At 69.8% G+C, this 225741-nt stretch carries 208 protein-coding genes, 1 tRNA gene, 1 rRNA gene, 3 pseudogenes and 1 riboswitch (1 of these 214 only partly in view); of the genes and pseudogenes, 114 read left to right on the top strand and 99 right to left on the bottom strand.

Annotated elements, in window-relative coordinates; genetic code table 11:
* Positions 1-193: the 3' portion of an AAA family ATPase gene (locus ACIA8R_RS12740; RefSeq protein WP_397038261.1), read on the top strand. 836 nt of this gene lie to the left of the window's left edge; 193 of the gene's 1029 nt are visible here — the last part of the coding sequence; its start codon lies off the left edge, out of view; its stop codon occupies positions 191-193.
* Positions 190-756, top strand: coding sequence for a guanylate kinase (locus ACIA8R_RS12735; RefSeq protein ID WP_397038259.1), 567 nt, complete (start codon positions 190-192; stop codon positions 754-756). Before ACIA8R_RS12740 ends, ACIA8R_RS12735 begins: the two co-directional genes overlap by 4 nt.
* Before the next feature lie 277 nt (positions 757-1033).
* Here the strand turns inward: ACIA8R_RS12735 and ACIA8R_RS12730 are convergent, their stop codons facing one another.
* Positions 1034-1252 carry a hypothetical protein gene (locus ACIA8R_RS12730; RefSeq protein ID WP_397038257.1) on the bottom strand — a complete coding sequence of 73 codons (219 nt, stop codon included), beginning with the start codon at positions 1250-1252 and terminating at the stop codon, positions 1034-1036.
* 116 nt (positions 1253-1368) lie between these two features.
* Between ACIA8R_RS12730 and ACIA8R_RS12725 the strand changes: the two genes are divergently transcribed.
* From ACIA8R_RS12725 to ACIA8R_RS12715, 3 genes are all read left to right on the top strand, one after another.
* Positions 1369-1620, top strand: a complete 252-nt coding sequence (locus ACIA8R_RS12725) for a GntR family transcriptional regulator (RefSeq protein ID WP_397038255.1) — start codon at positions 1369-1371, stop codon at positions 1618-1620.
* A 34-nt stretch (positions 1621-1654) separates the two neighbouring features.
* A complete protein-coding gene (locus tag ACIA8R_RS12720; protein WP_397038253.1) occupies positions 1655-2128 on the top strand; it encodes an NUDIX domain-containing protein in 474 nt (157 codons plus the stop codon).
* 490 nt (positions 2129-2618) lie between these two features.
* Positions 2619-3935, top strand: a complete 1317-nt coding sequence (locus ACIA8R_RS12715) for an IS701 family transposase (RefSeq protein ID WP_397038673.1) — start codon at positions 2619-2621, stop codon at positions 3933-3935.
* 169 nt (positions 3936-4104) lie between these two features.
* On the opposite strand, the gene dndE is transcribed toward ACIA8R_RS12715, so the two are convergent.
* The 4 genes from dndE to dndB form a co-directional block, all read right to left on the bottom strand.
* A complete protein-coding gene (dndE, locus tag ACIA8R_RS12710; RefSeq protein WP_397038251.1) occupies positions 4105-4464 on the bottom strand; it encodes a DNA sulfur modification protein DndE in 360 nt (119 codons plus the stop codon).
* Between the two features lie 79 nt (positions 4465-4543).
* On the bottom strand, positions 4544-6574 hold the full coding sequence (dndD, locus tag ACIA8R_RS12705) for a DNA sulfur modification protein DndD (protein ID WP_397038249.1): 2031 nt from the start codon (positions 6572-6574) through the stop codon (positions 4544-4546).
* Positions 6571-8127 (bottom strand): DNA phosphorothioation system sulfurtransferase DndC, encoded by a 1557-nt coding sequence (dndC, locus tag ACIA8R_RS12700; protein WP_397038247.1) that lies wholly within the window; start codon positions 8125-8127, stop codon positions 6571-6573. Before dndC ends, dndD begins: the two co-directional genes overlap by 4 nt.
* Positions 8124-9224 carry a DNA sulfur modification protein DndB gene (dndB, locus tag ACIA8R_RS12695; protein WP_397038245.1) on the bottom strand — a complete coding sequence of 367 codons (1101 nt, stop codon included), beginning with the start codon at positions 9222-9224 and terminating at the stop codon, positions 8124-8126. Before dndB ends, dndC begins: the two co-directional genes overlap by 4 nt.
* Before the next feature lie 199 nt (positions 9225-9423).
* Between dndB and dndA the strand changes: the two genes are divergently transcribed.
* From dndA to ACIA8R_RS12655, 8 genes are all read left to right on the top strand, one after another.
* Positions 9424-10557, top strand: a complete 1134-nt coding sequence (gene dndA / locus ACIA8R_RS12690) for a cysteine desulfurase DndA (RefSeq protein ID WP_397038243.1) — start codon at positions 9424-9426, stop codon at positions 10555-10557.
* Between the two features lie 558 nt (positions 10558-11115).
* Positions 11116-13332, top strand: coding sequence for a DEAD/DEAH box helicase family protein (locus tag ACIA8R_RS12685; protein ID WP_397038241.1), 2217 nt, complete (start codon positions 11116-11118; stop codon positions 13330-13332).
* Positions 13329-13511 (top strand): hypothetical protein, encoded by a 183-nt coding sequence (locus ACIA8R_RS12680; protein ID WP_397038239.1) that lies wholly within the window; start codon positions 13329-13331, stop codon positions 13509-13511. The genes ACIA8R_RS12685 and ACIA8R_RS12680 overlap by 4 nt, the downstream gene beginning before the upstream one ends.
* On the top strand, positions 13508-15637 hold the full coding sequence (locus ACIA8R_RS12675; protein WP_397038237.1) for an AAA family ATPase: 2130 nt from the start codon (positions 13508-13510) through the stop codon (positions 15635-15637). The genes ACIA8R_RS12680 and ACIA8R_RS12675 overlap by 4 nt, the downstream gene beginning before the upstream one ends.
* Before the next feature lie 8 nt (positions 15638-15645).
* Positions 15646-16200 carry a hypothetical protein gene (locus ACIA8R_RS12670; protein ID WP_397038235.1) on the top strand — a complete coding sequence of 185 codons (555 nt, stop codon included), beginning with the start codon at positions 15646-15648 and terminating at the stop codon, positions 16198-16200.
* Between the two features lie 1086 nt (positions 16201-17286).
* Positions 17287-19644, top strand: coding sequence for a restriction endonuclease (locus tag ACIA8R_RS12665; protein ID WP_397038233.1), 2358 nt, complete (start codon positions 17287-17289; stop codon positions 19642-19644).
* Between the two features lie 525 nt (positions 19645-20169).
* Positions 20170-20245, top strand: a tRNA-Arg gene (locus tag ACIA8R_RS12660).
* 599 nt (positions 20246-20844) lie between these two features.
* Positions 20845-21378: a hypothetical protein gene (locus ACIA8R_RS12655; RefSeq protein WP_397038231.1), complete on the top strand. Its 534-nt coding sequence runs from the start codon at positions 20845-20847 to the stop codon at positions 21376-21378.
* Between the two features lie 178 nt (positions 21379-21556).
* Here the strand turns inward: ACIA8R_RS12655 and ACIA8R_RS12650 are convergent.
* The 3 genes and pseudogenes from ACIA8R_RS12650 to ACIA8R_RS12640 form a co-directional block, all read right to left on the bottom strand.
* Positions 21557-22451: pseudogene (locus ACIA8R_RS12650) on the bottom strand (IS256 family transposase); the annotation flags it as partial.
* 13 nt (positions 22452-22464) lie between these two features.
* Positions 22465-23835 (bottom strand): IS4 family transposase, encoded by a 1371-nt coding sequence (locus ACIA8R_RS12645; protein WP_397038229.1) that lies wholly within the window; start codon positions 23833-23835, stop codon positions 22465-22467.
* Between the two features lie 43 nt (positions 23836-23878).
* Positions 23879-24239, bottom strand: a pseudogene (locus ACIA8R_RS12640) (transposase); the annotation flags it as partial.
* 622 nt (positions 24240-24861) lie between these two features.
* Between ACIA8R_RS12640 and ACIA8R_RS12635 the strand changes: the two are divergent.
* The 11 genes from ACIA8R_RS12635 to ACIA8R_RS12585 all read left to right on the top strand — a co-directional run bounded on the left by ACIA8R_RS12635 (position 24862) and on the right by ACIA8R_RS12585 (position 36096).
* Positions 24862-26445, top strand: coding sequence for an ABC-F family ATP-binding cassette domain-containing protein (locus ACIA8R_RS12635; protein ID WP_397038227.1), 1584 nt, complete (start codon positions 24862-24864; stop codon positions 26443-26445).
* Between the two features lie 327 nt (positions 26446-26772).
* Entirely contained in the window at positions 26773-27060 is a 288-nt protein-coding gene (locus tag ACIA8R_RS12630; RefSeq protein ID WP_397038225.1) for a GNAT family N-acetyltransferase, read from the top strand.
* Positions 27061-27707: 647 nt separating this feature from the next.
* Positions 27708-28061 (top strand): DUF2809 domain-containing protein, encoded by a 354-nt coding sequence (locus ACIA8R_RS12625; protein WP_357696337.1) that lies wholly within the window; start codon positions 27708-27710, stop codon positions 28059-28061.
* 433 nt (positions 28062-28494) lie between these two features.
* The gene (locus ACIA8R_RS12620) at positions 28495-29337 is read left to right on the top strand and encodes a helix-turn-helix transcriptional regulator (RefSeq protein WP_397038223.1); all 843 of its coding nucleotides are present in this window, start codon (positions 28495-28497) and stop codon (positions 29335-29337) included.
* Between the two features lie 69 nt (positions 29338-29406).
* Positions 29407-30180, top strand: coding sequence for an SDR family NAD(P)-dependent oxidoreductase (locus ACIA8R_RS12615; RefSeq protein ID WP_397038221.1), 774 nt, complete (start codon positions 29407-29409; stop codon positions 30178-30180).
* An 896-nt stretch (positions 30181-31076) separates the two neighbouring features.
* The gene (locus ACIA8R_RS12610; protein WP_397038219.1) at positions 31077-32591 is read left to right on the top strand and encodes an FtsX-like permease family protein; all 1515 of its coding nucleotides are present in this window, start codon (positions 31077-31079) and stop codon (positions 32589-32591) included.
* 73 nt (positions 32592-32664) lie between these two features.
* Positions 32665-32913: a hypothetical protein gene (locus ACIA8R_RS12605; RefSeq protein ID WP_397038217.1), complete on the top strand. Its 249-nt coding sequence runs from the start codon at positions 32665-32667 to the stop codon at positions 32911-32913.
* Positions 32914-33037: 124 nt separating this feature from the next.
* Positions 33038-33631 (top strand): RNA polymerase sigma factor, encoded by a 594-nt coding sequence (locus tag ACIA8R_RS12600; RefSeq protein WP_397038215.1) that lies wholly within the window; start codon positions 33038-33040, stop codon positions 33629-33631.
* Entirely contained in the window at positions 33628-34497 is an 870-nt protein-coding gene (locus ACIA8R_RS12595) for a CU044_5270 family protein (protein WP_364103752.1), read from the top strand. Before ACIA8R_RS12600 ends, ACIA8R_RS12595 begins: the two co-directional genes overlap by 4 nt.
* A gap of 138 nt (positions 34498-34635) precedes the next feature.
* Positions 34636-35559 carry a hypothetical protein gene (locus ACIA8R_RS12590; RefSeq protein ID WP_397038213.1) on the top strand — a complete coding sequence of 308 codons (924 nt, stop codon included), beginning with the start codon at positions 34636-34638 and terminating at the stop codon, positions 35557-35559.
* Between the two features lie 120 nt (positions 35560-35679).
* A complete protein-coding gene (locus ACIA8R_RS12585; protein WP_364103746.1) occupies positions 35680-36096 on the top strand; it encodes an RNA-binding S4 domain-containing protein in 417 nt (138 codons plus the stop codon).
* Between the two features lie 191 nt (positions 36097-36287).
* Here ACIA8R_RS12585 and ACIA8R_RS12580 read toward each other — a convergent pair whose 3' ends face one another.
* The 4 genes from ACIA8R_RS12580 to ACIA8R_RS12565 all read right to left on the bottom strand — a co-directional run bounded on the left by ACIA8R_RS12580 (position 36288) and on the right by ACIA8R_RS12565 (position 41450).
* Positions 36288-37427 carry a DUF6183 family protein gene (locus ACIA8R_RS12580; protein WP_397038211.1) on the bottom strand — a complete coding sequence of 380 codons (1140 nt, stop codon included), beginning with the start codon at positions 37425-37427 and terminating at the stop codon, positions 36288-36290.
* Between the two features lie 62 nt (positions 37428-37489).
* Positions 37490-39454, bottom strand: coding sequence for a hypothetical protein (locus ACIA8R_RS12575; protein WP_397038209.1), 1965 nt, complete (start codon positions 39452-39454; stop codon positions 37490-37492).
* A complete protein-coding gene (locus ACIA8R_RS12570; protein WP_397038207.1) occupies positions 39451-40569 on the bottom strand; it encodes a 5'-methylthioadenosine/S-adenosylhomocysteine nucleosidase in 1119 nt (372 codons plus the stop codon). The genes ACIA8R_RS12575 and ACIA8R_RS12570 overlap by 4 nt, the downstream gene beginning before the upstream one ends.
* Positions 40566-41450, bottom strand: coding sequence for an NUDIX hydrolase (locus ACIA8R_RS12565; RefSeq protein ID WP_397038205.1), 885 nt, complete (start codon positions 41448-41450; stop codon positions 40566-40568). The genes ACIA8R_RS12570 and ACIA8R_RS12565 overlap by 4 nt, the downstream gene beginning before the upstream one ends.
* Before the next feature lie 166 nt (positions 41451-41616).
* On the opposite strand from ACIA8R_RS12565, the gene ACIA8R_RS12560 reads away from it, so the two are divergent.
* Positions 41617-44685, top strand: coding sequence for a DUF3427 domain-containing protein (locus tag ACIA8R_RS12560; protein ID WP_397038203.1), 3069 nt, complete (start codon positions 41617-41619; stop codon positions 44683-44685).
* A gap of 12 nt (positions 44686-44697) precedes the next feature.
* Here the strand turns inward: ACIA8R_RS12560 and ACIA8R_RS12555 are convergent, their stop codons facing one another.
* The 6 genes from ACIA8R_RS12555 to ACIA8R_RS12530 form a co-directional block, all read right to left on the bottom strand.
* A complete protein-coding gene (locus tag ACIA8R_RS12555) occupies positions 44698-45477 on the bottom strand; it encodes an urease accessory protein UreD (protein ID WP_397038201.1) in 780 nt (259 codons plus the stop codon).
* Positions 45474-46151, bottom strand: a complete 678-nt coding sequence (gene ureG, locus ACIA8R_RS12550; protein ID WP_397038199.1) for an urease accessory protein UreG — start codon at positions 46149-46151, stop codon at positions 45474-45476. Before ureG ends, ACIA8R_RS12555 begins: the two co-directional genes overlap by 4 nt.
* Positions 46152-46186: 35 nt before the next feature.
* Positions 46187-46861, bottom strand: coding sequence for an urease accessory protein UreF (locus ACIA8R_RS12545; protein WP_397038197.1), 675 nt, complete (start codon positions 46859-46861; stop codon positions 46187-46189).
* Positions 46862-46896: 35 nt separating this feature from the next.
* Complete coding sequence (locus ACIA8R_RS12540; RefSeq protein ID WP_397038195.1) at positions 46897-48672, bottom strand: urease subunit alpha; 1776 nt, start codon at positions 48670-48672, stop codon at positions 46897-46899.
* Positions 48672-49433: an urease subunit gamma gene (locus ACIA8R_RS12535; RefSeq protein WP_364103716.1), complete on the bottom strand. Its 762-nt coding sequence runs from the start codon at positions 49431-49433 to the stop codon at positions 48672-48674. Before ACIA8R_RS12535 ends, ACIA8R_RS12540 begins: the two co-directional genes overlap by 1 nt.
* 131 nt (positions 49434-49564) lie before the next feature.
* A complete protein-coding gene (locus tag ACIA8R_RS12530) occupies positions 49565-50983 on the bottom strand; it encodes a hypothetical protein (protein WP_357696370.1) in 1419 nt (472 codons plus the stop codon).
* Between the two features lie 478 nt (positions 50984-51461).
* Here ACIA8R_RS12530 and ACIA8R_RS12525 point away from each other — a divergent pair, with 478 nt between their 5' ends.
* From ACIA8R_RS12525 to ACIA8R_RS12515, 3 genes are all read left to right on the top strand, one after another.
* On the top strand, positions 51462-52154 hold the full coding sequence (locus ACIA8R_RS12525; protein ID WP_364103710.1) for a DUF305 domain-containing protein: 693 nt from the start codon (positions 51462-51464) through the stop codon (positions 52152-52154).
* 297 nt (positions 52155-52451) lie between these two features.
* Positions 52452-52865: a metalloregulator ArsR/SmtB family transcription factor gene (locus tag ACIA8R_RS12520; RefSeq protein WP_357696374.1), complete on the top strand. Its 414-nt coding sequence runs from the start codon at positions 52452-52454 to the stop codon at positions 52863-52865.
* A complete protein-coding gene (locus ACIA8R_RS12515) occupies positions 52865-53764 on the top strand; it encodes a cation diffusion facilitator family transporter (protein ID WP_397038192.1) in 900 nt (299 codons plus the stop codon). The genes ACIA8R_RS12520 and ACIA8R_RS12515 overlap by 1 nt, the downstream gene beginning before the upstream one ends.
* Before the next feature lie 99 nt (positions 53765-53863).
* Here the strand turns inward: ACIA8R_RS12515 and ACIA8R_RS12510 are convergent, their stop codons facing one another.
* From ACIA8R_RS12510 to ACIA8R_RS12480, 7 genes are all read right to left on the bottom strand, one after another.
* Complete coding sequence (locus tag ACIA8R_RS12510) at positions 53864-54124, bottom strand: TlpA family protein disulfide reductase (RefSeq protein WP_397038671.1); 261 nt, start codon at positions 54122-54124, stop codon at positions 53864-53866.
* Between the two features lie 280 nt (positions 54125-54404).
* A complete protein-coding gene (locus ACIA8R_RS12505) occupies positions 54405-55052 on the bottom strand; it encodes a DUF305 domain-containing protein (RefSeq protein ID WP_397038190.1) in 648 nt (215 codons plus the stop codon).
* Positions 55049-55660, bottom strand: coding sequence for a DUF3105 domain-containing protein (locus ACIA8R_RS12500; protein WP_364095146.1), 612 nt, complete (start codon positions 55658-55660; stop codon positions 55049-55051). Before ACIA8R_RS12500 ends, ACIA8R_RS12505 begins: the two co-directional genes overlap by 4 nt.
* A 198-nt stretch (positions 55661-55858) precedes the next feature.
* Entirely contained in the window at positions 55859-56794 is a 936-nt protein-coding gene (locus tag ACIA8R_RS12495) for a M56 family metallopeptidase (protein WP_397038188.1), read from the bottom strand.
* On the bottom strand, positions 56791-57147 hold the full coding sequence (locus ACIA8R_RS12490; RefSeq protein ID WP_357696384.1) for a BlaI/MecI/CopY family transcriptional regulator: 357 nt from the start codon (positions 57145-57147) through the stop codon (positions 56791-56793). Before ACIA8R_RS12490 ends, ACIA8R_RS12495 begins: the two co-directional genes overlap by 4 nt.
* A 101-nt stretch (positions 57148-57248) precedes the next feature.
* Positions 57249-58268 carry a hypothetical protein gene (locus tag ACIA8R_RS12485; protein ID WP_397038186.1) on the bottom strand — a complete coding sequence of 340 codons (1020 nt, stop codon included), beginning with the start codon at positions 58266-58268 and terminating at the stop codon, positions 57249-57251.
* Between the two features lie 85 nt (positions 58269-58353).
* The gene (locus ACIA8R_RS12480; protein ID WP_397038184.1) at positions 58354-59412 is read right to left on the bottom strand and encodes a cation diffusion facilitator family transporter; all 1059 of its coding nucleotides are present in this window, start codon (positions 59410-59412) and stop codon (positions 58354-58356) included.
* A 436-nt stretch (positions 59413-59848) separates the two neighbouring features.
* Between ACIA8R_RS12480 and ACIA8R_RS12475 the strand changes: the two genes are divergently transcribed.
* From ACIA8R_RS12475 to ACIA8R_RS12460, 4 genes are all read left to right on the top strand, one after another.
* Positions 59849-60466, top strand: a complete 618-nt coding sequence (locus ACIA8R_RS12475) for an SH3 domain-containing protein (RefSeq protein WP_364095161.1) — start codon at positions 59849-59851, stop codon at positions 60464-60466.
* 76 nt (positions 60467-60542) lie between these two features.
* Positions 60543-60734, top strand: coding sequence for a hypothetical protein (locus ACIA8R_RS12470; protein ID WP_397038182.1), 192 nt, complete (start codon positions 60543-60545; stop codon positions 60732-60734).
* 154 nt (positions 60735-60888) lie between these two features.
* Positions 60889-61587 (top strand): DivIVA domain-containing protein, encoded by a 699-nt coding sequence (locus tag ACIA8R_RS12465; protein ID WP_397038180.1) that lies wholly within the window; start codon positions 60889-60891, stop codon positions 61585-61587.
* Between the two features lie 85 nt (positions 61588-61672).
* Positions 61673-62881 (top strand): hypothetical protein, encoded by a 1209-nt coding sequence (locus ACIA8R_RS12460; RefSeq protein ID WP_397038178.1) that lies wholly within the window; start codon positions 61673-61675, stop codon positions 62879-62881.
* Here ACIA8R_RS12460 and ACIA8R_RS12455 read toward each other — a convergent pair.
* Positions 62876-63472: a TetR family transcriptional regulator C-terminal domain-containing protein gene (locus ACIA8R_RS12455; RefSeq protein WP_357696398.1), complete on the bottom strand. Its 597-nt coding sequence runs from the start codon at positions 63470-63472 to the stop codon at positions 62876-62878. The two genes, ACIA8R_RS12460 and ACIA8R_RS12455, sit on opposite strands and share 6 nt — an antisense overlap.
* A gap of 81 nt (positions 63473-63553) precedes the next feature.
* On the opposite strand from ACIA8R_RS12455, the gene ACIA8R_RS12450 reads away from it, so the two are divergent.
* The 3 genes from ACIA8R_RS12450 (at position 63554) to prfH (ending at position 66959) form a co-directional block, all read left to right on the top strand.
* Positions 63554-65047: a carboxylesterase/lipase family protein gene (locus tag ACIA8R_RS12450; protein ID WP_397038176.1), complete on the top strand. Its 1494-nt coding sequence runs from the start codon at positions 63554-63556 to the stop codon at positions 65045-65047.
* Between the two features lie 134 nt (positions 65048-65181).
* Positions 65182-66333, top strand: a complete 1152-nt coding sequence (locus ACIA8R_RS12445; RefSeq protein ID WP_397038174.1) for an RNA ligase RtcB family protein — start codon at positions 65182-65184, stop codon at positions 66331-66333.
* Complete coding sequence (gene prfH / locus ACIA8R_RS12440; protein ID WP_397038172.1) at positions 66330-66959, top strand: peptide chain release factor H; 630 nt, start codon at positions 66330-66332, stop codon at positions 66957-66959. The genes ACIA8R_RS12445 and prfH overlap by 4 nt, the downstream gene beginning before the upstream one ends.
* A 154-nt stretch (positions 66960-67113) precedes the next feature.
* On the opposite strand, the gene ACIA8R_RS12435 is transcribed toward prfH, so the two are convergent.
* Entirely contained in the window at positions 67114-68259 is a 1146-nt protein-coding gene (locus ACIA8R_RS12435) for a PQQ-binding-like beta-propeller repeat protein (RefSeq protein ID WP_397038170.1), read from the bottom strand.
* A 312-nt stretch (positions 68260-68571) separates the two neighbouring features.
* On the opposite strand from ACIA8R_RS12435, the gene ACIA8R_RS12430 reads away from it, so the two are divergent.
* Positions 68572-70932, top strand: coding sequence for a hypothetical protein (locus ACIA8R_RS12430; RefSeq protein WP_397038168.1), 2361 nt, complete (start codon positions 68572-68574; stop codon positions 70930-70932).
* 80 nt (positions 70933-71012) lie between these two features.
* Here ACIA8R_RS12430 and ACIA8R_RS12425 read toward each other — a convergent pair whose 3' ends face one another.
* On the bottom strand, positions 71013-72179 hold the full coding sequence (locus tag ACIA8R_RS12425; RefSeq protein WP_364095188.1) for an erythromycin esterase family protein: 1167 nt from the start codon (positions 72177-72179) through the stop codon (positions 71013-71015).
* Positions 72180-72332: 153 nt separating this feature from the next.
* Between ACIA8R_RS12425 and ACIA8R_RS12420 the strand changes: the two genes are divergently transcribed.
* Entirely contained in the window at positions 72333-72761 is a 429-nt protein-coding gene (locus tag ACIA8R_RS12420) for a DNA-binding protein (RefSeq protein ID WP_357696413.1), read from the top strand.
* Between the two features lie 8 nt (positions 72762-72769).
* Here ACIA8R_RS12420 and ACIA8R_RS12415 read toward each other — a convergent pair whose 3' ends face one another.
* Genes ACIA8R_RS12415 through ACIA8R_RS12395 form a run of 5 tightly spaced genes read right to left on the bottom strand, consistent with a single transcriptional unit; the run spans position 72770 to position 77441 of the window.
* Positions 72770-73822 carry a VWA domain-containing protein gene (locus tag ACIA8R_RS12415; protein WP_357696415.1) on the bottom strand — a complete coding sequence of 351 codons (1053 nt, stop codon included), beginning with the start codon at positions 73820-73822 and terminating at the stop codon, positions 72770-72772.
* Positions 73823-74797 (bottom strand): VWA domain-containing protein, encoded by a 975-nt coding sequence (locus tag ACIA8R_RS12410; protein WP_397038165.1) that lies wholly within the window; start codon positions 74795-74797, stop codon positions 73823-73825.
* Positions 74794-75678: a DUF58 domain-containing protein gene (locus tag ACIA8R_RS12405; RefSeq protein ID WP_357696419.1), complete on the bottom strand. Its 885-nt coding sequence runs from the start codon at positions 75676-75678 to the stop codon at positions 74794-74796. The genes ACIA8R_RS12410 and ACIA8R_RS12405 overlap by 4 nt, the downstream gene beginning before the upstream one ends.
* A 6-nt stretch (positions 75679-75684) precedes the next feature.
* Complete coding sequence (locus tag ACIA8R_RS12400) at positions 75685-76662, bottom strand: MoxR family ATPase (RefSeq protein WP_357696421.1); 978 nt, start codon at positions 76660-76662, stop codon at positions 75685-75687.
* A 35-nt stretch (positions 76663-76697) separates the two neighbouring features.
* Positions 76698-77441: a S1C family serine protease gene (locus ACIA8R_RS12395; protein WP_397038162.1), complete on the bottom strand. Its 744-nt coding sequence runs from the start codon at positions 77439-77441 to the stop codon at positions 76698-76700.
* A 289-nt stretch (positions 77442-77730) separates the two neighbouring features.
* Between ACIA8R_RS12395 and ACIA8R_RS12390 the strand changes: the two genes are divergently transcribed.
* A complete protein-coding gene (locus ACIA8R_RS12390; RefSeq protein ID WP_397038160.1) occupies positions 77731-78636 on the top strand; it encodes a TolB family protein in 906 nt (301 codons plus the stop codon).
* A gap of 21 nt (positions 78637-78657) precedes the next feature.
* Complete coding sequence (locus tag ACIA8R_RS12385) at positions 78658-78891, top strand: hypothetical protein (protein ID WP_397038158.1); 234 nt, start codon at positions 78658-78660, stop codon at positions 78889-78891.
* On the opposite strand, the gene ACIA8R_RS12380 is transcribed toward ACIA8R_RS12385, so the two are convergent.
* On the bottom strand, positions 78872-79195 hold the full coding sequence (locus ACIA8R_RS12380) for a putative quinol monooxygenase (RefSeq protein WP_397038157.1): 324 nt from the start codon (positions 79193-79195) through the stop codon (positions 78872-78874). The genes ACIA8R_RS12385 and ACIA8R_RS12380 overlap by 20 nt on opposite strands.
* Before the next feature lie 36 nt (positions 79196-79231).
* Between ACIA8R_RS12380 and ACIA8R_RS12375 the strand changes: the two genes are divergently transcribed.
* Genes ACIA8R_RS12375 through ACIA8R_RS12365 form a run of 3 tightly spaced genes read left to right on the top strand, consistent with a single transcriptional unit; the run spans position 79232 to position 81090 of the window.
* Positions 79232-79735, top strand: a complete 504-nt coding sequence (locus ACIA8R_RS12375; RefSeq protein ID WP_364095211.1) for a hypothetical protein — start codon at positions 79232-79234, stop codon at positions 79733-79735.
* Positions 79736-79768: 33 nt separating this feature from the next.
* A complete protein-coding gene (locus tag ACIA8R_RS12370; RefSeq protein WP_357696435.1) occupies positions 79769-80569 on the top strand; it encodes an alpha/beta hydrolase in 801 nt (266 codons plus the stop codon).
* Positions 80569-81090, top strand: coding sequence for a hypothetical protein (locus ACIA8R_RS12365; RefSeq protein ID WP_357696437.1), 522 nt, complete (start codon positions 80569-80571; stop codon positions 81088-81090). The genes ACIA8R_RS12370 and ACIA8R_RS12365 overlap by 1 nt, the downstream gene beginning before the upstream one ends.
* Here ACIA8R_RS12365 and ACIA8R_RS12360 read toward each other — a convergent pair.
* Complete coding sequence (locus ACIA8R_RS12360) at positions 81087-81401, bottom strand: hypothetical protein (RefSeq protein ID WP_357696438.1); 315 nt, start codon at positions 81399-81401, stop codon at positions 81087-81089. The genes ACIA8R_RS12365 and ACIA8R_RS12360 overlap by 4 nt on opposite strands.
* Positions 81402-81596: 195 nt before the next feature.
* Positions 81597-81893: a hypothetical protein gene (locus tag ACIA8R_RS12355; protein ID WP_357696440.1), complete on the bottom strand. Its 297-nt coding sequence runs from the start codon at positions 81891-81893 to the stop codon at positions 81597-81599.
* A 576-nt stretch (positions 81894-82469) separates the two neighbouring features.
* Here ACIA8R_RS12355 and ACIA8R_RS12350 point away from each other — a divergent pair.
* Both ACIA8R_RS12350 and ACIA8R_RS12345 read left to right on the top strand, forming a co-directional pair.
* Positions 82470-83594 carry a hypothetical protein gene (locus ACIA8R_RS12350; RefSeq protein WP_357696442.1) on the top strand — a complete coding sequence of 375 codons (1125 nt, stop codon included), beginning with the start codon at positions 82470-82472 and terminating at the stop codon, positions 83592-83594.
* Between the two features lie 161 nt (positions 83595-83755).
* Positions 83756-84955, top strand: coding sequence for a PP2C family protein-serine/threonine phosphatase (locus tag ACIA8R_RS12345; RefSeq protein WP_364095219.1), 1200 nt, complete (start codon positions 83756-83758; stop codon positions 84953-84955).
* A 5-nt stretch (positions 84956-84960) separates the two neighbouring features.
* Here ACIA8R_RS12345 and ACIA8R_RS12340 read toward each other — a convergent pair whose 3' ends face one another.
* The gene (locus ACIA8R_RS12340; protein WP_357696448.1) at positions 84961-86784 is read right to left on the bottom strand and encodes an ABC transporter ATP-binding protein; all 1824 of its coding nucleotides are present in this window, start codon (positions 86782-86784) and stop codon (positions 84961-84963) included.
* Entirely contained in the window at positions 86784-88601 is a 1818-nt protein-coding gene (locus ACIA8R_RS12335) for an ABC transporter ATP-binding protein (RefSeq protein WP_364095225.1), read from the bottom strand. The genes ACIA8R_RS12340 and ACIA8R_RS12335 overlap by 1 nt, the downstream gene beginning before the upstream one ends.
* 142 nt (positions 88602-88743) lie before the next feature.
* Here ACIA8R_RS12335 and ACIA8R_RS12330 point away from each other — a divergent pair, with 142 nt between their 5' ends.
* Positions 88744-89943: a hypothetical protein gene (locus ACIA8R_RS12330; RefSeq protein WP_397038152.1), complete on the top strand. Its 1200-nt coding sequence runs from the start codon at positions 88744-88746 to the stop codon at positions 89941-89943.
* Between the two features lie 33 nt (positions 89944-89976).
* Here the strand turns inward: ACIA8R_RS12330 and ACIA8R_RS12325 are convergent, their stop codons facing one another.
* Both ACIA8R_RS12325 and ACIA8R_RS12320 read right to left on the bottom strand, forming a co-directional pair.
* Complete coding sequence (locus ACIA8R_RS12325) at positions 89977-90771, bottom strand: hypothetical protein (RefSeq protein WP_364095229.1); 795 nt, start codon at positions 90769-90771, stop codon at positions 89977-89979.
* 110 nt (positions 90772-90881) lie between these two features.
* Positions 90882-92990 carry a histidine kinase gene (locus ACIA8R_RS12320; protein ID WP_364095232.1) on the bottom strand — a complete coding sequence of 703 codons (2109 nt, stop codon included), beginning with the start codon at positions 92988-92990 and terminating at the stop codon, positions 90882-90884.
* 162 nt (positions 92991-93152) lie between these two features.
* On the opposite strand from ACIA8R_RS12320, the gene ACIA8R_RS12315 reads away from it, so the two are divergent.
* Positions 93153-93428, top strand: a complete 276-nt coding sequence (locus ACIA8R_RS12315; protein WP_357696458.1) for a sulfurtransferase TusA family protein — start codon at positions 93153-93155, stop codon at positions 93426-93428.
* 23 nt (positions 93429-93451) lie between these two features.
* Here the strand turns inward: ACIA8R_RS12315 and ACIA8R_RS12310 are convergent, their stop codons facing one another.
* Entirely contained in the window at positions 93452-94423 is a 972-nt protein-coding gene (locus ACIA8R_RS12310; RefSeq protein WP_397038149.1) for a GlxA family transcriptional regulator, read from the bottom strand.
* A gap of 72 nt (positions 94424-94495) precedes the next feature.
* On the opposite strand from ACIA8R_RS12310, the gene ACIA8R_RS12305 reads away from it, so the two are divergent.
* Both ACIA8R_RS12305 and ACIA8R_RS12300 read left to right on the top strand, forming a co-directional pair.
* Entirely contained in the window at positions 94496-95689 is a 1194-nt protein-coding gene (locus tag ACIA8R_RS12305) for an MFS transporter (RefSeq protein ID WP_397038147.1), read from the top strand.
* A gap of 292 nt (positions 95690-95981) precedes the next feature.
* Entirely contained in the window at positions 95982-96779 is a 798-nt protein-coding gene (locus ACIA8R_RS12300) for an alpha/beta fold hydrolase (protein WP_397038145.1), read from the top strand.
* 45 nt (positions 96780-96824) lie between these two features.
* Here ACIA8R_RS12300 and ACIA8R_RS12295 read toward each other — a convergent pair whose 3' ends face one another.
* Positions 96825-97571, bottom strand: coding sequence for an SRPBCC domain-containing protein (locus ACIA8R_RS12295; protein ID WP_397038143.1), 747 nt, complete (start codon positions 97569-97571; stop codon positions 96825-96827).
* Between the two features lie 246 nt (positions 97572-97817).
* On the opposite strand from ACIA8R_RS12295, the gene ACIA8R_RS12290 reads away from it, so the two are divergent.
* The 7 genes from ACIA8R_RS12290 (at position 97818) to ACIA8R_RS12260 (ending at position 105001) form a co-directional block, all read left to right on the top strand.
* The gene (locus ACIA8R_RS12290) at positions 97818-98405 is read left to right on the top strand and encodes a hypothetical protein (RefSeq protein ID WP_364095248.1); all 588 of its coding nucleotides are present in this window, start codon (positions 97818-97820) and stop codon (positions 98403-98405) included.
* A gap of 16 nt (positions 98406-98421) precedes the next feature.
* A complete protein-coding gene (locus ACIA8R_RS12285) occupies positions 98422-99591 on the top strand; it encodes a sensor histidine kinase (protein WP_397038141.1) in 1170 nt (389 codons plus the stop codon).
* Complete coding sequence (locus tag ACIA8R_RS12280; RefSeq protein ID WP_357696472.1) at positions 99588-100244, top strand: response regulator transcription factor; 657 nt, start codon at positions 99588-99590, stop codon at positions 100242-100244. The genes ACIA8R_RS12285 and ACIA8R_RS12280 overlap by 4 nt, the downstream gene beginning before the upstream one ends.
* A 29-nt stretch (positions 100245-100273) precedes the next feature.
* Complete coding sequence (locus ACIA8R_RS12275; protein WP_357696474.1) at positions 100274-100591, top strand: DUF3140 domain-containing protein; 318 nt, start codon at positions 100274-100276, stop codon at positions 100589-100591.
* An 81-nt stretch (positions 100592-100672) separates the two neighbouring features.
* Positions 100673-100885 carry a hypothetical protein gene (locus ACIA8R_RS12270; protein WP_357696476.1) on the top strand — a complete coding sequence of 71 codons (213 nt, stop codon included), beginning with the start codon at positions 100673-100675 and terminating at the stop codon, positions 100883-100885.
* Positions 100886-100932: 47 nt separating this feature from the next.
* Complete coding sequence (locus ACIA8R_RS12265; RefSeq protein WP_397038138.1) at positions 100933-103812, top strand: BTAD domain-containing putative transcriptional regulator; 2880 nt, start codon at positions 100933-100935, stop codon at positions 103810-103812.
* A gap of 232 nt (positions 103813-104044) precedes the next feature.
* A complete protein-coding gene (locus ACIA8R_RS12260; protein WP_397038669.1) occupies positions 104045-105001 on the top strand; it encodes a fatty acid desaturase family protein in 957 nt (318 codons plus the stop codon).
* A gap of 3 nt (positions 105002-105004) precedes the next feature.
* On the opposite strand, the gene ACIA8R_RS12255 is transcribed toward ACIA8R_RS12260, so the two are convergent.
* Entirely contained in the window at positions 105005-105220 is a 216-nt protein-coding gene (locus tag ACIA8R_RS12255; protein ID WP_357696480.1) for a hypothetical protein, read from the bottom strand.
* 47 nt (positions 105221-105267) lie between these two features.
* On the opposite strand from ACIA8R_RS12255, the gene ACIA8R_RS12250 reads away from it, so the two are divergent.
* The 4 genes from ACIA8R_RS12250 (at position 105268) to ACIA8R_RS12235 (ending at position 109210) form a co-directional block, all read left to right on the top strand.
* Positions 105268-106389 carry a sensor histidine kinase gene (locus tag ACIA8R_RS12250; RefSeq protein WP_397038136.1) on the top strand — a complete coding sequence of 374 codons (1122 nt, stop codon included), beginning with the start codon at positions 105268-105270 and terminating at the stop codon, positions 106387-106389.
* Positions 106386-107054 (top strand): response regulator, encoded by a 669-nt coding sequence (locus ACIA8R_RS12245; RefSeq protein WP_397038134.1) that lies wholly within the window; start codon positions 106386-106388, stop codon positions 107052-107054. Before ACIA8R_RS12250 ends, ACIA8R_RS12245 begins: the two co-directional genes overlap by 4 nt.
* Positions 107055-107152: 98 nt before the next feature.
* Positions 107153-108403 carry a cytochrome ubiquinol oxidase subunit I gene (locus tag ACIA8R_RS12240; RefSeq protein ID WP_397038132.1) on the top strand — a complete coding sequence of 417 codons (1251 nt, stop codon included), beginning with the start codon at positions 107153-107155 and terminating at the stop codon, positions 108401-108403.
* 66 nt (positions 108404-108469) lie between these two features.
* Entirely contained in the window at positions 108470-109210 is a 741-nt protein-coding gene (locus tag ACIA8R_RS12235; RefSeq protein WP_397038131.1) for a cytochrome d ubiquinol oxidase subunit II, read from the top strand.
* A gap of 116 nt (positions 109211-109326) precedes the next feature.
* Here ACIA8R_RS12235 and ACIA8R_RS12230 read toward each other — a convergent pair whose 3' ends face one another.
* The 3 genes from ACIA8R_RS12230 to ACIA8R_RS12220 are packed head-to-tail and all read right to left on the bottom strand — an operon-like array spanning position 109327 to position 112610.
* Complete coding sequence (locus ACIA8R_RS12230; RefSeq protein ID WP_397038129.1) at positions 109327-111078, bottom strand: bifunctional metallophosphatase/5'-nucleotidase; 1752 nt, start codon at positions 111076-111078, stop codon at positions 109327-109329.
* A gap of 25 nt (positions 111079-111103) precedes the next feature.
* Positions 111104-111877 carry an alpha/beta hydrolase gene (locus ACIA8R_RS12225; protein ID WP_364095281.1) on the bottom strand — a complete coding sequence of 258 codons (774 nt, stop codon included), beginning with the start codon at positions 111875-111877 and terminating at the stop codon, positions 111104-111106.
* Positions 111878-111887: 10 nt separating this feature from the next.
* Positions 111888-112610, bottom strand: a complete 723-nt coding sequence (locus tag ACIA8R_RS12220; RefSeq protein WP_364095284.1) for an SDR family oxidoreductase — start codon at positions 112608-112610, stop codon at positions 111888-111890.
* A gap of 68 nt (positions 112611-112678) precedes the next feature.
* On the opposite strand from ACIA8R_RS12220, the gene ACIA8R_RS12215 reads away from it, so the two are divergent.
* On the top strand, positions 112679-113272 hold the full coding sequence (locus ACIA8R_RS12215; protein WP_357696495.1) for a TetR/AcrR family transcriptional regulator: 594 nt from the start codon (positions 112679-112681) through the stop codon (positions 113270-113272).
* Positions 113273-113407: 135 nt separating this feature from the next.
* Here ACIA8R_RS12215 and ACIA8R_RS12210 read toward each other — a convergent pair whose 3' ends face one another.
* Positions 113408-115072 carry an alpha-amylase family protein gene (locus tag ACIA8R_RS12210; protein ID WP_397038126.1) on the bottom strand — a complete coding sequence of 555 codons (1665 nt, stop codon included), beginning with the start codon at positions 115070-115072 and terminating at the stop codon, positions 113408-113410.
* A 192-nt stretch (positions 115073-115264) separates the two neighbouring features.
* Here ACIA8R_RS12210 and ACIA8R_RS12205 point away from each other — a divergent pair, with 192 nt between their 5' ends.
* Positions 115265-115729, top strand: coding sequence for a MarR family transcriptional regulator (locus ACIA8R_RS12205; RefSeq protein ID WP_364095294.1), 465 nt, complete (start codon positions 115265-115267; stop codon positions 115727-115729).
* Positions 115730-115742: 13 nt separating this feature from the next.
* Here the strand turns inward: ACIA8R_RS12205 and ACIA8R_RS12200 are convergent, their stop codons facing one another.
* Positions 115743-116855 carry an NAD(P)/FAD-dependent oxidoreductase gene (locus ACIA8R_RS12200; protein ID WP_397038123.1) on the bottom strand — a complete coding sequence of 371 codons (1113 nt, stop codon included), beginning with the start codon at positions 116853-116855 and terminating at the stop codon, positions 115743-115745.
* Positions 116856-117016: 161 nt separating this feature from the next.
* Between ACIA8R_RS12200 and ACIA8R_RS12195 the strand changes: the two genes are divergently transcribed.
* The 3 genes from ACIA8R_RS12195 (at position 117017) to ACIA8R_RS12185 (ending at position 119901) form a co-directional block, all read left to right on the top strand.
* Positions 117017-117424: an SgcJ/EcaC family oxidoreductase gene (locus tag ACIA8R_RS12195; RefSeq protein WP_397038121.1), complete on the top strand. Its 408-nt coding sequence runs from the start codon at positions 117017-117019 to the stop codon at positions 117422-117424.
* A 34-nt stretch (positions 117425-117458) separates the two neighbouring features.
* Positions 117459-118436, top strand: a complete 978-nt coding sequence (locus tag ACIA8R_RS12190) for a sigma-70 family RNA polymerase sigma factor (RefSeq protein WP_357696505.1) — start codon at positions 117459-117461, stop codon at positions 118434-118436.
* A gap of 61 nt (positions 118437-118497) precedes the next feature.
* On the top strand, positions 118498-119901 hold the full coding sequence (locus ACIA8R_RS12185; RefSeq protein ID WP_397038119.1) for an MFS transporter: 1404 nt from the start codon (positions 118498-118500) through the stop codon (positions 119899-119901).
* Between the two features lie 4 nt (positions 119902-119905).
* Here the strand turns inward: ACIA8R_RS12185 and ACIA8R_RS12180 are convergent, their stop codons facing one another.
* Positions 119906-120889: an aldo/keto reductase gene (locus ACIA8R_RS12180; protein ID WP_397038117.1), complete on the bottom strand. Its 984-nt coding sequence runs from the start codon at positions 120887-120889 to the stop codon at positions 119906-119908.
* A gap of 62 nt (positions 120890-120951) precedes the next feature.
* On the opposite strand from ACIA8R_RS12180, the gene ACIA8R_RS12175 reads away from it, so the two are divergent.
* Together ACIA8R_RS12175 and ACIA8R_RS12170 are read left to right on the top strand one after the other, a co-directional pair.
* Complete coding sequence (locus ACIA8R_RS12175; RefSeq protein ID WP_397038115.1) at positions 120952-121830, top strand: LysR family transcriptional regulator; 879 nt, start codon at positions 120952-120954, stop codon at positions 121828-121830.
* Positions 121831-122117: 287 nt separating this feature from the next.
* The gene (locus tag ACIA8R_RS12170) at positions 122118-122318 is read left to right on the top strand and encodes an EF-hand domain-containing protein (protein ID WP_357696515.1); all 201 of its coding nucleotides are present in this window, start codon (positions 122118-122120) and stop codon (positions 122316-122318) included.
* A gap of 80 nt (positions 122319-122398) precedes the next feature.
* On the opposite strand, the gene ACIA8R_RS12165 is transcribed toward ACIA8R_RS12170, so the two are convergent.
* Positions 122399-123685: a hypothetical protein gene (locus ACIA8R_RS12165; protein WP_397038113.1), complete on the bottom strand. Its 1287-nt coding sequence runs from the start codon at positions 123683-123685 to the stop codon at positions 122399-122401.
* A gap of 227 nt (positions 123686-123912) precedes the next feature.
* Between ACIA8R_RS12165 and ACIA8R_RS12160 the strand changes: the two genes are divergently transcribed.
* A complete protein-coding gene (locus ACIA8R_RS12160) occupies positions 123913-125157 on the top strand; it encodes an MFS transporter (protein WP_397038111.1) in 1245 nt (414 codons plus the stop codon).
* On the opposite strand, the gene ACIA8R_RS12155 is transcribed toward ACIA8R_RS12160, so the two are convergent.
* From ACIA8R_RS12155 to ACIA8R_RS12145, 3 genes are read right to left on the bottom strand one after another with little or no spacing between them, the layout of a single operon-like run.
* Positions 125149-125628, bottom strand: coding sequence for a hypothetical protein (locus tag ACIA8R_RS12155; RefSeq protein ID WP_364095324.1), 480 nt, complete (start codon positions 125626-125628; stop codon positions 125149-125151). The genes ACIA8R_RS12160 and ACIA8R_RS12155 overlap by 9 nt on opposite strands.
* A gap of 58 nt (positions 125629-125686) precedes the next feature.
* Positions 125687-126841 (bottom strand): FAD-dependent oxidoreductase, encoded by a 1155-nt coding sequence (locus ACIA8R_RS12150; RefSeq protein ID WP_364095327.1) that lies wholly within the window; start codon positions 126839-126841, stop codon positions 125687-125689.
* 39 nt (positions 126842-126880) lie between these two features.
* Positions 126881-127516, bottom strand: coding sequence for a hypothetical protein (locus ACIA8R_RS12145; RefSeq protein WP_397038109.1), 636 nt, complete (start codon positions 127514-127516; stop codon positions 126881-126883).
* Positions 127517-127607: 91 nt separating this feature from the next.
* Here ACIA8R_RS12145 and ACIA8R_RS12140 point away from each other — a divergent pair, with 91 nt between their 5' ends.
* The 7 genes from ACIA8R_RS12140 (at position 127608) to ACIA8R_RS12110 (ending at position 134186) form a co-directional block, all read left to right on the top strand.
* Positions 127608-128237 (top strand): helix-turn-helix domain-containing protein, encoded by a 630-nt coding sequence (locus ACIA8R_RS12140; protein WP_357696527.1) that lies wholly within the window; start codon positions 127608-127610, stop codon positions 128235-128237.
* A gap of 77 nt (positions 128238-128314) precedes the next feature.
* Entirely contained in the window at positions 128315-129484 is a 1170-nt protein-coding gene (locus ACIA8R_RS12135) for a homogentisate 1,2-dioxygenase domain-containing protein (RefSeq protein ID WP_357696529.1), read from the top strand.
* A complete protein-coding gene (locus ACIA8R_RS12130) occupies positions 129466-130239 on the top strand; it encodes a hypothetical protein (protein ID WP_364095334.1) in 774 nt (257 codons plus the stop codon). The genes ACIA8R_RS12135 and ACIA8R_RS12130 overlap by 19 nt, the downstream gene beginning before the upstream one ends.
* Positions 130236-131339 carry a fumarylacetoacetase gene (gene fahA, locus ACIA8R_RS12125; RefSeq protein ID WP_397038106.1) on the top strand — a complete coding sequence of 368 codons (1104 nt, stop codon included), beginning with the start codon at positions 130236-130238 and terminating at the stop codon, positions 131337-131339. Before ACIA8R_RS12130 ends, fahA begins: the two co-directional genes overlap by 4 nt.
* Before the next feature lie 78 nt (positions 131340-131417).
* Positions 131418-132569, top strand: coding sequence for an Ig-like domain-containing protein (locus tag ACIA8R_RS12120; protein ID WP_364095339.1), 1152 nt, complete (start codon positions 131418-131420; stop codon positions 132567-132569).
* 89 nt (positions 132570-132658) lie between these two features.
* Positions 132659-133090, top strand: coding sequence for an NfeD family protein (locus ACIA8R_RS12115; RefSeq protein ID WP_364095342.1), 432 nt, complete (start codon positions 132659-132661; stop codon positions 133088-133090).
* Between the two features lie 4 nt (positions 133091-133094).
* Entirely contained in the window at positions 133095-134186 is a 1092-nt protein-coding gene (locus ACIA8R_RS12110) for an SPFH domain-containing protein (protein WP_364095345.1), read from the top strand.
* A 33-nt stretch (positions 134187-134219) separates the two neighbouring features.
* Here ACIA8R_RS12110 and ACIA8R_RS12105 read toward each other — a convergent pair whose 3' ends face one another.
* The 5 genes from ACIA8R_RS12105 to ACIA8R_RS12085 form a co-directional block, all read right to left on the bottom strand.
* On the bottom strand, positions 134220-135389 hold the full coding sequence (locus ACIA8R_RS12105; RefSeq protein ID WP_357696541.1) for a Gfo/Idh/MocA family oxidoreductase: 1170 nt from the start codon (positions 135387-135389) through the stop codon (positions 134220-134222).
* 26 nt (positions 135390-135415) lie between these two features.
* Positions 135416-137026, bottom strand: a complete 1611-nt coding sequence (locus ACIA8R_RS12100) for a hypothetical protein (protein ID WP_364095349.1) — start codon at positions 137024-137026, stop codon at positions 135416-135418.
* Positions 137027-137054: 28 nt separating this feature from the next.
* A complete protein-coding gene (locus ACIA8R_RS12095) occupies positions 137055-137936 on the bottom strand; it encodes a carbohydrate ABC transporter permease (RefSeq protein ID WP_357696545.1) in 882 nt (293 codons plus the stop codon).
* Entirely contained in the window at positions 137933-138844 is a 912-nt protein-coding gene (locus tag ACIA8R_RS12090; protein ID WP_352325034.1) for an ABC transporter permease subunit, read from the bottom strand. Before ACIA8R_RS12090 ends, ACIA8R_RS12095 begins: the two co-directional genes overlap by 4 nt.
* 154 nt (positions 138845-138998) lie before the next feature.
* A complete protein-coding gene (locus ACIA8R_RS12085; RefSeq protein WP_357696547.1) occupies positions 138999-140132 on the bottom strand; it encodes an ROK family protein in 1134 nt (377 codons plus the stop codon).
* Between the two features lie 170 nt (positions 140133-140302).
* Here ACIA8R_RS12085 and tdh point away from each other — a divergent pair, with 170 nt between their 5' ends.
* From tdh to ACIA8R_RS12065, 4 genes are all read left to right on the top strand, one after another.
* Positions 140303-141331, top strand: coding sequence for an L-threonine 3-dehydrogenase (tdh, locus tag ACIA8R_RS12080; protein ID WP_357696549.1), 1029 nt, complete (start codon positions 140303-140305; stop codon positions 141329-141331).
* Positions 141331-142503, top strand: coding sequence for a glycine C-acetyltransferase (locus ACIA8R_RS12075; RefSeq protein WP_397038101.1), 1173 nt, complete (start codon positions 141331-141333; stop codon positions 142501-142503). The genes tdh and ACIA8R_RS12075 overlap by 1 nt, the downstream gene beginning before the upstream one ends.
* Positions 142504-142516: 13 nt before the next feature.
* Entirely contained in the window at positions 142517-143419 is a 903-nt protein-coding gene (locus ACIA8R_RS12070; RefSeq protein ID WP_397038099.1) for a LysR family transcriptional regulator, read from the top strand.
* A gap of 122 nt (positions 143420-143541) precedes the next feature.
* Entirely contained in the window at positions 143542-144699 is a 1158-nt protein-coding gene (locus ACIA8R_RS12065) for an MFS transporter (protein WP_397038097.1), read from the top strand.
* A gap of 6 nt (positions 144700-144705) precedes the next feature.
* On the opposite strand, the gene ACIA8R_RS12060 is transcribed toward ACIA8R_RS12065, so the two are convergent.
* The 6 genes from ACIA8R_RS12060 to lhgO form a co-directional block, all read right to left on the bottom strand.
* Positions 144706-146313, bottom strand: a complete 1608-nt coding sequence (locus ACIA8R_RS12060; protein WP_397038095.1) for a YfjP family GTPase — start codon at positions 146311-146313, stop codon at positions 144706-144708.
* On the bottom strand, positions 146310-148193 hold the full coding sequence (locus ACIA8R_RS12055; RefSeq protein ID WP_397038093.1) for an ABC transporter: 1884 nt from the start codon (positions 148191-148193) through the stop codon (positions 146310-146312). The genes ACIA8R_RS12060 and ACIA8R_RS12055 overlap by 4 nt, the downstream gene beginning before the upstream one ends.
* Before the next feature lie 110 nt (positions 148194-148303).
* Positions 148304-148963, bottom strand: a complete 660-nt coding sequence (locus ACIA8R_RS12050) for a response regulator transcription factor (RefSeq protein ID WP_357696674.1) — start codon at positions 148961-148963, stop codon at positions 148304-148306.
* 74 nt (positions 148964-149037) lie between these two features.
* Positions 149038-150450, bottom strand: coding sequence for a HAMP domain-containing sensor histidine kinase (locus ACIA8R_RS12045; RefSeq protein ID WP_364095369.1), 1413 nt, complete (start codon positions 150448-150450; stop codon positions 149038-149040).
* A complete protein-coding gene (locus ACIA8R_RS12040; RefSeq protein WP_357696563.1) occupies positions 150450-151142 on the bottom strand; it encodes a response regulator transcription factor in 693 nt (230 codons plus the stop codon). The genes ACIA8R_RS12045 and ACIA8R_RS12040 overlap by 1 nt, the downstream gene beginning before the upstream one ends.
* A gap of 17 nt (positions 151143-151159) precedes the next feature.
* A complete protein-coding gene (lhgO, locus tag ACIA8R_RS12035) occupies positions 151160-152350 on the bottom strand; it encodes an L-2-hydroxyglutarate oxidase (RefSeq protein ID WP_397038091.1) in 1191 nt (396 codons plus the stop codon).
* A gap of 72 nt (positions 152351-152422) precedes the next feature.
* Between lhgO and ACIA8R_RS12030 the strand changes: the two genes are divergently transcribed.
* Positions 152423-152794, top strand: coding sequence for a hypothetical protein (locus ACIA8R_RS12030; RefSeq protein ID WP_357696567.1), 372 nt, complete (start codon positions 152423-152425; stop codon positions 152792-152794).
* Positions 152795-152798: 4 nt separating this feature from the next.
* Here ACIA8R_RS12030 and ACIA8R_RS12025 read toward each other — a convergent pair whose 3' ends face one another.
* Together ACIA8R_RS12025 and ACIA8R_RS12020 are read right to left on the bottom strand one after the other, a co-directional pair.
* Positions 152799-153797, bottom strand: coding sequence for a hypothetical protein (locus ACIA8R_RS12025; protein WP_397038089.1), 999 nt, complete (start codon positions 153795-153797; stop codon positions 152799-152801).
* Positions 153798-153832: 35 nt separating this feature from the next.
* Positions 153833-155104, bottom strand: coding sequence for an MATE family efflux transporter (locus tag ACIA8R_RS12020; protein WP_397038087.1), 1272 nt, complete (start codon positions 155102-155104; stop codon positions 153833-153835).
* A gap of 70 nt (positions 155105-155174) precedes the next feature.
* Here ACIA8R_RS12020 and ACIA8R_RS12015 point away from each other — a divergent pair, with 70 nt between their 5' ends.
* Positions 155175-156143 (top strand): aldo/keto reductase, encoded by a 969-nt coding sequence (locus tag ACIA8R_RS12015; protein ID WP_357696571.1) that lies wholly within the window; start codon positions 155175-155177, stop codon positions 156141-156143.
* A 145-nt stretch (positions 156144-156288) separates the two neighbouring features.
* On the opposite strand, the gene thpR is transcribed toward ACIA8R_RS12015, so the two are convergent.
* The 4 genes from thpR to ACIA8R_RS11995 all read right to left on the bottom strand — a co-directional run bounded on the left by thpR (position 156289) and on the right by ACIA8R_RS11995 (position 160151).
* On the bottom strand, positions 156289-156846 hold the full coding sequence (gene thpR, locus ACIA8R_RS12010) for an RNA 2',3'-cyclic phosphodiesterase (protein WP_357696573.1): 558 nt from the start codon (positions 156844-156846) through the stop codon (positions 156289-156291).
* A gap of 30 nt (positions 156847-156876) precedes the next feature.
* Positions 156877-158118 carry an MFS transporter gene (locus tag ACIA8R_RS12005; protein ID WP_397038084.1) on the bottom strand — a complete coding sequence of 414 codons (1242 nt, stop codon included), beginning with the start codon at positions 158116-158118 and terminating at the stop codon, positions 156877-156879.
* Between the two features lie 23 nt (positions 158119-158141).
* Positions 158142-158588, bottom strand: a complete 447-nt coding sequence (locus ACIA8R_RS12000) for a MarR family transcriptional regulator (protein ID WP_357696577.1) — start codon at positions 158586-158588, stop codon at positions 158142-158144.
* 126 nt (positions 158589-158714) lie between these two features.
* Positions 158715-160151 (bottom strand): NCS2 family permease, encoded by a 1437-nt coding sequence (locus tag ACIA8R_RS11995; RefSeq protein ID WP_397038667.1) that lies wholly within the window; start codon positions 160149-160151, stop codon positions 158715-158717.
* Between the two features lie 91 nt (positions 160152-160242).
* Here ACIA8R_RS11995 and ACIA8R_RS11990 point away from each other — a divergent pair, with 91 nt between their 5' ends.
* On the top strand, positions 160243-160455 hold the full coding sequence (locus ACIA8R_RS11990) for a DUF2530 domain-containing protein (protein ID WP_357696581.1): 213 nt from the start codon (positions 160243-160245) through the stop codon (positions 160453-160455).
* Between the two features lie 92 nt (positions 160456-160547).
* Complete coding sequence (locus ACIA8R_RS11985; protein WP_397038082.1) at positions 160548-162008, top strand: alpha/beta hydrolase; 1461 nt, start codon at positions 160548-160550, stop codon at positions 162006-162008.
* An 84-nt stretch (positions 162009-162092) separates the two neighbouring features.
* Here the strand turns inward: ACIA8R_RS11985 and ACIA8R_RS11980 are convergent, their stop codons facing one another.
* Positions 162093-165125 (bottom strand): sacsin N-terminal ATP-binding-like domain-containing protein, encoded by a 3033-nt coding sequence (locus ACIA8R_RS11980; protein WP_397038080.1) that lies wholly within the window; start codon positions 165123-165125, stop codon positions 162093-162095.
* An 87-nt stretch (positions 165126-165212) separates the two neighbouring features.
* Complete coding sequence (locus tag ACIA8R_RS11975; RefSeq protein ID WP_357696587.1) at positions 165213-166013, bottom strand: DUF3027 domain-containing protein; 801 nt, start codon at positions 166011-166013, stop codon at positions 165213-165215.
* A gap of 125 nt (positions 166014-166138) precedes the next feature.
* Here ACIA8R_RS11975 and ACIA8R_RS11970 point away from each other — a divergent pair, with 125 nt between their 5' ends.
* Positions 166139-167647 carry an MFS transporter gene (locus ACIA8R_RS11970; RefSeq protein ID WP_397038078.1) on the top strand — a complete coding sequence of 503 codons (1509 nt, stop codon included), beginning with the start codon at positions 166139-166141 and terminating at the stop codon, positions 167645-167647.
* Here the strand turns inward: ACIA8R_RS11970 and ACIA8R_RS11965 are convergent.
* Both ACIA8R_RS11965 and ACIA8R_RS11960 read right to left on the bottom strand, forming a co-directional pair.
* Positions 167644-168039 carry a cold-shock protein gene (locus tag ACIA8R_RS11965; protein ID WP_357696590.1) on the bottom strand — a complete coding sequence of 132 codons (396 nt, stop codon included), beginning with the start codon at positions 168037-168039 and terminating at the stop codon, positions 167644-167646. The genes ACIA8R_RS11970 and ACIA8R_RS11965 overlap by 4 nt on opposite strands.
* Before the next feature lie 90 nt (positions 168040-168129).
* On the bottom strand, positions 168130-168738 hold the full coding sequence (locus tag ACIA8R_RS11960) for a haloacid dehalogenase-like hydrolase (RefSeq protein WP_357696592.1): 609 nt from the start codon (positions 168736-168738) through the stop codon (positions 168130-168132).
* Between the two features lie 136 nt (positions 168739-168874).
* Here ACIA8R_RS11960 and ACIA8R_RS11955 point away from each other — a divergent pair, with 136 nt between their 5' ends.
* The gene (locus ACIA8R_RS11955; protein WP_397038075.1) at positions 168875-169264 is read left to right on the top strand and encodes a hypothetical protein; all 390 of its coding nucleotides are present in this window, start codon (positions 168875-168877) and stop codon (positions 169262-169264) included.
* 34 nt (positions 169265-169298) lie between these two features.
* Positions 169299-169916, top strand: a complete 618-nt coding sequence (locus tag ACIA8R_RS11950) for a helix-turn-helix domain-containing protein (RefSeq protein ID WP_357696596.1) — start codon at positions 169299-169301, stop codon at positions 169914-169916.
* On the opposite strand, the gene ACIA8R_RS11945 is transcribed toward ACIA8R_RS11950, so the two are convergent.
* Positions 169909-170607, bottom strand: a complete 699-nt coding sequence (locus ACIA8R_RS11945) for a hypothetical protein (RefSeq protein WP_397038073.1) — start codon at positions 170605-170607, stop codon at positions 169909-169911. The two genes, ACIA8R_RS11950 and ACIA8R_RS11945, sit on opposite strands and share 8 nt — an antisense overlap.
* 46 nt (positions 170608-170653) lie before the next feature.
* On the opposite strand from ACIA8R_RS11945, the gene ACIA8R_RS11940 reads away from it, so the two are divergent.
* Positions 170654-172984, top strand: coding sequence for a helicase-associated domain-containing protein (locus ACIA8R_RS11940; RefSeq protein ID WP_364095413.1), 2331 nt, complete (start codon positions 170654-170656; stop codon positions 172982-172984).
* A gap of 22 nt (positions 172985-173006) precedes the next feature.
* On the opposite strand, the gene ACIA8R_RS11935 is transcribed toward ACIA8R_RS11940, so the two are convergent.
* Together ACIA8R_RS11935 and ACIA8R_RS11930 are read right to left on the bottom strand one after the other, a co-directional pair.
* Positions 173007-174362, bottom strand: coding sequence for a hypothetical protein (locus tag ACIA8R_RS11935; RefSeq protein ID WP_397038071.1), 1356 nt, complete (start codon positions 174360-174362; stop codon positions 173007-173009).
* Positions 174359-174544: a hypothetical protein gene (locus ACIA8R_RS11930; RefSeq protein ID WP_357696604.1), complete on the bottom strand. Its 186-nt coding sequence runs from the start codon at positions 174542-174544 to the stop codon at positions 174359-174361. Before ACIA8R_RS11930 ends, ACIA8R_RS11935 begins: the two co-directional genes overlap by 4 nt.
* Before the next feature lie 241 nt (positions 174545-174785).
* Between ACIA8R_RS11930 and ACIA8R_RS11925 the strand changes: the two genes are divergently transcribed.
* The 3 genes from ACIA8R_RS11925 to ACIA8R_RS11915 all read left to right on the top strand — a co-directional run bounded on the left by ACIA8R_RS11925 (position 174786) and on the right by ACIA8R_RS11915 (position 178409).
* Positions 174786-176261: an AMP-binding protein gene (locus ACIA8R_RS11925; RefSeq protein WP_397038069.1), complete on the top strand. Its 1476-nt coding sequence runs from the start codon at positions 174786-174788 to the stop codon at positions 176259-176261.
* Between the two features lie 68 nt (positions 176262-176329).
* Positions 176330-176689, top strand: a complete 360-nt coding sequence (locus tag ACIA8R_RS11920) for a hypothetical protein (RefSeq protein WP_397038067.1) — start codon at positions 176330-176332, stop codon at positions 176687-176689.
* A gap of 67 nt (positions 176690-176756) precedes the next feature.
* On the top strand, positions 176757-178409 hold the full coding sequence (locus ACIA8R_RS11915) for a DNA repair helicase XPB (protein WP_357696610.1): 1653 nt from the start codon (positions 176757-176759) through the stop codon (positions 178407-178409).
* Between the two features lie 300 nt (positions 178410-178709).
* On the opposite strand, the gene ACIA8R_RS11910 is transcribed toward ACIA8R_RS11915, so the two are convergent.
* Positions 178710-179894 (bottom strand): MFS transporter, encoded by a 1185-nt coding sequence (locus tag ACIA8R_RS11910; protein ID WP_397038065.1) that lies wholly within the window; start codon positions 179892-179894, stop codon positions 178710-178712.
* A gap of 83 nt (positions 179895-179977) precedes the next feature.
* Between ACIA8R_RS11910 and ACIA8R_RS11905 the strand changes: the two genes are divergently transcribed.
* Complete coding sequence (locus ACIA8R_RS11905) at positions 179978-180577, top strand: NADPH-dependent FMN reductase (RefSeq protein WP_364095427.1); 600 nt, start codon at positions 179978-179980, stop codon at positions 180575-180577.
* Positions 180577-181221: a TetR/AcrR family transcriptional regulator gene (locus ACIA8R_RS11900; protein ID WP_364095430.1), complete on the top strand. Its 645-nt coding sequence runs from the start codon at positions 180577-180579 to the stop codon at positions 181219-181221. Before ACIA8R_RS11905 ends, ACIA8R_RS11900 begins: the two co-directional genes overlap by 1 nt.
* A gap of 46 nt (positions 181222-181267) precedes the next feature.
* Here the strand turns inward: ACIA8R_RS11900 and ACIA8R_RS11895 are convergent, their stop codons facing one another.
* Positions 181268-182437 (bottom strand): sensor histidine kinase, encoded by a 1170-nt coding sequence (locus tag ACIA8R_RS11895; protein WP_397038062.1) that lies wholly within the window; start codon positions 182435-182437, stop codon positions 181268-181270.
* Positions 182434-183088: pseudogene (locus ACIA8R_RS11890) on the bottom strand (response regulator transcription factor). The gene ACIA8R_RS11895 and the pseudogene ACIA8R_RS11890 overlap by 4 nt, the downstream one beginning before the upstream one ends.
* Positions 183089-183228: 140 nt before the next feature.
* Between ACIA8R_RS11890 and ACIA8R_RS11885 the strand changes: the two are divergent.
* From ACIA8R_RS11885 to ACIA8R_RS11870, 4 genes are read left to right on the top strand one after another with little or no spacing between them, the layout of a single operon-like run.
* On the top strand, positions 183229-183669 hold the full coding sequence (locus tag ACIA8R_RS11885) for a hypothetical protein (protein ID WP_364095439.1): 441 nt from the start codon (positions 183229-183231) through the stop codon (positions 183667-183669).
* A gap of 11 nt (positions 183670-183680) precedes the next feature.
* Positions 183681-184706 (top strand): peptidoglycan-binding protein, encoded by a 1026-nt coding sequence (locus ACIA8R_RS11880; RefSeq protein WP_397038060.1) that lies wholly within the window; start codon positions 183681-183683, stop codon positions 184704-184706.
* The gene (locus tag ACIA8R_RS11875) at positions 184703-185365 is read left to right on the top strand and encodes an ABC transporter ATP-binding protein (protein ID WP_397038058.1); all 663 of its coding nucleotides are present in this window, start codon (positions 184703-184705) and stop codon (positions 185363-185365) included. The genes ACIA8R_RS11880 and ACIA8R_RS11875 overlap by 4 nt, the downstream gene beginning before the upstream one ends.
* Positions 185362-186552, top strand: a complete 1191-nt coding sequence (locus ACIA8R_RS11870) for an ABC transporter permease (RefSeq protein WP_397038056.1) — start codon at positions 185362-185364, stop codon at positions 186550-186552. The genes ACIA8R_RS11875 and ACIA8R_RS11870 overlap by 4 nt, the downstream gene beginning before the upstream one ends.
* A 9-nt stretch (positions 186553-186561) precedes the next feature.
* On the opposite strand, the gene ACIA8R_RS11865 is transcribed toward ACIA8R_RS11870, so the two are convergent.
* Positions 186562-186897: a hypothetical protein gene (locus ACIA8R_RS11865; RefSeq protein WP_357696630.1), complete on the bottom strand. Its 336-nt coding sequence runs from the start codon at positions 186895-186897 to the stop codon at positions 186562-186564.
* Between the two features lie 120 nt (positions 186898-187017).
* Here ACIA8R_RS11865 and ACIA8R_RS11860 point away from each other — a divergent pair, with 120 nt between their 5' ends.
* Both ACIA8R_RS11860 and ACIA8R_RS11855 read left to right on the top strand, forming a co-directional pair.
* Positions 187018-189018, top strand: a complete 2001-nt coding sequence (locus tag ACIA8R_RS11860; protein WP_397038054.1) for a HelD family protein — start codon at positions 187018-187020, stop codon at positions 189016-189018.
* A 62-nt stretch (positions 189019-189080) separates the two neighbouring features.
* Positions 189081-189611 (top strand): YbhB/YbcL family Raf kinase inhibitor-like protein, encoded by a 531-nt coding sequence (locus tag ACIA8R_RS11855; RefSeq protein WP_357696634.1) that lies wholly within the window; start codon positions 189081-189083, stop codon positions 189609-189611.
* A 193-nt stretch (positions 189612-189804) separates the two neighbouring features.
* Here ACIA8R_RS11855 and ACIA8R_RS11850 read toward each other — a convergent pair whose 3' ends face one another.
* The 6 genes from ACIA8R_RS11850 to ACIA8R_RS11825 all read right to left on the bottom strand — a co-directional run bounded on the left by ACIA8R_RS11850 (position 189805) and on the right by ACIA8R_RS11825 (position 195154).
* Entirely contained in the window at positions 189805-190263 is a 459-nt protein-coding gene (locus ACIA8R_RS11850; RefSeq protein ID WP_397038052.1) for a hypothetical protein, read from the bottom strand.
* 152 nt (positions 190264-190415) lie between these two features.
* Entirely contained in the window at positions 190416-192044 is a 1629-nt protein-coding gene (groL, locus tag ACIA8R_RS11845; RefSeq protein WP_357696638.1) for a chaperonin GroEL, read from the bottom strand.
* 344 nt (positions 192045-192388) lie between these two features.
* Positions 192389-192589, bottom strand: coding sequence for a cold-shock protein (locus ACIA8R_RS11840; protein ID WP_068927743.1), 201 nt, complete (start codon positions 192587-192589; stop codon positions 192389-192391).
* A 243-nt stretch (positions 192590-192832) separates the two neighbouring features.
* On the bottom strand, positions 192833-193108 hold the full coding sequence (locus tag ACIA8R_RS11835; protein ID WP_364095458.1) for a MoaD/ThiS family protein: 276 nt from the start codon (positions 193106-193108) through the stop codon (positions 192833-192835).
* Between the two features lie 25 nt (positions 193109-193133).
* On the bottom strand, positions 193134-194366 hold the full coding sequence (gene thrC / locus ACIA8R_RS11830) for a threonine synthase (protein WP_357696642.1): 1233 nt from the start codon (positions 194364-194366) through the stop codon (positions 193134-193136).
* A 13-nt stretch (positions 194367-194379) separates the two neighbouring features.
* A riboswitch (SAM riboswitch) is annotated at positions 194380-194520 on the bottom strand.
* Positions 194521-194599: 79 nt separating this feature from the next.
* Complete coding sequence (locus tag ACIA8R_RS11825; RefSeq protein WP_189654051.1) at positions 194600-195154, bottom strand: RNA polymerase sigma factor; 555 nt, start codon at positions 195152-195154, stop codon at positions 194600-194602.
* Positions 195155-195185: 31 nt separating this feature from the next.
* On the opposite strand from ACIA8R_RS11825, the gene ACIA8R_RS11820 reads away from it, so the two are divergent.
* A complete protein-coding gene (locus ACIA8R_RS11820) occupies positions 195186-196610 on the top strand; it encodes a trehalose-6-phosphate synthase (protein ID WP_357696644.1) in 1425 nt (474 codons plus the stop codon).
* A 41-nt stretch (positions 196611-196651) separates the two neighbouring features.
* Positions 196652-197836, top strand: a complete 1185-nt coding sequence (locus ACIA8R_RS11815; protein WP_397038048.1) for an MFS transporter — start codon at positions 196652-196654, stop codon at positions 197834-197836.
* Here the strand turns inward: ACIA8R_RS11815 and ACIA8R_RS11810 are convergent.
* The 3 genes from ACIA8R_RS11810 to ACIA8R_RS11800 all read right to left on the bottom strand — a co-directional run bounded on the left by ACIA8R_RS11810 (position 197814) and on the right by ACIA8R_RS11800 (position 199610).
* Positions 197814-198392, bottom strand: coding sequence for a hypothetical protein (locus ACIA8R_RS11810; protein ID WP_364095467.1), 579 nt, complete (start codon positions 198390-198392; stop codon positions 197814-197816). The genes ACIA8R_RS11815 and ACIA8R_RS11810 overlap by 23 nt on opposite strands.
* A gap of 108 nt (positions 198393-198500) precedes the next feature.
* Positions 198501-199271: a trehalose-phosphatase gene (otsB, locus tag ACIA8R_RS11805; RefSeq protein ID WP_357696650.1), complete on the bottom strand. Its 771-nt coding sequence runs from the start codon at positions 199269-199271 to the stop codon at positions 198501-198503.
* Positions 199272-199310: 39 nt separating this feature from the next.
* Positions 199311-199610 (bottom strand): DUF3263 domain-containing protein, encoded by a 300-nt coding sequence (locus ACIA8R_RS11800; RefSeq protein ID WP_357696652.1) that lies wholly within the window; start codon positions 199608-199610, stop codon positions 199311-199313.
* A gap of 120 nt (positions 199611-199730) precedes the next feature.
* Here ACIA8R_RS11800 and ACIA8R_RS11795 point away from each other — a divergent pair, with 120 nt between their 5' ends.
* The 5 genes from ACIA8R_RS11795 (at position 199731) to ACIA8R_RS11775 (ending at position 204029) form a co-directional block, all read left to right on the top strand.
* Positions 199731-200546 carry an SAM-dependent chlorinase/fluorinase gene (locus ACIA8R_RS11795; RefSeq protein ID WP_357696654.1) on the top strand — a complete coding sequence of 272 codons (816 nt, stop codon included), beginning with the start codon at positions 199731-199733 and terminating at the stop codon, positions 200544-200546.
* Positions 200547-200666: 120 nt separating this feature from the next.
* Positions 200667-201230, top strand: coding sequence for a hypothetical protein (locus tag ACIA8R_RS11790; RefSeq protein WP_397038045.1), 564 nt, complete (start codon positions 200667-200669; stop codon positions 201228-201230).
* Positions 201227-202411 carry a S8 family serine peptidase gene (locus tag ACIA8R_RS11785; protein WP_397038043.1) on the top strand — a complete coding sequence of 395 codons (1185 nt, stop codon included), beginning with the start codon at positions 201227-201229 and terminating at the stop codon, positions 202409-202411. Before ACIA8R_RS11790 ends, ACIA8R_RS11785 begins: the two co-directional genes overlap by 4 nt.
* 26 nt (positions 202412-202437) lie before the next feature.
* On the top strand, positions 202438-202845 hold the full coding sequence (locus ACIA8R_RS11780) for an OB-fold domain-containing protein (protein ID WP_364095478.1): 408 nt from the start codon (positions 202438-202440) through the stop codon (positions 202843-202845).
* Positions 202842-204029: a lipid-transfer protein gene (locus tag ACIA8R_RS11775; protein ID WP_364095481.1), complete on the top strand. Its 1188-nt coding sequence runs from the start codon at positions 202842-202844 to the stop codon at positions 204027-204029. Before ACIA8R_RS11780 ends, ACIA8R_RS11775 begins: the two co-directional genes overlap by 4 nt.
* Before the next feature lie 37 nt (positions 204030-204066).
* Here the strand turns inward: ACIA8R_RS11775 and ACIA8R_RS11770 are convergent, their stop codons facing one another.
* The 5 genes from ACIA8R_RS11770 to ACIA8R_RS11750 form a co-directional block, all read right to left on the bottom strand.
* Positions 204067-205083, bottom strand: a complete 1017-nt coding sequence (locus ACIA8R_RS11770; RefSeq protein WP_357710891.1) for a dipeptide ABC transporter ATP-binding protein — start codon at positions 205081-205083, stop codon at positions 204067-204069.
* Positions 205067-206104 carry an ABC transporter ATP-binding protein gene (locus ACIA8R_RS11765; protein WP_357710888.1) on the bottom strand — a complete coding sequence of 346 codons (1038 nt, stop codon included), beginning with the start codon at positions 206102-206104 and terminating at the stop codon, positions 205067-205069. Before ACIA8R_RS11765 ends, ACIA8R_RS11770 begins: the two co-directional genes overlap by 17 nt.
* A gap of 13 nt (positions 206105-206117) precedes the next feature.
* On the bottom strand, positions 206118-207098 hold the full coding sequence (locus tag ACIA8R_RS11760) for an ABC transporter permease (RefSeq protein WP_357710886.1): 981 nt from the start codon (positions 207096-207098) through the stop codon (positions 206118-206120).
* Complete coding sequence (locus ACIA8R_RS11755; protein WP_364095486.1) at positions 207091-208035, bottom strand: ABC transporter permease; 945 nt, start codon at positions 208033-208035, stop codon at positions 207091-207093. Before ACIA8R_RS11755 ends, ACIA8R_RS11760 begins: the two co-directional genes overlap by 8 nt.
* 129 nt (positions 208036-208164) lie before the next feature.
* Positions 208165-209799 (bottom strand): ABC transporter substrate-binding protein, encoded by a 1635-nt coding sequence (locus ACIA8R_RS11750; RefSeq protein WP_357710880.1) that lies wholly within the window; start codon positions 209797-209799, stop codon positions 208165-208167.
* A gap of 470 nt (positions 209800-210269) precedes the next feature.
* On the opposite strand from ACIA8R_RS11750, the gene ACIA8R_RS11745 reads away from it, so the two are divergent.
* From ACIA8R_RS11745 to ACIA8R_RS11735, 3 genes are all read left to right on the top strand, one after another.
* Complete coding sequence (locus ACIA8R_RS11745; protein ID WP_357710877.1) at positions 210270-211205, top strand: ABC transporter permease; 936 nt, start codon at positions 210270-210272, stop codon at positions 211203-211205.
* Positions 211198-212064 (top strand): ABC transporter ATP-binding protein, encoded by an 867-nt coding sequence (locus tag ACIA8R_RS11740; protein WP_357710875.1) that lies wholly within the window; start codon positions 211198-211200, stop codon positions 212062-212064. Before ACIA8R_RS11745 ends, ACIA8R_RS11740 begins: the two co-directional genes overlap by 8 nt.
* Before the next feature lie 128 nt (positions 212065-212192).
* Positions 212193-212348 (top strand): hypothetical protein, encoded by a 156-nt coding sequence (locus ACIA8R_RS11735; RefSeq protein ID WP_357710873.1) that lies wholly within the window; start codon positions 212193-212195, stop codon positions 212346-212348.
* Between the two features lie 522 nt (positions 212349-212870).
* Here the strand turns inward: ACIA8R_RS11735 and ACIA8R_RS11730 are convergent.
* Both ACIA8R_RS11730 and ACIA8R_RS11725 read right to left on the bottom strand, forming a co-directional pair.
* Complete coding sequence (locus ACIA8R_RS11730; protein ID WP_397038038.1) at positions 212871-213791, bottom strand: hypothetical protein; 921 nt, start codon at positions 213789-213791, stop codon at positions 212871-212873.
* A gap of 465 nt (positions 213792-214256) precedes the next feature.
* Entirely contained in the window at positions 214257-215573 is a 1317-nt protein-coding gene (locus ACIA8R_RS11725) for a lysine 2,3-aminomutase (protein WP_364095497.1), read from the bottom strand.
* 177 nt (positions 215574-215750) lie between these two features.
* Here ACIA8R_RS11725 and ACIA8R_RS11720 point away from each other — a divergent pair, with 177 nt between their 5' ends.
* The 5 genes from ACIA8R_RS11720 to ACIA8R_RS11700 all read left to right on the top strand — a co-directional run bounded on the left by ACIA8R_RS11720 (position 215751) and on the right by ACIA8R_RS11700 (position 222999).
* Entirely contained in the window at positions 215751-216311 is a 561-nt protein-coding gene (locus tag ACIA8R_RS11720; RefSeq protein ID WP_357710801.1) for a DUF1707 domain-containing protein, read from the top strand.
* A gap of 156 nt (positions 216312-216467) precedes the next feature.
* A complete protein-coding gene (plsX, locus tag ACIA8R_RS11715) occupies positions 216468-217487 on the top strand; it encodes a phosphate acyltransferase PlsX (RefSeq protein ID WP_397038037.1) in 1020 nt (339 codons plus the stop codon).
* 41 nt (positions 217488-217528) lie between these two features.
* Entirely contained in the window at positions 217529-219820 is a 2292-nt protein-coding gene (locus ACIA8R_RS11710) for an HAD-IC family P-type ATPase (RefSeq protein ID WP_364095502.1), read from the top strand.
* Positions 219817-221544: an arginine--tRNA ligase gene (gene argS, locus ACIA8R_RS11705; protein ID WP_364095505.1), complete on the top strand. Its 1728-nt coding sequence runs from the start codon at positions 219817-219819 to the stop codon at positions 221542-221544. The genes ACIA8R_RS11710 and argS overlap by 4 nt, the downstream gene beginning before the upstream one ends.
* A gap of 120 nt (positions 221545-221664) precedes the next feature.
* Positions 221665-222999, top strand: coding sequence for a hypothetical protein (locus ACIA8R_RS11700; RefSeq protein WP_364095508.1), 1335 nt, complete (start codon positions 221665-221667; stop codon positions 222997-222999).
* Between the two features lie 6 nt (positions 223000-223005).
* Here the strand turns inward: ACIA8R_RS11700 and ACIA8R_RS11695 are convergent, their stop codons facing one another.
* A complete protein-coding gene (locus tag ACIA8R_RS11695; protein WP_352320833.1) occupies positions 223006-223389 on the bottom strand; it encodes a cell division protein SepF in 384 nt (127 codons plus the stop codon).
* A 170-nt stretch (positions 223390-223559) separates the two neighbouring features.
* Here ACIA8R_RS11695 and ACIA8R_RS11690 point away from each other — a divergent pair, with 170 nt between their 5' ends.
* Both ACIA8R_RS11690 and ACIA8R_RS11685 read left to right on the top strand, forming a co-directional pair.
* Entirely contained in the window at positions 223560-224330 is a 771-nt protein-coding gene (locus ACIA8R_RS11690; RefSeq protein ID WP_397038034.1) for a PhzF family phenazine biosynthesis protein, read from the top strand.
* Positions 224331-224668: 338 nt separating this feature from the next.
* Positions 224669-225091 carry a MerR family transcriptional regulator gene (locus ACIA8R_RS11685; RefSeq protein WP_397038033.1) on the top strand — a complete coding sequence of 141 codons (423 nt, stop codon included), beginning with the start codon at positions 224669-224671 and terminating at the stop codon, positions 225089-225091.
* Positions 225092-225653: 562 nt separating this feature from the next.
* On the opposite strand, the gene rrf is transcribed toward ACIA8R_RS11685, so the two are convergent.
* Positions 225654-225741 (bottom strand): 5S ribosomal RNA (gene rrf, locus ACIA8R_RS11680); the annotation flags it as partial.

Below are 225741 nucleotides of genomic sequence, written 5' to 3'. Positions count from 1 at the left end.
CATGCGCGAGTACATCGAGTTCCGCGGCGCGCCCCGAGACGCCTGGAAGCTCGCCAACTGGCAGACGTACGTCAACAGCCTCAACGCCGACACCAGCCCGCCCACCGCGCACATCACCGTGGACAACCGACTCGGCGCCGCCATCAGCCTGGCCGACCAGACCCGCGAGACCTTGAAACGGATCCTCACATGAAGGGCATCATCCTGTACGGGCCACCCGCCAGCGGCAAGAGCACCATCACTGTCGCCCTCAATCGCCTCGACCCACGGTTCACCTTGGTGCGCAAGCTCAAGGCCGGCAACCAGCGCGGCACCGAGTACGACTTCGTCAGCGTCGGGGAGTTGGCCAGGCTTCGGGCCGGAGGTCGCCTGCTGCTGGAGACGCGCCGCTACGGCAACACATACGCCATAGACCGCCATCAGATCAACGAGCTGGTGTCCACCGGCCGGGTGCCGATCGTCCACTTGGGCGCCATCGCGGACATCCGCCGGCTGACCGAGGCTGCGGCCTGGTTTGTCGTCCTGCTGTGGATTCCACGGGCAGTCTGCGAACAACGCTCGTGGCGGCGTCTCGACAGCGACACCCCGCAGCGCTTGCAGGCGTGGGACGAGACGCTCGCCGACCTGCACGCTCACAGCGAGGTCCCGTTCCCCCACCGGTTCCAGACGGACTTGATCAGGCCTGCCGAGATCGCGCAGCAGATCGTGAGCGCCTACGACGGTCGCGCGGTGGTTCCGATGAATCAACGGGCGTAGCCGGCGAGAATCTGCATCCATAGCTGCCGAGCAGCCCGAGCAGGCATCCACCTAGTCTGAACGACGCGTTGGAGGCCGTCCCCGGACAAACGCCGGACGAACCACAACCCGCCGGCGGCGCACAGCTCGTACATCGGACGCATGCAGATGCACGAGTGCTCCTGGACCCTGATTCGATCGCATCGCCGTACAACCACTTCCCAGGCCACCTCAAACGCCTCATCTTGAGGAGTCGCCAGGTGATGGCTGTGGTAACTGAAGTGCGACGGTGACCCGTTCACGCCTCGACCTCCAACCGCGCCTGCGCGCGAAGCAGCGAGACGAAGGTCTCCAGGTCATCAGCGCTCACCGTCTGCTGCATCCCGGCGTCAACCTCTACGTCGCTGAGCTGAACGCCTCTTCGACTCCCGTAGAACGCACCTGCGTCGCTACGGAAGAAGGACCAGCCAGGGAAGCAGGTACGGAGTGCTTCGAGGCCATGACTGATTGTTGCCATAGCACGAGCGTAGAAGCCATGGACGCAGCCTGTCTACCCCTAGGGATACCGAGGGATATCGATAGATCCCTATAGGCGAGTGACGACCCTTGAAGTCCCCTTTCTACCCTTAGCCTGTGATCGAATTTGAGCCGGACCGTCCCCGCTGGCAGCAGGTCGCCGAGGTCCTCCGCGGACGAATCAGCAACGGCGAATACCCGCCAAAGTACCTCGTCTCGGAAGTACGCCTCGTCCAGGAGTTCGGCGTGGCCCGCGACACCATCCGCAAGGCGATCCGCCAGCTGCGCGACGAGGGCCTGATCTACACCGTGCCGAACCTCGGCAGCTTCGTCAGCCCACCTGGCGAAGCGGAACCCGCGAAGAGCTAAGCCCGGACACACAGGCGGAGTAGGCTCCCGAGACGTGAGCCGCCGGATCGATTACTACGACGACCCAGACGCCCCGTTGCCGAACAGCCTCGTCCCTTCGGTCAACGTGGCCGTCGCCAACGAGGCCGGCGCCCTACTCCTGATCCGCCGCAGCGACAACGGCAACTGGGCCCTTCCCGGCGGCGCCATCGACCTCGGCGAATCCATCCCTGCCGCAGGCATACGCGAGACCCTGGAAGAGACCGGGATAACCTGCGAGATCACCGGGATCGTCGGCACGTACAGCGACCCGAAGCACGTCGTCTTCTACACCAGCAACGGGGAAGCGCGGCAGGAGTTCTCCATCGTGCTCACAGCACGCTCCACCGGGGGTGAACCGACCCCGAGCTCAGAGTCCCGCGAGGTCCGATGGGTAGCCCGGCAGGACATCGAGAGCTACCAGATGGATCGGTCAATGCGCATGCGCATCAACCACTACCTCCAAGCAGCCGGCCCGCACATCGGCTGACAGGCAAGGCGCCCTGGCATGGAGCCTGAGGTGAGCATGAACAGCGCCCTCGAAGCTGCAGGTCAATGCCGTGATCGTCGAGTGGATGAGGACTTTCTCCACGGTTTTAAAGGCGGCCCGCTACGCGGTCCGCCGGGCGCGGAACCGGTCAGCGTGCCCGGCTGCGGCTCTTCGGCCGGTCCGGGCACGCACCGCCCCCGCGCCCACGAGCCCCACAGAAGTCGCCAGTCAGGCCGCGACGATCGCTCACTTCGGTACTCGCTTCTCAAGCTGGGGCGATCGGCTGCCGCGCGGCTTCCGGTGCTCGGGCCTGGCGGCCCTGTGCTCCGGGTCCGCTTGCCATCGGGCTAGTACTCCAGCCGCACTTCCTTGCTGAAGAAGCCTGCTATGGCATGCCAGGGCCTGCCTGGGCAGATCCCGAGTGAAGATGCAACGGCCACCGCTGTGATCATTCAGGTAAGATGGAACTGAAGATCATGCGGTGGCCGCGATGGCCAGAGTAGAACATCTAAGCGCCGCTCGTCTGCAGGCGGGTCTGGATGAGGCGTTCGCGCTGGTAGCCAGCCGATTCAGGCGCCCCGAAGTGCGGCACCGCGCTCGTGCGTGCATCGGCGGGCTGCTGTCCGGGCTGGAACGCAAGAACGGCTGGTCACTGGCCGAGTACGCAGGCGAGGCCACACCAGACGGCATGCAACGGCTGTTCAACGCCGCCAAGTGGGACGTCGACGGCGTGCGCGACGACATCCGCCCCTACCTGACGACGCATCTGGGCGAGCGCGATGCCGTGCTGGTCGGCGACGACACCGGTTTCGTCAAGCAAGGCACCCGCTCAGCCGGGGTGCAGCGGCAATACACCGGCACCCTCGGCAAGGTCGCCAACTGCCAGATCGGGGTGTTCCTCGGCTACGCCTCCAGCCGGGGACGGGCCTTGCTGGACCGGGAGCTCTACCTGCCCTGGGACTCCTGGATCGCCCGGCCGGGGCGGTGCGCGGCCGCCCAGCTGCCTGAGCACGTCGGCTTCGCCACCAAGCCGCAGCTGCTGCAGGCCATGATCGACCGGGCCATTGCCGCCTGCGTGCCGTTCGGCTGGGCGACCGCCGATGAGGCCTACGGCGACAACGGACCGTTGCGCCGCTTCCTGGAAGACCACCAGATCGGGTACGTGCTCGCGGTCTCCCGCGCCCACCAGATCACCACCGGCGCCAGCAAGGCCCGCGCCGATGTGATGGCCGCCCAGGTCCCCCGCTCCGGATGGCAGCGCCTGTCCTGCGGCCCGGGCGCCAAGAGCGAACGGCGCTATGACTGGGCGCTGATCGCCACCGACAGTCCGGCGCACCGCCTGCTGATTCACCGCTCTCTCAGCAATCCTTCCGATCTGGCCTTCTATCGGTGTCACACGCCGCGACCGGTGCCGTTACAGCGTCTGGTCGAGGTGGCCGGCGCGCGCTGGACGATCGAGGAATGCCTCCAGACCGGCAAGAACGAGGCCGCCTTCGACCACTACCAGGTGCGGCTCTATCCCGCCTGGTACCGCTACATCACCCTGGCCATGCTCGCCCTGGCCTTCCTCGCGGTCACCAGCGCCGCCCTCGCCGCCGAGCCTGCCCCGCCGACCAGTACCAGCGGGCTCATCACGATCTCCGCCAACGAGGTCCGCCGCCTCTTCGCTCTGCTCACCCGGCCACCTACCAGCCGGCCCCACATCCTGCACTGGTCACGCTGGCGACGACGCCACCAAGCCCGCGCCCGACAAAGCCACTACCAGCGACAACAACTCAAAGATCGAGAAGTGCGGCTGGAGTACTAGGGGGTACAGTCGCATGACACTGCTGTTTCAAGGCCACTCCTTCACAATCCGCCCTGCTGGACGTCAGAGAGAAGATGAGTAACCGTCTCCGCTCTGTCGACGTGTGAATACCGAGTTCGGCAGTCGTTGACACCAGCCGCCAACACACACGGAACAGGCGTACGGTGCACTAGAGCGAAACTAGCTCGTGAGTGAGTCGGGCAAGGCTCTGAGCATCCCGCATGGTGACATCACCAACCAGATAGGCCGCTCCCCGGGTTATGTGCGCCCGCAGTTGCTCCACAAGCGTTGCTTCATCGAGCACCATGCCTTGCTGGAAACAGTGCATTTTCAACAGCCACCAGTAGAGGTCGCCGCCACTTCCGCTAAAAACCTTCCACGTCATTTCCACAGCAGTATCGCTCGAAGGCGGATTGGTAGGCGCGCTGGATTCTGCCAATGATCGACACAACGCCCATCGACATAGCACATTTGAGGTTGGGATGTTCGTTCGCCGCTTAAGCGTGATTAGATATTCACGTACGTCCATCCCCAGGCGGACCATCTCTGGTGCAGGTACGGGAACATTTAGATTTACGCTCCCGATATTGTCGACCTTTCTACTTCGACTACCCATGATCTGCACCTATCGTCCGTTGCCGTGTTTGAGCATGTGCTTGTAGCGCAAAATAACCAGGCACAACGATAGATGACTGCTGTGCCGCGTCATACTCCAGCCTGATCATATGACTAACCGAATCCCCCAAGTAATCAAACATTTCCGAAGTAATTTCTGTGTCGGTAGACAACACTATGACTTGGTGACTGGCCTGAGGGATGTAGCGTTCGATAAGCCGCCGTCGATGATCGAGGTCCAGACGGCCGAGAGGGGTATCGATAACAACTGGAAGCAGGCGTCCGGACGCTCGCGCGAGGCCGGCCAACAGCGAGACTGCGAGTAGTTGGCGTTCTCCGGCGGACAGCGTACGCGGCTTAATGGGCTTCCCGTCATAGCCCAAGAGCTCCAGCTCACATGTGACCGGATCGATCTTAACTTCGTGGACGAGTCGTTCCTTGCGCAGCAGGGTCTGCAAAGAGTCACGGATAAGGGCCTGAATACGGCCGGCGTGGCGTCCCATCGCCGCATCTCTTAGCCTACTCAGGGTGTCTCGAGCACGAGCGGCATGCTCAAGAATGCGACGGGCCTCCTCCGATTGCATGGTGGTTGCATTAGCTTCCAGAAGCTCCCGCTTGACCATGCGCTCCGTATGCAACCTGCGCGCGGTCTTCTCTTCAAGATGCTTCTTAGCTTGTTCGAGTCGGACACGCGCCTGCGCCAGTGCATAGGTAGCTGCCCGGTAGGCAGCGAGCGTTTCCTCCATTGCATCAGCGTCAGGGATCGCGGAGACTGCGCGTTCTGCATCCTCGGCTGATGACTGAGCCGCGGCGATTTCGTCAACGTGCCTCTGCAGTTCAGCGCGTTCAGCGGCCATATAACCTGATAGAAGCTGACGGGCCAGCGCCAAAGGTTGAGGATCCACACCGAGGACACTCGCAACGCCTTCTCCCGATTTGCGACGCGCGACGTCCTCGGCCAGGAAATCTACGACGGCCCTCTGGATCTCATCGGTAGCGCGATGTTGGCTCAGGACCTTCATAAGCGCGGCATCACGATCAGCGAGAAGACCGGCAAGGTTCCGATTGTCCGCCTCGCGCCGTTCAGCTACAGCCTGGATGGCCACCTGCTCGAGCAGTGGCTCTACGAGAGCCAACGGCCCTAGGCCCCCAAGTGCCTCGACTAGAGTCTGCTGCTTGTGCTGCAGGTTGGCGGCTGTGCGCCGCTGCCGTGCTCTCAGCTCTTCGCTAGCCTTGTAACGGTCGCCGCCTTCTCTGGCCAGTTGAGCTTCTGCCCGCTCAGCATCTAGCTGTGCATGAACAATGCCGAGCTCCGCCGCGTCCACGGCCTGCCGAGCATCAGCCTCCTCGCTACGCACAGCGTCTAGTTGCGCGGTCTTCGACTCAAGAAGGTGCCCCTTCTTGTTGCTGGCCACTGCCTCTTGTTGCTTCTTGCGTTCAAGTATCACCAGATCGCCTTGCAGACGATCCACAAGATCGAGGCCCAGCAGCCCCCCGATGGCCGCGCGAACAAGCTCCTGCGCGGCCTCTAGGTCGGCAAACGCCTCAATTTGTTCTCCGTCGAAGAAGAACAGATTTGCCACGCCACGCGGGGCCAAAGCCTCCACATGATCAGGCCACGCTTCAGTCAAGTTGACGTCGACTGCTCCATTACGAATAACTTCTACAGTCTCACGAACTCGGTCCCCACTAGTCCGCCAGGAGCGTCTGACGCGAAAGACGTGCCAGGCACCATCATGAATGGCGCGAAACACCAATTCGACCATGGCACCGTTGGAGGGATCAGCTCGACGGTTGATCAGCTGGCGCAGGTACTTCTCATAGCTGCCGGCCCGTCGGGCGCTACCGGGAGTGAGTCCGCCGTAGAGCGCCAAGAGTAGCGATTCCAGGACGGTGGTCTTACCAGAACCGTTCAGTCCGCCGAGCAGCACAACAGGACGGTCCTGAGATTGAGGCTCCAGGGGGATACAGTGCGCCCCGGCGAAAGGCCCGACGTCGTTAAGCACCAACTCTTGGAAGATCATGCCGTTCCTGGTTCTACGTTCACGGCGTCGAACAGCGTCTGGTCAGACTGGTGGGATGCCGTGCGCTGAAGATAGCCGGAGCTGATGTTCTCGATGGCGTCATTGAGGTCTTTACGCATCCTTGCATGCGTTACGGCGTCCTCCTCATCCGTGTAGAACCCACGAATCAAAGCTTGTTCCAACGCCGGGAACAGACCCGCACGTCGTACTTGGTTGCGGTGTCTACGTTCGACATCAAGCAGCTCCCGCACAGTCTCAAAGTGCAACCGATCATCGCCGCACAGCTCGGCTAGAAGCTCAATTTCGGTCGCACCCAACGGCAGAGCCTCATCGAGAGGGCGGCCTGGGTACGGCTCACCCATCACCTCTACATAGATTTTCGGCAGGCTGTCTTCGAACTCGTGCTTGTCGACAACCCAAATTCGGCGGATCTCTTCCAGCTCAGCAAGGCTGATTAGCTCAATCGTGCCCATGTCAGGCGGACCGTTGCGGCGAACTGCTTCTTGAGCTTGCAGGAGCCGACGTAGCCATTGCTCCCGTGCTGCTTGGGTGTAGGGGCCGGGGATGGGTCGGTCGTGGAAGAGCTGCACGTTGCCATGCATGCGCCGGAAGTCTCGCAGCGATCGGTCATCGGCCAGATCGAGATCATTACGCAGCTCGAGGAGCGGAAGCATCCACTCCTTCTCGGCGTCGTTGGTAACCATGGCCGTCATGGACTTATCTTTTTCGACCAGCGTGCAAGTCCAGCAGCCGAAACGGCTATCTCCACAGCTTGGGGTTGAGGAATCAACGACCAATGGGCATTCACCGTCAGATGTAGCCCCTTGATACATTGTCAACAAGTCTTTGTTGGAGTATCCCCACGGGTTGGCTACCTGCATTAGGTACATCCATACCTCGTCCGAACTCCATGATTCGATTGGGCTGTAAATTAGCGAATTAGGTAGATTCGCATTCGGCGACAGCCGCTCACGCACACGCTTGGCTTCGTGTGCGGACATAACCCGGGCTCGCGTGGCCGACTCGGCCTTACGTGTCCCCAAGACCAGAATGGCCTCACCATGTTGGCGAACCATTCGACGTATGAACGAGTTCGAAGGCTTAATTTTTAGGCGTTCAGTGCACCACCGAAAACGCGGCCTAGGCGCCGGATAGCCCTTGCCGATGAGGTTCACCCAAAAAGTATCGGTGATCTCAGGGGTCAATTTATGTGTCCGTATTGGCAGCCCTAGCTCCTGAGCCTTGGCTTCCATAACTTCCAAGCTACGGTTCACCCATGCGGATACGACCGGATTTTCGACCAACGTATCGGTAGTGATAACGTGCACCGGCTTAATTCGAGCCTCATCAGGCATCTGCGCCAAGGCGTGCCACACCAGCTGAAGCGTAGCTGTGGAGTCCTTGCCTCCCGAGTAGCCAACTACCCAAGGGATATTGTCCTCCTGGTAGAGCTTGATGATCTCGGCAGTCATAGCCCTTACCGTGGCGCCCAACCCCGCCCCCTCGAAGGGCCTACGGCGGCGGACAGGAGTCTCAAGAGGGATGGAGGTCACAAGCGATGCTCCTTGCGAAGGGCGTCTTCAGCGCGCTGCTCTTCGATAGGCAGCGGAAGACCCAAGTGGATACGAATCGCAGCAGTAGTCAGCAGGACGTTGTTGAGCGCCTTGCTGACTCGACCACCGATCATGGCCCGGCCTTCCCAGAGCCCAGTGTTGGACCGCGCCCAGTCCAGATCATGCAGTTTACCCAGCGTCTTCCGCCAGGTGTCCGGGTTTTGATCGGCGAGTAGAAGGCTGTTGCCGATACGGCCGAGCGCGGCAAGGACGATGCCATGCGTGTGAATGAAGTCAGCCCGGACCTCAGGTGATCGCATCCGCCGAGCACGGACATCTCCCCATTCCGGAATCTGATCATCGACAATGCCCCAGAAGGTCAGTGCCAGCCTGGTTTGCGCCTTGGGAGCAACGTCAGTGACGCTATCAAATAGCGAGCGGTGAGCTCCATAGATCGCCGACAGCGTGAATAAGCGGCGAGACTCCTTGGAGAGGGAAGTTGCCTCTGTCTCCACAAACCCCTTGAAGACCGGCGAGGTCGCCACCACTTCCCTAGTAAGCGCTGCCAGTGGATCACGATGGTCATAGAGAACACCGATAGATTTGGAGGCTCGCACGGCATGCCGGTTAAGATCCGCAAACATTTGCTGGCAACGTTCGAGACCCTTGTCAATAAAAAACACTACCGCGATAGTCTCATCGCCTAGCTCCGGACGAGCCTTGAGTGCTTGCTCGATCGCGGCCCGCCGGTGCTGGCCATCATTGATGATGAAACGGCCGTCCATCGGGATTCGGAGTACGCCGGTCGCCGCCCCGTGGACACCTCCGCTATGCGGGACAAACCGTACCGTCGCGTCCAAGGAGGCAGTGATGGCCGAAAACGTATAGCTAGTTGGGTTACTCTCAAGGTAGCGCGCCATCTCAGGAATGCGACCTTTGTTCAAAGTACGCTGCGCACGCAGTTCCGGAGGCAGATCGTCGTCATCCCATACGAAGATCTTTGGGAGTAACTTCAGCGGGCACATCGACACAAAAAAGACACGCCCCGCCTGAACACCGCGAATGGCAGGGAAAGCATACTCGTATTCGGCCATCATTGGCTGCGACGGCAAGCCGGGTACAGCAACCCCATCGCCTGAGCAGGAAGCTGGTACAGCGTCGGATGACGTCGGAGACACGGTGTTACGTTATGTGTAGACGTAACCAACGTCAACTTCGTCGCTCCGCGACCTCCGACACGAGCGGCGGTTGTGCGAGGGTAGAGCTAGTTGACGAGAACAGCGTGGAGGAGCATCTGTGACGGTGTACCTAGACTTCAACGCAACCACTCCCGTCGACAAGCGGGTCGCTGACGAAGTGCTGCGTTTCCTCGTCGAGGAGTACGGCAACGCTGGGAGCCGAACCCACGAGCTTGGACAGCGTGCTCAACAGGTGGTGAACAGAGCTCGCCTCCAGGTCGCCAGGCTAGTCGACGCTGACGACGACGAGGTGACTTTCACCTCAGGTGCAACAGAAGCAAACAACATCGCCCTTCTGGGTCTCGCGTCCGAAGGACAGCAGTCGGGGCGGCATCACATCGTCTCCACGGCAATCGAGCACAAGGCGGTGCTGGAACCCCTCGCACACCTGCGTGCCCGCGGTTTTGACGTCGAACTCGTCAAACCTGGACGGGACGGTCGGGTATCAGCTGAAGAGGTCCTAGCCGCAGTGCGGCCTGACACACTGCTGGTCTCCGTCATGGCTGCCAACAACGAGACGGGCGTCTTGCAGCCCATCGAGGACATCTGTCGTGGAGTCGCCGGCCACGAGCTGTGGTTGCACGTCGATGCGGCTCAAGCCTTCGGTAAGGAGCTAAAAATCCTGCGCCAACGCCGCATCGATCTGATGTCGGTGTCCGGTCACAAGATCTTTGGCCCGATGGGCATCGGAGCGCTGATCGCACGTCGCCGTGGATTCCACCGTCCGCCGCTGGAACCACTGCAGTATGGAGGCGGACAGGAACGAGGCCTGCGCCCCGGTACTCTTCCCGTTCCACTCATCGCTGGGCTAGGTCTTGCTGCCGAACTCGCCGAGAAGGAGCATGCCGAGCGTCGCGAAGCCTGCCTACGCTTCCGGGCTGAAGTCGTTGCCGGCCTCCAACCTCTGAACCCGATTCAGCATGGAGACGAGCAACAAACCCTCCCGCATGTCCTCAACGTCTCACTCCCCGGCGTCGACTCGGAGGCGGCAATGCTCGCCTGGGACGGCCTGATCGCCGTATCCAACGGGTCGGCATGCACATCCGAGTCCTACGAGCCCAGTCACGTGCTTACAGCTATGGGGATACCAGAGGATCAGGTTCGTGGAGCACTGCGCCTGTCGTGGTCACACACGACGCCAGCAGTCGACTGGCATGACGTTGTGAGTCGCGTTCAAGCACTCATCATCTAGTCACCACGGCAGGCCCTGAGCGTGGCATCGGCACTTCGAAGCCGCAGCTGGGGCCTAATATTCATACACAGGGTAAGAGGAAGGCGCCCCGGTGTACGAACAGGCTGTCGCGGACGTACAGTCCGCCACCACGCCCACACGCAGGGCAACAGCTGTCAAATGGGCACAAATTCTCGCAGTAGTCGAATCCCCTGATCCCCTCCACACGTTGCTCGGCTGCGAGCTGATCGGTGACGTTGACGTCACCCTGCATTGTCGCACTCAGCGGGCTCGCAACCTACTTTACAGAAACAGGCTCACTCGATTTGATCGAATCGGCGCGCTGAGCCTCGAGGAGTTGCGCAGAATCCGACAATGTGGCCGTGAGAGCCTCCTCGACATCCTAGCCGCAGTATTACTAGCTACAGCAAGAGATGAAGCGATGCAGTGCGCAATAGCGATTCCGCTACCAGGAATGGACTCGATATTGGACCTTGCCGATCGAGAGCAGTCGACTCATCTAGATGTCAACGACGCCTCTATTTCTGATCCGCTTCTCGACCTGCTCAGGGATTGCTGATGTCCGAGAATCTGCCATCATGGGACCCTAGATGGAAGCGTCGCTACAATTCGCCGCCCGACAACCTGATTAATGGCTTCTATATTCCCGCCTTCGGTCGATCCTGCACATATGATCGGGCAGTAGGATTTTTCTCTGCCAATTTGCTAGCACAGATTGCGCCATCCATTGACAGATTCATTCTTAATGGTGGCGCGATGCGCCTCATAACATCGCCGTCAAACCTCAACGACGAAGAACTCATGGCGCTAGGCAAGGGCGAGGAGCTGAAAAGCCGTATCAAAAAAGATCTAGAGAAGGCAATTACTCAATCCATCCCGGATCTTATCTTGAAAGATCGACTCCAGCTCCTCACATGGATGGTAGCTAATAGTCGACTAGACGTCCGTATCGCTTTGCGGGTTCATGCGCAGCATTACGCGCTGTTCCATGAGAAGATTGGCATATTCGCCGATCACGATGGCAATTGGATGACATTTACCGGTAGTCCCAACGAAACCTTGGGCGGAGCGACACTTAATTCGGAATCTTTCCCACTCCACCGCAGCTGGGCCAACGAGGAGCAGCGAGCCTACGCAGAGGAAGAGCGGGATCGCTTCGAACAGGTTTGGAATGAACAGGTAGATGGCATCGCTCTATGGAGGGTGAACGAGTGGATCGAAGAACCCATGCGGGCGACGTTCGGCATTCGTAATCCATCACCCGCTCGAGCACACACGGACGAGGTGGATGAGCTTTCCCTATTGGGCATCAGAAGCCCTGACGACATAGCATTTGTCCCATCGCTTCCAGAACATCTAGTTCTCCACGATTATCAAAAGAAGGCAGTAAACGACTGGCTCCGCGCAAGTGGGCGCGGCACATTCGCTATGGCTACTGGCACAGGGAAAACCATTACTGCGTTGGCGGCGGCAACCCAGGCATCGATCCATATTGCCGAGAACGACGCCCCCTTGCTCGTCCTAGTCATTGTCCCACTCATTGATCTTGTAGAACAATGGCGCAGGGATGCCGAACGATTCGGATTTCGGCCGGCTATCTGCCATGGCAAGCTCAACAAAGGACAGCAGGAGCATCTGAAATCGGTCTTCTCCGCGGCAAGGTCCCGCTATGGCCGCCGAACCGAGATGGTCATAACCACAGCTGACAGCCTTACGCCCGGTGTTGCTTCTGAAGCTGTTCAGGCAGACCACTTTCTCCAACGGCAACTCAGTCGCCATACCGGACACTTGCTGGTCATCGGAGACGAGATGCACTCGCTGGGTACAACATCACGTCTGGCCGCTCTACCCAATAACGCAACATTGACCTTGGGGCTGTCCGCAACACCCAAGCGGCACGGCGACGAGGAAGGCACAGAAGCTCTCCTGGAATATTTTGGGAATCCTGTGATCTCGATCAATATCAAGGAGGCAATTTACAAGTATAAAGCACTTGTGCCCTATGACTATCTACCATCGCAGATTGAGCTCACAGCCGAGGAAGTTGTGAGGTACAAGCAAATCTCACAGAAGATTGCTACTGCTTATGCGAACGGCGACGATCAGGCAGCCGACGCCCACATTAGAGCTAGGACTAGGCTGACCCAACATGCCAGCAACAAGCAGCAGCGACTTCGCCAGCTTATGGCCCAAGGCCTAAAGGATCAGACTCACCAGATCATCTACGTCGCGGAAGGCCGGGATCCCGAAACGGACTTCCCTCAGTTAGCGGAGACGGAGAGAATGCTTCGACAGGACTTCGGGATGAAGGTCGAACGCTACTACGGGGAGACCGATCCTGCGGCTCGCGAAGCGTTGCAGGTCCGGCTTGCACGCGGGGAAATCCAGGCGCTACTTGCAATGAAATGTCTGGATGAGGGCGTTGACATACCCTCTGTCCGGATTGGCGTGATTACTGCATCCACCCAGAACCCCCGTCAGTTCGTCCAGCGTCGTGGCCGCCTCCTTCGCCGCGATCCCGACAACCCAAAGTCTCATGCGATCATCCATGACTTCATCGTCATGCCACCCCTCCCATCTGGTGTGCCCAGCGACTCCGAAAAACGACTTCTTGGTGCAGAGCTGGCACGCGCAGCCGAACTAGCCGATGCCGCACGAAACCGGGAGATGTTGTTTTCTATCATCTCCTGGGCCCTTGAGTACGGCCTCAGTCCCACCGACTACCCCTGGATGAACCTCGCAGAAGGGGATAGCATGGAGGAATGGAGCCAGTGAGCGCCTTCAGGGAACGCATGGCCGAACTCGCCTCGCGACTTAGTCCTCAAGCCAAGGACGTGACACAGTTCGTCATCTTCGCAGAACAGAAGCGGCGGTTTTCCGAGGACCGTAGCAGCCTGGCAGACGAATTCGCCAACCGCGCACTTCTTGCAACGCCTAAGGATGACGATCAGTGAAGTTCAAATCCTTGAGGGTCTATAATTGGCGATCCTTTCACGGGCTGCAAAAAATAGACTTCTCGATAGACGACAAGAAACCTGTAACGCTTATCTTAGGTCCCAACGGAGCCGGCAAGACCGCCCTCCTCAACGCTTTTACTTGGGTCCTGTACGGTCACTTCACCGATGGGTTCCAGCGACCCGATAGCCTGATTAACTTCGAGGCCCTAAAGGCAGATCCGTCAGCGGAATCATGGGTTGAACTTATCCTTGTTCATGACAACAGTGAGTTCTGCATTCGACGAGTCACCGACCAGCGTCGGCAATCGTCTGGCGAAACGGTTCTCACCGTAACCAAGGATGGTCAGCGTACTGTCGAGGATGACATATATCGGATCCTTCCTAAGCCTTTGAAGGATCTCTTCTTCTTCCCAGCTGAGACCTTCAGTACTGCTAACGTTCTAGAGGGCGATAGCCCGGGAGACGGCGCATCCTTCGATGTCGGTACCGCCATCAGGTCGCTTCTTAGCGGAGATGTTTACGATCACGCAGTCGAAGATCTTCGCCAGGCGATAGAAAGCGAAGCGCTAAAGCCACCCAAAAATTATACGGATGACACCGTTGAGGCAGCTCGCAAGTGCTGGGAACAAGCTCAGGCTGAACTAAATGCTGCAGAGCAGAGACGGGACAACCTTCCAGCCCTGCTGGCTCAGGCACGCGACCAAGCTGCGAAGGCAAAGAAAGAGGCGGAAAAGTACAACCCGGTTGAAATTAAAAAGTGGGAAGCTGAATACAGGCGATTGAAGGATAGAGTCAACCAGGCCGAGCAGCTGGTCGAGCAGGCCAACAACAGATATGTTGATCTTGCCGGAGCTGCCTATCTCCATTTTGCCCATTCTGCTGTCCAGTCTGCGGTATCTCGGCTTGATATGGCGGAGAAGGCTGGTCTCATGCCGCCACGGATTCACGAGTCTGTCCTTCATAAAGCGCTAGAGGATGATCGGTGTCCGCTGTGCCAGGTAGACCTTAAAATGGAGACTCGTACTAGGATTCAGCAGCTACTTGAACATGTCACTGAGGCAAATGTTGCTGCGTTAGGACTAGAGGCGAGAAGCATTCTTAAGGCGTATATCAATCGAGCCGAGCGACAAATTGGCCACATGGGTGGACACATCTCTGCACTGGCCGAAAGTCTCAAAGTTGCTGGCCCGAAGCCAAATGCTGACATCAAAATGCTTCAGTCCGTGCTACGCATGTGTATCGATGGAGCAGATCGTCAACTAACCAAAGCTGCGCGAGAATTCAAGGAGTTTCAGGAGGCGCAAGAAGTCACCATACCCCCTGCAGGCCACAGCCCGCTCGATGTTTTGTTGATACGACAGAGGGCGGTAGATCATCTTGAGGAGGAAACCAAGCACATTGATGCCAAGGTCAATACGCTCGAGGTCAACGTGCGAGCTAAGCTGGCGGACTACACGAAAAAGTCTTCAAAATCCGACGGATATAAACGTAAGACGGCTGCCATCGAAATCCTTCGCGAAGTCAAGGAGTTTTTCGACGAAGCACGCAAAGGCCTTAACCAGCATGGCCGGATAGATTTTGAGCGGGCAGTCAATGCTACATACTCCGATCTAATCAAGAAGCCATACAACATCCGTGTGAGTGATGATTTCAGCATCAGAGTAAGCGCGTCAAATGTTGACCAGAACATGCCTCTCTCTCAGTCGGAGAAAGTGCTACTACTGATCGCCTTTCTCGGTGCTATCGCTAGGCTCGCGCCTCACTATGAGGAAATAGCTCGCTTTAACGAGCAGTTCTACCGCACTGGATCCATCGACACCTCTCAAAAAGTGGGCTTCCCAGTCGTTCTTGACTCACCAACCAGTCCACTCGACACCGAGTACGAGGTTGATGTGATCAAGGCGCTTCCTCACTTGCTTCCCCAAATAGTCGTTATAACCTCGGCCAAGTCGGTGGACGCTTGGGAGAATATCGGTTCACATATTGGCAGCGCGTACATCATGGAACTCACATCCCACAAGACGAACGAAAGAGTCGTAAGGTGGAATGGCAAGGATTACCAATACGGCATCCATGATGCTGGCGTAGACCCGGCAAGGACGCGTATTTCTGATATTAACTGAGAGGCGATATGGCCAACGTTAACATCTATCCAGCACATAAGGATATTCTCGACACTCTTGTGACATCTACGAGAACGAAGTCTGTTGCCGCAGAGACGAAGACTGGTCCATTCAAGGAGATGCGCGATGTTTATGTGTTTGCTGCATCACTAGCTGTCGCATTGAACCGACCTACGCCTGCCGACAAGATGCCTACCTCAAAGAAGGATGTAGTACCAATTCAAGATCGGGTATTCCTTGGTGCAGAGGGAGCAGAGGAACTGGCCGTTGCTGTGGTGCTTACAAGTTCCAACGGTGATGCGGCAGCCCGCGATTCACTCCGTTCTCAGCTTGATTTGTTGACTGATAGTAAGTCTGGTGAGCGTTTTGCACTGTTGGACCGCTATGCACACGCTGGTTTCGAGTGGCTGTTGCAGCACGCACCGGATGAGGGCAGTGTCCGAGATCTAGTGCTTTCTGCCATAGACAGTGTGGAATGCGTGCAGAGGGAGACCGACGATGACACTCATGTCGTCGATCCGCTCCTGCCACTTCTAGGACTCAGCAATGCAGTGCTGGACTAGTGGCCCAGCCCTCCGGTCCAGCTCATCAACACCCCGTGACACCGTCGCCTCACACGTCGCCGTGACCGTGGCGACGGTCCGAGTCCCACCATGTCCCAAGGCTTGAGTCTCGGCGCACCGGCATCAGCCAGCGTTACATCTGCACAGATACGGGCCCCTGTACAGAGGCATGGCGGACCGGCGCCGACGAGGTCGGGTTGAATCGCCCCGAGTTCAGTGGAGACTTTGTTAGCGGCGAGGTCGGACCGTAGCGTGGTATCTGTCTTGGGCTGGTTTGTTTCTCCGCCATCATGTCCGCGTCAGCGCCATGATCCGGCGAGGTACTCCGAACCAGATGAGGGCATGCTCGATTTTCGATCAGCTTGCGCAGGCTGGGATCTTGGCCGTAGACCTCGTCCCCGCTCACCCATCTGACCCCGTACACCGGCACCGATGCCGCAGCGATCACTGGACGGCAGCACTGGCTCCGTCCATGCAGGAGCTCCCACCGCCGCACACCGATCGGTGTCGGCCATCGCTATCGGTAGCCGTGCGGCCTGCGGGAGATATAGACGCTTGCAAATCGACGCCTGATCGCCGGCCGAGTCATAGGCCAGAAGCACCCAGCCTGGCTATTTGCCCTACTTGATCGGGCCGTTTTATCCACGATCAGCACCCCGGCCGGGTGGCCCACGTGCTCGGCGACGTAGCCGCGTATGTCATCGCAGCCCACCTCAGCATCCAGTCCGCAGTGCGCAACAACCGCTGCATCTCCTGAGGGTCGGCATATCTGTCCTGCTCGGCCAGTTCCAGCAGTTCTTGTGCTCGATCTTCGACACCAGATCGTAGGCATGATGCCTGCACCAGGTCATGTACTTAGCCCTGGGCGGTACGATGCCGGTCCACTCCGCCGAACCGGCTCCGAGATCCGACCCGGCAACTCGTCGATGATGCTCTGCCGGCAGGGTCTACGTTGTGACTCACGGCCACGCAGCATAGTCTTTGGGGGCATAGGGACGAAGGACGATAGTGCTCGTTTTAATCGCAAGAGCGATAACCTCATTGAGACTGATCCGGCACACGATGCACCGCTGATGGCGCATCCGGATGTGGCTGCTCGTTGAACCGCTCGCAGTGCTGGCGGAAAGTGGGGAACGGATGGACTCCTTTGATCTTGGACGGCTGACCGACTATGACTTCGAGGTCCTCTGTCGAGATCTGTTCGGACAGATACTCGGCGTGTCGCTGGAGATTTTCCCTCGCAACGTCACGGACCTGGGAATCGACCTCCGTTACGTGAGTGAAGCCGGACAGACGATTGTGCTGCAATGTAAGCATTGGCAGAGCAGCAGTCAGGCACAGCTGATCAATCGCATGACAAAGGAAGAACTGCCAAAGATTAGGAAACTCAACCCGAGCCGCTACCTTTTAGCCACCAGCGTCAAACTGAACGTTCCCGGCAAGGACAAGCTCCGCGACAGATTGAAGCCGTTCGTCCGTTCCACAGGGGATCTCTACGGCGTCGAGCAACTCGTCGAACTGCTTAGAGGCCATCCCGAAGTGGTAAAGCGACATTTTCGGCTCTGGTTGAGCAACACCGCTGTCCTGCAGACAGTGCTCAATCAAGACGTGTATATACGGTCTTCAAGACTGCGGACGAAGGTGGCGCGTGTGGCTGAGACCTTCGTACCGCACCATGGTTTCGAACGAGCACGCGACGTGCTCGATAGGCGACGCGTCTGCGTCATCACTGGAGTCCCCGGCGTTGGCAAGACGACGGTGGCGTGCATGCTCGCGGCTCGCCTCATTAGTGACGGATATGAAGCATACGAGATTTCCCAAGACGTCAGCGAGGTGAATGAGATCTGGCGTGACGGCGTGCGGCAGCTTTTCCTCTATGACGACTTTGTCGGCCAAACGACGTTGGAGCCCAATCTCAACAAGAACGAGGATGCCCGGTTGGTGTCTCTTATGCGAGAGATTGAGGTCTCGGCGGACAAAGCGCTCATCATGACGACTCGGGACTACTTGCTTGAACACACTCGTCAACGGCATGGCCGACTCGGGGAGGAGGACTTCACGCCGGATCTGAGCGTGGTTCACCTGACCGACATGACACCTGAGGTCCGCGCGCAGATCCTTTACAACCATGTCTATTATGCGAAGATCTCAGCTGCGGAGAAGCTTCGCTTCGCCGATCGCGACGTATGGTGGAAAATTCTACGTCACCCCAACTTTAGTCCGCGGCTCATCGGCGATACGCTGATGCTCGCCGGCCCGGCAGAGAACGTCGCGAAGGTCATACTGGAGAACTTGGACAACCCACGTCGTATCTGGGAACGCGTCGTGGAGAACGAGCTGAACGACGAAGCCGTTCATATCTTGGAGGTGCTGTTCACGTTCGGCAGAGGGGCTGCGCTGGCGGACCTAGAAGAGTCGTGGTCGAGGTACTGCAAGGAGCTTAACCTACCCAGTGAGAAGCGGCTTTTCCGTAAGGCATTGAGGATATTGGCTGGGTCGATGATCACAATCGACGACGGCGGAGTATCTTTTCACAACCCATCCATCGTCGACTACCTGCGTCACCACATGAACGAAGGTCGCACCCGACTGCCCGCGCTCTTGGCCAGCTTCATCGACGCAGGACAAATTGTTCGGCTCATGTATACCGCCCAAAGCCATGGCGCAGACGGCATTCTGCGGCAGCTCAGGGAGTGCCGTGTCGACGTCGCGAGATCGATTTTGGACACGGTCGATACTGTCGAGGACTCTCTTTCCGACGAGGACGACAGCACGGCGCGACACCTGGAATGGATTCTAGAGACAGCGGAAGATCTCGACTACGCTCCACTGGCCGAATACGTCACGAACAGGACAGATTTTGACCTCCGCCGCAGCTCACATCTCTCTCATATTTCCAGCCTTGCGGCGACGATGAGGGCCAGTTCGCTGATCCCCGATGAGCATGCCGGACAATTTAGCCAGGGTGTTAGAGAGGACCTTCTCTACGAGGTAGAGGAGCAGCTCGAACTAGATAACTGGCAAGGGGCCTACGAGCACTTTATGATGCTCGACGAGACGCTGGGCGCGGAATATGCTCATTTGACGGGTCGACTTGTGGCATGCGCATTGGACGAGCTCGCGGAATACGCGATGCTGGAGGAGATTGACGCCCACAACTTAGTGTCAATTCATGAGCTCTTGGAGTTTTTGACTAAGCATGACGCAGCCGAGAAATTGCCCAAAGAATTCGACAAGGTCGAACAGGTGCTGATCCGGCTCAAGGCGGAGCGGGCACAGCGCGAAGCTCGTGAGGATGCCCGTGAGTTCGGAGCAGCGTACGACCATGGGGAAGACTGGGTCCAGACTGCGTACAGTTCTAGGCAGCAGTGGATTCAGGAAATACGTGGCCGTCAGACAAACTGGGCTGAGATCGAAGGGCTGATGAGTCGCCTCGGTACGTGACAGTGCAGTATGTCTGACCGTAGATCGGCGCGCCGTCGGGGCGGGCCGATCTGATCGTCTTGAGCGCCGCGAGCGTGTTGGCGCCGCACTTGCGCTCCCAGATTATGCCCCACAGCTGGTCCTCGCCCAGGCTGCTGCAGCCATGGAAGGTAGCGCACGCCGTGGGTGCGAATATAGGTCGCCCGCTGCTACTTCAGCCGACCCCGTACCGCCCAGCCGGAGCCCAACTGAGGCCGGATACAGCGACCCAAACTGGTCGAAGGCAAGACACCATTGCATGAAGCGAGGCAGTGACCTCCTCAATGCGGTCCAGCTTGGCATCGTGGTCGGGATCGGTGAACTCCTTCCAGGTCCGGGTGCGCTGAAAGAGATTTTGCGTGCGCGCTTAAGTACTGCCGCAGCCACTCACGCCAGATCACCACGCTCCGGGTGGGGTTACCGGCTACGTGGTTGATCTCGCGATCGAGCCGGGGATATATGAGGGACGATCTTGCACTGCCCACGCCATGTGTGGGCTATTTTCCCAGCTCAATCTGCCTGCAGGAAGAGAAAAGCCCTCACTCTCCTAAAGCGGGTGCCGCAGGTTCGAATCCTGCCGGGGGCACTCACCTAGATCGGCATTTATAGCCACTGACCTGCGGTTTCACAGCCACAGGTCTTTTGTTTTGTGGACCTTGATAGGCAGTCGACGGTGTCCGCGTGCAGCCGTAAGACCATGATCAGAGGATATGCTCCGGATGATCTTGAAGGCGTTTCCCCAGCTCAGGCCCCAATTTGCCGCCATCTCGACCTCCGGTACCCGCTACAACCGCCCGGACACTGGACCAACGCCACGGATGATCGTGCCAAATACCTGCCTAACCCCTACTGGACGTGCAGCTCACTCGCCGAGCACGCGTCCCCACGCCGGGACAACCGTGGCCACCAGAGCCCAGCTGGCTGCGACCAGCCCATATGAGAGCCACGGTGTTCACTCCTGCGGCGTGAACACCAACGCTCCTCGCTCGCCAGAGGAAACTCACCGCAATCTCGACGCTGCCCTGGCAGGTCTGGCTCTCCCTTACTTCCGGCTCGGTCGAAGGGCGCGTCAACCGCTCGCGTCATCTGTGGACTCTGATGCCAAGCCGGGCCACGCTGGCCCACGGCTTGTCGGCAGATATCGACTGGCTGGTTCCGTGATGAACCTGAACAATCGCTACCGTGATGGGCATCTCCGGCTTCGAGCCAACCTTTCTCGTCGGGCTCGAAGCCATCTGCGAGGAACATGGACCTGGCCTGGCCGCGCTTGGTGGCCGGCGTCTGACGGGGTTCGCGCTCGTGCGATTCGTCGAGGACGGGGACTGGTTCGCCGACTGCCCCGTCGTCCTGCACTTCGACGGCATCCAGGCGGAGATCTGCCACTGGAAGCTCGATGAGCTATCGATCGGCTGGAACACCATCGACACCACGGCCGCGATCAGCGGCTGGGAATACCTTGAGCAGACGCCAGGCTGGTCCGACACCGACGAGCGCCTCCAGCCCTTCGTCGGCCAGGAACTCCGCGAGGTTGCTCTGCTTGAGTGGCGGCCATCATCACGTCACGACCTGGCGGACGGCACCCTCGCTGTGGAGTTCATCTTCGACACCGGTCGTTTCCACATCGCCAACGCTCTTGATGAGAACAGCATCGATATCGGCGAAGCTCATCCGAATTTCGTGCGACATCGGCTGGGCCGGTGCACGCAACCCAACTAGAGATCGGCCTCCAGTTGATCTTCTTGATCGGTAACGGGGCGCCTCAGCCGGGGCGCTGATCTGCCAGGACGGAAGCCAGCGACGGTGGGAACGTCGGCGAACCGGCCGAGCAGCCGTTCCGGTCACGTCCACGGATGTGGTGTATGAATCGATCTTCGAGTGATCCCTTTTCTGCAGATTAAGCGGTAAGTGTCTGCGGAAGCGGGTTCCCGGTCGGTGTGTCGCTGGCGATGAGTCGGACGCGGGCTTTGGCCAGGACGTCCAGGCCCATGTAGCGGCGGGCCTCGGTCCATCCGGCTGGTCTGCTCGGCCAGTACCGCGCCGACCAGCCGGATGATCGCGGCCCGGTCGGGGAAGATGCCCACCACGTCGGTGCGGCGGCGGATCTCTTTGTTCAGCCGTTCCTGCGGGTCATTCGACCAGATCTGGCGCCAGGTCTCGCGGGGAAAGGCAGCGAAAGCCAGTAGATCCTCGCGGGCGGCGTCCAGATGCTCGCACGCAGCCGGAAACTTGGCCTCCAGGGCGTCGATGACCCTGGCGTGCTGGGCGCGGACCTGTTCGGTGGTGGGCTGGTCGAAGATGGTGCGCACCAGGGTGGCCACCCACGGCTGCGCTGACTTCGGGACGCACGTGAGCAGATTGCGGAGGTAGTGGGTGCGGCAGCGCTGCCAGGCCGCGCCGGGCAGGCTGGCGCCGATGGCCTCGACGAGGCCGCGGTGGGCGTCGGAGATGACCAGTTGGACGCCGGACAGGCCGCGCGCGACCAGGCTGCGCAGGAACGCCAGCCAGCCGGCGCCGTCCTCAGCGGAGGTGACCTCCAGGCCGAGCACCTCGCGTTGGCCGTTGGCGTTGACGCCGGTGGCGACCAGGGCGTGCACGTTGATGGTGCGCCCGCCCTCGCGTACCTTCTGCGTCAGCGCGTCCAGCCAGACGAACGTGTATGGGCCGGCGTCCAGCGCACGGGTGCGGAACGCCTCGACCTGCTCGTCCAGCACCCTGGCCATCTGCGAGACCTGGCTTTTGGAGATGTGTTTGATACCGAGCTGCTCGACCAGCTTGTCGACGCGCCGGGTCAATGCCGTTGCCTTATGGCGGTTTGCCAGCGAGAGTGACGGTCGGTAGTGGAGTCGATGGAGAGGAAGAGCGTGAGCCGGGCCTGAGGCGGGCGAAGCGGGCGCTGACGCGTTTGAGTCTGCGCGGGCAGTGCCGATGGCGTCTGTCCTCGACGGGGTGGGAACGCAATTCGGTGACTGTCCGGTGAAGTGCTCGGCGTTGCCAACGGGGAGATAGCGGCCGGCCGAGGTTACGTCGGACGGCTTGTTGAGCCCTGCGGAATGAGATTTCGTCGGGGTCGATGGGCGGGGTCGCCTGGGCTGCGTGGTAGATAAGCGTCTGGGTGAGGTGGTGCACAATCAGCTGGGCCCAGATCTCTTGGCGGATGCCGTCCGGATAGTGGGAGCGTAAGACGGTGCCCGTGCCGCGCTGCTGTGTCTTCAGTTCGGCGTAGGCGACTTCGGCCTCCCAGCGTTGGTGATAGAGGACGGCCAGTTCGCTGGCTGGAGCCAGGGTGGGGTCGAGTAATGAGGTGGCCAGTCGGTAGAGTTTCCGCCCTTCGCCGAGGTGGTATTCGATGACGCGGACGGTGACCTGGGCGGGTATATCGCGGTTGGCTCGTCGGCGTTGCTTGGCTCGGTTTGAGCCGATGCGCACGGTGGCGAGGTAGCTGCCGTCGGGCAGGTCACCGACGCGATGGCGGGCCACCTTGGGCCGGATGCGCCACAGGAGGTGGGCGCCGGTACTGGTAAAGGCATGCCATAACTCGACACCCAGCATGTTGCGATCGGCTAGCACGAGGGTGTTCGGACCGGTGGCTGGCACGAGTTGGCTGGCGAGGGTTATCTCGTTGTCGTCACGTTCGCCGACCGCTGCGGCGATGATCGAGTGTGTCCCGATCTCGAATAAGACACCGAGCTCTACCTGCGGATATCCGTATTTCTCCAGGATGTTAGCGCCTTTGCGCAGGAAGGCTGCGGCGTTGGCTGGAGTGTCGGCGACGGCGAGCGCGGTGCCGTCGAACGCAGTGAGTCGAAGTCCTCGCCAGAATGCTGATGGGCATGCATCAAGGCTGGCCATCGGGCCGGTGACCTGGTCAAAGACTTCCTGCAGCACGGCTGGCCCCACGCGTCGCCGGGCACGACACAGCGAGGACTTGTTGGGGACGTGCCAAAGGCCGGTCTCTTCGGCGTCGGCGGGTACCAGCTCGCGCAGTACGTGCTCGTAGCCCAGATGCGGAAACAGGCAGCGCGCCATTTCGAAGTAGACCATCATCCGGGTCGAGAGCAGGCGACGTCTCCGCTCATACCGCCCGCACTTGGCGATGGCCGGATCTATCAGCTCCGGCGGGCACCATCGCGTGAGAACGCTCAATCCCACCTCTGGACAGCCTTCTTCACCCATAGTGATGGAGTTACTCCACTATGCATGCAAACGCAACGGCATTGACGCGCCGGGTCGAGACCCCGAGTAGATAGGACGTGGCGACGACGCTGACCAGCGCCTGTTCGGCGCGCCGCCGGCGTTCCAGCAGCCAGTCAGGGTAGTACGAGCCGGACCGGAGTTTCGGGATGGCCAGCTCGATCGTGCCGGCGCGGGTGTCCCACTCGCGCGTCCGGTAGCCGTTGCCGGAGTTGGTCCGCTCGCTGCTGCGCTCTCCATAAGAGGCTCCGCACAGGCCGTCGGCCTCGGCTGACATCAACGCTTCGGCCATGGTCTTCACCATGGATCGCCAACAGATCCGGGTCGTCGGTCTCGATCTGCTTCGCCAGCCACTGGGCGGGCGTCACACTGTTGTCGGCGGCCATCGTCTGGTTCTTCTTCGATCTTGATCTTGCTACTCGAAGGATCACTCGATGGCCGTCTTCATTTCACGACGCCACGCCTGTGACCAGGCCAAACTCGTACACCACTCCGATGGACGCAACCGCCGTTCCACGGCTGCCTTGCCGTTGCAAACCGCGGGTCGGCCTCGCCCTGCCGCGCCGGCGCGACGCCGACCGAGCGCGTTGGAGAAGCGCTCACGGGATCTGTCCGGCAGGCGCAACCCGTACGCCTTCAACGGCCTCACCCCAGGACCACCGATCCAGCCAGAATCGTCGACCTGAAGGTACGCCGACGAGACCGGCTCGGCGGAGCCCTCCACGAATACTCACATGCCGCTTGAGCTGCGTGGATGACGTTTTCAGCAGGCGCAATGTGCCAGAACTGCAGGTCACCGCATGAATCGAACATTCGAGCCCTACACCGGATCGGGGCATCTTGACCAGGGCCGCGAGCGGCCGGCAAGGTGAGCGGCCGGTAAATGGATGGCGAACCATCACGGCCTGTCCTTACACTCGGCCTCATGTCTGTGCCCCGAATTTCCTAGCCAGGACACCCGGTTCCACGCCACCCGTGTGTCCTCTAGCAAATCCGGAGTGCAGTTCCATGCTTACCCTACGTGGCGTCGACGTACGTGCTGGCGCCCACCTCCTGCTGTCCGGCGTCACCGCCCACGTCGCCCCCGGCGACCGCGTCGGCCTGGTCGGCCGTAACGGCGCCGGCAAAACGACCCTTATGAAGACCCTTGCCGGAGTGCTCCCGCCTGCGGCCGGCGAGATCGTCCGTACCGGCCCCGTCGACTACCTGCCGCAGGACCCGGCCGCCGCCGACCCGGCCGTCACCGTCCTCGACCGTGTCCTGTCCGTCCGCGGCCTCGACCAGGCGGTCCGCCGCCTGCGGGCCGCCGGGTCCGACCTGGCCGAGCGCGGCGACGAGCGGGCCATGGCCCACTACGTCCGGGTTGAGGCCGAGTTCCAGGCCCGCGGCGGGTATGCGGCTGAGGGCGAGGCCGCCCGCGTCACCGCCGGGCTCGGCCTGCCCGACCGGGTGCTGAACCGGCCGGTGGGCGACTTGTCAGGCGGGCAGCGCCGCCGCGTGGAACTTGCCCGGGTGCTGTTCGCCGAGCCCGGCGCCCTGCTGCTCGACGAGCCGACGAACCATCTCGACGGCGACTCCATAGCTTGGCTACGCTCTTTCCTGGCCGGGCATTCCGGAGGCCTGGTCCTCATCACCCATGACACCGGACTGCTGGCCGACGTGGTCAACCGCGTCTGGCACGTTGAGCACGGCGCCCTGGAGACGCGCAACACCGGCTGGCACGCCTACCTCGCCGACCGCGAGGCCGACGACCGTCGCAGGACGCGCCTGCGGTTCACCGCCGAGCGCAAGGCCGCAGCGCTTCATGCCCAGGCCGGCCGCATGCGCTCCAACGTGGCCACTGCGACCCGGGCCAGGGACATGGCCCGGCGCGCGGACCGCATGCTCGCCGAGACTCCCCCGCCCCGCGTCGCCGAGAAGGTCGCCCGCATCCGGCTGCCCGAGCCCGCGCCCAGCGGCCGCACGCCACTCGGCGCGATCAGCCTGGCCAAGTCGTACGGCGGGCGGCCGGTGCTGGCGGGGGTGGATCTGGCCGTCGACCGGGGCAGCCGGCTCGTGGTCCTGGGGCTCAACGGCGCGGGCAAGACCACGCTGCTCAGGCTGCTGGCCGGGTACGAGCGGCCCGACTCGGGACGGGTCGTGCACGGGCACGGGCTGCGGCTGGGCTACTTCGCCCAGGAGCACGACACGCTCGACCCAGCGCACACGGTCGGACAGCACCTGGCCAGCGCCGCCTCGCACTTGAGCGACGGCGAGGCCCGGACGGTGCTGGGGTCGTTCTTGTTCAGCGGCGACGACGTGGACAAGCCTGTCCGGGTGCTGTCGGGCGGGGAGAAGACCCGGCTGGCGCTGGCCGGGCTGGTCAGCTCCCAGGCCAACGTACTGCTGCTGGACGAGCCGACCAACAACCTCGACCCGGCCTCCAAGGCCGAAGTGCTGGCGGCTGTGACCGCGTACCGGGGCGCCGTGGTGATGGTCACGCACGACCAGGAGGCTGTCGCAGCGCTTCGGCCGGACCGGGTGCTGCTGCTGCCCGACGGGGTCGAAGACCTGTGGAACGACGGCTACGCCGATTTGATCGCCCTGGCCTGATCACGCCGGCTCCTCGGTCACGGTTTCGATCGCCATCCTGGGCGCCTCGGTTGTGAAGGCGCCGTCCCGCCCGTACACGAACGGGCGGGGCGGCGGTTGCCTGTGGGTGCCGAATTTTGTGTCTCCTCATGCGACCTGGGCGTACTCCATGCAGGAGGCCGCCGAGCTGGTCTCGTCGGGTGACCTTGATGTCGGCGTCGGCTGGATCGGGCAGCGCCCGCAGCCAGCCCGCAAGAGAGCCACTGCGTCGCTCCTCTTGGGTTGAACGCCAACTGCTGGCCCAGATCGACAATGGGAAGCAGCAGATCAAGGGCATAGATCACGGCGTTGAAGTGTGGTGGCATCGGCCGGGCGCTGCTGGCGGCGTTCATCGCCGCCGCCGTGGACGCCGCCAGCATCGGCCGGGCGCTGCTGGCGGCGTTCATCGCCGCCGCCGTGGACGCCGGCGTCTGGACGATCCAGTCGGGTGTCTTCCCGGAGAACGCCGCAAGCCTGAGCCTGCACCAGGCGCTCGGCTTCCGCGTCGTGGGCACCCGCGAGCGCATCGGCTGTCACCACGGTCTCTGGCGGGACGTGCTGATGATCGAGCGCCGCAGCATCTTGACCGGGACCTGAGTCGCCGCTCTGGACGGCAGTCGGGAAACAGGGGCGGCCGTCTGGTGGTTACATCCATCGTGGCCGGTGTGCCCAGTGTCCCCGGGCCTCACCTATTGCCCTCGCGGGCTACCGTTCGGCTGGAGCCGCGCAGAGATCAGGTGTCCACCAATCGGGCCAACTCCACAGGCGGCGGCCTTGGAATTTCCAGGCGGACGGTCATGCGGCGTCTGGGTGGGCGGACAGGCCAGGGTGGTACCGACGGAGTGAAGTGGAACCTACCCGACGGAAGTGGCTGGGCATTTGGATCACACGCCGGACACCATCGTGCTCCGGGGCGGAGCCGAGGAGCGGGGGGTGGCTGGGCGAGGATGTGGGATGAGGGCATCGGCGATGAGATCAAGCAGCGCCGATGCCTGGCTGGATCGGCCATGGCGCGGTCATCGAGACGGTGCTGAGCGCACCGTAACCCCCTGTTTCATCTGGTCGGGTCTCATTACGGATGAATCGTCACTACGTTCCAGCGTGCTGGCATGCCGTCGCCATGGCACTCCACCGCGGTCGCCGACCTGACGCAATGAGCATGCCGCCATAGGTGACGAGCTCTATGATCAGGTTCGTCCTGATCGTTGAGATTCGGAGAAGATGTCAATCTCATGCGCCGCGCCATGGTCCTTCTGGGTGGCGTCGCCCTCGCCATCGGCGCGTTCGTCCTCTTCTACCGGGGCCCGGGACAACCGTTCATCCGCGGCTACGTGAGCGACGTCGTCGCCACCATGCTGGTCTACGCGTTCTTGGGGCTGTTGTGGCGCACCACCGCCGCACGCCGCACCCTGGCCACGGCCGCGATCGCCGCCGCCGTCGAGTTCTACCAAATAGTCGGCATGACCCCGCCGGGCATCGGCGGTGTCCTGGTCGGCGCGTTCCCCGACCCATGGGACCTGGTCGCCTATGCCATCGGTGTGGTCGCGGCCCTGGCCTGGGAACGCCGATTGGTCCGATCCGATGATCAGACCGGGTGACTCTCGAACACCACCCAACCGGGGCTGACGGTACGGACGCCCCCACAGCGGCGAGGCCATCGAATTCGTTCTGCGCGGCGGCCAGCCGTCACAAAGCAGGACTGCCGTAGCTCCGATAGAAACGGCAAGATCAAGAGATTACGTGGCCATCGACCAGTATTTCCGATGTCCGCCTATCGGTACCCTTCTGACCATCCGCCTGGATTCACGTGTCGACCTGGAGTTTTAGAGGCCGAGCAACGTGCCCTCGATCAGCGAAAACGCCAGTCAAGAGCCTTGCCTCACGGCCGACGCTGTATGGCTGTGATCGAGCGACTGTGACCAACGTTTCCCGGTATATCGCCGGTCGCTGCCACAGAGAGCCCGCGGGTGACTTCGCCATCAGGGTGTCAGTAGTACGGAGGGGCTGTTCGGAAGCTCCTACGATGGGCGAGTGGATATTTCCCGACTTCCGGTAGAGGCCCGGCAACGGCGCAGTGCCGAGATCCGCGAGTTCCTGAGGTCGCGCAGGGCCAGGTTGACTCCGTACGACGTCGGTATGCCCGCCGGCTCCGGTCGCCGCGCCAAGGGGCTGCGGCGCGAGGAGGTGGCGGTGCTCGCGGGGGGAGGAGTGTCCTGGTACACCTGGCTGGAGCAGGGGCGGGAGATCCACGTGTCGGCCGGGGTCCTGGACGCTGTCGCGCGGGTGCTCCGTTTCGACACGGCGGAGCGCGAACATCTGTACCTGCTCGCCGGGCTCAACCCGCCCCAGGCCGAGCCGTCGGACCGGCCGGTCTCCGCGGAGTTGCAGCGGTTGATCGACGGTTGGCTCCCGTCCCCGGCCTACATCCTCGACCGGCACTGGAACCTGGTCGCGGTCAATCGCGCCGCGCAGCTGGTGTTCGGCTATTCGGACCACGACCACAACTGCCTGGTGAGCTTCTTCACCAACGCCCGCTTCCGCTCCTCGCTGACCCACTGGGAGGATGCGGCCCGGATGATCGTCGGCCAGTTCCGCGCCGACGCGGCCCGCTACCCGGACGACCTGGAATTCGACAGGCTGGCCGCCGACATGTGCGCCGCGAGTCCGGCCTTCGCCGAGATCTGGGCCGAGCATCCGGTCGGCAATGCGACTGAGGGCGTCAAGGTCGTCCGCACATCGGAGACGGGTGAGCTGCTCTTCGAGTACAGGTCACTGTCGTTGCCCGACCGGCCAGGACACCGGCTGATGCTGCACACTCCGCAGCCGGGCACTGCCACCGGGGCGCGGCTGTCGGAGCTGATGGCGAGCGCCTGAAGGTGGTGGTACCAGACCTAGGTTCAGCCGGAACTGCTGGAAACGGACGATCCGCTTGAGGATTGCCGCATGAACCGATTCCTGAGCAAGACCGTTTTGATCACCGGCGGGGCCAGTGGCATGGGCTTCGCCACGGCGCAGAGGCTCCTGGGCGAAGGCGCGTACGTCGTCATCACCGGACGCGACCAGGTCCGTCTCGACACTGCGGCCGCCCGCTTGACGGACGCCCTGCCAGAGTCCGGCACGGGCCGGGTGCTCGCGGTTCGAACCGACGTCGCCTCCCCGGCGGACCTCGACCTTCTGATGCGGCGGATCGAAACCTGGCGCGGTGGCCTGGACGCGGTCTTCGCGAACGCCGGCGTGGGTGTGTTCAAACCGAGCGCCGAGATCACCGAGGCGGAGTTCGACCACACCGTCGGCGTCAACTTCAAGGGCGTCTTCTTCACCATCCAGAAGGCGCTGCCGCTGATGGGGGACGGCAGCGCGATCGTCATCAACGCGTCCTGGACGCTGTATCGCGGGCTGTCCGTCGCCTCCGTGTATTCCGCCAGCAAGGCAGCCGTCCACAATCTCGCCCGGACGCTGGGCGCCGACCTCGCGCCGCGCGGCATCCGGGTCAACTCGGTCAGCCCGGGTTACATCGACACCGAGATGTACCGCGACGCCAACCCCGACCCGGGCAGCGAGGCACGCAACTCGGCCGAGGTACCGCTCGGCGCCCTCGGTCACGCCGACAACGTCGCGGCGGCGGTGGCGTTCCTGGCCTCTGACGAGGCTGCCTACATCACCGGGCAGGACCTGGTCGTGGACGGCGGGCTCGTCGCCAGTGTTCCTGCCGCCTGAGCCGGCGGGCGCGGCTGGCGGGCGCGGCTGGCGGGCGCGGCTGGCGGGCGCGGCTGGCGGGCGCGGCTGGCGGGCGCGGCTGGCGGGCCAACCCCTTCAGTGCCTGGCTCCGCCAGCCGCAGAGTTTCACTGTCCATGGTTTATGAACGCACCCCCTGTCGATCCGCTATATCGAAATATTCCAAGAAGGGCTTTCGCCCGCCCCTCGCCAGGGTCGTCTCGCCACGTGAGCTTCGCGAAGCAGGGGTCATCCCGCAGGGACTTTCGTGGAGTCCGTGATCACGAACCCTTGTCTGGGCTTGCCGCAATCTGGATTGACGCCTGGCCGGCGGGTCTCCAGGGCGTTCCCGGTGCGCCTCACGTGCGGCCACCAGTTGGACATGGCCTCTCAACGATTCACCGGCGTGACAGCGCCTGCCTTAAGTCCCCGACAGACCCTCAAGCAGCGGGCCAGCCATTCCAAGATGGCGACAGCCACCACATCAGCAGCCGCGATCTTTTCCGATATCTTTCCGCCGAACGTCGCACGCTCTGCCCCATCTACAAAGATGCAGGCAGAGGGCATGATGTGGTCTTGTCGTCCGTCGGACTCCTAAGGCGAGTTCTGCCTGAGGGCACTCATCTGGAACGGCTTCAGGCTCCTGGCCTGCGGTTTCTCAGCCGCAGGTCCGGCCTGGCCCTCTTATCGGCTGGAGCAACATCGCCGCCGCCGCCGCCGACCACTACCGCAGCCACCCCGCCGACAACATCGGCCTTTGAGTAGGTGCGGTTACCTGGAAATGCCGTTGTCGGCCGAGCCGGCAACTTGCGCGGACGTTCCCAGGTCTCGTGGAGGAGCCGCACCAGCGTGGCGGACGCGCGTATACGACGCCGTGACGGCTCACTACTATTCCGGCATGCTGTCCGATCTTGAGTTCTACGTCTTCGAGGCCCTGATCGTCGTCATCCTCGTGGGCCTTCCTCTGATGACCGCGGCGGGGGCCATTCCTACCGCGTTGCTTTCCGCCCCGGCCAACCGTCACACGTTGATGAGTCGAAGAGCCGTCGTCTTAGGATTGTTCGCGTCGTTCGTGGGCTTCTGGATGATGGGGCTCGGCGCGTGGCTGGCGCGTGAAGATTCACGCTACGGCGCCATCGATTTCTTCGGTTTCCTACTGATCACGCTCATCGGCGCGGCTCTGCTCGCCGCCGGTCTCGGCCCGCTGCCGTCGTGGCTGCTGGAGAGCCTCGGTCCGTTCGCGGAACGGCTGCCGCTGCCTCTTCGCCTGGCGGTCCGCGATCTGGCCCACCGTCGATCCCGTGCGGTGCTCGCGATCACGCTGGCGATGACGGTGACGGCCTTCGGCCTCGCGCTGACGGTCATCGCGGTCGGCGAAACGGCGCAGAGCAGGGCCGAATACCTTCCCTCAGGGAGGCCCGGCAGCTTGTTGGTGCAGTCAAGCCCTGCGCACCTGGGGGGTTTCTCAGCCGCGGACGCGGCCACCGTACGAGCGGCGATGGAGCGGGAACTGCCCGGCGTGCCGATCGCCCAGAGCGAGACCGTTCCAGACCCATCCTGGTTCTTCCGCGCCACGGCGGAGCACGTCGAGACGCCAGAGGAGGCCGTCTACTGGGATCAGGCCATCGGTGACGAGAAGTTGCTGCGGTACCTCACGGGCGATCAGTCGACGCCTTACGACGAGGGCACGGCCGTGGTGATCACGTCGGCCGACGTGAAGGTCGACTCGGTGGACCTCGCCTACGAGATCGACAAGAACGATGAGACCACGGCGAGCAAGACCGTCCGAGCGATCGTCGCCAGGACCTCCGACCCCCACATGGAGACGATCTTCGTCCCTTCGAAAATCGTCCGGGATCTCGGCTATCAGCTCCAACCGAGCGAGCTGATCGTCGACCCCACCCTCCATCGAGTCACGGCCCAGGAGCAGCAGCGCCTCGACGATCGACTGGACGACGCAGTCGCGGAGATCTACGTCGAACGGGGCTTCGAGGCTTCGATCGGGTGGCTGCCCATCACCGTGGCGGCGTTCCTCGCCGCCCTCGTGTGCGCGCTGACGTCCGGCTTCGGCAGGGCCGCGAACTCGCGCCAGGCCCGGGTCATGAGGCGGGCCGGTAGTGGATCGGCCGGGGCCTTTCGGTGGTTCTGCGCCTCCCGCGCCGGTATGAGCGCCCTGTGCGGAACAGTCCTCGGCGCCATCGTCGGGTGTCCCGCCGGGATGTTGCTGCTGTGGCCTCTGACGATGCGGACCACGTGGGAGGAGCCAGTACGGGTGCCGTTCGAGACCCCGTGGCCGGCCATCATGGGCGTCGTAGGCGGCCTTCCCCTTCTCGCCGCGGCTCTCGGCGCGCTCTTCGCTCGCGAGCGGCCGCACGTCTCCGCACCTCAGGGCCTAACTGAGGTAGAGCGCTGAGCTTGTGTCTCGCCTGACGTCGGGAGTACAGGTTTCGGTACAGCCTGGCTTAGAGCTGCGTGAGGAACGCTTCGTGGATGTCGTCGTGGACCCCCCAGCGGATGCGCAGGCGTCAGAACGCATGAAGCAGGGCGAAGGTCCGCTCGACCACGTAACGGTGTTTCCCCAGGCAGGCGAACAGAGGGCGGATCTGCAGCTCGCGGACCAGGTGGCGGCACCTGTCGTGGTCATGGCCGCGGTCGGCGAGTACGACGTCAGGGCGCTGATGAAGCCGATACACGTTCGACCAGGGAAGGGACGGTATGCCCCCTTAACGCCCTGATCTACGAAGAATCCACATGCGGGAGAGGTCCAGGGCACCGTCGCTCGTAGCCGCTCCATCACGACAAGGTCCGATCCGAACCGGCCGATCGGGAACTCGCCCGCGTCCGCGGACAGTGCAGTGTGTGGATGTGAACATGCGCGCCCGCATACGAGATGGCGATCAACGCGCGTTCGAGGAGCTTTTCGACCGGTACGCCAAAGCCGTCTACAACCACGCCTACCGGATGACCGGCGACTGGTCGGTGGCCGACGACGTGGTGTCGCTGACCTTCCTGGAGGCGTGGCGGCTACGGCAGCGGCTCGCCCCGGACGGCGGTTCGTTGCGGCCGTGGTTGCTCGTGGTGGCCACCAACGTGGCTCGCAACCTGCGACGGGCCAGACGGCGTCACGAGGAGGTGATGGTCAGGGTGCCCCGGAACGATGTCGTCCCGGATTTCGCCGAGGAGTTGGTCGGGCAGATCGCGGACAAGGAGCGGTTGGCCGAGCTGCGTACGGCGATCGGAGGACTACGCAGACATGAACAGGATGTGCTGCTGCTGTGCGTCGGGGCCGGGCTCGACTACGCCGAGGCGGCCGAGGCACTGGGCATTCCGATCGGGACGCTCAGATCACGATTGTCCCGGGCTCGGAAAAAGCTGGAACTCGCCGTGACCCGGCGACAGATAGATGGCGACCGCGACACCGCGGCCCGGTCCATGCAGGAGAGCACCCAATGAACATCTTCTCGGAGGAACGGGATCTTCCTGAGGGCCGTCACCAGCTGCTCAAGGAGTTCGTGATGACCGCTCTGCAAGAAGAGTCGAAGCCTGCCAGGCCCCGCCGCAAGCTGCTGCGCGCCGGCGTACTGGCGCCCGTGCTGGGGCTGGCCGCCGTGGCAGTGGCAGCCGCTCTGGTGATCGTCCCCGGCCAGGCGGGGAACTCCCCGTCGGCCGCTGGTGCGCGAGACGTCCTGCTCGTCGCGGCCACCTCTGCGGAACGCGCCCCCGAGGGGTCAGGGACGTACTGGCACATCACCATCACCCAGGAGGGCAAGCCGCAGCAGGAGTACTGGTACAAGAAGGACGGTCAGTTCTGGCTGAAGGGCGAAGGGCTCAAGGGTGAGGGCAAGCTGAAGCAGTTCACCGACAAGCCTCAGCCGTTCGCGATAGGCCCTCTGCGGATGACTTTCGAGGAGCTACGGCAGCTCCCCGGCGACGAGAACAACCTGTACGAGAAGCTGAAGTCAGCCATCGCGGACGGCGATCTGCGCACCAGCGCCGGCAAGCTGAACGCCGAACAGCAGGAGTGGGCCGCCATGGAAACCCTCCTGTCACTGGTCAGCGAGGCCCCGGTCTCACCCGAGGTCCGCGCCGCCGCCTACCGGGCACTCGCCGCCCGGCCCGGCGTCCAGGACCTCGGCGACGCCGACGGCGGACGGCGGTTCCAGGTGCCGGTGCTCGACGGTCAGGAAACACTCACCATCGACCCGGAGACCGGACAGCTCCGCAGTACCTCCGTCTGGGCGCCGCTCAGCGGAGGCACCGCGCACTCCAGCGGGCCCGTCACGATCAGCACTGAATGGACCGACCGACTGCCCGGCTGACCCGCCGGCCCCGGCCCTGCCGTACGTGGTCGGAGACGGCGACGCCCGGCAGGGCCGCCGGTCTCCCCGTAGCGAAATTCCGTACAAGGCGGGATTTGCGTCACCATGATCGTGTCGCTTCGCGGTGAAGGAGGCTGCTTGGTCGTTTTTGCCTGTGCGGAGTGCGGCGCCGTGATGACCGCGCGGGTAGCGCGGGTGGCGCTCCCTGACCACTCCGGCCAGAAGTACGGCCATGACCTGCTCGCCCATCTGCTGCGACCGGGAACATACGCGGTGGACCCCGGAAACGGCCGGCCTTGGCAGCCGTTCGAACCCGAGCCGGAAGAACATGGCGTCCGACTGCTCACGTACCGCATCACGGGCCCCTCGAACAGGATCGCCATCGCGCCCGGCGACGTCCGCGGGACCGTCTTCATCCCGGAGCGGTTGGGCGGATGTTGCTGCGGCTGGGACGGCCAATACGGTCCCAACCTGGCCTGCGCGAAGTGCGGCTGTCCGGTGGCGACCCGCGTCGACGACTGCGGGTTCTGGCAGGTGGTGTGGCTGCAGCCGGACGCCGTGCGTCCTGTCGCCGTCGCGGTGGCGCTGGCGCACCTGCTGGTGATCTCGGCCGGCAGGCGAGTAGCCGTCCCTGAGGGGCCTGTCGCTGCGGCGTTTCGCCGGGCGATCGACAGCCTGCTCCCCACGGGGCCACCGGAACGACAGCTCGTCCTGGCCGGGCCAGGCCTGTCCCCCACGATCACGGACATCGCCCTGGTGCCGAAGCACCCGCAGACCGGCGAGGTTTGGCCGGGTGCCGCGGGAACGGTGGTGCCGCTGGCCGCGGACGTGTGGACGTACATGGCCTTCAACGACGATCGGCGGCTCATGCCCGCGGCGCGCGGGATGCCTGCCGGCGTTCGCCGCGACGATCCACCTCCGCTGTTGCCGCACACTCTTTTCCGTCCTGACGGGCGAGTGTTCCTCAGCACGCTGGAGCGGCTGGCACCGGTTCCACAGCCGTGGCTGCGTCGTATCTTCGACCTGGTCAGAGACCGGCCGTACATGGACCCGTTCTCGTAGGCGTCAGGTCTCGAATGCGGGGGCACGGCAGCCGTCCTGGCGGGGATCCTCGGCCGCCCCTTTTGAGGCCCCTGAACAGGCTTGATGTCGGCGGGACGGCGTTCTCAGTACAGTGTCGGGATGGCAGGTGAGCAGCTGAGTGTGCGAGTGGACAGCTGGATCTGGTCGGTACGGCTCACCAAGACTCGTTCGATCGCCTCCGACGCCTGCCGGGGCGGTCACGTACGGGTCAACGGGGTCCGGGTCAAGCCCGCGCACGCCCTGCGAGTCGGGGACGAGGTCCGGTTGCGGCACGATGGACGCGAACGCATCGTGGTCGTCTCCCGGGCCATCACCAAGCGCGTCGGCGCCGCCGTGGCCGCCGAGTGCTACGTCGACAAGAGCCCTCCGCCCCCTCCGCGCGAGGAGACCGTGGCGGTGGCCGTCCGAGCTCGGGGCGCGGGGCGTCCTACCAAACGCGAACGCCGCAGCATCGACAAACTGCTCGCACGCCCCACGCTGGAAGACCGGCAGGGCAACCGCGCACGCCCAGAGTGATCGAACAGATGACCGGACGCGGAGGCGACCGGCGTGTGGGGCGCCACAACACCACACCAGGGTCGGTACGGCCCTTGGTCTTGGCGTCCGCGTGGTGCCATCCCCGCATGGAGAGGTGGTCGCTGTCGAAGGCGCCGTCGCGGAGAGGCTACGCACCGGCGGCGCAGCGTTCTGGCAACCGCTCGATCCCCTCAGTCGGTGTCGGTCGCCGCCAGGACGGCGAGGCTTCGGCCGTCAGGTGACAGGGCCGCGACGGCGATGTCCCAGGCGACCTGCTCGAACCACTTCGTCGTTGCGGAGAACGTGAACCACCGGTGGTCATGGATGTGACGCTCAACGTCGGCGAAGGTAGCGGTCTGCGGTGCTCCGGAGAGTCCCGCCATCGATTTCCACGCCTCCAGGCGCCCATATGCACCGTGGAGACCGTTGTTGTAGGCGCCTCCGGTGGAAGCTGCGGCGAAGAGGACCTGCCAGACCTGCGGGGGAGCGCAGGCGAAGGCCGATGGCGCCGACCGCTGCCCCTCCGGGGCAAGGCAGTCCAAGTCCAGCACGGAGAGAAGTTTCGCGATCGACCCGCCGGCAGCGCTGAGCGCGAACGTGCGTGCCTCGATCCGGCCGTTGGATTCCTCGGCCCAGTTCGCGACGGCTCTCGCCATCTCTGCCGCCGCCGATGGCGTGGTGGTCTCCACCGCCGAAGCGGTTTCGCCGTCCCCCGCGGGAGCGGGACCGACTCCGGTGTCAAAGGGCCCGAACGGTAGGGAATAGCTGGAACCGTGGACGCTGTAGCTGGGGAGATCGGGACTCTGCTCGATCGAGGAGCGGTGCAGCGGCAACCAGCTCAGGGGGTGGTGCCCCCGGTGCCGAGATGTCGCCCATTGCGCGATCCCCTGCAGGTCACCGACGGCTTCTCCGCGCAGCACCAGCTCGTGTACGAGACAGGCACGGAGCTCTTCCAGCCCTCCGGCGTGCACCTGGCCTCCAGCGAAGGCGCGCGTCAGATCGCTCGCCGGCCGGCTTGAGGCCAGGAGCGACGCGGCATAGCGCGCCATCTTGCGGTCACCGGAAGCGACGGTCCCGATGAGACGCAGGGCATGTCCAAGATGCTCTGCGTCGGCGGCGACGGTCAGCAGGCGAAACACTGAGTCGAAGACACTCCTGTACTGCCAGATCGGCCGCTTCGCCGCCCCGTACGTCCTGAACAACGCGACCCCGAGATCCGCGACGAACGCGGCATCACCTTCCGCCAGACGCTGCTCGGCCATGTCGCGCACGCCGTTCACATCGTTCAGATCCGATAAGAGCGCGACGATCTCCTCAACCTTCTCGACCATGATCAGAGCCTACGGGGACACTTGATCAGGATCCGCGCGCCAAGGAGGCCCTCGGCGAGAGCCTATTCGGCGTCATTCAAGGCGGCCGTGAGGTTTCCCGTGCGTAGCTCTTGCTGTTCGACCCATCTCTTCCCCTCGGCGGCGATTCCTTCCAGGACGTGGAGCGTGTGGGGAAGGCCGGCGGCGTCCAACGACACCTTGGACACCGCTCCGGGAACCTCTCCCTGTTGCAGCTCTTCCATCCCCGAGCTCACCTCGACGCTGATCTCCTCACCGTTGACCAGTGAGAGCTGGAAGACGCGTTCGTCGTTGTCCGACTGACTGACCCGTACGGCGGCGACCGTTTCGAAGCGGTAGTTGAGCCGCTGCCGGTCGTGGAAGGTGCCGTTCATGAAGTCGAGCTTGACGGTGACCTGGCGGACGCCTTCCTGGGTGATGAGGAAGACCAGGAGCTGGTACTTCTTGTAGCGCCATGGGCCGCCTTGTAGGCGGGCGTGTGCGCTCGACCGAGCGGGAGCCTCGATGAAGGCGTGCGCGATGACGTGGCTCATGGTCAGCCTGTAGTGCCGCAACGCCTCGTCGAGGAGCGCCTTACGGTCGCAGTCCAGCCAGCCGGCCATCTCCTCGTCGCGGGGTTTGTCCGCCATCCTCGCGCGCCACCGGTCCAGTGCAGCCAGGTCGTCCTTGTAGGTCTCGTCGCTTTCGAGCTCGTCGGCGGCGTGGCGGCGGCGCTCAAGGATGATGTGGAGCCACGCACGGGAACCGATCCACCCGGAGACCAGCAAAAGCAAGATCGTGCCGATTGCCGGCAGGGGCTCGACCGGTACGGCGTTGACCGCGGCCCAGCCGCCTCCACCTGCGAGGGTGAGGAGTCCGAGTATCGCCAGAGCCTTCGTTCGTCCGGGGGTGGCGAGTTCCTCCCGGTAGCTCCGCAGCGTGCCTCTTCTATGGCGGGCGTTGGCCTGCGTCGCCCGGTGCCGGATCAGCCAGGCGAGGCGCTCAACCCCGATCCCCCTTCCTCCGTAGACCGCCGCGATCTCATCGCGCAGGCCACGGCGGATTCCTGCCGTGTGGGCCATCCAGTTGTCACGGTCGACGCCCGGCGGTAGGTATCTGGCGAAGTAGTGGTCGATGCGGTTCTCGGCCTTCTTCGCGAAGCTGCCGGGGTTGGCTTCGCTCCTGGGCCCCAGGTACTCCCAGTCTTTGGCGCGACGGCGTACGACACGGAAGCGCCAGTCGGCGACGTTCGGCGCACTGACGTAGGCGCCTCCGATGCCCAGCACGTAGGCGAGCACCAGAAGGACGCGACCGCTCTGCAGGATCAGATAGCCGAGGTACGCGGCCGCCATGACGTGCAGAACTGTCGCGGTCAGGGCCTGAGCCCGAGTAGCGACCGGTGTGTCGGGGGGCTTCGGGACCCAGGGCTCGGGCTTCTTCGGCGCCGGATGGAAGAACTTCCAGATCCGATCCTTTCGGTCATGGGCCATCTGCTCGTTCTTGGCCTTCGTCAGCGCGAGGTGCCACAGATGGTCTTCGATCGGGCCGTCGAGGTACAGCTCCAAGTGGTCGAGGATCAGGCTGCGTTGGGGTTCGCGGAGCGCGTCGAGGTCTTTGACGACGATCCGGATGTCCTCCTCGGCCTTTCCCGCCGACTCCAGGAGCCGGTCGATGATGCGGACACCGTCCCGCCACGGGTCGTCGCCCGAGAGTCGCATGATGGTGCGCCGGTCACGTAGCTGGGCGGCTTCCTCCTTGGTCAGCTCGTGCCGCGTCCGGCCGCTCACCATGGCGAGCAACCAGTAGAAGAAGACCTCGTTGGTGGCGTAGTCGACCCTGGCCTCGTTGATGAGTCGTCGAGCGGGGCCCGGCATGCGGCCTTTCAGAAAGGAGACGCCGTCCCGGAACTTCTTCTCGGGCGGGTCTTGTGGGCTCGTCATGTAGATGACGTCGCCGTGCACTGTCCCCGCCTGCACTCCGATCGTGGAGTCCGTGGCCGCGTTCTCGACGCGGTGCCCTGGATCTGTCATGACAGGGACTGGACCAAGGCGATGATGACGGTCAGCTCGGCGGCCAGCTCAGCCACGTCGCCGACGAGCCCGCGCAGCTTCTTCAGTGCCAGGGTCAGCGTGTTCCTGCGCTCTGGCGTCTTCGTCTCCAGGGCCTGGTCGGCCGTGACCAGTTCCGTCTCGGCGGCCTTGTACGTCGCCTCGTCCAGGCGCCCGTCCGCCCACGCCTGCCAGAGGCGGGTACGGAAGCCGGCCAGCGCCTCGGGCAGGTCCGCCGGCTGCGGCGTCGCAGGGGTGATCCGGATGCCGCCGTGCACGATGCCTGCCTGCACGCCCACGTGCGCGTTTCCCTTGGCGATGTTCCTGACCGTCTCGGGCATGGGGGAGCTCCTTGTCGTGGGTTCGTCGGTGAACAACTCCTCGGCCAGAGCCGCGGCGAACGAGGCCGCGTTGGCGGCGGCTCGCGGCTGCCACTGCTCGCGGTCGGTGGCTTCCTTGGTGCCGTCGGCCCGGTCGCTGATTCCGCGGATCACGACGACGGGAAGCGCCCGGTTCAGGTGCCCGGCCTGTGCCACGCCGGCGCCTTCCATCTCGATCGCCCGTGCGTCGTTGTAGTGGTCGCGAATCCAGCGGGCGTGCTCGGAAAGCCGGGAGTTCAGGACTATCTCACCGGCGGCGATCGCCCCGAAGTGCACGTTCGGGCGCGGGTCGAGCCCCTTGGCCCATGAGTTGCCGCGGTGCAGGTGCTGGGCGATCTGCTCGGCGGCATGCGAGGTCGGCCAGACGCGAGGACGGCTCCTGAAGCCTTCGTCCTCGCTGGTGCCGCCGTGGAAGGCGTAGACATGCGTGGCCACCACGATGTCTCCGAGAGCGATGTGCGGCTGCAGCGCGCCGGCCACGCCCACGAAGAGGAGAGCCGCCGGACGGAATTCGGAGATGGCCCGTTCGGCCAGCACCGCAGCGGAGTGGTTGCCCTTGCCGACCTGTGCCAGCGCCACCTCGCATCGTCCATCCGCCAGGCGGCCCACCTCGAAGAGGGTGCCCTGCGGGTGCCGACGCAGGCGCAGGCCGGCCAGCTTCTCTCTGATCGCCTGGTATTCCAGGTCTAGGGCGGTGAGGATCACGACGGGGCTCACAGCACCTGCTCCTTTCCGTTCGGCGAGTCGACGGGACGGATCATCGGGGGATGGAGGACCTCTTGAGGGCCGGCCCTGAACAGGCGGGCCGGTCGTCCGGCCGTGGCTTTGCGCGCCGAGTCGGCCGGGATGATGAAACCGTCGGTTTTCTTGATCTTTCGGTAGAAGTTACGCGGGTCGAGCGGCATGCCCCACACCGCCTCGTACACGTCCTGAAGATCGGTGATCGTGAACGTCGGCCCGCAGAAAGCCGTGGCGAGCGCGGAGTGCTCAAGCTTGGACCGGGCGCGCTCGACGCCGTCCGTGACAATGCGGCGATGATCGAAGGCGAGCCGTAGGTCACCGGAGAGCACGAGGTCGGTGGGTCGCCAGCCCGCGTCGGCGGCGTCGGTGCCGGCGGTCGGTTCGGGCAGCCTCGGGGCGATGGCCAGGAAGGCGACGCTCACCACGCGGCCTCGCGGATCACGGCCTGGGTCGTCGTAGACGCCCAGCTGCTCCAGCCGGAGCGTCTCGACGTCCAGGTCGGCCTCCTCCGCCAGCTCCCGATGAGCGGCGGCGAACAGGCTCTCCTGCGAGTGCTGCAGAAAGCCGCCCGGCAGCGCCTGAGTGCCCTTGTACGGCTCGATGCCGCGCTCGACGAGCAGCACGTGCAGCCGCGAATCACGCAAGGTGAGGATGACGAGGTCAACGGCGAGCAAGATGGCCGGCGGCTCCCATGGATCGTCGCTCATGGCCCGACCGTATGTTTTTGTCAGTCTGACAAAAAGTAGCGCCGTGGTTAGCTTTGGCCATCTCCGGTGATGCGCGAGGCTGCTGCATCTTCCCAATGCCGCGGGAGCCGGGGGCTTCACGCCGCGGATGCCGCGCCCAAGGGCTGCCATGCCGGTGACACTACGCCGCCGCACCGACACTTTCGGTGTCGGTGCTCCTGGAGCAGATGGTGGACGGCCGGGGCCGAAGTCGCGGGCGGGCCGTACTCCTGGGGAGGTTTCCTGAGCTCGGCGTAAACCATTTCGCGGTGGGCGGCCGCGCCCTATAGTCGCCGAGATGAGCGATCTTCAGCCTGGTGTCTACCAGCATCTGGTCACTCGCGACGTGGACGCCCGGCTGCGTGCGGTGTCCGATCACGAGCTGATCGATCGCCGGTCGTTGGATCTCGCCGACTCTCACGAGACGCTGGCCCGCCACCTGGCCGCGCTCACTCGCCGGGCGCTGCGCTCTGTGCGCGGTGAGAGCGACACGGTACGGCTGGCCCGGCAGGTGGAGATCGTCAACCGGGTCGCCGACCTGCTCGGTGAGCTGGTGCCCGAGGCCGCCGCGCCCGAGGAACTCGTCGAGGCCGCGGATGAGTTGCTGGGCATCGCCAGGGGCAGGGACGCGGGCGGGGGCGTGAGCTTTCCCGCGCGGCCGGTGATTCCCCTCACCGGAAGCGCGTTGCTGGTCAACGGCCGAGGACAGCCGGAGATCGGCCATGAGCTCAAGCGCGAGCTGGCCTCCGCCGGCCACGTCGATCTGCTGTGCGCGTTCGTGAAGTGGAACGGCGTGCGGGTCCTGGCGGCGGCGATCGAGGAGTTCCTCCAGCGCGGTGGCCGGCTGAGGGTCGTGACCACCACCTACATCGGTGCCACCGACCGCCTGGCGCTGGACCGGTTGGCGGCCATGGGCGCCGAGATCCGCGTCTCCTATGACACCCGGATGACCAGGTTGCACGCCAAGGCGTGGCTGTTCCATCGGGGCAACGGCCTGTCCACCGCCTACGTGGGCTCCTCCAACCTGTCGCGCACCGCCCTCAGCCACGGCCTGGAGTGGAACGTCCGCCTCGCCCAGGCCGAACAGCCGCACCTGATCGACACGTTCTCCGCCACGTTCGACGACTATTGGGGCGATCCGTCGTTCGAGCCCTACGACCCGGCGCACGATGCCGAGCGGCTCGACCGCGCCCTGTCCGCCGAGCGGGCCGGTGGCCGGCCGGTCATGCTCGACTTCGCACACGTGGACGTCCGCCCGTACTCCTACCAGCGCGAGATCCTCGACGAGCTCGACGCCGAACGGCAGATCCACGACCGGTGGCACAACCTCGTCGTCATGGCCACCGGCACCGGCAAGACCGTCGTCGCCGCGCTCGACTACCGGCGCCTGCGTGCGGCCGGGCAGGCGGAGTCGGTGCTGTTCGTCGCCCACCGCAAGGAGATCCTGCGGCAGAGCCTGCTCACCTTCCGGCAGGTGCTGCGGGACGAGACGTTCGGCGAGCTGTACGTGGACGGCGCCCGCCCCGAGCATTGGCGGCACGTGTTCGCCTCGATCCAGACCCTGGACGCCAACCCGCTCCCCGAGCCGGACCGCTACGACATGGTGATCGTGGACGAGTTCCACCACGCCGAGGCCGCCACCTACCGGAAACTGCTCAACGGAGTGCGCCCCAAGGTGCTCCTGGGCCTGACCGCCACGCCGGAACGGGCCGACGGCCAGGACATCAAGGGCTGGTTCGACGGCCGCATAGCCGCCGAACTGCGCCTGTGGGAGGCGCTGGAGCGCGGGCTGCTGGCCCCGTTCCAGTATTTCGGCGTCCACGACGGCACCGACCTGCGTCAGATCGGCTGGCGCCGGGGTCAGGGCTATGACGTCGGCCAGCTCTCCAACGTCTACACCGGCAACGACCGCCGCGCCGCCGTGGTCCTGGAGACCGTGCAACGCAAGATCGGCGACGTCGGGCGGATGCGGGCCCTCGGCTTCTGCGTGAGCATCGACCACGCCCGTTTCATGGCGGACCGCTTCACCCGGGCCGGGCTCCCCTCTGTCGCCGTCACCGCGCACAGCCTGCGTGACGAGCGCGACCAGGCGCTGCGCGACCTGAGAGACCGAAAGATCAACGCCGTGTTCACCGTCGATCTCTTCAACGAGGGCGTCGACGTCCCGGAGATCGACACCGTGCTGTTCCTGCGGCCCACCGACAGCGCCACCGTCTTCCTGCAGCAGCTCGGGCGCGGGTTGCGGCTCGCCGACGACAAACCATGCCTGACCGTGCTCGACTTCGTCGGCCACCAGCACAAGCAGTTCCGCTTCGACCGGCGCTACCGGGCGCTCACCGGCGCAAGCCGTACCGGCATCGCGCGGGAGATCGAGCAGGGCTTCCCGACGCTGCCCGCCGGCTGCGTGATCGACCTGGACCGCGACGTACGCCGGCTGGTTCTCGACAACGTCCGGCAGGCGCTCAACCTGAACTGGCGGGACCTGACACGCGAACTCCGCGACCTCGGAGACGTCAACCTGTCCACCTTCCTGCAGGAGACCGGACTGGACGTCGAGGACCTCTACCGTCGCAGCCGCCCGGGCTGGGCGTCGCTGCGGCACGCCGCCGGCTTCGGCGCCACATCGGGTGACGCGGCGCTCGGACGCGCCTTCGGCAGGATGTTGCACATCGACGACCTTGAGCGGCTCGCCTTCCTCACCGAGGTGCTGGCCGGAAGGGCTCCGCGATCGCCGCGTGAGCTACGCCTGATGGCCATGCTCGACGTGATGTTGTGGGGCGGCACCGAGCCGACCTCCGGGATGGAGGCCCGGTTCGCCCGCCTCACGGGTGCCCGCGCGGCGGAACTGTCAGAGCTCGCGGACGTGCTGCGCTCCGGCCTGCGTCACGTGGTCCCGCCTCTCGACCCGGTCGTGCCCCTGCACGTGCACGCCCGCTACAGCAAGAACGAGGTCCTGGCCGCCTTCGGCATCGACCGGCCCGCGCACATGCGGGAAGGGGTCAAATACGTGCAGGCGCACCAGGCGGATCTGTTCTTCGTCACCGTGGACAAGTCGGAGGACCATTACTCCCCCACCACGCTCTACCACGACCGGGCGATCAGCGAGGACCTGTTCCAGTGGGAGTCGCAGAGCACCCTGCGCTCGTCGGCCGCCACCGCCCGCCGCTACATGACGGGCGCGTCCACGGTCCATCTGCTCGTCAGGCAGTCCAAGCGCGACGAAGGGCTGGGGGCTCCGCCTTACACGTACGCGGGGCCCATGCGGTACGTGAGTCATGAGGGTGAGCGGCCCGTCCGCTTCGTCTGGCGTCTGGATCATCGGCTTCCTCCCGAGGTGTTCCACTACGCCAAGGCGACCGCCGGTTGAGAGGCGAGAAGGTCAGTCGGTGGGGTGGGCCGCGTCCAGGAGGTGGCGCAGGCGCAGGCTGTCGGGGGCCAGGGCGGTGATCAGGGCGGCGGGGCCGGCCAGTGGGGTCAGCGCGGCCTGGCCGGTTGCCGGGCCGTCGCCGAACAGCCGGGCCTGGAGCGGGTGACGTTCCAGCTCGGGGTCGACGACGAGGATCTGGCCGGCGGCGCGGTGACCGGCCAGGACGGCCGGACCGTCCCAGCCGGGGACGTCCGGACCGTAGGCGGTCTGCTGGTCGAGCAGGAGGTGTCCGTCGCGGTGGACGACGAGGCGGACGGCCAGCCGGCCCGGAGGCTCGCCGAAGCGCCCTAGGACCTGCTCCTCGCGGAGGACGAGGCGCGCGGTGGCGGCCAGGTCGACGGTGCAGGTCTGGCGCAGGTTGCTGCCGGCGGCGGAGATCAGCGGCTGGGGCAGCCAGTGCAGACCGGCGTGCTCGCCCACGGTCAGGTGCACGTCGTAGGTGGCGGGCTCGGGGGTGGGGCCGCGCAGGGCGATCGCGGCCGAGGCGGTGGTGATGTGGAGGTGGGCGCCGGGTTCGACGGTGGCCTCGACGCGCAGCCGGTCGCCGCCGAGAGGGGCGTTCATGGCGCCGAGGACGCACACCCGTGCCTGGTCACCGTGCGAGTGGAGGCGACGCAGGTGGAACGGGCCGTCGCCGGCCAGGGCGGACAGTACGGTGCCCTCCCCCGCGCGGGTCGCCGTGATGCGAGCGGTGCCGCACACACCCGGCTCGGCATGGGGTGCGAGGGTCATGCGGGCCCCGGGGCTCGGGCCGCCAGGCGATGCAGGACCCAGTCCACCACGGGCCTGACGCCGTCCTCGGTCTTCAGGGCGGTGAAGGCGACGGGCAGCTCGCCGCGCTGGGCCTCGGCGTCGCGGGCCATGACCGCCAGGTCGGCGCCGACGTACGGCGCGAGGTCGGTCTTGTTGATGACCAGCAGGTCGGAGGTGGTCAGGCCGGGGCCGCCCTTGCGCGGGATGTCGTCGCCGCCGGCGACGTCGATGACGAAGATCTGCGCGTCGACCAGGCCCTTGGAGAAGGTCGCGGTGAGGTTGTCGCCACCCGACTCGATGAGGATCAGGTCGAGTGGTCCGAGCAGTTCCTCCAGGTCCTCGACGGCTTGGAGGTTGGCGGAGATGTCGTCACGGATCGCGGTGTGCGGGCAGGCGCCGGTCTGGACCGCCCTGATGCGCTCGGCGGGCAGTACGGCCTCGCGCAGCAGGAACTCGGCGTCCTCGCGGGTGTAGATGTCGTTGGTGACGACCGCGATGGACAGGTCCTGGCGCAGCGCGCGGCACAGGGCTGCGACGGTGGCGGTCTTGCCGGAGCCGACCGGGCCGCCCAGGCCGATGCGCAGCGCGCCGTGGCGGCCGCCGGGGTGATGGGCTGAGCCGGCGGAGACGTCGTGGTCGTGGTGGAGGTGCATGGCGCTCCCGTGGTCGGACGACAGGCGTACAGGTGTCAGGAGGCGAACAGGCGGGCCGGGCGGGCCACGTGCTGTTCGGCGGTGATGTCGAGCAGCGGCGCCGAGGCGGACGGCAGCGCCGCGACGCCGTCGGCGTGGACGCGCCCCGCCGCCTCGGCGGCCCGCCGCGCGACGTGGTCGAGGTCGGCGGCGAGCCGGGCCAGGACGGCGGTGGCGTCGAAGGGGTCCAGGCTCAGCAGGCGGACGGTCGCGGCGGCCGGGCCGCTGACGCTCTCATGGGCCGCCACGCAGGCGGCGTCGTACGGGCTCAGCCCGGCGGCGCGGGCGGCCACCCCGAGCACCACGGGCTGATGGGCGCCGCGCGGTCGGACAGTGGCCAGCGCGTCGAGCTCGGCGCAGGGCCAGACGGCTCGGGCGGCGCGCAGCAGTTGCCGTCCGAGCGTGCGCGCGACCTGCCGCAGGGCCGGAGAGGGCGTGCGGGCGTCGGCGGCCTCCTCCAGCAGCAGCGGGTCCAGCCCGGCGGCGGCCGCGGCCGCGAGCCCCGCCGCGGTCAGCCCGCTGGTGTGCAGCCGCCCTCGGCAGAACGCCTCCAGGCCAGCCGCGTCACGCACACGCCCGGCCGCGACGGCCGCCTCGGCGCCGCCGGAATGAGCGTGCCCGCCGGCCGGGAACCGGCCGTCGGCCAGGACGAGCAGCGTGGCACGGCTCATCGGCGTGACTCACCTTCCTTCAGTGAGATGACGGGTCAGAACAGGAAGTAGAGCTGCGCCATCGGCAGTTCGGTGGGGGGCTCGTGGTAGTCGATGCGCCGGCCGTCGATCCGCACCTCATAGCCGTTGGGGTCGACGTCGATGACGGGGGTGGCGTCGTTTCGGAGCATGTCCCGCTTGAACACCCTGCGGGTGTTGCGGATGGGCGTGAACGACTTGTCCACCTCGACCCGGCCAGGCAATCCGGCCGCGATCGCCTGTTCGCTGACGAAGTTGACGGAGTTGGCGCCGGGGGCCCTGCCCGTCGCGCCCCACATCGGGCGGGGCAGGATCGGCTGTGGGGTGGTGATGGCGCCGTTGGCGTCGCCGACCTGCGCGTACGCGATCTGGCCGCCCTTGATCACCCGGTGCGGCCTGACGCCGAAGAACTTCGGCTCCCACAGCACCAGGTCGGCCAGCTTGCCCACTTCGACCGAGCCGACCTCGTGGTCGATGCCGTGCGCGACGGCCGGGTTGATGGTGTATTTGGCGACGTAGCGGCGGGCGCGGTGGTTGTCGGTCTCGTCGGCGCCGCCGCGGTCGCCGTCCAGGGGGCCGCGGCGCTGTTTCATCACGTGCGCGGTCTGCCAGGTCCTTGTGATCATCTCTCCGACGCGTCCCATCGCCTGGGTGTCGGACGACATGATCGAAATGGCGCCCAGGTCGTGCAGGAGGTCTTCGGCGGCCATCGTGGCGGGCCGGATGCGCGACTCGGCGAAGGCCCGGTCCTCGGGCACCTGCGGGTTGAGGTGGTGGGCGATCAGCACCATGTCCAGGTGCTCCGGGACCGTGTTGCGGGTGTAGGGGCGGGTGGGGTTGGTGGAGGCGGGCAGCACGTTGGGCAGGCTCGCCATCCTGATCATGTCGGGGGCGTGGCCGCCGCCGGCGCCCTCGATGTGGAAGACGTGGAGAGGTTCGTCGCCGATGGCCGCGATGGTGTCCTCGACGGTGCCGGCCTCGTTCAGGGTGTCGGCGTGCAGGGCCAGCTGTACGCCGGTCGCCCGGCACACCTCCAGGCAGCGGCGCAGGACCGCCGGGGTGGCACCCCAGTCTTCGTGGATCTTGAAGCCGAGGATGCCGGCGTTGACCTGGTTGTGGAGGGATTCGGTGGACATCGTGCTGCCCTTGCCGAGCAGCCCGATGTTGACCGGGAAGGCGTCCAGGGCCTTGAACAGCCGGTCGAGGTGCCAGGCGCCGGGCGTGACGGTGGTGGCGGTCGTGCCGTCGGCGGGGCCGGTCCCGCCGCCGATCAGGGTGGTGACGCCGGAGGCGAGCGCCTCGCGGATCTGCTCGGTGCAGATGAAGTGCACGTGGGTGTCGACGCCGCCCGCGGTGAGGATCTTGCCGTTTCCCGAGATGATCTCGGTCTCGGGGCCGATCAGGAAGTCGGTCGCGACGGGATGGCCGTCGTGCAGCCGGTTCATGGTCTCGTCGTTGTAGGCCTTGCCGAGCGCGGCGATGCGGCCGTCGCGAAGGGCGACGTCGGCCTTGACCACGCCCCAGTGGTCCAGGATGAGAGCGCCGGTGATGACGGTGTCGGGCGGTCTCGGGGCGCCGGGGGTCGCGCCGTCGCGTGGCGCGAGTGACTGCCCCATCGACTCCCGGACCACCTTGCCGCCGCCGAAGACGATCTCGTTGCCGCTGCGGCCGGGGCCGCCGGCCCAGTCCTCGGTGATCTCGATCCACAGGTTGGTGTCGGCCAGGCGGACACAGTCCCCCGTCGTCGGGCCGAAGCGGTCGGCGTACTGTTCGCGCGTGAGGGGTTCGGCCATCAGAGGTCGCCTCCGACCTTGCCGTTCAGGCCCGCGACGTGGCGCCGGCCCTCGATGGGCACCAGTTCCACGTCCTGGGGCATGTTGGGGGCGAAGCGCACCGAGCCGCCTGCGGGGATGTTCAGCCGTTTGCCGTAGGCGGCGTCACGGTCGGGGTGGATGTCGAGGCGGGAGTTGGCCTCGTAGAAGTGGTAGTGGGAGCCGACCTGGATGTGACGGTCGTCGGTGTTGGTGACCCGTACGGTCGTGGTCGGGCGGCCGTCGTTGAAGCTCACCCGCCCCTGGGAGGAGTAGTCGATCGCGCCGGGAGGACCCTGCCTCCCCGGCCCGGCCACGCAGGACGGCGGGGGTTCCGGGTCGGGCGGGCACGGCGCGGGCTCCGGGACGGGCGGACACGGCGGCTCCGGCTCAGGCCGGCCTTCGCACGACGGCGGCTCCGGGCACGGCAGGGTGGTCGCCGGCGGGATCGGCTCGCGGAGGGTGACCATTTTGGTGCCGTCGGGGAAGGTGGCCTCGATCTGGAGGTCGGCGATCATCTCCGCGACGCCTGGCATGACCTCGTGCGGCATGAGCACCGGCGGTTGCTGCTTCGCCATGAGGTCCGCCACGGTCCTGCCGGCGCGCGCCTCTTCCAGAACCCAGGAGGTCAGGATGGCGACCGCCTCCGGGTAGTTGAGCTTCACTCGCCCTCTGCGCTTGTGGGCCACGTCCGCGGCCACGTGGATCATCAGCCGTTCTTGTTCATGCAGGGTCAGGTGCACCCTGTCACCTCGGTTTCGCTTCTGGCCCCAGGGCCTCGCCCTCGGGGCCGACGGTGCGGATCTACCGGTATGACCGATGTCGGGGTCAGGTCGCCGCCCGGTTGCCTGCTCACCGGGCGGCGCTCAGTGGCTCAGCAGCCTCGCCCGCAACCGCACCCGCCGCCGCCGTGGGGCGGGCAGGGGGCCGGTGGGCGGGCGCAGACGACGACTTCGTCGGTGACGGGGCCGTCGGTCTCGTTGGCGGTGGCGGTGGCGGTGTTGGTCAGCGGGCCGGGCTTGGTGACCTTGGCCAGCAGGGTGAGGGTCTGGGTGGTGCCGACGTCCATCGCGCCGACGTCCCACAGGCCGGTGGCCGGGTCGTAGCCGCCGGCGCTGGGAGTGGCGGAGATGAAGGCCAGCCCTTCGGGGAGCTGGTCGACGACCGTGACGCCGGTGGCGTCGTTGGGCCCCTTGTTGGTGACGGCCACGTGGTAGGTGACCGCCTCGCCGACGGCGGCCTCGGTACGGTCGGCGGCCTTGACGACGGCGAGCTCGACGACCCGCTTCACCGGCGTGGTGGTGGCGTTGGAGGTGGAGGTGAGGTGCTCGGGCGCGTTGCCCAGGGTGTTGTCGTAGGAGGCGCCGGCCTGGTTCTCGATCTGGCGGCCGGCCCCGGCGCGTTCGACGCGGACACGGAACTCCACCGTGGTTCCGTCGGGCGCGTCCGCGGTCGAGGGCAGGCGGCCGCCCTGCTGGGCGGTGGCCCCCTGGCCCAGGTGGAAGACGACGCGGCCGGCGTCGGCGTACGCCTGGTCGTCGCCGGCCGCGTCGCTCTTGCCGCCGCTGTCGGGGCCGTCGATGACGCGCAGGGAGCCGGGGACGTAGCTGGTGCCGGCCGGGATGTCGTCGGTCAGGACGAGGTTGTCGGCCGGGGCGCCGCCTTCGTTCCTGGCGTTCACCCGGTAGGTGATGACGTCGCCGACCTCGACCTCGCCCTCGGGGATGGCGGCCTTGGTGAGCACGACGCAGGGTGCGGTGCCGAAGACGATGCCGTCCAGGAAGTTGCCGATCGCCGGGTTGCCACCGGCGGCGGAGATGGACTTGAAGGCGAACCGGGTGGTGGTCTGGCCGGGCGGGACGACGTATTCGCCGGTGTAGTGGCCCCAGGCGGTGTTGCCGTCGGTCATCCGGGCCTGTTCCACCGGGGCGTTCGGGGGGCCGATCTGCAGTGCCATGGTGTCGGCGCCCTGGCGGCCGCGGTGGGAGAGTCTCCAGTACAGCTTGGTGCCGGGTGTGGTGGGGAGGTCCTGGTACAGGGTGGAGACCATGTTGGCGTTGAGCTCGGCGAACTGCCGGCCGTCGTCGGAGGGCACGCTCAGGAAGCCGGTGTGCCAGAGTTCGATCTGGCCGTCGGAGGCGGTGGTGCGCCAGCCGGGCACCGCGCGGGGGTCGTTGTGGGAGGCGTCGGGCCGTATCTCGTAGTTGGTGACGACGGGGGCTTCGAAACTGCCGTTGATCAGGGCGATGCGTGGCCCGCATCCGCCTGGTGAGGGGTTCTGGGGTACGGCCACGAGGTGTCCTTCCGTCGAGGTGGCGGGAAAGCGGCCGGCGTCGCCGGCGTTCGTGGGCGCCGGCCGGGTCCCGCGCGGCGAGCCGCCACGGGTGCGGGGGCGCAGGGCGGACCACAGGCGGGCGGCCCGGGATGGTTTGTCGGCGTGCACGGGTGAATGGCCTCGCGTGGTGGGCGGGCGGAGTCGGTGCGGTCGTCGGGTCGTGTGCGTGGTGTGCGCGGCGGGATCGATCCGGTTGGACGCAGTCGTTGCCTTCCGATGCCACGTGCTGTGAGTAGCCGACTACCTACTGAAAGTAGTCGAAGCCGGTCAGGGCGCTGAACTAGCCGCACAGTGAGAGCCGCATGGCCGGAGGGCGCGGCTCTTCTGTGGAACGCCGGCCGGCGACTGGTCGCCCGTCCGGCCGGACCCGCCTGTCGGCCGGTCGGAGCGGCGGCTTACCGTGGAGGTAGGTGTCGGATCGGCGCTAGGGGGACGCATGAAGCGACGCTCTGTGCAGACCGCGATGGCCACCGGGGCATTCCTGGCCGTCGTGACCGCGAGTACGGGGGCCACCGCGGCGACCATGGGATCACCGCCGACACCCTCCCCAAGCCCGCAGCCGACGTGCATGGGCATGGGGGAAATGCACCCCGTCACCAGCGAGTACGACTACCTGTCGCAGATGGTGCCGCACCACCAGGACGCCATCACCGCGGCCCGGCAGCTCCAGCGGTCCGACCGGCCCGAGATGCGGCAGCTCGGGCAGTCGATCGTCGCGACGCAGACCGCCGAGGTCGCCCGGATGAAGGGCTGGCTGGAACAGTGGTACCCGCAGAGCCCGTCGCCGAGCCCGAGCTCGACCACGATGCCCGACCTGTCGGGGCTTTCCGGGGATCAGCTCGACAAGGCGTTCCTGCAGCACATGATCCCGCACCACATGATGGCGATCATGATGTCGCAGCAGCTGCTCAACCACGGCGAGGCTCAGCACACCGAGGTCGCCGCCTTCGCCCGCAAGGTGCGCGACGACCAGTGGGCGGAGGTCCGCACGATGCGGCAGTACCTGACCCAGTGGTACGGGGAACAGAGCATGCCCTGCATGCCGCACATGCCGGGCATGACGCCCGGGCCCCACACGGGAACACCCGGCCGGCCGACGCCCACGGAGCCCTCTCCGGCAGGCACGTGACGCAAGGCCCTCTGCCCGCAGGAAGACCACCTGCGGCAGAGCACCGGATTTTCTGCGGAGGCCGCCTCCGCGACCGGCTCGACCATGCCCTGACGGAACCCACCTGGTCGGCACGCGCGGGGTGGTAATCTCCTCGCCCGAGTCGCCGGAGCCCTTGCGCATGCGACTCGGCGGTCAGGGGGAGGCTCCCCAGCACGGCATGTCCGGTTGACGACGGGTCGTGGCCCTCACGCACGCTGACCAGCGTCGTCGCAGCGTACTTGTTGACATTCGCCGCATAGGCGACAGAATACACATATGAACAGTTCTTCAGGCGAGAATGTGTTGGTGGTGGACGGCTGCACCGTCAAGGTGGTCGACGCCGACCGCGTCGCGGCCGTGCACGAGCGCATGCCCGCCGCCGAGGACCTGACCGACACCGCCGACGTCTTCGGCCTGCTGTCCGACCCCAACCGCCTGAAGCTGCTGGTCGCCCTGCTGGACGGCGAGCTGTGCGTGTGCGACCTGGCGGCGGTGACCGGGCAGAGCGAGTCGGCGGTCTCCCACGCGTTGCGCCTGCTGCGCGCCCACCGCATCGTGGCCGCCCGCCGCTCGGGCCGGATGGCCTACTACCGCCTTGAGGACCCCCACGTACGGATGCTGCTGGACCTGGCGCTGGCCCACACCGAGCACACCGAGGCCATCCACCCCGAACGGGAAGGCGGGCACTGATGGGCACGGGTCACGGGCACGGGCACGCCGGAGCCCGCCACCGTTGGCGGCTGGCGGTCTCCTTCGTCCTGATCGGCGGATTCTTCCTGGTCGAGCTGGCCTACGGCCTGATCTCCGGGTCGCTGGCCCTGATGTCGGACGCCGGGCACATGGCCGCCGACGTCGTCACCCTCGGCGCGGCCCTGGTCGCCACCAGGATCGCCGGCCGCCCCGACACCACCGGACGGCGCAGCTACGGCTCCTACCGGGCCGAGGTGTTCGCCTCCCTGCTGGCCGTGCTGCTCATGCTGGGCGTCGCCGTCTACGTGGTCGCCGAGGCGATCGGCAGGATCGGCGGCCCGGCCGAGGTCTCCTCCGGGCCGATGCTCGTGGTGGGCGCGCTCGGCCTGGTGGTCAACCTGATCGCCCTGTTCCTGCTGCGGTCGGGCGCGAGCGAGAGCCTCAACGTCAAGGGCGCCTACCTGGAGGTGGTGGCCGACACCGCCGGCTCGGTCGGCGTCATCGCGGCGGGCTGGCTGATCACGGCGACCGGCCAGGTGTTCTGGGACACGGTCATCGCACTGGCCATCGGCGTGTTCGTCGCCGTACGCGCGATCTCGCTCGGACGGCAGGTCTTCGCGGTGCTCGGCCAGCACGTGCCCGAGGGCATGGACGCCGCCACCGTGGCGGCCGACCTGGCGGCCATCGAGGGCGTGCGCGACGTGCACGACCTGCACCTGTGGACGCTCACCTCCGGCATGAACGTCGCCACCGCCCACCTCGTCACGGGCGACCAGAGCGACAACCACTCCGTCCTCGATCAGGCCCGCGACCTGCTGCGCACCCGTCATGGCGTCGCACACGCGACCCTTCAGGTGGAGCCGGACGGCCACATCGGCTGCGACGAGGTCGGCTGGTAGCCGGGGTCTCCTTCGACGGCCGCCGGTAGAGCCAGGTCAGGCGGGGTTCAAGCACCCACTTGAAGAGGTCGCGGGTCTGCGGCAGGCACAGCACGATGGTCAGGGCGAAGCTGCTCGACAGGATGGCCAGAGCCCCGAGCGGCCCGAAAAGCCAGGGGTAGGACAGCCGGCAGCGGCGGCGTTGCGCTCGAAGGCCAGGGCCTGGGCCTTGTCGTCCTTGATGTTCACGCCGAGGAAGCGCACGCCGCCGGCCTTCGTCAGGGCGGCGACGTCCCTCAGGACGGGCGCCTCGGCCCGGCAGGGAGCGCACCAGGACGCCCAGAAGTTCAGCACCGTGACGGATCCGGCGTACGAGGCGATCAGCGCGGAGCCGTCGCCGAGCCGCTCGCCGCGTACGACGGGTGCGGGGCGGCGCCGCTCGGCGGGGAAGATCGCGACCTTGCCGTCCCCGGCGACGAACCGCGTGGACCCCGCGGGTGACTGCTCCTGCGCGGAGCCGACGCAGCCCGCCGTGAGTGCCAGCCCGACGAGCGCGGGCCGGTCAGCCGCCGCCCAGGACGGCCACGGCGGCGATCATGGCCAGGATCAGGACCGTCACGACGGCGACGGCGACGGCGATCTTCAGGTTCGTCGACATGCTTCAGCCGGCAGCCGGAGGCGACGTCTCGGCCGCGCCGCGGGCGGCGAGCATGCCGCGCATCAGCTCGATCTCCGCCTGCTGGGCGGCCAGGATCGAGCTCGCCATCCGCTTCACCTGCGGCTGTCCGCTCCCCTGCGCCGCCTGGGCCATCTGCACGCCGCCCTGGTGATGCGGGATCATCAGGCGCAGGAAAAGAGTCTCCGCCTCCTTGCCGCTCGCCTGTTCCAGCTGCTTGAGCTGCTCCCGCGTGGCCATGCCGGGCATCTGGGCGGTCTGCTGTCCCATGCCGGGCATGTTCTGGTGGCCCTGCCGCATCCAGGCCATGCGGGGCTCCAGCGACGCCTGCGACAGGCCCCACATGTCGAGCCAGGCGTACATCTGCCCGATCTGCTGCTGCTGGGTGGTCGCGATGTCGTAGGCGAGCGTCCTGACCTGGCGGTCTGTGGTCCGGTCGCGGATGATCAGTGCCATCTGCACCGCCTGCGCGTGATGGGCCTGCATGTCCCGGGCGAAGCCGGCCTCCAGCGACGCGTCCCCGGGCGGGCCCACGTACCAGAGGCGGAACCCGAGCCCGGACAGCGCGAGCGTCAGCACGACGGTCACCGCCACCAGGACCCCGCGCCGCCGCAGGAGGGGCGGGAACCTCATACCGACGGCTCCCCGACCCCACCGCTGCAGGACGCGCCCGGCTCGGGCGTCCCGGGGCCGTTGATGTTGGCGCGCAGGAACGCCGTCAGCCGCGGGTCGTCGGCGCGGTCGAGCTTGAGCTGCTTGCCCCAGGAGCTGAGCACGACCGGCGCCGACAGGCCCGTGTACGGCGACAGCACGACGAAGTCACGCCCCTGGGCCTGCTTGAGCAGGATGTCCAGTTGCTCCTTGGGCAGCCCCGGCCGGAAGGCGACCCAGACGGCTCCGTGCTCCTGGCTGTGGACGACGTTCTCGTTGCGCAGCGGCTTGGTGTAGATGCCGCAGTTCTGCCACTCCGGCGCGTGGTCGCCGCCGACCGGCGGGGCCTGCGGATAGCTGACGGCCTTGTCGGTGTGGTTCCGGGCGCTCACGTTGATCGTCTGGACCGCGTCCAGCGACCGGCCGGCCCGGTCGGCCTGGACGAAGGCCGTGGCCGCCACGGCCAGCCCGCCGGCGACGACCACCGAGACACTGATCATGACGACCCGGCGCCGGCGCTCCGCGCGCCGCTGCTCGGCCTGCAGCGCGGAAAGCCGCTCCTTGAGCGTGCCTTCGGCGTTCTTGCCCATCCGCCTACCTCCGACGACGTTCTTCTACCGTACGTAGAACTTCTACAGTACGTAGAATATGAATGCCGTAAGCCGACGTCCCCGTGCGGTGATGAGCTTCTCGGCCTTGCGCCGTTCCCCGCGCAGCCGGGTGTCCCGCTCCTACGAAACGTAGAAACTAGCGGGAGTGTACGGCGTCGCCGCCCGCCGGGCATCCGGTCAGACCGTGACGCACACCAAGGGGGCGATCAGCACGGCCAGGGGCCCGCCCAGTTGCAGGACGGCCGCCGCGTAGGCCACCACCGGGACCCAGCCCGGTTCGCCGCGCCCATGGAGCAGGCGCTGCAACCGTTCCACCACACCGGCGTCGGCCAGCGCGAACGTGGCGGCCGCGCCCGGGTCCTGTCCGACGGCCGCCATACGCACCAGGGCCCGCGCCAGCGGCAGCTCGCCGTGCGCGCGACAGGCGTGATCGTCGGCGATCATCTCCAGCAGCACGGTCACCGCCCGCTGCCCGGTCCGCACGGCGGGCAGCCACGAGAACGCGTGCGACAACGCCACGAAAGGCAGCAGGGCGAGGTCATGGCGGCCGCGGGCGTGCGCCTGCTCGTGCCGCAGGACGGCCTCCAGCTCCACCGGCGTCAGCGCGTCCAAGGCGCCCTGGCTCAGCACGATCCGCCGGCGCCTGCCCGGTACGCAGTAGGCCACGCGCCCGGCCACCGGCAGCACATAGGCGTCGTAGGCCGGCAGATGCTCGGCCACGACGTCGACCAGCAGGCGCTGCCGCCGCTGCTGCCGGATCGTCCCGGCCAGGACGCGCGCCGTGTGGACGGAAAGCCAGCCCAGCAGCCCCACCGACCAGGCCAGGGCCAGGACGTGCACGGGCCCGAGGCCGTCGAGCCCTTGCCCGCCGAGGAGCTGGCGGGCCAGCGTGTGCATCCCGTGCGGGAACACGGCCGCCAGCGGCGCGACCGCGGCCACCAGCCCGAGGGCGACCGCGCCCAGCCCCGCCCCGACCCCGAGGGCCTGCCACAGCGCGAGCGCCGCACGGGGGCAGCGCACGGCCCAGGCCGCCCGGGCAAGGGCGCGGGCGGCGCGGTCGCCCAGCGTCACCGGGAGCAACGCCACCCCGGCGGCGGCGAGCCAGCCGATCACCGAGCCGTTCCGATCTCCTCGTCCAGCGCCTCGCGCAGCGCCGCGGCCACCTCGGGCGTCACCGTGCCGACGAACCGCTGCACCGCCGCCACCACGTCGCCGGCCTCCTCCAGCGCCGCGCGCATGGCCTCGGCGACGAAGGCGTCCTTGCCCGCGGTCGCCTTGTAGAGATGGGCCCGCCCGACGCGCTCGCGGGCCACCATGCCCTTGTTCGCCAGGCGCATCAGCACGGTCAGCACCGTCGTGACGGCGGGACCGGAGGGCAGACCGGCCGCGAGGTCGTGGGCGAACATGCCCTCGGGATGCCGCCACAGGGCTTCCATGATCGAACGTTCAAGGTTGCCGAGCTGCATCCTGACCCTCCTTGCGGGCTCCGACCGGAAAGAGGCTACCGTGATGCCCGCCACACGGGGCGTAGGCAGGACGGTGACGTGCAGGCAGGGCGCGCCGTGGCTCATCCGAAGGGCCGCGCGTAGAGGGAGAAGGACTTGTCCCCTGTGGGGCCTTGGGTCAGGCCCATGCACAGCAGCGGCCCGGCGCCGGGCGACGCGAGGACGGCGAGCCCTTCGGGTTCGCGGGGGACGAGGTTCCTGGCCGTGCGGTCCAGGATCTGCTGCTCCACCTTCCCGCTGGGCAGGTGGATGCGGTAGAGGCGGATGTTCCCCGGCGAGGAGACGGGGTTGGCGGGGCCGTAGGCGCTGCCGAGCAGCTGGTAGGCGTGGTCGGCGCGCAGGGCCATGCCCTGGAACGGCAGCCCGAGGGCGGCGCCGGGCTGCGGGAGGTCGGCGAGCGGGCGGAGGTCGCCGGAGGCCAGGCGGCGCAGGTCCAGGAGCCGGAGGCGCGGCTCGCCGGCGAGCTTGTAGCGCAGCAGCAACCGGCCGGAGTCGGGATCGAGGGTGGGGGCGTTGCTGGTCGAGCCGGGCAGCGGCCGGCAGGTGGTCAGGAACCGGCTGCCGGGGGTCAGCACGGCGCCGTCGACGAAGGAGAAGCGGCAGATGCCGCGGCCGTAGCCGGAGGCCGGGCTGGCGTCCCATTCGGTCCACACCACAGTGTCGGGGCCCGCGGTCCGTTGAACGCCCAGGGCGCCGCCGTGGCCGAAACCCAGCAGGTACATCGCGCCGGTGAGGGTGCCGTCCCGGGACAGGCGGTTGAGGCACAGGTCGCCGCGCCGGGCGCGTTCGGCGTGGGTGCGGGAGCGGCGTTCTCCGTCCAGGCGGACGCCGCCCTGCATGAGCTGGAGGGCGTACAGGTGACCATTGCGTTCGTCGAAGGCGAAGGACTGCAGGACGGTGCCGTGCAGCAGCCGCCCGTCCCGCAGCAGGATCCGGCCGGTCGAGGCGAGGCTACGCGAGTCGGCCGCCGACGGGAGCGCCAGGGCGGCGGGCGGCCTGGCCGGCGCGAGATCCATCGCGGCGACCAGCGTGGCGATCGCCCCCGAACGCAGCGCCTCGCGACGGGACGGCTGAGGAGTCATCGGATCGCCCCGCCCACGGGTACGGGCGGACGCCGGCAGGTTCCGCGAGGGACCCCATCGCCGGCGGCGGGCCGCGCGCGACAGGTCACGCGCCCTGGTCGCCGTCATGGCAGGTGGCGGCCCAGTTCGCGGCCGGCTCGTCGGCAGCGGCGCGGACGGGGGCGGCGGCGGGCGCGACAGCGGTGGCCGCGACCGTGGCGGTGTCGGGCCGCGGGGCGTGATGGGTGGGGCCGTGCGGGTCGGGACAGTGCGGCGTCAGGCGTCGCAGGCCGCCGTCCTCGTCGAAGGCGTGGCCGCCGGGCATGGCGTGGTCGACCTGAAGCGTGGTGTGCTCGATGTCGTGGCGTTCGCGCAGCAGCCGTTCGACGGCCAGGCGGGCGGCGTGGCAGTCGGCCCCGGGAACGACCAGCACGTGTGCCGACAGCGCGGGATAGCCGGACGTGACCTCCCAGATGTGCAGGTCATGCACCTCGACCACGGTGTCGATCGCGGCGATCTGGCGGCCCACCTCGGCCGGGTCCAGCCGCGCGGGGGCGGCCTCCATGAACACCCTTCCCGCGTCGCGGACCAGGCCCCAGCCGGCCTTCAGCATCAGGGCGGCGACCACGAGGGCGGCGATGGCGTCGGCGCGGTACCAGCCGGTCAGCCAGACGACCAGGCCGGCGAGGGTGGTGGCGATGAAGGCGTACAGGTCGTTGAGGATGTGCTGGAAGGCGCCTTCGACGTTGAGGCTGGAGCGGTTGGCCTTCGACAGCAGCCAGGTGGCGGCCACGTTCACGGCGATGCCGGCCAGCCCGGTCACCACCACGAACAGGCCCTCGACCTCGGGCGGCACGATCAGGCGGCGGACGCCCTCGAAGGTGAAGTACGCCGCGAGCAGCAGCAGGGTGATGCCGTTGACCTGGGCGGAGATGATCTCGGCGCGCTTCAGGCCGTAGGTGAAGCCGCCGCGCGGCGGCCGGGCCGCGATCCGCATCGCGACCAGCGCCAGCATGATCGCCATGGCGTCGGTGAGCATGTGCCCGGCGTCGGAGATCAGCGCCAGCGAACCGGCGATCACGCCGACCACCACCTCCACGGCCATGAAGCCGGCGATCAGCGCGAGCGCCCCGCGCAGGTAGCGCCGGTCGGCGTCCGCGCTCACCGCATGCCCGTGCCCATGACCGTGCCCATGACCGTGCCCATGACCGTGCCCATGATCGTGCCCGTGCTCAGACATGCCTGGAGCTCCTCGGAGGGTGGGTGACGTGGGTGATGGCCAGATGCAGGCGGCTGTGCACGTCGGCGGCCGACGGCCGGGAGCAGGCCGGGCGTACCCGTGCGACCCGATGATCCGCTACATCTGACTGGGTGTTCATATGTACAGATGCTTGCCGCTGTAGCCCCGGAGGTCAAGAGCCCGCGACGGATGATCGCCGAAAACAGGCTTTACTCATGAACATCTGATCAGATGTTTAAACTTTCGGTAATGCGTCAACTACACACCGTAGAAGTTCGCCGGTCCGGAGCCCGAGGACCTGGTCGCGCTCTACAGGTTCCCCCGCACCGGTGCAGCCACACGCACAGGAAGGGCTCGCCACATGAGAACCGTCCACACCTCCGCCGCCGCGATCCTGATGATCACCAGCGGCTGGCTGACGCTGACCGCATCGCCCGCGCAGGCCGTCTCCCCCTCGGCCGGCCCGGCGTCCATCCGGGCGTCCACCGCACGGCCCGTCAGTTCGTGCCGCTACCAGTTCGACCACCTCAAGCGCGGCGAGACCATCGCCGTCCTCGCCGCCCCTCGCCGGGGGCAACGCGTGCTCGGCAAGCTCGCTCCCGGCGGCCGTGCCGTCACCGGGGGATGCGCCGCGAAGAGCGGCTGGCTGCAGGTCGCCACGCCGACCGGGGCCTGGGGCTGGGCATCGGCGCACCACCTGCGCAGGCTGCCCGCGGGGACCCGTTCCTTCACTCCGCGAGCCGGTTCCTGGACGCCGGGCTGCCGCTACACCGTGTGGGGCATCCGCCCGTCCAGTCATCTCAACGTACGATCCGGCGCCGGCTTCGGTCACCGCCCGATCGCCGTACTGCACCCCAACGGCCATGCCGTCACCGGGGCGTGCGCCGGCAGGCGCGGCTGGCTCCAGGTCACCACGTCCACCGGCGCACACGGCTGGGCCTGGAACGGCTACCTGCGCAAGACCACCTCCACCAGATGACACCCCCCTCCGTCTCCCGTCGCCCTGCCCTGGCCTCCCGCGTCAGACGTGGAACCACCGAGCGAAAGGAACACCGGTGACCGAGCCCCACGACCACCCGCACCACCACCATCACCACGAGGGCCACGACCACGACCACGAGAGCGGCCACGACCACGCCTCCGGCGACGAGACCGGCTGCGCCGACGACCACACCGCGGCGACCGGGCAGGGCCCGGACTGCGGCGCCGGACACTGCCACGACGATCACGACCCGACCGCGCCCTAGCCCGACACGGCGGCCCGCACCTCGGCGGTCAGGCCGTCACCCCCCGCTCGCGCGGCCGATCCCGCTCCGGCTCGTCCATGGGCGACGCCGGAGCGCCCCGCGCCCCGCCGAGTCACGACATCGAGACGACGGTGAAAGGCTGGATCAGTTCCTCATGCACGCCGAGCACGAAGACCACGACCACGAGAGCGGCCACGAGCGTGGCCCCCACCTCCCCCACAGCCACGCCGCCCAGGACGGCGCCACCTCTCCCCCGTTCCAAACAGGCCCGGCCGGGCGGCTCGCCCTGCTGACCTCCTCCGCGGTGCACCACCAGGTCTTCACCGTCGTCCGCCTGCGCTCCGGCTACGACCTGGCCGAGGTGGACGCCTTCCTGGCCCAGGTGGAGACCACACTCAGCCTGCTCTGGCAGGACAACGCCCAACTGCGCGAACGCCTCGGCGCCGCCCCTTCCGCGAGCACGCCCACCGAGGCCGGCGTGCTCGCGGCGGCACACCGCAGCGCCCAGGAAGCCCTTGAGTCCGCCCAGCAGGAAGCCCGCCGGATCCTCGCCGAGGCCCACGCCGACGCCGAACGCCTGCGCCGCGAGGCCGCGTCGGCCGCCGACGCGCTGACCCACGCCACCCGCCAGGCTCTCGACGACCAGCTCGACCGGCTCGAACGCGCCATCACCGAGCAGGGCCGGAACCTCCAGCACAACCTGCACACCCAGCTCGGCCACCTGCGCGCCGCGCTGGCCGACCTGGACACGCACGGCCCTCCGCCCAGCCACGGCGCCCATGAGGCCGCATCGCCGCGGCCGTTCCCCGAACGGCTGCTCCCCTCCCCCCGCGACCCGGCCGCCGGTCACTGACGAACGGCCTGTCCCGTCCGTCGTCGCGGTGTCACCACGCGACGACCGCTCACCAGTCCCGCACCCACGCCGGAAAGGCCGTGTCATGTCCGTGCCGCTCGGGGGATCGACGCCGCTGTCACCGCCCCCGCACGTCCTGACCCTGTTCGAGCTGAATGTGGCAGACACCCCCGTCGACACCGCCCTGCCGGCCTGGACGACGTGGGCCGCCGTGGTCCTGGTGGCGCTGTCCACGCTGGTCGGCGCCTCCCTGGCGCGCCGCAAGAACGCCAGGATCAGCGTCTGGCTGGCCGTCGCGTCGGCGCTGATGCTCATCACCGCCCTGGTCGACCTGCTGCCCGACGCCTGGCACGAGGCCGACGCCACCGGTGTGCCGCTGTGGGTGGTGGGGCTGGCCGGCGCGTTCGGTTTCCTGGTCATCACCTTCTTCACCCGTAAGGGCTGCGGGCACGGTCACGGCGACAAGGCCGGTGGCGGGCGGCACGCGCCCGGCCTGCACCGCCGGGTCAAGCAGGCGGTCAGCGCCGCCGTCTACGGCGGCGTGGGCACCGCCGCCGCGCTGTCCCTGCACCGCATGATCGAGGGCGCCACCCTGGCGCTGGCCGCCTCGGCCGTCGTGGTGGCCGCCCTGGTGATCCACTCGGCCAGCGAGGGGCTCGCCCTGACCGCCATGCTCGACCTGGCACGCAGACCGGCCGCGCCCTGGCTGGCCCTGTCCTGCCTGGCCCCGGCCGCCGGCGTCGTGCTGGCGACGGTGGGGCCGCTGCCCGCCCAGAGCGTGCCGATCCTGCTCGGCATGGTCACCGGCGTGCTGCTGCGCACCGGCGTCATCGGGCTCACCATCGCCCGTGACAGCCGCCGCCTGACCCGCCGTCACCTCGTCGTCGCCGCCTCCGCCGTGGCCGCCATCGGCGGCCTGCTGGTCGCCACGCAGACTCTGCTGGCCGACGGTCCGCCGCACTCCTCCTCGCCGGTCGCCGCCGGTCGCGGCGCCGGCCCGGCATCCTCGTCCGCCGCGGCGCCTCGGCAGCTGTCAGAGGCCCAGCTACGCGCCGCCGTCACCGCCAGGCAACTCACCCTCGAACAACTTCTGGCGCGCAGGGACGCCACCACCATCGCCGCCGACGCCACCACCCTGCTGCGCGCCCTGCCCGAGCACACGTCCGACCAGATCACCCGGACCCTGCGGCAGGCCGGGATCGATCCCGGCACCAGCGTCGGCGAGCTCACCCTGCTCCAGCGCCACCTCCTGCTCACGTCCCTCAGCGACGCGCTGCCCACCCCGAGGTCATGAGCTGAAGAGCCGGTCCAGGTGCAGGTCGATCGCGGTGAGGGCGTCCTGGGGTTCGATCACGTCCAGTTCGATCAGGGGGGTGAGGCCGGTGAGGGCGAGGAGCAGGTTGGTCTCGGTCGCCGGGTCGCGGTCGGAGTGGATGTGCCCGTCGGCGATCGCTCGGCGGACCAGTTGCTCGACGAGGGCCCGTCCGCGGACGAGGCCACGGCGCGCCTGCTCGTGGACGGCCTCGTCGTGCAGCGCCTCCAGGACGTAGGCGGCGCTCATCCGGCTGGTCGCACGGGCGTCGGCGTGCAGGGGGAGCATCTCGGCGAGCGTCAGCCGGAGCACGTCGCGGGGGTGCGGACGGTCGCCGAGCTCTCGCAGACCCTGCTCGACGCGCAGCGAGGTCTGTTCGGCGGCGAAGTCCACGGCGAAGGCGAGCATGGCGGCCCGGGTGGCGAAGTAGTGCTGCAACTGCCCGAGGGACATGCCCGCCTCCTGCGCCACCACCCGCGTCGTCAGGTGCGTGACGCCGCGCCGCTCCACCACCCGCCACAACGCACGGGCGATCGCTTCGCGGCGTTCGCGGTGATCCACCTGTTTCGGCATCTGCGGACCTCTCCCCCGACGTCTTTCCCATACGATTGACATAATACAGTTGACTTACAACTGTTCGAGGAGGGAAGCGTCGTGCATGAAGAGCCGAAGGTGCGGACCGCGGAAGGTGTGGTGCAGGGACGCCGGCGGCGGGGGCACGCGGTGTTCCGCGGCATTCCCTATGCCCTGCCCCCGGTCGGAGCGCTGCGCTTCGCCGCGCCCGCCCCGCCGCCGCGCTGGGACGGAACGAGGCAGGCGACGGAGTTCGGCCCCGCGGTACCGCTGTCCCTGCCGGTCGACGTGGGCCCGCCGCAGGGCACGGACTGGCTGACGCTCAACGTCGGCACTCCGGATCCGGGGGCGGCCGGACTGCCGGTGCTGGTGTGGCTGCCCGTGGGCGGCTACGTCTCGGCGGCGTCGAGCGACCCGATGTACGACCCGGCGGTGCTGGCCGAGGCGGGGCTCGTCGTGGTGACCGTCAACTGCCGCGTGGGCGCCGAGGGTTTCGCGTTCCTCGATGACGCGCCGCCCAACCGCGGCTTCCTCGACCAGATCGCGGCGCTGGAGTGGGTGCGGCGGAACATCGCCGCGTTCGGCGGCGATCCCGGCCAGGTCACCGTGGCCGGGCAGTCCGCCGGGGCGGGGTCGGTCGCCGCCCTCCTGACGATGAAGCCGGCGCGCGACCTGTTCCGGCGGGCCGTCGCCCACTCGGTGCCGGGGCTGCACAGCACCCCCGTGCTGGCCCGGCAGGTCACCGCCGCGCTCGCGGACCGGCTCGGCGCGACGGCCCCCACCGCCGCGGCCCTGCGCGACATCGACCCCTGGCGGCTGGCCGCCGAGCTCACCTCCTTCAACGCCGGCCTCCACGCGCACCGGGAGAGCTGGGGACGGCTCACGGCGACCGGCACCGCCCTGTGTCCCGTCGTCGACGGCGAGGTGCTGCCCGAGACGCCCTGGTCCGCGCTGACCGGCGGACGCGCGAGCGGGATCGAGCTGCTCGTCGGCCACACCAGGGACGAGTTCCGGCTGTTCAGCGTCATGAGCGGACGCCGGGGCACCTTCACCGACCACGACGCCCGCACGGCCCTGGAACTGCTCGCTCCCCGTCCGCGCGGGGCGGAGGCGTACCGGGCCGCGTTCCCGCAGGCCGGGCCGGAGGAGCTGGTGGAGACGGTGTACTCCGACGCCCTGTTCCGCATGCCGTCGCAGAAGCTGGCCGAGGCGAACGCCGCGGCCGGGGGCACTTCGTACCTGTTCGAACTGCGCTGGCCCGCCCCGGCCCTCGGCGGCACCCTGGGCGCCTGCCACAGCCTCGACGTGCCCCTGGCGTTCGGCACATTGGACAGTCCCGTCGGCGCGCAGCTCATCGGCGACGAGCCCGGCCCCGAGGCCGTCGCGCTCGCCCACGAGCTCAGGGAGGCATGGGTCCGTTTCGTCACCACCGGCGACCCGGGATGGGCCGCCTACCGGCCCGACCGGCGGCTCACCCGCGTCCTGGACGCCGAGTCGGAGACCGTGCCCTACCCCGAACAGGCCTCACTCCGGATCTGGGACGGCCACTCCCCCACGCCCTTCGACCTCCCGTAGGGCGTGCGGGGCGAAAATCGTTTGCCCGGCAGGGTGGCGCTCCGAGATCGTGAGCTCCATGAGGCTCTGACGACAGCACCCCGCCACTTCGAGATGCCGCCCGCCCATACCCTTTTTCAGCGAAGAGAGCGTCCTTGTCTCAGCGACACACTTCGGCCACCGTCACCGTGTTCGCCTCCCCCACCAGCTGGATCGAGTCCGACGCCGTCGCGCAGTGCCACCAGGTGGCCGCCCTCGACGGCATGACGCACGTCGCCGCCATGCCGGACCTGCACCCCGGGAAGGGCGCGCCCATCGGCGCCGCCATGACGTCGGCCGTCCTGTACCCGTTCCTGGTGGGCTCCGACATCGGCTGCGGGATCGCCGTGTTCCCCGTCAGGCTCAAGCGCGCCGTACCCGAGAAGCTCGCCGCCCGGTTCCCCGACCTCGACCGCGCGCTGGACCCTGAACGGGATGCCGACGACCCCGCCTGGGCCGTCATGAAGGGCGACATCCCCGCAGGTCACGCCGAGGGGCTCGGCACGGTCGGCCGGGGCAACCACTTCGTCGAGCTGGCCAGGGTCGGAACCGTCCTCGCGCCCGACCACGCCACCCGCCTCGGCGTCGACGCCGGCGACCTGGTCCTCGTCGTCCACAGCGGCTCCCGAGGGCTGGGCGAACGCATCCTGCGCGAGCACACCGCCGTCCACGGCGCGGGCCCCGCCCCCGATCCCGACGCTTACCTGGCCATGCACGACGAGGCCGTCCGGTGGGGGGCGCTCAACCGGCGGCTGCTGGCCGCCCGGGTCGCCCACGCGCTGGGGTTCGAGGCCGCCGAGCCGATCCTCGATCAGTGCCACAACCTGGTCGAGCGCCGCGACGGGAGCTACCTGCACCGCAAGGGAGCGGCGCCGGGCGACGGCCGCGACGTGCTCATCGCCGGCACGCGCGGCACCCCGTCCTACCTCGTGGCCGCCCACGCCGGGCCGGACGCCGGCCACTCCGTCGCCCACGGCGCGGGCCGCAAGATGTCCCGCGCGGACGCCCTTCGCCGCGGCCGGGCCAAGCACACGGTCGAAGAGCTGCGCCGCACCCCGGTCGGGTCGCTGGTGGTGTGCGGCGACCGCCAGCTCCTCTTCGAGGAGGCGCCGACGGCCTACAAGCGCATCGAGCAGGTGATCGCCGACCTCGTCGCCCACGACCTGGCCACGCCCGTGGCCACCACGATCCCCCTGGTCACCTACAAGACGGCCGACCTCGGGCCGGCGGCCCAGAGGAACCGGCGGCGCGGGAGGGGCCGGACGTGAGCGTCCACCTGCTCCTGTCGGCCGGGCGCGGCCCGCAGGAGTGCGCCTGGGCGCTGGCCCAGCTGCTGCACCGCCTGGAACGCGACGCCGCCCGGCAGGGCCTGGAAACCCGCCGGGCGCACACCGTCCCCGGCGACCGGCCCGGCACCTACCGGTCGGTCCTCGTCCAGATCGACGGTGACGACTCCGAGACGTTCGCCGCCTCCTGGACCGGAACCCTGTGCTGGCAGGCCCCCAGCCCCTACCGGACCGCCACCGGCCGGAAGAACTGGTACGTCATCGCCCATCCGTGCCAGGTCGACACCCCCCGGACGACGTTCGCCGAAGCCGATGTCGACGTCGTCGCCTGCCGCACCGGCGGCCCCGGCGGCCAGCACCGCAACAAGGCCAGCACCGCCGTACGGGCGACCCACCGGCCCACCGGGACCGTCGTCGTGGTCGACACCGAGCGGCAGTTCAGCCTGAACCGCCGCATCGCCATGCGGCTGCTGCGGGAACGTCTGGAACACGGCGACCAGGCGGCCGAGCGCGCCGTCACCACTGCCCGCTGGCGCGTCCACGACGAGCTCGTACGCGGCAACCCCACGCGCACCGAACGCCCGGAACCACCGAACCAGCCGCGCTGACCCGCGGTCCCGGCTCCCCTCAGGAAAGCCCCGGGACCCGTTGCGGGCCGGGGTGCTCTCGCGTGCGGCGTGGGGGCCGTCCAGCAGGGCACGGTACGCGTCCCGGAGCGGGGTGGTGTCCAGGAACGTCCTTCTTCTTGGACCGGCATCGCCGTCAGGCGAGCACCTGATCCCTGGCGGCGCCCACCGTGACCACGGCCAGGTCGGACCGCATCGAGCGCAGGTCGATCCGGTCGTCGAAGCCGCGCCGGTCGATGACCGCCCCGGTCCGGGCGTCGAGTGCGAGCACGGTCCGCTCGTCGGCCGCGACGTAGACGACCCGCCCGTCCGTCAGCACGTCCTGCGACGTCCCGGCCGGACGTTCCAGCGGCCGGCGCCAGGCGAGGCCGCCGTCGGCGACGCGGTAGGCGACGATCCCCGAAGCGGTGTCGGCGATCACCAGGTCGGCCGTCACGCCGAGGGAGCCGGCGGAGGGGTTGGGACGCAGTCCCGCGCGCGGGAGGCGCCACACGACCCGCCAGTCCGCGGTCCGGCGGACCACGAGCCCTCCGTCCTCCACCGTCACCGCCCGTCCTGCGCCCAGGTCACGGGCGTCGTACGGCCCGGCGTCGGCGAACGTCCAGCGCGGCTCGCCGTCCTCGGCGCCGAGGGCGGCCCCCGCGTACCCGGCGCAGCGTCGGGCGGTCAGCACGACGTCGCCCAGGGCGCGGGCCTCGTCGACGGGTCCGCAGGAGGCGGCCGGGCGCGTCCAGCGGGTGGCGCCGGTCCGGGCGTCCAGGACGTCGAGGCGGCCGTCGTGCAGGATCACCAGCATGCCGGGCCGGGCGACGGACAGCGTCCACATCGACCGCCACTCGCCGTCGAGGGTCCGGCCGGCCGCGGCGAACGGCCCGGCGGGCAGGTCCGCCCGCCAGACGACGCGGCCGGTCGGCACGTCGACGAGGGTGACCCGGCCGTCGCGCCAGACGGCCGCCCCGCGCCGGTCGTCGACCCGGACCCAGTCCACGAGGTCGTCGCCCCACAACCGCTGGTACGTCCACCGCCCACCGCCGCCGACCCGTACGGCGGCCACCCCCCGGCGGCTCACGCTCACCGCGACGTCACCGAACAACTCGGCGCCGGACGGGACGTCACCCAGGACGTCGATGGACGGCGTGCCACGCCCCGGCGGCCTCCAGGGCCCCGCCACAGGACCGGCCGTCACCGTGACGATCTCCCCCGGCCATCCCACGACGGACAGGACGGCGACGCCGACCAGCACCACGACCGCCGCGCGCACCCCCCGCGAACGCTCGGCCATGGCCCCGCATCCTCTCGCACCCCCGGCCCACAAAGGAACTGTAAGCCGAAAAAGCGCCCGTAACCCATAAAATCGTATTCGCGGCGAAATGAACGGGGTGAATGTTGAACTTCCTCCAGAAATGGCCGCGCTGATGGCGAAAACCGAAGTTCCCGTAAAGAGGGAAGGTCTCATTCGTGGGAGATCGTTTGCTATGTCAATCGGGCTGTTCACAAGTGCGCATGGCTACCTTCGGTATTCGTGAAGATACGATCTGGCCCTACGGGGCCGGTAACCAGCTCATCTGGCCCAAGACGTGCGGCCGTTTCCACAATGCTCCTTCTGAGCGCGGTATCGGTCGCGCTCCAGCCCGCCCAGCCCGCGGCCGCGCAACCGGTGCCGCTGGTCGAGGAGGACTTCACCGGAGCCACCGCGATTCCCGAGTTCATCGGTGTGGGATCGGCCTGTCTGACGGGCGCGCCGGCGGCCCCGCCCGCCGGGCCGGGCGACCATCCGCTCGGAGGTTGTCCCGCCAACGCGGCGGGTCCCGTCCCGCCGACCGGGGGAGCGCCGTTCGGCTACCTCCAGCTCACCAGCGCCGATCTCGACCAGACGGCGGCCGCCCTCTACAACTCGCCGATCCCGGCCGAAGAGGGCCTGGACGTGACGTTCGAGCAGTGGCAGTACGGCAACACCACGGCGGTGCCGGCCGACGGCATCTCCTTCTTCCTGATCAACGGGGAGGCCACGCTGGACCGCCCCGGCGCGTTCGGCGGCAGCCTCGGCTACGCCCAGAAGCTGCCCGACGACGACCCGGCGAACCCGTTCGAGCCCGGGGTCAACCAGGGCTACGTCGGCGTCGGGCTGGACGTCCTCGGCAACTACTTCGGGGACTGGGAGCAGCGCGGCCGCACCTGCGCCGAGCGCTCACCGGCCGGTACGGGGTTCCGCGTCCCGGCTCCGGGCCCGAACATGGTCACGGTGCGCGGCCCGGGGAACGGCACCGCCGGGTACTGCTTCCTGACCGCCACCACCAGCAACTTCACCACCACGGGACCGTGGCCGTCGACGCTGCCGGGCACTCTGCAGGGGCCCACACGGTCCGTGCCCAGCGACCCGCGGGCGGCACAGGAGGCGCTTGAGGAGTCCAAGCGCACGGTCAACGTCCGGATCACCCCGGCGCCGAACCCTGAGATCACCGTTTCGATCGACTTCAACGACGGCAACGGGATGCAGGAAGTGCTGTCCCTGCCCGCGCCGCAGCCGGTCCCGGAGACGTACAAGTTCGGTTTCGCCGCTTCCACCGGCCTGTTCACCGATGTGCACCTGGTCCGGAACGTGGTCGTGCGTCCGGTGGCCGAGCGTCCGGAGCTGAGGCTCACCAAGCGCATCGACGACGACGCCGAGCTGCCCGATCCGGTGCCGGTCGGCACCGAGGTGCCCTACGAGTACGTGGTCACCAACACCGGCAACATGAACATCACCGACCTGGTGGTGGACGACGACGTCGTCGATGAGGTCGTCTGCCCGCGGACCACCTTGAACGTGGGCGAGCGGGTCATCTGCCGCGGCTTCTACACGGTCACGGAGGAGGACGCCGAGCGCGGCTCGGTCACCAACACCGCCGTCGCGACGGGCCGGGCGGACGACACTGAGGTCACCTCACCGCCGTCCGAGGTGACCATCGGCGTCACGGACGAGCGCGGGATGCTGGAGCTGGAGAAGACCGTCGACGACTCCCGCACCTACCGTCCCGGGGACCGGGTCGCCTACCGCTACCTCGTGCGGAACACCTTCGACGAGACCGTGACCGACCTGCGGATCGACGACGACCGGGTGACGGACATCACCTGCGAGACCACCACCCTGGACCCGGGCGACGCCACGACCTGCACGGGCACGTACACGGTCACCGAGGAGGACGCGGCTCGCGGCTCGGTCACCAACACCGCCACCGCGGTGGGCATGGTGGAGGACGTCGAGGTGTCCTCGCCGCCGTCCGAGGCCACGATCGAGGTCGTGGGCGAGCGCGGGAAGCTGCTGCTGGACAAGAGCGTCGACGACACGCGCACGTACCGGCCCGGGGACCGGGTCACCTACCGCTACGTCGTCAGGAACACCTCCGACGAGACCGTGCGGAACCTCAGGATCGACGACAACCGGGTGACGAACATCGTCTGCCGGGCCACCACGCTGGCGCCGGGCGAGAGCACGACCTGCACGGGTATCTTCGTCGTGCCGGGCCGTCCCGGCGGCAAGGACTGCCGCAAGGGCTGCAACTTCACCATCACCAACACGGCCGTGGCCAGGGCGGACGGCCTGACCTCCGCACCGGCGACGGCCAGGATCCGGGTGACGCAGAAGCAGCAGCCCCCGCACCGCCCGTGCCGGCCCTGGAAGAAGAACGACCACTGCCGGCCCGGGAAGAAGCCGCACCACCCCGGCCATGACCACAGGTTCGACCACAAGGTCGACCACAGGTACGACCACGGTCGCCAGTGCCCGCCCGGGATGATGCAGACCTCGAAGTGGGGATGCGCTCCCATCCACGAGGAGAGGCCCGAGCAGGACATGGGCCGTCCGATGGACGAGTTCTCCGAGCCTCAGCGCGAGGACGAGATGGAGAACATGGACACGGACAACCCGTACGCGGAGGTGGATGACATGGCGATGCCTTGGGAGACCTCCTACTAGGTCCTCCCGCCTTCCATCCGTGTCGACCTGATGGTCCCTCCCTGCGGGGAGGGACCATCGTGCTGTCCGGCCTCAGGCGGTCAGCCCCAGCCGCCGACCTTCTTGAGGAAGACGATGCCGTCGATCGCGCCGAGCTGGGACGGGTCCAGCGGGAAGTAGGCGAAATCGTGCGAGACGCGCTTCGCGGGGTCCGTGACGAGGTCGGCCAGGCGGCGGGCGTCGATCACCGAGTGGTCCCCCGGGAGCGCGGACAGGATGCCCTCGACGGTGTCCGGCGGCGGGGTGACGTCGCCCGTGGTGCCGAAGGCCGAGGCCAGGTAGGCGTACCGGTCGCCCAGCCGGGTGGCGGCGATGGCCCCCGCGCTCCACCACTCCAGCCGCTGGTCGCCGAACTGCATGGACGTCCGGTCGCGCTGGAGGTGGAGGTTGGAGGAGAAGACCAGGGCCGGGCCGCGCCGGGCGACGGCCCGCAGGTTGGCCGCCATCATCGCGTCCCGCAGGGCCGACAGCCGGGTCCACCGTTCCGGGGAGGCGTCGGCCATCCAGTGGTGGTAGCGCAGCAGGCCGGTGGCGGTGCGCGCGTACAGCTCCGCCCGTTCCCTGTCCCGCGCGCCGAGCTGCGGGGACTGCGTGTCGAGCAGGGCCGCCAGATCGTCGGCGATCACCCGGAGCCGCTGGGCGTCGGCGGACTGGCCGATCGACTTCGACGGATCCATGGCCGTGGCCTCGTCCGACCATCGCTCGTCCGGGCCCAGCAGCGTGTCGAGGGTCTCCCTGGTGACCACGCTCGTGAGCAGCGGGCCGTCGAGGAGGTCGTACAGGCCGGTGAGCGCCTCGCGCGGGCTCGCCGCCCAGTACTCCAGAGGGCCGTCGACCCCGAAGAAGCGCAGTTTCTCGTCATGCTCCTCGTTGTAGGCGCGCATCCACCGGACGAGCTCCCGGTTGGCCGCCGAGGCGCCGAAATCGTGGCTGAAGCCGCGTTCCATGACGTCGTCGAGCGTGCCGGCGCCGGTCGTGACGTGGTCGTCCACCAGCAGGCCCTTGAGACAGTCGCTCTCGATGGCGAACGACCGGTACCCCTCGTTCTCGACCAGGTGCCGGAAGATCTCGTTCCGCACCTCGCCCAGTTCCCCCACGAAGTGCCGCGCCTCGCCGAGACCGAGCAGCAGCGGCTCGGCGGGAAGCGACCGCAGGAACGCCGAAACACCCGCGCCGTCCACCGGCCAGGCGATGTCCTTGATGTCCATGCCTTCAACGCTATCGTTGAACTTTCGATGTAACCTTTGCGCTTCAAAGACGGCTCCCAGCGCCTGAAACCCTCAACCGGCCGATTCACTTTGAACAAGTCGTTCAAAACAGACTGTTGACATCAGATTGCGTCGGACGGCATTGTTACCTCCATGTCGAGCACTGACCACCCCTTCTCCCCGCCGGACGCCGAGCAGGCGCGCCTTCAGCGGGTGCACGCCTCCCTGTTCCGGATCGCCGAGCGGCATGCCGCCACCGACGAGCAGCGGAGCCGGCAGGCGCACCCGTCGGTCATCGGTCCGCACGAGGCCGTCCGGCTGGTGTCGTTCCTGCTCAGCGGGGCCGCGAAGTTGGACGACGGCGAGCCGGAGGTGGACCAGGCCGACATCACCGCCGCGTTGAGCCTCGTCCCGCTGGTCCGCGGGGAGCTGGACGCGCTGGAGGCCGCGCTGCTGGGCATGGCCCGGGGGCGCGGGATGACCTGGCAGGAGATCGCCTTCGGGCTCGGGCTGGGCACCGCGCAGGCCGCCCGGCAGCGCCACGAACGCCTCACCGAACGGACGGAGACCGCGTCCGACTAGCCGGGCGCTCAGGTGCGGCGCGGGCGGTTCCACCAGAGGGAGAGCGACAGCGCCGCGACGACGAGCAGGGCGCCGGCCCCGGCGAACACGGCGGCCGCGTCCACCCGTTCCCGGACGACGGTGAAGGCGCCGGGAAGGGCGTCGAGGGCGGTTTCGAGCTGGTCGGCGTTCTCGGCGCGGTGGTAGGAGCCGCCGGTCGTCCGGGCGATCTCGCGGAGTGCGGGCTCGTCGATGACCTGGGGGTTGCGACCCCGGTCGAAGCCCCCACCGCCGCCGAACCCGCTTCCCCATCCGCGGAAGCCACGACCGTCGAACTGCGAGTTGTCGCACACCATCGGCGCCGGGTTCGTGGTGCCGAAGCCGATGGTGAACACCCGTACGCGGCGCAGCGCCGCCTCCTGGGCGGCCCGCTGCGGCTCGACGCCCTGGGTGTTGGCGCCGTCGGTGAGCACGACGATGGCGGCGCCCGCGTACCCCGAGCCGGCAGCGGGAGGGGTGGCCGAGGTGGCCGCGACCGACGGGTCCACCTCGGCGATCGCGTCGATCGAGGTGAGCATGGCCTGCCCGATCGCGGTGCCGCGGGCGACGGTGAGCCCGTCCAGCGCCTCGATCAGGGTGTCGGTGTCGTCGGTGGGCGGGACGAGCAGGCCCGCGGTGCCGGCGAAGGTGACCAGGCCGATGCGCGGTCCGCCGCGCTGCGACTCGATGAAGCCGGCGGCGGCCTTCCGGGCGGCGGTGATGCGGTTGGGGTCGACGTCCGTGGAGCACATGGAGCCGGAGGTGTCGAGCGCGAGCAGGATCGTCGTCGACCGCGTCGGCACCGGCACCGACGCCTGCGGCCGCGCCGCCCCGACCGCGAGCAGCGCGAGCCCGGCGACGAAGAGCGCCACCGGGATCCGCCGCGTCCAGCGCGTACGCCCGGGAAGAGCGGCCCGTACGAGCGCGATCGAGGTGACGCGCACGGCGGCCCGCCGCCGGCGGCGGAGCGCCCACCAGCGGATCGCGAAGATCAACGGGATGACCAGCGCGGACAGCAGCGCCCAGGGCCATGACATCGACATTCAGATCACCCGTCCGGACCGCAGCACGGTGAGCGCCGCGCCCGCGGCGAGCAGCACGAGGGCGAGCCCGATCAGCCCGCCGGCGAGGGGCAGCGGCTCGTCGGAGACGGTGAGCCGCAGGTCGATCGTGTCGGCGACGCCGTCGAGCCGCGTGGCATCGGCGGCCGGATGGTAGCCGCCGCCGGTGGTCCGCGCGATCGTGGTGAGGGTGTCCTCGTCGAGCGCGGTCTGCAGGTGGTAGCCGTCGACCCGCACCGCCGTCCCGGCCGTGGTGCCGATCCCGACGGTGTGGATGCGCACGCCCGCCTTCTGCGCCGCGGCGGCGGCCCGCTCGACGTCGCCGCCCTGGTTCTGGCCGTCGGAGAACATCACGATCGTCGCCGACGGCCAGTAGCCGACGTCGGGCGGCGCGCCGTCGCGGCCGACGACCACCTGCCTGCCGGTGATGGCCGTCAGCGAGGCGGTGATGGCCGCCCCGAGCGAGGTGCCGCCGGTGACCTTCAGCCGGTCGATGGCCTTGAGCGCGACGGAGTGGTCGGCGGCGGGCCGCGCGGTGGTGAGCGCACCCCGTTCGAACGCGACGACCCCGATGTCCACGCTGTCGGGCTGCGCCGACACGAACGCGCGGGCCGCCCGCTGCGCGGCCGCCAGCCTGGTCGGCGCGACGTCGTCGGCGCCCATGCTGTTGGAGACGTCCACGGCGAGGACGACGGTGCCCGCCGTCCGCGGCACCGGCACCATCGCCGCCGGCCCCGCGGTGGCCAGCGCGAGCACGCCGACGCCGGCGACCGTCAGGCCGGTCCCTAGGTACGCCCCGCGCCCGCCCGCCCCGGCGAACCCGGCCGCGGCGAGCGCCGACCTGCGGCGGCGGGCCGAGACGACGGCCGCCCAGGCCAGCGCCGCCGTCACGAGCAACCCGGCGACCAGCAGCAGCGGGGACGACAGGGTCAGGCGATCACCGATGATCCCCGTCACGGCGACCGGTCCCCGGTCCGGGCGACGACCTCGACCAGCGCCTCGACCAGGTCACGGTCGGTGCCGACGCGGTGGACCGGCACCCCGGCCCGGCGCATGCCCGCCGCGAGCCGGGCGTCGCGGGCGTCCACGGCCTCGCGGAAGCGGATCCGCAGCAGCGGGTCGGCGGAGTCGACGACGAGCTGCTCGCCGGTCTCGGCGTCCTCGACCACGATCAGCCCGGCCTCGGGCAGCACGTCGTCGGCCGTGTCCACGATCCGCAGGGCGACGACCTCGTGCCGCCGGGCCAGGCGCCGGAGCGAATGTTCCCAGTCGCCGTCGCCGATGAAGTCCGACAGGACGACGACGAGCGAGCGGCGGCGCGCCAGCCGTCCGGCCGCGTCGAGCATCCGGGCCAGGTCGGTGGTGGCGCCGGCGCGCGCGCCGGCGGTGCGGTCCAGCTCGGCGCCGATCCGCAGCGTGTGCCGCCGGGAGGCGCCCGGCGGCACGACGCGCGACATCCCGTTGTCGAACAGCAGCGCGCCGACGCGGTTGCCGCCCCGCCCGAACAGCCGGGCGAGGACGAGCGCCAGCTCGGCCAGCACGTCGTGCTTGCCGCGTCCCGGCCGTCCGGCCGCCATCGAGGCCGAACGGTCGAGCACCAGCCACACGGTCAGCTCGCGGTCCTCGGTGAACACGCGCAGGTGGGGTTCGTCCAGGCGGGCGGTGACGTTCCAGTCGATGTGCCGGGCGTCGTCGCCGCCGGTGTAGGGGCGCAGGCCGGTGAAGTCGACGCCGGAGCCGCGGTGGGCGGTGCGGTGGGCGCCCTGGAGGCGGCCGTCCAGCCTGCGGACGACCTTCCACTCCAGGCGGAGCAGCAGTTTCTCGGGGGCGGTGGCCATGACGGCTCAGCGGTTCCGCAGGACGACGTCGGGCGCGCGGACGGCCCCGAGCACCCGGGTGATGATCGTGTCGGCGTCCACGTCGTCGGCCAGGGCCTCGTACGACAGCACCAGACGGTGACGCAGCACGTCGAGGGCCAGTTCGGACAGGTCGTCCGGCAGGACGTAGTCGCGGCCGCGCAGGAAGGCCAGCGCGCGGGCACCCGTCACGAGCGCGATGGACGCGCGCGGGCTGGCCCCGTACGTGACGTACCGTTCCAGCTCGCCCAGCCCGGCCGTGCCCGGCGAACGGGTCACGGCGACCAGGCGTACGGCGTAGTCGACGATCGACGGATCGACGTACACCTGCCGGGCGCGGGCCCGCATCTCCATCAGCTCGGCGGTCGTGACCGTCGGCTGCGGTGGGTCCGGTGGGCGCAGCGCGCGTTCGACGATCGCCTGTTCCTCGTTCTGGGCGGGGTAGCCGACGACCACCTTCATCATGAACCGGTCGACCTGCGCCTCCGGGAGCGGGTAGGTGCCCTCCGACTCGATCGGGTTCTCCGTGGCCATGACCAGGAACGGCTCCGGCACCTGGAACGTCTCCCGGCCGATCGTCACCTGGTGCTCCTGCATCACCTCCAGCAGGGCGCTCTGCACCTTGGCGGGGGCGCGGTTGATCTCGTCGGCGAGCAGGAGGTTGGTGAACACCGGGCCGAGCTCCGTCCTGAACTCGCCGGAGTGCTGGTGGTAGACCCGCGTGCCCACGAGGTCGGCGGGGACCAGGTCGGGGGTGAACTGGACGCGCTGGAAACCGCCGGTGATCGCCGCCGCCAGGGACCGGACCGCCAAGGTCTTTGCCAGGCCCGGTACGCCTTCCACCAGCAGGTGACCGTCGGCGATCAGGGCCACGGCCATGCGTTCGAGCAGGACGTCCTGGCCGACGATGGTGCGCTTGACCTCGAACAGGACCTGTTCGAGCGGATGAGACGGGGGTGGGGTCATGGTGTCCCTTCTCTCGACGCTACGCGCAAGGTGGGTCAGATCTGTGGTCCGTCGCCCGGCGGTCCGTCGCCTTCGTCGCCGCCCAGGGCCACGCCGATCGGCACCGCGAACGCGATGCCCGCGAACGCGTCGTCGCCCCCGGGGTCGGCGATCGAGACGACGATCCCGACGACCAGTCCGCGGGCGTCCAGAAGCGGCCCGCCGGAGCTCCCCGGGTTGACGGAGGCGTCGAACTGGATCAGCCCGTTCAGGCCGCCGTCCTCGGCGGTCCCGCCGGTGGTCCGGTCGAGGCCCGACACCACGCCGGTGGAGACGCTGTAGGTCAGGCCGAGCGGATTGCCGATCGCCACGACCGGCGCCCCGACGTCCACGGCGCCGCCGAGCGTCGCCGGCACGACGATCTCCGGCAGCTTCGCCGGCTTGAGCACGGCGACGTCCCGCTTGGGGTTCGCCGCGGCCACGACGGCCTTCGCCCTGGTCCCGTCGGCGAACGTGAGATCGACGTTCTTCGAGCCCTTGACCACGTGATGCGCCGTCAGGACCGTCCCGTCCTCGGCCGCGATCACCCCCGTGCCGAACGACTTCCCCGCCCGGACGACCACCACCGACGGCCCGACCTTCCGGAAGACGTCCGGCACCGCGGGCGTCGCGCTGGGCGTCGGCGTCACGCCGGGCCTTTCTCCGGCGTTCTCCCTGCCACCACCGCCGCCGCCCAGCCAGTACGCCAGCACCGCCACGACCAGCACCCCGCCCCCGACGACGACCCGCCGAGCGGCCACGGCTCTCCCGGTTCCCCGAGCCTCGGCCGCACCGCCCTCCTGCGGCACGCACTCCATGCCCCCATACTCATGAATCGCACCGAAAACCGCTATAAAGAAGGACTCGTAAATGACCAACACATTTGCTCGGCCCCGCCGCGGTCTCATCACGGCGATCGTCTCCACCGTGGCGGTGGCAGCCATTTCGGCTGCCACAATTCACGTTCTGTCCGTGCCGAAAAGTGGCGGAAAGCCGGGCGCACCCGTCCTCTCGGCTCCGGAACCCGTGGAGAAGGTGTGGCCCGGAGCAGTGCACGTGTTACCGGCCGAATTTCCCGACGGCAGAAAGGTCCGGCCACGCCTGATGCTGGACGCCACCAGGCTCCTCCTGACCGCCGCGGCGGGATCGGGAAAGCCCGGCGGCCTCTACGCCTACGACGTGAACACCGCCAAGGCGACCAGGCTCGCCGCCCTCCCCCGCCCCTCCGGCACCACCCTCTTCCCCGACGGCTTCACCGCTGGCCAGGGCCGGATCGCCTGGTGGACGGCGCGCGGGGACGGCGACAGGAGAACCGCCGACCTGTGGACCGTCCCGGCGGACGGCGGCGAACCGCGCCGGCTCACCTCGGCTCCGCTGCCCCCGGCCTCCCCCGCCGGCCGCGTCACGGGCATGGTCACGGGCATCGCCGTCATCCCGGACCGCCTCGCCTGGTCGACCGGCGACGACGGCGTCTTCACCGTGGGCCTCGAAGGCGGCCGGCCGCGGCGCGTCGAAGGCACGCGTGGTCAGCACATCCTGAGCTGGCCCTGGATCGGCTCACCCGGGACGTTCGGCGACACCGAGACCCCCTTCCGGTCCGTCACGAACGTCGAGACCGGCGAGAAGCACACCCGGAACGACGTCATGGCCTGCGGCGTCACGATCTGCGTGACCCGCCCGGACCGGACGTCCATCGCCCACGTCCAGGACCGGGACGGGCGAGGACGACGCGACGTGGACGTGTCAGGGGTCGGGCCGCAACCATTACAGCAGGACCGATTTCTCACCGCCCAGCTGCCCGACCGCGCACTGGTCCACGACCTGCGATCAGGCGTCACCGCCGAGCTGCGGGACATCGACCCGCAGGTCCGCTTCAGGGCGCCGGCGGGCAGCGGCCTCGCGGTCTTCCGCCGCGGCGGCGACTTCGTGGTCGTCGACCTCACCGCCGTCCGGTGACGGGTGCCCGACATCGACCGCTTGCGGACACCACAGGACCGGTCGGTCCCGGCCGGGCCCGTCGCGCCGGCCGCCGCCACGGACGCCTCCTGCACGTGGACCAGCGGCTCCCGCATTCACATCTCCGACCTGATCGGGTACGTCATCGTCGCGAGCGGCACCTACGGCACGATCACCATCCCGTCCGGCAGCTACTTCTGCCAGACGGTGACGCACAGCCCGTCGATCGACCACGTCAACGGTCAGCGCTGCTGACCTCCCCGCCCGCGCCGGAGGCGGTCACGAGCGTGCGGAGGGTCATCGGCTCGGCCAGGGCGAGGGCCAGCACCTGTGCCGCATGGCGGTGATGCGGGGTGGCGAGGTGTTCCAGCCGCGCCCGCGCACTGGCCCACTCCTCGATCACCACCATGCTCGCAGGATGGTTGGGGTCGGCGTAGGCGCGGTAGGCCAGGCAGCCGGGCTCGTCCAGGGACGGTTCGATCATCGCTTCGAGGGCGGTCCGCAGCCGGTCCTCCTGTCCGGGCGCGGCCAGGCACTGGGCCACGACGACGAGCGACATCTCCCGTGCCCTCCTCACGCCTGGGGACGGGCCGGCGTGCTGGCCTGGAACCACCTCGCGGCGGCGCTGATCACCGACTTCGGCGTGCTGCCGCCCCGGCAGCGCAACCTGGCCCGCCTGGTGTTCCTGGACGAGGGCATGCGCGACCTGTACGCCGACTGGCCCGCCAAGGCCGCCGACGTGGTCGCCTACCTGCGCCTCGACGCGGGCCGCCACCCCGGGGACCCGCGGACGGCGGCCCTGGTGGAGGAGCTGTCCGCGGCCTGCCCGGAGTTCCGCGAGCTCTGGGCCGAACACCGGCTCAAGGACAAGACCCACGGACGTTACGTCTACCAGCACCCGGTGGTCGGCAGGCTCGACCTCGGCTTCGAGACCCTCCGCCTTCCCGACGACCCCGACCAGGCGTTGATCGCCCACACCGCCGAGGAAGGCTCCCCCACCCAGACCGCCCTCCGCCTCCTGTCCACCTGGACCCGCCCCGCCTTCCTCGACGTCGCCAGGCCGGGAACCTCCGGGGAGGACGGGGCGTTGGCCGGGTAACCCTGAAGTGACGTCTTCTGCGAGGTCACTGCGATGCCGAACATCACCGGGAATCCACCTCTTCGTCTCGCCGCGTCCGAGCGGCCGCCGTCCGAGCTGCCCGGCGGGCCCACGATCGTGTTGTTGCACGGGCTGGGGTGCGAGCGGGGGCAGTTCGTCCGGCAGTGGCAGGGGCTCAGGCCGGAGCTGGGGTTGCTGGGGCTCGATCTTCCCGGGCACGGCGGGTCGCCCGGGCTGGCGGGCGGCGCGTACTCGGTCGGGGCCATGGCGGAGGCCGTCGCGGGTGAGCTGCGCGCGCGGGGGCTGAGCGGGGTCGTCCTGGCCGGTCACAGCGCCGGGGGCCTGATCGCGGCGATGATCGCCGCGACCCGGCCCGAGCTCGTCTCCGGCGTCGTGGTGCTGGACAGCAACTTCGCGGTCACCGCCGCCGGCAGGCGGGCGAACGCGGCCCGGGCGCGCGAGTCCGAGGCGGGCGACTGGCGCGGCCACTACCTGGCCACCATGAGCGACGCCTGGGGGCCCGACGGCGGCCACGACGGGCGCGCGGAGGTCTTCCGGGCGCTGGAACGCACCCCCGAGCAGGTCGTACGGCCCCTGTGGCACGACATCCTGCGGTACGACCCCACGGACCTGTGCAGGCGCTGCCCGGTGCCGATGCTCTACGTACGCAGCCGCCGGGACACCGACCTCGCGGTCCTGCGCTCGCTGAACCCGCTGATCTCCGTGGTGGACCTCCGACCGCGCTGCCTGGGGCACTGGCCGCAGCTCCAGTGTCCGGACGTGGTAAACGACGTGATCCACGCTTTCGTGGCCGAGCTGACCGAGGAGGCCTGATGGACGTCTCAGTGCTGATCAATGTCGGGGCCGTGATCGTCTCCATCTCGGCGGTGGTGGCCTCCTCGCGCATCGCGCGCAACCAGTTCAGGGCGCAGCGGCACGGCAACCACGTCGAACCGCTGATCGACCTGCTCAAGGAGTTCCGGTCGCTGGAGTTCCACCGCAGCTACGCCTTCATCCGCGACGAGCTGCCCAAACTCCCCAGCGACAAGGGCATCTCGGGCCTGGACGACGACGTGCAGCGCAAGATCTACGACATCGGCTACTTCTTCCAGCTCTACGCGATCCTGGCCCACCTCGACATCATCGACAAGCAGTTCGTGAGCTCCCTGCTGCACCGCCGGTACGTCGAGATGTGGCACGCGCTCGGGCCGTTCGTGCGCCGGGAACGCGAGCTCCAGAGCCTGCCCGAGGGGACGATACTCAACATCTTCGAGCACTTCGCCGCCGACCTCGCCGCGCGCCCGCCGGCGACCATGCGGACCCTGCTCACCCAGGGACGGGCCCGCGCACGCTAGGAGTCGCCCCTCTCCAGCAGGCGGTCGAGCCTGATGGCCAGGTCGAGGGTCTCGCAGCGCAGGAGGTCGAGCCGGCGGCGGATCTTCGACCGGACCGCCTGGAAGTGTTCGTCGGTCTGCCCGTGGAGGCCGAGCAGCTCGTCGGTCAGGGCCGTCACGTCCTGGCCCACCTCGCTCCGGGTCTCGGCGAGGTCGGCCCTCATCTCGGCGAAGGCGAGCACCGCCTCCGAACAGTCGGCCTCGGCGCACAGCGTCGCCTCCAGCGCCTGGACGCGAAGCTTGATGTCCAGGATCTCCGCCTCTACATCCACTTACTCCTACCTTCACCGGTAGTAGGTAGGGAACCGGCCCGGTGGAGGAGGGCGGCCGGGTCCCACTTGCTGTAAGCACATGGTGGCAACCCGTGTATACCCGACACGACGGCCGGGAAGCAACGGGTGCGGGGGTCCCGGAGGGGCTCAGCCTGGCGCCGCGACGGCCTCAGGCTGAGCCTGGAGCGGAGCCGGTCAGGATCCGATCGGGCCTGCGTCGAACGCCGACGCGCCCTGCGGGCAGCCGGGAACCGGGCCCTTGCAGCAGCGCGACCGGTCGGCGGTGAAATGGTCGTTCATGTGGCGTCGGAGGGCTGCCAGCTCGTCGCCGAGGGCGGCGAAGTCCTGTCGCATCTCCGTCCGGATGTCGGCGATGTCGGCCTGCATCCGCGTGATGCCGGTCGTGGTCGCCGTGAGGTCGCCGGTGGGCCTGCCTGCCTTGAGCTTCCGCAGGCGCAACAGCAACCTGAGGATCTGCGTTTCTAGGTCCACACATTCCTGCCTTTGCGCAGCTTGGAAGGGGCCCGCACCGGACGGGCGGGCGGGAGCCCCGGGGATGAGAAAACGGTGACACACTGCTCGGCCACATGGGGATGATCACGATTTCGCCGGGTGGAGTTCCATTACACCGGCGCCCACGTTTCTTTTCTGCCAGCGGATATTGGCCACCGAAAGTGACGGACCGAAACAGGTCCAGCCCGGAGGAACGCGGCTAGAGACGGCGCACCGCCCGCACGGGCACACCGCCCCGCCCGCACGGGCACACCGCCCCGCCCGCACGGGCACACCGCCCCGCCCGCACGGGCACACCGCCCCGCCCGCACGGGTGCGCCCGCCGGCCCTCTCCCGTATGCCTACCAGGAGCCGACATATCCCCATAAAACGCGACTCCTCCGCTCAGCGGCCTCCCACTAGCCCATCCTCCGGAAAAATCTTCTGGCGCATTTCACGGCAAATCCGCAGATCAGGGACCGACAACAATGCGAATTTCCCTACACGCCCACCCTGGATCAAGCATCCTGAGCATGTCATCACGCTCCCCCACACCCCCCGTTTTAAGGAGCCTCCGTGACCCGGTTCGCCGTCGACCACACCCGCCACGCGCTCATCGCCACATGGGGTACGGGGATCGGCGACATCGCCACCACCGTGGCGGAAGAAGTGCCATCGAGCCCGGACACCCTCCGCCTGGCCACCAGCCTCACGGAGCTGTCCCACGCCTGCTGGCGCTGCTACACCCATCCGTCCAGCGCCGCCGACCAGCACGGCCCGAACAGCGTCGGCTGGCAGCGCCAGGCCGAGCGCGACGCGTTCGCCTCGGTCATCCCGGCCCTGCTGGCGCCCGTCCGGCCGGCCAACGGCGCGCTGACGCTCTACTCCACGCGGGTGGAGGAGGTCGCCCATCGCGTCGGCCGTACGCTGGCCACGATCAACCTCGCCCGGCTGTCCGGCCGTGTCGCCACCGACGTCACCGCGGAGCTGGCCGCCATCGAGAACGCCGAGCTCGGCGACCTGACCGCGCGCGCCCAGCAGGCCGTCATGCTCAGCCGGGAGGACGCCTCGCCCCTTCAGGTGGCCCAGGCCGACAGCCTGCTGCATCAGCATCCGTTCGGCACGGAGGCGCTGTTCACGAAGATCGACCCGACGGCGGCCGCGATCGCGGCGGCCCACTGGCTCTACGCCGCCGCGACCGTCAGCGCCCGCCACACCGGCCTGCACCCGATGCAGACGATCTCCGAGGTCGACAACATCAAGGCCCCTGCCCAGGAGAGCCTCACCGAGGTCATCTCCGCGATGAGCGGCGGCGGCTCGCCCCGGCACGCGGTCATGCCCATGATCCGCAACGCCCTGCACGTCGCCGAGGGCCACCTCTACGGCGTCACCGAGGCCAAGCACCGCATCGGCGTGGCCGAGGAGCTGATCGCCCAGGCCCGCACCGACCATCCCGAGCTCGGCCTCGGCCCCAGCACGGTCTACCTGCCCATCACCCCGCTCAACCCCGGCCGCCCGGCCCTCGACCTGCTGGAGAACCTCCTCTACGGCATCCGCAGCTGCTGGCTGACCTTCTCCCAGCACGCGGACACCGCGCCCGGCCGGGAGCCCAGCCGTACGCGACGCCACCACCGCCACACGGAGGTGTTCTTCACCGAGGTGCGCAAGAGGGCGGCCTCGAACCGTTCGCGCCTGCTGTAGGCGGCGCGGCGTTCGCGGCTGTGACCGCTGGCGGAAGAACAGGCGGACAGCTGAGGGACCTCCGGCCCGGATCGTGCGGATGTGTCAGCGACGGCCGTCGGGGCAGAAACGGGCCCCTTGAAATGGGTAGGTTACCGGACGGACCTCAGGGAGGGGGGCCGATGCGGCGCAGTGGCGGAGAGCTGATGCTGGGCGGCATGCTGTCCGCCAACCACCTGACCGCGATGGAGGAGCTGCCGCACATGGTCGCCCGGCACGCCGCGATGGCGGGCTTCTCCGACACCGTGGTCTACGTCACCGACCTGCAACAACAGCAGCTCATCCCGATCCCGCAGCAGCAGGACGTGTCCGGCGAGCCGCCGGCGGTCCTGCGGATCGACGGCACGCTCGCCGGTGTCGCCTTCCGCAACGCCGAGGTCGTCCGGGTGCCCGGCGGTGCGACCAGGCTGTGGCTGCCGCTCCTCGACGGCACCGAACGCATGGGCGTGCTCGGGGTGACGGTGCAGGAGGACGACGAGGTGGCCGAGTGGCGGGCCAAGCAGCTCGCGTCGCTGGTCGCGCTGCTGGTGATCAGCAAGCGCCCGCACAGCGACTCCTACTCGCGGCTGGTCCGCGCCCAGCCGATGACCCTGTCGGCCGAGGTGCTGCTGCCCCTGCTGCCGCCCGGGACGTTCGCCAACGACGAGGTGGTCGTCAGCGCCGTGCTGGAACCCGCGTACGAGGTGGGCGGCGACGCCTTCGACTACGCCATCGCCGGCGACACGCTGCACGTGTCGATCTTCGACTCGATGGGCCACGACACCTCCGCCGGGCTGACGGCCACCATCGCCGTCGGGGCGAGCCGGAACAGCCGGCGGCAGGGCGCCGATCTCGTCGGCACGGCCCAGGCGATCGACGCCGCCATCGCCGAGCAGTTCACCGGCCGCTTCACCACCGGCATCCTGGCCGAGCTCAACCTGCGCACCGGCTGGCTGACCTGGGTGAACCGGGGGCATCATCCGCCGCTCGTGGTCCGCGAGGGCCAGCAGGTCGCCACGCTGTCCGGCGAGCCCGACCCGCCGATGGGCTTCTCGCTGCAGCCGTGCACCGGGGAGCTTCAGTACCAGATCCAGCCCGGCGACCGGCTGCTGTTCTACACCGACGGGATCATCGAGGCGCAGAGCCCGGACGGCGAGCTGTTCGGGCTGGAGCGCTTCATCGACTTCATCCTCCGGCAGGAGGCCGACGGCCTGTCGGCCCCCGAGACGCTGCGCCGGCTGGTGCAGGCCATCCTGGAGCACCAGCACGGGCGGCTCCAGGACGACGCGACCGTGCTCATGGTGGAGTGGCGCAGCAGCAGGCACCAGCGGCTCATCATGTGAGGCCGTCAGGTGTCGCCGACGGCGACGAACCCGCTGTCGGGGCGGTAGTTGGGCGACTGGTGGCGGAAGTAGGTGTTGTAGACCTGGCAGTAGCGGCCGCCACGGGCCAGCAGCTCGGCGTGGCCGCCTTCCTCCACGATCTGCCCGTGGTCGAGCACGATGATCCGGTCGACGTGCTCGATCGTGGACAGCCGGTGGGCGATGACGATCGAGGTGCGGCCGGCCAGCACCACGTCGAGCCCCTCCTGGATCTGGGCCTCGGTCAGCGGGTCGACGCTGGCGGTGGCCTCGTCGAGGACGACGATCGCCGGGTCCTGGATGAGCAGGCGGGCCAGCGCGACGAGCTGCCGCTGGCCCATGGACAGGGCCCGGCCGTGCTCGCCCACGTCGGTGAGCAGGCCGTCGGGCAGGGCCTCGATCCAGTCGCCGCCGCCGACCGCGGCCGCCGCGGCCAGCACCTCGTCGTCGCCCGCCGTGGGCCGCGGGTAGCGGATGTTGTCGGCGACCGTGCCGCTGAACAGGAACGGCGCCTGCGGCACCGCGCCGATCTGCCGCCGGTAGGCGCCGAGGTCGAGTGAGCGGATGTCGTGGCCGTCGATCTGCAGGCGGCCTTCCTGGAACTCGTAGAACCTCGTGATCAGCTTGCTCAGCGTGGACTTCCCGGCGCCGGTGTGGCCGACCAGCGCGACGGTCTCGCCCGCCTCGATGACCAGGTCGAAGTTCCGCAGGACGGGGTGGGCCGCGTCGTAGCCGAAGGTGACGTCGTCGAACTCGATGCGCCCGGCCAGCCTGCCGGGGTCGGCCGAGCCCGTCTGCACGACCCGGGGCGGGGCGTCGATCAGGGCGAAGACCCGCTCGGAGGCCGACAGGCCCTGCTGGAACTGCGACCAGAAGGCGGCGATCGAGGTCAGCGGCATCCAGAAGAGCGAGACGCCCTGCAGGAACAGGTACCAGTCGCCCGCCGACAGGCCGTGGCCCAGCACCGACGTGCCGCCGAGCTGGACCAGCGCGACCGTCGCGAGCCCGGCCACGAGGAACAGCAGGGGGAAGATGGCCGAGAAGACGAAGCCCTGCCGCAGCGTCACCCGGTAGCTCTGCTCGTTGATGGGCCGGAACTCGTCGTAGACCTGCCGCTCCTGGCGGAAGTTCTTGGCGACGGCGATGCCGCCCATGGTCTCCTGGAGGTTGGCGTTGACCCGGCCCAGCGAGCGCTGGGCGCGGCGCGTGCTGGACCTGGCCAGCCGCCGGAACACCAGCGCGAGGCCCATCACGATCGGCGCCACCAGCAGGGTCAGCAACGCCAGCTCGACACTGCGCAGGAACAGCAGGACGGTGACGAAGCCCACCATCAGCACCTGGCTGATCAGGTCCATCGTCAGGGTGGAGACCGTGGCGAAGTCGTCGGTGTCGGAGGTGACGCGGCTGACGATGCGGCCCGAGGGGGTCTCGTCGTAGAACGACAGGTCGCGCTGGAGCACGGCGTCGAAGGCGTCCTCGCGCAGGCGGAGCACGACGTCGCCGGTCACCCGCGCGCTGTACCACTGGCGGACGAAGTTGAAGGCCCAGCTCAGCGCTCCGGCGAGCAGGATGCCGACGACGAGGAACGGGCCGACGTGGCCGATCGTGCCGTCCTGGATGGCGTCGACGCCCTGGCTGGCCAGCAGCGGCAGGACCGCCTGCGCCGCCGAGACCAGCACGATCATGGTCGCCACCAGGAGCATCGCGCCCAGCTTGGGGCGGAAGTAGGCGAGGATCCGGCGCATCAGGTCACGGTCGTCGTAGCTGCGGTCGTAGTCTTCGGCGTCGAGGCCGTCCATGATGAAGCCCATCAGTGGACCCTTTCCTGCTCGTCGAGCGCGCCCTCGCCGACCGGGACCTCGTCGTAGTGGGAGAAGATGCGGCGGTAGAGGGGGCTGCCGGCGATCAGCTCGTCGTGGGTGCCGAAGCCGGCCACCTCGCCGCGCCGCAGCAGCAGGATCTTGTCGGCCCAGCGGATCTGGGAGAGCCGGTGGGTGATCAGCAGGGTCGTGCGCCCTTCCTGGATGCGGCCGATGGCCTGCTGGATCCGGTCTTCCGTGGCGGAGTCGATGGCGCTGGTGGAGTCGTCGAGGACGAGGATCGCCGGGTCGGTCAGCAGCGCCCGCGCGATGGCCAGCCGCTGGCGCTGGCCGCCGGACAGCGTGAGGCCGCGCTCGCCGATGACGGTGTCGTAGCCGTCGTCGAGCTCGGCCACGAACTCGGCGGCCTGCGCGTCCTCCGCCGCCCTGACCACGGCCGCGCGGTCGGCCCGCTGGCCGAGGCCGAAGGCGATGTTCTCGGCCACGGACCGCGAGAACAGCACGATGTCCTGCTCGATGGTGGAGATCTGGGAGCGCAGCGAGTCGAGGTCCCACTCGCGGACGTCGACGCCGTCGACCAGGATGCGGCCCGAGGTGACGTCGTAGATGCGGGGCACCAGCTTCGTCAGCGTGCTCTTGCCCGCCCCGGTCTCGCCGACGATCGCCACCGTCTCGCCCGGCCGCACGGTGAACGACACCCCGCGCAGGACGGGCTCGCCCGAGCCGTAGCCGAACGTGACGTCGTCGAAGACGATCTCACCCTCGACGGACGCGGCGTGGCCGGCGGACGGCTGCGCCAGCTCGGTCTCGGCGTTGACGATGTCGAGGATGCGGCGCGAGGACACGATGCCGATCTGCACCAGCGAGAACGTGAAGATCGAGATCTGGGTCGGGAAGCCGAGCATGCCCATCAGCCCCATGAAGGCCACCAGGTCGCCGATCGTGATCGCGCCGGCGGCCTGGAGCTGGAGCCCGTGCCACAGCGCCCCGGCCATGGCGGCCGCGAACAGCAACGTGGGCAGGTAACGGGCCTGGACCAGGCCGTTGCGCACGAAGGAGTCGCGGTAGCGCCGGGCGTGGGCGCGGAAGCGCAGCCGCTCCTGCTCCTCCTGCGCGGTCACCTTGATCACCTCGATGCCGCGCACCGCCTGGCTCAGCCCGGCGTTGAGGTCGCCGAACTCGTCGCGCATGCGGGTGGCCACCGGGTTGAGCTGCCCCATGTAGTGGCGCAGCGCGAACGCGAACATGACCGCGAACACCACGGGCACCAGCAGCAGCCGGGGGTCGATCGCGGCGATGAAGAACAAGGGCACCAGGCCGGTGAGCCCGGAGTCGACGATCAGGTCGACCCCCGGGCTGATCATGATGGAGAGCTGGCGGATGTCGTTGGCCGCCCGCGCCATCAGGTCGCCCACCCGCTGCCGGTTGTGGAAGGTCTGGCTCTTGCCGAGCAGGCCGACGTAGAGCTCGTCGCGGGCGTCGCGCTCAAGCCGCTTGGCCAGGGTCTCGCTGCTCAGCCTGGCGACGAGGTCGAGCAGGCCGCGGGCCGACACCACCGCCAGCAGCGACAGGGCGACCAGGCCCAGCGCGGCGGCGGGCTCGCCCCGGCCGCCCAGCACCGCGTCGAAGGCCGCGCCGGTGAGCTGCGGGACCAGCGCGTTGAGCACCACCATCACCAGCGAACCGCCGAGGAAGCCGGTCAGGGGGAGCGGGTGGTGGCGCAGGTGGGACCAGAGCCAGCGGACCGGCCCCCGCCGGTTGTAGCGGGGGCCGCCTTCGACGGAGAACTCCGAACTGCCGGTGGTCACGGTGAAACCCCTTGGCCGAGGGCGGGTGAACGTCGGACCGTTTGTATCACCGGCCACCGACAGAATCCCACGCGTTTTCCGGCCACCCGATGCAGGCAAAGAGCAGGCAACGTCACACAATGAAACAGTAACCTTACGCACCGTGGACTCTTTCCTCCATCAGGCGGACCTGCTGCCGCCAGTGACCCTCCAGCCACCGGTGCGCCTCCTCCCGGCCGACGACCTCGCGGCCGTGGTGCGGGCTACGCCGATCGTCCACGACCTGCTCCGACTCGCCTCCGCCGCCGGTGATCCTGGGGCGGCGCGGCCGGAGTCCGGGCGGTTGTGGAGCGTGGCGGAGGACAGCAGGCTCATCGACGTGCGCGACGGGGCCGCCACGGCCGGCCCGGCGGTCGAGACCCTGACCTCGGGGCCCGCCGACGACGTGCTGGACACGTGGGGCGACATCCTCTACTCGCTGTTCTCCCCCGAGGCCGACGCGGCGGCGCCCGACGCCGGCACGAGCACCCTGCTGATGCTGCTCAGCCACCGCGACGCCCTGCTGCTGACGGAGATCCCCGAGCTGACCGACGAGGCGGCCGACGAGCTGGCCTGGCTGCGGCTGATCCGGCGCGAGGGCTCGTCGGTGTCGCTGACCCCGCTCGGCACGTGGAGCGCGCTCGACCTGTTCAAGACCCTCATCGGCCAGGACATCCCGGTCCACGGCGGCACGGCCGGCGTCGACGCCCCCACGCTGCTGCGGGCGCTGCGCACGTACGACGACGAGGAGCGCGCCGAGGAGGTGCGCGTCTGGCTGGGCGGCCGGGATCCGGCGCGGGCCGCCGAGGAGATCGCCGGCGTCCTGCTCGACGTCAGCCCGCTGAGCCGGGCCGTCGGCCTGACCGTGCTGCTGGAGGACCTCGGCGGGCCGGGCCTGGAGATCGCCGCCGCGCTGCGCGAGGTGCCCCGGCTGGGGGCGCTCATCCGGGCACGCGAGAAGGAGGACCACGGCCTCCCGCCCGCCCCCGTGGACGTGGCCTGGGTGTACGCCGACATGACCGTGGCCGCCATGGAGATCGGCGGGCCCGCCGAGTCGGTGCTCCAGCTCTCCGGCAACCTCGACGTCGAGGACGTGCTGAGCATGCTCGGCATGATGACGTGCAGCGACCATCCCTACACCACCCCGATGCTGCGCTTCCTCATCGAGCACCATCCGGCGCCCCGGGTCGCCTCGGCCGCGCGCCTGACGTTGCAGCGCTGGCGCGGGGTGCACGTACGGCCGCCGGGTGAGCGCGGGCGTCTGCCCAAGAAGCCCCGCAAGCCGCGCAAGCAGGCGGGCGCACAGAAACGACGGCGGCGCTGACACGCCGGATGGGACGGGCAGACAGGTGCGGGGTCAGAGTTTGAGTGCGGCGCCGATGCGTTCGGCCCACTGCCATGGGGCGTCCGTGCCGCCGGGCAGGGCGTTGAAGTACTCCCAGCCGCTCACCCCGCCCATCCCCGGATGCCGGTACAGCAGCTCGGCGACGGTGGCGGCCAGGCGGTCGACCTCGACGTAGCCGCCGCCCGCGTTGTCGGGGCTGGTGACCGCGCCGGCCACCAGCTTGGCCGCCGGCACCTGCCCCTCGGCGAGCACGGCGTCGTAGTCGCACGGGTCGGCCAGGCTCCTCGGGCCGCCGTACATCGGCAGGTTGAGCCAGGCGAGATCAGCGCCCCGCTCGCGGAAGACCTGGTCGTGGTCGACGCCGGCGGACGGGGTGAGCGTGAGGAGGAAGGCGGGGCCGAAGTCGGCGCGCAGCCGGTCGAGGAGGCGTGCGAGGCCGGACGGTGACACGGGCTCGGTCAGGTGGAGGTCCGCGCCGTCGAGGCGGCGACGGGCGAGAAGGCGGCGCAGGGGCGGGTAGCAGGTCTCGAAGTCGTCGTCGAGCCGGGCGAGATCGTCGATCATGGCCAGGGCGCGTACGCCGTACACCTGGGCGACCTGCACGTCGTCCCACATCTGGGCCAGGTCCGGGGAGTCGGGTGAGGCGCCGTTGAGCCGGACGACACCGTCCTCGCCGGTCCGCACCGTGGCGACGACCAGGTGGGTGAGGCCGGTACGCCGTTCGATCAGGGGCAGCGGGGAGACGTAGAGGCCGCAGTCGCAGTGGGTCCGGTAGTACATCACCAGGCGGGGTGTGTGCTGGGGCAATGCACGTCCTCCGTGAAGAATGAGGTGATACTTCACCATGTTCCGCACGATGGGTAAGATTAAAACTACGATCAGTTAATTTTACCCGGCACCGGCCTGGAGGCTGGTGATCAGCGGCCCGCCCGCGGCGGGCGCACCGGTTCCTTCGCGGCCGTGCCCAAGGGCAGCATGACCTCGACCCGCGTCCCGGCGTCCGGCCCGCTGTTGACGACGCAGATGCCGCCGAGCTCGGCCGCCCGTTCCCGCATCGAGCCGAGCCCCACCCCCGCGCTGTACGACGCGGGCAGCCCCCGGCCGTCGTCGGAGACCATCACGCGGAGCACCGAGTCCCGCTGGAGCACGATGCGGGCGCGGGAGGCCCTGGCGTGCCGCCGGATGTTGGTCAGCGCCTCCTGGACGATCCGGTAGACGGCCACCTCGACGGCGGCGGGCAGGTCGGCCATGCTCCCCTCGACCTCCACCTCGATCTCGGTGTCCGGGGACGACTGCCCGGCCAGCTCGCGGACCGCCCTGGCCAGGCCGAGGTCGTCGAGCGCGGGCGGGCGCAGGCCGTACACCAGCTCGCGGATGTCGTCGGTGACCGCGCCCATGCCGGCGTGCAGCTCGCGCAGCAGTTCGTCGGCGGCGTCGGGGGACTTCTTCAGGCTCATCCTGGCCATGTTGATGGTCATGGCCATGGCCGAGAGGGTCTGGCCGAGCCCGTCGTGCAGGTCGCGGCGCAGGCGGCGGCGCTCCTCCTCCCTGGCGGTCAGGATGCGTTCCCTGGACCGCTGGAGGTCGGCGGCCATGCGCACGGCGTGCGCCACGTCGGCGGCGTACGGGGTGAGCGTGGCGAGCACGCGCTCGTTGTGCGCCGCCGGGAATCGGCGCGGGCCGGGCGGCCCGACGAACAGGCGGCCGACGCGTTCGCCGTGCCACACCAGCGGCACCTGGCGGGGCTCGGAGCCGACCCGGCCGCTCTCGACGTACCGCGGCTCGCCGTCGGCGACCTCCACGGCCACACCCTCGACCGCCAGCCCGTCGCGCAGCACGCTCACCACGGACGTCAGCGCCTTGGCCGGGTCGCCGCGCCGGACGGCCTGGGTCAGGCGTTCGGCCAGCACGGCGGGGTCGCCGACGCTGCCGTACAGCAGGCGGTCGACGGCGCGTTGCAGCACCCGCCGCAGCGGCTGGAAGAACGCGCCCGCGAACAGGGCGGCGGCGACGCCGGCGATCTCGTCGTAACCGGAGACCACGAGGCTGGACAGCGCGCCCGCGCCGAAGTAGACCGCGCTCACCACGGCCACCAGCCCGGCCGCGACGAAGGCCCGGCTGATCACCGTGTCGATGCCGTAGAGCCGGTAGCGGGTCACCGAGAACGCGACGGCGATCGGGATGAGCGCCGCCCACCCGACGCTCGTCCACAGGAACGCCGGCTCGAACGCGGCCGCGATCAGGAACACGACATAGCCCGCGAACGCGAACAGCGGCCACCCGATCTGCCGCCTGCCCACTGGGTCGGCCCGGCGCAGCCGGAGCGCCAGGGAGAGCGCCGTCAGCGCCATCGCGACGTAGATGCCGGTCCAGGCGACCGTGGAGACGGCCTCCAGGTACGGCCCGAGCGCGCGGATCTGGACCGGATTGGGGATGACGGCCGGGTACGGATAGCTCCCGGCCGGCGGGTCGGGCCGGAACACCGCGCGGGTCAGGTCGAGCCCGAGCGAGAACGCGCCCAGCAGCAGCACCCAGCGCCAGCGCGGCGAGGGCAGCCGTCCGTCGGGCGAGTAGAGCGGCAGCAGCATGGTGAGCGTCAGCCCGCACACCGCCCAGCCCACCTGCGCGGGGAAGCGCAGGAACCCGGCCGTGACCAGGTCGCCGTCGGCGGCCAGCCGGAACATCAGCGCGCTGGACAGGTCGCTGACGGCGGCCGCGAGCCCGCCCGCGACCATCAGCCAGGCCATGTTCAGCCGGGGCCGGTGGAAGATCAGGAACGCGCCGACCGCCGGGAAGGTCAGGGCGGCGGCCGTCTGGGGCGTGGCGGTCCGCAGCGGGATCCACGCCTCCGGCAGGTGGGCGAAGACGAGCAGCGCGGCGACCGTGAGGACCGGGGACGCCACCCCCATGACGACCGCCGCGATCCGCGCGAGCCTGGCGCCCCGACCTGCGGAGCCACGCCCGCGCTCGGTTCCGGGGCCGTCGGCAGGCCCGACCTCTTCGGCGATCTCGGTGAACCCGGTCATCTCATCACCGCCTTCCCCAACACTTGAACAGGATTATGGCCCTTTTACTGGGATAATCCGCCCGTTGTGTCCGGGCCGTTACCGTGCGACGCCCGCCCTGTCACCTCACGGGCCAGGACAGGCCTCAACCTACTCGACGTCGCCGCATGGTTTCCTGGACGCATGCCCGAACCTGATCTCCTGATCGACGGCGGCGACAAGATGTGCGTCCAACTGCTCATCGAGCTGCGCGGGCACGTGCTGCGCGCCGGTCCCGGCGCCGTGATCCACCTGATCGCCACCGACCCCGCCGCGCCCTACGACCTGCCCGCCTGGTGCCATCTGACCGGCCACGCCTATCTCGGGCCGGTGCCCGGCGCCGAGCGCCCGACGTACGCGCTGCGGGTCGCGGACGCCGCCAGGCAGACCGAGCCCACCCGTCCCTGGCACGCGGCCTAGCGACGGCGACGGGTGCGGACCCGTCAGCGGAAGGAGCGGCGGTAGGCGGCCGGGGTGGTGCGCAGGGCGGTGTGGAAGCGGCGCCGGAGGTTGACGGCCGAGGAGAGGCCGACGCGGGTGGCGATGGTCTCGACCGGCAGGTCGGTCTCCTCCAGCAGGGCCCGGGTGGCGGCCAGCCGGCGTTCCAGCAGCCAGCGGGCGGGCGGCACGCCGAGCTGGTCGGCGAACTGGCGGGTCAGCGTACGGGTCGAGACCCCCGAATAGGCGGCCATGTCCTCCACGCTGACCTGGTCGGGCAGCCGGCCGAGGAGCCATTCGAGCAGCGGGGCCAGGGAGTCCGGCATGGGCCCCGCCGTGGGCAGCGGCGGATACTGGCGCTGGCAGCCCTCGCGGTGCGGACCGGCGGCGAGCTGGCGGCCGATGCGCATGGCGTGGGCCGCGCCGTGGTCCTGGAGGACCTGGTGCAGGCAGAGGTCGAGGGTGGCGGCCGAGGCCCCGGCGGTGGCGACGTCGCCGTGGTCGACGTAGATGACGGTGTCGTCGGGGATGACGAGGGGGTGGCGGGCGGCCAGCTCGCCGGACAGCTCCCAGTGGACGGACGCGCGGCGGCCGTCCAGGAGGCCCAGGGCGGCGGGGATGAAGATCCCGGCGCAGACGGCGACGATCCGCGCGCCCCGGGCATGGGCTCGGGACACCGCGTCGAGCACGGCCGGCGAAGGGACGAGGGTCCAGCCCGCGACGATCACGGTGTCGGCGTCGTCGATGGCTTCGAGGCCGCTGTCCACCCGCATGGGGACGCCGAGCGTGGTGGGCAGCGAGCCGGGTTGCTCGGCGCACAGACGGAAGCTGTAGTGCTGGGGGATGTCGGAGCCCTGGTAGCCGAAGACCGCCGAGGCGGAGGTGACGGGATAGAGCTCCTGGTGCGGCGCGACCAGGGCGACCACGCGATGCGGGCTCGGCGGGGCCGGGGGCGTCTCCGGGCAGTCCAGGACCATGGCGCAAATGTACCCAATGATGTCATTTGGGACACCAGTGCTTTGAACTGGAAAAATCCAGAATTGGGCCTCATGTGGACGAGGAGTTTCGCCCTGTACTTCGGGGCCCGCACGATCTCGCTGCTCGGCGACGCGATGATGCCCGTGGCCTCGGCGCTGGCGATCGGCAAAGTCTACGGGATCGCCGGTGTCGGCTTCGTGCTCGCGCTGTGGACCGCGTCGGCCGTGCTGGTCATGTTGTTCGGCGGGGTGGTCGCCGACCGGATCGGGCCCCGGCGCCTGATGATCGGCGCGGACGTGGTCAGGATCGTCACCCAGGGCGTCGTGGCCGTCGCCTTCCTCGACGGCGCTCCGCCGTTCGTCCTGCTGCTGGCGATGGCGTGCCTGTCGGGCATGGCCGCCGGGGTGTTCGAGCCGTGCGTCAACGGCATGGTCCCGCTGGTCGCCGAGGATCCGCAGCGGGCCAACGCGACGCTGAAGATCGCCGAGGCGGTCACCCAGCTCGCCGGGCCCGCGCTGGCCGGGATCCTCATCGTGGCCACCGGGCCGGTCTTCGTCTACACCGTGGACGCCGCGACGTTCCTGGTCAGCGCGGTGTGCCTGCTGCTGGTCCGGGTCGCCGTGCCGAAGCCGGAGCCGTCCGACGTGCTGAGCGACCTGCGCCGGGGCTGGGAGGAGTTCAAGGCCAGGAACTGGATGTGGTCGGTCATCCTGGTCTGGGTGTTCTGGGGCGTTCTGGTGGTGGGGCCGTACGTGCCGCTGTCGTCCCAGGTCATCGGGGCCGACTACGGGTGGGTGATGGCGGCGCTCGGCCTCGGGACCGTGCTCGGCGGGCTGGTGGCGATCAGGCTGAGGCCGCGCAGGCCGCTGGCGGCGGGAGCGGTGGCGCTGATCGGGTACGTCCCCGTGCCGCTGTCGGTCGCGCTCGGGCTGCCGCTGCCGCTGCTGATGGCCGGGCACCTGATCGGGGGGTGCGCGATGGCGTTCTGGTCGGTGATGTGGTCGACCACCGTGCAGACGCAGGTCGCCCCCGACGTGATGAACCGGGTCAACGCCTACCAGGTGGCGGGGTCGGTCGCGGGCATGGCGGTCGGGCAGGCGCTGGCCGGCCCGGTCACCGCGCTGGTCGAGCCGCGTGACTTCATGCTGGTGTCGGCCGTGGTGACGGTCGGCGTGGTGACGGCGCTGCTGGTGATCGGGCCGGTCCGGCGGCTGGGCCGGAGGTCGCCGCTCTCCGAGGGCGGGCCGGTCACGGTCGCGGCGTAGTTCGTCCGCATGCGGGCGGCGGGCAGGTTCGAGGGTCGCGGCGTCGTCGCCCACGGCACGTGCCGCGGGCCGGGGCGTGCGGCTGGCAGACCGCCCGCCCCCGTCCGCGGCACGTGCCGTCCCCTCCTGTTCGCGGCACGCGACGTGGGAGCCGCCCCAGCGTCCCCCGCGCTCAGGACGACTCCACCAGGTAAGAGCGCAAAGGAGCCCGCATCAGTACATCCCCACCCGAGGTTTCTTGACAAATATTTTTGTCGGTGACATCGTGGGCCTCACGAAACGGAGGAACACCATGAGCAGCATGATCAACTCCACGGATGGCACCCCCATCGCGTACGAACGCGCAGGTCAGGGCCCGGCGGTCATCCTCGTGGACGGCGCACTCAGCTTCCGCGGCTCCAGCATCAACGGCGGCCTCGCCGAGGCGCTCGCCCCCGACTTCACGGTCTACACCTACGACCGGCGCGGCCGGGGCGAGAGCGGCGACACCACCCCGACCACCCCGCAGCGGGAATTCGAGGACCTGGCCGCGCTCGCCGAGGCGGCCGGCGGCCCGATCCGCCTGTACGGCACCTCGTCCGGCGCCGCGCTCGCCCTGGCCGCGGTCGCGAACGGCCTTCCCGTCGAGCGCCTGGCCCTGTACGAGCCGCCGTTCATCGTCGACGGCACCCGGCCCTCGCTCGGCGACGACTACGTACGGCGGCTGGAGGCACTGGTGGCCGCCGACCGCCGGGCCGAGGCGGTCAAGCTGTTCATGCGCGAGGGCGTCGGCCTGCCGGGGTTCGTGGTGGCGATGATGCGGTTCATGCCCGCGTGGGCCAAGCTCAAGGCCGTGGCCCACACCCTGCCGTACGACACCGCGCTCGTCGCCCCCTACCAGCGGGGAGAGTCGTTGCCCGAGGAGACGTGGGCGTCGGTGACCGTACCGACGCTCGTCGCCGACGGCGGGAAGAGCCCGCAGTGGATGCGCAACTCCGTCGGCGCGCTGGCGAAGGCGCTGCCCGCGGCCGACTACCGCACGCTCGACGGGCAGACCCACATCGTCAAGCCGGAGGCCCTGGCGCCGGTGCTCAAGGAGTTCTTCGCCTGAGGTCCACCGCCACGGGGGCCCGTCCGGGCTGGTTCGAGGGCTCGGTCAGGCGAAGGCGGCGGCGAGCCAGCGGGTCCAGGCGGCCTCCAGGGCCGCGCCGTCCACCGGCGTGTACGCGTGGTGCTCCACCACCGCCATGCCCCGCCCCTGGACGAACATGTACAGACCGTCGTCCGTACGGACCGCCACGAAGGTGCCGGGGGCGGTCACCCACTCCACGACGCCCTGCTCCGGCGCCCGCCCCTCGATCGCGACCGTCACCTTCTCCCCCGCCGCCGGACGTCCGGCGAGGCCGAGGGCGGTCTCCAGCGCGGCCCAGAACTCCTCCTCGGACGCGCGCGGGGCGACCAGGAACAGGTTGTGGGTGGAGATCCGGCCGGGGAAGTGCCTGAGGTAGACGGCCAGCTTGTACAGGTACTGGAGGTCGCCGCGCTCAAGGTCGTCGTACTCGGACTCCCAGTCGTCGCCGAGGAAGCCGCTGTGGACGAAACGGAGCACCGTGCCGGCCGAACCGCGGCCTTCCAGCAGGTACTCGAAGGCCATGAACGTGCCGTCGGGGTTCTCCACGCCCCGGTAGGCCAGGCGTTCGCCCGGCTCCCAGGCGGTCACCACGGTCTCGGTGGGGACGTCGGCGCCGAAGGTCTGCGTGCCCATGCCGCCCTCACGGGGTTCGAGCTCGGTACGGCCCATGAACCACGAGTCGATGCCGGGTCCCTCCGCGATGGCCCGCCAGACGACGTCCGGGGCTGCGTCCAGGGGGATCTCGTGGCGGATCTCGAACTCGTGCGGCATGACTGTCTCCCTGTCACGGCCTCGGGCAGTGCGGCCGAGGATCGCACCGACAATATCGCTTGTCAAGCCGACTCGTCTTGTCGGTAGTACGTCTCGGGGAAACCTGGTCGTCCGGCGGGGGACGCCCTTGCGAGTGAGGGGCCTCCCTCTTGAGAGCGAGGCGCGGGATCGCCCGTCCCGGTGATCACATTCGGAGCGGAAAACCGCAGGATAAGTGCATCGCCCCACCCGCTGAGGAGAACCCCGATGAACACCCGAATCGCCTTCGTCGCCGCCCCGCTGCTCGTCCTGGCGTACGGCCTCATCCGAATCGCCGACGGCTTCGACGGAACCCGAGGGCCCGGACTGGCCTGGACAACCGGCCATCTCGCGTTTCTTGCCGCTCTCGGCCTGTTCATCGTGATATTTCGGGATATGTGGCGGATGCTGGACCGCAACCGCATCGCCACCACCAGCCTCGTGGTCGGCCTGGTGGGCATCGCGTGCGCGTCCGCGCAGTTCGTGATCGACATCGCCGTCGGGTTCATGTCCGCCGACCACGACGCGATGTCCCCGCTGTTCGACCAGGTCCAGGCGATCCCGGGAGTGTCCCTCGCGGTCTACCAGGTCGGGCCGATGCTGTTCTACATCGCCCAGCTCGCCCTGGTCATCCAGCTCGCCGCGCGCCGTCAGCTCAAGCTCTGGACGCCCGTCCTCGTCATGCTCGACTTCGCCATCCCGATCATCGAGAAGGACCTCATCCCGCTCGGCGCCCTGTGCATGCTGGTGTCGTTCTGGCCGCTGGCCCGGCGCCAGGTCCAGCCCGCCGCCCGGCACACGCTCGTCCATGCGTGAGGAACAATGGGATCCTGTGTCCGATTTGACGCTGGTCAACGTCCTTCGCCGTAGGCTTCGAGCGCTCCCCCACCTCTGGGTGGACGGGGCGCTCGCCCTGTTGATCGCCGTCGTCCAGGCATGGCCACTGATCTCCAGTCATGACCCGTACGGCGGCAGGTGGGACGCGTGGGGGTACGTGGTCGCGATCGGCGCTTCGCTCCCCGTCGTCTGGCGGCGCAGGTGGCCGGTGACCATGCTGATCGTCAGCCTGCTCGTGGGCGCGCTCTACGACTTCTCCGACAACGTCGCCCGCCAGCCCATCTGGTACGGCGCCCTCGTCATCTTCTACACGGTCGCCGCCTACTCCCCCCGCCTGCCCCGGGTCGTCATGCTCGTCGTGACCCTCGTCGGCGGCCTGTCCTCCGTCGGCTCGTGGGAGACCGCGATGCGCGGGGTCGCCCTGTTCTCCGCCGCGTACGCCATCGGCCGGGCGGCGGCCACGTCCCGCGCCCATGCCGCCGAGCTGGCCGAGCGCGCGGCCCGGCTCGAAAGGGAGCGTCAGTTGGAAGCCGAGCGCGCGGCCGAACGCGAGCGGGCCAGGATCGCCCGCGACATGCATGACATCCTGGCCCATGCGGTCAGCCTCATGGTGGTCCAGGCCGAGGCGGGGCCCGTGGTGGTGCGCAGCAACCCGGCCAGGGCCGAGGCCGCCTTCGACGCCATCGCCGCGGCGGGCCGGGACGCGATGGTGCAGCTCCGCCGTATGCTCGGCGTACTGAAGGAGGACGAGCCCGAGGCGCCGAGGGCGCCGCAGCCGACCCTCGCGGACCTGCCCACGCTGGCCGGCCAGGTGGCGGGGACCGGCCTGGAGGTGAACTTCGCCGAGGTCGGCGAGCCGCGCCCGATCGGGCCCGACAGCGCGCTGGCCGCCTACCGGATCACGCAGGAAGCGCTCACCAACATCGTCAAGCACTCCGGCGCCGACCGCGCCGAGATCCGGCTCACCTGGGAGGACGACCACCTCATGATCGACGTCACGGACAACGGGCGCGGCGGCGGTCCCGCGCTGCCCTCGGGTGGCAACGGGCTGATCGGCATGCGCGAGCGGGCGGCGGCCTGCGGCGGCAGCGTGACCGCCAGCCCGCGCGCCGACGGCCCCGGCTTCGCGGTGTCGGCGCGGCTGCCGCTGGAGGCCGGCCGATGAGCGTGCGCGTCGTGGTGGCCGACGACCAGGAGCTGGTCAGGGGCGGGTTCGCGATGATCCTCGACGCCCAGCCCGACATCTCGGTGGTGGCCGAGGCGAGCGACGGGATCGAGGCCGTGGCCGCCGTACGGGCCCACGAGCCCGATGTCCTGCTGCTCGACATCCGCATGCCCAGGATGGACGGCATAGAGGCGGCCAGGATCGTGTGCGCCGAGACCGGCTGCCGGGTGCTGATCCTGACCACGTTCGACCTGGACGACTACGTGTTCGACGCGCTGCGGGCGGGCGCCAGCGGCTTCCTGCTGAAGGACGTGCGGCGCGACGACCTGGTGACCGCGGTCCGCGTCGTGGCGGCGGGCGAGTCGCTGCTCGCGCCCACGGTGACCCGGAGGCTGATCGCCGAGTTCACCTCCCGCCCCGCGGCCGCGGCCACCCCCGCCCGGACGCTGGAGTCGCTGACCGCCCGCGAGCGCGAGACGTTGCAGCTGATCGCGCGCGGGCTGTCCAACGCGGAGATCGCCGAGAGCATGGTGGTCAGCGAGCACACCGTGAAGACGCACGTCAGCAACGTGCTGAGCAAACTGGGCCTGCGGGACCGCGTGCAGGCCGTGATCGCCGCCTACGAGTCGGGGCTGACCGTTCCCGGGGCGTAACGGGAGGATCAGGCGGGTAGGCGGCCCATATGACTGAGGGTTTCGACACGGACACGCTCTGGCAGGAGTTCCATCGGGTGGTCAACATGAACTCCGAGGAGCTGCGCGGCTACCTGCTGGCCGACGCCTCGGACGAGGAGGGCTTCCCTCCCGACCCCGACATGGGCATCGACGAGCTGGGCCGGGGCGTGCTGCACGTCCTGAGCAAGCGGAAGGGCGACCTGACCAAGACCGACCTGGACGTGATGCGACAGGTGGTCGAGCTGGTCGAGACCATGGGCGACCGGACGGACGACGACTCGCGGCGCGAGCTCATGTCCGTCGGGCACGACCCGCTCAGGGCATAACCTCCGAATTCAACAAATGGTGGATGTGGGGCGACGCAAAGTGATGAAATGTGCGAAGCAGACTTCGTCCGAGGAGATCCGTTGAGAGACAACCTCGACCTCGCCGCGAGCGCCCAGCAGCTGGCCGACGCCGCCCCGACGGGATCGATCGATCGCGCCGCGGCGTCGTCCGTGGCCATCACGCTGGCCACGACGCGTGACATCACCGACGCGCGGCAGGCCCTCGACGGGTTGTCCCCGGCGGAGGTGCGCCAGGCCGCGCTCGACCTCTTCGACCAGCTCGCGGCCGGCTGAGCGTCCGTGCCGGCCTGCCCGGTGCCGCCGGTGCGTACGGTGGGGGCATGCGGATCGGGGTTCTGGGGCCGCTCCAGGTGGCTGGGGCCGAGATCGGCGGCGCCCGCGTACGCGCCCTGCTCGTCCGCCTGGCGCTCGACCCCGGCCGGGTGGTGACCGCCGACCGGCTGATCGACGACCTGTGGCCCGGCGAGCCGCCCGCGCATCCGGCGGCGGCGCTGCAGTCCCTGGTGTCGCGGGCCCGCCGGCAGGCGCCGGGGCTGATCTCCTCCCACCCGGCCGGCTACCTGCTGGACGTGCCGCCCGGCGAGGTGGACGCGTCGGCGTTCGAGCGGCTGGTGCGGGCCGGTGACCCGCGCGGCGCGCTGGCGCTGTGGCGCGGGCCCGCGCTGGCGGACGCGGCCGGCCTGCAGTTCGCCGCCGCCCCGGCCGCCCGCCTGGAGGAACTACGCCTCACCGCCCTCGCCACCGTGATGGCCGCCGACCTGTCAGCCGACCCGGCGGCCGGGAGCCCCGGGCCCGGGGTCGTGGCGGAGTTGGAGGGGCTGGTGGCCGAGCTGGAGGGGCTGGTGGCGGCGCATCGGCTGCGGGAGCCGTTCCACGCCCTGCTCATGCGGGCGCTGGTGGCGCGCGGGCGGCGGGGCGAGGCGCTGGAGGTCTTCGAGCGGATCAGGGCCGACCTGGCCGACGAGCTGGGCGTCGATCCCGGCCCCGAGCTGCGCGCGGCCCACATGGCGGCCTTGCGCGACCCGGCCCCCGCGCCGAGGGGCAACCTGCCCGCCCGGCTCACCGGCTTCGTCGGCCGGAAGGGCGACGTCGCCCGGCTGCGCGCGCTGCTGGACGGCCAGGACGAGCGGCTGGTCACGCTCGTCGGCCCCGGCGGCGTGGGCAAGACCCGCCTGGCGCTGGAGACCGCCTCGGGGCTCGACGTGCCGGACGGGGTGTGGCTGGTCGAGCTGGCCTCCGCCACCGGCGTGCGGGCCGCGGTGGAGAGCGTGCTGAGGACGACCGACGTGGTCCGCACGCTGCGCGGCACGTCGCCGCTCATCGTGCTGGACAACTGCGAGCACGTCGTCGAGGAGGCCGCCCTGGTCGCGCGGTGGCTGCTGTCGGAGGTGGCCGGGCTGCGCGTCCTGGCGACCAGCAGGGAGCCGCTCGACGTCCCCGGCGAGAACCTGCACCCCGTCCTCCCACTGCCCGAGGCCGCCGAGCTGTTCCTGGCGCGGGCCGCGGCGGCCAGGCCCGGCCTGGAGGTGGGCGCGGCGGACGCCGAGCGCATCTGCCGCGAGCTCGACGGCATCCCGCTGGCGATCGAGCTGGCCGCCGCCCGGCTGCGCACGATGCCGGTGTCCGTGCTGGTCCGGCAGCTCGGTGACCGGCTGACCTTCCGCGGCGGCCGCACGTCGGAGCCGCGTCACCGTACGCTGCGCGACGTCATCGACTGGAGCTGGAACCTGCTGTCCGCGTCCGAGCGCGAGCTGCTGCGCGGGCTGACGGTCTTCTCCGGCGGCGCGACGTACGAGGCCGTCGCGGAGGTGTGCGGCGGCGACCCGGACGACCTCGCCTCCCTCGTGGACAAGTCGCTCGTGTCGGTCTCCGGCGACCGTTACTCGATGCTGGCCACCATCAGGCAGTACGCCGCCGCCGACCTGCCCGCGCTCCGGCAGGCCCACGCCCACTACTACACCCGGCTGGCCGAGGACGCCGAGCCCCTCCTGCGTACCGGCGAGCAGCTCGCCTGGCTGGAGGTGCTGGACGCCGAGCAGGACAACCTCGACGCCGCGCTGCGCCACTCCGACGACCCGCTCAGGCTGATCCTGCCCCGGTTCTGGCCGTGGATCATGCGTGGGCGACGGCGTGAGATGAGCGAGCGGGCGGCGGCCGTGCTGCGCCGGGTCGGCGACGTACCGCCGCCGGGGCGCGAGCTGGCGCACGGGCTGTGCCGGGTGCTGACGGGCGGCGAGCCGACCCCGGCGGTGCTGGGCTCCGGCCATCCCGCCGCGCTCAACTTCTGGGCCATGAGCGGCGCGCGACGCCCGCCCGCCGAAGTCGTCGAGCTGACCGAGGACACCGTCGAGCGCCTGCGCGACTCCCCCGACCTGTGGACGCGCTCGGCCGCGCTGCTGCTCGGCGGCATCGTCCGGTTCGAGTACGGCACGGTCGCGGGCGCCGAGGACCTGCTCGGCCCGGCCCTCGACGGCTTCCGCCGCACCGGCGACCGCTGGGGCCAGTGGGCCTCGCTCTACTGGCTGTCGCTGGTCGCCGAGAACCGGGGCGACTTCGCCGCCGCGCTGGCCCGCGCCGAGGAGCCCGGCCACCTGGCCGAGGAGCTGTCGGGGCTGGACGCGCCGCTCGGCCCGATGACGTACCTGCTCCGGCTCGGACAGCTCAAGGCGCGGGCGGGCGACCACGAGGGGGCCGCGGTCACGCTGGAGGAGGCGTGGCGGTCGGCGCTGCGGGCCGAGGACGCGGTGACCCAGGCCAGGGTTCTGCACGCCCGCGCCGAGCTGGCCCGGCGCACCGGCGACCGGACCGGGGCGGCCCGGCTGCTCGCCCGCGCGCTGGCGCTCGGCAGCGGGGAGGGGCCCGCGCAGTTCAGGGCGTTCATGCACGTCGAGCTGGCCCGCGTGGCCGCGCCGGAGCCGTCGCTGCGCACCGCCCTGGAGCTGATGGAGACCTGCGGCGACCGGACGGCCCGCGCGGCCGTGCTCGAAGGCGCGGCCGAGCACCTGCCGCCCCGGGCGGCGGCCGAACTGCTGGGCGCCGCCCGCGCGCTGCGCGGCATCGACGGCTCCGCCGATCCCCTCGTCGTCGCCCTCGACGGGCGGTGCCGCTCCATGCTCGGCGCCGACGCCTTCCACGAGGCCCTGACCAGGGGAGCCGCGCTGCCTGACCCCGAACGGCACGCACTCTTCCTGCTGGGCTGAGCCCGTCGCGTGCGCGGCACGGGGTGTCGCACCATATGGTCTGGGGAGAGGCCACGGAACCGACGACGAGCCCCCTGCTCCACCGCTCCCCGGATGACCACGGAACACCTTCCGGATTTGCGGCGGATACGCCAGGGTTGTGGCAACTTTCCACCGCAATGTGAGGAGATCTGTGGCCAGTCCAAGTGTGGTCGACACCCGGGGCAGTGACTTCGCCCGACTAGCCCGCCGAATCTCGGACGCCGGTCTCCTCGACCGGCGTCCCGTATATTACGCGGTGCGGCTCAGCATCGTCGTCGCCGCGTATCTTGGCTGCTGGGCGCTGTTCGCCTGGGTGGGCGACTCGTGGTGGCAGCTCCTCGTCGCGGTCGCACTGGCCGTGGTCTTCGCCCAGTTCGGTTTCGTCTCCCACGACCTGGGCCACCGCCAGGTGTTCAGGACGCGGCGGCCGAGCGACGTGACCGGTCTCCTCCTCGGGAACCTCGGCATCGGCCTGGGCTGGGGGTGGTGGACCACCAAGCACAACCGCCACCACGCCAACCCCAACCACGAGGACCACGACCCGGACGTCTCGCCCGCCGTCCTCGTCTGGTCGGACGACCAGGTGGCGCGGAGCGTCGGCCTGCCCCGTTTCGTCGCCAAGTACCAGGCGTTCTGGTTCTTCCCGCTGCTCACTCTTGAGGCCTGGCACCTGCACGTGGCCAGCTTCAAGGCGCTGCTCGCACCGTCGGCCAAGCGGCCGTGGGCGGAGCTGGCGCTGCTGACCGGCCACTTCGTGCTCTACTTCGGCGCGGTCTTCACCGTGCTGCCGTTCGGCAAGGCCCTGGTGTTCCTGGTCGTGCATCAGGGGCTGTTCGGCCTCTACCTGGGGTCGACGTTCGCGCCCAACCACAAGGGCATGCCCGTCCTGACCAAGGACGACAAGCTGGACTTCCTTCGCAAGCAGGTGCTGACCTCCCGCAACGTCAGGGGCGGCCTGTTCACCGACGTGGCGCTCGGCCAGCTCAACTACCAGATCGAGCACCACCTGTTCCCGAACATGCCCGCGCCCAACCTGCGCAAGGCCCAGCCCATCGTCGAGAGCTACTGCGCCGAGGTCGGCGTCAGCTACCTGCAGACCGGGCTCGTCGCCTCCTACGGCCAGGCCCTGCGCCACCTCCACGAGGTGGGCGCCCCGCTGCGCCGCTGAGCCTCAACCCTCCTCCTCGACCCGTCTCTCCAGGTCGGCACGGCGCCGTTCGAGGTCGGCGATCAGCTCGGACTGCTCGTCGGCCTGGGCGATCATGGCCGAGGTCTCGATCTGGTCGGTCGCGCCGATGTCGCCCACCTGGTCGCGCAGCTCCTGGTTCTCCGCCTTAAGCCGGGCGAGGTCCTCTTCGACCTGCCGGAGCTCATCCTTAGTCGTCATCCCGCTCAACTACCCCATGACCCGCATGACCATACAAAATGGAGCACATGCGCAGATTGCAGGCGAGCACCACGGTGTCCCTCTTGGTGGTCGCCGTCGCGCTCGCCGGCACTGTGGTCGCCGCGTTCCGGAGCGTGCAGCCTCCCAACGTCCTCGACGTGGTGCTGCCGATCGTGTCGTGCGGCGCGCTGATGCTGCGGCGGCGCCTCCCCGTCGCGTCGCTGATCGTGGTCGTCGCGGCGGTGTCCGTCTACTACCCGCTCGCCCGGCTCGACGGGCCGCTGATCGTGCTGGTGTTCGTGGCCCTGTACACCGCCGCCGACCAGGGCCGGCTGGTCGCGGCCATCGCCACCGGGGCCGCCGTCCTGCTGGCCATGGGATTCGGCGAGGCCCACGGGGTCAGGCACGTGGACGACAGCATGTTCGGCGCGATCACCGGCTGGGTGGTGGCCGCGATCGCGTTCGGCGGGGTCACCAGGAACCGCCGGGCGTACCTGCTGGAGGCGCAGCAGCGCGCGCTGGACGCCGAGCGCTCCAAGGAGGAGGAGGCCAGGCGGCGCGAGAGCGAGGAACGGCTGCGCATCGCCAGGGAGCTGCACGACGTGCTCGGGCACAACATCTCCATGATCAACGTACAGGCGTCGGCCGCGCTGCACGGGCTCGCCAGGCGCCCGGAGAAGGCCGAGGCCGCGCTGCGGACCATCAAGGAGACCAGCAAGGAGACGTTGCGCGAGCTGCGCACCACGCTCGGGGTGCTGCGCCAGGTGGACGAGGACGCGCCGACCACCCCCGCGGGCAGTCTCACGCGGCTGCCGGACCTGGTCGCGGCGTCGGGGCTGGAGGTGGCCACCGAGCTGTCCGGCCCGCTGGACGACGTGCCGACCGAGGTCGACCTGGCCGCCGCGCGCATCATCAGGGAGTCGCTGAACAACGTCGCCCGCCATTCCGGCACGACGAAGGCCACCCTCGCGGTCAGCAACTCATCCGGAAATATCCTGATCCGGGTCGATGACGACGGCCCGGGTGTCACGTACACCGAAGGCAGCGGCTTCGGCCTGCAGGGCATGCGCGAGCGCGCCACCGCGCTCGGCGGCGACCTGGAGGCCGGCCCGCGCCCCGAGGGCGGTTTCCGCGTCGTCGCCCGCCTGCCACTGAACGGAGCCCGATGATCCGCGTACTGCTCGCCGACGACCAGACCCTGGTACGCGCCGGGTTCCGGTCCATACTGTCCGACGAGGACGACATCGAGGTCGTCGGCGAGGCCGGCACCGGCGCGGCGGCCGTGGCGGGCGCCCACGAGCACCGGCCCGACGTCGTGCTCATGGACATCCGCATGCCCGAGCTCGACGGCCTGGAGGCCACCCGGCGCATCGCGGGCGACCCGCGGCTCGACGGCGTCAAGGTCATCATCCTGACCACCTTCGACCTCGACGACTACGTCTACGGCGCGCTGCGCGCGGGCGCGGGCGGGTTCCTGGTCAAGGACACCGAGCCGGCCGAGCTGATCCACGCGGTCAGGGTCGTGTCCAGGGGCGACGCGCTGATCTCGCCGTCGGTGACGCGGCGGCTGATCGCGGAGTTCGCGGGCCGGGTCAAGCGGCCGGAGCCGGGCCCCGAGCTCAACGCGCTCACCGAGCGGGAGCGGGAGGTCATGGGCCTGGTGGCGGCCGGGCTGTCCAACGACGAGATCGCCGCCCGCCTCGTGCTCAGCCCCGCCACGGCGAAGACGCACGTCAGCCGCATCATGACCAAGCTCGCCGTGCGCGACAGGGCCCAGCTCGTGGTGCTCGCCTACGAGGCCGGGATGATCACGCCGGGCTGGCTTACAACTTGAGTCGTACGTCCAAAGTGATCTTCCGCCCGGGGTTGTACGCCGGATTGCAGACCCCGGCATGACGCGGCGGAGCACGCCGTAACGCGAAGCTTTCCGGCATGGACACCGTGGACCTCGCCCGCCTGCAGTTCGCGTTCACCGCGGGCGCGCACTTCCTCTTCGTCGCGCTGACGCTCGGCCTGGCGACGCTGGTGGCCGTCGTCCAGACCCGGGCCACCTTCAGCGGCGACCCCGTCCACCTGCGGATGACGAGGTTCTGGGGGCAGCTCTACATCATCAACTACGCCATGGGCATCGTCACCGGCCTGGTCATGGAGTTCCAGCTCGGCCTGTCGTGGAGCGGGCTGACCGACTACGCGGGCAACGTCTTCGGCGCCTCGCTGGCGATCGAGACGCTGGTGGCCTTCTTCGTCGAGGCCACGTTCCTGGGCCTGTGGATCTTCGGCTGGAACCGGCTGAACCGCTGGGCGCACCTGGCGCTGATCTGGGTCGTCACGCTGACCGCGTACGCGTCGGCGTTCTGGATCATGATCTCCAACGGCTTCCTGCAGAACCCGGTCGGCTACGCCCTCGACGGCGGCAGGCTGCGGCTCACGGACTTCGGCGCGATGGTCGCCAACCCGGCCGCGCAGATCGCGTTCGGGCACGTCATGGGCGGCGCGATGATCGTCGGCGGGTTCTTCATGGCCGGGGTGAGCGCCTACCACCTGCGCAGGCGCACGGCCGAGCAGGCCCTGTTCAGGAAGTCGCTGCGCATCGGTGTCGGCGTCGCACTGCCGGCCTCGTTCTTCACGGTGACGTTCGGCGGGCTCGGGTTCCAGACCCTGCAGCCGTCCAAGGCCGCGGCCTGGACCGGCCAGGCCGACCGGCTGGCCGCCGTGCAGGCGGACATGGCGGCCCGGTTCGGCCCGGGCGACTACCTGCCCGCGACCGGCTGGGTGCAGGGGGCCGGCATCGCGATGATGATCCTCTGGGTGGTGATGACGATCGTGGCAGGGCTGAGCCTGCTGCTGATGTTCTTCCCGCCGGTCGTGCGCGGGTTCCGGGCCTGGCACTGGCTGCTGACGCTGATGATCCCCGTGCCGTTCGTCACCATGCTCGCCGGGTGGACGTTCCGGGAGATGGGCCGCCAGCCGTGGGTGGTCTACGGGCTGTTGCGGACGTCCGACGCCATGTCGCCGGTGACGGCGGGCCAGATGCGGTTGTCGCTGACGGCGTTCGTGACGGTGTTCACGGTGCTGATCGCGGTCAACTACTGGCTGCTGGCCAGGGCGGCCCGGCGCGGGCCCGACGCGGTCGCGCTCGGCGCCCTCCCGACCGAGACGCCGGTCCCGGTCCCCGCCTTCTGACCGGTCCCCGCCTTCCAGCCCGTCCCCGCCTTCGCCCCTCCCCTCCTCGCCTTCTAGGAAGCGAACATGGAAATCTTCGTCCTGGCCTTCTTCGCGCTCGGCTATCTCGTGCTGGGCGGGGCCGACATCGGGGTCGGCATGGCGCTGCCGTACCTCGGGCGGTCGGCGGGCGAGCGGCGCGAGGTGATCGCCGCGATCGCGCCGTTCTTCCTCGGCAACGAGGTGTGGCTGGTGGCCTCGGCCGGGGTGCTCGCCGGGCTCTTCCCCGAGTTGGAGGGCCACCTCCTGAGCGGCAACTACGCGGTGGTCGTCGCGCTGCTCGTCTCGTGGGTGGTCCGGGACATGGGCCTGTGGCTGCGGGGGCGGGTGCCCGGCGCGCGGTGGCAGGCGTTCTGGGACGGCGGGATCGTGGCCGGGAGCTGGGGGCTGGCGCTGAGCTGGGGGCTGCTGCTCGCCGAAGTGCTGCTCGGCATGCGCGGGCCGCTCGTGCTGCTGGCCGCGCTGGTGGTGGCGGCGCTGTTCGCGGTGCACGGGCTGGCGTTCGCGGCGCTGCGGCTGCGCGGATCGCTGCGGGAGCGGGCCGGGCTGCTGTCCGGCGAGGCCGGCGAGGGCCGCACGTACGCGCTGACGGCCGGCGCGATGCTGATGGTCGGGGTGCTGGCCGGGCTGCGGCTGCCGCTGACGGCGGGGTCGTCGGGCGCGTTGCTGACGCCGGTGATCCTCGTCCTGATCCCGCTGCTGGTGGCCTCGCAGGGGTGGGTGTGGTGGACGTTCAGGCACCGCGTGACCGGCCCGTCCTACCTGTGACAAGGCGGGTGGCTGGTCCTGCTGTCCGGGACAAGGCGGGTGCCGGTTCTGCCACCTGAGGACCGCTGCCTGGGACAAGGCGGGCGGCCTTCATGGCGCGCCCGCCCTGTGTCAGGTCAGAACAGCGGAGCCCCGTCACGGGTCAGCTTCCAGTTGGCGGAGGCGAAGTCGGCGGGGTTGATCGTGCCCTTGGCGGTGGCGTACTCGATCAGCGCCTGGCGGATCTCCACCTGGGCGTTGTACAGCACCGGGGCCATGGTGACGTGCGGGAACCCGCCGCCGCCCGACTGGCGGTAGTTGTTGATCGCGACCACGAACTCCTTGTCGGCCGGGATCGGCGCGCCCTCGAAGGTGAGGTTGGCGATCCGCTGCCCGGCGGGCTTGGCCACGTCGATGTCGTACGAGACGCCCGAGAGCTGGTCGTAGTTGTAGTCCGGGGTGTTGGCGGCGTTCGTCAGCTTGGTGACGTCCACCGGATCGCCCGGGTTGAGCTGGTTGAAGTAGCGGGCCGAGTACTCCAGATAGTCCTTGATCTGGGCGCCGGTCAGCTTGATCGCCAGCAGCGTGTTGTCGTAGACGTAGAGCCCTGCCACGTCCCTGACCCGTACGTCCCCGGCGGGGAAGACGGCGGTGCGGCTGAACGGCGCGGCGATGGACAACACCGGCAGCGTGTTGCCCGGCAGGGCGGCCTTCACGGTCTCGGTCTGCACCTGCTGGATGTAGTCCAGGATCGGCGTGTCCTTGTACGGCGACTCGGCCGCCGACAGCTCCTCGGCCGACTTGGCGACGACCTTGTTGACGTAGCCGACCGTGGTGTCGTGCTGCGGCTTGAGCAGCGAGACGATCTTCGGGTCCTCGGCGACCGTGTTGGTGTTGAGCGTGGCGGAGGTCTTCCCGGTGACGACCCACTTGCCGCGCTGCTTGGCGAGGGTGAAGTCGAGCCGCGACAGGCGCTGGCCCCACTTGCCCGGCTCGGTGAGCAGCACCTGCTGCCCGGTGGCCTTGTTGGTCACGAAGCGCTGGGCGACCTCGTTGTGCGCGTGCCCGAACAGCACCGCGTCGATGCCCGGCACCTGCTCGGCGACCATCGCCGAGGCGTTCTCGACGGGCAGGTCGGTGCCGTAGGAGGAGATGCCGCTGTCGCCCGCGTGCGCGGTCACGACGACCACGTCCGCGCCGAGGCCGCGGATGACCGGCACCCACTTCCTGGCCGACTCGACCAGGTCGGTGAAGCGCAGCTTGCCCTCGACGTTCGCCTTGTCCCAGATGGCCACGCCCGGGTTGGTCAGGCCGAGCACCCCGACCTTGATCGGCTTCTCGCCCTTGACCTTCATGGTCTTGATCACGAACGGCTCGTACGCCGGCTTCCCGCTCCCGGCGTGCACGGCGTTCGCGCCCAGCACCGGGGCCTTCATCTGCTTGATCCAGGTGGCCAGCAGCGGCAGACCGTAGTTGAACTCGTGGTTCCCGAGGGTGACGGCGTCGTAGCCGATGGCGTTCATGGCCTTGGCCATCGGGTGGGTCTGCCCGGTCTCGGTGATCGGCTCGACCTTGGCGTAGTAGTACGCCAGCGGCGTGCCCTGGATCGTGTCACCCGAGTCGAACAGCAGCGTGTGGTCCGCCCCGCGCTCGGCCCTGACCTTGTTGACCAGCGACGACACCTGGGCCAGGCCGATGGTGTTGCCCTGCTTGTCGGAGTAGGCGGCGTCCTTGAAGTAGTCCCAGTTGAGGACGTTGCTGTGGATGTCCGACGTCCCCATCACGGTGACGGTGACGCTCTTGTCCCCGCTCGCGTGGGCGGGGAGCGCCCCCAGGGCCAGCGCGGTCAGCGCGGCGGCCCCGGTGGCGGCGAGCTTCTTGGTCTGCATGTGCCTGGAGAGTAACTAGGACAAATTACTCGTTGGTTACGAAATCGCGGATGAGGGCTGTCACCTCTTCTGGCCGTTCGTGCAGCACCACGTGACCGCTGTCGAGCTCGGCGTACCGGCTGCCGGGCAGCGCGGCGTGCAGGGCGCGGGCGTGCTCGACCGGGACGAGGTGGTCCTGGGTGCAGCCGATCACCAGCGTGGGGGCGGTGATGTTCGGGAGCAGGTCCCTGATGTCGGTCCGCAGGTCCAGCTCGATCTGGCGTACGGTGCCGGGCGGCGGGTCGCCGGCCATCATGGCCTTCACGCCCTCCTCGCCCAGGCCGCTCACGAAGGCCGGGCTGAAGCCGACCAGCGGGCCGTACGCCGCGAAGCTCTCGGGGTCGGCGGCCGCCAGCCGGGCCCAGGTACGCAGGCCGAGCCGCAGACGCGGGTCGCCGGCGTGCGTCCAGCCGGCGATCAGCACCAGCCGCCTGACCAGCTCGGGATACCGGGCCGCGACCCCGGCCGCGACCACCGCTCCCAGCGAGAACCCGACCAGGTCGGACGGGCCGCTTTCGGGGAAGGTCGCCGCCACCTGCTCGATCAGCAGGTCGAGCGTGAGGTCCCCGCCGGGGTCGGTGGTCTCGCCGCTGCCCGCGTAGTCGGGGGTGATCACCGTGCGGATGTCGGTGAAGTTCTGGACGAGGTGGCCGTAGTTGCCGGCGGCGTCGCCGCCGGTGCCGTGGACCATGACCAGACCGGGGCCGCTGCCCGCCCGGTCGAAGTGCACGTGTCCGCCGTCGTGGATGACCGTGGGCATGAGGTGACTCCTAGAGGTTTCCGCCGCCGGTGGCGTCGAGGGTGGTGCCGGTGATGAAGCTCGCCTCGGGCGAGACGGCGAACGCGACCACGTTCGCGATCTCGCCGGGCTCGCCGATGCGGTTGAGCGCGTGCCTGCTCGCGGCGTACGCGCGGGCGTCGGGGTCCTGCAGCCAGCCCGCGTTGACGTCGGTGTCGATGATGCCGGGCGCGACGTTGTTGACCGTGATGCCACGCGGCCCCAGCTCCTTGGCCAGGGCCAGCGTGAACACCTGGACCGCGCCCTTGGTCATCGAGTACGCGATGCCCTCGGGGAAGGCGATGCGGGCCACGCCGGAGGTGATGTTCACGATGCGGCCGCCGTCCGGGATCAGCGGCAGCAGTTGCCGGGTGAGGAAGAACAGGCCCTTGACGTTGACCGCGAACACCCGGTCGTAGCCCTCCTCCGTCTCCTGCGCGATGGGCCTGGACATGCCGATGCCCGCGTTGTTGACCAGCACGTCGAGCACGTCCGTCTCGTCGGCCACCCGCCGGGCGAGCCGGTCCACGTCCTCCGGTACGCCCAGGTCGGCCTGTACGGCCACGGCGTGCGCCCCGATCGTCCGGACGACCTCCTCGGCGGCGTCCGCGTCCCTCGCGTAGTTCACGATCACCCGGAACCCGTCTTCGGCCAGGCGCAGCGCGATGGCCCGGCCGATGCCTCTGCCGGCTCCCGTGACCAGGGCAGTCCTCATCGCTCGAATCCTTTCTTTAGCGATCGATACAGAAAACCATAACATAGCGATCGCTATAGAATGGCGGCATGGCGAGGCAACGGGCATTCGACAGGGACACGGCACTGGAGAGCGCGCTGCGCGCGTTCTGGACCCACGGCTACGAGGCGACCTCGATCGCCGAGCTGACCGCCGCCATGGGCATCAGGCCCCCCAGCCTGTACGCGGCCTTCGGCGACAAACGGCGGCTGTTCGAGGAGGCGGTGCGCCGCTACCAGCTCACCTACGGCGCCTTCACCACCAGGGCGCTCACCGAGGAGCCCACCGGCCGGCAGGCGGTCGAGCGCGTGCTGCGCGAGTCGGCCGCCGAGTACGCGAGCGCGGACCACCCGCGCGGCTGCCTGATCATCAGCGCCGCGGTCAACTGCGGGCCCGAGTCCGCCGAGGTGGAAGAGCTGCTGCGGGGGTTCAGGGAGGAGGCGAAGGCGGCGATCAGGAGGCGCGTCGACGACGACGTGGCGGCCGGGCGGCTGGCTCCCGGCACCGACACGGGAGCCCTGGCCACCTTCTACGCGTCGGTGATCCAGGGCATGTCCACGCAGTCACGCGACGGCGCCCCCTACGCCGACCTGCTGAAGGTCGCCGAACTCGCGATGACCGCCTACCCGCCCCCCACGCCTTGACCACCGCACGGCGACTCACCCGCCTTGACCACCGCGCGGCAACTCACCCGCCGCACGACAGCTGGGCCGCCGCAGAGGGCGCCGGCCGTGCGGTGGCGCGGATCAGGGTGGTTCGACCCTGCGCGGCCGCACGGGTCATTGCGACATGACGCTCGCGTCCTCCGGGGGCAGCTCGGGGGGCGACGCGCGCAGCCAGCGGCAACCGTGCGGTCCCAGCGCGAGCTTGGCCGTGCCGTCGGCCGACACCTTGATCGTGCCGTCCACCAGCAGGTCCGTGAGGTCGCAGTGCTCCAGGCCGTCCAGCCGCAGCTCGACGTCCTTGGCCGTGTCGCACAGGTTGTGGGCGACCACGACCGTCGCGCCGTCGGCGTCGCAGCGGTGCGAGAAGATCGCGTCGTCGCCGGTGTCCAGCACGGTGTACTGCCCCCACGCCAGCTCCGGGCACTCGCGGTACCGCTCGATGAGGAGCTGGAACCAGCGCAGCAGCGAGTCGGTGTCCCGCTTCTGGTCGGCCACGTTGACCCGGTCGGGCGCGAAGGAGCCCTCCGGGATCTCGCGGACCGTGTCCTCCGTCTGGCTGAAGCCGCCGTCCTCGGACCACTGCATGGGGATGCGGACGGCCATCCGACCCTCTTCGTCCAGGTTCTCCCCCATGCCGATCTCCTCGCCGTAGAAGACCACGGGAGTGCCGGGCAGGGAGAACAGCAGGCTGTAGGCCATCTTGATGCGCCGCAGGTCGCCGCCGAACATCGTGGGCAGCCGCCGTCGCAGCCCGCGGCCGAAGATCTGCATGTCCTTACGGGGGCCGAACGCCTCGAAGACCTCCTGGCGTTCGGCGTCGGTGAGCTTGTCGAGGGTCAGCTCGTCGTGGTTGCGGAGGAACATCGCCCATTGGCAGTCCTTGGGGGCCCGTGGGCGTTCGCGCAGGGCGTCCATCAGGGGGCGGGCGCTGTTGCGGGCGAAGGAGAGCCAGCTGCTCTGCATGCCGATGAAGTCGAAGCACATGGTGATCTGGTCACCGAGCCCTTCACCGAAGTACCGCAGTAACTCCTTGTAGGGCACGTTGACCTCGCCCAGCAGGATCGAGCCACCCTTGCGCCTGGTCATGAAGGCCCGCAGGTCGGCCAGGAACTCGTGCGGGTCGGCCAGCTTGGGGCTGACGTTCTCGATGAGGAACGGCACCGCGTCCACGCGGAAGCCCGACAGCCCGAGCTCCATCCAGAAGCCGAGGATGCGGGTGATCTCGTCCCTGACCTCGGGGTTGCCGACGTTCAGGTCCGGCTGGTGACGGTAGAAGCTGTGCAGGTAGTACTGGCCGCTGCCCTCGTCGTACTGCCAGATCGAGTCCTCCTTGTCGGGGAAGACCACCTGCTTCGGGTCGTCCGGCTCGGGGGTGTCGGACCAGACGTACCAGTCGCGCATCGGCGAGTCCTTGCTCTTGCGCGACTCCTTGAACCATGGGTGCTGGTCCGAGGTGTGGTTGACGACCAGGTCCGCGATCACTCGCAGGCCCCGGTCGTTGGCCGTCCGCATGAACTCCACGAAGTCGCCCAAGGTCCCCAGCCGGGGATCGATGCTGTAGAAGTCGGTGATGTCGTAGCCGTCGTCCCGGTTGGGGGTGGGGAAGAACGGCATCAACCAGAGACATGTCACGCCGAGGCCCGCGAGATAGTCGATCTGCTGGGTCAAGCCGCGGAAGTCGCCCACGCCGTCGCCGTTACCGTCCTTGAACGTCTCGACGTCCAGGCAGTACACGACGGCGTTCTTCCACCAGACGTCGGAGGTGTACGTCAGTCGCATGGCGGCCCTGCTACCCACCCGCCCAGAAGAAATGTCCCTTTGGTGGTCTCCGTCCGGTTCTGATCGCCTGACCTCGGGCGACGACGGCATGGCCAAACCCCGGCCTGCGCGCGGATCCTGTCTTCGAGCGGTTCCCGGCGCGCTTCGTCCGAGCCAATAGTTCGGTAGCCGAACTGATGTTAGACTGATCTTATGGCCAAGCCCGAGGAGCAGCTGGGAGTCGTCTCCGCCCTGGTGCGGTCGACCTTCCTGGTCAACGCCGTCTACGCCGAGTCCGCCCGCGAGTACGGCCTGACCTCGCAGCAGGGCCAGCTCCTGTGCGTGCTGATGGCCCAGCCGTACGGGATGAGCGAGCTGGGCTCGATGTTGCGCCTGGCCAAGTCCAGCCTCACCGAGCTGGTCGACCGCACCGCGCAGCGCGGCATGGTCCGCCGCGAGCCCAATCCCCGCGACCGTCGCGCGGTCCAGGTCACGCTGACCGAGCAGGGCGCCAAGCTCGCCGACGAGTTCTACACCGAGGCCTGCCGGCGCATCGACGAGCTCCCGTCGGGGCTCGACGAGAGCGAGCGCGCCACGCTCGCCGACCTGCTCTCCCGGCTGGTGCGGGACAACAACGCCCCTACGGTCTTCATCGAGCGCGCCGCCGAGGCCTCCTGACCTCCGGCCGGGGTCAGACCCCCGCCGTCGCCGGCTCCCCGGCGATCCCGAACAGCTCCGCGAACCGTCCGGTGAACAGGTCCCTGCCCTTGTAGTCGGCGACGGACTCGGCCGGCAGCACGATCGGCCCCTCGGGCGAGGGCAGCTGGCCGACGCCCCCCTCGGCCCCCAGCGGCAGCAGGACGAACGGCAGCGGCGAGGGCCGGTACACCGAGGAGGGCTGCTCGCCGCGCACCTGGGCGATGATGTTCGCCGCCACGACCTCGGCGTGCTGCATCGCGTTCCCGGCCATCTTGGCCTCGGCGAGGTCGGTGATGTCGCCGATCGCGTAGACGTGCTCGTGCCCCTCGACGTTGAGCCGTTCGGTCACCCGTACGTGGCCGCGGGGCGTGCGCGCGTCGCCGAGGTCCCCGCCGAGGTAGCCGGTCCGGACGCGCACGCCGTACGCGCGGAACCAGATGTCGGCCGACAGCTCCCCCGCCGTGGACCCGACGGTGAACGGCCCGGCGAGTCCGGGCTCGGCGGGCGGCTCGGCGTCCAGGACGGTGCCGAGCAGCAGCTCCACCCCCAGCTCGTCGAGCTGCCTGCGCAGATCGGCGCGTACCGCCGGCTCGAACCCGGGCAGCAGCTCCGTCCCGTGGTCGACGATCGTGACCTGCTTGCCCGGCCACACGGCCTTGATCTCCCCGGCCAGTTCCAGCCCGACCGGCCCGGCCCCGGCGATCAGCACCCGGCTGGCCTCCGCCAGCTCGCCGTGGACGGCGCCGATGCGCTCCCGCGCCTGCCCGGCCAGGTCGTCGTCGAACTTGAACGGGAAGGGATACCCCGAACCGGTGGCCAGCACGAGATAGTCGGCCTCGACCCGCTCCCCGGACGCCAGCAGCACACCCCGTGAGTCCACCGAGACCGCCCGCTCCCGCACGATCCGGCCACGCCGCATCAACCCGTCATAGGGGAAGAACATCTTCTCGGCCCACTCGGGCCGGGCCAGCGCCCGCATGGACGCGGCGTTCTGCACGAAGGCGTCCTTGGGCTCGACGAGGACGACGTCCGCGTGCTCGTCCAGCGCCTTGGCGGCCGCCGCGCCGCCGTAACCCCCGCCGATGATCGCCACAGTACGGCTCATGGTGCACAACTCCCGTCGAGACAACGACTTGTTCGTGATGCGAACCATAATAGTTCGTAACCCGAACTGCAACTCGCGAAAAGATCTCCGGGAGCGCGATGAGTTCCGGGAGCCTCGCCGGTATGTATCCGTGAACCGTCACGAACGATGAGGAGACAGTCATGACCGAGAACCGAGCGCACGACGTGGCCGCCATCAAGGCCGTGCTGGAGGACCTGTACCAGGCCTGGGCCGCCGGCGACGCGGACGCCTTCGTCAAGGACTACACCGAGGACGCCACCGCGATCATGCCCGGCAGCCGGCGCACGTCGAGGGAGGAGGTCCGCCGGAACATGGCCGAGGGCTTCGCGTCCTACCTCAAGGGCAGCACGACCGTCGACAGGCTGGAAAGCCTCCGCTTCCTGGGCGAGAGCGCCGCCATCGCGGTGAGCGAGACCGGCGTCAAGTTCCCGGGCGAGACCGAGGTCCCCGCCGAGCGCATGGTGCACGCGACCTGGGTGCTGGAGAAGCGGGACGGCGCCTGGCTGCTCGCGGCCTATCACAACAGTCCGGCTGTGGCGGCCGGCTGATCTACCCATAAGGTGCAGGGGGCGAGGAAAGGGCGTGGGCGCGGTGACGCCAGGAGAAGAGGGCTTCGACCTCCGGATCGAACCGTTCCGGACGGAGCTGCTGGCGTACTGCTACCGGATGCTCGGCTCGGTCCACGACGCCGAGGACCTGGTCCAGGACACCTACCTGAGGGCGTGGCGGAGCCGGGACCAGTACGACGAGACGCGCAGCTCCCTGCGCACCTGGCTCTACCGGATCGCGACGAACGTCTGCCTGACCGCCCTGGAGGTGCGGGGGCGGCGGCCGCTGCCGTCGGGGCTGGTGGCGGCGTCCGAGCCGCTCGCGCCGTTCGTCCAGGGGGAGAACCTCGCCTGGCTCCAGCCCCTGCCCGACTCGATGCTGGACGGGGGCGACCCGGCCGGCGCCGTGGTCGCGCGCAGCGGCCTGCGCCTGGCCTTCGCCGCCGCCCTGCAACACCTGTCGGCGCGGCAGCGCGGCGCGCTGATCCTGCGTGACGTGCTGAGCTTCTCCGCCTCGGAGGCGGCGGAGATCCTCGGCACCACCGTCGTGTCGGTGAACAGCTCCCTGCAGCGGGCGCGTGCCCGGGTGAAGGAGGCCGGGGTCCGGCGGGAACCTCTCGACGAGCCGCCCGCGGCCGAACAGCGCGGCTGGATCGACCGCTACATGAAGGCGTTCGAGCACGCCGACGTCGAGGGGCTCAAACGGCTGCTCACCGAGGACGTCATCATGGAGATGCCGCCGATGCTCAACTGGTTCGCCGGCCGCGTCAACTACGGCCTGTTCATGGAATGGGTCTTCCAGGCGGCCGGCACCGACTGGCGGCTGGAGGCGATCACGGCCAACGGCCAGCCCGGGTTCTGCGCCTTCCAGCGCGTCGGCGACCGGTACGAGCCCCACACCCTCCAGATCTTCACCGTCACCGCCGAGGGCATCAGCCGCAACTCGGTGTTCCAGGGTGCCGAGCTCTTCGCTCCCTTCGGCATGGCGGCCGGCTTCGACGCCACGCGATGACCACGGCCGGCGCGCAAATTTCTTCAAGACCGGGCGGGGGCGGGCGGCCGATGCTGGACGCGTGATCCTTTCCGCTCCTCCCCGGGCGACGGCCGTACGCCGTGGCCCGATGCTCGCCGTGCTGCTCACCGGCCAGGTCATGGCCTCCATGGACGGCTCGATCGTGTCGGTGTCCGCGCAGAGCATCAGCGAAGACCTCCACGCCGGCGGCACGGCGATCCAGCTCGTCGTGTCGGGCTATCTCCTGACCGTCGGCGTGCTCCTGGTGACCTGCGCGCGCATCGGTGACGTCGTCGGGCAGCGGCGGGCGTTCCTGCTCGGGCTGGGCTGGTTCACCGGCGCCTCGCTGCTGTGCGGGCTGGCCCCCGACGTGGGCGTACTGGTGCTCGCGCGCGTCGCGCAGGCCATGGGGGCGGCGCTGCTCACCCCGCAGATCTTCTCCCTCATCCAGACGCACTGGGAGGGCGTGGCGCGCCGCAGGGCGATCGGCCTCTACAGCATGGTGCTCGCCCTGGGCGTCGCCTTGGGGCAGGTCGTCGGAGGGCTGGTCGTCAGCGCCGACCTCCTCGGCCTGTCCTGGCGGCCCGTCTTCCTGATCAACGTCCCGATCGGCGTGATCGCGCTGGCCGTGGGCCCGCGCCTGCTGCCGGCCTCCCCCGGGGACAGGCGGGCGCGCCTGGATCCGGGCGGCGTGGCGCTCCTGACCGCGGCCATGGCCGCGATCACCGTCCCGCTGATCTTCGGCCGCGACCTGGGCGGGCCCCTCTGGGTGTGGATCTCGCTGGCCTGCGGCGCCGCGCTGTCGGTGGCGTTCGTCCGTCATGAGACCAGGGCGCGCCATCCGCTGCTGGACCTGGCCTCGGTACGGCCGAGCGGGGTCAAGCCGGGGCTGGCCGCCTGCTGGACCGTCATGGGCTGCTACACCGTCTTCCTGCTCACCCTCACTCTCCATCTCCAGACCGCGCTGGGGTACTCGCCGTTGCAGGCGGGGCTGGCCTTCGTCCCGTACGCCCTGGGCTTCGGCGCGCTCAGCCTGAGCTGGACCCGCTATCCGCCGAGGTTGCGGCGCGTCCTGCCGGTCGTAGGTCCGATCGCCTTCGCGGCCGGAGCGGGCCTGCTGGTGCTCCTGTGCCGTGACCAGTGGCGGCCGGTAGTGGCCGTACCGCTGCTGCTCCTGGCCGGGGCCGGGCACGCCGCCGGGTACAGCCCGCTGATCGCCCGCATCACCATGCTGGTCGAGCCCCGGCTGGCCTCGGCGATCTCGGCCCTGAACGCCACCGGGCCCGTGCTCGCCGGGGTGACCGCCGTCGCCGGGCTCGGCAGCGTGTACTTCGCCGCGCCCTCCTCGGCCGACGGTCTCCTGCGGGTCGTCGTCGCGGTCATCGTCCTGCTGGCGGGCGGGGCCCTGTGCGCCCTGCGGGTGGTCCTGACCGGCCGGAGCGCGGACTCCCCCGCGACGCCCTGAGCGTTCAGAGGAGGGTGCCGCCGCTCACGTCGAACCTGGCCAGCGCCTCGTCGATCCTGGCCAGGGTGTCGGCGTGCAGGGTGAGGTCGGCCGCGGCCAGGTTCTCCCGGATGTGGGCCGGGGTGCGGCTGCCCGGGATCGCCACCACGTGCTCGTCCTGGTGCAGCAGCCATGACAGGGCCAGTTGGGCGGGGGTGATGCCGAGGCTGGTGGCCAGGGCGCGGATCGGGGCGTACCGGTCGTTGTTGCCGGCCAGGTTGTCGGCCGAGAACCGGGGTGCGTTGTGGCGGAAGTCGCCTTCGTCCAGCCGCTGGACCGTGCCGGTCAGGAACCCGTTGCCCAGGGGGCTCCAGGCCACCAGGCCGACGCCGAGCTCGCGGGCCGCGGCCAGGAGAGCGGGCTCCACCGGCCGCCACATCGACCACTCGTTCTGCACGGCCGTCACCGGATGGACGGCGTGCGCGGCCCTCAGCTGCTCCGCCGTCACGTTCGACAGGCCGATGTGCCTGATCAGGCCGTCGCGCACCAGGTCCGCCATCGCGCCGGCCGTCTCCTCCACCGGGATGCCGGGGTCCGGGTAGTGCAGGTAGTAGAGGTCGATCACGTCGGTGTCCAGGTTGCGCAGGCTGCGTTCGGCGTAGCGGCGGACCAGGCGCGGGTCGGCGTTCACGCGGAGCTCGTTGAACGCGTACCCGACCGGGTGCGGGCGGCTCGGCTCGCCGTCCGGGATCGTCAGGCCGAACTTGGTGGCCACCACGACCTCGTCCCGGTTCCGTCCCTTGAGGGCGCGGCCGACCAGGCGTTCGTTGTGACCGTCCACCCCGTAGGCGTCGCTGGTGTCGATGTGGGTGGCCCCGGCGTCCAGGGCCGCCCGCAACGCCGTCGCGGCCCGGGTGTCGTCGATGTCGCCGTACACGCCGGGCGAGAGCACCATCGCGCCGAAACCGAGCGGGGGGACCTGCAATGTTCCGAGTTCACGTGTCTTCATGACGGAGATCGTGCCGCCGGAGGGCGCGCGGCGTCCAAGACCCTTTGCTATAACCAACGGTTATGGACGTACATCTGCGGGAGCTGCGCTACTTCGTCGCGGTGGCCGAGGAACTGAACGTGACGCGCGCCGCCGAGCGGCTCTTCGTCTCGCAGCCCGCCCTGTCCAAGCAGCTCAGGGTGCTGGAGCGGCAGCTCGGCTTCGCGCTGCTCGAACGGGTGCACAGCGGCGTCACGCTGACCCGCGAGGGCGAGGCGCTGCTGCCGGTGGCCCGCGACCTGCTCGGACGCTGGGCCGCCGGGGTGGAGACGGCACGCGCCGCCGCCCCCGCCGGGACGCTGGTCATCGGGATGCAGACGGCCGTCGGCCGCGGGTTGCAGCAGGAGGCGCTGCGGCTGTTCCGGCAGGCCCGGCCGGGATGGGAGGTCTCGCTCCGGCTCGTGGGCTGGGACGATCCGAGCGGCGGCCTGGCCGACGGCTCCTCCGACGTGGCGTTCATCTGGCTGCCGGTGCCGCCGGGGCTGGAGACGCACGTGCTGGTCACCGAGGAGCGTGGGGTGGCGATGCCGGCCGGGCACCGGCTGGCGGGGATGACCGAGGTCCCGTTCGCCGAGCTGCGGGACGAGCCGTTCATCGCGCTGCCCGCCGCCGCCGGCCCGTTGCGCGACTTCTGGCTCGCCCGCGACGCGCGGGACGACGACCCGGTCGTCGGCGTCACCGCGAACACGCCCGAGGAGGTGTTCGAGGCGGTGATCAGCGGCCTGGGCGTCGTCCTCGTGGCCGAGGGGAACGCGGCGCTGTACAAGCGTCCTGGCATGGTCTACCGCCCGGTGACCGGCCTCTCGCCGGGCCGGCTCGCCATCGCCTGGCGCCGCCAGGACGTCCGCCCCCACGTCACCGCCTTCGTCGACGCCCTGAAACAGGCCACCACCACGGTCTGACCCGAGAACCGCTCAAGGGGCGAGCGAACGCCGGTAACGCACCTCGGCGAGGACGAACCCCCGGCTGCCGTCGACCTTGGCCACCCCGTCCCCAGCTCTCCGGCGTCAGGTAGATCGTGGCGACCTCGGCGACCGACTCGCCGTCCTCGTCCTCGGCCCGGGTCGCCTTACGGATGCGCATCCGTACGTGCTTCCCCTTCGAGCGGCGCCGAATTCATCGGCCTGTTTCGGGAAGTCGCCACTAAGGTCTGACCCGACGCACCGGTAACACAGGAAAGGCACCCCCTATGAACGACCATGCCATCACCTTCGACCTGATCGACGCCGACAAGGACGGCCGCATCTCCGCCGTCGAGCTCGTCCGCCTGATGGAGGTGCTCGGCCAGCCCGTCACCCTGGAGGCCGCCCAGGCAGGCGTGCGGAAGCTGGACAAGGACGGCGACGGCCTCATCGACGTGGACGAGTTCGGCGCGTTCCTGCAGAAATGACCGAGCCGACCCCTTGCTAGGCGAACTCCTGCCGCCCGCCCCCCGTACGCGGGCGGGCGGGCGGAACCGGGCGGTTTCCGTCAGGCGGTGTGCAGGTACACCTGGCCGAAGACCTCGGACAGGTTCTTGATGTCGGTGGCGACGTCGGTCTCGGGGCTGCTGTAGTCGTAGACGGTGGCCAGCCTCGGGCGGACGGTGCCGAGCTTCTTGAGCTGGTCCCAGGTGGCGTTCGCCGCCCACTTCTCGCCGTACACGCGGTTGATCTGGCCCTGCGCGTCCTGCCAGCGGCTCCACAGGACGACCGTCTCGGCGGCGTCGGCCTGGAGCGGGGCGGCGATGCGGTCGGTGATGGCCTGGGTGGCCTGCTCGGCGGTGAGCTTGGAGGTCCCGGCCGCGGTGAACCCGGCGTCCTCGGCGGCGATCTGGGCGTAGGCGTCCCAGGCGCGGGCGCGGACCTGGATCCACTGGTTGCGCTGGGCCTCGTTGGCGTCGATCTTCCAGGTGGCGTACTCGGTGGCCATGTGGCCGGTGTCCAGGGTCAGCTGGTCGATCTGGCCGCCGGACAGCCAGGCGCCGATGCGGGCCGGGTCGAGCAGCGGGTACTTCTTGGTCATCTCGGCCTTGCAGGCGTCGTTGGCGCCACAGCCGAACAGCGGCACCACCGTGTGCGCCGCGAGCTTCTTGCCGGGCACGAGGTTGCGCAGCGCGGTCGTGGTCTCGGTGACGAACTTGTCCAGCTCCTCCGCCGTGGCGAAGGTCTGGTTGTAGCCGAGCTGCGAGGTGAACCTGATCCCGACGACCCCCGGCTGAGCGGCCAGGGCGGCGACCTTCTTGGTGGCCTCCGCCAGCTTGCCGGCCTTGTAGTCGTCGGCCAGCTCGGTCTCGATCCAGGTTCGCAGGCCGGCGCCGACCGCGCTCTTCACGGCCTGGCCCGCCGGGCTCTCGGCGGCGGCGGTCTTCGCGGCGGCCGAGATCTCGTCGGGGTCGACGTAGCACTTCTGGCCGTCCTGGCAGTCGTCGGGCGTGCCGCCGTCCTCGGCGCCGTCGACGTCCGGGGAGCCGACGTCGTGCATCTCGCCGTCGCCCTCGGAGTCGGTCGCGCACTCGTTGCCCGGCTCGGTGCAGTCGACCACGATCTCGCGCATCGGGCCGGAGTCGATCATGTTCTTGCCGTCGTTGTCCAGCCAGAACCGGGCGATGTCGGCGGCCTCGTCGGGAGTGGCCAGCCAGCGGCAGACGACGTACGCCGGGGTGTCAGCGGACATCAGGTCGTTGCAGCCCCGTGGATCGTCCTCCGACCAGGCGGGAACACCGACGCCGAGCAACGACAGGGCCAGTCCGATGACGAAGATCTTCCGCAGTCGCATGGCGCCTTTACTCCCATGTGGGGGTGATCGTGGGCAGATAGCACAATATCTGGACGATCAACAACGTTCAATGAGATCCACCCCGATTCCCCACAGCCAGCAAGCCCCTCGGTCGAGCCGGCCACCGGCGACTCCCCACGACCGTCACGCCGAATATTCGGACGACAGCACCCACGCAAGGACGGCAGAATAGTTCGGCTTTGACCGTTTTTGAGGGGACCGGCCCAGTGCACAGCTACCTCCGCGACCTCGGGCTGCTCCGCGACCGCAAGTTCGCCCTGTTGTTGTCCGCGCGGACCATCTCCATGCTCGGCAGCGCCTTCGCGCCCGTGGCGCTCGCCTTCGGCATCCTCGAACTGCCCGGCGCGAACGCCACGACGTTGTCGGTGGTGCTCACCGCCGAGTCACTGCCCATGATCGTGTTCATGCTGCTCGGCGGGGTGATCGCGGACCGGCTACCGCGGCAGCGGGTGATGATGGCCGGCGAGCTGCTCATGGCGCTGGGCTATTTCGCGCTGGCGGCGATGCTGCTGACCGGCTGGGCGCCGCTGCCCGTGATGAGCGTCGCGGCGGCCGCCTGCGGCGTGGGCACGGCGATCATGTTCCCGGCGCTGACCGGCATCATCCCCGAGGTCGTGCCCGCCGAGCGGCTGCAGGCCGGCAACGCGCTGCTCGGCCTCGGCGCGAACGCCTCGCGCGTGGCCGGGGTGGTGCTGAGCGGCGGCACGGTGCTGCTGTTCGGCGGCGGCTGGGCCCTGCTGGTCAGTGGCGCGATGTTCGCGCTGGCCGGCGTGCTGATCGCGCTGCTGCGCCCGACCCCCGCCGAGCGCGCGGCGGCGGAGCGGCACTCGGTGCTGGCCGACCTGCGCCACGGGTGGCGGGAGTTCAGCTCGCGGCAGTGGATCTGGGTGGTGGTCGCCCAGTTCTCGGTGCTGGTGATGGCGATCCAGGCCGGGCACGGCGTGCTCGGGCCGCTGCTGGCCAAGGAGACTCTGGGCGGGCCGGCGGCCTGGACGGCGTTCCTCGCGGGCGAGGCCGTCGGGACGATCGCCGGGGTGCTGGTGTCGTTGCGGCTGCGCCCGCGCCGGCCGATCCTGCTCGGCACGCTGTTGTGCCTGCCGACCGCGCTGCCGTACGTGCTGCTCGGGCTCGACGCGCCGCTGTGGGCGATCGTGGCGGGGGCGTTCGTGCTGGGTGTGTGCTTCGACGTCTTCGGCGTGCTGTGGCAGACGACGATGCAGCGCGAGATCCCGGCCGAGTCGTTGTCGCGGGTCAGCTCGTACGACGCGCTCGGGTCACTGATGTTCGGGCCGATCGGGCTGATGCTGGCCGCGCCGGCGGCGGTGGCCTTCGGCACCGAGGGGGCGCTGCTCGGCTGCGCCGCCCTCGTCGTGCTGTCCACGCTCGCCGCGCTGGCCGCGCCGGGGGTGCGCAACCTGCGCGCCCCCGAGCCGGAGCCGGTCTCACCGTGAGCGGAACCAGACGTTGGCCCTCGGCTGGAACATCAGCGTGACGGCCCCGAGCACGGCCGTCAGGTGCAGCACGCGGCTGATCGTGAAGAGCCAGGCGACCGTGTCGGCCCCCGCGGCGGCCTCGGCGATCGAGCCGCCGTGCAACAGCCACTGGACGGGCCCCACGACCAGCGACAACGTGCCGAACACACCGAGCCCGACGGCCAAGGTGAGCCTGGCCCAGTTCTGACCCCGGCGCATCCGCAGCGCCAGGACGACCGCGGCGACGAAGACGACCACCCGGAGCCCGGCGCCGGGCAGCAGGTCCACGACGCCGGACGTGCCCTCGTACAACTCCCTGCCGACGGCGAGCACGGTCTCGAACGCCCCCGCCGCCACGGCCGACAGCCACAGCAGCGTGGCGGCGTGCACGACGGGCGGCGGCTGGGGGGTACCGGGCTGGGCGGTCTGCGAGGCGAGGGCGGTGGTCATGGCGGGCTCCCTGTGTTCGTCGGTTACAGGGGAAGTCTGCGCCGTGCGCCCGCGCGGATCACGCCCGTCGTCCCCCGAATCCCGGTGGGGCGGGCCCTACCCCGAGGTCACCGCTCGTCCGCAGGCCACGGGCCGCCGCGCGCTCGTGCCCGAGCCCGAAACGCGGTTCGGGGACGCGTTCGCCGTCCAGGATCGCGGCCACGTACGCGGCCAGGGCCGGGGCGTGCTTGAACCCGTGCCCGGAGTCGCCGCCGAGCAGCCACACGCCGGGCGAGTCCTCGGCGATGATCCATTCGGCGTCGGGGGTGAGCGCGTACTGGCAGACCTGGCTGAACAGCACCGGCGCGTCCGCCAGCGACGGGAACCTGCGCCGCAGGTAGCCGCGGGCCTGCTCGACCGCGGACGGGTCCACCACCCGGTCGCCCTCCTCCGGCTCGTACGGCTCCCCCTCGGCGTCGGAGGTGGCCTTCATGCCGACCCCGTCCACGTCGCCGTGCCCGTAGGCCGAGGAGCCGTAGTCCACCCAGGCGGGCGTCTCGGGGGTCGACCAGGCGGCGGGCGCGGCGAAGTGCACCGTGTCCTGCCTGGTCACCGTGACCGGGACGGCGAACAGGCCCGGCAGCCAGGCCCCGCACGCCCAGACGACCCGGTCGGCCCGCCGGATCTCGCCGTCCACCTCGACCGCGCTCAGCCCCGGCACGGGCGCCGCCTTGGCCCTGACCAGCCGTACCCCGGCCGCCACGGCCAGCCGGGCGGTCACCTGGGTGGCCCGCCGCGCCCTGAGCACGCCCGCGTGCGGCTCCCACAGCAGGAAGCTCAGGTCGTCGCCGCGGTAGTCGGGGAAGAACCGCCGTCCGTCGGCCGGATCGAGCACCTCAGCAGGTATATCCAGATTCTTCAGCACTTGGGCGCTGGCGTGCTCCCACCCGTCCGGCCGGGCCGCGAACCACACCATGCCCGACTCCAGGAACAGTTCCTCGCCGGCCCGCTCGCCCAGCCGCCGCCAGCCCTCCCGCGCCTCCCAGGCCAGCCGCGCGTACCAGTCGTCGGTGCCGTGGGCGCAGCGCAGGAGCCGCGTCTCACCCGCGCTGGCCTGCCGGACGTGTCCGGGCTTGTGCTGTTCGACCAGAGTCACCTGCCAGCCGGTTTCGGCCAGCCGCAACGCCAGCGACGACCCCCATATACCGGCTCCGACCACAATGACCGATTTCATGGAACCACCGTGACCTCAGGACCGCGCCCGCGCAAGAGCTCAGACGATGATCAACCGGACCACGACGCCCGCGCAGTTGCCCGCCACGCAGACGCGCACCGGGACCTCGGAGATGCCGGCCGCCTGGGGCACGCCGCCCACGTGCCCGTCGGGGCCGATCGTCACGCCGGCGGGCAGCTTGGCGTGGTCGGTCACGCTGAAGGTCGGGATCACGCCCTGGGGGCCGCCGTTGATGCCGATCTCGCCGCCGAGCGCGACGCCTGTCCGGCCGGGGAAGGTCAGCTCGCGCGGCTCCCATGGAACGTTCCCGAGCACGACGAGAGTGATGAGCTGCTCCTCGCACGGCTGCCCGGTGCAGAGCCCGACCGGGGCGATGAACGTGCCCACGCGTGAGGGCGTGCCGTACAGCCGCCCGCTCGCGTCGACCCTGACCCCCACGGCGACGTAGCCGGGGCGGAAGGCCACCCCCTTGGCGACCGGCAGCAGCCACTGGCTCACCGTGATGCCCTGGGTGAGGTAGAAGGTGTCCTCCACCAGCCGCTCGCTCGCCCGGTCGGGCGGGTCGATCAGGGTCTCCCTCGCCATGTGCGCGATCGGCGTCGTGAGCGACGGGACGGCGGGCGGCAGGGCGCAGAGAGCCAGCCCGGCAACCAGGAACAGCCACCTCTGCCGCATCTTCCCCCCCGACGCTTCTCGTCCTACGTACCCCCTCGCCGCGCTCTTTCACTGCTCTTCCACCGTCGCCCGCCACTCCATAATCGAAGTCATGGCCGCCGAATCCGCCCAGACGCTCGAACGCGGGCTGCGCCTGCTGCGACTTCTCGCCGACGGGAAGGGCGGGCGCACCCCCACGGAGCTGAGCACCGAGCTGTCGCTGAGCCGGCCGGTGGTCTACCGGCTGCTGACGACGCTGCTGAACGAGGGGTTCGTCCGCCGCGACGCCGAGGGGCGGGTGCACCTCGGGTTCGGGGTGCTGGTGCTGGCCCAGGCCGTGCAGCCGTTGCTGCGGGCGGCGGCGGTGCCGACGCTGCGCCGGCTGGCCGAGGAGGTGGGGGCGACCGCCCACCTGACCGTGGCCGAGGGCGACGACGGGCTGGCGGTGGCGGTGGTGGAGCCGTCCTGGACCGACATGCACGTGGCCTACCGGGAGGGGTCGCGTCATCCGCTGGCGAAAGGCGCGGCGGGCCGGGCGATCCTGGCCCTGCGCGAGGGCCGGGACGAATACCTCGTGACGGAGGGGCAGTTGCAGGAGGGGGCGCGGGGCATCGCCGCCCCCGTGACCGGACTGCCGTGGCTGGAGGCCTCGGTGGGGGTGGTGACGTTCGGCCCGCTGGAGGAGGGGACGGGGCCGCGCGTGGTGGCGGCGGCCGCCGAGCTGGCCGCCGCGCTGGGTTGACATCTCCACACCGATGGCGGACGGTAGTCACACATAGAGGACACATGCGTCCGATAATCGGACAACATGGAGGGCGGATGCCGTACTACCGCGTCGTTGGGGAAGTGCCACGTAAGCGGCACACGCAGTTCAGGCGGCCGGACGGCGGCCTCTACGCCGAGGAGCTGATGGGCGAGGAGGGCTTCTCGTCCGACTCCTCGCTGCTCTACCACCGCTACCTGCCCACCGCGATCATCAAGGCCGAGGCGGTCACGCCCACGTCGGCGACGCGGCTGGAGCCCAACCTGCCGCTCTCCCCGCGCCATTTCCGCACCCAGGAGCTGGCCGGCGCCGGTGACCTGGTCGACGGCCGCATCCTGCTCGCCGGCAACGCCGACGTCCGGTTGTCGTACGCCACCAGCGACCAGCCGAGCGAGCTGTACCGCAACTCCATGGGCGACGAGTGCGTCTACGTGCAGCGCGGCTCGGTCCGCTTCGAGTCCACGTACGGCGTCATCGAGGCCGGCGAGGGCGACTACGTCATCATCCCGACCGGCACGATCCACCGCTGGGTCCCCGACGGCCAGGTCAACGTGCTGGCCATCGAGGCGTCCGGGCACATCAGGCCGCCCAAGCGCTACCTGTCCCAGTACGGGCAGTTCCTGGAGCACGCGCCGTACTGCGAGCGCGACCTGCGCGCCCCTTCGCAGACCCTGCTCGTCGAGGGCGAGGAGGTGCCCGTCCTGGTCCGCACGCGGGGCGGCCTGACCAGGCTCGTCTACCGCAACCACCCCTTCGACGTGGTCGGCTGGGACGGCTACCTCTATCCGTACGCCTTCAACATCGACGACTTCGAGCCGATCGTGAAGAAGACGCACGCGCCGCCGCCGGTGCACCAGACGTTCGAGGGGCCAGGGTTCGTGGTCTGCTCGTTCTGCCCGCGGCCGCTCGACTACCACCCCGAGGCCATCCCGATCCCGTACAACCACCACAACGTGGACTCCGACGAGTTCATGTTCTACGTGGGCGGCGACTACACCGCGCGCAAGGGCTCGGGCATCGACGTCGGCTCGGTCTCGCTGCACCCGGCCGGGTTCACGCACGGCCCGCAGCCCGGCGCGGTCGAGGCGGTGATCGACGCGGTCGCCCGCGGCGTCACCACGACGAGCGAGATGGCCGTGATGGTCGACACCTTCCGCCCGCTCGACCTCGGGCAGGGCGCACTCTCCTGTGAGGACCCCGGCTACGCATGGACCTGGGCACGATGACTCTCTACACCGAACTGGTCGACGACGCGGGCCTGTTCCCGCCGACCTCCCTGCACATGGACGAGGCGCTGACCCGCAACCAGCGCGACCTGGAGCGCGGCGACGACGTGCTCACCCACCGCTTCCTCTGCCCGGCCAGCCGGCTCGACCGGCTGCGCGGGCACGCCTACCGGCCGCGGCGCATCGGGATGATCGTGGACACGCCGGAGGTCCCCGAGTTCGGCGACCTGCCGGTTGACTTCGTGGAGATCCCGCTCGGGGCCGACGAGTCCGTCGCCGGCCTGGCCCGGCGGCTCGGCCTCCCCGCGCACGTACGGCTGTTCGTCGAGGTCCCGCCGGACAAGAAGGTCACCGGCGTGCCCGACGGGGTGGGCCTGAAGGTGCGCTGCGGCGGGCTGAAGGCCGAGGCGTTCCCGCCGGTCGAGCACCTCGCGGCGTTCATCCGGTCCTGCGTGGACGCCGACGTCCCGTTCAAGGCCACGGCCGGGCTGCACCACGCGGTGCGGCACTTCGACCCGGCGCTCGGCGTCGACCGGCACGGCTTCCTCAACCTGCTGCTGGCCGTCTGCGAGGCTGTGGAAGGGCGCGACCCCGCACCCGTGCTGCGCACCACCGACGTCGGCCACCTCGTCCGGCTGGCCGGGGCCGTGACGGAGGAGACCGCCAAGCGGGCGCGGCGGCTGCTGGTCAGCTACGGCTCCTGCAGCACCGGCACGCCCATCGAGGACCTGCGGACGCTAGGAGTGATCCAGTGAGCTGGGGAGTGGACAACCTGCCCTACGGCGTGTTCTCCCGCCGGGGCGAACCGCCGAGAGTGGGCGTCAGGTACGGCGACAAGGTGCTCGACCTGGCCGCGGCGCTGCACGACGAGGTGTTCGCCGCCCCCTCGCTCAACCCGTTCATGGCCCGGGGCCGCTCGGCCTGGCACGACACCAGGGCCCTCATCCAGAACAAGCTGACCGGCGACTCCTCGGTCACCGAGGGCCATCTGATCCCGCTCGACCAGGTGCGGATGCATCTGCCGTTCGAGGTGGCCGACTACGTCGACTTCTACTGCTCGCTCGACCACGCGAGCAACATCGGCCGCATCTTCCGTCCCGACGCCGAGCCGTTGCTGCCCAACTGGCGGCACCTGCCCGTCGGCTACCACGGCAGGGCGGGCACGGTCGTCGTGTCGGGCACGCCGGTCCGGCGGCCGCAGGGCCAGCTCAGGGCCGGGGTCTACGGGCCGTGCGCCAAGCTCGACATCGAGGCCGAGCTGGGGTTCGTGGTCGGCGTGCCGTCCGAGCTGGGCTCGCCGGCGGGGGCGTTCGAGGACCACGTGTTCGGGGTGACGCTGGTCAACGACTGGAGCGCGCGCGACATCCAGGCGTGGGAGTACGTGCCGCTCGGCCCGTTCCTGGGCAAGTCGTTCGCGACCTCGGTCTCGCCGTGGGTCACGCCGCTGGAGGCGCTGCCCAGGATCCCCGGCCGCGCCCAGGACCCGGAGCCACTCGACTACCTGCGCAGGCAGGGCGACTGGGGGCTGGACATCGCCGTCGAGGTCCTGCTCAACGGCGACGTGATCTCGCGGCCGCCGTACCCGAGCATGTACTGGACGCCCGACCAGATGCTCGCCCACATGACCGTGAACGGCGCCTCCCTGCGCACCGGTGACCTGTTCGCCAGCGGCACGATCTCCGGCCCGGAACGCGACCAGCGCGGCTCGCTCATCGAGCTGACCTGGAACGGCGCCGACCCGATCAAACTGTCCGGCGGCGACACCCGCACCTTCCTCCAGGACGGCGACACGGTGACGATCCGGGCCACCGCCGGCGACCTGACATTGGGCGAGGTGTCCGGAACCATCGGATAAGTAACTCAGGGTGCTTCGACCGTCGCTCACCGCTAACCTGGGAGCTCCCCTTCCCTCGGAAAGCCCTCGGAGAGTGACGTGCGGCGTGCCGCGATCCTGTGTGTCGGCTTCCTCCTGGCCTGCTGCGGCTGCGGTCCCGTCTCGGAGTCCGCGGCCGCGCCCGCGGTCGTGCACGTCTTCCCCGCCCTCGACTCCAAGCGGGCCCGTCCCGACAAGGGCCTGGTCATCACGGCCCGGGGTGGCCGGCTGACCCAGGTCCTGGTCTACGAGGGAGGCGAGCACGTCCCGGGCCGGCTCGACGCCTCGCACACCACGTGGCGCTCCGACTGGACGCTCAAGCCCGCGACCGAGTACACGGTGACCGCCACGGCCGCGGGCGAGAACGGCCCGTCCACCGTCTCCATGGGCCGCTTCCGCACCCGCGCCGCCGAGCACACGTTCGGGGTGGCCGCCACCGCGCCGCTGCCCGGCGAGACCGTCGGCGTCGGCATGCCGGTCGTCATCGACTTCGACACCCCGATCCAGGACAAGGCGGCCGTCGAGCGCTCCCTTGAGGTCACGACGAAGACCCCTGCCGAGGGCGCCTGGCGATGGACCAGCGACACCCAGGTGGTCTACCGCACCCGCCGGTTCTGGGCCTCCGGGCAGCAGGTGATGGTCAGCGCCCACCTGGCCGGCGTGCACCCCGCGCCGGGCGTCTACGGCACCCTCGACTCCACCTTCGCCTTCACCGTGGGCCGCAGGCAGACCAGCACGGTCGACACCCGCACTCACCAGATGGTCGTGCGCCGCGACGGCAAGGTGGTGCAGCAGATGGCCATCAGCGCCGGCATGGCCACCACCCGCGAATACACCACGACCAGCGGCATGCACCTGACCATGGACAAGGGAAACCCGGTCCGCATGATCTCCCCCGGCCGTTCCAAGGGCGACCCCGGCTACTACGACCTGCTGATCGAGCACGCCGTGCGCATCTCCAACAGCGGCGAGTACGTGCACGCGAAGGACAATGTCTGGGCCCAGGGAAAGGAAAACGTCAGCCACGGCTGCATCAACGCGCGTCCCGACCAGGCGTCCTGGTTCTACGCCGGTTCGCTGCGCGGCGACCCCGTCCTGATCACCGGCACGGCCCGCGAGCTGGAATGGGACAACGGGTGGGGTTTCTGGCAACTTCCGTGGGACAAATGGCTCCAGGGAAGCGCGTTGCCTGCGCCGCCGTCCAGCAGGTGACGGGTGCCTGCGGACGAATGGGGGATTACGGTGGTAAGGGGGAACCAGTCACACACACAGGCCCGTTATAGGTTCAGGAGGGCCGGAGCATGGATGAATGGGTCATCTGGATAATCCTCGCAGTCGTCCTCGGTGTGGCCGAACTGTTCACTCTCACGGCGGCGCTGGGTCTCCTGGGCGTGGCCGCTCTCCTGACCGCCCTGACCGCCGCCGTCGGGCTGCCCGTCCCGCTGCAGATCCTCGTGTTCGCCCTGTCGTCGGCGGCCGGGATGGTGGTCATCCGGCCGCTCGCCGTCCGCCACCTCCAGCAGCCGCCGTTGCAGCGGTTCGGTGTGGAGGCCCTCGTCGGCAAGCCCGCGTACGTGGTCGCCGAGGTCACCGGCCGCGACGGGCGGGTCCGCATCGGGGGTGAGGAGTGGTCCGCGCGCGCATATGACGAGACCCTGGTGATCCCCACCGGGGCCACCGTCGACATCATCGAGATCGAGGGCGCCACAGCCCTCGTGTACCCACGGGAGTGAGCACATGGACCCGTTGCTGATAGCCGGACTGCTGATCATCCTTTTCGCCGCGTTCACCGTGCTCAAAGCCGTGCGGATCGTGCCCCAGGCGCGGGCGCGCAACGTGGAGCGGCTCGGCCGCTACCACCGCACGCTCAAGCCGGGCCTCAACTTCGTCATCCCGTACGTCGACCGCGTCTATCCGATGATCGACCTGCGCGAGCAGGTGGTGACATTCCGTCCCCAGCCGGTCATCACCGAGGACAACCTGGTCGTCGAGATCGACAACGTCCTGTACTTCCAGGTCACCGACCCCCGGGCGGCGGCGTACGAGATCGCCAACTACATCACGGCCATAGAGCAGCTCACCGTCACGACCATGCGGAACGTGATCGGCTCGATGGACCTGGAGAAGACGCTCACCTCGCGCGACACCATCAACAGCCAGCTGCGCGGCGTGCTCGACGAGGCCACCGGCAAGTGGGGCATCCGCGTCAACCGTGTCGAGGTCAAGGCCATCGACCCGCCCAAGACCATCAAGGACGCGATGGAGAAGCAGATGCGGGCCGAGCGCGACAAGCGGGCCGCGATCCTCAACGCCGAGGGCGCGCGACAGTCGCAGATCCTCACGGCCGAGGGTGACAAGCAGAGCCGCATCCTGCGGGCCGAGGGCCAGCGTTCGGCCGCCATCCTGGAGGCCGAGGGCCAGTCGCGCGCCATCGACCAGGTCTTCCAGGCCGTCCACCGCAACGACCCCGACCCCAAGCTGCTGGCCTACCAGTACCTTCAGGTGCTGCCGCAGCTCGCCCAGGGCAACGGCAACACGTTCTGGGTCATCCCGAGCGAGGTCACCTCGGCGTTGCAGGGCGTCTCGAAGGCGTTCACCGAGGCGCTGCCGAAGTCGGCCGCCACCCGCGAGGATCAGCCCCGGCCGTCGGAAGAGCTGGACAAGGAGATCGCGGCGGCCACGGAGGCGGCGGCCGAGGCGGTCGCCGACGCGCAGCAGGCCGAGAGCCCCAAGGGGCCGCGCCAGATCGCCCAGGCCGTGAACGAGCCGTCCCCGTTCGCCGACCTGGACCGCGAGCGCGAGAGCGCCCCCAAGGAGAGCGACCGCTGACGTCCGCCGGGGCCCGCGCGGCCCCGGCGTCGCTCAGCGCTGGCCGTTGTCGAAGTAGGCGGCCAGCTCCGGGTCCAGCGGCGGCACGTCGTACGGCATGCCGCCGTCGCGCAGCGACATCGTGGCCATGTAGCCGGCCGCCACGCTCATCCTGGCCGCCACGGGTGAGGTGTCGGTCGCTCCGCCTTCCCTGACGAACCGGCAGAACTCGGCCAGGATCTGCGGGTCGGCTCCGCCGTGTGTGCCCTTCGCGGCCGGCACCTGGTAGGCGATGTCGCAGTCGTCCCGGTAGGAGGTCGGGCCGGTGTTCCACACCTTGACCGTGTCCCCCGGGCCGTCGCCGAAGTTCTCCAGGCGGCCCTCGGTGCCGATGACGGTGTAGTTGCGCACGTAGTCGGGGCTGAAGTGGCACTGCTGGTAGGCGGCGATGACGCCGTTGTCCAGGCGCATGTTCATCACCGACACGTCCTCGACGTCCACCACGTGGTGCAGGTCCCGCCGCTCGGTGGGCGGCCAGTCGAAGTCCCGCAGCCAGCCCTCCGGCCGGGGCGTCCCGGGCTCGCGGCGCGGCAGGTCGCCGTAGACCATCAGGTCGCCCAGGGCGTTCACGCGGGTGGTGTAGCCGCCGGCCAGCCAGTGGATCACGTCGAGGTCGTGCGCCGCCTTCTGCAGCAGCAGGCCCGTGGTACGGGTGCGGTCGGCGTGCCAGTCCTTGAAGTAGTAGTCGCCGCCGTAGGACACGAAGTGGCGTACCCACACGGTCTTGGGCTCGCCGATCACACCCTTGCCGATGATGTCGCGCATCAGCCGCACCACGCCCATGTGGCGCATGTTGTGCCCCACGTACAGGCGGGTGCCGGTCTCGCGGGCGACCCTCAGGATGTTGTCGCAGCCTTCGACGGTGATCGCCATCGGCTTCTCCAGGTAGACGGCCTTGCCGGCCTGGAGGGCGTCGATCGCGATGCGCTCGTGCGTGTCGTCGGGGGTGTTGACGATGATCGCGTCGAGGTCCGGCCGGTCGAGCAGCTCGCGGTACTCCCCGGTCAGGAACTCCGCCTCGAACCGCTCCGACTTCGTCTTGAGCACTGCCGGGTCGGAGTCGCACAGCGCCGCCACGACCGAGCCCTCGCCGGGCCGGTGCGCGGCCAGAGCGAGGCTCGTCCGCAGCCCGAGCCCGATGACTCCGATGCGCAGGTCTTCCACAAGTGTCCTTTCAAACGGTAGAACGGTCAGCCCTTGGCGATGGAGGCCTCGTACTCGGCCCGCATCGCCTCGCCGCCCCTGCCCAGCCACTTCTTGACGAAGGCCGGCCAGTCCGACATCGACTTACGGCCGGTCACGATGTCGTCGACCATGTCCTTGCCCATGGTGCTCAGCTCACCGTTCTTCTGCGTGTAGGTGTCGGAGAAGTGGCCGGTGGTGACGCGCTCCTGAAGCATAGGCGCGATCTTGGTCTCGAAGTCGTGGATGAGCTTGGTGCGCTCGGGCTGGCCGGGCAGGAACAGCGCGGACGGCGATCCGATCACGAACGAGAGCGGCTGCTGCGTGGTGGGCACCTCGGCCGCGCCCTTGTCGGTGAAGGCGAGGTCCCCGTCCTTCTTGGTGAAGTGGGTGCCCTCGACGCCGAAGTTGACGCGCTCGTACTCCTCCGTGCCGAACGGGGCGGCCAGGTAGTTGAGCACGCCGAGCAGGGTCTCGATGCGCTTGGGGTCCACCTTCTTGCTGATCGAGGTGAAGCCCACCGAGCCGAGGCCGGCGTTGTAGACCGGCTTGGACGACGGCGTGGCCGCGAAGGGCACGATCGCGCCCAGGTTGTACTTCTGGGTCTTGGCGTCGTTGAGGAAGCCGGGGAACGACTCGACGTACGCGCCGATCTGGCCGTTGGCGACCTTGTCCTTGATGGTGGCCAGGGCGGGGTCGGGCCAGAACAGGTTGGCCTTGAAGCACTTGACCGCGAGCTCCAGGGCCGCCTGGTACTCGGGCGTCTCGAACTGGTGGGTCAGCTTGCCGCCGGCCAGCTTCCAGGTGTTGGGGGCGCCGTACCAGTGGCTGAACATGTGCACGTGGTTGTAGTAGCTCGGTTCGAGCGGGTACTTGTTCTTCTTCACGTCCAGCAGCTGCTTGGCCTTGGCCAGGAAGTCGTCGGCGCCGCTGAAGGCCGTGCCGCCGACCGGCTCCCAGTAGTCGGTGTTGACCAGGAACACCTGCCCGAACCGGCTGTAGGCCACCGCCACGCCGTACAGCTTCCCGTCCGTGACCGCGGACTTCCAGGTCACGTCGCCCAGGTTGGCCAGGTTCGGATACTTCTTGATCGCGTCGCCGCTCAGGTACGACGTCAGGTCGTGGAACTTGGCCGCCAGCAGCTCGGGCACCCGCTGCAGACCCTGGTTCGGCGGGAACCAGACCAGGTCGGGCAGGTCGTCGCTGGCGATGATGGCGTTGAACTTGTCGGGGTAGCCGTCGCCCACCACGATGTTCATGCTCCACTCGGAGCCCAGGGCCTTGCCCAGCTCCTGGAGGTAGGTGTTCTGGCCGGGCGCGGGCGGCGCGACGTCCCACGTCTGGGTGAGCGAGGTGATCTTCTGGCCGTCGCCGGGCGCGGCCGCGACGGACTTGACCAGCTCGCTCGGGTACTTCAGGTACGCCGGGTCCTGGCCCGCGTCGATCGGCAGGTCGGGCGTGGGGATCTTGGCGGCGGTGTACGTCGGCAGCGTCAGCTTCTTGGACAGATCGGCGCCGCCCTGCTTCACACCCGCGGGGCCGCCCTCGCCTCCGCAGGCCGCGAGCCCGGCTACCGTGGCGCCGGCGAGCGCGAGTCCGAGGAATCCACGACGGGACATGATGGATGACATGGTTGCTCCCGGGTTCTCAGCCCTTGATGGCGCCGGTGAGGACGCCCTTGGTGAAGTACTTCTGGAGGAAGGGGTAGGCGAGCAGGATCGGCACGAGCGCGATGATGAGCACCGCCATCTGCACCGATGAGGCGGGCAGGTCGCGCACGATCGCGACGTCCGAGCCCGTGGCCGCGGTGCCGCGGAAGATGAACTGCCGCAGCACGACCTGGATGGGGTGCTTGGTCTGGTCGTTGATGTAGAGGATGGCGTTGAAGAACGTGTTCCAGTACGAGACCGCGTAGAACAGGCCGACGACGGCGATCACCGCCTTGGACAGCGGGAGCGCGATCCGCCACATCATGCGGAACTCGCCGCACCCGTCCATGCGGGCGGCCTCGAACAGCTCCTCGGGCAGGTTCTGGAAGAACGACCTGACCACGACCACGTTGAACGCGTTGACCAGCACCGGCACGATGAGCGACTGGTAGGTGTCGATCATCCCGAGTTCCTTGACCATCAGGTAGCTCGGGATCATGCCGGGCGTGAACAGGAACGTGGCCAGCACCATGAGCAGGATCGGCTTGCCGCCGAGCATGCCGCGCCGCGACAGCGCGTAGCCGAGGAAGACCGTGCAGATCAGGCTGAGCGCGGTGCCGGTGAGCGTGATGCCGATGCTGATCAGCACCGACCGGGTGACCGCGCCGCCGGACAGGATCAGCGAGTACGCCTCGAACGTGGGGTGCGAGGGCCAGAGCACGTAGCTGCCGCCGTTGGCGATGCTCTCGGCGCGTCCCATCAGGCTCGTGCCGACGGCCAGCCCGAACGGGTACAGCACGACCACGGTGATCGCGGTCAGCACGACGAACTTGAGCGTGCGCCCGGCGACGGTCGGGCGCTCCATCCACGGCGGCCTCATCGATAGATCCCTTGCTCTCCGAAGCGGTGCGCGAGCTTGTTCGCCGCGTAGATGAGCGCCGCGCCGATGAGCCCCTTCATGAGGCCGGCCGCGGTGCTCATGCCCCAGTCGCCGTCCCGGATGCCGTGGTAGTAGACGTAGGTGTCGATGACCTCGGCCGCTCCGGCGCCCACGGCCTCCCGTTGCAGGACCATCTGCTCGAAGCCGACGGACAGGATGTCGCCCAGGCGCAGGATGAGCATCATGAGGATGACCGAGCGGATGCCGGGCAGCGTGACGTGCCACAGGCGGCGTTTCCAGTCGGCGCCGTCGATCGCGGCGGCCTCGTACTGGCTCATGTCGATCGCGGTGATCGCGGCGAGGAAGATGATCGTGCCCCAGCCGCAGTCCTTCCAGATCACCTGGGCGGTCACGAGGAGCTTGAAGGTGTCGGCGTTCGACATCAGGTTGCCGATGGTGACGCCGTGCGAGTTCAGGAACGAGCTCACCGTGCCGGCCCCGCCGATGACCTGCTGGAACATCGCCACCACGACCACCCACGACAGGAAGTGCGGCAGGTAGACGACGGTCTGGATGAACCGCTTGACGCGGTGGCCGATCAGGGAGTTCAGCAGGAGCGCGAGCGCGATCGGGGCCGGGAAGTAGAGGACGAGCTGCAGCGCCGTGATCTGCAGGGTGTTGCCGACCGCGCTCCAGAACTCGGGCTCCTCCAGCAGCATCACGAAGTTGTCCAGGCCCACCCAGGGGCTGCCCGCGATGCCGAGGAACGGCGCGTAGTCCTTGAAGGCGATGACGTTGCCCAGCAGCGGCACGTAGAAGAAGGCCACGAAGTACAGGACGCCGGGCAGGCACAGGGCCAGCAGCGTCCAGTCGCGCTTCAGCCGCTCAAGCAGGGTGACAGCGGCCACACGCTCACCTCCAGTCGGGTCGGGATTGGCTGGAGGCTAGTACCGATTTATGCAAATAACTAGCTTAAATCGAGCAGATCTACGCATGACTCCTGGATCGATGTCACTCAGCGACATGGCCGTGACAGAACAGTGACCTAATTAACCAAGAAAGCTACGTAAAGAGCAGCCGATTCGCCTGGTCGAGGGCAAAACGGACAGCACCCAGCGTGATGCACTCGCTGCCCAGCCCCGACGCGACCACCTCCGGCGGATAGAGGCAGTACTCCTCGAACACCTCGCGCACCGGCTCGACCAGCAGGTCTCCGGCCGAGGACAGGCTGCCGCCGATGACCACCATGTCCGGGTCGAGCGGATTGACCACCGTGATGAGCCCGGCGGCCAGGCCGCGCGCCAACTCCCTGACCGCCCGGCCCGCCCGCTCGTCGCCGGCGCGGGCCCTGGCGATCGCGAACTCGGCGCTCTGCCTGCTGGAGCGCAGCTCGCCCGGCTCGACGGCCATCGCGTACTCCAGGACGTGCCGGAAGGCCGTCCAGTTGTTGTGCGGCTGGGCGCCGATCTCGCCGCCGGCCGCGTGCGCCCCCCGGTACGGCCGGCCGCCGATGAGCAGGCCCATGCCGATGCGGTCGCCGGTGAACAGGTAGACGACGTCGTCGCGGCCCTGGGCGGCGCCCCGCCAGTGCTCGGCGAGGACGGCCAGGCGCATGTCGTTCTCGACGAGCACCGGCGCGGGGATGCGGGCCGACAGCTCGCCCTGGAGGTCGATGCCGGTCCAGTCGGACAGGGCGACGCTCTTCACGACGCGCCCGGAGCCGTCGACCGTGCCGGTGGTGCCCACGCCGACGACGGTGACGTCCGCGAGCGCCAGCCCGGCCTGGGCGGCGGTCGCCGAGGCGAGCTCGACGATCTCGTCCAGCCGCTCGGCGGCGGGCATGTCCCGGTGGTTGGGCGCGCGGCGGGTGACCGTGATCGTGCCGTTCAGGTCGGCCAGCATGGCGCGCAGGCTGGAACCGCCGATGCCGACGCCCAGCACGTGCCCCGCCGAGGCGCGGAACCTGAACCGCTTGGCCGGTCGCCCTCGCTGACGGTCGCCGGCCTCCTCCTCGCACTCCTCCGCCCAGCCCTCGGTGACCAGGTCGTCGACGATGACCTCGGCCGTAGGCCTGGACACCCGGGCCGCCCTGGCCAGCTCCGACAGCGTGGCCACGTCGGCCTCGCGCAGCACGCGCAGGATGGCCGCCGAGTTGAGCTTGCGCAGGAGCGAGGCGTCGCCGCTCTGCTGTCGCACCGATACCTCCGAGTCGACGGGCAGGTCATCTACAAGCTTATTTCGTAATTGTGCCTGGTCCCGCTGCCGCGTGAAGCTGAGCTGTGGGGGCACTTAAGAATCCCTCGATGGACAGGTTCCGAGGGGAGCGGGCACAGTGCGTTAGGTTCGGAACAGGGGGAAGTGAATCGATGAAAGCGCTGGTCAAGCAGAAGGCCGAGCCCGGCCTTTGGCTGGTGGACGTGCCGGAGCCCGAGGTTCGGCCGGGCGAGGTGAAGATCCGGGTGCTGCGTACCGGCATCTGTGGCACCGACCTGCACATCCGCAAATATGACGACTGGGCGCGGCACACGCTGAAGCTCCCGCTCGTCGTCGGACACGAGTTCAGCGGCCACGTGGTCGAGGTCGCGCCCGGTGTGGAGGACATCGCCGTCGGCGACCTGGTGAGCGGCGAGGGCCACATCGTCTGCGGCAAGTGCCGCAACTGCATGGCCGGACGCCGCCACCTGTGCCGCAACACCGTCGGCCTCGGCGTGAACCGGGACGGCGCGTTCGCCGAGTTCGTCACCCTGCCCGCCTCGAACGTGTGGGTGCACCGGGTGCCCGTTCATCCCGACGTGGCGGCCATCTTCGACCCGTTCGGCAACGCCGTGCACACCGCACTGTCCTTCCCCCTGGTCGGCGAGGACGTGCTGATCACCGGCGCCGGCCCGATCGGCCTCATGGCCGCGGCCGTGGCCACGCACGTCGGCGCGCGCAACGTGGTGATCACCGACGTCAGCGACGAGCGCCTCGACCTGGCCGGCAAGCTCGGCGTCTCGCTCGCGCTCAACGTCTCCAGGGCGTCGATCGGCGAGGGCGTGCGCCAGCTCCACATGCGGGAGGGCTTCGACGTCGGACTGGAGATGTCCGGTAACCCAGGGGCCATGCGAGACATGATCGCGAACATGACGCACGGAGGGAAGATCGCGATGCTCGGTCTTCCCGCCGAGGAGTTCGCCGTCGACTGGGCGACCGTGGTGACCTCGATGCTCACGATCAAGGGCGTTTACGGCCGGGAGATGTACGAGACCTGGTACAACATGTCAGTCCTGCTGGAAAAGGGGCTCGACCTCTCCCCCGTGATCACTGATCGGTTTTCGTACCACGACTTCGACGCCGCCTTCGACACGGCCGCGAGCGGCCGTACGGGCAAGGTCATCCTCGATTGGAGCGCTTGATGTTCACGAACGTGCGCGAGCAGCTGCGTACGACGCTCGACGAGATCACCGAGGCCGGGCTGCTCAAGCCCGAGCGGGTGATCACCACCCCGCAGAGCTCCCAGGTCGGCGTGGCCGGGCGCGAGGTGCTGAACTTCTGCGCCAACAACTACCTGGGCCTGGCCGACAACCCCGAGGTGGTCGAGGCGGCCAAGCAGGCGCTCGACCGCTGGGGCTTCGGCATGGCGTCCGTGCGGTTCATCTGCGGCACCCAGGAGGTGCACAAGGAGCTCGAATCCCGCCTGTCGGACTTCCTCGGCATGGAGGACACCGTCCTCTACAGCTCGTGTTTCGACGCCAACGGCGGCGTCTTCGAGACCCTGCTCGACGCCCAGGACGCGGTCATCTCCGACGCCCTCAACCACGCCAGCATCATCGACGGCATCCGCCTGTCCAAGGCCCAGCGCTTCCGCTACGCCAACCGCGACATGGCCGAGCTGGAGGCCAGGCTCAAGGAGGCGTCCGACGCCCGGCGGCGGCTGATCGTCACCGACGGCGTCTTCTCCATGGACGGCTACCTCGCCCCCCTGCGCGAGATCTGCGACCTGGCCGACCGGTACGACGCCATGGTCATGGTGGACGACTCCCACGCCGTCGGCTTCGTCGGCCCCACCGGCCGCGGCACGCCCGAGCTGCACGGCGTGACCGACCGCGTCGACATCATCACCGGCACCCTGGGCAAGGCGCTCGGCGGGGCCAGCGGCGGCTACGTCTCGGCCCGCAAGGAGGTCTGCGAGCTGCTGCGCCAGCGGTCGCGGCCGTACCTGTTCTCCAACTCCCTGGCCCCCGTCATCGCGGCGGCCTCGCTGCGCATCCTCGACCTGCTGGAGACGTCCGGTGAGGCGCGCGAGCGGCTGCGCTCGAACACCGCGCGCTTCCGCGGCGAGATGACCAAGGCCGGGTTCGACATCCTGCCGGGCGAGCACCCGATCGTGCCCGTGATGATCGGCGACGCCGGCGAGGCGGGGGCCATGGCCGAACGCCTCCTCGACCTGGGTGTCTACGTGATCGGCTTCTCCTACCCGGTCGTCCCGCACGGCCAGGCCAGGATCAGGGTGCAGCTCTCGGCCGCCCACTCGGCCGAGGACGTCGACCGGGCCGTGGCGGCGTTCGTCCAGGCTCGCCAGGGTTGAGTATTCTCGCTGCGTGATTGACACGCGGCGGCTTCGCACACTGCGGGCGGTGGCCGACCACGGCACGGTCACCGCCGCCGCGGCGGCGCTCCACCTGACCCCTTCGGCGGTCTCCCAGCAGCTCGTGGCTCTGGAGCACGAGGTGGGCCACCGGCTGTTCACGCGTGACGGCCGGGGCGTGCACCTCACCGCCGTGGGCAAGATCATGGTGGGGCACGCCAACGAGGTGCTGGCCCAGCTCGAACGCGCCGAGGCCGAGGTGGCCGCGTACACCACGGGCAAGGCCGGCGAGGTGACCGTGGCCTGCTTCGCCACCGCGATCAGCGCCGTGCTCTCCCCCGCCATCGCCGCCCTGCGCGCCACCGCGCCCGCTCTCAAGGTCCGGGTGCTCGACGCCGAGGGCGACCACAGCCTGGCCATGCTGCTCGACGGCGGGGCCGACCTGGCGGTGACGGTCGAGTACCGGGGCGGGCCCGACGCCGCCGACCGCCGCCTGTCGCGCATCCCCCTGTACGCCGAGCCGTTCGACCTGGTCCTGCCCGAGGGGCATCCGGAAGCGGGGTCGGCCACGCTGGTGTCGCTCGCCGCCGACACCTGGATCGGCCCCTACCCGGGCAATCCCGTGCACGACGTCATCACCTTCGCCTGCCAGCAGGTGGGCTTCACGCCCAACGTCGTCCACTGCTCCGACGACTTCCGGGCCGTGGTGGCGCTGGTGGGGGCGGGGGCGGGGGTGGCGCTCGTACCGCGGCTGGCGCTCCGGGACATGGCGCTGAGGGGGGTCGTGGTGCGCCACACGCCGGGGCCCGACCGCCGGGTCTTCGCCGCGACCCGTCGGGGCTCCGACGCACACCCCCTGCTCCTCCCCCTGCTCTCCGCCCTGCGCACGGTCGCCGCCTCCCTCACCTCCGACTGACCCCCCCGGAGGGCCGCTCCAGGGCCGTCGCGACCTTGTGGAAGACCGGGGCGGCGCTCTGCCGCCCTCCGGACGGGGAAGATCGGCGATCTTGGGGTTAGCGTGGGCGTATGGGGATGGATATGCCGTATCGGGGCCTGTTCAGGATGCCGGGGGTCGGGGCGCAGGCCGTGTTCGGCTTCCTTTCCCAGCTCACGCAGCAGGTCGCGCCCGTGGGGATGGTCCTGGTCGTGCAGGCGGCGACCGGGTCGCTGGCGCTCGCCGGGACGTGCGCGGCGGCGTTCTCGGTGGGCGCGGGCATGGGCAGGCCCGTCCAGGGGCGGCTGATGGACCGGCGCGGCCCTCGGGCGGTGCTCACGGCGACGGCGTTCCTGCACGTCGCCGGGCTGATCGCACTGGTCGCGGCGGCGGCGGGCGGCTGGCCGGCGTGGACGTTCGTGGCGCTGGGCTGGGTCGCCGGGGCCGGGCTGCCGCCGATCTCGGTGAGCATGCGCGTCGAATGGGGGCGGCAGGTCGGCGACGACGCCCGTACGGCCGTCTACAGCCTGGTCTACCTGGTGCAGGAGCTGGCCATGCTGGTCGGGCCGCTGCTGTTCGGGCTGGTGATCGCGGCGGCCTCGTCCTCGCTGGCGCTGGGGGTGGTGGCGGTGGCCGCGGGGGCGGGCACGCTGGCCTTCTCGCGGGCGCTGCGGGCCGACGGGACGGCTCCCGTACGGGAGGGCGGGCGGGTCTTCGCCGACCGCGGGATGCTGGTGCTGCTGGCCGTGGTGCTGCTGCTCGGCGGGACCATGGGCGCGCTGCAGGTGGGGGTGCCCGCGATGGCCGCCGCCCGGGACGTGCCCGCCGCCACCGGGCTGCTCGTGGCGGCGCTCTCACTGGGCGGCATCGCCGGGGCGGCCGGGTACGGGGCCCGTACGTGGGCGTCCCCGCCGGCGGGGCGGCTGGTGGGGTTGCTGCTGGTGCTCGGGGTCGTGCTGGCGCCGCTGGCGATGGTCGGGGCGTTGCCGGCGTTCTGGGCGATGCTGTTCGCCGGGGGGCTGGTGCTGAATCCGGCGCTGACGACGTCGTCGCTGCTGGTGGACCGGTTCGCGCCCGGGGCCCAGGGGGAGGCGTTCGGGTGGTTGTCCACGGCCATGGGGATGGGCGCCGCGGCGGGATCGGGGGTGGCGGGGGTGGCCGGGCAGTGGTCCGGGGCGTCGGCGCCGTTCCTGGTGAGCGCGGCGTCCGCCCTGCTGGGCGCCCTGCTCGCGGTCCCACTGCTCGGTAGGAGAAAAGCGTGACGGCGGTCAGGAGCGGGCTGTGGTGACGGCGTCCGTGAAGCGGGTGTAGCGGTCGAGTTCGGCCGTCACGGGGTCCAGCACGTAGTTCTCGGCGACCTCGCCGATGGCGGTCCGCAGGGCCCGCGCCGTACGTCCGGCCCTGCGCCGCCCGCCCGCCCACGCGGCCAGTCGGGACAACAGCGCGATCACCACCCCGGCCAGCGCGCCGCCCGCCAGCAGCACGGTCGGCCACGGCACCGCGCCCAGGGTGGGGAGCGGCGGCTGCGGCAGGCGCAGGTAATCCATCCCGAACAGCACGCCCAGCCACAGGGCGCCCGCCGCCATGGCGGCGAAGACGACCCACTGCAACACGTTCACCATCCGCCACCACCGCGGCCTGCGGGTGGTCCCGGCGGTGGTGCGGCCCACGGCCCGGTCGACCGCGTCGGCCAGTTCCGGGGAGCGCGAGCGCGCGGCCTGCCGCACCGCCGCCGCCCACGGGCCGGGCAGGTCCGCCGCGGCCGCCTCGCCGACGTCCCTGATCGCCGTCTCGACCTGCGTGCGCTGTACGGCCGACGCCGCCGGCACCGACGTACGCCCCACGATCTCCTTGTCCGGCCGTCCCACCCCGATCCTGAGCCTGCGCAGCGGGTCGGGCCGGAACCTGCGCAGCCACCGGGTGACCGGCCAGCCGGTGGCGACCACGGCACGGTGCCGGTGCCCCTTGGCCACGGCCTCCAGGACCAGCGGCACCCCGGCGGCCTGGGAGAGCGCGCCCGTGAGCCGCCGGTCCAGCCCCGCCACCCGCTTGGCGCCGGGGCCGGGCGGCGAGCCGTCCACGGCCAGGTGGCCGGCGGCGGTGGTGACGTCGGCGGCCAGGCGGGCGGCCCACGACTCGCGCCGGGCGACCCGGTCGGCCAGGATCGAGCGGAGCTCCGGCAGGCCGGCGCCGGTCCTGGCGGAGACCGGCAGCACCGGAACGCCCGCGAGCCCGTCCTCCTCCAGGAGGCGGCGCAGGTCGGCCACGCAGCGTTCCACAGCCTGTGGAGGCAGGCGGTCCACCTGGTTGAGCACCACCAGCATCACGTCGCGATGTCCGGCCAGCGGACGCAGGTAGCGCTCGTGCAGCGCGGCGTCGGCGTACTTCTGGGGGTCGACGACCCAGACGAGGAGGTCCACCAGCGCCACCAGGCGGTCCACCTCAAGGCGGTGGGAGAGCCGGATCGAGTCGTGGTCGGGCAGGTCGAGGAGGACGAGACCGGACGTCCCCGGCGCCTCGGCGGCGGAGTGGCGGCGCGGGACGTCGAGCCAGTCCAGCAGCGGACCGGCGCCCTCGCCGTCCCACAGGGCGGCCTGGGCGGTGGAGGTCGTGGGCCTGGTGACGCCCACGGCGGCCAGTTCCTCGCCGGCCAGGGCGTTGTAGAGGGAGGACTTGCCGCTGCCCGTCGCGCCGGCGAGCGCGGCCACGGTGTGGTCGACCGAGAGGCTGCGGCGTGCGCCGGCCCGTTCGGCGACGGCCCGCGCGGCGGACACGTCCTGCTCGGGGAGGCGTCCCTCGGCCAGTTCGGCGGCCTCCAGCAGGGCGGCCAGCCGGGCGTCGAGCGAGGGGCCCTCCTTGCGGCGCAGCAGCTTCACGGCCCCTCCGCACGGTCGGGAGCGGGCGACTCGGCCGTGGGACCGTCGGGAGCGGGCAGCTCGGCTGTCGGGGCCTCAGGAGCGGGGAGTTCAGCTGTCGGGGCCTCAGGGGCGGGGAGTTCGGCCGTGCGGGCGGTGGGGGTGGGGAGTTCGGCGCGGCGGTCGTGGATCGCGCGGGCCGCCGCGCGCAACGCGTCGGCCGTGCCCCTGGGCGGTTCGACGGTCTCCAGCCGGGCGGTGAAGCGGGCGGCCTCCTCCGCCAGCAGCACGCGCACCCGTTCCCGCAGGTCCTCACGGGCCCGCGTGGTCAGCGAGCGCACGGCCTGGTCGCCGAAGACGGCCTCCAGCAGCTTCTGCGACAACACGCTCGTCCCGCCCGCGATGCCGACCTCGATCCCGGTGAGCCCGCCGGTCGAGGCGAACACGGCCAGCATGAGCAGCAGCCCCGCCCCGTTGACCCCGAACGACGCGAGCCGCGCCGTGGTCCGCTTCTCCGCCCCCTCCTCCCGTACGAGGTCGAGGACGAACTCCTGCCAGCCGCGCACCGCCGCCTCGGCCCGCCTGCCCAGGTCGGGAGAGGCCCGGCCGAGCCGCGCGGCCTCCATGGCGCCGAGCCGGTCGAGCAGCCCGCCCCCGCCGGGCGCGGCCGACCACCCTTCGAGCGCGCGTTCGGCCGCGCCGTCGGCCGCGCCCCTGATCAGCGACTCGACGCCGCTCTCCAGGGCGTCCTTGAGCTCGACGGCGGGGGCGCGGCCGGTGAAGAAGCCGACGATCCGGTCACGCAGCCATCCGACCCGGCTCTCCAGGGACCGCATGAGGTCGCCGGTGCCGATGAAGTCCTGCCAGCGGGCCAGCACCTCGCCGCGCAGCAGGGAGCCGTCGCGCATGCCCTCGTCGAAGTCGGCCATGCCGCCCGCGTACGCGCCGGTCACGATCGTCCGCAGCCCGTCGAAGGCGGCCTGCTGGCGCTCGACGGCCGTGGCCAGCGCGGGGACGCGGGTGTCCAGGCTGTCCAGGGCGCCCGACAACGTCTGGCGTACGACCCGGGACCGCTCGGCGGCGTCGGCGGCCAGCCCCGTGAGCCAGGAGACGATGGGCCGCACCGACTCCTCCGGCAGCCGCGCCTTCTCGTCGGGCAGCGCGGCCTCCGGCACGGTGAAGAGCCGGGCGCCCGACAGGCCGTTCTCCGCCAGGAGGCGGTCGAGGTCGCGGGAGACGGGCTCGACGGCCTCGGGCGCGATCCGGTCGAGGACGACGGCCAGGGCCGTGCTGCGTTCGCGGGCCGAGCGCAGGAAGCTCCAGGGCACCTCGTCGGCGTACCGGGCGGCGGTGGTGACGAACAGCCACAGGTCGGCGGCGGCGAGGAGCTGCGCGGCGAGCTCCCGGTTGGAGGTCACCACGGAGTCGATGTCGGGGGCGTCGAGCAGCGCCAGCCCGGCGCCGAGCGCGTCGGACACGACCACGCGCAGCGAGCCGGCACCGCCGGCAGCACTGGCACCACTGGCACCACCGGGCCTCCCGGGGCCGCCGGTGGCGCGGGACAGGCCGGGCAGCACGTTCTGGCCCGTGAACCAGTCGCGGTCGGCCGGGCTGACGACGAGCGTGGGCACCAGCGTGGTGGGCCGCAGCACGCCCGGCTCGGCCACGTCGGCTCCGACCAGCGAGTTGACCAGCGTGGACTTGCCCGCCCCGGTGGACCCGCCGACGACGGCCAGCAGCGGCGCGTCGATCGCCCGCAGCCGCGGCAGCAGGTAGTCGTCGAGCTGGCCGGTCAGCTCGCGCAGGGCACGCCGGTCCGCCGCGGCCTCGCCGATCGCCAGCGGGAACAGCTCGCGATCGAGCGGGCGGCGCAACGACTCCAACGCCCCCAGCAGCTCCATAGGTGCCAACCCCGCTTCCCGCGGTACGCCGCTCGACACCTCGCGCCCGCAGGTCCACGCTACGGTGAGCGCGCCGGGACGGTCCACAGCGCGTGGCCGCGGGCCGGGGATCAACCGGCGGGCGGCGGCTCCCTGAGCACGTACCCGACACTGCGCAGGGTGTGGATCAGGCGGGGCTCGACGTCGTCCACCTTGCGCCGCAGGTAGGAGACGTACGACTCGACGACGCCGGCGTCGCCGCCGAAGTCGTAGTTCCACACGTGGTCGAGGATCTGCGCCTTCGACAACACCCGTCCGGCGTTGACCATGAAGTAGTGCAGCAGCTTGAACTCGGTCGGGGACAGCCGGACCTGGCGGCCGGCCCGCCAGACCTCGCGGGCGTCCTCGTCCAGCTCCAGGTCGGCCACCTTGAGCCGGCTGACCGGCGCCCCCTCGGTCCTGGTACGGCGCAGCACCGCCCGGATCCTGGCCTGCACCTCCTCCAGGCTGAACGGCTTGGTGACGTAGTCGTCGCCCACCCGGAGACCGGCGATCTTGTCCTCGGTGGCGTCCCGGGCGGTGAGGAACAGCACGGGCGCGTCGATCCGTCTGGCCACCTCGAACCCGTCCAGGTCGGGCAGCATGACGTCGAGCACCACCAGGTCGGGCGCGGCGCGTTCGGCGACCTCCACGGCCTCCTGCCCGTCGGCGGCGGTCAGCACCTCGAACCCGGAGAAGCGCAGGCTGGCGGAGAGCAGGTCCCTGATGCTGGGCTCGTCGTCCACCACCATGATCAACGCCTCGCGGACCTCGGGTTTTGTCACGATTCCAGGGTGGCTCAGGCACCTGAGGGTTAGCTGAAGGCTCACTCCAAGGCGAGTGGGAGTTCGACCCTGAAGGTCGATCCCTCCTCGGGCGAGCTGGTCAGCGTCACGGTCCCGCTGTGGGCCCGGACGAGCGCCTGCACGATGGCCAGGCCCAGCCCGCTGCCGCGGTCCTCGGAGGAGCGGCGGCGGCTGCGCGCGGAGTCGGCGCGGTAGAAGCGTTCGAAGACCCGCTCGACCTGCTCGGGGGGCAGGCCGGGGCCGCTGTCGGCGACCTCGGTGAAGACCGTGTCGTCGGTCGCCCCGGCGCGTACCACGATGGGCGTGCCGGGCTCGGTGTGCACGATGGCGTTGGTCATGAGGTTGCTGATGACCTGCCGCAGGCGCACTTCGTCACCGGAGACGATGAGAGCCGCGCCGCCGACCACGTCCAGCTTCACCGTACGGTCGGGCGCGAGGATCCGGGCATCGTGCACGGCGTCGGCGACCAGGGCCAGCATGTCCACCGGGCGCATCTGCAGCGGGCGCTGCTGGTCCACCCTGGCCAGCAGCAGCAGGTCGTCGACCAGCAGGCTCATGCGCCCGGCGGCCTTCTCCACGCGCTGCATCAGCTCGGCGGGGTCGGCGCCGGGGTTCTGGCGGGCGTACTCGGCGAAGCCGCGGATCGAGGTCAGCGGGGTGCGCAGCTCGTGGGAGGCGTCGCCGACGAACTGGCGCATGCGGTCCTCGGAGCGGCGGGCCGCCGCCTCGGACGCCGAGCGCGCGGCGAAGGCGGTCTCGATCTGCGCCAGCATGCCGTTGAGCGACTTGGCCAGGCGGCCCACCTCGGTACGGGGGTCGGCGTCCGGCACCCGGCGGCCGAGCTCCCCACCCGCGATGGCCTCGGCCGTGCGCTCGATCTGCCCGAGCGGCCGCATGCTGCGGCGGACGATGGTGACGCCCGCGACCGCCAGGATGAGCAGGATGCCGCCGCCGCCGAGCAGCTCGATCAGCACGAGCCGCCGGGTGATGGCGTCCACCTCCTCCAGGTCCACGGCGACGACCAGCGTGCGCCGCTGGAGCACGCTCTGCAGCACCCGCCACTCTCCGTCGCCGCCGACGGCGGGCGCGGTGTAGGCGTCGCCACCGGGCGATCCGCGCAGGACGGGCTTGGGCTTGGCGTCCACGTCGCGGTCGCGCAACATCGGGACGAACTCCTCGCCCGGCTCCTTGACCAGCGCGATCGCGTCGGACTCGATGAGGATCGGGCGGTCGGGGGTCTCCCTGTCCCGACGCCAGTCACTCATGACCTTCTTGTGCATGCGCACGCTGAGCAGGTTGAGCTGGCTGTCCACCCGGTCCATGAGGTAGCCGTGCAGCACCGAGACGCTGACCAGGCCGACGAAGGTCATGCCGCAGCCGAGCAGCGCCAGCATCACCGCGATCAGCTTGACCCTCAGCGGCAGGGCTCTCATCAGGGGCTCGGTGGCAGGCGCAGCACGTATCCGACACCCCGCAGGGTGTGGATGAGCCGGGGGCTACGGTTGTCGATCTTCCTGCGCAGGACGGACACGTACGACTCCACGATGCCCACCTCGCCCCTGAAGTCGTAGTCCCATACGTGGTCGAGGATCTGGGGCTTGGACAGCACGCGGCCGGCGTTCGTCATGAAGTAGCGCAGCAGCTTGAACTCGGTCGGCGAGAGCGAGACGGCGTGGCCGCCGCGCCAGACCTCGTGGCTCTCCTCGTCCAGCTCGATGTCGGCGAAGGTCAGCCTGGGCGGCGCGGCCTGCGCGTCCCCGCTCGTGCGCCGGAGCACCGCGTGGATCCTGGCCACGACCTCCTCCAGGCTGAACGGCTTGGTGACGTAGTCGTCGCCGCCGATCGTGAGCCCGCGGATCTTGTCCTCGGTCTCGTCGCGGGCGGTCAGGAACACCACGGGCGTGTGCAGCCCGCCGCTCCGCATCCGCCGGACGATCTCGAAGCCGTCCAGGTCGGGCAGCATGACGTCGAGCACGACGAGGTCGGGCCGGTGCCGTTGCACGGCGCTGACGGCGTCGAGGCCGCTCTTGGCCGTGGTCACGTCGAAGCCCGCGAACCTCAGGCTCGCGGCGAGGAGTTCGAGGATGTTGGGGTCGTCCTCGACTATCAGCAGGCGTGATTCCATCACATCCAAGGATGCCCTCATCGGGACAGTGCTGGAACAATTCCGGCAATATGCCGGGCAATTGCCAGACTCGACGTCGCCGCGGGCGAAGGGGCGTTGCGGACCAGGACCACGCCGCCCTGGACGTCGACCACGAAGTCGTCCACCAGCCGCCCGTCCCTGGCGACGGCCTGGGCCCGGACGCCGCCACCGGTCCTGACGAGGTCGGCGGCGGTGAGCTCGGGCACGTACCGGCGGGCGGCCTTGACGAAGGCGCTCTTGACGACGGAGCCGTAGACCTCTTTGATCCCGGTACGCCAATGGGCGCGAGCCAGGCGAAGCGTTCCCGGCCAACGCATAATTTGACCGAAATTTCGTACATCTCGCCATCTGTAGCCTTCGTAGGCCAGGGCCAGCACCGCGTTCGGCCCCACCAGCACCTCGTCGTCGATGTGCCTGGTCAGGTGCACGCCCAGGAACGGGTAACGCGGGTCGGGCACCGGGTAGATCAGCCCGCGCACCAGCTTCTTGGCCGCCCCGGCCAGCGCGTAGTACTCGCCCCGGAACGGCACGATCCGCACGTCCCCCGGCGCCCCGGCCATCCTGGCGACCGCGTCCGTGCCGAGCCCGCCGCAGACCACCAGCCGGTCGAAGGTGAACCGCCGGCCGTCGGCCAGCACCTGGACGCCCTTCGACGTCTCGCGGATCGCCCGTACGGGGTGCGACAGGCGTACCGAGCCGCCCATCCGCGCCACGTCGAGCGCCAGCGCGCGGGCGACGGCGGGGAAGTCGGCGATGGCGGTGTGCGGCGAGTGGATCGCGGCGACGCCGACCGCGTGCGGCTCGATCTCGCGCAGGCCGAGGGCGTCCAGCTCGGCGAGGCCGGGCACGCCGTTGGCCCGCGCCCGCTCGGCCAGCGCCCGCAGCGGCGCCCGCTCGGCCCGCGTACTGGCCACGACCAGCTTGCCGACCTCGCGGTAGGGCAGCCCGTGCTCGGCGCAGTACGCCTTGAGCAGCGCCACGCCCTCCCGGCACAACCTGGCCTTGAGCGAGCCCGGCGGGTAGTAGATCCCGGCGTGCACGACGCCGCTGTTGTGCCCGGTCTGATGGGCGCCGACGCGCGGCTCCTTGTCCAGCACGGTCACCTCGGCGCCCCGGGCGGCGGCCAGCTCGCGCGCCACGGCCAGCCCGACGATCCCCGCCCCGACGACACCGATCTTTTCCGTCACACACCCGATTTTCCTGCTAAAGGCCGCCCTGCCGCCATACCTGGGAGAATCGAACATGAGTACGATGACCTCATGTACGTCCCGCCAGAGTGGCCCGCCGAGGTCCGCCCGCCCAGCGTCCCCGACTGGGAGACCTCGGCGGTGGCCTGGCTGCTCGACGCGGTGCCGCCCGACTACCGGGCCTACGAAGTGCTGAGGCGGCACCCGGTGGCCCTGGCCTTCATGGCCAGGCACCACGTCCGGGCGGCGGTCGAGGCCGCCCGCGCGGGCTATCGCGGCGCGGCCGTCGATCTCAAGGGCCACCTGCCGCCGCACGCCGTCGAGGCCGTGCTCGACACCTACCGCCAGGAGGGGCCGCGGCTGGTGCGCCTGTCGCGCTCGATCGAGGTGGTCGAGCGCGCGCTGCGCGGCGACATGTTCACCGCCACCATGCGCAACCCCTGACGGCTCAGCGGGTGCGGCGCGCGATGAAGGTGATCACGCCGGTCGCCCCCGCGGCCGCGGCCAGCCAGATCAGCACGTCCTTGGCCGTCAGGCCGCTCGGCTCCGCGGCGTCGGACGGGCGCGCGCTCTCCTGCGCGGCGACGGGCTTCGGCGTGGGCGTGCGCGTGGCCTGGGCGCGCTCGGGGAGCGGCACCCGGTAGACCGGGCTGTTCGGGCCCTCGGAGCCGACCAGCAGGGCCTTGCCGTCGGCGGTGTAGGCGACCGACTCGGCCTGCCGCAGCTCCGGCATGGTGACCCTGGCGAGGGTCTCCCCCGAGGGCCGGTAGAGGGTCGCCGAGAAGTACGTGCGGATGACGTAGGAGGAGCCGTCGGGGGCGTAGGCGGCGTCCGTGGCCATGATCGGGGCCGCGGCGACCCGCCGCAGCACGTTGACCTTGTCGGTGCGGAGCTTCTTCGGCGCGGCGTAGACGGACCCGGAGAACTCCTTGGACACGACGTAGAGGCGGCCGGTGCGCGGGTTGATCATGATGCCCTCGGCGTTGCGGCCGCCGCCGGCGTAGCGGAAGCGGTAGCGGGTGGCCGGCAGCGTGGCGTCCCGGAGCGTGCGCGGCTCGGCGACCTTGTAGATCGACACGTCGGGCCAGGCGCCGTCGAGGTTGTCGCCGATGTCGGCGAACCAGAGCGTGCCCTGCCCGGTGGCGGGGTCCTTGGTCGCGGCCATGGCCTCCCAGTCCCGGGCCTCGGCGCCGCGCAGGTGGAAGGTGGCCTTCGTGCGCCCGTCGGGGCCGACCGCGTAGAAGACGGGGGCGGCGGAGCTGTCGTTGTGGGTGTAGAAGACGTTCTGGTGCGTGGGCGACACGGCCAGGCCGCTCGACTCGGTGATGTTCCGGTCCTTGAACGTGAACAGCTTCTCCGGCCCGTCGTCGTCCGCCCACGCCGGAGCCGCCGACAGCGCGAACGTCGCCGCCACGGCGGCCAGCACCCGGAACACGACAACCCCCACCTCGCCATCATGCCCCACGACTCGGCCCGGGACGCTCAGGCCACCGCCTCGGCCGTGCCCACGCGGGCGCTGTGGCGGCGGAACCCGGCCCCTTGGAGCACCAGCAGCAGGCCGTTGGCCGCCGCCATGGCCACCCAGAGCCCGATGATCCCCCACGTCCGCGCCACCGGCACGGCGGCCGCCAGGAGCGCGCCGTAGCCGAGGACGAAGTAGGCCAGGCTCGCCCCGGACCTCTTCAGCGCGGTCAGCCCGACACCCTGCACGGCCTGCGCGGCGTCGGCCAGCGACGACAGCAGCATCAGCGGCAGCAGCCCGAGCGCCCGCTCGCGTACGGCCACGTCGCCGGTGAACAGCCCGAGCACCTCCTCGCCGAACAGCAGCAGCGCCAGGGCGGCGGTCAGCGTGCCGGCGACGGCGAGCAGCGCGGCGGTGCGGTTGGCCCGGCGAGCCCCGGCCGGGTCGCCGGCACGGGCCACCTCGGGCACCGACGCCTGCGCCACCGACAGCGAGGCCATCATGATGAGGCCGGTGAGCGTGGTCAGCACCGCGTGCGCGGCGGTGTCGCGGGCGCCGGTGGTGCTCGCGGCGAACGTGACCACGCCGAGCACCCCGAACTTGATCAGCACGGTCGCCGCCAGCGGCACGCTGACCCTGGCCAGCCGGACGATCTCGGCCCTCCGGGGCCGCGCCTGCCCGATCGGCCGCCCGAGCGCGCGGCGCAGGTTGAGGCTCGCCACGACCGCGGCCGCCACCCCGGCCGCCACCCAGGCCAGGCCCACGCCGTCGAGCCCGAGCCGCGGCGCCAGCAGCGCGGTCAGCGCGCTCAGCACCAGACCGAAGGCCAGGTTCGCCCACAACACGTCGCGGCTGCGGCCGAGCGCCACCAGGATCGTGCTCGCGCCGCCGGTGGAGGCGAAGACCAGCAGGTAGGCGGCGAGGAGCCAGGGCAGCAGGCCCAGCTCGCCGACCACCTCGCCGGGCACCCCGCTCACCCGCGCGAGCGCCGGCACGCAGAGCACCGCCAGCGCCCCCAGCGTGCCGGTGGCCAGGCTGAGCCAGCGCGCGTCCCGGACGACGGGCACCGCCGCGCCCGGATCGTCCCGGTACGGCGCCACGAACGGCCCGAGCCCCCGCAACGCGCCCTGCACGGCGGCGGTGGCGGGATTGAGCACCGCCGTCATCACCGCGAAGGCGGCCAGCGCTACCGTCTCGTGGTTGCCGAGCACGGACGTGACCACCAGCGTGCCCACCATGCCCGTGACCATCGCCAGGAAGATCGGCAACGCGGCGCGGAGTAGAACGATCACGACGACTCCGCGCAGATCATGAACTCAGCCTATGGCCTGGAGCGCACTCCAGGTATTTAGTGTGGACCCCATGGACTATGTCAACCTCGGACGCAGCGGCCTCCAGGTGAGCCCGCTCTGCCTCGGCACGATGAACTTCGGCCCGCTGACCTCGGAGGAAGACTCCTTCGCGATCATGGACAAGGCCCACGACCTGGGCATCAACTTCTTCGACACCGCGAACGTCTACGGCTGGAAGAGGGGCGAGGGCATCACGGAGAACATCCTGGGCCGCTGGTTCGCCCAGGGTGGTGGCCGCCGCGAGCGCACGGTCATCGCGACCAAGCTCTACGGCGACATGGGCGACTGGCCCAACGAGCGCCGCCTGTCGGCGCTGAACATCCGCCGGGCCTGCGACGCCTCGCTCAAGCGCATGCAGACCGACTACATCGACGTCTACCAGGCCCACCACGTCGACCGGAACACGCCTTTCGACGAGTTCTGGGAGGCCATGGAGATCCTGCGCCAGCAGGGCAAGATCATCTACGTGGGCTCGTCCAACTTCGCGGGCTGGCACATCGCCAAGGCCCAGGAGACGGCGGCGCGGCGCGGCACGTTCGGGCTGACCAGCGAGCAGAGCCACTACAACCTGCTCACCCGGACGGTGGAGCTGGAGGTGCTGCCCGCCTGCGAGGACTACGGCATCGGCGTGATCCCGTGGAGCCCGCTGGCCGGCGGCCTGCTCGGCGGCGTCCTGCGCAAGATCGACAAGGGCCGGTCGGCCTCCGACACCATGGTCAGGGAGCTGGACAAGCACCGGGACAAGATCGAGGCGTACGAGAAGCTCTGCGACGAGCTAGGCGAGGACCCGGCGTACGTGGCGCTGGCATGGCTGCTCAGGCAGCGCGCGGTCACCGCCCCGATCATCGGCCCGCGCACGCTGGAGCAGCTCGAAGGCAGCATGCGCACGCTGGAGATCGAGCTGGACGACGCCACCCTGGCCCGCCTGGACGAGATCTTCCCCGGCCACCGCACCGCGCCGGAGGACTACGCCTGGTGAGAGCGCGACCGGCCGGGCCCGGCACGACCACGCCCGGCCGCTCGGGGCGGCTCAGGTCAGCAGGGCGCCGAGGATGACGATGAGGAACAGCAGGCCCAGCACGAGGGGCAGCAGCCAGGGGCGAGGACGGTCCACGCCCTGGAGCCTAGCCCTGCTTCACCGGTGCGAGCGCCCAATCGCCGAGTGACTCGTGCCTCACCTGGGGGCCGCCGTGGCTGCGGAACAGGTGCAGCCGCTCGGCCCGCCAGGGCGTCCCGGCGAACGCCGCCAGCGACTCCACCAGCTCCCTGAGGTCCGTGTCGGTCCGGGCCCTGGCCAGGGTGAGGTGGGGGTGGAACCGTTTCTCGTCGGTCTGCACGGCCCCCGCGCGACGGCCGGCCGCGCGGGCCGAGTCGGCCAGCCGGGTCAGGGGGTCGCCCGCGACCCCGGCCCACAACACCCTGGCCCGCCGCGCCGAGGAGAACGCCCCGGCCCCGGCGAGGGCCAGGTCGAGCACCGTGTGCCGGTGGGCGGCCCGCGCCAGGCGCGTCTCCAGGTCGGGCAGCGCCCGCTCGGGCACCTCGCCGTAGAAGGCCAGCGTGATGTGCCAGGTGGGGCGGCCGGCCCAGCGCAGCCCCGGCACCTGCCCGACGTACGGCGCCACGGCGCGCTCGACCTCGTCGAGCGCCTCCTCAGGCGGGACCACGGCCGCGAAGAGCCTCATGTCATGCGATTGTCCCCGGCCCGGGACGGCTCACGCCATCGCCAGCGCCGGTCTGGCCATCCGGTTGCCGATCAGCTTGGTCACCAGCACCGCGAGCCCGGTGCCCACCAGGACGAGCACGCCCGACAGCAGCACCCCCGCACGCGGCCCGCCCAGCTCCGACAGCCACCCGATCAGCGGCGCCCCGACGGGCGCGCCACCGGTGAAGACGAGCATGTAGATGCCCATGACGCGGCCCCGCATCTCGGGGGACGTGGCGATCTGCACGCTGGCGTTCGCGGCCGTGTTGATGGTGATCAACGCGATGCCGGTCGGGATGAGTAGCAGCAGATAGACCGGGTAGAAGGGGGCCAGCCCGGTCAGCACCTGGAACAGCCCGAACCCGATCGCCCCGGAGAAGAGCACCTTGCGCGAGAGCCTGGCCCGCCGCGCCGCCAGCAGCGCGCCGCCCAGCGCGCCCACCGCGAACATGCTGGAGGCCAGCCCGAACGACGACGCCCCCGCGCCGAACACCTCGCGGGCCATCAGCGCTATCGACATCGAGAACGACTGCGAGAACATCGACACGAAGGCGATCAGCAGGATCGGCATGAGCAGTTCCTGGCGTCCCAGGACGTACCGCAGCCCCTCCCGGAGCTGGCCCTTGGCCCTCGGCACCGGCTCGGACAGGTTGAGCTCGGAGCTGCGCATGAAGATCAGACTGGAGATCACCGCGCCGAAGGTGAGCGCGTTGATCAGGAAGATCGGTCCCGTGCCGCCCAGCAAGGAGATCAGGATGCCGGCCAGCGCCGGGCCGACCACGCGGGCGAGGTTGAAGATGGAGCTGTTCAGGGCGATGGCGTTGGGCAGGTCCTGCCGTCCGACCATCTCGACCACGAACGCCTGCCTGGTCGGCACCTCGACACAGGAGATCATGCCGAGCAGGAAAGCCATCACGAACACGTGCCAGACCTGCGCGGTGCCGGTCATGGTCAGCACGCCGATGGTGAGCGCGAGCACCGCCATCATCGACTGGGCGGCGATGAGGATGGGCCGCTTGGGGTAGCGGTCGGCGAGCACGCCGCCGAAGAGCCCGAACAGCAACATCGGCAGGAACTGCAGCGCGGTCGCCAGGCCGAGGGCCGCCGCGCTGCCTCCCGCGCCGTGCGGGCCCTTGGTCAGGTCGAGCACCAGCCAGTCCTGGGCGGTGCGCTGCAGCCAGGTGCCGACGTTGGAGACGGCGCCACCTGCCGCGAACATGCGATAGTTGCGAACCTTGAGCGACCGGAACATCCCGGTCTTGGGTTGCTCGGGTTCTATATCTTGCTGAGCTTCTCCAGGATCGGCGCTGCCTGCCGCAGGATCGACCGCTCCTCCGGTGAGAGCTCCTTCAGCCGCTGTGTCAGCCACGCCTCCTTGCGGCGGCGTTCCTCCTTCAGCAACGTCTGGGCGGCCTCGGTCACGGTCACGGTCACCTGACGCCGGTCGGTCGGGTGCGGGGTGCGTGCGACCAGGCCGCGTTCCTCTAGCGCGGCGATCACGCGCGTCATCGAGGGCGGTTGCACCTTCTCTAGCTCGGCCAATTCGCCGGGGGTTATCCCGGAATGCCGTTCCACGGCGGCGAGCGTCGCGAACTGGGTGGGCGTCAGCGAGTGCGCCGCCGCCTGACGCCGGAGTCGCCTGGTCAGCCTTGCCATCGACACGCGCAGGGCTGAGGCCAGGCCCGCGTCGCTGCGCAGGTCCATCTTGGGCTGGTTGTTCATTAGCACGTCTCATTACCTTTGCTAACTATATGCGAAGGCAAGATATTTCCCTAGGTCAGATTCGTCTCACCCCTTGATACCCCGAAGCCGCCCCACATGCGCGGGGCGGCTCCGAGAATGTCGAGGTCAGATCCCGATCGCGGCCCGGATCGGGCCGATGGCGAAGTAGAGCACGAACAGCGCGGTGACGCCCCACAGCAGCGGGTGCACCTCGCGTGCCTTGCCCCGTACGACCTTGACCAGCACGTAGCTGATGAAGCCGGCGCCGATGCCGTTCGAGATGGAGTAGGTGAACGGCATGACCACGATGGTGAGGAAGGCCGGGATGGCGATCTCGTAGTCGTCCCAGTCGATGTCGCGGATGGCGGTCATCATGAGGAAGCCGACGACGACCAGCGCGGGCGTGGCGGCCTCGTAGGGCACGACGGCGACCAGCGGCGCGAAGAAGATGGCCACCAGGAACAGCACGCCGGTGACCACGCTGGCCAGACCGGTCCGCGCGCCCTCCCCGACGCCGGCGGCCGACTCGATGTAGGTGGTGTTCGACGAGACCGAGCCCGCGCCGCCCGCCGCCGCGGCGATCGAGTCGACGAGCAGGATCTCCTTGGTGCGCGGCAGCGTCCCGTCGGCCTGGACCAGGCCCGCCTGGCGGCCGACGCCGACGATCGTGCCCATCGTGTCGAAGAAGTCCGTGATGAGCAGGGTGAACACGAACAGCACGGCCAGCAGCACGGAGATCCGGCTGAAGGCGCCGATCGGGTCGAACTCCGTGAACAGCGTCAGCGGGTTGTGGAAGCCGAAGATCTCGCCGGCCTCGGGGATGGCGGGAACGTTGAGCTGCCAGCCGCCGGGGCTCTCCGGCGTGGCCCGCTCCAGCTTGGCCAGCACCTGGACGACGACCGCCAGCACGGTCGAGACGACGATGCCGATCAGGATCGCGCCCTTGACCTTCCGCGCCACCATGGCCGCCGTGGCCAGCAGGCCGACGATGAACACCAGGACCGGCCAGGACGTGAGCTGGCCGCCGATGCCCAGCTCCAGCGGCGTGCCCGCGGCCTTGCGCACGAAACCGGCGTCCACGAAGCCGATCAGCGCGATGAACAGGCCGATGCCGACGCTGATGGCGGTCTTGAGCTGGGCCGGGATGGCGCGGAACACCGCCGTCCGCAGGCCGGTCAGCACCAGGATCGCGATGATGACGCCTTCGAGGAAGACCAAGCCCATGGCCTCCTCCCAGGTCATCATCGTGGCGATGTTGAAGGTCACGAACGCGTTCAGCCCGAGCCCGGCGGCCATCGCGAACGGCACCCGGCCGACCACGCCCATGATGATCGTCAGCACGCCGGCCACGAACGCCGTACCCGCGGCGACCAGCGGCACCTGCGGGGTCGTGCCGTCGCCGATGACCTGGCCTTCGATGTCCTTGCCGTAGGCGAGGATGATCGGGTTCAGCACCACGATGTAGGCCATCGTGAAGAACGTGGCCAGGCCGCCGCGCACCTCACGGGAGATCGTCGAGCCTCGTTCAGAGATTGCGAAGAAACGGTCTATTGCATTACGCATGTCACTCACGCGCCGAAGAGTGACAGTAGTGGTGAACTGGGAAAAGTGTCCGCAATCGGATCGAGACCCGATTGGAAGCTAGGCTGGACACGTGAAGCAGCAGTGGCACCCCGATCCCGAGCCGATCAAGACCAACGACACGGCCGCCGTCGGGGTCGGCACCGCCCTGTGGGCCGTCGCGCTGATCGTCCTGCTGATCTTCCGCCCGGCGCCCGAGAACACGTGGTGGATCTGGACCTGCGTCACCGGGGTCGGGTTCGGCCTCTTCGGCATGTGGTTCGTCCGCCGTCCGCGCCGGGGGTGACGTTCGTCGTCCTCCGCACATCCTCGAAGTCGTCAGGAACCCATGTCTCTCCCCACCACCTGGACCGATGCCGTGTCCGCAGGCCGGCCGGCATGAAGAAGGCGATGTCGGCGCTGCTCGTGGGAGCCGCCGTTCTCGCGGGCTGCGGCACCACGGGTGGGCCCGCGAAGCAGCCCGGTCCCGCCGGGAGCGCCGTCGCCTGGAGCCCGTGCGCCGGGCTGACCGGGCCCGACGGCAAGCCGCTGCCCGCCGACGCGTCCGTCCAGTGCGGGGCCGTGCGGGTGCCCCTCGACTACGGCGATCCCGACGGCCAGAAGATCGACCTGGCGTTGATCCGGGTGAAGGCCACCGGCGAGCCCCTCGGCTCGCTGGTCTTCAACTTCGGCGGGCCCGGGGCGTCCGGCGTCGACACGCTGGCCCAGGTCGCGAAGGCGTTCGGCAGCCTGGGCGGCCGCTACGACCTCGTCAGCTTCGACCCCCGCGGCGTCGATCGCAGCGCCGGCGTCAAGTGCGGCGGCGAACTCGACGCCCTCCTCGCCGCGCCCACCGGCGCCGACGGCGACGCGACGTCGAAGAAGTTCGCCGCGGCCTGCGAGAAGGACTCCGGCCAGATCCTGCCCCACGTGGGCACCGTGGACGCCGCCGAAGACCTCGACCGCATCAGGGCCGCCCTCGGCGACCGGCGGCTCAACTACTTCGGCTTCTCCTACGGCACCCACCTCGGCGCCGTCTACGCCACCCGCTTCCCCGCGAACGTCGGCCGCTTCGTCCTCGACGGCGCCTTCGACCCCACGGTCACGTTCGAGGAGCGCGCCGTCACCCAGGCCACCGGCTTCGCCCGCGCCTTCGAGGCGTTCGCGAAGGACTGCGTGGCGCAGACCTGCGACCTCGGCCAGGACCCGGCCGCCGTCAAGAGCGCCGTCGAGAGGCTGCTCGACGGCCTCAGGACCAGGCCGCTCAAGGTCGGCGACCGGCAGCTCACCTACGGCCTGGCCCAGCTCGCCGTCATCACCCCGCTGTACGCCAAGGCCGCCTGGCCGGTGCTGGAGCAGGCCGCCGCGGCCGGGATCAGGGGCGACGGCGCCACCCTGCTCGCCCTGGCCGACGCCTACACCGGACGGCGCCCCGACGGCACCTACTCCACCATGATGACCAGCCTGCAGGCCATCACCTGCGCCGACACCACCGAACGCCCGAGCGCCGCCGACATGGCCCGGGTCGACGACCGGATCAAGAAGATCTTCCCCATCCTGGCGGCGGACGGCGCCGCCACCGCCTGCGGCCACTGGCCCACGCCCGGCGACGACGCGGCCAAGCGCATCGACGCCACCGGCTCGGCGCCCATCGTGGTCATCGGCGGCAAGGGCGACCCGGCCACGCCGTACGAGTGGGCCACCGCGCTCAACGCCAAGCTCAGGACCGGCGTGCTCGTGACGTACGAGGGCGAGGGGCACGGCGCCTACCTCAGCGGCGACAGGTGCGTGACGCGCACGGTGGACACATACCTGCTGACCGGGAAGGTGCCCGCGGCGGGCACCACCTGCGCAGCCTGACCGGGAAGATGCCCGCGGCCGGGACCGCCCGCACGGTCTGACAGCGGCGGGCCGCCTCCGCGACGGGGAGGCGGCCCGCCGGTCTCAGGACAGGTCGGCCTCGGCCAGCAGCAGCGGCACCGCCTCCGGGTCGCGCAACATCGCGGCCACGGCCAGCCGGTCGTTCCACTGGCCCGTGGCCCAGGCCAGCCCGCGGGCCAGCCCGTCGACGCCGGTGCAGTGGACCGCGCCCTCGAAGAACCGCCACGTGCAGGCGACCCCGTCGACCAGCAGCTTCTCGTGCTCCACGTACGTCTCGGGCGCCGTCGGCAGCAGGGAGCGCACCTGCGGCGGCACGTCGCGCACCTCGCCCTGCGAGGTCACCTCACCGGTGGCCAGCTCGCCGGCCAGCGGCAGGTCGAGCAGCTCCGACAGCGCCTCGGCCAGGTCGTAGGAGGCCAGCACGAGCGGCCGGTCGGTGACGAGCTGCAGCAGGTCGGGGGCCTCGACCACCACCGCGTCCTCGGCGGCGGCCACCACGATGTCGCCGCCGAGCACCGCGCGCACCCGCGCGGGCGGCTCGACCCGGGCCGGGTCGACGGCGGCCAGCGCGATCCACAACGCCCGCAGCTGGGCCCGGTCGACCTCGATCGCCGGGTCGGCCATCAGCTCCAGCAGTTCTTCCGGCCCGCCGTGGGCGGCCAGCAGGTCGGTGAGCGTGGTGCGCACGCCGAGCATCGACAGCGCCGCCTCGTCGAGCCCGGCCGGGGCGTCGGCGTAGAGGCCCTGCAGGAGCGGGTCGGCGCCGGGCAGCCGCAGCTCAAGCGGCTTCCGGCCGCCGAGCACGGGACGGTGGGCCAGCCACCACGCGGTGTAGGAGGGCACCTCCACGCCCTCGACCCGCAGCGGGTGCAGCGCGGCCCGCAGCGGCGGCCGGGTCAGCAGCGGGAGCGCGGCCTCCCAGTCGGCCACCAGCTCAAGGTCGCGCACCGCCGCGAACTCGGCCACCACCGGCGGCACCGCGAGGTCGGGCAGCAGGTCGAGCACGTGGTCGAGCCAGTCGGCCTCGCCGTCGAGGTCGTGGTCGCAGTCGTCGTGGTCGAGCAGCACGTCGGAATCGTGCGCGACGGCGAACCCGTCGAGCACGCCCGCCGCCGCCAGCACCCGCGGCCCGTAGGTCTCCTCCAGCTCGGGCGCGGCCACGCCGAGATGGGTGTCGGCGGCGAGCAGCCCGGCCAGCGCCCCGTCGGCGAGCATCAGCTCACCGGCCGGGTAGAGCTCGCCGTCGGCCCCGCGCAGCGCCAGCTCGGCCAGCCACGGCGCCTCGCCGGGAACCAGCCCGGACGCCGCCACCAGCGACAACACGGCCCGCGCGACCGGCTCGGGGTCGGAGCTGTCGAGCGACTGCGCGACGGCTGCCTTGGTCAGCGGGTCTTCCAGCACGGTACGCGGGGTCGCCTCGGCCGCGCCCAGCCTGAGCAGCGCCGGATGGGCCGCCTCCGGATGCACGATGCGCAGCCCGAGCGGGGTGAGGTCCAGGTCGGCCCCGCCGTCGGTCAGGATGAGCGTGCCGCGCGGGCCGCGCACCACGCGGCCGTCGGTCAGCGGCACCGGCAGCGCGCCCAGCGACTCGGGGTCGTCGGCGGGCAGCACCGCGTACAGGGAACGCCACCAGGACGGCTCACGCGCCTCCACGGCCTCGCCGGACAGCAGGTCGACCACGTCGGCCAGCTCCACCCGGCGCACGCCCAGGGCCACCATGGCGGGATGCCTGGCGGGCCACCCGGCGGGCAGCAGCCCCGGCACGAAGTCGGCCACGGTGTCGAGCAGCTCGGCGGTGGCGCCGGCCACGACGGCCGCCTCCCGGCCCGCGACCACCCAGCCGTCGCCCTCGGGCTCGCGCGCCGGATGCTCGACCCGCCACTCGGCGTCGGGCTCGTAGACCTCGGCCTCGGCGAAGGACGGCGTCTGGACCGCGGGCGCGGGCGCCGACAACGCGGGCAGCAGCGGCGCGGACGGCAGGCGTTCGAGCACGGCCCGCCGGACGCGGGCGTCGAGCTCGCCCTTGCCCATGAGGGACGGCACCAGGTCGAGCAGCCTGGACGTGCGGGGCAACTCGCCCAGCAGCCGGACGTAGGCGCCGGCCACCCGCTCGACCAGGAAGTCGGTGAGCGGCCCCTTGGCGACGTGCCGCCGGTCGGTGGCCATGGGGAAGGACGCGATCAGCAGCGCGGGCAGGTCGATCGGCTCGTCGCTGGGCGTCGGGGCGTGCACGACGGGCGGCACGGCGGCGGGCAGCGGGCCGGGCTCGCCGGTGCCGGTGACGGGCACCGCCCAGCGCAGCGACCAGAAGGGCCGCGCCCGCTCCTCGGTCGGCCGGTCGGCGAACAGCCTGGCGACCTCGTCGGGGGTGAACTCGCCGGACTCCGACACGACGTGCCAGCCGTCGGCCACGACCGTGCGGGTGGCGCCGTCGAGGTCGATCTCGATGGCCTCCAGCGCGGGCAGGCCGAGCAGCAGCGCCGGGCTGGTCTCGGCCAGCATCACGCGGACGGCGTCGACCGCCGCGGCGTCGCGCAGCGGCAGCCGGACGATCGTGTCGAACCCGTCGGGCACCTCCATCGGCGGCGCGTCGAACGGCAGCCTGAGCAGCGGCACGTGGCCCGCCCGGTCGGCCAGCTCCCCCGCCAGCACGGGAACGCCGGCGACCAGCTCGGACGTGCCGGCCCGCGACCAGCGCACCGAGCCGCCGCCGCGCGAGCCGATGGCCGGCTCGTCGCAGACGGAGACGACGGCCGCGAAGCCCACGCCGAACCGGCCGGCCGCGCCGATCTCGTCGCGTTTGCCCGACACGCGCAGCGTGGACAGGCCCTCCACGCCGGTCGCGTCGAGGGGGGCGCCGGTGTTGGCGGCCGTCAGCACGTCGCCGCGCAACGTCAGCCGCAACACCCCTGGCACCCCCGCGCGCAGCGCCGCGTCGGCGGCGTTCTGGGCGAGTTCGACGATCAGCCGGTCGCGGTAGCCGCCGAGCGCGAAGTCCTCCTCGGCGTTGGCGTCCTCGCGGAAGCGGGCGGGCGAGGCCGTCCAGGCGGAGAGGACGGCGGCTCGCATCCGGTCAGTGCCAAAGGTGTCGGTCATCGATCACGATCCTGGTCGAGTGAAGAGGGGCCAGGGTAGGTTAGCCCCCCTGACCGACGAAACCGCCGTTCCGCGCTCGCGCCCCGGTCAGGAGTGGCCGAGCTCCTCGGTGGCGGATTCGTCCACCGAGCCCTCTTCCTCCTCGATCAGGTCGTAACCCAGGTCGTCGAGGATCGGGCTGGCCTGCTCGACCGGCGGGGGCAGCACGGCCGCCTCCGAGTGGGCGCCGCAGCCGTGGTCGGCGGCGACGACCTTGCCGTCGTCGGGGGCGTACTCGTTGGTGCAGACGCCGAACGACAGCCGCAGCTCACCGGAGAGCAGCCAGTAGAACCCGCAGGTGGAACACTGCGCGGGCGCGGCGTGTGCGATCGGAGTGTGCGGCCCGTGCTCGCCCGCGTGCCAGCGTCTGGCAGCCCGGTCCCTGCCGATGGCCGAGAGCACACGGGCTCGGCCCAGGCCGTACTCGAAAACCATCTGGCGGTCGGCATCTTCGTCGAGCTCGGTGAAACCGGGCGCCAGCCTGTCGTCGTCTTCCGGGGACGGCAGCAGGTCGCCGACGCCCAGGTCGCCCGGCCGCAGCCGCTCGCTCCACGGCAGCCACTCGGGCGCGAGCAGCGCGCCCGAGCCGGGCAGCAGCACGGCCTCGCTGACCGTGACCTTTTTCGCGCGCGAGGCGCGGGTGACCGTGACGGCCCACCGCCAGCCGCGATAGGCCCGGTCGAGGCAGGCGAAGTAGTGGGTGACGATCCGGTCGCCCTCGCTCTCGAAGCCGAGGTGCTCGCCGGCCTCGCCCGGGTGCGCCAGCTCCTGCGCCGCGGCGCGCGCCAGATCGACTGCGGCGACACAGGCCTGGTCGGGAGCGGGGACGCGGGCCCGGGTGCGGCTCATCGGGCCGCCTCCGCCTGAAGGTGCTGTTCGCTCACACTTCATTCTCACCCATGGCCGGACCGGGCAGGCCCACAACCGCCGATCCGAGGCTGAGAACAGGGGTGAATCGGGTAAGACTGGTAGACGTGGGGGGCGGCTGGGAGCAGGCTCGGGAGATCTCGCGGCGGGTGGGTCATGCCATCGGCGGCGCGGGTCGTGTCGGCGTGCGCGCGGGCCGGGCCACCGCGAGCGGCACCGTCCGGGCCGGCCGCGCCACGGCCAGGGGCGCCCACCAGGTCGGCAGGGCGACCAGGAAGCTCACCTACGCGGGCGGCGCGGGCCGTACCGGGCTCGGGCGGCTGATCGAGCTGTCGGCCGGCAACAGCGCCGCCGACGCGCTGGTCACCGTCGCCCTGGCCAGCACGGTGTTCTTCGGCGTGCCGGTCGGCGAGGCGCGCGGGTCGGTGGCGCTCTACCTGGTCATCACGATGTTGCCGTTCGGGCTGCTGGCGCCGTTCGTGGGGCCGATCCTCGACCGGTTCAGGTCGGGGCGCCGCTACGTGATGGCGGGCACGCTGTTCGGCCGGGGGCTGCTCTGCTTCGCCATGGCCGCCGCGGTGGGGGCGGGCGACCTGCCGACGCTGTTCATCGGCGCGCTGGGCGTGCTGGTGTTGTCGAAGGCGTACAACGTGTCCAGGGCGGCGATCATGCCGAGCGTGCTGCCCGCCGACATCACGCTGGTCTCGGCCAACGCGCGGGTGGCGCTGTTCACGCTGGTGGCGGCCGGGGTGGCGGTGCCGGTCGGCGCGGGCCTGACCGCGTGGCTGGGCAGTGCCGTGGTGCTGCGCGTGGCCATGCCGGCGTTCCTGCTGCTCGGCGTCGCCGCCGTACGCCTGCCGCGGCACGTCGACTCGCCCGACCAGGAGGAGGAGGGCGTGGCGCCGCGCTGGCGCACCCTGCTCAAGGTGGGCCCGGCGGTGGCCGAGGCGGTCTGGGCCAACGTGGCGCTGCGGGTCTTCTCCGGTTTCCTGGTGTTCTTCCTGCTCTTCCTGGTCCAGGACCAGGCGGTGCCGTGGCTGGCCCGGCCGGCGGCGCCCACCTCGTTCTTCGACGTGCCGAAGACGATCGCGCTGCTCGCCCTCGCCGCCGGGCTGGGCGGCCTGGTCGGCGCCGCGGTCGCCAACTGGACGCGCAACCACGCCCCCCAGGTGATCGTGCTCGTCACGCTGGCGGTGACGGCCGCGACCACGATCGCCACGGCCGTCTTTTTCGACCTGTGGACGGCGCTGGCGGTCTCGCTGGTCACCGCGTTCGCGCAGGAGCTGGGCAAGCTCGCGCTCGACGCGATCGTGCAGCGGGAGATCGGCGAGGAGGTGCGCTCGTCCACGTTCGGGGTGGTCGAGGCGGTGCTGCAGTTCGCCTGGGTGTTCGGCGGCCTGCTCGGGCTCGTGCTGTCGCTGGCCCGCAGCGCCCTGGCCGGGTTCGTCGCGCCGGCGGTCGTGCTGACCGGCGTGCTGGGCTGGCTGCTGGTCACCAGGCGCGGGCGGGTGCGGGCGGCCGACGCCAAGCTGGCCAGGCAGCGGGCCGAGGCCCCCGATCAGCAACGGACCGAGACCCTCGACCGCACCAAACCCCTGACGAACCCCAACGGTTAGGCGTCGAGGTCGTCCGCGACGGCCCTGAGCACCTGGGCGATCTTCTTGGCGTGCGCCGCCTCGGGGTGCTTGCCGCGCTGGTAGGAGGTGGAGACGTCGTCGAGCAGTTTGATCAGGTCTTCGACGATGACGACCATCTCGTCGGGCGTCTTCCGCTTGGTCTTGGGCTTCGTCTTGGCCAGGGTCGGCGGCTGCTCCAGGATCCTGACCGACAGCGCCTGCTGGCCCCGGCGTCCCTCGGCCACGCCGAACTCCACCTTCTGGCCTGGCTTGAGCGGGCCGGCGTTTGTGGGAAGCGCGGAGGAATGCACGAAGACCTCACCGCCGTCGTCACGGGTGAGGAAGCCGAAACCCTTGTCGGCGTCGTACCACTTGACCTTGCCACTCGGCACAGGAGGACCTCGTTCAAACAGTCGAAAAGGATGAATGGATGTAGGTTATGCCCCGAAGCGCGCGGAGGCGACCGGGAAAATGCGGGGCAATTACCGTAGTTCGTCGCGGGCACGCCAACCGGCGAACCAGTCGGCGAATTCGGTCAGGTCGCCGAGCGCCACATCGGCTCCGTGCTCACGCAGCTCTCCCACTGTGTAAGGGCCCGTCGCGACGGTGACGCTCATGGCGCCGCCCGCGCGTGCCGCCTCGATGTCGGCGACATGGTCACCAACATAAGCCGCCGCGCCGAAGCGCGCGAGTGCCGATCCCTTGGCTGCGCCGAACACCGATCCGACCACTTCGTCCACGGCCAGCCCGAGCAGTTCGACGGTGCCGGCGGCGTCGCGCGGGTTCTTGCCCGTCACCACGATCACCCGGCCGCCGCGGGCCCGTACGGCGGCGATGGCCTCGTACGCGCCCGCCATCGCGGTGTGCACCGGAACGCCCACCGCGGGATAGATCTCGCGGAACAGCTCGGCGGCCGCGGGAATGGCCTCCGCGGGCATCCAGTTGGCCAGCTCGTACTCAAGCGGCGGCCCCAGCCGGGTGACGATCTCCCCGCTGTCGATGCGCACACCCAAACGGCTTGACAGCTCGTCGTAAACAGCCGCGATGCCTGATCGCGTGTCGGCCAATGTCATGTCCAGGTCGAAACCCACTGAGGTAGTCACCCGTGCAGGATGCCAAACGCCGCATCGACGTCGGTAACGGCCCTTGTTGTAGGACTCGTTGTGAGACTCGTTGTGGGACTCTGGGAATGGGCAGAAAGGAATTACTTATCGGAGAGGAGTGACCGTGTCCGAGACCCCCCGCACGACCGGCACGGAGGACCGGCTCGCCGCCGCCGCTCCCCGCCCCCATCGGCCCGCCCGGCCGCGCGGCACGCCGGCGACGGTCTGGCAGCGGGTCGTGGCGATGGCGGCGCACGTGGTGCGGCTGGCGTCCAGGGCGGCGGCGCTCTCCTTGGTGTTCCACGCGCTCTTCACGGTGTTCCGGGCCAACCCGGCCAACCCCTGGTACCAGCTCGTCGAGTCGCTGGCCTCGGGGGTGTCGCTGGGGCTGGCCGACCTGTTCCAGCTCGCCGACCCGCGCTGGACCACGTTCGTCAACGACGGCCTGGCCGCGGTGGTGTGGCTCATGGCCGGTTCGGCGGTCGCGGGCCTCGTCAGGCGCGCGGCGGCCTAACGACTACTCTCATTACGGAGGTATCTGCACAGACATGACCAGATCGACCCGTGAGCGGATCATCGACGAGGCCCTGCGGCTGTTCGCCGAGCGTGGCTACTCCGCCACCTCCGTGGCCGAGATCGAGGCCGCCTCAGGGCTCTCCCCCGGCGCCGGAGGGCTCTACAGGCACTTCAAGTCCAAGTACGAGGTGCTCGCGGCCGCGATCAACGAGCATGCCACCCGCACCAGGAGCCAGGTCGCCGAGAGCCTGGCCGAGCTGAGCACCATGGAGGCCGCCGCCGGCCTGGAGGAGCGCCTGTCGCTGCTGTGCCGGGCGGGCCTGGCCAAGGTGCGGGAGGAGTCCGAGCTGACCCGGGTGTTCTTCCGCGACCTGAGCCAGTTCCCCGAGCTGGTCGCGGTGGTCCGCGAGGGCCTGCTCCAGCCCATGTTCGACGCGATCACCACCTGGTTCCGCGCCCAGCCCGAGTACGCCGACACCGACGTCGACTGGACGGGCATCGCGGCCGTGCTCGGCGGCTCGGTGGTCCACTACCGGCTGTTCCAGGAGACCGTGGGCGAGATGCCGGGCCACGCGGAGAAGGACCAGTTCGTCACCGCCTGGGTACGCCTGGCCGTCGGCCTGCTCCCCAGCCCCGCGCCGGTCAGCTGACGTCGAGCAGCCGGTAGCCCAGCCAGGCGGCGCCCAGGGCCGTACCGATCATGAACATGACCCCGCTGACCTCGAAGAACCGGGCGACGAACGCCTCCAGGCCCGGCTCGGCCACCTGCAATCCGGCGACGAGCACGCCGCCGACCGTGTAGCCGAACAGCGGCGCCCCGGCACCGGCCAGCTTGTCGCCCACCGTCCACGTGTCGCTGAACAGCACGGCCGCCGCCCCCGCCGCCCAGACCAGCACCGGAACCTGGAAGATCGCCACGGCCGGCAGCCCGAACGGCACCAGCGACGCGGCCAGCACCAGCATCACGATGGCGGCGACGTCCCGCGGACGTTCCCTGAGGGCCCTTCCACGGGCGGCCACCGGGCCGGTCGCGGCCGTGACGGCCGGGAGACGCAGGGTGGACCGCGCGCCCGCAGGCGTTCTCGGTGAGCCGGTGGCGGGGGCCGCTGGTGGTTGGGCCAGGCGGTGGGCCTCGCGTTCCGCCAGGGCTTCCGGGTCGCCGAAGCGTGCCAGCACCTTCGCGACGTCCCGGGCGTTCGGGCTCCCCCGGCGCTCCGCCTCGATGTCGGCCCGCAGCCGCCGGGCGAAGTCGAGCCGCTGGTCGGGCCTGAGCACGCCGTGGGCGGCGTCGGCCGCCTTGCTGACGTAGTTCAGCACCATTTGGTCCGCACGCTCTGTCACGTCCGGCAATGCTGCCCCCGATCAGGGGGGACATACCATGGCAACGATGGAGTTCACGGAGTGGATCAGGGGGCGCACCGACGAACAGCTTCGGGCGCTCGTCTCCGCGCGTCCCGAGTTGATCACTCCGGTGCCCGCGCATCTGGAGGGGCTGGCCGCGCGGGCCGCCAGCCCTTCGGCGATCGGCAGGGTGCTCGACCGGCTCGACCGGTTCACGCTGGCCGTCGTCGAGACGCTGGCCGTACAGGACGGGCCGGTGACGAAGGCGGCGCTGCGCGGCCTGGTCGGACGGGCGCTGGCGGCGGGCCGGCCCGAGCCCGCGCTCACCGCGGCCCTCGACCGGCTGCGTGACCTGGCGCTGGTCTTCGGCCCCGACAACGCGCTCGACCTCGGGCCGGGCGTGCGCAAGGTGCTGGAGGAGCCCGCCGGGCTCGGCCCCAGGGCCGCCGACGTGTTCCGGCACCACCCGCCCGAGCAGCTCGACGAGATGGCCGACGACATCGCCCCCGGCACCGACGGCCCCGGCAAGGAGCGGCTGGCCGCCGTGCTGGCCAGCCCCGAGGCCCTGGTGGAGGCGGTCTCGCCCGAGGCCAGGGGCGCGCTCGACCAGCTCGTGTGGGGGCCGCCGACCGGGCGGGTGCCCAACGCCAGGCGCGAGGTGCGCGTGGCCTCGGCGCGTTCGCCCATCGAGGAGCTGCTGGCGCGCGGGCTGCTCGCGGCCACCGGCGAGGAGAGCGTGACGCTGCCCCGCGAGGTGGGCCTCCACCTGCGCGGCGGGCGCGTCCACCGTGACCTGCTCGCCGTGCCGCCCGCGCTCGACGGGGCCGCGCGCGACCGGGAGCTGGCCGACCGCACGGCGGCGGGCCAGGCGTTCTCGTTCGTCAGGTCCGTGGAGGAGCTGTGCGAGCGGTGGAGCGTCGATCCGCCGGGGGTGCTGCGCACCGGCGGGCTCGGCGTACGCGACATGAAGCGCACCTCGACCGACCTCGACCTGCCCGAATGGGCGGTGGCGCTGGTCGTCGAGGTGGCGCACGCGGCGGGGCTGGTCGCCGCGGGCGGCGGCGTCGACGGCGAGTGGCTGCCGACCTCCGGCTACGACCTGTGGCGGGTCAGGGCCACCGCCGACCGCTGGGTGACGCTCGCCGCGACCTGGCTGCACATGGACCGCGTGCCCGGCCTGGTCGGCGAGCGCGACGAGCGTGACCGGCCGCTCAACGCCCTGCACACCGACCTGCGCCGCGCCTCCGCGCCGGGGGTGCGCAAGGCCGCCCTCGGCGTGCTGGCCGCCGCGCCGGGCCTCGCGCCCGACCGCGACTCGGTGCTCGAACGCCTCGCCTGGGAGCAGCCGCGCCGCCGCGGGCCGCTGCGCGAGCAGCTCACCGAGTTCGCGCTGCGCGAGGCCGAGCAGATCGGCGTGACCGGGCTCGGCGCGCTGTCCGGCCACGGGCGGGCGCTGCTCGAAGGCGGCGACGCGGCCCGGTTGCTCGCCCCGCTGCTGCCCGAGCCCGTCGATCACGTGTTGCTGCAGGCCGACCTCACCGCCGTCGCCCCCGGGCCGCTGACCAGCGAGCTCAACCGCTGGATGACGCTCACCGCCGACGTCGAGTCCAAGGGCGGGGCGACCGTCTACCGCTTCGGCGAGAGCTCGATCCGGCGGGCGCTCGACGCGGGGCACGGCGGCGAGGAGCTGCTGGCCATGCTGTCCCGCCATTCGGCCACGCCGGTGCCGCAGGCCCTGTCGTACCTGGTGACGGACGTGGCCCGGCGGCACGGGCGCATCCGGGTGGGCACGGCGAGCGCCTACGTCCGGTGCGACGATCCGGCGCTGCTCGACCAGATCACCGCCGACCGCCGCGCCGCCGCGCTCCGCCTGCGCCGGCTGGCCCCCACCGTGATCGCCTCGCGCTCGTCCAGGGCGGCGCTGGTGGACTCGCTGCGGGCCATGGGGTACGCGCCGGTCGCCGAGTCGCTCGACGGCGACGTGATCATCTCTCAGCTCGACAGCAGGCGTACCGAGGGGGTGGCGCCCGTACGCGCCGTGGCCTCGGTCAACGGGCTCGATCCCGAGGTGGCCTCGGCGGCCGTACGCGCGCTGCGCGCGGGCGACGCGGCCCACCTGGCGCGGCGCGAGCCGGTCGACGCCCCGGGCGGCGCGGTGCCCCGGGGCCCCGCCACGGCCACGATCTCGGCCCTCCAGGACGCCATCAAGCAGGGCGTACGGGTGTGGATCGGGTACCTCGACTCGCAGGGCAACGCCACCTCACGCATCCTGGAGCCGGCCCGGATGGAGGGCGGCTACCTGACGGCGTACGACGAGACCAGGGCGGCCGTCCACCGCTTCGCCCTCCACCGCATCACCGGCGTCGCCGGCCTCTGACGGCGTACGCGCCGGGCCGGGGTCAAGCCTGCCCGAGGGTGAGCGCGTGGGCGGCGAGCCGCCCTGTGGGACCCTCGGCGGTGGACAGGCGTCGCAGGTGGGTCGCCGCGTCGGCCGGGTAGCGCAGGGACAGCCCGCCGCACAGCCCCACGACCGCCGCGACCGCCCGTGGATCGGCCGGGTCGCCGGCCCAGGTGAGCGCGAGCCGCAGGGCCTCGGGGGCGAGGGCGTCGTCGGCGCACATGTACGACAGCGCCTCGCCCGCCGCCAGCCGTTCGGCCGCCCGCCCCTGGGCCCACACCTCCAGGAACTCCAGCTGCGCCTCCTTGAGCGAGCAGGCGGCCAGCAGCGCCACCCCCTCGGCCGCCCGCGCCCGTACGTCGTCCCCCTCGCCGGCCAGCGAGCGCGCCCATTCGCGCAGCGGCTGCCACAACCAGAAGCCGTACCGGGCGACCAGCTCCCCGAGCACCTGCGCGCGGTGGTCCGGGACGCGGAAGACGACGCGGCCGTCGTGCACGGCGATCAGCGGATGCGGCGCCCCGGCCGGCCGCGGCCCCGCCTCGTGGGCCTCCCTGGTCCGCTCGAACCCGGCCGACCGGCGGGCGAACTCCGGCTCGGGCAGCCCGTGCGCGAACGCGAGCGCCGCCACCGCGCGTACCTCGTGCATCGGCGGCTTGGTGTCGAACCAGGCGGCCACCTCCTCACCCGCGGGTTCGTCGTCCCGCACCAGGCGCGTGGCCAGGCGGACGACCTCGGCGGGCGTGGGCAGCGCCAGCGCGCGGACCCGGGCGGTGGCGGCCCCGGCGGGCGCGTTCCGGCCGCCGAACGCGCTCAGGTACAGGTCGAACAGGTCACCGGAGTCGGGGGCGCCCCACGGCTGCTCCACCTCGACCGCCTGCGACGGGTCGCCGTTCCTGGTGATCACCAGGTACGACCCCAGCTCGGCGAGCTTGCGGGCCAGGTTGAGCAGCTCGATCCGGTCGGTGCTGCCGGCGATCCAGTCGTGCAGCAGGTACGCCCGCCCCGGCCCGTACTCGGTCCTGGAGAGCAGGTCGGCGGCGCTGCCCGCGGGTGAGAGCACGGTGATCCTGCCCTCGGCCAGCGACATGCGCGACAGCAGGGCGATGGCGCCGAGCCGCTTGCCCATGTCCGCCTCCCCCACCAGCACGAGCAGGTGGCGCATGGACAGCCGGCGCACCGCGTCGGCGAAGCCGGCGGGCTCCAGGTACGAACGCAGCAGGGTGTCGGCCGCGCGCCGGTCGAGGTCGCGGGCCACCGGGACGACCAGGGGCCCGAGCTGCTCGATGATGGCGATCACGCTCTGGGTGAGCGTTTTGTCGTCGAGGTCGGTCCCGCCTGGTTCAGGCGTGTCGATCACGAAGTCCCCTCGGGCCTGACGGGAAAGTTGTCTACGGAAAAAGTTTTTCCCGAAACTTTTTGTCCGGCAAGTTGTTTCCCCGGCTTATGGATTGAGCGTGCGCCGCCTGGCTGCCGCCGTTCCGACCAGGCGTTCCTCGCGAAGCTCGCGGCCACGGCCGCCGGCGCGCGCATGTCGATCATGTCCTCCATTGCTCTGGGCGACGGGCCGGTGACAAAACCGAAGTAGGTGCCATCTGGTAGCACGGATCCCTACTTATCTCACCAATACACGATCTAGCGCCACCCGAAAACTCGAATGACCCTCTAGGCCGATATTGGACATTTACTCGGCATGAGAGCATCATCCACAATCGTCAGTCAAGGGCGAACACGAGGACGATCAGGGTTGACTGCGCACGGGCCGTCCCATCAGGTTGTGCATGTGACCGAGCAAACGCTGGGCCAGCTGGCCGAGGAGTCATGGAACCGGTTCGACGACCACGACTCGGTGTTCTACGACGGGGTCTGGCACCGCAGCCACGCGCTCGCCGAACGTGCGCGGCGGATGTGCGGCGGGTTCGTCGAGGCCGGGATCCGGCCGGGTGACCGGGTGGTCGTGATGATGGCGACCTCCCCCGAGGTCCCGATCGTCTACCAGGCGTTGTGGGCGGCGGGCGCGGTGGTGACGCCCGTGGTCTTCCTGGTTGGGGCCGAGGAACTGCGGCACATCCTGCTCGACAGCGGCGCGTCCGCGGTCGTCACCTCGCCCGAGCTGGCCGAGACCGTACGGGCCACCGCGGTGAACGTCCCCATATATGTGGACACGGCCGAGCTGGAGACCGCCGCCGAGCACGAACGGGTGCGCAGGGACCCCGGCGACCTGGCCGCGCTCATGTACACCGGCGGCACCACGGGCGTCGCCAAGGGCGTCATGCTGAGCCATCGCGGGTTGTGGAAGGTCGCCAAGGACGCATACGAAATTTCCCACCAAGAGGGGAAAAATCGTGCGATTGTGCCTGTGCCGCTCTCGCACGCGTACGGGTTGATCATCACCGTGGCCGGGCTGCACGCGACCGAACCCCAGCAGGCCGTGCTCATGCGCTGGTTCGAGCCGAAGGCGTTCCTGAGCCTGGCCGCCGAGCAGCACGTCCAGTACGGCACCGTCGTCCCCGCGATGATCCACATGCTGCTCGCCGAGCCGCTGGAGGCCCACCCGCTCCCCGACCTGGCCTACCTCACCTGCGGCGCGGCGCCGCTGGGCCGGGAGGCGCTGCAGGAGTTCGAGCGCCGGATGCCGGGCACGCAGATCCTGGAGGGCTACGGCCTGACCGAGACCAGCGCCGTCACCACCTTCAACCCGCCGGGCAGGCGGCGGCCCGGCAGCGTCGGCCTGCCGCTGGCGGGCTACACGATCACCGTCCGCGACTCCGCCGGAGAGGCGGTGGAGTGCGGCGACGTCGGCGAGATCTGCGTCAGCGGCGACTCGCTGATGCTCGGCTACTGGGGCGAGCACGAGCCCGACCCCGAGGGCACCGCACTGGACGGCGACGAGCTGCGCACCGGCGACCTCGGCTGCGTGGACGACGACGGCTACCTCTACATCGTCGACCGCAAGAAGGACCTGATCATCCGCGGCGGCTTCAACGTCTTCCCCCGCGACGTCGAGGACGCGCTCAACCAGCATCCCGATGTGGTCATGTCGGGCGTCGTCGGCCGCCCCGACCCGCGGCTGGGCGAGGAGGTCGTGGCGTTCGTGCAGCTCAGGCCGGGGGCCGAGGAGAGTGCCGAGGAGCTGATCGAGTGGGCGCGCGACCGGGTCGGACGGGTGAAGTACCCGCGCGAGGTGCGGTTCGTCGAGTCGATCCCGGTCACCAGCGTGCTCAAGCTCGACAGGAAGGCCCTGCGCGGCCGGTTCTGACCTTCCGCGCACACCGGGCCAGACGCGTCCGTATTCCGTGATAAACGTTGACGTGTCTGGAGGTGAACGTGAGTCAAGAAGATCCGTCCGGCTACCCGTACCTGCCCTACGGGGCGCCCTACGGCGAGCAGCCACCTCCGCAGTACGGCTACGGCTACGGCTACGGCGTCCCGCCGCGGCGCGACGAGGGCCCGCAGGCCGGCGCCATCGTCGCCGTCGTGCTCAACTTCCTGTCCCTGGCCTCCTGCCTCAACGTGCTCGGGCTGCCCGGCGGCATCCTCGCCGCCGTGGCGCTGACGCGGGCCCGCGAGCAGCCAGGGAGCGCCCGTTCGCTGCTGCTCTGGAGCTGGGTGCTGTTCGGCACCGGTCTCGTGCTGAACGTCGCGCTCTTCCTCTTCCTGGGCCTCACCGGCCGCCTGGACGACTGATCGATTACCCGTTCCGGGACTGTTCCTGCCGTCGTGTGTGTTGGATAAGGGTCAACCGTAGGAAGGGATGTCCGTGAACGACGGCCCGCTCATCGTCCAGTCGGACAAAACGCTGCTGCTCGAAGTCGACCACGAGAAGGCCGACGCGTGCCGCAAGGCGATCGCGCCGTTCGCCGAGCTCGAACGCGCGCCCGAACACGTCCACACCTACCGCGTCACGCCGCTGGCCCTGTGGAACGCGCGTGCCGCCGGCCACGACGCCGAGCAGGTCGTCGACGCGCTGATCGGCTTCAGCCGCTACCCGGTGCCGCACGCGCTCCTCGTCGACATCGCCGAGACCATGGCCCGTTACGGCCGCCTGCGCCTGGAGAAGGACCCGGTCAACGGCCTGGTCCTGACCTCGACCGACCGCGCGGTGCTCGAAGAGGTGCTGCGCTCGAAGAAGATCCAGCCGATGCTGGGCGATCGTCTCGGCGCCGACTCGGTCATCGTGCACCCGAGCGACCGCGGCAACGTCAAGCAGGCGCTGCTCAAGCTGGGCTGGCCCGCCGAAGACCTGGCCGGCTACGTCGACGGCGAGCACCACCCCATCAAGCTGCTCCAGGACGGCTGGGAGCTGCGCCCCTACCAGCGCGAGGCGGCCGACGCCTTCTGGCACGGCGGCTCCGGCGTGGTCGTGCTGCCCTGCGGCGCGGGCAAGACCATCGTGGGCGCGGCGGCCATGGCCCACGCGCAGGCCACCACGCTGATCATGGTGACCAACACGGTCAGCGCCCACCAGTGGAAGACCGAGCTGCTCAAGCGCACCACGCTGACCGAGGACGAGATCGGCGAGTACTCCGGCAACAAGAAGGAGATCCGCCCGGTCACCATCGCCACGTACCAGGTGATGACCACCAGGCGGAAGGGCGTCTACAGCCACCTGGAGCTGTTCGACGCGCGCGACTGGGGCCTGATCGTCTACGACGAGGTGCACCTGCTGCCCGCGCCGATCTTCAGGATGACCGCCGACCTCCAGGCCCGCCGCCGGGTGGGCCTGACCGCGACGCTCGTGCGCGAGGACGGCCGCGAGGGCGACGTGTTCTCCCTCATCGGCCCCAAGCGCTACGACGCGCCGTGGAAGGAGATGGAGAACCAGGGCTGGATCGCGCCCGCCGACTGCGTCGAGGTGCGGGTCACGCTGACCGACGAGGAGCGGCTGGCGTACGCGATGGCCGAGGCCGAGGAGCGCTACCGCTTCTGCGCCACCACGCCGTCCAAGACGTACGTGACCGAGGCGCTGGTCCGGCGGCATCTGGGCGAGCAGGTGCTGGTCATCGGCCAGTACATCGACCAGCTCGACGAGCTCGGCGAGCACCTCAACGCGCCGGTCATCAAGGGCGAGACCAGGGTCAAGGAGCGTGAGCGCCTCTACCAGGCGTTCCGCGACAAGGAGATCCAGGTGCTGGTGGTGTCGAAGGTGGCGAACTTCTCCATCGACCTGCCCGAGGCGGCCGTCGCGATCCAGGTGTCGGGCACGTTCGGGTCGCGGCAGGAGGAGGCGCAGCGGCTCGGACGGGTGCTGCGGCCCAAGGCCGACGGCGGTGGCGCCCGGTTCTACACGGTGGTCAGCAGGGACACGGTCGACCAGGAGTTCGCCGCCCACCGGCAGCGCTTCCTGGCCGAGCAGGGATACGCGTACCAGATCATCGACGCCGACGACGTGCACGACGAGGTGTGACGGGGTTGAAGGCCCGGCCGCTCGTTGCCTGAGCGGCCAGGCACGGCGTTTATGTCACGTCCACGAGACTCCACGGGTCGTCGACATCGAACCACCCCCCTCACCTGCGTACTATCACGCCGCCTGCGACATACCCTCATGATCCGACAAACGCACCTGAAATGCCCGACTTTTTCGGTATTCCCACGTTCACTCAGAGATACGTTCTTTGCCGGGTTCGCTACCTGGCCCCGGAACTCCTACGGCTCCAGCCAGTCGCCAATGGGCTGATCGAGAGTTCGGCTCTGACGCCGGGTCGGTTCACGCGAGCAGGAGTGTGGCCAGTGCCGGGCCGAAGGCGCCGCCCAGCTGGTAGCAGAGGGTGAACAGGCTCACGGCGGTGGCCCGGTGCTCGTGCGGCACGACCTCGCCGACGCGGGCCGCGTACCAGGCCATCGCCGCTGTGGCGGCGAACACCGCGAACGCGGTGGACGCCACGACGAGCACCGGCCAAGGGGCGAGCAGCGGCAGGGCGACAGCCACGGCGCCCGTGGTCAGCAAGACAGGTCGGGTGACGGCCGCACCGAGCCGGGAGGTCCACCGGCTGAACGACAGTGAGGCGATCGAGCCGGCGGTCAACATCATGAGCGTCATCAGCCCGATCCGCTCGGTCGTCCAATGGTGTTCCAGCAGCCGGGGCACGGTGTAGAGCAGGGCGAAGTAGGAGGTGGACAGCGTGCCGGCCGCCGCTGCCGCGGTGACGAACGCCCGGGAGCGGATGACCGGCCGAGGGACGAACCCCGCGGGCTTCCTGCGGACGCGCAGGGTCAGCAGCAGGCCGGTCACGGCGGCGGCGGCAGCCGCCGTCAGTTCCAGACGCGGGATCAGGACCAAGGCGCTGACCAGCATCACCACCAGCAGGACCCCGATGACGTCGGTGCGGGCGGCGGTGGCTCCCCGGCTGCCGTGATGCGCGGCGTGGCGGAGGACGGCGGGGACGGCCAGCAGCGCGGGCAGGAACAGCAGCAGCGGCACCCGCCAGGAGATCACCGACAAGGTCGCGCCGGCCAGCGGACCGAACGCGCCGACCAATCCGACCCCGGCGGTGATGGCGCCTGCTCGCGAGGCGGTCCTGGCCAAGGTGATGGCGATGGTGACCAGGCCTCCTCCGCCGGCGGCCTGGGCGGCGCGGCCGGCCAGCAACACCGGCAGCGCGGGTGCGCCGGCCACCAGAAGTGTGCCGAGAAGTATGAGGGTGGCATTGACGAGTGTGGCGGCGCGCATGCCGCGGGTGCGCAGCAGCGCGGCAGTGAGCGGAGCGCCGAGGACGCCGCCCCAGCCGAAGGCGGTGGCGGCCCAGGTGGCTTCGGCGGCTGAGACGCCCAGGGCACGGGCCAGCTCGGGGATGACGGTGATGGTGCTGTTGGCGCTGAGTGAGGTCGGCGTGGCCAGGAGAACGAGGTAAAGGACGGCGATGTGTCTCTTCTGCGCGATTGCGGGGGTCACCCGCCTCAAAGTACACCAATCGGTTTCCTATTGACACTGCCTAGTGTACTTTGGTCGCGTTGCCTGAACTCCCGAGGAGAGACATGCCCGAGCTCACCGTCCTGGCCTTGTCCGGCAGCCTGCGCGCGGACTCCCACAACACGGCCCTGCTGCACGCGGCCCGCGCGCTCGAACCCGGCGGGTTCGTCATCGACATCGATCACGACCTGGGCCGGCTGCCCCTCTACAACCAGGACCTGGACACCGGCACGCCACCGGCGTCGGTCACGACGCTGCGCGCCCGCATCGCCGCGGCCGACGCCTTGCTGATCGCGACGCCGGAGCACAACGCCTCCGTTCCGGCCGCGCTGAAGAACGCCATCGACTGGGCCAGCACGGCCCCCGAAGGGCTGCTGCGGGGCAAGCCCGTGGCCATCGCCGGCGCCTCGCCTGGACCGTTCGGCTCGGTACGCGCCCAGCTCGCCCTTCGCCAGATCCTGGCCTCGGTGGGAGCGGAAGTCGTCGTCAAGCCGGAGGTGACAGTCTTCCACTGCGACACCCGCTTCACGCACGACCGCCGACTGACCGACCCCGACACCACCGACCTGCTGCGCGAACTGCTCGACGCCCTGGCCCGCAAGGCCCGCCAGAGCCCCGGACGCCCCTACACTGCACCGAGGAGTTTCCAGCGGGAAGGACGTTGATGACCCTGCGCCAGGCCGAGCCGTACGGCCGACCGGAAAAGCGCCAGGCGATCACCCGTGCCGCCCGTCGCGTGTTCGGCCGCGACGGCTACACCCGGGCCAGCGTGGACGCGATCGCCGCGGCGGCGGGGGTGTCCAAACGGACCATCTACCGGCACTTCACCGACAAGGAGCAACTGTTCCTGACCGTCGCGCTGGAAGGCGCGGACGAGGTCACCGCAGCGATCGCACAGATCATGGACCGACACCTGCACAAGATCGTGGATCTGGAGCAGGACCTGATCGACTTCTCCCTCGACCGGGTCGCCGCGGTCACCGCCTTCCCCGACCACTTCGCCCTGGTGCGGGCCATCGAGGCGGAGGCGGCCCACATCCCACCGCCGATCCTCAAGGCATGGGTCGCGGCCGGCCCGCAGACCGGGCACCTGCGCCTGGCGCCGTACCTGCGCCGGATCGCCGAGCGCGGCCTGCTACGGATCGACGACGCCGACGTTGCCGCCGCCCACCTCACCCTGCTGACCGTCACCGACGTGAACCAGCAGACCTTCTACGGCGCCATACCGCTTTCCACGGAGGAGATCACCCGGCTCGTCACCGCGGGCGTGCAGGCCTTCCTCCGCAGCTATGCCGCCACCGCCGGGTAGCACACCGACACCGCTCAGCCCGGTGCAGGTCATGTGGGCAACGGCGTCACAGCGGAGGCGATGAGGGCAGGCGCACGGTCACCGTCAGCCCGCCTTCCTCGCGTGGTTCGGCCACCACCGTGCCTCCATGGGCTCGGGCGGTAGCACGCACGATGGACAGGCCCAGCCCGGTGCCACGGTCGGAGCGCACCCGGTCGGCTCGCAGGCGGCGGAACGGCTCAAAGATCGTTTCCAGGTCGTAGGCGGGCACGATCGGACCACTGTTGGCCACGGACAGCTCCGCTTCGCCGTCGCCCAGCCTGGTCGTCACCCAGACCTCGCCGCCCTGGACGTTGTGCCTGATGGCGTTCTCCACGAGATTCTGCGCCAGCCGTTCGAGCAGGACGGGGTCGCCCTTGGTCGGCGCGGGCGTCAGCGCCTGGTGCAGGACGATGCTCTTGGCGTCGGCCTCCTCACCGGCGTGGTCGACGACGTGGGAGGCGACCTCGGACAGGTCCACGGGCTGATGGCGTTCCAGGACGGGCCTGTCGCTCTCGGCCAGCGCGAGCAGGCCGTCGATGAGACGCTCGTGCCGAGTGTTGACGACCAGCAGTGATTCGCCGAGCCGCTGGGTGTCAGGGGTGGCGTCGGGCCTGCGCAGAGCCACGTCCACCAGCGTCCGGTTGATCGCCAGGGGTGTGCGCAGCTCGTGCGAGGCGTTGGCGATGAAACGTTTCTGCACGTCGAAGGCGTGCGCCAGGCGGGCGAGCATCAAATCGAAGGTGTCGGCCAGGTCCTTGACGTCATGGTTGGAGCCGGTGTAGGCGATGCGCTCGGCGAGATTGTGGCCGTGGGCGACCCGCCGCGCGGTATCGGTGACCTGGTAGAGGGGCTTGAGGACGCGCCCGCTCACCATCCAGCCCGCAATCGTGGCGAGCGCCCCCAGCAGGACGACGACCAGCCCGGCCTGGAGGAGGAAGCGGGTCATCGTCGCCTGCTCGTAGTTCTGCTGGCCGTTGAGCACGTCCCGCTTGGAGACCTTGACCAGCACCACCTTCCCGCTCGGCTCCAGGACGGCGTGGCTGGGCAAGAACTCGGGGGCGGCCTGCAGCCTGAGGCGGGTGTCGTCCAGGATTCCCCGGACGATCAGGAAGCTGATGCCCAGCACCAGCACGCCGGAAATGAAGAAGATTCCGCTGTACAGCAGCGTGAGCCGCAGGCGGACGGACAGCTTCACAGGATCCGGTACCCCACTCCCTGGACGGTCTCGATGACCTGAGGCTCGCCCAGCTTGCGGCGCAGGCGCATCATCGTCACCCGCACGGTGTTGGTGAAGGGGTCGGCGTTCTCGTCCCAGGCCTTCTCCAGCAGTTGCTCGGCGGACACGACGGTGCCACCTGCCTTCAGCAGCTCGGCACACGGCGAACTCCTTGCGGGCCATCGCGACGTAGCGCCCGTCGCGGTAGACCTCGCGGCGGGCCTGGTCGAGCCGGATCCCGGAGCGTTCCAGCTGCGGCGGGTCGGCACGCGAAGCGCGTCGGCCCAGTGCGTGGATGCGGGCCAGCAGCTCTTCGAAGGCGAACGGCTTGGTGAGGTAGTCGTCGGCGCCCAGCGACAGCCCCGAGACCCTGGACGGCACGTCCGAGGCGGCAGTGAGCATGAGAACGCGCACAGCGCATTCAGATCCGACCACTGTCCTGGCGACATCGTCACCGTGCACGCCAGGCAGGTCACGGTCCAGGACGAGCACGTCATAGTCGTGGACGCCGAGTCGTTCGAGCGCGCTCTCCCCGTCATAGGCGACATCCACGGCCATCGCCTCGGCGCGCAGCCCTTCGGCGATCGAATCCGCGAGCATCTCCTCGTCCTCGACGATCAACACGCGCAAGGGAGTCCCTCCTTCACCTGAAGATGCCAAACCTGCCGAACGCGGCATAACCCCGACATAACACGATCGCGTAACTGCGATGTTAGGGCGATCCGGATCTACTCGACTCGCATCCACCACCAGCCGGATCGAGGGGATCCATGAAGAAGCTCACCGCCCTGCTCCTGCTCGCCTTGGCCACCGCGTGCTCTGGAGGCGGCACGCAGGCCTCGCCCCAGGCCCAGCAGTCGCTCTACGCCTCCGATGCCGAGGTGAAGTTCGCCCAGTGCGTGCGCGACAACGGCATCGACGACTTTCCGGACACCGTCGGCGATGAGGGCTACGCCATCAAGGACCTCGCCGCCTTCGACAAGGCCCAGCAGACCTGCGCCAAGTGGAGGGAGGCCGGGGGGCTGGCCAAGAAGGTCGACGCCGCCTACATCGACGCCGTGACCGCATTCGCCAAGTGCATGCGAGAGCGCGGCATGAAGGTTCACGACCCCGACCCCAAGACCGGCAACTACCAGGTCGACGTCGACGACAAGGACCGCGCGGCCTTCGAGAAGGCGCAGAACGAGTGCCGTCACCTGCTGCCTCGATGAAAGGAACAGAGATGAAACGCATGCTCGTCGGCCTGGCCGCCGCTGCGGCTGTGGTGACGGGAACCGCCGCCGCCCTGTCCATGGGCGGCGAGAGCGACACGGCCGCCGCTTCGCCGCCACCACAGGCCACGGCGGACGTCGTCCGCGGTGACCTGACCGACACGACCTCGCTCTCCGGCAAGATCATCTTCACGGGAGAGCAAGCCGTGCGCGGTCACATCGCCGGGACGATCACAGCGGTGGCCGCCCCTGGCCGGATCCTGCGTCAGGGCCAGGTGCTCTATCGCGTGGACCGCAAGCCCGTCGTGCTGATGTACGGCAAGCTGCCGCTCTACCGGCCGCTCCGCCAGGGAGTCAAGGGCGGGCCCGACGTTCGCCAGCTGGAGAAGGCACTGAAGGCGCTCGGCTACGGCAAGGACGTCACCATCGACGACCGGTTCTCGCGGGCCACCGCTCGCGCCGTACGGGCGTGGCAGAAGCGCGCCGGCCTCCCGCAGACCGGAGTCGTGGACGCCGAGCAGGTCGTGTTCCTGCCATCGAAGATCAGAATCGCGAAGGCGGACGTGGCAGTCGGCGACAGCATCTCCCCTGGCCGCCAGGTGTTCGCAGCGACCGGCACCGACCGCCTCGTCCACCTCGACCTTGACGTCGCCGACCTTGCGCTGGCCAGGAAGGGCGCCATGGTGAAGGTGGAGCTGCCCGGCGGCGGCACGGTCGCCGGGACGTTGGTCACGGTCGGCGCGGTGGCCAAGTCGCGCGAGGGCGACGCCACCATCGACGTCGGCGTCCGGCTCGCCAAGCTCAAGAGTGGGCTCGCTGACCAGACGCCCGTCACCGTGCTGCTGGAGAGCATCAGCAGGCGCGACGTCCTGAGCGTCCCTGTCGAGGCGCTGCTGGCCACCGCCGACGGTGGTTACGGGGTGGAGATCGGTGGGCGCGTGGTCTCCGTCAAGACCGGTGCGTATGGCGGAGGGCGTGTCGAGATCTTCGGCCCTGGGCTGGAAGCGGGCATGAAGGTCGGGGTGCCGGCTGCATGATCATTGAGGTCGAGAACGTCAGGAAACGCCACAACGACACTGTCGAGGCGCTGCGCGGCGTGAACCTGAAGGTCGCCGAAGGAGAGCTGCTGGCCATCATCGGCCCATCCGGATCGGGCAAGTCGACGCTGCTCAACCTCCTGGGTACCCTGGATCGCCCCACGTCTGGCACCGTCCGCATCGCTGGGCACGACGTCAGCACGCTGACCGATCGCCAGCTGTCCGTCCTGCGCGCGCTCCACCTGGGCTTCGTCTTTCAGCAGTTTCACCTGGCCGCCGGGGTCCCGATCCTCGACAACGTGGCTGACGGCCTCCTCTACGCGGGACGTCCGCTGACCGAACGCCGCGAACGCGCCCAGGCGGCGCTGGAACGCGTCGGCCTCGCTCACCGGCTGGACCACCGTCCGCACCAGCTGTCCGGAGGCGAACAGCAGCGCGTGGCCATCGCCCGAGCCGTCGTCGGCGACCCGCCGCTGCTGCTCGCCGACGAACCCACCGGCAACCTCGACTCCGCCTCGGGCCGGCAGGTGCTCGCCGTTCTGCGCGAGCTTCACGCCGTGGGCACCACCATCGTCATGATCACTCACGACATGGACATCGCTCAGTGGTGCCCGAGACGGGTCCGCATCCAGGACGGCAGCATCGGGGAGGACGCATGACCTCACTCGCACCCGTCCGCCTACGGCCACGCGACGTGGCCAGGGTCGGCGCCGCGGGCCTGCGGGCCAGAACATCGCGCGTGGTGATGTCCGCGCTCGGTATCGCCATCGGCATCGCGACGATGATCTCGGTGATCGGCATCTCGGCGTCCGGCCAGGAGCAGCTGCTGCGTCAGCTCGATCAGCTTGGCACCAACCTGCTGCGGGTGGAACCCGGCAAGGCGCTCATGGGCGATCCGGTCAAGCTGCATCCGGACGCCGCCCTCATGGTACGCAGGATCTCCGGCGTCACCGACGCCAGTGTCACCGGCACCGTGGACGCGAGCGTCCGCAGGACCGACCGCATCCCCAAGGAGGACACAGGCGGGCTGACCGTTCAGGCCACCTCCCTGGACCTGCTGAGCACACTCGATGGACGCGTGGGCACCGGACGCTGGTTCGACGAGGCGATCGCCCGCCAGCCGGCCGTCGTCCTCGGCTCGGTCGCCGCCCAGCGGCTCGGCGTCAGCCGTACCGGAGTCCAGGTGTGGGTGGGCGACCGGTGGTTCACCGTGACCGGGATCCTCGCCCCGGTGCCGCTCGCGCCGGAGATCGACCGTGCCGCGCTGATCGGTTTCCCGGTCGCGCAGGAGCGGCTCGGATTCGACGGTCACCCCACCACCGTGTACGAGCGGTCGAGTGAGGAATCGGTGGAGCAGGTCAGAGGCATGCTTGCGCGGACGGTCAGCCCGGAGCGACCGCACGAGATCGCGGTCTCCCGCCCGTCGGACGCGCTGGTCGCCCGCGCGGCCGCTGCGGGCACCTTCACCAACCTGCTGCTCGGACTTGGCGCAGTCGCACTGCTCGTCGGCGGCGTGGGCGTGGCCAACACGATGGTGATCTCGGTGCTGGAGCGCCGCAAAGAGATCGGGCTACGTCGCGCGCTGGGCGCCACACGTGGGCAGATCAGAATCCAGTTCCTGACAGAGTCGCTGCTGCTGTCGGTGCTCGGCGGAGTGGCAGGGCTCGCACTCGGCGGACTGGTGACCGCCGGGTACGCCCTGTGGCAGGGCTGGCCCCCCACGGTGCCCGCGTGGGTGCTGGCCGGCGCCTTCGCCGCCACGCTGGCCGTCGGCGCGATCGCCGGGATCTACCCGGCGATCAGGGCCTCCCACCTGCCTCCCACAGTGGCCCTGGCGTCCAGCTGACGCCAGGACCTACCTGGCGAGCAGGCCGCCGAGGAACAGCACCCCTCCGGCGACGATCCACGTGGCGACGCCCGTCCCCATGAGGCGGCCGAACGTGCGCGGGTCGTGTCGTGACGCGGGGACCAGCCAGGCGGCCAGCGTGGAGCAGGCGGCCACCGCGGCGAACACCCCCGACACCGTGGAGACCGTGCCGAGGCGCTGGGAGCACGCCGACGAGGGCCCGCCGCCCGCGCAGAACGCCTCCAGCCCCCAGCCGGCGAAGACCGACAGGCCCCAGAGCGCCGCCAGCAGGAAGCTCGCGACCGTGGGGATCATCGGCGAGAAGCCGAGGCGAAGCCGCGCCACCTTCCCTCCTTACCCCGCCGGGGACAGGTAAATGCTTTGGAGCCACCGGAAGGCCGCCGCTAAACTGGTCGATTCGCTGCCTTGACCACCTCCGTTTCCGACCTTGGGAGGCGCTTCCGCGTGCCCGCACATCAACTGGCCCCCGACATACCCTCCGACGTGCTCTCCGCCGAGCAGGCCCACCTGGCCGAGTCCAGGGCCGCGCTCACGGCGATGCGGGCCCACGCCCAGTCGTTGTCGGCCGACGCGGCCGGCGACTGGGTCTCGCAGCAGATCCTCCAGTCGCTGCTGGACCAGCGCGTGGCCGCCCTGGCCGACCATCCGGACACGCCGCTGTTCTTCGGCCGGCTCGACCGCGAGGGCGGCGACGACCTGCCGGTCACCATCTACGTCGGCCGCCGCCACGTGCACGACGGCACCAGCCGGCCGCTGGTCATCGACTGGCGCGCGCCGGTGTCCCGCGCGTTCTACCAGGCCAGCCCCGCCGAACCCATGGGCGTCGTACGCCGCCGCCGCTTCGGGTACCACGGCGGCGCGCTGACCGCGTTCGAGGACGAGCCGCTCGGCGAGGGCGGCGAGGTCGGCCCCTCGAAGATCCTTACCGAGGAGATCGAACGCCCGCGCACCGGCCCGATGCGCGACATCGTGGCCACCATCCAGCCCGACCAGGACGAGATCGTCCGCGCGACGCTGGCCCAGACCGTGTGCGTCCAGGGCGCCCCCGGCACCGGGAAGACCGCCGTGGGCCTCCACCGGGCCGCGTACCTGCTGTTCACCCATCGCGAGCGGCTGGCCAGGTCGGGCGTGATGATCGTCGGACCGAACCGGGCGTTCCTGTCCTACATCTCCTCCGTCCTGCCCGCGCTGGGCGAGGTCAAGGTCGACCAGACCACGGTGGCCGGGCTGCTCGGCGAGCACGCCGCCCAGGAGGACCCGGCGGTCTCCGCGGTCAAGGGCGACGCCAGGATGGCCGCGGTGCTCGAACGGGCGCTCTGGATGCACATCGTGAAGCCCGAGGACGGCCTGGTCTTCACGAAGGGCGCCTACCGCTACCGGGTCGCCGATCACGAGGTGCGCGAGATGGTGGCGTCCCTGCGCGGCACCACCCGCTACCTGCCGGGGCGGGCCGCGCTGGCCCAGCGCCTGGCCCACCAGGTGCTCGTACGCATGGAGCAGCGCGGCGAGTCGCCCGACGACCGGGTCCAGGACGCGGTGGCCAGGTCCAAGCCGGTCAAGCAGCTCGTCGAGGCCGTGTGGCCGAAACTGACGCCCGAACAGGTCCTTCACCGCCTGCTGTCAGACCCAGAATTCCTCACTAAAGCCGCCAAAACCGATTTGTCGCCCGACGAGCAGGAAATGCTGCTTTGGCGGAAGCCTTATCGGAGCTGGAAGTCGGCCAAATGGTCGGCCGCCGACGGCGCGCTCCTCGACGAGCTGAACGACCTCATGGAACGCACGCCGTCCCTGGGCCACCTCGTCGTGGACGAGGCCCAGGACCTGTCGGAGATGCAGCTGCGGGCGCTCGGCCGGCGCTGCCGCAACGGCTCGGCCACCGTGCTCGGCGACCTGGCCCAGGGCACCACGCCGTGGTCCACCAGCTCGTGGGAGACCGTGCTGAAGCACCTCGGCCAGGACGAGGGCGAGGTGACCGAGCTGACGCTCGGCTTCCGCGTGCCGCGCGAGGTGCTCGACTACGCGGCCCGCCTGCTGCCCTCGATCGCCCCGGCACTGGCCGCCCCGCGGTCGCTGCGTCCGGGCGCGGGCTCGCTCACGGTCCGGCAGGGCGGCACGGTCGCCGAGGCCGCCCGGGAGGTGCTGGCCAGGGAGGGCTCGATCGGCGTCATCGTCCCCGACGCGATGGTCGCCGCGGTGTCCGAGGCGCTGTCCGGCCTGCCGCACGCGGTGCTCGACCCCGACTCGGCGCAGGAGCACCGCCTGCTGATCGTGCCCGCCACGCTCGCCAAGGGCCTGGAGTACGACCACGTGATCGTCGTCGAGCCCGCCGACATCGTCGAGGCCGAGCCCCGCGGCCTGGCCCGCCTGTACGTGGTCCTGACCCGAGCGGTCACCTCGCTCACGGTCCTGCACGACAAGCCGCTCCCGGCGCAGCTCGGCGCCTGACGGAGGGCGGGCGCGGCCGCTTCTAGGATGGCCTGAAGGAGCTGTCAACCTAGGAGGATGCCGTGCCCGCACCGCTTCCGCATGAACACCTGCCCTCCGTCCCCGCGCTCGTGGTGGAGAGCGACGACATCCAGGACGGCGAGCGGCTGAACGACCTCCACGTCTTCAACGACTGGGGGATGACCGGCGGGAACGTCTCGCCGCAGCTGCGCTGGTCCGGCGCCCCGGAGGGCACCCGCGGCTACGCCGTCACCTGCCACGACCCCGACGCCCCCACCGGCAGCGGCTTCTGGCACTGGGTGCTGTTCGACCTTCCCGGCGACACCGCCGAGCTCCCCAGGGGCGCGGGCACCGGCCCCGACTTCAAGGGCCTGCCCGCCGGCGCGGTCCACGCCCGCAACGACTACGGCACCAAAGACTACGGCGGCGCCGCTCCCCCGCCCGGCGACCCCCACCGCTACGTCTTCACGGTGCACGCGCTCGGGGTCGACAAGCTGGGCGTCGGCAGCGACGCGAGCCCGGCCGTGGTCGGCTTCAACATCACCGCCAACACGCTGGCCCGCGGTCACGTCATCGCGCACTTCGGCATCTGAGTTCAGCATCTGAGTTCAGCGTCTGAGTTCAGCGTCCGGGTTCAGCGTCTGAGTTCAGCGTCCGAGTTCTGGGCCCGGGTTCGGGGGCCGAGTTCGGCACAACACCGCGGCGAAGGCGCCCCGTTCGCATACGGAGCGCCTTCGCCGTGGTGCCGCGTCGGGTCTCGTACGCCCCCGCGTCACCCAGACGGGTTCAGTCGTCCTGCACGGTGCCGTCCGCGAACGTGATGTCCCCGGGAGCGTCGGTCGAGGTGTCCTCACGCTCGTCCGCCGACATGTCCTCGCCCTCGTCGGAACCCTCGTCGGCGCCCTCGTTCGCCGAGGCGTCCTCGCTCTCGTCCGACACGTCCGCGCCCTCGTTCGCCGACGTGTCCTCGCTCTCGTCCGACACGTCCGCGCGATCGTCGGACGACTCGTCCTCGAAGGCGTCCGACAGGTCCTCACGCTGGTCCGACGACGTCCACCTCGACGGCGAGGCGCAGTAGTCGCGGTCGTACAGCTCCAGGTAGCCCGCGCAGTAGGGTACGTCCACGTACTCCAGCGACTCGTCCAGGTAACCGTGGTCGTCGGCCTCGGCCGGCATGGTCATGGCGGCAGCGGCGGCCAGCATGACGGCGCCGAGCCCGAGAACGCGCGCGGTGCGGGAATTCATGTAACTACTCCTTTTGTGCGGTGAATGTCACTTCGTGTCGTTACTTTCCGTAGTCAATAACTACTAAACGTGACCGCACTGGACACAACAAAAGGCGGCCGGATCCTTGGAGATCCGAACCGCCTTCTGATGCGTCAGCGACCAGGCGAAGCCTAGAAGTCCATGTCGCCGCCGCCGGGCATGCCGGCCGGAGCAGCAGGGGTCTTCTCGGGCTTCTCCGCGATGACGGCCTCGGTGGTCAGGAAGAGCGCCGCGATGGAGGCGGCGTTCTGCAGCGCGGAGCGCGTCACCTTGGCCGGGTCGATGATCCCGGACTCGAACATGTTGACGTACTCGCCGGAAGCGGCGTTGAGGCCCTCGCCCGGGGTCAGGTTGCGCACCTTCTCCACGACGACGCCACCCTCGAGACCGGCGTTGACCGCGATCTGCTTGAGCGGCTCCTCCAGAGCCTTCTTCACGATCGCCGCGCCGGTGGCCTCGTCGCCGTTGAGCTCGAGCTTGTCGAACGCCTTGGCGCCGGCCTGCAGCAGCGCCACGCCACCGCCGGGGACGATGCCCTCCTCGACGGCCGCCTTGGCGTTGCGCACGGCGTCCTCGATGCGGTGCTTGCGCTCCTTGAGCTCGACCTCGGTCGCCGCGCCGGCCTTGATGACCGCCACGCCACCGGCCAGCTTGGCCAGGCGCTCCTGCAGCTTCTCACGGTCGTAGTCGGAGTCGGTGCGCTCGATCTCGGCGCGGATCTCGTTGACCCGGCCGGAGATCGCCTCGGCGTCACCGGCGCCGTCGACGATGGTGGTCTCGTCCTTGGTCACCACGACCTTGCGGGCGCGGCCGAGCAGGTCGAGGGTGGCGGTCTCCAGCTTGAGGCCGACCTCCTCGGCGATGACCTGACCACCGGTCAGGATCGCGATGTCGCCCAGCATGGCCTTGCGGCGGTCGCCGAAGCCCGGGGCCTTGACGGCCACGGAGCGGAACAGGCCGCGGATCTTGTTGACCACCAGGGTCGCCAGAGCCTCGCCGTCGACGTCCTCGGCGATGATCAGCAGCGGCTTGCCGGACTGCACGACCTTGTCGAGCAGCGGCAGCAGGTCCTTGTTGGCCGAGACCTTGCTGTTGACGATCAGGATGTACGGGTCTTCGAGCACGGCCTCCATACGGTCGGAGTCGGTCACGAAGTACATCGACGTCATGCCCTTGTCGAAGCGCATGCCCTCGGTGAGCTCGAGCTCGAGACCGAAGGTGTTGCTCTCCTCGACGGTGATGACGCCTTCCTTGCCGACCTTGTCCATCGCCTCGGCGATGAGCGAGCCGATCTCGGGGTCGGCGGCGGAGATGGAGGCGGTGGAGGCGATCTGCTCCTTGGTCTCCACGTCCTTGGCCAGCTTGGAGAGCTCCTCGCTGACGCGCTCGACGGCGGCCTCGATGCCCTTCTTCAGTGCCATCGGGTTGGCGCCGGCGGCGACGTTGCGCAGACCTTCGCGCACCAGCGCCTGGGCGAGCACGGTGGCCGTGGTGGTGCCGTCGCCGGCGACGTCGTCAGTCTTCTTGGCGACTTCCTTGACCAGCTCGGCGCCGATCTTCTCCCACGGGTCCTCGAGCTCGATCTCCTTGGCGATGGAGACGCCGTCGTTGGTGATCGTGGGAGCGCCCCACTTCTTCTCCAGCACGACGTTGCGCCCCTTGGGACCAAGGGTCACCTTGACGGCGTCGGCGAGCTGGTTCATACCGCGCTCGAGACCGCGCCGGGCGTCCTCGTCAAACGCGATCATCTTGGCTGCCATAAGGCTAGACCTCCCAGATGCAGGGTGGCGTGTGCTGGACCGAGCCGACGCCCGCGACGGCATGGGTCTGCATCTCCGTTCGGCAGACCCCATCGTCTCGATCCGGGTTGTTGGCACTCTGCCATACAGAGTGCCAACGAACTGTTTAGCACTCTACCCTGCCGAGTGCAAGCCACGGGCCCCCTGCCCCAGGTCATCGGGCAGGTCATCGGGCACACCGGTTCGTACGGCGAGCCGCCCCAGGAGGTGCGGCCCGCCGTGCGAAGCCGACGGAGGAAACAGTGGCGGGCTCACGCGGACTGCGCTGCCGCGCGTGCCGCCCGGTTCACACCGGCGACGGTGGGTCAGACCGCGCGGACGGACTCCGCCTGCGGCCCCTTCTGGCCCTGCGTGATCTCGAACTCGACGCGCTGACCCTGTTCGAGAGATCGGTACCCGTCCATCATGATCGCTGAGTAATGGACGAATACATCCTTACCACCGTCTACCGCGATGAAGCCGTAGCCCTTGTCCGCGTTGAACCACTTGACGGTGCCCTGCGCCACTTCCGACTCCTCTTACTGGGCTCGCAGATCTCGCCCATTCCTCCGCGAGACCTGTAATCGCCTGACTTTTGGGAAAATCAGCCATACGATCGCCCTCGACCATACCTGTGGCACGGGGTTTGGCAACAGAGTCAATCGACAAACCGCTAATTTCATCGAAGGCTGAGTCGTTCGAGTTGAATTGGGTTCTAAAACAAGAAGGCGCCCACAAGGGGCGCCTTCAAGAGTCGGGGGGTCCGGCGGTCAGCCGCCCGCGACGGCGGGGATGATGGAGATCTGTGTGCCTTCGGGGGCGGGAGTGTCCAAGCCTTCGACGAAACGGACATCCTCTTCGCCAACGTAAACGTTGACAAAACGACGAATCTTGCCCGATTCATCCAGAATTCTCGCGCCGATCCCCGGGTAGTCGGAGTCGAGCTTGGCGAGAACGTCACGAAGAGTCGCCCCTTCGCCACTCACTTCGGCGTTACCCCCGGTGTAAGTGCGCAGAATGGTGGGAATCCGCACAGAAACGCTCATGGTTTTTGTTGCCTTTCCTGGATTGTCAGACAGTCGCGCGGAACGCGTCGAGAGAGGGCCGGATCACGGCGGTGGGCCGCGCGTCGTCGCTGATCGCGTCGAGCGTCTTGAGGCCGTCGCCGGTGTTCAGGACCACGGTCTCGGCCTCGGGGTCGAGCCTGCCCGTCTCGACGAGCTTCTTCAGCACGCCCACCGTGACGCCGCCCGCGGTCTCGGCGAAGATGCCCTCGGTGGAGGCCAGGAGCTTGATCGCGGCGACGATCTCCGGGTCGGTGACGTCCTCGACACCCCCGCCGGTACGCCGGGCGATGTCCAGCACGTACGGCCCGTCGGCGGGGTTGCCGATGGCCAGCGACTTGGCGATCGTGTCCGGCTTGACCGGCTGGACCACGTCGTGCCCCGCCTTGTACGCCGTCGAGACCGGCGAGCACCCGGCCGCCTGCGCCCCGAACACCTTGTACGGCGTGTCCTCGACCAGCCCGAGCGCGATCAGCTCCTTGAACCCCTTGTCGATCTTCGTGAGCTGGGAGCCCGAGGCGATGGGGATGACGATCTGCTCCGGCAGCCGCCAGCCGAGCTGCTCGGCGATCTCGTACGCGAGCGTCTTGGACCCCTCGGCGTAGTACGGCCGCAGGTTGACGTTGACGAACCCCCACCTCTCGCCCAGCGGGTCACCGATCAGCTCGGAACAGAACCGGTTGACCTCGTCGTAGGTGCCCTCGATCCCGACCAGCCGGCCGCCGAACACCCGGGCCATGGCGATCTTGGCCGCTTCGAGGTCGGCCGGGATGAACACGCACGCGTCGAGGCCGGCCCGCGCGGCGGCGGCGGTGACCGCGCCGGCGAGGTTGCCCGTGGAGGAGCAGGAGAGCGTGTGGAACCCGAAGTTCCTGGCCGCCTCGACGGCGATGGCGACCACGCGATCCTTGAAGGAGTGGGTGGGGTTGCCCGAGTCGTCCTTCACGAACAGGGACCGGAGGCCGAGCGCCTTGCCGAGGTTGCCGGCCTTGACCAGCTTCGTCCAGCCCGGGTTCATGTTGGGCTTGCTCGCCACGTCGGCGGGGACCGGAAGCAGGGAACGGTAGCGCCAGATGTTGGCGGGGCCGGACTCGATGTCCGCGCGGGTCACCTGGCCGAAGGAGTAGGCCGCTTCGAGCGGCCCGAAACACTCCAGGCAGGCGAAGCTGGGGCCCAGGGGGTAGCGCGTGCCGCACTCGCGGCAGGACAGAGCGACGGCAGGACCAAAGTCGAGCGACATGAAGCGAGGCCTTCCCTCATCTTCGCCCGCGGCCACCTTGACCGCGAACCGGAATTGGCACCTTGTCCCGGTCGGCCTCGCCAGGTCGCGAGTACAAGCCGGGAGGGTTGCCGGGGCTTCGCAGGGCCGGTCCCTCCACCCCTCTGGATGAGCAATATTCAGTTGTCGAAAGGGACTCTACCTTCTCAAGTGGCCGAAACGGCCACCCATCTCAGAAGGTGAGAAAGCTTGTCTCACCGATAGTCCTCCCCGAGGACTCCCTGCACGTACTTGCGGGCCTGGTGGATGCGGGACTTGGCGGTACCGAGCGGGATGTTGAGCTGCTCGGCCACCTCGTTGTAGTCGAGCTGGACGATGTCGCGCAGCACCAGCGCCTGGGCCAGGTCGGGCTTGTCGGCCTCCAGCGCCTCCATCGCGTCGAGCAGGTCGAGCCGCGAGCCGGCGATCACGCTGACCCGCCGCGCGTCCGGCTTCTGCATCGGCAGCTCCTCCGACGTCTGCTCGGCGGCCCTGCGCTTCAGCGACCGGTACGTGGTGCGCGCGCAGTTGGCGGTCACGATGTGCAGCCAGGTGCTGAACCTGGCCCGCCCCTCGAACCGCCCGATGTTGCGCGCCACGGCCAGCAGTGTGTCCTGCGAGGCTTCTTCCGCGTCCTGGTGATAGGGCAGGATCCGGGCGCAGTGGCGCATCACGTCAGGCTCGATCCTGGCCAGGAGCTCGCCGAGCGCGCGATGGTCTCCGGCCGCGGCCGAGCGGGCGAGTTCCTCGGTTAGCTCATCTAGCGCCATAGCTGGGATCCTATGGGCGAAGGGAGCCCAAATGAACAGCGTTCTCGTGGCGTCCAACCGCGGGCCGGTCTCCTTCACCGTCGACGACGACGGTGAGCTGACCATGAAACGCGGTGGTGGGGGCCTGGTCTCGGGCCTGTCGGGGGTGGCCAAGGAGCACGGCGTGCTGTGGGTGTGCGCCGCGCTGTCCGACGGCGACCGCAGCGCCGTACGCCTCGCTCCGGGGGGCCGGCTCGACCGGACGGGCTACGACACGGGCGCGTTGCGGATGCTCGACATCCCCGCGGCCACCTTCCACCGCGCCTACAACGCCGTGGCCAACTCGACCCTGTGGTTCGTCAACCACCTGCTGTACGACATCCCCAACTCCCCCAGCTTCGGCACCAAGTTCCGGCGCGAGTGGGAGTCCTACCGCGACTACAACGGCGCGTTCGCGCTGGCGCTGGCCGAGGAGGCCGGGCACGGCGCACGCGTGATGGTCCAGGACTACCACCTGACGCTCACCCCGGCGATGCTCCGCGCCGAGCGCCCCGACCTGCGCATCGCCCATTTCAGCCACACGCCGTGGGCGCCCCCGGAGTACTTCTCCCTGCTGCCCGACGCGGTGACCAGGGAGGTCCTGGACGGCATCCTGGGGGCCGACCACGCGGGCTTCCTCACCGCGCGGTGGGCGGCGGCGTTCATGGACTGCTGCGAGGCGCTGCTGGGCGCGCGGGTGGACCGCGCGGCCCGCACGGTCACCCACGAGGGCAGGAAGACGCGCGTCGGCGTGCACAGCCTGGGCGTGGACGGCGCTGCGCTGTGGGCGCGGGCCTGCGAGCCCGACGTCGAGTCGCACATGGCCGCGCTCGCCGAGCAGGTGGCCGGGCGGCGGCTGATCGTCCGCATCGACCGCACCGAGCTGTCCAAGAACATCGTGCGCGGGCTGCTGGCCTACCGGGAGTTCCTGGCCGCCCATCCGGAGTGGCACGGCAAGGTGGTCCACCTGGCCTTCGCCTACCCGAGCCGGCACGACCTGCCCGAATACCGCGAGTACACCGCGTCGGTGCAGCGCTGCGCGCGCGAGATCGAGGACGAGTACGCCACCGAGGACTGGGACCCGGTCATCCTCAACGTCAACGACGACTACCCGCGCTCGCTGGCCGCCTACCGCCTGGCGGACGTGCTGCTGGTCAACCCCATCCGCGACGGCATGAACCTGGTGGCCAAGGAGGGGCCCGTCCTGTCGCCGCGCTGCGCCCTGGTGCTCTCGCGCGAGGCGGGGGCGGCGGCCGAGCTGGGGCCGTACGCGCTGGTGGTCAACCCCTACGACGTGAGCGGCACGGCGGCCGCGCTGCACGAGGCCCTGGTGATGCCCGAGGACGAGCGCAGGCGCCGCCGCGACCGGCTGTACGAGGCGGCCACCGCGCTGCCGCCGCACAAGTGGCTGGAATCCCAGCTCGATGCTCTGCTTTAACATGAGAAGTCGGATTCACTGCCAATGACGGAGGCTGCCGGGTGTCGACGGTCTCAGTGCCCATCCGACTCCTCCGGGACCGTCCGACCTGGCTGATCTATCTCCTGCTCGGCGCGTTCGCCACCTTCATGTACGGCCTCAGCGCCGCCCTGCCGCTCCTGCGCGCCGACCAGCGCACCACGGCCACCGTCGCCGGGCTGCACGGCACCGCCATGGCGCTCGGCACGGTCGGCGCCGGCCTCACCCTGCCCCTGCTCACCAGGCTCCTCGGCCGGCGTGTGACGTGCTGGGTCGGCCTGGCCGGGATGAACGCCGGCGTGCTGCTGGTCATGGCCACCTCCGCGCTGCCCCTGACGCTGCTGGGCTACGGCGTGGCCGGCGGCTTCGGCTCGGTCATGCTCTACGCGGCGATGGCCGAGCTCAGCGACCACCACGGGCCCGCGGGGCCGGCCGCGCTCAGCGAGGCCAACGCCGTGGGCGTGCTGGTGGGGATCGTGGCGACGTTCGTGCTCAGCCAGGTGGCGCAGAGCGCGCTCGGCTGGCGGGCCGCCCTGCTGATCACCCCGGCGGTCAGCGTCCTGCTCGCACTGGCGCTGGGCCGCTCCTGGCCCGCGCCCCGGCAGGGCGTGGAAGGGGAGGACGACGTGGTCGCCCTGGGCGGCGTCCAGGCGCGGGAGGGCGGCCGGTGGCGCTTCCATCTGGCCGGGGCCGTGCTGTTCTGCTGCGTGGCCCTGGAGTTCTCGTTCAACCTGTGGGCCGCCGACCTGTTCGCCCTCAGGACCGGCGTGACGGCGGCCGTCGCGGCGACCGGGCTGACGGCGTTCGTCAGCGGCATGGCGGCGGGCAGGTTCGCGGGCGCGCAGCTCGCGCTGCGGCTGCCGGCCACGCCGCTGTTCGTCGGCGCCCTGGGGCTGATGGCGCTCGGCTGGCTGCTGTTCTGGACGAGCGGCGCGCCGGTGCTGTCGTACGCGGGGCTGGCGCTGAGCGGGCTGGGCGCGTCGCTGCAATTTCCGCTCGCGCTGAGCTCGCTGATCGCCGCCTCCGGCGACCGGGCGGACCGGGCGGCGGCCGCCTCGCCCGTGTGGGCGGGCGCCGCCATGGCGGTCGGCCCGCTGCTGCTCGGCTCGCTGGCCGACGGCTACGGCACCGGGACCGCGTTCGTGCTGGTGCCGGTGATCATCGCTGTCGCGGTGACCGGGGTGCTCATGTCCAGTCGGCGTACTTGAGCGTGTCGGCCAGGCCGGGCGTGTCCCACTGGTCCACGACGAGGATCCGGCTCTTCGGCAGGTACCACTCGCGCTGCGTGAAGCGGGCCTTCACGCCGTTGCCCGAGTAGCTGACGCACTTGGCCTGCCAGGCGTTGTAGGCGGCCTTGTGCCCGGCCCCCATCTGCCGGTAGCCCCTGGTGACCTTGGGGCCGATGACCTCGCCCCACTTCCGGTTGAACGGGCAGGGCTGCACGTCACTGGCCGGATAGTACGGGTTCTTGCCCGTGTAGGGTCCGAAGCCCTCCGCGCCCCGCTTGATCGCGTCGGGGCCGAGGATGTAGAACGCGTCGCACTCGGGCGAGCCCCAGCCCCGCGGCTTGGCGCAACGGCCGGTGACCACCTGCACATAGTCGGCCCCCTGACGGTGGACCACCCACTCGATCGGGATGTAGAGCGTCAGGCCGCCGCGCAACTTGAGCTGCTGGGCGGGGGCGGCGGAGGCGGCCCCGGGCACGGCGAGCACGGCCGCCAGGGACGCAACCGAAGCGGCGACAGCGAGAGATCGTCTTGACATGGGCACCAACGTAGAACCCGCCACTTGCAGCCCAATCACGAACGACTGAAAGCCGCGAGCCGGCTCGAAGACGGCGAAGGCCGCGAGCCGGCTCACGAACGGCTGAACTCAGGGACGGCTGAAGGCCGTCGTCAGCTCCCGCAGCAACGCCACCACGCCGTCGGGCCCGTCGACCACGATGTCGGCCCGTTCGGCCAGCGCGGTCACCTCCGCCGAGCCGCTGCACACGGTCACGCCGGGCAGCCCCGAGGCGCGTACGGCCTCGAACGCGGCCAGGTCGCCGAGGTCGTCGCCGACGAACATGACGGACCTGGCGTCCCGCTCGGCCAGGAACAGCCCGAGCGCGTGGCCCTTGTCCATGCCGGGCGGCCGCAGCTCCAGGACCATGCGTCCGGGCTCGATCACCAGACCGTGCTTGTCGGCCAGCCCGGCCAGCGGCTCGCGCAACGCGGCCAGCGCGCCCTCGGGGTCGGGGGCGCGCCTGGTGTGCACGGCCACCGCCCGGCCCTTGTCCTCGATCACCACGCCGTGCAGCCCGAGCGAGTCGAGCAGCAGCGGCAGCTCGGCCCGGGCGCGGGGCACGCCGGGCGGAGGCGGCGGCGCCGAGACGCGTCCGTGCTCCCACCGCTCGAAGCCGTAGTGGCCGAGCACCACGAGACCGGGCACGTCGGCCAGGCCGGGCCCGAGTTCGAGCGCGGTGGCCGCCGGCCTGCCGGTCACGATGGCCACGGCGCCGACGTGGGCGCCCAGCTCGGCGAGTACGGCGGGGGCCTCGGGGTGGATCCGGGCGGAGGCGGGATCGGGCACGATCGGCGACAGGGTTCCGTCGAAGTCGAGCCCGATCACGGCGCCGGACGGATCTTTAAGGATCGCTTCCATTCCAGGGATGTTCCTCACGCGGCTGCCGTACCCAGCCGGTCAGGGGCGCATGCCGAGCCGTCTCGCCGCACGGTCACGCTGACGGGTGGAGCGCAACCTTCGCAACCGTTTGACCAGCATCGGGTCCTGCTCCAGCGCCTCCGGTCTGTCGATCAGCTCGCCGAGCAACTGGTAGTAGCGGGTGGCCGAGAACCCGAAGGTCTCCTTGATGGCTTGCTCCTTGGCGCCCGCGTGACGCCACCATTGGCGTTCGAAGGCGAGGAGTTCGAGATCGCGGTCGGTGAGGGGTGGTCTGGACGGTTCCTGGGCAGCACTGTCACCGCTGAGCGGTGCTCCCATGATGTCCTCCTCGGGAAGGGGCGTGCGACGATCACATCGCACGCGTCGCGGCCCGTGGCCAATCGTAATGTGCGATGTGCGGCTGTTCACGGCGGATTGCCGGACGTACAGTCACGAACTGTGACCCCAGTCATCACGCTCCTCACGGACTACGGGCTCGAAGACGGCTTCGTGGCCGCCTGCCACGGAGTGATCGCCGGGATCGCGCCCCAGGCGCGGGTGATCGACGTGAGCCACCTGGTCCCGTCCGGCGACGTACGGCGTGGCGCGGCCATCCTCGCCCAGACCATCCCCTACCTCCCGGCGGGCGTGCACATCGGCGCGGTCGACCCCGGCGTGGGCGGCGCGCGGCGGTCGGTGGCGGTCGAGGCGGGCGGCCGGGTGTTCGTCGGCCCCGACAACGGCCTGCTGTCCTGGGCGGTGCACGCCAGCGGCGGCGCGCGGGCCGCGTACGCGCTCAGCAACGAGGAGCTCTTCCTGCGGCCGGTGTCGCCGACCTTCCACGGCCGGGACGTCTTCTCGCCGGTCGCCGGGCGGCTGGCGGGCGGCCTGGACCCGGCCGAGCTGGGCCCCCCGGTGCCGGTCGAGCGGCTGGTCTCGCTGCCCGCGCCGACCTCGCTGCTGCGGGAGGGCTCGGTCGAGGGCGAGGTCGTCTCGGTGGACCGCCACGGCAACACGCAGTTGTCGATCGCGGCGGGCGACCTGGACGCGCTGGGCGTCCAGGTGGGCGACACGCTGGGGGTGTGGCTCGGGCGGCGGCGGCTCGCGATGCCCTTCCGCACGTCGTTCGCGGCGGTGCCGCCGGGCGAGCTGGTGGCGTTCACGGACTCGGCGGGGCTGATCGCCATCGCGGTCAACTTCGGGGACGCGGCGCAGCGGCTGGGGCTCCCGCCTGGGGCACATGTCCGACTTTCGCCCACACCGCAGGGCGAATGACCGCATAACTACAATTACTCCGCGTATCGGGCTGTTTACCGAAGCGTCGGAACGACTCGCCGGCCACGTGCCAGAATGCACGGCAGATCGGGCGTCCCTCCTCTCCCGTTCGAGGTTGACGTGTACCAACTGTCCGTTGTGCTGCTCTCCATCCTGTCCGTGTTCTGGCCGCAGGCAGACGCGCCCGTGCCGGAGCGCTGGCACGCCTGGCCGGTGGCGCGGATCTTCCCTCTGGCCGTTCCCGGCGTCAGCCCGTCGGGGGCCAGGGTGACGTACGTGCTGGCGGGGGTGGCCCCCGAGGCGCCGTGCCGGGTGGCGTTCCAGCCCGCCGCGGTGCGGCCCGGCTGCCTGACCGCGCTGCGGGCCACGTACGCCGACAGCACCCAGACGTACGTGGCCACCGTCGGGATCGCCGTGCTCGACGCGCCCTGCCCACGCCCGAACGGCGGGGTGCGCCCGGCCACCGTGCGGCCCGTCGCCTTCCCCGGCGGCCCGGCCGAGCGGTTCGGCGAGCGGCAGTACTTCGCCGGGGCGCTGGCCGGGTCCGGCGACCCCTACCTGGTGGCAACGGCCGTGGGGTACGCCGACGGGCGGGCGTACCGGCCGGGCGGACGCGCCGCGCCGCGGCTGCGGGGCGCCGCGCGGCAGCTCGCCGTGGCGTTGCACCGGGCGCTGACCCGATGAGGATGCTCGCGTCCCTGCTGCCGGCTCTGATCCTGGCGGCCGGGGTCGCGGGCGTGGCGTCCAGCGCCACCGACGACGTGCGGACGGCGGCCTCGCCGAGCCTCCCCGGCGGCGTGGGCGCCGCCGCGCGGGCCCGGCAGTGGCAGCTCCGGGCGCTGCGCCTGCCCGGGGCGTGGCGGGAGAGCAGGGGCGCGGGCGTGCTGGTGGCCGTGCTGGACACCGGGGTGAACGGCCGCCACCCCGACCTGCGGGGCGTCGTGGCCCAGGGCCCCGACCTGACCGGCGCGCCCAAGCGCCTGTGGGGGCACCACGGCACCGCCATGGCCGGCCTGATCGCCGGCCGCGGGCACGGCGAGGGACGCACCGAGGGCGTGGTCGGCGTCGCCCCCGCGGCGCGGGTGCTGTCGATCAGGGTCACGCTGGAGAACACCGACCCGCTGCGCGCCGAACGGCGTACCGGCCGCCGCGACGCCCTGGCCGCGGGCATCAGGTACGCGGTCGACCACGGCGCGGACGTGATCAGCATGTCCCTCGGCGGCGGCAGCGGCGCGTGGGAGGGCTCGGCGGCCGAGGAGGAGGCCGTGCAGTACGCGATCGCCCGCGGCGTGGTCCTGGTGGCCTCGGCCGGGAACGACGGCGACACGACCAACAGGAAGAACTTCCCGGCCGCCTACCCGGGCGTCATCGCCGTGGGCGCGGTGGACCGGCGGCTGAGGGTGGCCCCCTTCTCCAACCGCCAGGACTACCTGTCGGTGGTCGCGCCGGGCACCGACATCGTCACGGCCGACGGCGCCGAGGGGTACGTGGCGGGCGACGGCACGAGCTCGGCGGCGGCCATGGTCGCGGGCGTGGCGGCCCTGGTGCGGTCGGCCCATCCGGGGCTGTCGCCGTACCACGTGCGCATGGCCATCGAGCGCGGCGCCAGGAGGCGGCCCACGAGCGGCCACAGCCGCGCCTACGGGCACGGGGTGGCCGACGCGCCGCTCGCCCTGCGGGAGGCCCGGCGGCTGGCGCACGGGACGCTCTCACCGGCCGCCCGGCCCGGCCCGTACTTCGGGCGGGGGCCGGCCGCGCCGCCCGCCTCCAGGGCGCCGGTGGTGGCCGGGATGGTGGTGCTGGCGGCGGCCATGTCGGCACGGGTGGTCACGACCCGGCGGAGGCGCCGGAGGGATTCACCCTAGCAAGCGCTTGTGTGATACTCCTGGCTATGACCTTAGCGATCGACGGCTGGTTCGCCATCGACGGGGACGGCGCCACCCACCTCATCGGCACCACCTGCCTGACCTGCGGGACCGTCGCCTTCCCGCCGCAGCGGGGCCTGTGCCGCAACCCGCGCTGCGAGGGCGAGGAGACGGCCGAGACCCGGCTGCCGCGGCGCGGGCGGGTCTGGTCCTACACCGACGCCTGCTACCCGCCGCCGGAGCCGTACGTGGCGGCGCGGCCGTACCGGCCGGTCACGCTGGCCGCCGTCGAGCTCGACGGTGCGGGGCTGGTGGTGCTCGGCCAGGTCAGGGACCTCACGGTGAACGACCTGGAGGTGGGCATGGAGCTGGAGCTCGTCCACGGGCCGCTGGCCGACGGCCCGCTGGTGTGGATGTGGGGGCGGGCCTCGTGAGCGCGGTGGTGGTGCTCGGCGCGGGCATGCACCCGTGGGGCAAGTGGGGACGTCCCTTCGTCGAGTACGGCGTCGCCGCGGCCCGCGCCGCCCTCCGCGACGCCGGGGTGGCCTGGACCGACGTCCAGTACGTGGTGGGGGCCGACACGATCAGGAACGGCTACCCGGGCTTCGTCTCCGGCGCGACCTACGCCCAGGCGCTCGGCTGGACGGGCGCCAGGATCGCCTCCTGCTACGCGGCCTGCGCGTCGGGGGCCCAGGCGGTGGACATCGCGCGTACCAGGATCCTGGCCGGGCTGTGCGACGTGGCGCTCGTGGTGGGCGCCGACTCCACCCCCAAGGGCTTCTTCAAACCCGTCGGCGGCGACCGGCACGACGACCCCGACTGGTTGCGCTTCCGCCTCCTCGGCGCCGCCAACCCCGCCTACTTCGGCCTCTACGCCCGCCGGCGCATGGCCCTGTACGGCTCCACCAGCGACGACTTCGCCGCCGTCAAGGTCAAGAACGCGCTCGCCGGCTCGCTCAACCCCATGGCCCGCTACCGCGCCCGGGTCACGGCGGAGGAGGTGCTCGCCTCACCCATGGTGGCCGACCCGCTGCGCCTGATGGACATCTGCGCCACCTCCGACGGCGGCGCCGCGGTCGTCCTGGCCTCGGAGGCGTACGCCAGGCGTCTCGGCGCGACGGCCCCGGTGCGCCTGGCGGCCGTCTCCACGGTGACGCCGACCTTCCCCAACGCGGTCCTGGAGCTGCCGAACTTCGCCACCGACTCCTGCGCCGCCGTCCCCGCGCCGGAGAGGCCGTTCAGGGCCGCGATCGCGCACGCCGCCTACGAGGAGGCCGGTCTGGGCCCCGAGGACGTCTCCTTCGCCGAGGTGTACGACCTGTCCACCGCCCTGGAGCTGGACTGGGTCGAGGACGTCGGCCTGTGCCCGCCGGGCGAGGCGGACAAGCTCCTGCGGGCGGGCGAGACCGCGCTCGGCGGCCGGGTGCCGGTCAATCCGTCGGGCGGCCTGGCCTCCTTCGGCGAGGCGATCCCGGCCCAGGCGATCGCGCAACTCTGCGAGCTGACGAACCAGCTGCGCGGGGCGGCGGGCGCGCGCCAGGTGCCCGGCGCGCGCGTCGGCCTCGCGGTCAACCAGGGGTTGTTCGGCCACGGCTCGGCCATCGTCGCCACGACGTGAGAAGACCCTCCGGGAGCTTTCCCGGAGGGTCTTCAGGTCATCCCGCGTGGACCACGTCGTGCGTCTCGGCGAAGTGACAGGCGCTCTCGTGCCCGGTCCCCGTCCGGATCTGCAGCAACGGCTCCTCCTCCGCGCAGATCTCCTGCGCCTTCCAGCAGCGGGTGCGGAAGCGGCACCCCGACGGCGGGTTGGCGGGCGAGGGCGGGTCGCCCTGCAGGATGATCCGCTCACGCTGCTCCCGGCCCTCGGGGTCGGGAACCGGCACCGCCGACAGCAGCGCCTGCGTGTACGGATGAGCGGGCTTGTCGTAGATCTCGACGTCCTTGCCGAGCTCCACGAACTTGCCCAGGTACATCACGCCCACCCGGTCGGAGATGTGGCGGACCACCGACAGGTCGTGGGCGATGAAGATGTAGGCCAGGTTGAACTCGTTCTGCAGCCGCTCCAGCAGGTTGATCACCTGGGCCTGGATCGACACGTCCAGCGCCGAGACGGGCTCGTCGCAGACGATGATCTCCGGCTGCAGCGCCAGGCCGCGGGCGATGCCGATGCGCTGCCGCTGGCCGCCCGAGAACTGGTGCGGGTAGCGGTTGATGTGGTCGGGGTTGAGGCCGACGACCTCCAGCAGCTCCTGCACCTTGCGGCGGCGGTCGCCCTTGGGCGCCACCTCCGTGTGGATCTCGTACGGCTCGCCGATGATGTCACCGACGGTCATCCGGGGGTTCAGCGAGGTGTACGGGTCCTGCATCACCATCTGGATGTTGCGGCGCATGCGCTTCAGGTCGCCGCCCCTGGCCTTGGCGATGTCCTTGCCGTTGATCTTCACCGACCCGGAGGTCGGCCGCTCCAACGCCATCAGCACCTTGGCCAGCGTGGACTTGCCGCAGCCCGACTCGCCCACGATGCCCAGGGTCTCGCCCCTGTTCAGATCGAACGACACGCCGTCGACGGCCTTGATCGCGCCGATCTGCTTCTTGAGGACGATGCCCTGGGTCAGGGGGAAGTGCTTGACCAGGTCGCGAACCTCGAGGATGCGCTCACTGCTGCTCGCCATCGAGGACCTCCCTCCAGTAGTGGCAGGCGCTGCCACGCGTGCCGCTGATCTCGTAGAGCTGGGGGGCGCTGGTCACGCAGTTGTCCTGCCGGTACGGGCACCGCGGGTTGAACGCGCATCCGCTCGGCAGGTCGAGCAGGTTGGGCGGTAGACCCTTGATCGCGTACAGCTCCTGGCCCTTGAGGTCAACCCGGGGGATGGACTCCAGCAGACCCTTCGTGTACGGGTGCCCCGGCGCCCGGTAGATGTCGTGCACAGGGGCGTTCTCCACGATCCGGCCGGCGTACATGACCGAGATCTTGTCGGCCACGTCCGCCACGACGCCCAGGTCGTGGGTGATCAGGATCATGCCCATCTGGCTCTCGCGCTGCAGCTCGGCCAGCAGTTCCATGATCTGCGCCTGGACCGTCACGTCCAGCGCGGTGGTCGGCTCGTCCGCGATCAGGACCTCGGGGTCGAGCGCGATCGACATCGCGATCATGATGCGCTGCCGCATGCCGCCCGAGAACTGGTGCGGATAGTCGTTGACGCGCTGCCGGGCGGCCGGGATGCGGACCTTGTCCATCAGCTCGACGGCCTTGTTCAGGCCGTCACGCTTGGACATGCCGCGGTGGACCCGGAACATCTCGCTGATCTGCCAGCCCACGGTGAACACCGGGTTGAGCGCCGAGAGGGCGTCCTGGAAGACCATCGCGATGCGCTGGCCGCGCACCTGGGTGCGGGCGTCGTCCGAGAGCTTGAGCAGGTCGGTGCCCTTGAAGCGGATCTCGCCCTTGGGGATGACGGCCGGCGGCATGTCCAGGATGCCCATGATCGCCTGAGCGGTCACGGACTTGCCCGAACCGGACTCGCCGAGCACCGCCAGCGTCTCACCGGGGTTGACCGTGTAGCTCACGCCGTTCACCGCGCGCACGACGCCCTGACGCGTACGGAACTCCACGTGCAGGTTGTCCACCGCGAGCAGCGGCTCGTTGCCCAGCCCTCCCTCGGCGGGCAACACGTCTGTCGACGTCTTCTTCACTTGATCCCCCCTTCTACCTGAGCTTCGGATCGAGAGCGTCGCGCACGGCGTCGCCCAGCATGATGAACGCCAGCACCGTGACGCTCAGGAACAGGGCCGGGAAGAACAGCGGCAGCGACGCGTCGAGGAACCGCGGCCGGGCGTCGGCGATCATGAGGCCCCACGAGATGTCCGGCGACTGCACGCCGACCCCGAGGAACGACAGCGCCGCCTCCGCCGCGATGTAGCCGCCGAGGTTGATCGTGCTGACCACGATCACCGGCGCCAGCGAGTTCGGCAGCAGGTGCTTGAACATGATCCGCCACTGGCCCGCGCCCACCGCCCGCGCGGCGACCACGAAGTCCTGGCTCTTGGCCGTGATCACCGAGGCCCGCATGATGCGGAACACCATCGGCCATCCGAGCACCGCCAGGGCCGCGATGACCAGCAGGATGCTGTTGATGCCACTGTCACGGAAGGTGGCGGCGATCAGCAGGGCGCCCAGGATCGGCGGGATGGCGAAGAAGATCTCGGTGACCCGGGAGGAGACCGAGTCGATCACGCCGGCGCGGAAGCCGGCGAAGAGACCGAGCAGGCCGCCCACGATCATGGTGAGGATCGTGGTCGTCACGCCGATCACGATGGAGTTGCGGGCGCCGTAGATCGTCCTGGCGAACACGTCACAGCCCTGGCTGTCCTTGCCGAACGGGTGTCCCACGCTGGGGAGCTGCCGGGCGGTGGACAGGTCGCAGGTCTGGGCGTTGGTCGGGTCGATCGAGGTGAACAACGACGGCCAGAACGCCATGACCAGCAGGATCGCGATCAGCACCGCGGAGATGATGAACATCGGCCGGCGACGCAGGTCGTACCAGGCGTCGGTCCACAGGCTGGCGGGCTTCTCCTGCTTCTGCTTCCCGCGCCTGCCCTGCTTCTCGGGGGACGGCGGCGCCGGGACCTCCGTGACCAGCGACTTCGCTTCCGGCAGCATGGGCCCGACGTTTGCTTCGTTACTCATAGCGGATCCTCGGGTCGAGCACTGCGTACAACATGTCGACGACCAGGTTGGCCAGGATGTAGATCAGCACCAGCACGGTCACGATGCCCACGACGACCGGTTGTTCTCGCAGCAGGATCGATTGGAACAGCTGGTTGCCGATGCCCGGCAGGTTGAAGATCGTCTCCGTGATGACCGCGCCGCCCATCAGGTTCCCGAGGTCGGCGCCGAGGTAGGTGACCAGCGGGATCAGCGCGTTGCGGAGTCCGTGCCTGCCGATGACGCGGCGTTTGGACAGGCCCTTGGCGGTCGCCGTGCGGATGTAGTCGGCGCGCAGTGTCTCCACCAGGCTCGTCCGCGTCAACCTGGTGAGATAGGCGATCGACGTGCCGGCGAGCACGAAACCGGGCAGCAGATAGCTGCGGAACCCGGCCGAGATGCCCGCCACGGGGAAGATGTCGCTCCCCGTCCACAGCTTGAGCTTGACTCCGAGCACGAGCTGGAGCACGAAGCCCGTCACCAGAGTGGGGACGGAGATCAGCAGCAGCGTCGAGGCGAGGATGGCGGTGTCGGAGGCCTTGCCGCGGCGCAGAGCCGCCCACAGGCCGAGGCCGACGCCGATGATGGCCTCCATGACGAGAGCCGTCAGCGCGAGGTTCAGCGTGACCTGGAACTTGCCGGCCATGAGCTGCGAGACCGGGATCCTGGAGAAGGTGGTTCCGAAGTCTCCGTGCAGGAGCACGCCGCTGAGGTAGTACCAGTACTGCAGCAGCAGCGGGTCATTCAGGTGGTATTGGTCGCGCAGGACCTCGGCCACCGCCGGGTCCAGGCGCTTCTCGCCCGCCAGTGCCTGGATGGGGTCGCCGGGCAGGGCGAAGACGATCGCGAAGATGAGTAGCGTGGCGCCGAGCAGGACGGGTATCGCCTGCAGCAGTCGCCTGATGACATAACGGCCCATTCAAGCCCTCCGGTACATGCGTGGAGGCAGTCACCTTCGTAGCCGCGGTTTGCCCGGCCCCAAGTGACTGCCTCCAAGCTCAGTCCTCCGAGGGGCGGACGGCAAGAGCCGTCCGCCCGGCGAATGACGTCAGGCCTTCTCGATGTCGGCCCACTGAACCTGGTTGAGCAGGTTCAGCTTGACGCCCTTGACCTTGGGGGAGTGTCCGAAGTTGCTCCGGTAGAAGTACACCGGGATGTACGGCATGTCCTTGATCAGGATGTCGTCGGCCTGCTGGTAGAGCTTGAGGCCCTCGGCAGCGTCGGCGGCCTGGTCACCCTTGGCGACGATGTCGTCGAACTCCTTGTTCTCGTAGCCGCCGTAGTTGGAGCCGGTCGAGATGGCCTGGGTGCCGAAGATCGGCGTCAGGTAGTTCTCGGCCGACGGGTAGTCGATCGACCAGCCCATACGGAACAGGCCCTTGTACTTCTTGGCGTCCAGGTCGTCCAGGATGGCCTTGAAGTTCTCGAACGGCTTCGGCGTGACCTCGATGCCCAGGTTGGCGCGGAGGTTGTTGGCGACGGCCTCGATCCACTCCTTGTGGCCGCCGTCGCCGTTGTAGCCGAGTTCGAGCTTGGCCGGGCCCTTGGCGTCGGCGTAGAGCTTCTTCGCCTCGGCCGGGTTGTACGTGCAGGCCGTGCAGGCGCCCTGACGGTAACCGGGGATGGCCGGGTTGATGAAGTCGTCGGCCGGGGCGCGGGTGCCCGCGAAGACCGTCTCGGTGATGGTCTTGCGGTCGATGGCCATGGAGATGGCCTTGCGCACGTCCGGGTTCTTGAACTCGGGGTTGTACTTCAGCGGGACGCCGATGTAACCCACAGAGGCGTCGGGCTCGTCGAAGTAACGGTCGCCGAGGACGGACTTGGCGGTCGCGATCGCCGAGGCGGGCAGCGAGTCGTCCACGTCCAGGTTCTCGGCCTGGAGGTCCTGGAAGGCGGTCTCGGCCGAGCTGTAGATCTTGAACTGCAGCTTGGTCCAGTTCTTCGGCTTGGTGCCGGGGAACTTGTCGTAGACCGTCATGTCGATGGTCTGCGCGCCGCCCTTCTTGTAGGGCTTGTCGACCTTGAAGAGGCCCTGGCCGATCGGCTGCTCGCCGTAGGCCTGGGTCACCTTGCCGTCGGCGCCGAGCGCGGAGGCCGGCAGCGGGTAGAAGGCGGTGTACCCGAGCATCGTCTTGAACTGCGAGAACGGTGCGGACAGCGTCACCTCAAGGGTGCTGTCGTCGACAGCCTTGAGGCCCTTCATCTCCTTGGCCGTCGGCGTCTTGCCCTCGCCCGGGTGGACGTCGGCGAAGCCGTCGATGCGGGAGAAGAAGGCGGAGGAGCTCATGGCGTTGTCCTGGTTGGCGCCATAGTTCCAGGACCGCGCGTAGTCAGCCGCGGTGACCGGCTTGCCGTCGTGCCAGGTGTAGCCCGACTTGAGCTTGATCGTCCAGACCTTGCTGTCCTGGGTGGTGATCGACTCAGCGGCCTCTTCAACCGGCTGCTTGTTCTCGTCGTACTTGACGAGCGGCGAGAACACCGCGGCGAGGACTTCGGAGCCCTCGGTCTCGGTGGTGTTCAGCGGGTTGAGGAGCTCCTGAGGCTCACCGATCTCCATGCGGACCGGCGTTTCGCCGCCGCCCGCGGCAGTGCCGCCGTCCGAGGCACCGCCGCCACACGCGGCAACCGCGAGGGCGAGCAGCGCGGTACCGGCGACGATCTGTGCGCCCTTAGTAACACGCATGGTGAAAAAAATCCTCCCTCTACAGGTGGGCGACAGCGCTGAGCTGCGGTGATGGTAAGCAGCCTGACGGGGGGTTCCTGGTATCCCCCGGATTTGGCTGACATGGTCAAACCAGCCGACGCCCTGCCAGTCGATCGCGACTATCTCTTACTACTTGCCACCAGCGAGTCTCTGGCGCGTTGCAGTTCGGTCACACGTGCGCCAATCCAGCGTCACAGACATTCCACCCGTAAGGATACAAACCGCCCAGGGATGCTCAAACAGGTCAAGCTTCGACGTGAACAGCGGATGAAAATTACCCCCTACAGGACCGTGGTCGCGCCCTTCCCGCCATGGCGTGCCTCGCTGGGCTACGGTTGAGCGAGTCTTGACGGCACCTTGGAACCTGGCGCCCCAAGACTCCGTCCAAGCATCTGCCGCGTCCCTCGCGGCAGGCACCCCACCGACCGGGATCCAATAGAGTCCTTGCCATGAGCCAGCCGGAATCCGCTGTCGCGGACGCCCAGGCGGGCGGCCGAAGCGGGCAGGAGCCGCTGGCCAAGCTCGCCGAGAGATACGGACTTCGTCGTGCCATCGCGCGGCCGAGGTTCCCTGTCTATCTGCGCCAGCTCTGGGAGCGGCGACACTTCATCCTGACGTACGCGACGTCCCGCAACGTCTCGAAGTACTCCAGCTCGGCCCTGGGCCAGCTGTGGCAGGTGCTGACCCCCCTCCTCAACGCCGGCATCTACTACGTGATGTTCGGCGTCATCCTGGGCGGCCGGGGCGGCATCGAGAACTACCCGGCCTTCCTGCTGACCGGGATGTTCGTCTTCACCTACACCCAGCGTGTGGTGACCGCGGGCGCCAAGTCGATCTCCGGCAACCTGTCGATGATCCGCGCCCTGCACTTCCCGCGCGCCTCGCTGCCGCTGGCGTACACGATCCAGGAGCTGCAGCAGCTCGCCATCTCCATGGGCGTGCTCCTCGTCATCGTGACGGCCACCGGCGAGTGGCCCACCTGGTTCTGGCTCATGATCCCGGTGGTGCTGGCGCTCCAGACGATGTTCAACATCGGGGCCAGCCTGGTGATCGCGCGACTGGGCGCCCAGATGCGCGACCTCAACCAGTTGCTGCCGTTCATCACCCGCACCTGGCTCTACGCCTCGGGCGTCTTCTTCTCGATCCAGGACAAGGTGGTCGGCTCCGCCAAGCTTCCGCAGTGGGTCGCCGACGTGATGTACCTGAATCCGACGGCCTCCTACATCGAGTGGATGCGCGACATCCTCATCAAGACCCACCACACTCAAAACGGACACAACCCCCCGACTATGGTGTTGGTGTCTTGCGTATTCTGGGCAGTGTTCTCACTCGGCTTCGGCTTCTGGTACTTCTGGCGGTCCGAGGAGAGGTACGGGCGTGGCTGAACTGACCGAGGAGCTGTCACAGGTGAAGGGCGAGGAGCCCGCCGTCCCCGGCAAGGACGTGAGGGTGCACCCCAACCCGGAGCCCCAGGGCAAGCGTCCGCTCGACGTTCCCACGGGCACCCCGACCGTCATCGTCGACGACCTGCACATCGTCTACCGCGTCTACGGCACGGCCACCGACAACGAGAAGGGCAACGCGGTCAACGCCCTCACGCGCCTGCTGAAGCGCCAGGGCCGTCCGCAGATGAAGGAGGTCCACGCCGTCAAGGGCGTGACCTTCGTGGCCTACCACGGCGACGCCATCGGCATCGTGGGCCGCAACGGGTCGGGCAAGTCCACGTTGCTGCGCGCCATCGCCGGCCTCCTGCCGCCGCACGAGGGCGCGGTCTACACCGACGGCCAGCCCTCGCTGCTCGGCGTCAACGCCGCGCTCATGCGCGAGCTGACCGGTGAGCGCAACATCGTCCTCGGCTGCTACGCCATGGGCATGACGCCGGCCGAGGTCAAGGAGAAGTACCAGGAGATCGTCGACTTCTCCGGCATCGACGAGTTCGTCCAGCTGCCCATGTCCACGTACTCGTCGGGCATGGGCGCGCGGTTGCGCTTCGCCATCTCCTCGGCCAAGACCCACGACGTCCTGCTCATCGACGAGGCCCTGGCCACGGGTGACCGCGAGTTCCGCAAGAAGAGCGAGGCCCGCATCCGGCAGATCCGCGAGTCGGCCGGCACGGTCTTCCTGGTCGCCCACGACCTCAAGGTCATCGAGGAGACCTGCAACCGGGTCATCTGGCTGCACAAGGGCAAGATCCGGATGGACGGCGACCCCAAGGAAGTCATCTCCGCCTACAACAAGGGCTGAGCCCGTTTCGATCACCCGTGCGAAACGCGGGTGACTCGCGCGCCGAAACGCTGACAGCGTGACGGGCGTTCCGATAGAATTCGAACGCGGATTCGAACCAAGGAACGCTGATGGAGTGGGGGCGCGCGATGGGAGAGCTTTCGGCCGCGATCGACCACCTGGCCATCGAGGACGTGGCCGAGATGCCCAGAATGCAGCTCGCCGAGCAGCTGCTCGACCTTCACTGGCAGATGGCCCGGCTGCAGGCCCAGATAGCCCGCCGCACCGGCGTCCGGCTGCCCTAGCCGGCCCGGTCGGGCGCGGAGCCGTACGAGGGTGGGGAAAAGAGAAGGCCGCCGACCCCGGATCGGGGCCGGCGGCGGGCTCGGCGCGGCGCCGCTGCCCTGCAGTCAGCGGCGGGACGCGTGTGCGAACCCCGGGCTGAGGCACGTCCGCCCAGACCCGTGGCGGGCCCGTCCGCCCGTGGCGGCGGACCCGCGACCGACGCGCGGCAGTGCCGTCGGGGCGCTCGGCACCTTGTGAGCGCACACCATCGGCCTGTCGCATCGGGGCGACGGCGCCCCCTCGTCCCGCGGGCGTCCACTGACGCCGGGGAGAGCGGGAACGCGCCGTCGTGAACAACCTGGCGCATGAACGCGGGCTGCCGCACGGCCGTCACGGCCGGTTCGCGAGCATCGGCACCTTATGACGCCGGCGAACCGTCGCACCGGCCCTCGGCGGGCCGCGTCCGCGCATCGTCACGGCATGTCCGGGACGCACCCGCGCGGGTCACATCCTGAACACGTCCGGTACGCGCCGCGCTCGCGTCAGTTGCGCACCCCGGAGCCGTGCACCGAGCTCGTCAGCGCCTCGGTGCTCCAACCCAGGGCGGACATCATGTCGCTGTAGGAGCCGGCGGCCTTGGAGCCGTTGGACGAGACGAAGCCCGCGGTGTCCTGCATGAGCGGGGTGATCTCGTCGACGGAGGCGGTCTGGGTGGTGCCCGGCAGCGCCTCGACGACCGGCGCGGCCTCGACGGGGGCGACGTGCCCGACCATCGGGGCCAGCTCGGCGCTCGAAGCGTGCGGCAGGGCCATCCTGGCGGCACGGGTCAGCCCGCCCATGCCGGACTCGCTGGACAGGTCGCGCAGCCCCTTGGTGGTGCCCGCCATCGTCGTGGCGGTGGTACCGGCGGTGCCGGCGCCCGTGCCGGGCAGCAGCGCGCCGCCGCCCACCTTGCCCATCGCGCCGCCGACCGAGGCTCCGGCCAGGGCGGTCATCGTGTCCATGGCGCCCCCCAGCGGGGCGCTCGCGCCGGTGAGCTGTCCGTTGCTCTGCGGCGCGCCCTTGACCAGCGGCTGCGCCATGCGGGCGCCGCCGAGCAGCGGCAGCGACTTGGCCAGGCCCTTGCCGCCGCCGCCGACCGACGCGCCGCCGAGGATGGGCGACAGCTCGGGCAGCGGGCCGCTGAAGCGGGTGACGTCCTCGGCCGCGTTCGGCGTCATCGCCAGGCTGGCGCGCCGGTTCTCGTCGGCGATGTCGCGTGCGTGCGCTTCGGCGGCGGCGTCCGACTTGGGCTTGTTGCCGCCGGTCAGACCGCCGAGGCCGCCGCCCAGGCTGCTGAGCAGCCCGCCGCCGAGCAGGCCGCCGATCAGGTCGAGCGGGCCTCCGCTGGTGCCCCCGCCCAGGCCGTCCAGCGGGACGATCTTGGCGGTGTGAGTGAATTGAACTTCTGCTTGAGCTGGCACGGCCAAAGCCGCCGCCAAGCCGAATGCTGTGACGGCAACGGCCGCCTTGACTACTCGATTCATGATTGCCTTCCCGGCTCGTGATCGATCGCTCTCGAATGCGGTGGAAATGCGAATCGATAACCCCCGAATGCCGTGGCGTACACGCTATGGGCACCACACGAAGCGTGCCGTCACGGCTGAGCTACGGAAGCAGTTGTATCACTCACCGTGATGGCCCGCAGGCGACCGGAAAGCCCATGTAGCAGGGTTTGCAGCCCGGTTACCGAGTAAAGGGGGAGCGTTGAGCGGAGAGACAAAACGGGAAATACCCCGGTTTTGATTTGGATTCTGCGCGGACCCGATCATGATCAGATCCGCGACGACGGCGTGCGCCCGCACGGCCCGCGAACAAGTGGTCGCATTAACAAATGTCACGGGCCGGGGGCGCACAATTCAGCGGTGGTGGTACGACAACGCGACCACTCAGATGGGCAGCAGCGCTTCGGCCGGCTCGAACGGAAAACGCTCGGCGAACGCCGGCCGCAGATCCGACAGCCAGACCGCCGACGGGTCGTACCGGGCGAAGAACGGCCGCCCGACCAGCTCTGGGTCGCGGGCCTGGATGAGGTGGAGCACGAAGACGCGCTCACCGGCGATCTCGGTGACGCCGTCCACGCACACCTTGCCCGGCGTGGCCGACATGGACGGCCCCCGGACCGTACGGCAGAGCCCGGAGACGGTCGAGTACGCGTCCCTGAAGATCTCGTACGCGCGGGCCAGCGGGACCGCGAAGTAGTCCTGCGGCCCGGTGTCGCGCTCGACGAACATGTAGTAGGGAATCAGCCCCATCCGCAGCTGCCGCCGCCACATCGACGACCACACGGCGGGATCGTCGTTGATGGACCTGATCAGCGGCGCCTGGGTCCTGATCGTGGCCCCGCTGCCGAGGATGCGTTCGACCGCCGACTCCACCAGCGGCGACTCCAGCTCCCGCGGATGCGAGAAGTGGGCCATGAACGCCAGGTTCTTGCCGGCCTTCACCACCTCCTGGAACAGGCCGAGCGTGGCGTCGGCGTCGGGATCGGTGGTGAAGCGCTGCGGCCAGTAGGCCAGCGCCTTGGTGCCGATCCTGATCGATTCGAGCTGGTCGAGGCCGAGCAGCGGCTCGATGTAGCGCCGGATGACCGGCTCGCCCATGATCATGGCGTCGCCGCCGGTGATCAGGACGCTGGTGACCTCGGGATGCCGGCGGATGTAGGACACCATCCGGTCGATGTCGTCGGAGGCGAACTTCAGGTCCGCGTCCCCGATGAACTGCGCCCACCGGAAGCAGTAGGTGCAGTAGGCGTGACAGGTCTGCCCCTGTTTAGGGAAGAAGAGCACTGTCTCTGGATATTTGTGCTGCATGCCCGGCACTGGCTCGTCGCCGATCCTCGGGACGTTGAGCTCCTTCTGACCGGCGGGATGCGGGTTGAGCTGGGCGCGTACGCGGTTGGCCTCGGCCTGGACCTCGCTGTTGGGCGCCTCGGCCTTGAGCAGATCGGCCAGCCTGGCCACGTCCGCGGCGGGCAGCATGTCCTCCTGAGGGAAGACGAGGCGGTAGATGGGATCGTCGGGCGCCGCCGACCAATCTATGAGTTCATCCACGACGTAGGCGTTCGTCCGGAAGGGCAGCACCGTGGCCACGGCCCGGACCTTCAGCCGCGCCTCGTCGTCCAGCCCCGCACGTCGCAGGAGCTCGTCGAGGTGCTTGGACGTGTACGCCTTGAAGCGTCGGGTGCCTGCCTGGTTCAAGATCACTAGGCCTTTCCCATCTTTTTTGTTCGATCGCCGGTAAACCTCACGACCCTGTCGCGCGTCTACGGTCCTTAATATCCGGACGCGACGCGCCGCGTCCCCGGTTCCGCTGGGCTCCAAGTTTCCTTGCAGGTTCGCGACACTCGCGACATATCGCGATCCCGCATACACTGATTTATCGTGACCGAGGATCTCGACCTGCGCGCCTCCGACGCCGACCGCGACCGCGTGGCGGCCCTGCTGGGCGACGCGCTCGCCACCGGAAGACTGACCAGCGTCGAGCATGCCGACCGTCTGGAGATCGCCTACACGGCGAAGACGATCGGCGAGCTCGTCCCCCTCACCCGGGACCTGCCCCAGGTGTCCACCCCGTCCGCCCTGCCCGAGGCCATCGAGCACCAGGTGATCAGCTCGAAGTTCAGCAAGATCGTGCGCAAGGGGCGCTGGGTCGCGTCCCGGCGCACCAAGCTGTCGGCCCGCTTCGGCGCCCTCGTCATCGACCTGTCCGACGCCGTGCTCCCCGGGCGGGAGATCACGATCGAGACCGACGCCAAGTTCAGCAAGATGATCGTCCGGGTGCCGGAGAACGCCCACGTGATCGACGAGGGCAGCTCCGTCTTCGGCAAACGGAACGTGAGCGGCGGCTCGGCCGGCGACGGCCCGCTGATCCGGGTCACCGGCTCGTCGAAGTTCTCCAAGGTCATCGTGACCCGCGGCCTGGACGACTGGAACCTCCACTGACGGGCGTCCCCGTGAATGGAAGCGCCACGCCGGGGAAGCAGGGAGGTCCACCCGCCGGTTGACGTGACCTCCGGCCTGCCTACGATGCGGACATACACGAGCCCGCGCACCGGCCCGGCCGGCGACGGCGGGCTCGCCTGTCCCACGAGGTGACCATTGTCCGACAGCAGGCCCATCGCGCTCGACGCCATGGGAGGCGACCACGCCCCCCACGAGATCGTGGCCGGCGCGGTCCACGCCGTACGGGAGCGCGGGCTCCCCGTCGTGCTCGTCGGCTCACCCCGCATCCTGTACGAGGCCCTGGCCGACCACGACGCCACCAAAGAGGTCCCCATCGTCCGGGCGGAGGAGGCCCTGGCCATGGACGAAGGCGCCCTGGCCAGCCTGCGCCGCCCGAGGTCCAGCATCGCCATCGCCTGCCATCTCGTCCGCCGCGGCGACGCCTCGGCCGTGGTGTCGGCCGGCTCGACCGCGGGCATCGTCGCCACCGGCCGGCTGCGGCTCAAGGCCCAGCAGGGCGTCCTGCGCCCGGCCATCGCCGTGGCGCTCCCGACGCTCCCCACCCCCACCCTGCTCGTGGACGCCGGTGCCAACGCCGAGGTCAAACCGGAGATGCTGGTGCAGTTCGCCCACCTCGGCACGGCCTACGCCGAGCTGGCCTACGACATCCCCGAGCCCAGGATCGGCCTGCTCACCATCGGCAGCGAGCCGGAGAAGGGCAACAAGCTCGTCAAACGCGCCCACGAGCTGCTCCAGGCCTCCCCCGGCATCCGCTTCACCGGCAACGTCGAAGGCACCGACCTCCTCACCGGCAAGGTGGACGTCATCACCACGGACGGCTTCACCGGCAACGTGGCACTCAAGACCATGGAAGGCGCGGTCCGGTACGCGTTCGGCGAGCTGGCCGAGACCATCGGCGAGAGCCGGATCGCCAAGTTCGGCGCGCTCATGCAACGCGGCCGCCTCCGCGAGCTGCGCAGACGCCTCGACGCCGAGGCCCACGGCGGCGCCGTCCTGCTCGGGCTGAACGGGACGGTGGTGATCGCCCACGGCTCCTCCAGGGCGCCCGCGATCAGCGCCGCCTGCCAGGTCGCCGCCGACCTCTCCGCGGGCGGCATCGTCTCCAGGATCGGCGACAGGATCGCCGCCACACATCGCTCACACAGGCTCTGGTGACGCCGTAGTGTGTGAGACCGATCCACAGGAACGGGGGAAATGTGGACGGCCTCACCTCAGCACAGGTCGCGGGGGCGAAGACCAACGAGGTGCCGCGGCGGTCGAGCAGATCGCTCAGCGCGATCATCAGGGCGAACGTGTTCACCCTGTTCAACCTGGTCATCGGCGTGCTCTGGGCGCTGATCCTGATCTTCGGCGAGTGGCAGGACGGCCTGTTCGGGCTGGTGATCGTGGCCAACGCGCTGATCGGCATCGTCCAGGAGCTGCGCGCCAAACGCACCCTCGACAAGCTGGCCGTGATCAACGAGGCGCCGGTCCGCGTCCGCCGCGACGGCCGGGAGCAGCAGGTCGAGCCGCGCCGGATCGTCCTCGGCGACCTGATCCTGCTCGGCTCGGGCGACCGAATCCTGGTCGACGGGGAGGTCGTCGCCTCCGACGGCCTGGAGATCGACGAGTCACTGCTGACCGGCGAGGCCGACCCGGTGCACAAGAAGCCCGGCGACGAGGTGCTGTCGGGCAGCTTCGCGGTGGCCGGCTCCGGCGCGTACGTCGCCACCCGCGTCGGCACCGACGCCTACGCCGTGCGGCTGGCGGAGGAGGCCAGCAAGTTCCACCTGGCCCACTCCGAGCTGCGCGAGGGCGTGGCCAACTTCATCAAGTACATCACCTGGCTGGTCATCCCGATCGGCGCCCTGCTGATCTACAGCCAACTGCACAACTCCGCCGACTTCCGCACCGCCATCACCGGCGCGGTCGCCGGCATCGTCACCATGATCCCCGAGGGCCTGGTGCTGATGACCTCGATCGCGTTCGCCGTCGGCGTCATCCGTCTCGGCCGGCGCAAGTGCCTGGTCCAGGAGCTGCCCGCGATCGAGGGGCTGGCCAGGGTCGACGTGCTCTGCCTGGACAAGACCGGTACCCTCACCGCCGGCGGCATGGACCTCGACCAGGTGCTCCCGCTGCGCGACGGCCACCCCGTCGAGCCCGCGCTGGCCGCCCTGGCCCACCTCGACGCCCACCCCAACGCCACCGCCCAGGCCATCCGGGCCCGCTACCCCGCACCCTCCGACGGCTGGACGGCGGCCTCGGCCGTGCCCTTCTCCTCGGCCCGCAAGTGGAGCGGCGCCGACTTCGGCCGGCACGGCGCCTGGCTGCTGGGCGCGCCCGACGTCCTGCTGCACGACGGCGACGGCTACGACAAGGCCGCCGAGCTGGCCGCCACCGGCACCCGCGTCCTCGTCCTGTGCCGTACGCACGACCTGCGGGCCGCCGAGAACGGCGAGGCCGTCGAGCCCGTCGCGCTGGTCACCCTCGCGCAGAAGATCAGGCCCGACGCCCTCAAGACCCTCGGCTACTTCGCCAAGCAGGGCGTCACCGTCAAGGTGATCTCCGGCGACAACCCCGAGGCGGTCTCCGCCATCGCCATGAGCCTGAAGATCCCGGACGGCGACCGTTCCGTCGACGCCAGGACGCTCCCCCAGGACGACCCCGCCAAGCTCGGCGAGCTGCTCGACTCCCACACCGTGTTCGGCCGGGTCAGCCCGCAGCAGAAACGGCAGTTCGTCGGCGCGCTGCAGGCCCGCGGGCACACCGTGGCCATGACCGGCGACGGCGTCAACGACGTCCTCGCGCTCAAGGACGCCGACCTCGGCATCGCCATGGGCGCGGGCAGCCCGGCCACCAAGGCGGTGGCCCAGGTGGTGCTGCTGGACAACAGGTTCGCCACGCTCCCGCACGTCGTCGGCGAGGGCCGCCGGGTGCTGGCCAACATCGAACGCGTCTCCAACCTCTTCCTCACCAAGACCTTCTACGCGATCGTGCTGTCGCTGGCCGTCGGCGTGGCCGGGGTGATGTTCCCGTTCGCGCCCCGCCACTCGACCCTCACCAACGCGCTGACCATCGGCATCCCGGCGTTCTTCCTGGCGCTCGCGCCCACGCTCGAACGGGCGCGGCCGGGGTTCGTCCGGCGGGTGCTGCGCTTCGCCGTACCGGCGGGGGTGTTGTGCGCGGTCGCGGTGCTGCTGTCGTTCTGGGCCGCGCACAGCGGCACCTCCACCCTGACCGAGGACCAGACGTCCGCGGTGATCACGCTCTTCCTCACCACGTGGTGGGTGCTCGTGCTGATCACCAGGCCGCTCAACTGGTGGCGGATCGCGCTGCTGGCGTCCATGGCGGGGCTCTTCGCACTCGCCCTCGCGCTGCCTCCCGTCAGGGAGTTCTTCGCCCTCGCGCCCGGCGACATAAGCAACGACCTGACGGCCGTCGGCATCGCCCTGGTGGCTGCCGCGGCGATCAGCATCGCGGTCAAGGTCGCCGGTACCCTTAGAACATGACCGACCCGCAGATAGTGCTCACCGAGCGCGTCCAGCAGGCGCTGGCCAACGCGTTCGGTGCCGAGCACGCCGACGCAGACCCGCTGATCCGGCCCTCACAGTTCGCCGACTTTCAGGCGAACGTCGCGTTGAGCCTGGCCAAGCGCCTGCGACGGGCCCCGCGGGAGGTCGCCGAGGCGATCAGAGCAGAGTTGTCCGACTTCCCCGGCACGGTCGAGGTCAGCGGCCCCGGCTTCCTCAACATCACGCTCGCCGACTCCTGGATCGAGTCCCAGACCGCGGGCATGCGCGACGACAGTCGCCTCGGCGTCGGCACGATCACGCCCGCGCAGACCGTGGTGATCGACTACTCCGCGCCCAACGCGGCCAAGGAGATGCACGTCGGCCACCTGCGCACCACCATCGTCGGCGACTCGCTGGCCCGCCTGCACGAACACCTCGGCAACAAGGTGATCAGGCAGAACCACCTCGGCGACTGGGGCACCCCGTTCGGCATGCTCATCGAGCACCTGCTCGACATCGGCGAGCCGGCCGCGGTCGCCCAGCTCGAAGCGGGCATGGGCACCGAGTTCTACCAGGCGGCGCGGGCCAAGTTCGACGCCGACGAGGGCTTCAAGCAGCGTGCCCGGGTCCGGGTCACCACCCTCCAGTCGGGCGACCCCGCCACCATGCGCCTGTGGCACGTCTTCATGGACGCCACCGTCCGCTACTTCAACAAGGTCTACTCCCTGCTCGGCGTCACGCTGACCGACGCCGACCTGGCGGGCGAGAGCATGTACAACCCCATGCTGGAGAGGACCTGCGACGATCTTGAGTCGTCGGGCGTGGCCGTCCACAGCGAGGGTGCGCTCTGCCTGTTCCCGCCCGGCTTCACCGGCTCCGACGACAAGCCCCTGCCGCTCATCATCAGGAAGAGCGACGGCGGCTACGGCTACGCCTCCACCGACATGGCGGCGATCCGCTACCGCGTCCACGACCTGAAGGCCGACCGCATCCTCTACGTCGTGGGCGCCGACCAGGCCCTGCACTTCCGCATGGTCTTCGCCTCCGCGCAGATGGCCGGCTGGCTGCCCGACACGGTCTCGGCCGAACACGTCCAGATCGGCATGATGCTGGGCAAGGACGGCCGCCGCTTCAAGACCAGGTCGGGCGAGTCCATCAAGCTGATGGACCTCCTCCAGGAGGGCGTCGAGCGGGCCACGGCGGCCATCGCCGAACGCGGCTACGACGAGGCCACCCGGAACGAGATCGCCCTCTCCGTCGGCATGGGCGCGGTGAAGTACGCCGACCTGTCGGTCAGCCACGACAGCGAATACGTCTTCGACTACGACCGCATGCTGGGCTTCACCGGCAACACCGGCCCCTACATGCAGTACGCCACGGCCCGTATCCGCTCCATCTTCCGCAAGGCGGACATGGCCCCGGCGGACGCCACGTCCCCGATCCTCCTGGGCGACCCCGCCGAGCGCGCCCTGGCCCTCCACCTGCTGGGCTTCGGCACGCTCATCGAAGAGGTCACCGTCCGGTCCGAGCCCCACCGGCTGTGCAACTTCCTCTTCGAGGCGGCGAGCCTGTACAGCACGTTCTACGAGCAGTGCCCGGTGCTGCGGTCCGACGTCGAGCCCGAGGTCCGCGCCTCGCGGCTGGCCCTGTGCGCGCTGACCCTGCGCGTGCTCGAAACCGGCCTCGACCTTCTGGGCGTCCCCGTCCCCGAGCGCATGTAACAGGCAGTTGACTCAAAGTCTCCCGTTCCGTCGTGGGCGCGCCTCCACCTGGTTGGCGCGCCCTAACGGCTAGGCTTTACGCGGTCATGAACTGAGGCCGAAATGGGGGAGTTCTCTGCCTTGAGCACGGACCTGACTGCGAGCCCCCAAGCAGCGACGGAGTTGCAACGCTACGCCGAGGCGCTGCTGGCGCACCTCGCCGCCAACGGCACCGCCCCTCCCGCCGCTCCGGGCTTTCGCGACATACCTGGCCACTGGCTGCCTCCGGCCGTCGAAGCACTGGTCGCCATCCTCGCCGGCGACGACCCGCTCGAACCGCTGAGCAGGGCCGCCGGCCGTGACCAGCAGCAGACCGCGCTCTTCCTGTGCCTGGCGCTGGCGGTCTCCGGGCAGGGCAGCCGCATCCACGCCTCCTGGCTCGGCACGGCCTTCGGCGAGCTGTCGCTCGACCGTCCCGTCACCCACGGGCAGCGCTCGCTCTGGCTGGCCGCCGCCCGCGGCGCCTACGGCCCGGCCGGCAAGATCTTCGTGCTGCGCAAGCTCGACGCGCTGGCCGTGCAGGAGCACGCCGACGTCGAGGAATGGGTGCAGGCGCTGGTGCCCGGCGAGCCCGCCGTCGTCGTGCCGCCGTCGCTGGCCGACTTCCCGGAGATGGCCGAAATCCCCGACCTGGCCCGTCCGGCGGTGGCGGCCGCCCGCCTGTCCAGGCTGCGCGGCCGGTGCGCCGAGATCACCTCGGCGCGGCAGGCCGACCACGACTCCGCCGTCCCGCTCAGCAACAGCTCGGCCAGCCCGGCCGCGTCGTGGGCCGAGGACGAACCGCTGGCGGTCCTACGCACCCAGATCGGGCAGGGCGGCCCGGCGGGCCCGATGGCCTCGCTGATCTCCCACCTGCTCGACGACCTGCGTCCCGGCGCCGACCCGCACCTGGCCGCCATCGCCCTGCACGTCGCGGCGCCCATCCTGCGCGGCCTGGCCGAAGAGCTCGAAGCCGACAGCCGGTTGACGCCGCCCGCCACGCTGACCGTCCCGCTGCTCGGCCACCGCATCCACCTGCGCCCCGAAGGCCCCGACGAGACCTCGATCGCCACGGCTGAGAACGCCATCCTCACCGAAGGCGTCGTGCCGCGCGGCCGGCCGTGGGCCGCCTTCGTGCTGATCGTGGCGGGTGTCGCATGCCTGGCCGGAGCGGCGTTCAGCGCCTCGCTCCTGCTGGCCGCCGCCGGGGTGGCCATGCTCGGGCTGGGCGGCTGGCAGCTCTGGCAGCGCCACAAGACCGTCGTCGCCGACGCCCGTTACGTGGCCGCCCAGGTCAACGAGCTGAAGGAGCTGGCCGAGGGCGCCGTCTGGGCCCTGCACGCCTACGCCAGAGAAGCGGACGCACGCGCGAAACAGGCCGCTGACGATGCAGCCGAGCTCACCCGGCTGATTCGTCGCGGCCCGCGCGCTGCGTAGACCTGATCAGGTCGTCTCGATCTCCACGTGCGCCGGCGCGAGCAGGAACACGCGGTCGGCGATGCGCTCGATCCGCCCCTCGCAACCGAACGCGAGCCCGGCGGCGAAGTCGACCATCCTCGTCGCCTCGGGCATCGCCATGCCCGTGACGTCCATGATCACCGTCTGCCCGTCACGGAAGTGCTGACCGATCAACGGTGCGTCGTTGTACTTGAGCGGCTGGACCATAACGATGCGCGACGCGTCGACGTTCGCGCGCCACCGCCGGGCGGCACGCTCCGTCGCCGGAACGTACTCGTCCTCGTAGTGCTCGTCGTCGTCATAGCCGTCGTCGTAGTGATCGACCCCGCTCAGGCCAAGGTAGTTCACCACCTTGCGCACTGCCCCCATCGGCTTGTCCTTTCCTCAGGAACTCACCGTAATCGGCACGTCCCTACACATTGGACGGTAACCGACGATTCCGCATTCGCCACGCGACACGCCCAGCCCTAATTCCATTTTGTACGGCTTGCAACCTGCTTGCATCTGGATATCCGTCCCCCCCGTATAGCATCGGCCACATGCGCCTGTTCACTGTAGACGCCTTCACCGACACAGCTTTCAAGGGTAATCCCGCAGGTGTCTGCCTGCTGGACTCTCCGGTTACTGATGGCTGGATGCAGAGCGTAGCCGCCGAGATGAACCTCTCCGAGACCGCCTTCCTGCTCGGCGATTCGCTACGGTGGTTCACCCCTGTGGTCGAGGTCACTCTCTGCGGTCATGCCACGCTGGCGACCGCTCACGTTCTGTATTCGACCGGGGCCGCCACCGGACCGGTCGAATTCCGCACGGCCGGCGGAACGCTAACCGTGAATCGCGCCACAGGGGACCTCATCACGATGGATTTCCCGGCCAAGCAGGTGACGCCCGTCACGGTTCCCGACGGCCTGGAGAATGCGCTCGGAGCCGCAGCGGTGGAGGTCCGGAAAAGCGACCTGGACCTGCTGGTCGAGGTCGATTCAGAGGAGACGGTACGCTCCCTGCGCCCCGACATCCCGACCCTGTCGGCAGTGGACGCCCGCGGTGTCATCGTCACCGCCCGCGGCACCGGCACGGATTTCGTCTCACGATTCTTCGCTCCCAAAGTCGGCATTCCGGAGGATCCGGTGACGGGCTCGGCCCACTGCGCCCTGTCGCCGTATTGGTCCGCGCGCCTCGGCCGCACCGCGCTGACCGGCGCGCAACTCTCCGCCAGAGGGGGCCTGGTGCACACCCGCCTTGACGGCGACCGCGTCCACCTCGCCGGCCATGCCGTGACGATCCTCACCGGCACACTCCTCACGCCCAGGTAAAAACTTCCTTACCTTCCTTGCTTCCCTCCCCTCAGCTCTCTAACCTGCAAACCGTGTTGGAGGTTAGCTCCCACGGCAGAGGCAGGAGGCTCGGAACCATGCCGCCGACGGACGGCCCACGCTTCGACGTCCCTGCCGTCCGAAGCGTCAGCACCCACCGCGAGGATGCGCACGTTGGCCAGACGTGTCCCCATCGAAACACCTCGACTCCAGCCGTCCTCGAACGCGTCGGGCCCGCAAGGTGACGAATCGGCGCGACGACACAAAGGCCATCCGGGCCTGACCCGGCACCGGGGCCCCAGTGATCCCGGCCCCGCCCCGAACCCGAGGAGGCCACGATGCCCGAGCTGCCCTTCGACGACGAACACGCCCCGCTCTACTCCCTGGGCCAGGTCGCCGAGATGCTCCAGGTCCGCCAGGCCTACCTCCGCCGCCTGGACGAACACGACGTCATCAGCCCCAGCCGCTCATCCGGCGGCCAACGCCGCTACTCCCGCGCCGACATCATGACCGTCCGGCACGTGACCGACCTCGCCGACCAGGGCATGACGCTGATCGCCATCCGCCGCATCCTGGAACTCGAACGCGAACTCGCCGACGCCCGCCGGCAACTGCAAGAAGCCCAGGGCCACCTCACCAACACACCCCCACCGCCTCAGGAGGACACCGAACGCCGAGATCCCCCCGAACGCCCTGCCAGCCACCACACACTGCCCCAGGCCTCGCCGACACCAAGCCCTGACCCGCTGAGTCGGCGGTAAGAGCTAGGGGACGAGCATGCATATCGCACGATGTGCCGCTGAAGGAAGCCTCACTGAGCCCGCGCTCTGACGGCCCGGAGCAGCCCCAGCCACATCGTTCGTAGAGCGACTAACCCCTCGCCCACCCCACGCTCCCGAGGGACCTCGTCATCTCCCAGGGAGCCGCCGACGCGCCGCCCGAAACGCCCACCAGCGGCGAGCCATCCGCGACGACCGAATCCCAGAGCTGACACCAAGACCGAGCCGCCATCGACAGCTGCCTGCCATTCCAGTTACACCGACCGAAGCCGGTCCCGACCCCAGGACCCCAGACCTCAGCTTGCCACCCACAGAAGCCAGATAGCGTCCCACACACGCCACACAGTCCACCGACGCCCAGCATGCGCCGGCCTCTCAGGCCGCCCAGCTGGCTGCGCCGCCTCCAAGCACCTACACCCCACCCGCGGCCGCCCCACGCTGACGAGCCCACCCGCCCGCTGAACAGAACCAGACGACGCCCGCCAACACCCCCACAACGCAAAGAAGGCCCCACACAACCGTGTGGGGCCTTCTTTGAAAGATTGTCCGGCGGTGACCTACTCTCCCACACCCTCCCGAGTGCAGTACCATCGGCGCAGAGAAGCTTAACTTCCGGGTTCGGAATGTAACCG

This window comes from Nonomuraea sp. NPDC051191 (genome assembly GCF_044455665.1).
Classification (GTDB): Bacteria; Actinomycetota; Actinomycetes; order Streptosporangiales; family Streptosporangiaceae; genus Nonomuraea.
This window is presented reverse-complemented; position numbering and strand designations above follow the sequence as displayed.

Coding starts and splice junctions, on each gene's coding strand:
- ACIA8R_RS12250 (WP_397038136.1), top strand. CDS start 105,268: ATGCGCAGATTGCAGGCGAGCACCACGGTGTCCCTCTTGGTGGTCGCC.
- ACIA8R_RS12155 (WP_364095324.1), bottom strand. CDS start 125,628: ATGACCACCGCCCTCGCCTCGCAGACCGCCCAGCCCGGTACCCCCCAG.
- ACIA8R_RS12295 (WP_397038143.1), bottom strand. CDS start 97,571: ATGCCGCACGAGTTCGAGATCCGCCACGAGATCCCCCTGGACGCAGCC.
- dndB (WP_397038245.1), bottom strand. CDS start 9,224: ATGATGGCCGAATACGAGTATGCTTTCCCTGCCATTCGCGGTGTTCAG.
- ACIA8R_RS12610 (WP_397038219.1), top strand. CDS start 31,077: ATGCTGTCCGATCTTGAGTTCTACGTCTTCGAGGCCCTGATCGTCGTC.
- ACIA8R_RS12595 (WP_364103752.1), top strand. CDS start 33,628: ATGAACATCTTCTCGGAGGAACGGGATCTTCCTGAGGGCCGTCACCAG.
- ACIA8R_RS12280 (WP_357696472.1), top strand. CDS start 99,588: ATGAGCGTGCGCGTCGTGGTGGCCGACGACCAGGAGCTGGTCAGGGGC.
- ACIA8R_RS11785 (WP_397038043.1), top strand. CDS start 201,227: ATGAGGATGCTCGCGTCCCTGCTGCCGGCTCTGATCCTGGCGGCCGGG.
- ACIA8R_RS12300 (WP_397038145.1), top strand. CDS start 95,982: ATGAGCAGCATGATCAACTCCACGGATGGCACCCCCATCGCGTACGAA.
- ACIA8R_RS12555 (WP_397038201.1), bottom strand. CDS start 45,477: ATGACCCTCGCACCCCATGCCGAGCCGGGTGTGTGCGGCACCGCTCGC.
- ACIA8R_RS12310 (WP_397038149.1), bottom strand. CDS start 94,423: ATGGTCCTGGACTGCCCGGAGACGCCCCCGGCCCCGCCGAGCCCGCAT.
- ACIA8R_RS12365 (WP_357696437.1), top strand. CDS start 80,569: ATGGACGTCTCAGTGCTGATCAATGTCGGGGCCGTGATCGTCTCCATC.
- ACIA8R_RS12505 (WP_397038190.1), bottom strand. CDS start 55,052: ATGAGGTTCCCGCCCCTCCTGCGGCGGCGCGGGGTCCTGGTGGCGGTG.
- ACIA8R_RS12435 (WP_397038170.1), bottom strand. CDS start 68,259: ATGGCCGAGCGTTCGCGGGGGGTGCGCGCGGCGGTCGTGGTGCTGGTC.
- ACIA8R_RS11885 (WP_364095439.1), top strand. CDS start 183,229: ATGAAGAAGCTCACCGCCCTGCTCCTGCTCGCCTTGGCCACCGCGTGC.
- ACIA8R_RS12475 (WP_364095161.1), top strand. CDS start 59,849: ATGAGAACCGTCCACACCTCCGCCGCCGCGATCCTGATGATCACCAGC.
- ACIA8R_RS12415 (WP_357696415.1), bottom strand. CDS start 73,822: ATGTCGATGTCATGGCCCTGGGCGCTGCTGTCCGCGCTGGTCATCCCG.
- ACIA8R_RS12180 (WP_397038117.1), bottom strand. CDS start 120,889: ATGAAGACACGTGAACTCGGAACATTGCAGGTCCCCCCGCTCGGTTTC.
- ACIA8R_RS12560 (WP_397038203.1), top strand. CDS start 41,617: ATGAGCGATCTTCAGCCTGGTGTCTACCAGCATCTGGTCACTCGCGAC.
- ACIA8R_RS12170 (WP_357696515.1), top strand. CDS start 122,118: ATGAACGACCATGCCATCACCTTCGACCTGATCGACGCCGACAAGGAC.
- ACIA8R_RS12175 (WP_397038115.1), top strand. CDS start 120,952: ATGGACGTACATCTGCGGGAGCTGCGCTACTTCGTCGCGGTGGCCGAG.
- ACIA8R_RS11685 (WP_397038033.1), top strand. CDS start 224,669: ATGCCCGAGCTGCCCTTCGACGACGAACACGCCCCGCTCTACTCCCTG.
- ACIA8R_RS11940 (WP_364095413.1), top strand. CDS start 170,654: ATGGAGTTCACGGAGTGGATCAGGGGGCGCACCGACGAACAGCTTCGG.
- ACIA8R_RS12210 (WP_397038126.1), bottom strand. CDS start 115,072: ATGCGACTGACGTACACCTCCGACGTCTGGTGGAAGAACGCCGTCGTG.
- ACIA8R_RS12240 (WP_397038132.1), top strand. CDS start 107,153: ATGGACACCGTGGACCTCGCCCGCCTGCAGTTCGCGTTCACCGCGGGC.
- dndD (WP_397038249.1), bottom strand. CDS start 6,574: ATGATCTTCCAAGAGTTGGTGCTTAACGACGTCGGGCCTTTCGCCGGG.
- ACIA8R_RS12005 (WP_397038084.1), bottom strand. CDS start 158,118: ATGTTCCGGTCGCTCAAGGTTCGCAACTATCGCATGTTCGCGGCAGGT.
- ACIA8R_RS12565 (WP_397038205.1), bottom strand. CDS start 41,450: ATGGCAGCCCTTGGGCGCGGCATCCGCGGCGTGAAGCCCCCGGCTCCC.
- ACIA8R_RS12045 (WP_364095369.1), bottom strand. CDS start 150,450: ATGAGAGCCCTGCCGCTGAGGGTCAAGCTGATCGCGGTGATGCTGGCG.
- ACIA8R_RS11735 (WP_357710873.1), top strand. CDS start 212,193: ATGGGAGAGCTTTCGGCCGCGATCGACCACCTGGCCATCGAGGACGTG.
- ACIA8R_RS11975 (WP_357696587.1), bottom strand. CDS start 166,013: ATGAGCCGCACCCGGGCCCGCGTCCCCGCTCCCGACCAGGCCTGTGTC.
- ACIA8R_RS12205 (WP_364095294.1), top strand. CDS start 115,265: ATGGCCAAGCCCGAGGAGCAGCTGGGAGTCGTCTCCGCCCTGGTGCGG.
- ACIA8R_RS12645 (WP_397038229.1), bottom strand. CDS start 23,835: ATGGGTGAAGAAGGCTGTCCAGAGGTGGGATTGAGCGTTCTCACGCGA.
- ACIA8R_RS12615 (WP_397038221.1), top strand. CDS start 29,407: ATGAACCGATTCCTGAGCAAGACCGTTTTGATCACCGGCGGGGCCAGT.
- ACIA8R_RS11800 (WP_357696652.1), bottom strand. CDS start 199,610: ATGGGAGCACCGCTCAGCGGTGACAGTGCTGCCCAGGAACCGTCCAGA.
- ACIA8R_RS11695 (WP_352320833.1), bottom strand. CDS start 223,389: ATGGGGGCAGTGCGCAAGGTGGTGAACTACCTTGGCCTGAGCGGGGTC.
- ACIA8R_RS12540 (WP_397038195.1), bottom strand. CDS start 48,672: ATGGCCGAACCCCTCACGCGCGAACAGTACGCCGACCGCTTCGGCCCG.
- ACIA8R_RS11750 (WP_357710880.1), bottom strand. CDS start 209,799: ATGCGTGTTACTAAGGGCGCACAGATCGTCGCCGGTACCGCGCTGCTC.
- ACIA8R_RS12215 (WP_357696495.1), top strand. CDS start 112,679: ATGGCGAGGCAACGGGCATTCGACAGGGACACGGCACTGGAGAGCGCG.
- ACIA8R_RS12145 (WP_397038109.1), bottom strand. CDS start 127,516: ATGCGGCAGAGGTGGCTGTTCCTGGTTGCCGGGCTGGCTCTCTGCGCC.
- ACIA8R_RS11820 (WP_357696644.1), top strand. CDS start 195,186: ATGAACAGCGTTCTCGTGGCGTCCAACCGCGGGCCGGTCTCCTTCACC.
- ACIA8R_RS12000 (WP_357696577.1), bottom strand. CDS start 158,588: ATGAACAACCAGCCCAAGATGGACCTGCGCAGCGACGCGGGCCTGGCC.
- ACIA8R_RS12730 (WP_397038257.1), bottom strand. CDS start 1,252: ATGGCAACAATCAGTCATGGCCTCGAAGCACTCCGTACCTGCTTCCCT.
- ACIA8R_RS12110 (WP_364095345.1), top strand. CDS start 133,095: ATGGACCCGTTGCTGATAGCCGGACTGCTGATCATCCTTTTCGCCGCG.
- ACIA8R_RS12715 (WP_397038673.1), top strand. CDS start 2,619: ATGGCCAGAGTAGAACATCTAAGCGCCGCTCGTCTGCAGGCGGGTCTG.
- ACIA8R_RS12140 (WP_357696527.1), top strand. CDS start 127,608: ATGGCCGCCGAATCCGCCCAGACGCTCGAACGCGGGCTGCGCCTGCTG.
- ACIA8R_RS12665 (WP_397038233.1), top strand. CDS start 17,287: ATGTGGCTGCTCGTTGAACCGCTCGCAGTGCTGGCGGAAAGTGGGGAA.
- ACIA8R_RS11810 (WP_364095467.1), bottom strand. CDS start 198,392: ATGTCAAGACGATCTCTCGCTGTCGCCGCTTCGGTTGCGTCCCTGGCG.
- ACIA8R_RS12220 (WP_364095284.1), bottom strand. CDS start 112,610: ATGAGGACTGCCCTGGTCACGGGAGCCGGCAGAGGCATCGGCCGGGCC.
- ACIA8R_RS12345 (WP_364095219.1), top strand. CDS start 83,756: ATGCGGCGCAGTGGCGGAGAGCTGATGCTGGGCGGCATGCTGTCCGCC.
- ACIA8R_RS12265 (WP_397038138.1), top strand. CDS start 100,933: ATGCGGATCGGGGTTCTGGGGCCGCTCCAGGTGGCTGGGGCCGAGATC.
- ACIA8R_RS12050 (WP_357696674.1), bottom strand. CDS start 148,963: ATGGTGGTGGACGACGAGCCCAGCATCAGGGACCTGCTCTCCGCCAGC.
- ACIA8R_RS11850 (WP_397038052.1), bottom strand. CDS start 190,263: ATGAATTCCCGCACCGCGCGCGTTCTCGGGCTCGGCGCCGTCATGCTG.
- ACIA8R_RS11760 (WP_357710886.1), bottom strand. CDS start 207,098: ATGAGTAACGAAGCAAACGTCGGGCCCATGCTGCCGGAAGCGAAGTCG.
- ACIA8R_RS11985 (WP_397038082.1), top strand. CDS start 160,548: ATGAAGAAGGCGATGTCGGCGCTGCTCGTGGGAGCCGCCGTTCTCGCG.
- ACIA8R_RS12100 (WP_364095349.1), bottom strand. CDS start 137,026: ATGTCCCGTCGTGGATTCCTCGGACTCGCGCTCGCCGGCGCCACGGTA.
- ACIA8R_RS11950 (WP_357696596.1), top strand. CDS start 169,299: ATGACCAGATCGACCCGTGAGCGGATCATCGACGAGGCCCTGCGGCTG.
- ACIA8R_RS12340 (WP_357696448.1), bottom strand. CDS start 86,784: ATGGGCTTCATCATGGACGGCCTCGACGCCGAAGACTACGACCGCAGC.
- ACIA8R_RS12455 (WP_357696398.1), bottom strand. CDS start 63,472: ATGCCGAAACAGGTGGATCACCGCGAACGCCGCGAAGCGATCGCCCGT.
- ACIA8R_RS12625 (WP_357696337.1), top strand. CDS start 27,708: ATGGTCCTTCTGGGTGGCGTCGCCCTCGCCATCGGCGCGTTCGTCCTC.
- ACIA8R_RS12380 (WP_397038157.1), bottom strand. CDS start 79,195: ATGTCGCTCGTCGTCGTGGCCCAGTGCCTGGCCGCGCCCGGACAGGAG.
- ACIA8R_RS12320 (WP_364095232.1), bottom strand. CDS start 92,990: ATGACCGGGTTCACCGAGATCGCCGAAGAGGTCGGGCCTGCCGACGGC.
- ACIA8R_RS12420 (WP_357696413.1), top strand. CDS start 72,333: ATGTCGAGCACTGACCACCCCTTCTCCCCGCCGGACGCCGAGCAGGCG.
- ACIA8R_RS12585 (WP_364103746.1), top strand. CDS start 35,680: ATGGCAGGTGAGCAGCTGAGTGTGCGAGTGGACAGCTGGATCTGGTCG.
- ACIA8R_RS12055 (WP_397038093.1), bottom strand. CDS start 148,193: ATGGAGCTGCTGGGGGCGTTGGAGTCGTTGCGCCGCCCGCTCGATCGC.
- ACIA8R_RS12305 (WP_397038147.1), top strand. CDS start 94,496: ATGTGGACGAGGAGTTTCGCCCTGTACTTCGGGGCCCGCACGATCTCG.
- thrC (WP_357696642.1), bottom strand. CDS start 194,366: ATGTCGCTCGACTTTGGTCCTGCCGTCGCTCTGTCCTGCCGCGAGTGC.
- ACIA8R_RS12735 (WP_397038259.1), top strand. CDS start 190: ATGAAGGGCATCATCCTGTACGGGCCACCCGCCAGCGGCAAGAGCACC.
- ACIA8R_RS12545 (WP_397038197.1), bottom strand. CDS start 46,861: ATGAGCCGTGCCACGCTGCTCGTCCTGGCCGACGGCCGGTTCCCGGCC.
- ACIA8R_RS12515 (WP_397038192.1), top strand. CDS start 52,865: ATGGGCACGGGTCACGGGCACGGGCACGCCGGAGCCCGCCACCGTTGG.
- ACIA8R_RS12115 (WP_364095342.1), top strand. CDS start 132,659: ATGGATGAATGGGTCATCTGGATAATCCTCGCAGTCGTCCTCGGTGTG.
- ACIA8R_RS12135 (WP_357696529.1), top strand. CDS start 128,315: ATGCCGTACTACCGCGTCGTTGGGGAAGTGCCACGTAAGCGGCACACG.
- tdh (WP_357696549.1), top strand. CDS start 140,303: ATGAAAGCGCTGGTCAAGCAGAAGGCCGAGCCCGGCCTTTGGCTGGTG.
- ACIA8R_RS11690 (WP_397038034.1), top strand. CDS start 223,560: ATGCGCCTGTTCACTGTAGACGCCTTCACCGACACAGCTTTCAAGGGT.
- ACIA8R_RS12230 (WP_397038129.1), bottom strand. CDS start 111,078: ATGCAGACCAAGAAGCTCGCCGCCACCGGGGCCGCCGCGCTGACCGCG.
- ACIA8R_RS12275 (WP_357696474.1), top strand. CDS start 100,274: ATGACTGAGGGTTTCGACACGGACACGCTCTGGCAGGAGTTCCATCGG.
- ACIA8R_RS12405 (WP_357696419.1), bottom strand. CDS start 75,678: ATGGCCACCGCCCCCGAGAAACTGCTGCTCCGCCTGGAGTGGAAGGTC.
- ACIA8R_RS12425 (WP_364095188.1), bottom strand. CDS start 72,179: ATGGACATCAAGGACATCGCCTGGCCGGTGGACGGCGCGGGTGTTTCG.
- ACIA8R_RS12290 (WP_364095248.1), top strand. CDS start 97,818: ATGAACACCCGAATCGCCTTCGTCGCCGCCCCGCTGCTCGTCCTGGCG.
- dndE (WP_397038251.1), bottom strand. CDS start 4,464: ATGGACGTACGTGAATATCTAATCACGCTTAAGCGGCGAACGAACATC.
- ACIA8R_RS11980 (WP_397038080.1), bottom strand. CDS start 165,125: ATGACCGACACCTTTGGCACTGACCGGATGCGAGCCGCCGTCCTCTCC.
- ACIA8R_RS12370 (WP_357696435.1), top strand. CDS start 79,769: ATGCCGAACATCACCGGGAATCCACCTCTTCGTCTCGCCGCGTCCGAG.
- ACIA8R_RS11825 (WP_189654051.1), bottom strand. CDS start 195,154: ATGGCGCTAGATGAGCTAACCGAGGAACTCGCCCGCTCGGCCGCGGCC.
- ACIA8R_RS11770 (WP_357710891.1), bottom strand. CDS start 205,083: ATGGCGAGCAGCAGTGAGCGCATCCTCGAGGTTCGCGACCTGGTCAAG.
- ACIA8R_RS12485 (WP_397038186.1), bottom strand. CDS start 58,268: ATGACTCCTCAGCCGTCCCGTCGCGAGGCGCTGCGTTCGGGGGCGATC.
- ACIA8R_RS11780 (WP_364095478.1), top strand. CDS start 202,438: ATGACCTTAGCGATCGACGGCTGGTTCGCCATCGACGGGGACGGCGCC.
- otsB (WP_357696650.1), bottom strand. CDS start 199,271: ATGGAAGCGATCCTTAAAGATCCGTCCGGCGCCGTGATCGGGCTCGAC.
- ACIA8R_RS12065 (WP_397038097.1), top strand. CDS start 143,542: ATGCCGTATCGGGGCCTGTTCAGGATGCCGGGGGTCGGGGCGCAGGCC.
- ACIA8R_RS12580 (WP_397038211.1), bottom strand. CDS start 37,427: ATGGTCGAGAAGGTTGAGGAGATCGTCGCGCTCTTATCGGATCTGAAC.
- ACIA8R_RS11755 (WP_364095486.1), bottom strand. CDS start 208,035: ATGGGCCGTTATGTCATCAGGCGACTGCTGCAGGCGATACCCGTCCTG.
- ACIA8R_RS12490 (WP_357696384.1), bottom strand. CDS start 57,147: ATGCAGCTCGGCAACCTTGAACGTTCGATCATGGAAGCCCTGTGGCGG.
- ACIA8R_RS12015 (WP_357696571.1), top strand. CDS start 155,175: ATGGACTATGTCAACCTCGGACGCAGCGGCCTCCAGGTGAGCCCGCTC.
- ACIA8R_RS12500 (WP_364095146.1), bottom strand. CDS start 55,660: ATGGGCAAGAACGCCGAAGGCACGCTCAAGGAGCGGCTTTCCGCGCTG.
- groL (WP_357696638.1), bottom strand. CDS start 192,044: ATGGCAGCCAAGATGATCGCGTTTGACGAGGACGCCCGGCGCGGTCTC.
- ACIA8R_RS12235 (WP_397038131.1), top strand. CDS start 108,470: ATGGAAATCTTCGTCCTGGCCTTCTTCGCGCTCGGCTATCTCGTGCTG.
- ACIA8R_RS12525 (WP_364103710.1), top strand. CDS start 51,462: ATGAAGCGACGCTCTGTGCAGACCGCGATGGCCACCGGGGCATTCCTG.
- ACIA8R_RS12150 (WP_364095327.1), bottom strand. CDS start 126,841: ATGAAATCGGTCATTGTGGTCGGAGCCGGTATATGGGGGTCGTCGCTG.
- ACIA8R_RS12255 (WP_357696480.1), bottom strand. CDS start 105,220: ATGACGACTAAGGATGAGCTCCGGCAGGTCGAAGAGGACCTCGCCCGG.
- ACIA8R_RS12095 (WP_357696545.1), bottom strand. CDS start 137,936: ATGAGGCCGCCGTGGATGGAGCGCCCGACCGTCGCCGGGCGCACGCTC.
- ACIA8R_RS11930 (WP_357696604.1), bottom strand. CDS start 174,544: ATGATCGACATGCGCGCGCCGGCGGCCGTGGCCGCGAGCTTCGCGAGG.
- ACIA8R_RS12075 (WP_397038101.1), top strand. CDS start 141,331: ATGTTCACGAACGTGCGCGAGCAGCTGCGTACGACGCTCGACGAGATC.
- ACIA8R_RS12520 (WP_357696374.1), top strand. CDS start 52,452: ATGAACAGTTCTTCAGGCGAGAATGTGTTGGTGGTGGACGGCTGCACC.
- ACIA8R_RS12225 (WP_364095281.1), bottom strand. CDS start 111,877: ATGCCCACGGTCATCCACGACGGCGGACACGTGCACTTCGACCGGGCG.
- ACIA8R_RS11900 (WP_364095430.1), top strand. CDS start 180,577: ATGACCCTGCGCCAGGCCGAGCCGTACGGCCGACCGGAAAAGCGCCAG.
- ACIA8R_RS11880 (WP_397038060.1), top strand. CDS start 183,681: ATGAAACGCATGCTCGTCGGCCTGGCCGCCGCTGCGGCTGTGGTGACG.
- ACIA8R_RS12040 (WP_357696563.1), bottom strand. CDS start 151,142: ATGGAATCACGCCTGCTGATAGTCGAGGACGACCCCAACATCCTCGAA.
- ACIA8R_RS11870 (WP_397038056.1), top strand. CDS start 185,362: ATGACCTCACTCGCACCCGTCCGCCTACGGCCACGCGACGTGGCCAGG.
- ACIA8R_RS12685 (WP_397038241.1), top strand. CDS start 11,116: ATGTCCGAGAATCTGCCATCATGGGACCCTAGATGGAAGCGTCGCTAC.
- ACIA8R_RS11835 (WP_364095458.1), bottom strand. CDS start 193,108: ATGAGCGTTTCTGTGCGGATTCCCACCATTCTGCGCACTTACACCGGG.
- ACIA8R_RS12635 (WP_397038227.1), top strand. CDS start 24,862: ATGCTTACCCTACGTGGCGTCGACGTACGTGCTGGCGCCCACCTCCTG.
- ACIA8R_RS12130 (WP_364095334.1), top strand. CDS start 129,466: ATGGACCTGGGCACGATGACTCTCTACACCGAACTGGTCGACGACGCG.
- ACIA8R_RS11905 (WP_364095427.1), top strand. CDS start 179,978: ATGCCCGAGCTCACCGTCCTGGCCTTGTCCGGCAGCCTGCGCGCGGAC.
- ureG (WP_397038199.1), bottom strand. CDS start 46,151: ATGCACCTCCACCACGACCACGACGTCTCCGCCGGCTCAGCCCATCAC.
- ACIA8R_RS12460 (WP_397038178.1), top strand. CDS start 61,673: ATGTCCGTGCCGCTCGGGGGATCGACGCCGCTGTCACCGCCCCCGCAC.
- ACIA8R_RS12575 (WP_397038209.1), bottom strand. CDS start 39,454: ATGACAGATCCAGGGCACCGCGTCGAGAACGCGGCCACGGACTCCACG.
- ACIA8R_RS11875 (WP_397038058.1), top strand. CDS start 184,703: ATGATCATTGAGGTCGAGAACGTCAGGAAACGCCACAACGACACTGTC.
- ACIA8R_RS12670 (WP_397038235.1), top strand. CDS start 15,646: ATGGCCAACGTTAACATCTATCCAGCACATAAGGATATTCTCGACACT.
- ACIA8R_RS12315 (WP_357696458.1), top strand. CDS start 93,153: ATGCCCGAACCTGATCTCCTGATCGACGGCGGCGACAAGATGTGCGTC.
- ACIA8R_RS12245 (WP_397038134.1), top strand. CDS start 106,386: ATGATCCGCGTACTGCTCGCCGACGACCAGACCCTGGTACGCGCCGGG.
- thpR (WP_357696573.1), bottom strand. CDS start 156,846: ATGAGGCTCTTCGCGGCCGTGGTCCCGCCTGAGGAGGCGCTCGACGAG.
- ACIA8R_RS11915 (WP_357696610.1), top strand. CDS start 176,757: ATGTCCGTGAACGACGGCCCGCTCATCGTCCAGTCGGACAAAACGCTG.
- ACIA8R_RS11995 (WP_397038667.1), bottom strand. CDS start 160,151: ATGCGTAATGCAATAGACCGTTTCTTCGCAATCTCTGAACGAGGCTCG.
- ACIA8R_RS12200 (WP_397038123.1), bottom strand. CDS start 116,855: ATGAGCCGTACTGTGGCGATCATCGGCGGGGGTTACGGCGGCGCGGCG.
- argS (WP_364095505.1), top strand. CDS start 219,817: ATGACCGACCCGCAGATAGTGCTCACCGAGCGCGTCCAGCAGGCGCTG.
- ACIA8R_RS12430 (WP_397038168.1), top strand. CDS start 68,572: ATGCTCCTTCTGAGCGCGGTATCGGTCGCGCTCCAGCCCGCCCAGCCC.
- ACIA8R_RS11745 (WP_357710877.1), top strand. CDS start 210,270: ATGAGCCAGCCGGAATCCGCTGTCGCGGACGCCCAGGCGGGCGGCCGA.
- ACIA8R_RS12195 (WP_397038121.1), top strand. CDS start 117,017: ATGACCGAGAACCGAGCGCACGACGTGGCCGCCATCAAGGCCGTGCTG.
- ACIA8R_RS12165 (WP_397038113.1), bottom strand. CDS start 123,685: ATGCGACTGCGGAAGATCTTCGTCATCGGACTGGCCCTGTCGTTGCTC.
- ACIA8R_RS12400 (WP_357696421.1), bottom strand. CDS start 76,662: ATGACCCCACCCCCGTCTCATCCGCTCGAACAGGTCCTGTTCGAGGTC.
- ACIA8R_RS12030 (WP_357696567.1), top strand. CDS start 152,423: ATGTACGTCCCGCCAGAGTGGCCCGCCGAGGTCCGCCCGCCCAGCGTC.
- ACIA8R_RS12465 (WP_397038180.1), top strand. CDS start 60,889: ATGCACGCCGAGCACGAAGACCACGACCACGAGAGCGGCCACGAGCGT.